This window comes from Nocardioides ungokensis (assembly GCF_013466985.1).
Lineage (GTDB): Bacteria > Actinomycetota > Actinomycetes > Propionibacteriales > Nocardioidaceae > Nocardioides > Nocardioides ungokensis.
This window is the reverse complement of the sequence record NZ_CP059164.1, coordinates 55,035-280,012: the sequence shown is the minus strand read 5'-3', so window position 1 is coordinate 280,012 and position 224,978 is coordinate 55,035. Positions and strand designations below refer to the sequence as shown.

The following is a 224,978-nucleotide window of genomic DNA, read 5'->3' as shown; positions in this document are numbered from 1 at the left end:
CCCGCTCTCCGCGGAGATGCCGGCGCCGGTGAGGACCACGACCTTCATCGCCCCAAGGCAAGGACCCGGTCCCCCTGTCCTCGTGGCCGGGCAATCATCGGCGACGTTGGTGTCGATTTCGCCCGGTGTCGTTCGTGGAAATGGTGAGAGGAGCTTCCAGAGACGGCCATCCCGACTGTCGCTCCAGGTCTCCCGAGGAGATGAGTGAGATGTTCACGATCGAGGAAGAGAGCGGCACCTACACAGGATCCGTCCGTCGGCACAACGGGTACCACGCCGGGGACTTCGCCCGCGAGCCGATGCGCACGCCCCGAGAGCTCGCAGCGTTGACGAGGCTCCGGCCCCCGACCTTCCCGATCACGTCCGGGACTGCCGACTAGCCGCTGGTCACCCCTGCCGACACTCCAGGTGGAGACGCGTGCAGCGACGGACTGGACTTGCGACCACCCGTCGGCATCCGCTGACAGACTCGGGGCATGTCCCGGACGCCGCGCATCGAGCCCGCCGGCGACGTCGTCGCCCGGGTTGCGTCCACCGCGCTGGCGCTCCCCGACGCCTACGAGGAGGATGCCTGGACGGGCGTGAGGTGGCGGGTCCGGAACAAGACCTTCGCCCACGTCCTGGTCGCCCAGGAGGGCTACACCTCGGCGTACCGCGACGTGACCGGGGTGACCGAGCCGACCACGGTGCTGACCTTCCGGTCGTCCGGCGACGAGCTGCTGGCCCTGATCCACGTCGGGCCGCCCTTCTACCGGCCGCCCTGGTCGCCCACCGTCGTCGGCATGGTGCTCGACGGCGACACCGACTGGGACGAGGTGGCCGAGCTGGTGACCGAGAGCTACCGGTTCTGCGCTCCCCAGAGGCTCAGGCGCCAGCTGGATCGATGACGTCTGCGGGCGCCGCGCTATAACGGAAGTGTCCGGCGCAGCACCCGCCGGGGACACGGCGCCTTCCTCGGGCGTGCCGCGAGCTCACGACCCGTGCACGCGAGACGACGTCCGGATTCGGAGCTCCCCATCATGCGCGCCTCGACCTTCCGCCACCCGCTCGGCGCACTGGCCTGCCTACTCCTTGCGGCGGCCACGCTCGTTGCCTGTCAGAGCTCGGACCCCAACCATGCCCAGGTCATCGACCGCGCCGCGAGCCAGACGACGTACTTCGCCCAGTACGGCGTCAGCACCCACGCCTACAAGCCACGCCGGCTCAACCCCTCCGTCGACGGATCGCTGTACGTCCGGGGCATGCAGTGGACCGTCTGGGACGACCGACAAGCAGTGGGCGACGGCATCGCGCACGTCAACGACTGCAGACCGGACTGCGCCGACGGCCACTACAGCACGTACCGGGTGACCGTGCGGCTGGCACAACCTCAGCAACTCTGCGGCAGTCGGTTCTTCACCACCATCCACGTGCGGGGATCGGGCTACCACACGAACGCCCGGAGGTCGGGCGTCGCGTGCCGGTGAGAACCGGCCCAGTGCCCTCGACGTCGGAGGGCCAGGACCAGAGGGTCCGGGTACCTTCGCGACGTGACCTCCTCCACGACGATCGAACCCCACTCCGCCCGCCTGACGTCCGGCACCTGGTGGTTTCGCTCCCAGGACGGACGTCTGGCCCCGTGGCAGCTGCCGAACCCGGCGCTGTGCGTCTGGATGGTCGCGCTGGTGCTGGGGAGGTTCGACTTGTCGGCCACGCACGCGACCGTGGTGGACGGCATCGGACGTGGGGCACTGCTGGTGTGGGCGCTCGATGAGGTCGTCCGCGGCTCGAGCCCGTTCCGCCGCCTCCTTGGTCTGGTGGTCCTGGCCGCTCAGCTCGCCTCACTCGTCCTCGGCTGACCTGGAGCCCAAGTCGAAGATCGATCGACGTCGACGGCTCCGGCGCGGTCAGGTGACGGGCATCGTCTGGTACGTCGGCTTCAGTTCGGTCCACCGGGCTCTCCAGGCCGACGGTTGCCCGCTCAGGGACCGGCCGAGGTCCTCGAGGTGTGCCTGCCAGCCGGCGCCGTGGGAGTAGAGCCCGTGCAGGAGCAGGCCGCGCTCCTCGACCACGAGCCGGGTCACCTCGCCCTCCGCGGTCAGCCAAGCCTCGAGCTCGGTCTCGTCGTCGGTTCCGGGCTCCATGGTCAGCAGGAGATGGTGGGGTGGCTCGCAGACCTCGATTCGCAACGACCCCTCCCAGGTGCTGGTGAGGCTGGCCCGGACGGTCCCGCCGACGTGCAGATCTCCGCTCACGTCGGCTATCCAGCGGGCGAGCCGATCGGGAGTCGTGCAGGCCTGCCAGAGATCGTGGATGTCGGTGTCATAGACATCCTCGACCCTGACCGACCCCCGTTCCTCGGTCAGTGCTCGCATGGTGCTCGTGGTCCTCATCAGCCACTCCTGTTCTTCCCTCGGACGAATCTCGGTGTGCCAGCGGTGGCCGGATGATCGCGTAGGAGCTGTCCAGCACCCGATGAACGTACCCGGATCGTTACGTAACCGCAAGGGTACGAAGGCGGGTTGGCAACGGCTGCATCGACCTGGACCTGCGGCCGCTCGGAGCGGAGCTCGTGGACGCATCCGAGAGCTCGGGTGTGCGTGAGCGGTTCCGGGGAGGGTACGGACACAGGGTGACGGCCGTGCAGAGAAAACAGGTCAACCCCATCGCCCACTTGTCGGTCGAGGACATCGAGCAGCTGCGTACCGAGTTCGATCGGATCCGGCAGGAGGTCATCGACTCCCGGGGCGCCCGCGACGCGCGGTACATCCGGCGGGTCATCGGAGCGCAGCGCAAGATCGAGCTGGGCAGTCGGGTGGTCCTCCTGTTCTCCCGCCACCGGTCGGCCTGGCTCCTGGGCACCCTCGGGCTGGCGCTGGCCAAGGTCCTCGACAACATGGAGATCGGCCACAACGTCCTGCACGGCCAGTGGGACTGGATGCGCGACCCCAAGATCCACTCCACGACCTGGGAGTGGGACCACGCCACGCCCGCCTCCGAGTGGAAGCGCACGCACAACCACACGCACCACCGGTACACCAACATCCTCGACAAGGACAACGACCTGGGCTACGGCATCCTTCGGGTCGACGAGGACCAACCCTGGCAGCGCCGTCATCTGGCTCAGCCGCTGTGGAACCTCATCAACGCCTGCATCTTCGAGTACGGCATCGCGATGTACGACCTCGAGCTCGGAGAGACGCTGCGGGAGAAGCGCGGGATCACCCCCGAGTTCAGGAGCCGACTGAGGAAGACCCTGCACAAGGTGCGCCGACAGGCGGCGAAGGACTACCTCATCCACCCGGCGCTGTCGGGGCCGGCTTTCCGCTCCACGCTGACCGCCAACCTCACCGCGAACCTGATCCGGAACGTGTGGAGCCACTCGGTGATCATGTGTGGCCACTTCCCCGAAGGCGTCGAGACCTTCGAGCAAGCGGACCTCGATCCCGATGAGACGCGCGGCGAGTGGTACCTGCGGCAGATGCTGGGCTCGGCCAACATCTCGGGACCGCCTCTCGTCCACCTCCTCAGCGGAAACCTCTCCCACCAGATCGAGCACCACCTGTTTCCGGATCTGCCGTCCAACAGGTACCGGCAGATCGCGCCTCGGGTGCGTGAGCTCTTCGACCGTTTCGGTCTGCGGTACCACACCGCCCCGATGCCGCAGCAGGTCGCGAGCGCGTGGCACAAGGTGCTGCGACTCTCCCTCCCCAACGGCTGGCTCGCTCGCACCACCTGGAGCAACACGCCCAGCCGGGTGACCGGGCTGTTGCGGACCACCGCGAGCCCGGCCGACGCGGTCGACGCAGCCGCCTGACACCGGCAGGCGTCGACCGAGAGGGTGAACCGCTGAGGAGCAGGACCCTGTAGCGACGCGCGCGCTGGGAGCGCACGCTCGCTGCCTGGCTCAATTGCGGGTGGGGTGGTCGGGGATGGCGGCCGGCGGGTCTCCGGCGACCTCTCGTGCCCAGGCCGCGTGTTCCCGGCGTGCCCACCGCAGCGGCACCCGGCCGGTGCGCATCCCGGTGCTGGCGTGTGGGTCCTTGGTGGCCATCACGAGGTGGCCCACGACGAGCAGGCCGACGGCGAGCGCGAACCAGTCGTGCACGAACGTCGCGCCGCTGCGCCAGGGCAGTGGGGTGAGGTTGGTGAGGTACATGACCAGACCCGAGACGAGGAGGACGCCGATCGAGCCGGCGGACAGGGAGGCGTTGAGCTTCTGGCCGGCGTTGAACTTCCCGACCTCGATCGTGCCGTCGCGGCGGGTGCGGGACCGTAGCCAGGCCCAGTCGCGGGAGGTGAAGCGGTCGAGCCGGCGGACGTCATCGCGGTAGGCCCGGCTGACCATCCCCACGACCATCGGCACCGGGAGGGCGAACCCGGAGTAGACGTGGACCTGCTCGACCAGGTAGCGGTGGCCGACGATGACCGCGAGCGACCCGTTGTAGAGGACGGCTGCGGTCAGGATGCAGCTCATCATGAGGGCCGCGGTGAGCCAGTGCACCCATCGCGAGCTCAGGCTGAACCGGTCGATCATCCGGCCCGCCTTCAGCGGGACACCGGTCTCAGGTGCGCTCATCGAACTTCCGCCCGTTGGACTGGCCGACGAACCCGTCGACGTCGTACCCGCGGTGCTCCCAGTACCCCGGGATCACCGTGTCGGTGACCTCGATGCCGGAGAGCCACTTGACGCTCTTGTAGCCGTACATCGGCGCGACGTAGAGCCGCACGGGTCCACCGTGGTCGTGGGTGACGTCGCTGCCGAGCATCTTCAGCGCGACGAGCACATCGGGCAGCCGCGCCTCCTCGAGCGTGAGGCTCTCGGTGTAGGTGCCGTCGAACGACGTCAGCCGCAGCGCCCGTCCCGTGGGCCTCACGCCGGCCCGGTCGAGGATCGTCGACAACCTGACCCCGCTCCAGTGCACCTGGGGGACCCGCCATCCGGTCACGCACTGGAAGTCGCGTACGAGCTCGGTCTGGGGCAGCGCCCGGAGGTCGGCCAACGTGAGCGTGGTCGGGTGGTCGACCAGGCCGCCGATGGCGAGGCGGTACGTCGCCGCATCGCGGAAAGGCACGCTGCCGGTCACGGAGTAGAACCGGAACGTGTCGCCCAGGGGCAGCAGCGACGTCAGCCCGGTCGGGTCGCGGAGCTCGATCGGTGCCAGCAACGAGGTCGCGGCGTTCTGGGCGCGGGTGCCGGTGACGATCCCGAGCGTCCCCGCCCCGAGCAGCCCGAGCACCACCCGCCGTCCCACGGGGCGTCCGTGGTCCGGGGCGCCGTGCCCGGCGTTCGCGGCGCTCTCGGCCGGCGGAGCCTGGCGCGGACGGTGAGCCCACCAACGGCGCATACGTCAACCGTAACTGGCTACCCCAGCGGGGTACGTTGGCTGACATGGGTCGCACCGTGACGCTGGTCGTAGGCGCCGTACTCGTCCTGCTCGGCCTCCTCTGGATCCTCCAGGGCCTGGACGTCATCGGCGGCTCCGGCATGAGTGGCCACGCGGTCTGGGCGGTGATCGGCGTCATCGTCGGTGCCGTCGGGGTGTTCCTGGTGGTCCGCACGCTTCGGACGCCGTCGGCTCGAGACGACCTCTGACCCACACGACGTGGAGCGCACTACGCCCCACGCACGAAGGGCCCCGACCGCAGACGCGGTCGGGGCCCCTCGTGGTGAATCAGGAGACGCGGACGTTCTCGGCCTGAGGACCCTTGGGGCCCTGGGCGAGGTCGAACTCAACCTTCTGGTTCTCGTCGAGCGACTTGTAGCCGCCGGACTGGATGGCGGAGAAGTGGACGAACACGTCCTCGCCGCCGCCATCCTGCGCGATGAAGCCGAAACCCTTGTCGGCGTTGAACCACTTGACGGTTCCCTGAGCCATGATCTTTTCCCTTGTTTACGTGTCGGGGGCGTTGTGCCCTCGAGCCGCTGAAGACATCCACCTGTGCTGATGTCCAGCGAACCGAAAACCAGGGGTATGAGATACGAGCCGCGACATCGTGTGCGGCCTGGACGGCAGAGCCATCCCTTCAACTTGACCCACGGTACGGCATGGGTGGGCACTTCCATGATTTCGGCCGGAACTGGTCCGATCCTGCCGTGGCCCGCGGCGCCGGCATTGCGGGCCGGGACGACCTCCGGGGCTAGCATTCGCGCTCTCCCCCCGAGAGGACCTCCACATGGCCACTGACTACGACGCATCCCGCAAGACCGAAGAGGAGCAGAAGGAAGAGAGCCTGGAGGCCCGCCGCCTCACCTCGGGCGAGCAGGACAAGACCTCCGGGAAGGTGGACGAGGACGAGACCGAGCTGGCCGAGTCGTTCGAGCTTCCCGGCGCCGACCTCTCCCACGAGACCCTCTCCATCGAGGTCACGCCCAAGCAGACCGACGAGTTCACCTGCACCTCCTGCTTCCTGGTTCAGCACGTGTCTCGACGGTCCTCGCCGGGCGTCGACCTCTGCAACGACTGCGCCTGACCGGAGCTGCGCTCGACATCCGTCTTGCGCGGCTGACCGGCCCGGGCGCACCCTAGGAAGTGCCTGGCAACCGCGATGCGCTGCCCCGAGGCGCTGTCCGTGACGAGGGGGTCCGGATGCCGCCGCGGAGGTCGACCGATGACAGACACACACCCCGAGCACGAAGATTTCCCGTGGACCATCGCGGTGCTCGACCACGCGCCCCGCAAGGAGACGCCGGCCTACCGGGCCAGCCGGACGCTGATGCACAACATCGTCGACACTCTCGATGACTGGGTGCTCGCCCCACCGCCGGCCGCCGACGGCACGTCACCGCCCTACGAGGACCACCACGGGGGCGGAGTCTGGGTCAGGGACGACGACGGCTGGTTGTTCGTGCTGCTCCCGCTCGGTATCGAGTGGTCCGCCCAGTTCTGCGCGGACCCCGGCAAGGTGGACCTGCTGCGCCAGGCCGCCGCCCGCCTGGTCCGGGCGTTCCCGACGACGCTGGACGGCTACCAGGAGCTGGGCTACACCGTCGCGGCCACGCTCCTCGCCACCCCGGTCACGGACGCGGACGGTGTCGCGGCGTGGACGGACTCCATCTTCAACGCCTCGGTGCCCATCCCGCGGGCCGCCCACTCCGGGACCCTCCCTGCCGGGGCCGGCTACCACCACTACCCCAAGCCGATCGTCGACATCGACCACTTCAAGAGAGACGACTTCCATCTCTTCGTGGACGACGGGGGGTTCCCCGCCGTCGTGGTGCCCATGTCGGCCGACCCGGACGACAAGCGCACCAGACTGATCGCCGCCCACCCCTCAGCCCCCCACGTCCAGCAGCTCCTGGCCGAGCGACGGGCCTTCCAGGCGGAGGACGCCGCACGTCGTCGGCACGCCCTCGAACGGTCGGCCCCCGGCGGCGATGAGCTCGCCGCCGACGATGCCGCCGGCCCGGGTGTCAGCACACCAGCCCCCGAACCCGGGCAGCACACCTTCCAGAAGGAAGACCCCCACCATCCGACGGTCCTGGGGGCCGACGACGACCTGTCTCGTCAGGCGTTCGGCGGCTGACCCGCCGCCACTTCGGTGTGGCCGACTGGCGCGCGGCTGGTCAAGATGAGTCCGTGTTCGCACTCGAGATCGTCGTGTTGCTGGGTGTCGCCCTCGTCGCGTGCGGCGCGCTCGCGCGCCGCTACCCGATCGCGCCGGCCATCCTCCTGGTGCTGGTGGGGGTGCTGGTCGGGTTCGTGCCGCACCTGAGGCAGGCCCAGCTTCCCCCGGAGGTCGTGCTGCTCGTGTTCCTGCCCGCACTGCTCTACTGGGAGAGCCTGACGACCTCACTGCGGGAGATCCGCAACAACCTGCGGGTCGTGGTGCTCACCAGCACGGTGCTGGTCGCCGCCACTGCCGCGGCGGTCGCCGCCGCCGCGCACGGGCTCGGCCTCGCCTGGGGACCGGCGTGGGTCCTCGGCGCCGCGCTGGCACCGACCGACGCGACGGCCGTGGGCGTCCTGGCCGGCGACCTGCCGCGCCGTACGGTCACCGTGCTCCGCGCCGAGAGCCTCGTCAACGACGGCACGGCCCTCGTGCTCTACGGGCTGGCCGTGGGCGTCACGGTCGGCGAGCAGCAGCTCACCGGCTGGCACGTGACCTGGCTGCTGGCGTGGTCCTACCTCGGCGGCGTGCTCGCCGGCGGACTCATCGGGCTGCTCAGCTGGCAGGTACGCCGCCGGATGGACGACCCGATGCTCGAGAGCATCGCGATGCTGGTGACCCCGTTCGCGGCGTTCCTGCTGGCCGACGCCGCCCACGCCTCGGGCGTGCTGGCCGTCGTCGTCTGCGGCCTGTTCATGAGTCAGGTGACGCCCCGCATCACCGCCGCCGCGACGCGCCAGATCGCCCTCCCTTTCTGGGCGCTGTCCACCACCGTGCTCAGCAGTGCACTCTTCCTGCTCGTGGGAGTCTCGGCCCAGTCCGCCTTTCGCGAGCTGAACAGCACCTCCATCGTGCGGGCGATCGTCGACGTCCTCGTCGTCACCGCCGTCGTGATCGGGCGGTGGGTGTGGGTCTACACCACGCCGTACCTCATCCGGATGCTCGATCGCCGTCCCGCTCAGCGGTTGCGTCGGGTCCCGGCGCGGCAACGCACGGTCAGCGCGGTCGCCGGGTTCCGCGGTGCCGTGTCCCTCGCCGCGGTCCTCGCCGTACCGCACACGCTGGACTCCGGCGCCCCGTTCCCCGACAGGGACCTCATGGTGCTGATCGCTTGCGGCGTCATCGTGCTGACCCTCCTCCAGGCGTTGCTCCTGCCGTCGGTCGTGCGGTTCGCGCGACTGCCCGTCGACACGTCGGTGGCCGAGGAGCTCCAGTTCGCCGACGAGTACTCCCTGGACGCAGCGATCGAAGCCCTCGAAGCCACCCGCCAGCGAGCTCGGCAGCGGTGAGTTGGTGGTCCAGCGGGTGCGTCACGAGCTGGACAAGCAGCGGAAGCTGGCGGCGTCCGCCGGCGCCGAGGGTCACCCCGTCATCCAGCACGACGACCAGTACCGAAACCTCTCCCTCGCACTCATCGGCCGGCGGCGCGAGGCGCTCCTCGAGCTGCGCGACGAGCAGCGCATCGACGACATCGTGCTACGCCGGGTGCAGACGCGTCTCGACCAGGAGGAGCTGCGGCTCCTGCGTGCGAACCCGCTCGAGTGAGGCCTCGCCTGATTCACCCACCCCGACGGCTGCGTCTCGCGTCGACGCGTCCGCACCCCGGGGTTCAGTGGGGTTCAGTGATGCGCCAGGTGCTCGTTGTCGGGCCAGATCCCGTCCGCCGGCATCGTCAGCGAGCTCGTCAGGCCTCTGCGCCATTCCGGCGTCGTCGTCGGCTCGCCCCAGTAGTCGGTCACCTTCACCACGCGGTCGCCCTCGAGCTCACCGATCGTGACGTTGCGATAGAGGCGCCCGTCCCCGTAGTTGCAGGTCCACTCGACGACGATCACGTCGTCGAGCTTCAGACGCCGCCCCACCTCGAGCGTGAGCTCCTCGAAGTTCCCCTCGATGTCACCGATCAGCTGGCTCCCGTGCACCGCCTCCTGCATCTGCGGCCACTGCCGGACGACGTTCGCGTCGAGGGGTACGCCCAGGAGGTACTCGACCCGCGTCCGGCCGTTCGATGCTTCACTCTCTGCCACGCTCGCGCCTTCCGACAAGCCGAGAAACTGCGCATCAGTTTTCCAGTGTAGGACCGTCGAGACACGGCGCCGGAAGGCCTTCGCAGCACTCACCGGACACGGCGGCGAGCTCAGCCTCCGTTGTCGAGCTGCTCCCGGAGCCAGTCGCGGATCACCGTGTTGATGCGGATCCCGAGCTCGATCTGGGGGGCGAACGGCTCAGGCATCTCCGAGGCATTCACCTGCGCGCGCAGCTCCTCGAGCCCGTCGAGCTCGACCTCCACGTGGGAGAGGTCGCGCTCGTAGGTGGCGTGTCGATCGGCGGGATCCAGCAGGGGGGTGAGGAAGAGCCGCACGCCGCTCTCGTTGCGCTGTGACCGGTCGGGCTCGGCCTCGACCAGCCAGTGACGCAGCTCTTCGCGGCCGGAGTCGGTGATCCCGTAGGTCTTGCTCCGCCGTGCCCCGCGGCTGACGACCTCCACCAGTCCGGCGCGCTCGAGCTTGGCGAGCTCCGGGTAGATCTGGCTGTGGCTCGCGTGCCACGACGTCCGCAGCGAGCGATCGAACTTCCGGGTCAGCTCGTAGCCGGTCGACGGGCTCCTGGCGAGCAGGCCGAGGATCGCGTGACGCAGGGACATGGCCCCAGCGTAGCCAACTTGTCTTGGTTGACATGTAAGAAACGACATGTCATTTTCCCCATGTGAACGGACTTGATGATCTCTCCCGCCGGGGCCGTGCCCTGCTGTGGCTGGCTGTGCTCTCCGGCCTCCTGCTGGCCATGCTCGACCAGACCATCGTCGGCACCGCCCTGCCGCGGATCGTGCGGGACCTGGGCGGTGACGACTGGTACGTCTGGGGGATCACCGCCTACCTCGTGCCGGCCACCGTCCTGCTGCCTGTGTTCGCTCGCCTGTCCGACCGGTACGGCCGCCAGCGCATGCTGCTCCTCGGGATGGGTCTCTTCGTCCTCGGCTCCGCCCTGTGCGCGGTCGCGCAGTCGATGCCGCAGGTCGCCACGTTCCGGGCGGTGCAGGGAGCCGGCGCGGCCGCGCTCGAGGCGCTCTCGTTCCTCCTCGTCGCCGAGCTTTCGGGGCCGCGTCGCAACGCCACGGCCCAGGCCGTGCTCGCCGGCATCATGGCCTTCAGCTTCATCGCCGGCCCGATGATCGGCGGCCTCCTGACCGACCACGTCGGATGGCGGTGGGTGTTCCTCGTCAACGTCCCGCTCGGCCTCCTCGCGATCGCTGTCGTCGCCCGGGTGTTGCCCGCCGACATCGGCCGCAGCCAGGGTCGCGAGACACCGCTGGACATCGCGGGCATCGCCGCGCTGACCGCCTCGCTGGGGCTGGTGCTCGTCGGGCTGAACCAGCACCTGCTCGTGTCGTCGTGGTTCGCCGTACGCACCGGCGGGCTGGTGGCGGCAGGGCTCGTGGGCGTGGCGCTCCTGGTGCTGGTCGAGCGACGTGCCGCCGCTCCGGTCCTGCCACCCCGGCTCCTGACCCAGCCGCTGACCATGCGGCTGCTGGCAGCGGGAGCCACCGCCACCTTCGGCCTCTACGCGTGCGTGATGCTCCTGCCGCGCTACTACCAGCAGGCGCAGGGAGTCAGCGCCACCCGATCCGGTCTCTACGTCTACCCGCTCCTGCTCGGCCTCCTGATCGCGGTCAACCTCGGAGCCGGCGTGATCATGCGACGCAACGCGTTCCGCGGCGCCCTGCTGGTCGCCAACGGCGTCGTCGTCATCGGGGCCCTGGGCTTCACCGTCTTCGACGGGTCCTCCCCGGCGGCGCTACCGCTGCTGCTGATGGCGCTCATCGGGATGGGTGTGGGGCCGAACCTGTCCGGGCTGCAGATCGCGGTGCAGCGCACGGTGAGCCCGACGGACCTGGGTGCGGCCATGGGCGCGCTGCTGCTCGGTCGGCAGGTGGGTGGCGCGCTGGCCCTGGCTGCCGCGGAGACCATCTACGTCGGACGGCTGCGTGCCGGCGACTCCACGGAAGTGGCCACCGGTTGGAGCATCTTCGTGGTCGCAGCCACCGGCGCCGCCGTCGCGGCGCTGGCCCTGCTCACGCTCCGCCGGGGCGCAGACCGGCTCCCGGCACCGGCCGCAGTTCCGGAGGTCGCCACACCGGCCTCGGCGGCACACGACAGCCGAGGCGTGCGTACGCCGTCGTGAGCAAGGTTCGCGGCTCCTGGGGGACGACCTTCGGCGGATGGTCGTGGCTGACTGGGCTAGCCTTGCCGCGATGGACGAGCCGGACCTTGGGAACCGCTACGGCAGCCCGAACGTTGCGCTGAAGATCCTGTGGTCGCTGATCGCGCTGGCCATGATCGTCCTCGGCGCGATCTGGACCTGGGCGGCCTCGGGCATTGCCCAGTCGTTCGGTCCGATCGTCGCGGGCCTGGGCGTCGCCCTGGGCTACGTCGTACTGATCCAGAAGCGGCGCTGACCGAGCTTCGGACGTGGGCGAGCCGACTCTCGTCGAGAGGGAGACCCCGATAGCGTCCGGGGATGCCCAGTCGTCGCCCGTCCAGTGGTCGTCGACGCAGCGCCTCTCCGCGCCGGAGCGGGACGCGACAGCGGCCGCTGCCGTCCGCGGGGCCGGGCGAGCGGCTGTGGGTGCTCGACGTCCCCTACGGGACGCAGGTCGACGGCGCCGCCTGGCACCCCGCCGTCAAGGCCCACCTGTTCGTGGGGCGCGCCCTGCCCGCGCACCTCGCGCCCTACGCCCCGGGGCCGTACACGCTCGGCCGGTTCATCGAGAACACCCTCAACCCCGGCAGTCCGACGCCCAGCCCCGAGCCGACCGACGCGCTCGAGCCCCGGAGGATCCAGTTCGAAGCGGCCGATGCCATCGCGGCGCGCGCCGCGGCGGGCGGACGGCAGTTCCTGCTGGCCGACGAGCCCGGCGTGGGCAAGACGATCGCCGCGGTCCTCGGGGCGACGGCGGTGGGCGACCTCCGCGGCGCGCGACGGGTGCTCGTCGTGGCCGACCGGCCCGCCGCGATCACGATCGGCCACTGGTGCCGCACGATCACGGCGCTGGGCGACGGGGGTCTGGAATGGGTCGTGATCACGTGGGACCGGCTGGAGAAGGTCAAGGACCACACGTGGGACGTGATCATCGCCGACGAGGCCCACGCGCTGCGACGTACGACGACGAAGCGGTGGAAGCACTGGGCGAGGATCTCGGGGCACGGGCGGCCCCACGACAAGGCGCCGTTCGTCATCGCGACGACCGCGACGCCCGGACACACGCCCCTGGAGCTGCCGTACCTCGCCCCGGCGTATGCGCAGGTGCTCGGCGAGCCGATGCAGGAGTGGACCTCGGCGGCGCAACCCGGCGCCACGTTCGCCACCGCGCTCGCACGGCACGGCGTCGGGGTGGAGCAGGGGCGCTACGGCGCGACCTGGACCACGGACGCGGCGCGACGCGCCGCGGACCTCAAGCTCGTGCGCGGCTGGCTCGCCGACGAGCGACCCCCGGCGATGCTGCACCGCGCCGCGCCGTGGGGGCCGGTGCCGATCTCCGGCATGCCGGTGGCGCTCACGCCGGCGGAGCGGACTGCGTACGAGGCCGAGTGGGGGGAGTTCTGTCGCGAGATGGAGATCGCGCGACGTGGCCGAAGTGTCGCGAAGGGTCGGGCCGCGCTGCTGCGCTTCCGGCAGAAGGCCGGGCTGATCCGGGTCGACTCGACGGTCGACTGGATCGCCCAGCAGGTCCAGGCCGAGCGACAGGTGGCGTGCTCGGTCGAGTTCGTCGCGACCGCCGCGGACCCGATCGCCGACCGGCTGCGTGACTCCGGCATCGAGGTGGCCGCGATCTACGGCCGCGACCGGTTCGACCCCGAGGCCGAGCGGCTCCGGTTCCAGACCGGCCAGGCGAGGGTCTGCGTGTTCACCGCGGTCGCCTCGATCAGCCTGCACGCCGGCGAGACCCTCGCCGACGGCCGCCGGGCGAGCACCGAGCCGCGGGTCGGTGTCTTCCACCAGGCCCGCTTCTCGGGAATCGCCGGACGGCAGGTGACCGGCCGCACCCACCGCGACCACCAGGTCTCGCCGTGGCACATCGCGTACGCCGAGGGCACGGTCGAGGAGCAGGTCGGCAAGGTGATGGTGGAGCGGATCGCCGCAGCCTCCGACACGGTGGGAAGCGACACGACTGGCCTCGCCGACCTCGCCCGGCTCCTCGGGGCCGACTGGCTGCCGGCCACGACCCTGACCGAGGACGGCACCTGACCGGGGCTCCAGAGGCGGAAGGAGGTTCTCTCCTTCCCGCACGCGAGCCCGGCGCGCGCACGCGTGCTGACGCATACTGCGAGCCATGGACCCGCGCCCGGAGACCGATCCCCAGCCACGGGCGACGAGCGCGGTCGTGGTGGCCGCGGAGTCGAAGCATCGGTCCCCACTCCAGCCGACGCTCCTGCGGCGGGTGGGCGGCGTGACCCTGCTCGACCGCACGGTCAAGGTGCTGCGCGAGGCAGGAGTGACCCGGATCGTGGTGGTGGCCGGCTACCGAAGCGAGGACGTGGCGGCGACCATCCACTCCCACGGCCTCCCGGTTGAGCTGGTGGTCAACCCGGACTGGCAGCAGGGTACGTCGACCTCCGTGCTGGCCGGCCTCCGGCAAGTCGCCGAGGATCGGTGCCTGGTCGTCATGGGTGACCACGTGTTCGAGGCCGACGACGTACGGCGGCTGATGGCCGCACCGGGCCGCAACGTGCTGGCCGTCGACCGTGACCCACAGCGCCAGGTGGGCGGCCTGGGAGGGGTGCCTCCCGTCCGGGTGCGGACCGCGGCCGACGGCCGACTGCTCGAGCTGGCTGCCGACCTGAAGGAGTACGCCGCGGTCGACGCCGGTCTCAGCTCCGTCCACGTCGCCGACGTCCTGGCCGCGACCGCCGACGCACCGGCGATGCCGTGGGCCGCCGTGCGGCGGCGGATGCTCGACCACGGCTTCGAGATGACCACCTGCGACTTCACCGGACTCTGGGCCGCCGTCGACACACCCGATGGAGTGCGGGCCCTGGAGCGGGTGATGTGGCACCGGTACGGGCCCAAGCCGACAGACCAGATCATCGCCCGGACCGTCAACCGGCGGATCTCGGGTCCCCTGACCCGCCAGCTCCTGCGGACCGGGCTCAGCCCGCACGTGGCCACGTTGCTGGCCTTCGCCACCACGCTCCTCGCGTCCGGCCTGATCGCGGTCGGCGACCGGTGGGCGATGGCCGCGGGCGGGCTCGGCGTCCTGCTCGGCTCCGCCCTCGACGGCGTCGACGGCGAGCTCGCGCGGGTCAGCGGCCGGGCCTCGCGCCGCGGCGCCGCGCTGGACACGCTGCTGGACCGCTATGCCGACCTCGCCGTGGTGGTCGGCCTGATCATCGGCGCCGGCCACACCGAGACCGCCTGGGCCTGGGGGTTCGCCGCCGGGTGCGGCTGCCTGCTGATCTCCTACATCCACGCGGTGGGCCGCGACACCGACGTGCGGTTGCTCTTCCGGCGCGAGGTCCGGCTGCTGATCTTCGCGCTGGCGGCGATCAGCGGCCTGCCGCTGTGGGGGCTTGCGGTCGTCGCCGTCGCGGCCAACCTCGACACTGCGCGCGGCGTGGCGCTGCTCCTGCGCGCGATGCACACCTGATGCCCACCGGGCCGCTTCAGCTGTGCGCCGCGCGTACCCCAGCGGCCAAGGCGGCCACCTCGAGCTGCACCGCGGAGACCACGGTCTCGGTGTCGGCGTGCGAGTCGGACCTCAGCGAGGACAACGCGGCAGAGCGCAGGTCGGATGCCGCCGCCATGATCCGGTCGCAGTCCACACGGTCCTGGTCGCGGAGCGAACCTTGACGACCACCAGCACGAAGCACGGCGTCGACCCCCGTGGCTGCCGTGTGCAGCCGGCCCGCCAGCGAGGGAAGGTCCCCCACTGCGACATCGGCCCGGCGCGCGACGCTGATCGCGTGCTCAGCGGAGGTGACGGACCTCCACATCCGGTGCCGGCGGCTCTGGGCCGCCCACCAGTCGGGCGATCCGATCGAAGCCGAAGCGACCGAGCCCGACACGCGGAGAAAGGCTTCGAGGTCGTGCTGCCGTCCCCGCACGGCCAGGAGCCGGGCACGCGCGGAGCGGTACCGGCGGCGTACGCCTCGAACCACGACGACTGCGGCAACGCCCGTGGCGACGATGAAGAGCAGCCCCACGACACCCACGGCGATCAACACCTGCTCAACCACGGCCACTCCGTTCTCCACTGCCAGCGAGACGCTGATCCGTGCGTCCACATTACGTCGTGGCCGGCTCCAGGAGACTGGCTGCGACTGGGTCGCAATGACTGCGTCATCCGCACGGTCCGGTCTGTGTGCAGTCCTCACTACCGTTGATGGTGCATGCCGGAGACCGCGTGGGTCTGGCAAGGTCCTTGTCATGAGCGATGACCCCTGGGGTCTCAACACGACTCCGGCTGTGCCCGCCGAGGCTCTGCCCCCGCTGCCGCCACGGCTGGCCGATCTCGCAGAGCTCGAGGCACGGGGTGAACGCCGGCTGCTCGAGCCAGGGCAAGAGTTCCAGTTCGTCGGGGCCGCGGACCTGCCCGAGGTACAGGCGTTGGCGGCGGACGGCTGGCACCTGGCGTCCAACAACCCGTGGGACTACTGCTTGCCGGCGATCTGGCCGGCACAGCACCGGTCCTGGGTGCTGGATCGGCTGCCGCGGATCGGCTCGGCATCGTGCGTGGGATCCGACGGGGTGGAGCGGCAGTGGCTGGTGCCGGGGGACGCGGAGGACGAGGATGACTGGGAGTCGTTGCAGTCGGAAAAGGCCTGGGCGGCCGAGACGTGTGGCCTGCCCGTGCCGCCATCGGGTCGGTTGTGGTTGCTGCGGTCGCCGTGGCCGACGCTCGGCTTGGCCGTCGTACTCAACCTGATCCGCCGGCTCCACGACGAGCAGCACCCCGATCAGGGCTCTACCGATGAGGGCTGTGCCGAAACGACCCGGGCGGCCATCGAGCTGTTGACCTGGGAGGAGGAGCAGGTGTGGGCGTGGTGGCGCGGGCCGGACGCCGACACCGCTCAGGCATGGCGGCGCGCCGGCCGGGTCGGCGACGACGTGGCAGACCTGGTGCTGGTCTGCCTCGACCCGGCAGACACCACCCGGCTCCTGGCCCCAGCCGTCGACGGCGGCGCCGGGTTGACCGAGGAGCAGGCGGTGGCCTGGGCTCGGACGACGGGCACGAGGGGTTCGGTCGCTGTCGAGGCGACCCTGGCGTGGCGGGCGCAGGGCATGCCCGCGGACCCTCCGGAGGCCCTGTACTGGGACCTGGATTGGCTGACGCCTGCCGAGTACGGCGAGTGGTTGGGCGCTGGCTTCACCTTCGACGACCTCAAGATCTGGCGCCGGCGTCCGCTCGATGACGCGGTGCGCTGGCGCGAGGCCGGGTTCGCCCTCGGAGATGCACGGGAGCTGGTCATGGCCGACCAGGCGGTCACGCCAGCAGAGGCCGACGCGTTCGACGACGCGGGTATCGACCCGCGCGCACGGCTGAAGTGGCTGGCCACCGGCTTCGCGGCGGCCGAGGCGCGCGCCTGGACCGACCTGGACGTGTACCCACACGAGGCGCGGGTCTGGCGCGCGTTCGGCATGACCCTCGATGACGCCCGCGAGCATCTCGCGGCGGGTGGTGACCCGCTGCCCCCGGGCCGGGAACTGGGGTGGATCGGGTTGAGCGATGACCGGCGCGCGCGGCGCTACATGGTGATCGACCCGCCGGGTACCCGGGGAAGCGTCGCCGAGCAAGCAGAGGACCCATTTTTCGGACGGCCCCGACCGCGGCGGTGACGCACCCGCGACGCGCGCGTGACCCATCCTGACGCGCCAGGGAGGCGCTGCTGGTGCGCGCATCGCCTCACCGGGCCGTCCTGTGCGGGACCACGACGGGCCCACCGGCGCGGCGGAGCACCTCGACGCGCGCACCGTAGACCTGCCGTACGCGTTCGGCGGTGAGCACCTGCTCGGCGACGTCGTCGGCCACCACGACCCCGTCGTCGAGCAGCGCCAGGCGGGTGCTGAACTGCGCAGCAAGGGTGAGGTCGTGCATGGCGGCGACCACGGTCAGCTCCTCGCATCGGCGCAGGTCGTCGACGAGCTCGAGGACCGACTGCTGGTGTCCCAGGTCGAGGGCGCTGGTCGGTTCGTCGAGCAGCAGGACCCGCGGCTCCTGGGCGAGCACGCGAGCCAGGATGACGCGCTGGAGCTCGCCGCCGGAGAGCGAGGACACGAGACGATCCTCGAGCCCGCGCAGCTCGAGGCGGGTCAGGGCGCGTCGCACGGCGTCGCGGTCGGTGGCGGTCTCGCCGCGCAGCGGCCGCAGGTGCGGCGCCCGGCCGAGCGCCACCAGCTCCCGCACGGTCACGCCCTCGGGCAGCACCGGCTGCTGGGGCATCAGCGCCACCGCGCGGGCGAGCTCTCGCCGGGGCGCGATCGCAGGGTCGAGGCCGGCCACCGACAGCGTGCCCTCGGCCGGCAGCAGCCCGGCAAGGGCGAGGAGGAACGAGCTCTTCCCGGCGCCGTTCGGTCCGACCAGGGCGAGCCAACCCCCTTGGTCCACGGCGAGGGAGGCGTCGCGCACGACGACCTGCCCGCCGCGCCGGATCGTCACCCCCACACAGCGGATCCCGCTCATGCGCGGCTCCTGCGGCGCCGGAGCACGAACACGAAGAACGGCGCCCCGACGACCGCGGTCACGACGCCGATCGGCAGCTCGGCAGGCGCGAGCACCCACCGGGCCAGCACGTCGGTGAGCACCAGGAAGGCCCCGCCCAGGGCCATCGAGACGGGCAGCAGCGTGCGGTGCGACGCCCCGAACAGCAGCCGCGCCGCGTGCGGCACCACCACGCCCACGAAGCCGATGAGGCCGCTGACGCTGACCACGGCCGCGGTCCCGAGCGTGGCGGCGGCCACGAGCAGCAGGCGCGCCCGGGCCGGGTCGACGCCGAGGCTGGCGGCCTCCACGTCGCCGAGGGCGAGCAGGTCGAGGGTGCGACGGTGCAGCAGGATGACCACGGCCGAGACGACGACGTACGGGAGGATCGCGACGACATCGGTCCAGCCGTCGGTGCTGAGCCGGCCGAGCATCCACGCGTACACCGCCGTGAGCGAGTCGTCGAACCACTGCTGCACCAGCGTCTGGAGGGCGTTGAAGAACGCCGCGACGGCGACGCCGGCCAGCACGATGACGGCGTTGGTGCGGCCGCCGCCGACCGAGCTGCCCAGCCCGTAGGTCGCCAGCACGCCGACGACACCACCGGCGAACGCCAGGAGCGGGACCCCGAACGGGCCGATGCTGCCGCCGGCGACGATCGCCACGGTGGCGCCGAGTCCGGCGCCGCTGGAGACGCCGAGCAGGTAGGGATCGGCCAGGGGGTTGCGGAAGACCCCCTGGTACGTCGCGCCGGAGAGGGAGAGGGTGGCGCCGACGAGGACGCCGAGGACGACCCTGGGCATCCGGATCTGCCAGAGGATCGCGTGCTGCGGCAGGGTCAGCCCGGAGTCGACGTGGACCCCGGGCAGGGCGTCGGCGAGGTCCAGGAGCACGCCGTGCACCGTGAGGTCCGCCGGCCCCACCAGCAGCCCGACCAGCATCGCCGCGGCGACCGCGGCGACGGTCAGGGCGACGGTGTGGCGCCGCCACAGCCCCCGGACCGGGCGGTTCGGGACGCCGCGGCGACCGCGACACCGTCGGTGACTCCGTCGACGGACAACGGGTCAGCGCGCTGCTGCCGGCGCCAGCGACTGGGCCTGGCGTGCGAGAAGGTCGGCGAAGTCGGCGAGACGCGGACCCCAGCGGCTGGAGATGTCGGGATCGACCTCGATCACGTGGCCGCCCCGGACCGCTGACATGTCGGCCCAGCCGGGTCGGTCCCCGACGTTGCGGACCGAGACGTCGCCGTACCCGGTGTCGGTGAGCACGACCAGGTCGGGGTCGGCCGAGACGACGTACTCCGGGGAGAGGCGCGGGTAGTCGTCCCCGGAGGCGGAGGCGTCGGCGATGCTGGTGAAGCCGAACCGTCGGTAGAGCTGGCCGATGAACGTCTTGCCGGTCACGGTGTAGAGCGACGGGTCGAGCTCGTGGAAGTAGGTCAGGCCCCGGGCACCTGCGCGAGCCGCCTTCGCGGCGGCGTCGTCGACGGACTGCTTCACGTGCGCGGCGAGCGCGGCGCCTTCGGCGACGTGGCCGGTGGCCGCACCGAGCCGCTCCATCTGGGACCAGGCCTCGGGGAGAGTCTTGGGCGCCGGCAGCAGCAGCACCGGGACGCCGGCCTTGCGCAGGTCACTGACCAGGCCGTCGGTGTCGTCGGCGGCCACGACCAGGTCCGGCGAGTAGCCGAGGATCGCCTCGACGTTGGGCTGGAAGCCCGACAGCTTGGTGGTCGGCACGCCCCGGGGGTAGTCCGACTGGTCGTCGACCGCGGTGACCTGGTCGCCGGCCCGACCGCCCACAGCGTCTCGGTCGCGCTCGGGGACAGCGACACGATCCGCTGCGGCTCCTGCTCGATGGTCAGGTCGGTCGTGGCGCCGAGCTGGCCCGAGGCGACGGTCACCGGGAACCCGGAGGCGTCGCCGGGGTGCGCGCCACCGGGTCGGTCGGTCGCGCCGTCGGCCGTCGCGTCGCTGCCGCAGGCAGCGGTGAGCAGGACCGCGAGCGCGCAGGCGGCCGCGGCGGTCGCCCGCGCCAGGCGGGTCTTGGGCATCGGTGTGGTCACAGTCATCCTCCGGCTCCGGAGGACGAAGTCGTGGGTGCTGGGCCACCGGACGGCGGCGCGCACGCACGGCCCTTCGTCCGAGGGACTCGTTCGTGGCCATGGACCAGGGCCTGGCTCGTCCGGACCGGGACCGGACTCACAGTTGCGGGACAGCGCCGGTTTCACACCGGACTTCACTGGCACTCCATGACACCCCCGCGGAGCGGAGGCGGCAGCAGCATAGCCGCCGTCCGCCGACCCACTAGCGTGGTCTCATGCGCCTCCTGGTCACCGGCGGAGTCCGGTCGGGCAAGTCGGTCCATGCCGAACGGCTCCTGGCCGACGAGCCGGTGGTGCGGTACGTCGCCGCGGGTCCGGCGTACGACGACGCCGACTGGCTCGACCGCATCGAGCGGCACCGGGCCCGGCGCCCCGGGCACTGGGAGACCGTCGAGACGAGCGACCTCGCCGCGGCACTGTCAGGCGCGCCCGGCGCGGTCCTCGTCGACTGCCTGGGCACCTGGCTCACGTCGGTCCTCGACGAGGCGTCGCTGTGGGAGGCCGGCGTGGACGAGATGACCCGTCACGTGGTCGACCGCCTCGACCCCCTGCTCGGTGCCGTCACCGCGGCGGCGGCCTCGGTCGTGCTCGTCACCAACGAAGTCGGGCTCGGCGTCGTGCCCGAGCACCGCTCGGGTCGGGTGTTCCGCGACCTGCTGGGCACCGTCAACCAACAGGTGGGCGCCGTGGTCGACCGGGTCCACCTGGTCGTGGCCGGGCGGGTGCTGGAGCTGGCCTGAGCCGGATCTACCGGGCTCCGGCGAGGCCCAGCAGGAGCACGGCCAGCGCCAGCTCGATCGCGGCCCCGAACACGTCGCCGGTGACGCCGCCGAAACGACGCGTGGCCCGACGCACCAGCGCGACGACGACCAGCGCGGCGGCCACGACGGTGATCGGTCCCCGCCACGGGTCCACCAGCGCCGCGAGACCGGCGACGACGACCCACCCCAGCACCGCGGCGACCACGGGCACCCGGGAGGTGAAGGCAGCGCCGAGACCGTCGGGCCTGGCCGCCGGCACGCCACGGGCGCAGGTGATCCACAGCGCCGCGCGCGACGCGCACACCAGCGCGCCGGCCAGCAGCGCGCCATGGGCGACGTACGCCGCGAGGGCGGTGGCCTGGGTCCCCAGCACGAGCACCAGGGCGACCACGCCGGCCGGCCCGGCCGTGCCGCTCTTCATCACCGCCAGCGAGCGCTCCCGGTCATAGCTGGCGGTGAGGCCGTCGGCGACGTCCGACAGCCCGTCCAGGTGGAGCGCGCGGCTGCCGGCGGCGAGCAGCCCGACCGCCGTGAACGCGACCGGCGGAGCCGGCAGGTCGAGCGACGCACCCGCCCAGCACACCAGGGCCACGAGTGCGCCGAGCGGGAGGGCGGCGACGGGACCGAGCAGCATCGCGCCGGTGGCCACCGCCGGGGTGACCCGGGCGCCGCCGACCGGGATCGCCGTGAGGGTCCCGACGGCCACCCGCAGCGCAGCGGTCACGGCATCAGGTCGCGCAGCATCGCGACGTCGCGCAGCAGGGCCACCGCGGAGCGCATCAGCGGCACGGCCGCCACCGCGCCGGAGCCCTCGCCGAGCCGCAGCCCGAGATCCAGCAGGGGCTCGAGGCCGAGCTTCTCCAGGGCCAGGGACTGGGCCGGCTCGGTCGAGCGGTGCCCGGCCACGAACCAGGCGGCCGCCCCGGGCGCCATCCGGTCGGCGGTCAGGGCACAGGCCACCGAGAGCAGGCCGTCGAGCAGGACCGGGACCCCGTTCGCGGCGGCCTCGGCGAGATAGCCGGTCGTCGCCGCGAGGTCGGCGCTGCCCAGCGCGGTGAGGCAGTCGACAGGGTCCTCGGTACGTCTCCCGGCGCGGTCGAGCGCCTCCTGCACGATCTGCTGCTTGTGCGCGAGCGTCTCCTCGTCGACGCCGGTGCCGCGACCGGTGACCTCGCTGGCCGGCAGGCCCAGGGCCGCGGCGACGAGCGCGGCGCCCGGCGAGGTGTTGCCGATCCCCATGTCACCGCTGAGCAGGAGCTGGGCACCAGCCGCGATCTCCTCGCGGGCGACGGCGCGGCCGGCCTCGATCGCCCGCCGGGCCTCCTCCGGCGTGAGCGCGTCCTCGAGGTGGATGGCTCCGGAGGAGCGGCGTACCTTCCAGGCGCGGACCTCGGCCGGGAGGTCGGACAGGTCGTCGTCCACGCCGAGATCCAGCACGCGCACGTGCACGTCGTGCGCCGCCGCGAGCGCCGAGACGCCCGCCTTGCCGGCCGCGAAGGTGCGCACCATCGCCGGAGTGATCGCGGCCGGGTACGCCGAGACGCCGTGCCCGGCGACGCCGTGGTCGCCGGCGAAGATCACCAGGCGCACGTTGTCCAGCGGCTGCGGCGGCACGGTCCCCTGCGTCGACGCCACCCAGACGCCGAGCTCCCCCAGCCGCCCCAGGGCCCCGGCAGGTACGGCGAGTCCGGCGAGCCGCTCGGCGGCCTCGCGGGCGATCGTCTGGTCAGGAGGGGCCACGGAGAGGTCGGTCATGGCGTGAGCATGGCAGTCGCGCCAGGCCCCGCCGGTGGCCCCCCGCATCGTGAACAGTCGACCCCCAAGCTCCTCGCTCGCGACCTCACCCGGCCTCGCGGCGTACCGTCGGCGCGTGATCAACGGAAGCCATGTCGTGCTGTTCAGTCGTGACCCGGAAGCGGACCGGACCTTCTTCGCCGACGTCCTGGGACAACCGAACGTGGACGCCGGCGGCGGGTGGCTGATCTTCAAGCTGCCCCCGGCGGAGGTGGCGATGCACCCCTCGGAGGGTCCCGCCGGGCACGAGCTCTTCTTCATGTGCGACGACGTGGAGGCCACGATGCAGGAGCTGCGCGCCAGGGGCGTGGAGTTCACCGAGGACCTCACCGAGGAGCGCTGGGGACGGCTCACCCGGTTCCGGTTGCCCGGCGGTGGCGACATCGGCCTCTACGAGCCTCGCCACCCGCGCGCCACCGACCTCTGAGCGGTGACCACCGGCGTGCCCGTCAGGCGTCCTGCCCGTAGGCGTCGTGGTAGTTCCACCACTGGTAGGGCGGGGTCTGGGGGTAGCCCTCGGGTGAGTCCTCCCCCACTTCCTGACGACCGAGCGCGGTGATGTCGAGGTAGGTCCAGGTGCTCCCCATCGCCTCGTCGCCCCGGTTGTTGAGGAAGTAGGTCCGGAACACCCGGTCGCCCTCACGGATGAACGCGTTGGTGCCGTGCCAGTCGTCCACCCCGAAGTCGGCGTCGAAGTCATCGGTGAGCGTGTACCACGGGATCAGCTCCCAGCCGTTGCGCGCCTTCAGGTGCTCGATGTCCGCCTGCGGGGCCCGCGACACGAACGCCAGACTGGTGTCGCGGGCGTTCAGGTGGGCCGGGTGGGCCACCTGGTCGGCCACCAACGAGCAGCCGACGCAGGCCCGGTCCGGGTAGGAGCCACCCTCGGCGAAGGTGGTGATGTCCGGCGCGAAGAAGGCGCGGTAGACGATCAGCTGGCGTCGTCCCTCGAACAGGTCCACGAGGCTCGCCGGCCCGTGCGGCCCGTCGAAGCGGTACTGCTTCTCCACGACCGTCCACGGCATCCGCCGGCGTTCGGCGGCCAGGGCGTCGCGCGCCCGGGTGAGCTCCTTCTCCTTGACCAGCATGCGCTCCCAGGCCTCTTGCCACTCCGCCGTGGAGACGATCGGAGGTGTCTTCATGAGCTGTCTCCTCCTTCAGTCACGAGGCCGACGCTCGGGCTGAGGTCGGGCTCGAGGCCGGACGACGCACACGACGAGCCTACCTTCGACGCTCCCGGCCATCCCCGTCGAACGACGCGACCGCCGGTGGCACGGACACGTCTGGAGCGGCCTACCCGCGGAGCACCAGCCGCTGCCGGGTGGTCGCTGTCAGGCAGACGGCGAGACCGAGGACGCCCACGTCGCGCAGGACCAGGTCCGACAGGCCGTTCGACATCGTCAGCGAGGCCACGATCTGGAGCAGCAGGAGCACCGCAACCGCGGCGACCGCCCGCACCGCGATTCCTGCCACCAGGGCGACGGCCAGCACGAGCAGCAACCAGCCGTGTGCCAGGACGAGCAGCACGAGCAGCGTCTGCCCAGACACCACCGGGACGTAGCCGGTCCACACGGACGGCTGGACCAGCTCGTGATAGCCGAACCACGCCAGCACCAGCCCGAGGAGGACGCGTCCCACCGTCGGTGCCCACTCCGCAGCCAGCTGCCCGGCCCACTCACCCGGGCCCGGTTGCGACGCGGGCCGCTGCGGCCGGGTGGTGGCGCGTGCGGAGGGTGCACCCTGGTGCGGCGTCACTGCAGGATCCTCCCCTGGGCGTCGGTGACGACCACACCGTCGTCTCCGAGGTTGTAGTCAGAGCTGCCCGCCTCGTCTCCCATCGAGGCCTCGACGACGTACACCCGAGCACCCCCGGGGTAGGCATGTGCGGCCCCCGGCTGGCCGCTCACCCCGGCACTGACCGAGATGCCCGAGCCCGTTCGGTGGACCGAGATCGACAACCCGGTCATCGCACTCTTCGCTGCGGCGCTCGGGGTGCCGGGCCAGACCAGGTAGGAGTACGAGGCGAAGCCCTGTGAGGACAGCAACGGGCCGGGCCCCGACGTGCTGCCCGCCTGGCCGCCGGCCGATGGCGACGGCGAGGGTGCCGAGGTCGCGCTGCTGGCGCCGGCACCGCCGAGCGCCCCGGGAGGGAGACCCGACTGACGGGTGGACCAGCCATGCACGGCCAGCAGGCCTCCCGCGACCGCGGCAGCGAGGAGCACCGTGGCACCTCTCGGGCCCACTGATCCACCAAGTGCTCGCATGGCCTCACACCCTCGGACGAGCCTGCCGCGCGACGTCGCCTCCGAGGCTAGCCAGCAAGTCTGGACGCTTCCTGAACGTAGGCGATGAATCCGCCCAGAGGGTCCATGCCGCCGCGACAACTAGGGTCGCCGCATGAGCGCGAGCGAGCCGGTGCCCTTCGAGGTCTACGAGGCAGGCATGTACCTGCACGGCACGAAGGCGGACCTCGCCGTGGGCGAGCTGCTGGTGCCCGGCCGCGAGTCGAACTTCGAGGCGGGGCGGGTGATGAACTACGTCTACTTCACCGCGACCCTCGACGCCGCGGTCTGGGGGGCCGAGCTCGCTGCGGGTGAGGGCCGCGGGCGCATCTACCTCGTGGAGCCGACGGGCGACTTCGAGGACGACCCGAATGTCACCGACAAGAGGTTCCCCGGCAATCCGACGCAGTCCTTCCGCAGCCGCGAGCCACTGCTTGTCGTGGGCGAGCTCGTCGACTGGGTCGGTCACTCGCCGGAGAAGCAGCGGGCCATGCGGGACGGACTCGCCGCGCTGCAACGGCACGGCAAGGCGCAGATCGAGGACTGACCGGCGTCGGTGGCGGGCTGCGACCTGGACGCCGCGGCTCCCCACAACGGGCTATGGCGTCCCGATGGTGCCCGGTGCAAGCGTGGCAAGGGTGGCGCGAGAAGAGCGCCCGGCTCTGAGGAGGGCCCCATGCCTACGTTGCTCGGTCACCACGACGTGAAGGACAAGGATCACTGGCTGGCGTCGCCGAAGCGCGAGGAGTTCTTCGGGCCGCACGGTGTCACCAACATCCGCACGTTCGTCGACCCCCAAAATCCGACCCATGTCGCGGTGCTCATGGACGTCGCCGACATGGACGCCTTCCAGGCGGCCATGGAGTCCGACGAGGCGGCCGCGGCGATGGAGTACGACGGCGTGCTGCCCGAGACCCTGGTGATCCTCGTCGAGGCCTAGTCCGACGGTTCACCCGGGCGCGTAACGACCGCGGAGCCTCGGGAGCTGCCAGGGCTTCGGCCCGTCCGTCGGTGAGTCGGTGCGCTCCTGGACGAGCCGGAGGACCTCGGCGAGCGCGGGATCGCGCCAGCGCTCGTCCTCGCTGAGGTCGAGCACGTCGGGCAGCGGGCCGCCGCGCCGGTGTCGCCGTGCCGCGGGCCGCGGGCGCCCCTCGAGGTGCTCGATCGCGCCCAGCACGAGGTGCGCATCCGCCAGGGGCGCTCCGGGCCACATGACCTCCATCGCCTCGGGCTCGGCACGGAGCTGGGCGAACCGCGGGGCGAGGTCGGCCACCACGGCCGGCGGCAGGGCGAGCGCCGACGCCCACAGGTCGTCCTCGCCGTACCACCACAGGACCCGCGCCAGGGACAGCGGCGAGGTGATCACGTGCTCGACCGCGGGCGGACTCACGCCGGCAGGCGACCGATGACGTACAGGCGCTGGGTCGTCTCGCCCCGGGCGGTCACCGGCCCGCGCAGGTACCACTCCACGTCGACGAGGCCGGCGGCCTCCACGACCCCGACCACGGCGGCCGGCTCGTGCAGCACGAAGTCGAGGTCGACCTCCTGGTCGAACCACTCGTCGAGGTGGCGGACCTCCGAGCCGGCGTGCAGCCCGAGGACCAGCCATCCCCCGGGCGCGAGCGGGCGGGCCAGGGCCGCGATCGCCTCGGGCAGCTCGGAGGCGGCCAGGTGGTTGAGGGAGTACCACCCCAGCACGGCCGCCCACCCCGCGCTCGCGACCGGACGGCTGAGCCGCCGCAGGTCGCCGACCTCGAAGCTCCGGCCCGGGAAGCGGCGACGCGCCTCGTCGACCATCGCGGGCGAGAGGTCGATCCCCGTCGCCTCCGCGCCGCCGTCGGCGAGGTACGCCGTGACGTGGCCCGGCCCGGATCCGACCTCCACCACCGGTCCCCCGTCCGCGTGGGCCACCACCCGGTCCAGCAGCCAGGTCTCGAACGCGAGCCCGCCCAGCTCGTCGACCAGGTGCTCGGCATAGGCGCCGGCCACGGCGTCGTACGACGACCGCACCCGCGCGTCCCGCGCCTCCGCACCACCCGCGATCACCGAGTCCCGGTCGACGGCAGCAGCCGCCGCGGGCGTGGCCTCCTGCGGGACCGGTCCGAGGAGGTGGACCCATCGCCGGTCGTGCTGCCCCGGTCGCCGCTCGAGCTCCCGCACCAGGGGTTGGGGCCGGCCGGCCATCCGGCGCAGGCACCCCTCGACCTCGCCCCGGTCGGCGAAGGTGTGCAGCCGTTCCGTGCGGGTGCGCAGCTCGCCGGGCGTCTGCGCGCCCCGGAGCAGCAGCACGGTCAGGACTGCCCGCTCGTCCGGCTCGAGCCCGAGGTGCTCGTCGAGGGTCTGGTGGTACTTCAGCGTCCGCCGCCCCGTGTCCGACCACACGATCCGCAGCAGCCCCCGCTCCTTCAGCGCCCGCGCGGTCTGCACCACGGTCTGCTCGTCGTAGTCGACGACGGGCTCCCGGCTGCTGCTCTGGTTGCAGGCGGACCGCAGCGCGTTGGCGCTGAGGGGGTACGACGCCGGCACCGTGGACTGCTTCTCCAGCAGGCTGCCGAGGATGCGCTGCTCTTCGGGTTCCAGGACAGGGAGCTCCGTCACCCTGCCGACTGTAGATGCCGGGCGCCGCCGCGAACGCCGTTGTGAGGGTCGACCTCCGGCTCGTGCTCTAACGTCGTGACCATCGGGTGCGGAGGCGAGGGAGGGGAGCGACCATGCCGAGCCCCCTGGTCCGGACCAAGCTCTACATCCCCCAGGTGCGACGGGGCCTCGTGCCGCGCTCCCGGCTGGGCAACCGGCTGGGCGACCGGCTGGGCGGGAAAGCGCAGCCACGCCTGACGCTCGTCTCCGCACCGCCGGGGTTCGGCAAGACGACGCTGCTGGCCGCGTGGGTCGACGCCCGGGTGGCCGCGGGGCGCCCGGTGGCCTGGGTCTCGCTCGAGGAGACCGAGCAGCGGCCCGACTCGTTCTGGAGCTACGTGGTGACCGCCCTGGACACCGCCGTTCCCGGCGTCGGGGAGGGTGCGCTGCCGCTCCTCCAGGGTGCGAACCCACCGGTCCGGACCGTCCTCGTCACGCTCCTCAACGAGCTCAGCGCCCTGCCGGAGGGCCTCGACCTGGTCCTCGACGACTACCACCTCGCCGACGGGCCGGCGATCGCGGACGACGTGGCGTACCTCCTCGAGCACCTCCCCCGAGACGTGCACCTGGTGATCAGCACCCGCGCCGATCCCGCCCTGCCGCTGGCCCGGCTGCGAGCGCGCGGCGAGCTGGTCGAGATCCGCGCCGCCGACCTCCGCTTCACGCTCGACGAGGTGGCGGCGTACCTCAACGAGGTCGTCGGGCTCGAGCTCGAGGACGCCGACATCGCTGCCCTGGAGGGCCGTACGGAGGGCTGGATCGCCGCCCTGCAGCTGGCGGCGCTGTCACTCCAGGGCCGGGCGGATGCTGCCGGCTTCATCGCCGGCTTCGCCGGTGACGACCGCTACGTCGTCGACTACCTCGTCGAGGAGGTTCTGAGCCGCCAGCCCGACCCCGTCCGCGCCTTCCTGCTCCAGACCTCGATCCTGGACCGGCTCAGCGGCTCGCTCTGCGACGCCGTCACCGGTGGCGGCGACGGCAGGGCGGTGCTCGAGATGCTGGAGCGCTCCAACCTCTTCGTCGTCCCCCTCGACGACAGCCGCCACTGGTACCGCTACCACCACCTCTTCGCCGACGTCCTGCGCGCGCACCTGCACGAGGAGCGACCCGACGAGCTGCCCGACCTGCACCGGCGAGCCGCCCACTGGTACGCCGCGGCGGGCGAACCCGTGCCCGCGGTCCGGCACGCGCTCGCGGCCGGCGACGTCGAGCACGCGGCCGACCTGGTGGAGCGCAGCGCCATCGGCCTCCTGCGGGACCGTCAGGAGGCCACGGTCCGGGGCTGGATCGACGACATCCCGTACGACGTGGTCCGTCGCCGGCCCGTCCTCGCGGTGGGCTTCATCGGGGCCCTGATGTCGAGCGGCCAGTTCGAGGGGGTCGACGAGCGGCTGGAGGACGTCGAGCGGCTGCTGGCCGCGCCACCGGATGACATGGTCGTGCTCGAGGAGGCCGAGCTCCCGCGCCTGGCCGGGGCGATCGAGACCTATCGCGCGGCGCTGGCGCTGGTCCGCGGCGACCCGTCGGCCACCGTCGTCCACGCCGATCTCGCGGTCGCCCGGGCCGCGCCGGGAGACGACCTCACCATCGCGGCCGCGTCCGCCCTGGCGGGGCTGGCCTCGTGGGGAGGCGGAGACCTGGAGGCGGCGCACCGCGGCTACTCGGCCGCCGTCGAGGGCCTGCGCCGTGCCGGGAACTTCTCCGACGTGCTGGGCTGCTCGATCACGTTGGCCGACCTCCGCACGACCCAGGGGCGACTCGGGGACGCCCTGCGCACCTACGAGGACGCGCTCGCGCTCGCCGCCGCCCACCAGGGCTCGACCGTGATGCGGGGCACGGCGGACATGGTCGTCGGGCTGAGCCAGGTCGCCCTCGAGCGCAACGACCTGGAGGCGGCGGCCGCGCACCTGACGCGGGCGGACGAGCTGGGCGAGCACAACGGGCTGCCTCAGCATCCCTACCGGTGGCGGGTCGCCCGTGCCCGCCTGCGTGAGGCGCAGGGGGACCTGGCCGGTGCCGTCGCCCTGCTCGAGGAGGCCGATCGGGTCTACGTCGGCGACTTCTCGCCGAACGTGCGGCCGGTCCCGGCGCAGCGGGCGCGCGTGCTCGTGGCGCAGGGCCGGCTGGCGGAGGCGCTCGAGTGGGCGCGTGAGCGCGGCCTCGCCGCGGACGACGAGCTCTCCTACGTCCGCGAGTACGAGCACGTCACGCTGGCCAGGATCCTGATCCACCAGCGCTCGGACCCGGGCGCCCTGCGTACGGCGCACCGGCTCCTCGAGCGCCTCCGGGTCGCCGCCGAGGAGGGCGGGCGGACCGGCACCCTCATCGAGATCCTGACCCTCCAGGCACTCGTCCACCTCGCCGAGCACGGTCCGCGTGACCTCCCGGGGGCGCTCGTCCCGCTGGAGCGCGCCCTCAGGCTGGCCGAGCCGGAGGGCTATGTGCGCGTCTTCGTCGGCGAGGGCGCACCGCTCGCCACCCTGCTCGCGGCGTGTGCCGAGCGGGACCCGTCCTGGACCTACCCGCGTCGCCTGCTCGCCGCCCTCGGGCGCGGAAGCGAGCCGTCCGGGCCGGTGGCCCAGGCCCTCGTCGACCCGCTCAGCGAGCGGGAGCTCGACGTTCTCAGGCTGCTCGCCACCGACCTCCCCGGGCCCGCCATTGCCCAGGAGCTCGTCGTCTCGCTGAACACGCTGCGGACGCACACCCGGAGCATCTACGCCAAGCTCGGCGTCAACAGCCGCCGGTCGGCGGTCTCCCGGGCCGGCGAGCTCAACCTGCTCCAGCGCACCACCCGCCGCTGACTCCTGACGAAGATCACCACGTCGCTCACCACATGATGCGATGTGGGCTCACCACATCGGTTCCTAGGTTGCGGGTCATGAGCACGACACCCAGCAGCCGCCCGGACGGGTCCGACATCTACGAGATCCGCCTCGACGGGCGCCTCGACCCCCGGTGGTCCGCCCGCTTCGACGGCATGACGCTGACCACCGGCGACGGCTTCACCCTGCTCACCGGCCCGGTCGTCGACCAGGCGGCCCTGCACGGCCTGCTGCACCAGCTTCGCGACATCGGTCTGCCCCTCGTCTCGGTCACCCGGGTCGAGACGATGACGAGTCGCGCCGACCCCGCAACCCCGACACCTCGCGCACAGGAGCCTGACATGACCATCACCGCACCAGCCCCCGCCACCCGCCGTACCACCGGCGCAGCCCCCGACCCCACGCGGAGCCACGCCCGCGCCGCAGGCATCTTCTACCTGCTCACGTTCGCGTCCTCGATCCCGGCGCTGATCCTCATCGGGCCGGTGCTGAACGACTCCGGCTACATCACCGGCGGCGGTCAGGACACCCGCGTGATCTGGGGTTGCCTCCTCGACTCGGTGAACGCGGTGACCGCCGTGGGCTCGGCCGTCGCGCTCTTCCCCGTGCTGAAGCGGCAGAACGAGTCGATGGCCCTCGGCTTCGTCACCTCCCGGATGTTCGAGGCAGCCGTCATCATGATCGGCGTGGTCAGCCTGCTCGCGGTCGTCACCCTCCGCCAGGACTACGCCGGAGCCGCCGGTGACACCGCCTCGCTGACCGTCACCGGCAACGCCCTGGTCGACGTCCGCAACTGGACGTTCCTGTTCGGACCCGGCCTCGTGCCGGCCATCAACGCCGTCCTGCTCGGGACGCTGCTCTACCGCTCGCGGCTGGTCCCCCGCATCATCCCCACCGTCGGCCTGATCGGCGCCCCGCTGCTCCTGGTCTCGATGCTCGGGACCCTGTTCGGCCTCTTCGACCAGGTCTCGTCCGCCTCGTTCGTGCTGACCCTGCCCATCGCGGCGTGGAGCTCACGGTCGGCCTCTGGATGACCTTCAAGGGCTTCCAGCCCAAGGCAGTCACCGCGCTCATGGCTCGCGCGACGAGGACCGTCTGTCGGCCCCGACTGCCTGACCCTCCCCTCCCGGCCGGCCCGCGGGCCCGGTCACCCGTCGAAGGCGGCTCCGCATGGTGGAGCCGCCTTCGACTCACGTGAGGGGGCGACTCACCCGGCCTCGCTCGGCACCGCGGACACTGCCTCGGTCCCGTCCGTGCCCGCCGTGCCAGTCCACGCACAGCACGGTGGCGTCGTCGCTGAGCGCGTGGCCCGTCGCGTCCAGGACGCGGTCGGCCAGGACCCGCACGGCCTCGCGCGGGTGCAGCGCCCTGGTGGCGCGGATCTCCGCCGCGAGGTCGACGTCGACAGCGTTGCGCTCGAGCATGCCGTCGGTCACGAACACGACCCGGTCGCCAGGCTCCAGGGTGATCCGGCTGGCCCGATAGGTGCTCTCCGCGAACAGACCCAGCGGAAGGTCCACGGGGAGGTCGAGGGTGCTGACGTCGTCCCCGCGCGCGAGGTACGGCGCCACGTGCGCCGCGTTGACGAGCTCCATCGATCCGGTGCGCAGGTCGACCCGACCGATCAGGCCCGTGACGAAGTCCTCGAGCGCGCTGGCGGCGGCGTGCTCGAGCAGCGACTGGTTCGTCGTGTGGACCTGCTCGAGCAGTGAGGCGCCCTCGGCGCGCGCGTTGCGCAGGCTGCCCACGCACAGGGTGGCGGCGAGGGCGGCGGCCACCCCGTGACCCATGGCGTCGGTCAGGGACAGATGGAGCTCGTCACGCGCCAGGCTGTAGTCGAACGTGTCTCCGGCGATGCCGGCGGCGGGCTCCAGCCAGCCGGCGAGCGTGAAGGCGCCGGCCTCGCAGGTCTGGGGCCCGGGGAGCAGCCGGTGCGGATCTCTGCGGACAGGCTCAGCGGCCGCGTGCGCTGGCGCCCCCACTCGTACAGGTCGGTGTGCCGGCGGTTGGCGATCACCACGAACGCCAGCAGGTGCGCGAGCCGGGCGATCTCGGCCCACCGAGTCTTGGTGGGGCTCGTCGGGGAGGACGAACTCCAGGAGTCCGATGACCTCGCCACGCTGGGTCACCGGCGCCAGCACCCGCCACAGCTCGGGACCGTCGGCCGCCGTACGCCGGGGTTCGGGCGGAAACACCCGCACCTCCTGGGAACGCACCGCCTCCTCGATCGGCCCACCGTCGAAGGGAACCACGGTCGCGGACTCCTCGAGGGCCCGCCGCTCATGGGCGCCGAGCGGGCTGCCGGCGGCCGCTCGGGGGTGTCGAGTTCGATGTGGGCGAGACGGACCAGTGCCCGACCCGACAGATCTGCGATCAGGAACGACACCCGGGGGCATTCAGGGCCAGGCCCAGCTCGCGGGTGACGGACTCCACGGCCTCGACCGGCGAGGCCGCCTCCGCGGCGTCCAGCGCACGCGCCATGACTCGGTCCCCGCGGCCTTGACTCACCCTTGGAGCATAGGGCTGGTCCCGCCCGGAGATCGTTCACGCGCTGGTGAGGATGACCAGCCGCTGCGTCGCCCGGGTCATCGCGACGTAGCGGTCGACGGCCCCTTCGATGCCCGCCGAAGCTCTCCGGGTCGATGAGGACGACCAGGTCGAACTCGAGGCCTTGGGACAGCTCGGGGTGAGTGACCGCACCCGTGGCGACGCCGGGAGCAGGTTGCCGTCGAGCTCGCCGACGCCGATGACGCAGGCGATCCCTCGGCGTGCTCGGCGAGCCAGGCGTCGAGGATCGGGGTCAGGTCCGACACGGGTCCGTGCACGACGGGTACGCCGCTGCTGCGGATCGAGGTCGGCACGTTGGCGTCGGGGAGGGCGGCCCGATGACCGGCTCGGCCTCGACCATGACCTCCTCGGGCGTCCGGTAGTTGATGCTCAGCGAGGCCAGGTCGGTGCGGTCGAGGCCGATCCGCGCGAGGCGTTCGTGCCACGAGTCCGTGAAGCCGTGACGGGCCTGGGCGCGGTCGCCGACGATGGTCAGGCTCCGCGACGGACAGCGCAGCAGCAGCATCTGCCACTCCGCGTCGGTCAGCTCCTGGGCCTCGTCCACGACGACGTGCGCGAACGGCCCGGCCAGCAGGTCGGCGCTCCTGCCGGCGCCCGGCAGGGCGGTCTCGTCGGCCAGGCGTGCTGGAGGTCCCGGCCGCGCAGCATCGACATCACCTGCATGACCGAGTCGTCCGATGCGATCAGGTCTCGACGACCTGGTCCATCTGCTCGCGCTCGGCGGCCATGGCGGCCTGCTGGCGGCGCCTGCGCCGCGACGCCTCCGGGTCGCCGAGCCGCTGCCGCGCCGCGTCCAGGAGCGGCAGGTCGGAGGCCGTCCAGGTCTGGGGGTCCCGACGCTGCAGCAGGCGCACCTCGTCGGCGTCGAGCCAGGGCGCGCACCTGCGGAGGTACGCCGGCACCGACCACAGGTCTCCGACGATGTCAGTGTGGTCGAGCAGCGGCCACGCGCGGCTGACGCGTCGACGAGCTCGGCGTTCTGCCGCAGCGACCGGGCGACCTGCTCGGGCGTGATGTCCTGGTCGTCGTGCTTGTCGGTCAGGATCTCGACCAGTGCCTCCCAGACCTGGTCGCGCGCCTCGTTGTGCGGGGTGCCGGGGTCCGGCGACGCGAACGCCTCGGCCCACTCGTCGGCGCTGAGCCAGACGTCGGCCCAGTGGGTCTCCACCTCCATCCCCTCGGTGGGTGGCTCCTCGTAGAGCGCGACGGCCGGCTCGATCGCCGCGACCATGGCCGCGGACGCCTTCAGGAGGGCCACCTCGGGGTCGGCCTCGGCACGGCGTTCGCCCCCTCCGGCACGAGGTCGCGCAGCGTGCAGGTCTGCACGCCCTCCTCCCCCAGGCTCGGAGCACGTCGGCGACGTACGCCAGGTAGGGCTGGTGCGGCCCCACGAACAGCACGCCGCCCCGGCGGTGACCCAGGCGCGGGTCGGAGTAGAGCAGGTAGGCGGTGCGGTGCAGGGCGACCACGGTCTTGCCGGTGCCCGGACCGCCGTCGACGACGAGCGCGCCGCGTGACCCGGCGCGGATGATCGCGTCCTGGTCGGCCTGGATGGTGCCGAGCACGTCGCGCATCCGAGGCGACCGGCTGCCGCCCAGGCTGGCGATGAACGCGGACTGGTCGTCGAGGGCAGCGGCGTGCCCGTCGAGCCCCTCCGCCGTGAACACCTCGTCCCAGTAGTCGCTGATCCGGCCGAGGGTCCACCGGTAGCGGCGACGGCTGGTCAGGCCCATCGGGTCGGCGTGGGTCGCCCCGAAGAACGGCTCGGCGGCAGGTGAGCGCCAGTCCAGCAGGAGCCGGCGACCTGTGCTGTCGGTGAGGCCGAGACGCCCGACGTACACGGGCTCCGCGTCGTCGGCGCCGACCATGTGCCCGAGGCAGAGGTCCAGCCCGAAACGTCGCAGGGTCCGCAGCCGCGCGCTGAGGCGGTGGACCTCGAGGTCGCGGTCCATCGCCTCCTGGCCGGTCCCGCCGGCCTCCAGGCGCGTGGCGTCGACCCGGTCCGACAGGTCGGCGATCGACTGCTCGAGGGTCCGCGCGATGTCGGCGAAGTGCTGTTCGTCGCGGGCGATCAGCGCCGGGTCGGCCTTGCCCGCGAGCTCTCGGGGCAGGTCGAACGCGCTGGTCGTCAGGGGTTCCACGTCATCGGCTCCAGTTCGCAGAAGGCGGCCAGGGGCGGTGATTCTGCGCCCTGCCGGGGGTCTTGCCGCAAGCCCCCCGGTGCGCTATACGTTGGGAGTGGAAGGGAGCCGGACTCCCTTCCTTTTCTCTTCCTCCCGGTGCGCAGGTGGGTCATGGAGCTGGTCGGGCTGTGGCGCTACCCCGTCAAGTCGCTCCAGGGCGAGCCGCTCGGCGCGATCGCCGTCGAGGCTGACGGCCTTCTCGGCGACCGGCGCTGGGGGATCCGGGACCGGCGTACGGGGCGGATCCTGACTGCGCGCCGCCGCCCGGAGCTGCTCACCGCCGCCGCGTCGTACGACGGCGACGTCCCGGTCATCGCGCTGCCCGACGGCCGGACCGCCGTCGGGCCCGGCAGCGGCACCGACGAGCTGCTCTCGGACTGGCTGGGCAGCCCGGTCTCGCTGGTGGCCTCGGTGGGCAGCGACGCCGGTCGGGCGGAGTTCTTCGCCGACGCGACCGACGACACCAGCCGGGCGATCGAGTGGACGATGCCGGTGGACCGCTACGTCGACGCCGCGCCCGTCCTGGTGCTGACCACCGCCTCGCTGCGCCGGGGCGCGGCGCTCCACGCCGACGGCGAGTGGGACCCGCGCCGCTTCCGGCCCAACCTCCTGGTCGACGTCGAGGGCGAGGACTGGGTCGAGGACCACTGGGTCGGCGGGCCGCTGCGCGTCGGTGGGATCACGCTGAGGCCCACGCAGCCGTGCGTCCGCTGCACGATGGTGACCCGCCCGCAGCCGGGGCTCGAGGCCGACGTCGAGATCTTCCGCACCCTCGCCCGCCACCACGGCGGTCTCTTCGGTGTCTGGTCCGACGTCGTCGTCCCCGGCGCCGTGCGCGTGGGCGACCCGGTCTCGGCCCTCAGCTGAGCGCGAAGGGCGGGTAGCGGTCGGTGACGAGGAGGAACGCGTACGCCTCCACCCGCAGCCACCAGCGACCGACGCCGACCACGTAGTCGAACAGCCCCTGCGGGTAGCGCCCGGTGAAGAGGATCGCGAACCACGCGATGATGACCGCGAAGAAGGCGCCCACCGTCAGGAAGAACAACACGATGTAGTGCGGGATGGCGAGCAGCCACTTCACCAGCGGCAGCCAGCGGTTCAGGTCGCGCTCGGCATCGGGGTAGTCGAGCTCGAGACGGACCCGCTGCGCCTCGACCGTCGAGGGGTACTCGTCGGTGAGCAGCGCGAGGTAGGCCCCGATGCGGGTGCCGAACCGCGCGAGCTCGAGCGCGAAGTCGAACCACCAGCGCGGGTAGCGCTGCCGGAACAGGATCATCAGCAACGTCGCCACGAACAGCCCTGCCGCGATCCCGCCGCTCGAGGTGCTCACCGTCTGGCCGCTCTGGTCGTAGACCGTCTGGGTCTCGCCGGCCGTCAGCACCCCGTAGACGATCGCGATGGGGATGACCAGCAGCACCCGGAACGCGGTCGTCACGCGGTTGAGCTGGGTCGGGTAGTCGACCTGGAGACGCGCCGGATAGGCGGTCGGTGCAGGTGGCGGCGTGCTCGGTGTGGTCATGACGGGCCTCCCGGCGTCTGGTTCCCTGTGCCTCAAGGGTCACCTGCGTCGCCCGGGGTGCCGAGAGGCTTACGTCCCGCCCGGAGGTGCCACCCGATCAGGACCGGTTGACGGCCACTGCCTCCCGGACCAGCGCGACGAAGTCGTTCTCGTCCAGCGCCTCGCCCTCGTGGACATCGATGGCACGGCGGGTCCCGGCGTCGAGGCTGGCGTTGAACAGCCCGGCCGGGTCGTCCAGCGACGCACCCCTGGCGAACGTCAGCTTCACCTTGTCCTTGTAGGTCTCGACCGTGCACACGAGCCCGGCACAGGAGAACGTCGGGACGCCGTCAGGGTTGGACGCCTTGCGCCACTTGGCTTCCTCGACCATGTCGGGCTCGGCCTTCATGATCAGGGAACGCAGCCGCTCGATCGTCACGGTCCGCCAGTCATCGCTCACGCGGCGACCCTACCTGCGAGCGCGCCTGCACCCCGGGCGTTCAGTGCACGACCACGGGAGGCGTGCCCTCGTCGTCGAGGAGGTGGCTGGCCTCCTGCTTGCGGGGCAGGAACATCGCCGGGATGACGGTGAGCAGCACCATCGCCCAGGCCACCCAGTAGGTGTCGGCGAACGCCTGGGCGGCGTCCTCGAGCCCCTTCGCGATGACGGCCGGCGACAGCTTCGAGGCCAGCGCCGGGTCGTGCAGCGAGGCCATCGCCGGCCCGGCGAGCTTGGAGGCCTGGAGGTGGTTGGTGAGCAGCACGGACATGATCGCGACGCCGCAGGAGCTGGCGATCTGCTGGGTGATGTTGAGCAGCGTCGAGCCGCGGGCGACCTCGTGGGCCTTGAGCGTCTTCAGCGCCGAGGTGAAGAGCGGCATCATCGTCGCGCCCATCCCCAGGCCCATCACGAACAGCTCGGCGATGATGACGGGGTACGGCGTGGTGGCGGTCAGCTGGGTCAGGCCGAGCATGCCGATCAGGATGAACACCAGCCCGAACGGCACGATCTGGCCGATCGGGCGCTTGTCCACCTGCGAGCCCGCGATCGGCATCGTGATCATCGCGCCGATGCCCTGGGGCGCCACGAGCAGACCGGCCTGCAGCGTCGACTCGCCGCGGACCTCCTGGAAGTACGTCGGCACCAGCAGCAGGCCGCCGAAGAACGCCGCGGCGAACAGGAACATGGTGATGACCGAGACCGCGAGGTTGCGGTTCTTGAACAGCCGGAGGTCGAGCAGCGGGTGCTCCGGGCGGAAGGAGTGGAAGACGAAGGTCACCATCAGCGCGGCACCGATCAGCATCGAGACCCAGACCCGCGGAGCGGTGGCGGTGCCCTCGGCGGGGATGGAGGAGACGCCGAAGAGGAACAGCGCCAACCCCGGCGACATCAGCGCCATGCCGAGGAAGTCGAAGGACTCCGAAGGCTCCGGGGTGTCCCTGGGCAGCACCCGCCAGGCGTAGACGATCGCGACCAGGCCGATCGGCGCGTTGATCAGGAAGATCCAGTGCCAGCTGGCGACCTGGATCAGCCAGCCGCCGATGATGGGGCCCAGGATCGGGCCGAGCAGCATCGGGACACCCAGGATGGCCATCAGCCGCCCGATCCGGTGCGGACCCGCCGCCCGCGTCATGATCGTCATGCCCAGCGGCATCAGCATGCCGCCGCCGAGGCCCTGCAGGACCCGGAAGCCGATCAGGGCGCCGATGCTCCAGGCGGACGCGCAGAGCACCGAGCCGCAGACGAAGAGCGCGATGGCCGTCATGTACAGGCGCTTGGTGCCGAACCGGTCGGCGGCCCAGCCGGTCATGGGGATCACGGTGGCCAGCGCGAGGGTGTAGGCGGTGACCGACCAGGCGACCGTGGAGTAGGCGATCGGGTGCGCGGCCGAGCCGAACGCGGTCTGGAACGTCGGCAGGGCGACGTTGACGACCGTGATGTCCAGGATGGACATGATGGCGCCGATCACGACGACGCCCGCGATCTTCAGGACGGCCCCGTCGATGTGATCGGGCAGGTCGGGCGCCGCTGCCTTGCTGTCTGAGGACATGGCGGGTGCTCCTTCAGTCACGACTCCGGCCAGTCTAGGCACGGGGGTCAGGTCACCGGCCAGTTGCGCAGCAGGGCGTCGAGCGCCTCCAGGACGCGGAGCCACGACTCCTGACTGTCGGGCGCGCTGTGGTCGAACCCGCCGCCCATCTCCAGGTCGACGTAGCCGCGGAAGACGCTGCCCACCAGCCGGACCGCATGGGTCTGTTCGGGCTCGGTCAGGTCGTAGCCGCGCAGGATCGCGCGCGTCATCTGCGCGTGCCGCACTCCGGCACTCGCGGCCGCGGTCTCCGGATCCAGCCGCAGCTGCGCGGCGGCGTACCGGCCCGGGTGCTGGCGGGCGTAGTCGCGGTAGACGTTGCCCAGCGCGGACAGCGCATCCTTCCCGGAGCGCCCGGCGAGGGCGGCGGCGCCGAGATCGGCGAGCTCGTCGAGAGCCAGGAGTGCGATCCGGGTGCTGAGGTCGTGCGAGCTCTGCACGTGGGAGTACAGGCTGGCGACCTTCACGTCGAAGTGCCGGGCCAAGGCGGAGATCGTGACCTGGTCGAAGCCGACCTCGTCCGCGAGCTCGGCCCCCGCCAGCACGACGCGCTCCGAGTTCAGCCCTGCGCGTGCCACCCGAGTCCCTCTCTGCCGTGTTCTTCCTGACTCATCCTCACAGTCGCCTCACGAAGGCCTGGACGTTCCGCTGCAGCCGGGCGATGCGCTGCTCGACGGTGAGGGTCTCGTGCACTCGTGAGAGCGCGGGCGGCGGAATCACGCCGCGCACGTACGACGAGCAATCGAGCTCGGCGCAGACGTCCACGCCGACCGAGTTGCCGTCTCGACCAGACCTCCCGGCGCGCGGAGCCACCATCAGCGAGACGCCCGTTCCGGGATGGGTCGTCAGGCACAGCGAGCACATCCGCGCCCGGGTCGGCCCGTCCCCGCCGGCGTTGCGCCGCAGCTGGACACCGACCAGCTCGTCGGCAGCCATCGGCACCACCAGGTAGCACTGCAGCGGCGCTCGCGGGTCGACCCAGCCGAGGAAGTCGAGCTCGTCCCAGCGAAGCGTCTCGAGGTCCTGGGGCAGGCGGAGTCGCGACACCTCCCCGCGCGTGCAGTTCACGAAGGAAGCACGGATCTGCCGGTCGCTGACTCTTTCCACATGCCTACAGTAAGCAGGCAGATGTCTTTAGGTGAAATCCTAAAGACTGTAGGAAGTCTGACAAGTGTCACCTTCTTGCGCCATGCGCGCTCAGCTCGCCGGACGGTGCACCGCGACGACGTAGCCCGACGCGGGGTCGAACGGCGCACGGTCCCACCCCGAGAAACGCGCCTCCTGCTCGAGCCCGGCCGCGGCCATCGCGTCGTCGAAGTCCGCGAGCGGGGTGACCGGGCAGCCGGCAGGGAGGTGGGCGGCGTCGAGCCCGAAGCCGCAGACCACGCGGCCGCCGGGGGCGACGTGCGCGGCCAGCCGGGCTGCCACGGGGGCCAGGGTGCCGGGCTCGAGCAACGGCACGATGTTGCCGGCCAGCAGCACCAGGTCGAACCGCTGCCCCAGGTCGAACGTCGCCAGGTCGGCCTCGCGCCAGTCGACCTCGGGGGCCTCGGCCCGCGCCACGTGGAGCATGGTGTCGTCCACGTCCACGCCGACCACGGCGTACCCCAGCTCGTGGAGGCGTAGGCCGATCCGCCCGGTGCCGCAGCCCGCGTCCAGGACCCGCGCCGGCGGGTCGACGAGCGCGGTCACGAGCGCAGCCTCACCGTGGATGTCCTCGCCGCGCTCGGCCATCGCCCGGAAGCGCGCGGCGTAGGTCTTCGCGTAGTCCGCGCCCGCCCCGCGCCGGGCGAGCTGCTGCCAGCGGGTCGTGCCGCCTCCGCTCACTGCACCACCTTGTAGTTGAAGTTCACCAGCAGGCCGTCGACCTTGGTCACCGTGGCCTCGATCGTGCCGCCACCCTTGGCCGGAGCCACCGTGCAGGTCGCGGTCTCCCCGACCTTGCCCATCAGCTCGCCCTGGCAGTCCACGGAGTCCACGTTGTAGCCCTGGCTGGTCAGCGAGCTCTTGATCGTGTCGGCGACCTTGGTGCCGGGGATGAACGGCACGGCGTCGAACTTCGTGTCGCTGCCATCGACCGAGGTGACCGTCACCCGCACGTCGGCCGACTGCTTGCCCACGGTCAGGTGGCAGTCCTGGGTGGCGTCGACCTTGGCGGTGAGGTCGCCGGAGCAGCTGGCGCCGACCGTGGCCTGCGGGTCGTTGGGGGTGTACATCCCGCTCACCTGTTGTTCCAGGTCGGACTGGCTCACCGCCTTGGGTTCGGACGATGTCGAGACCGACCCGCTGCAGCCGGTGATCGCGAGCAGCAGGACGGCGAGGGCGGCGTACTTCGTCATGGGGTCTCCTCCGGGGATCGGACCGGTGCTCTGACCCGAGCGAGCCGTACCCGCCCCATCATGCCGCCGCCGCGGCCGCCACGTCCTGTCAGCAGCCCCGGGGCTCAGTAGTACCAGGGGAAGGGCGACCAGTCGGGCTCGCGCTTCTCCAGGAACTGGTCGCGACCCTCGACGGCCTCGTCGGTCATGTAGGCCAGCCGCGTGGTCTCGCCGGCGAAGAGCTGCTGCCCGACCAGGCCGTCGTCGATGAGGTTGAAGGAGTACTTCAGCATCCGCTGCGCGGTCGGGGACTTGCCGTTGATCTTGCGACCCCACTCCAGCGCCTCGCGCTCGAGGTCGGCGTGGGCGACGACCCTGTTGACCGCGCCCATCGCGTGCATGTCGTCGGCGGAGTACTCGTCGCCGAGGAAGAAGATCTCGCGGGCGAACTTCTGGCCGACCTGGCGGGCGAGGTACGCCGAGCCGAAGCCGCCGTCGAAGGACCCGACGTCGGCGTCGGTCTGCTTGAAGCGGGCGTGCTCGCGGCTGGCCAGGGTCAGGTCGCAGACCACGTGCAGGCTGTGGCCGCCGCCGGCCGCCCAACCGTTGACCAGGCAGATCACGACCTTCGGCATGAAGCGGATCAGCCGCTGGCACTCCAGGATGTGCAGCCGGCCGAGGCGGGCCGCGTCGGCCGGGGTCCGCTCGTCGCGCACGCCGCCCTCGGTGCCGGGCTCGTACTGGTAGCCCGAGCGGCCCCGGATCCGCTGGTCGCCACCGGAGCAGAACGCCCACTTGCCGTGCTTCTCACCGGGCCCGTTGCCGGTCAGCAGCACGCAGCCGACGTCGGCGGAGGTGCGCGCGTGCTCGAGGACGCGCAGCAGCTCGTCGACGGTGTGCGGGCGGAACGCGTTGAGCACGTCGGGGCGGTCGAAGGCGATCCGGACCGTGCCGTGCGCCTTCGCGCGGTGGTAGGTCAGGTCGGTCAGGTCCTCGAAGCCGGGCACCACGTGCCAGGCGTCGGCGTCGAAGATCTCGGACACTCCATCGATCGCGCTCATGGCGAAGAACCTAGTGGTCCCGGAATCGGGGTCGGTCATGTGGTGTTGTGGCGACATGGCTCTCACAGGCACCTATGAGCCCAGCCCGAGCGACTGGGTCCGCGAGCAGGTCGAGAAGTACGAGGCGTCCGGCGGCGCCGAGGCCAACACGCTGAAGGGCGTGCCCATCGTGGTGATCACCTCACGCGGTGCGAGGTCCGGCAAGCTGCGCAAGAACCCGGTCATGCGGGTCGAGCACGACGGGGTCTACGCAGCGGTCGCCTCCAAGGGCGGCGCGCCCGAGCACCCGGAGTGGTTCCACAACTTCGTGGCCGACCCACGGGTCGCGCTCCAGGACGGGCCCGAGCCGCACGAGTACGTCGCCCGGCGCGTCGAGGGCGAGGAGCGGGCGGCCTGGTGGGAGCGCGCGGTCGCGGTGTGGCCGGCGTACGCGGAGTACCAGCAGAAGACCGACCGGGAGATTCCGGTCTTCGTGCTCGAGCGCGTCTGACGCGGACCCGGCGGCGTCGCCTTCCCGGCCCTGCCTCGTTGGGCAGGGCATGCGAACTCGCCGCCTGCTGATCGCCTCGTCGCTCTTCTCGCTGGCCATGGGCGCCGCTGCGCCCGCCGTCGCTGACCCGCAGCCCGGGGACCCGGCGTACACGACCCGCGACGCGCAGAACATCGCCGCCGCCTACGGCCGCGTGACCGACGAGCAGCTGCAGAACCCGGCGTACCTCCCCGCCCTCGTGCAGGCCGCGACGCAGAAGGGCGTCGACCAGCTGCTGACCCAGGTGGCGACCCCGACCCGGCCGGAGCTCACGCCCGGCAACCTCTTCCCCGGCTGGAACGTCGGCAACCCGCTGCGTGCGGGCTGGGAGCACAGCCGCGGCCGGATGACGGCGGTCTCGTTCACCAACCAGTACGGCGCGCTGCTGCGCGGCCACGTCTACCGGCCGCGACCCGGGGCCGTGGATCCCTACACGGGGCGGGAGCTGCACGGCCCGTTCCCGGGCGTCGTGATCACCGAGGGCTCGGTGCAGGGCTCCGAGGGGATGTACGAGTGGCTCGCGCAGGACCTCGCGGAGCGCGGCTACGTGGTGCTGACCTACGACGTGCAGGGGCAGGGCACCAGCGAGACGCTCCCGCACCAGGACTCACCGGCGGACACGAACGCGCTGCCCTTCTGCAACCCGTTCGCCGCGCCCGGCGACGGCGAGACCACCGGCTGCCCCGGCGTGCCCTCGCAGCAGCTGTCGAACTTCGTGGTCGGCACCCGCAACGCCCTGAGCTTCTTCACCTCCACCCCGCGGCACCACTACCCCAACCGGGCCGCGGACGGCGCCGACGTGTCGGCGTACAACCCCTACTGGCGGCTCTTCGACCGCTCGCCCGACCGGCGCACGGTGACCCCGGGGCGCACCACCCGGATCGCGATCATCGGCCACTCGATGGGGGCCGCGGCCGTCTCGAAGGTGCAGGGCACCGACGACCGGGTCGAGGCCGTGGTCGCCCTCGACAAGCTGACCGGACCCGGCTCCACAGGACCGCTGGACGGCAGCGGCAACCGGCCGACGGTGCCGGCGCTCGCGGTGCAGTCGGAGTACGGGTTCAGCGTCACGCCGTGGTTCATGTCAGGCGGGAGCTCGTTGACGCCGCAGCCCTCACCGGAGGGCCCGGACCCGATGCGGGAGCGGGCGACCGGCTTCGACGCCTGGCGCCGGGCAGGGGTCGACTCGATGCTGGTGGTGCCGCGCGCCTCGACGCACCTGGAGTACACCGACATCCCGCTGGTGCTCCCCGCCAGCCGCTACGGCCAGGACCTGACCAGCGTCTACGTGCAGCGCTGGCTGGACCGCTACCTCAAGCACCGCGACCCAGACCTGCTCGGCACGTCGTTCCGCTACCTCGAGCCGACCGGCAACGGGCACTGGTCACCGGTGCACCTGCGGCGCGACCGGCTGCTCAGCTTCTACTACTGCTCGGCGTACGCCCTGCACACCGACTCGGGCCCGCGCAGCGACGGCGACATCACCGGCGTCGGCTGCTGAGCCGGGCCCGCTCAGGCGTGTACGACGCGGTCCACGCGGCTGTGGTAGCGGCGGCCGACGGAGCCGCCGAGCACGGCCGCCAGCAGCGTGGCGGCCAGCACGATCAGGCCCGCCCCCACAAGCACCTGCCAGCCGACCTGGCCCGTCGAGAGCTGCACGCCTGACAGGTCTACCCGGCTGCCGAGGTCGTAACGACCCTTCAGGAACACGCCCAGGCCGACCAGCGCACCCGTGACCAGCAGGCCGAGGAGCCAGACGGCGAACCCCTGCCGGCCGCCGTCGAACCGGGACATCCGGCCCGCGACGTAGCCGCCGGTGTAGTAGCCGAGGAGCACGACCACCAGGAGCACGGCCGTGGTGACCAGGCCGGCCCGACCCGTGACCGGACTCAGGTCAGGGGCCGTGCCCAGCGCGACCGAGACGGCGCCGGCGGCCACGATCAGCAGGGTCGCGACCGCGACGGCGACCAGCCAGCCGAAGAAGGACGCGCCCCAGTTGATGCCGCCGAACTTGTCCCGGGCGACCGCCTCGCCGTCGGGCGCCGCGGCGACATCGTCCTCACGGCCGTCCTCGCGATCACGGCCGGGGAAGATGTCGTCGTACCTGTGGTGGTCCGTGTCCTCGTCGTTGCGCTCATGGTTGGCGAGCGGTGACTGCGAGACGACGGTGGTGTCGGTCGAGGTCCGGTCGAGGTCGTGCGACATGCCATGCTCCCTGGTTCGGCGATCTGTGAGATCCCCCGCTCCCCGTTCCGGGAATCATGTCCGCGCCGGCGCCGTCGCAAACGTCAGGGTCAGCCCGCGCGGGAGATCGACATCGCCAGGGAGACCAGGTGACCCAGCCGCGCGACCTCGGAGTCGAGGAACTCCGGTCCCCCGCGACGGCCGATCACCACGATCTCGTGCTTGTTGAGCCGGGCACCGCAGTGCACGTTGTCGTCGGGGGTGTCCAGCCGGGCGGCCTTGCCGATCGAGGTGAACGTCAGGTCGGTGGGCGCCGCGTCGGTCGCGTGCACGACGCCGGCCGAGTCGCTGACCCGGGCCGCCCACTCGGCGCGGAACGTGACGGGCAGCAGGTCGATGAGCCGGTCGAGCGAGCCGGCCGGGTCGGCGGTCAGCTCCTCGACGGCCTCGAGGTCGAGGAACAGGTTGCCGCCGGCGGCGTACCGGCTGATCCACACGACCTGCACCCCGTCCAGCGCGTTGCAGGCCGAGACGATGGAGTCGGGCATCGTGCCCGGGGACACCTCGAGGAGCACGTCGTCGACGGCGATCTCGTCGTCGTGGCGCTTCTCGACGATCTCGATGGCCTCGATGTCGCCACCGGCCATACCGATCGCGCTCGCGACCCGACCCAGCGAACCGGGCACATCGGGCAGCTCCACGCGCAGCAGGAAGGGCATCTCAACTCCAGACATCAGGTTCCCTGACCCTAGCGGCCCGACGTTGCCGCGCGGTTTCGTCGCCCGGTCAGTGAGAGGCGGCGAGTCGCTGGCTCAGGCCCGACGCCCGCAGGGCCCGGCGGGTGACCGCGGCCCTGACGTCGTCCGGCCCACCGACCACGACGACCCGCTCCCGGGCCCTGGTGATCGCGGTGTAGAAGAGCTCGCGGGTGAGCAGCCGGGAGTCCGGAGGCGGCAGCAGCACCACCACCTCGTCCGCCTGGCTGCCCTGGCTCTTGTGGATCGTCATCGCATGCATGGTCTCGGCCTGCCCGAGCCGGCTGGTGGCCAGGTCGAGGCGACGCGTGCTGCCGGCGACGTGCGCGCGCAGCACGCCGTCGCCGCGGCGTACGACGACGCCGGTGTCGCCGTTGTGGACGCCGAGCCCGTAGTCGTTGGCCGTCACGAGCAGCGGGCGGCCGGCGTACCACGTCGACCAGATCGGCTCACCCGTCTCTTCGGTCAGCCAGCGCTCGACCTGCCGGTTCCAGTGGCGGACGCCGTGCGGCCCCTCCCGGTGGGCACAGAGCAGGCGCTGCCGGTCGAGGGCGGCCAGCGTGGACTCGACGTCACCGCGCTCGGCGGCGCGGACCAGGTCGAGCGCCCGCGGCACGAGCAGTGAGCGCATCCGGGGCCCGGGGTCGGGCTCGCTGACGAAGGAGACGTGCTCGCCGCCCGCCTCGAGCAAGGCGACGGCCTCGTCGGCGTCGCCTGCGCGCACCGCCTCGGCCAGCCGCCGGACGGATCGACTCCCCGAAGCGGTGGGAGGTGCGCAACGCCGCGATCCGGCCGTCACCGCGGGCACCGAGCCCCTCGACGAGGTCGGCGAGCACCGCGCCGGCCTCGACGGAGGCGAGCTGGTCGGGATCGCCCACGAGCAGCAGTCGCGCCTCGGGCCGCACGGCCTCGAGCAGCCGGGCCATCATCGTGAGCGAGACCATCGAGGTCTCGTCGACGACGACGACGTCGTGGGGAAGACGGTTCTCGCGGTGGTGGCGGAAGCGGGCCGCGGTGTCCGGGCGCGGACCGAGGAGACGGTGCAGCGTCACCGCGGTCAGCGTGCCGAGACGGGCCCGGTCGGACTCGGGCAGCCGCGCGACCTCCTCCTCGACGGCCTGCTGCAGCCGGGCCGCCGCCTTGCCCGTCGGGGCGGCGAGGGCGATGCGCGGGACAGCGCCCCCGGACTTCACGGCCTGCTCCGCCAGCAGCGCCAGCAGCGCGGCGACGGTCGTGGTCTTGCCGGTGCCGGGGCCGCCGGTGAGCACGGTGGTGCCCTGGGCGAGAGCGATCCGCGCGGCCGCGCGCTGCTCGTCGTAGCCGGCCGCGGCGAAAACCCGGTCCAGCGCGGTCTCGAGCGCCGGCCCGTCCGCGGCGTCCAGCGGGGCCGGGGCTGGGCGCGCGAGCAGGTCGGCGCACACCTGCTCCTCCTCGCGCCAGTAGCGGTCGAGGTAGAGCAGCCGGTCGTCGAGCAGCCGCAGCACCGGGGGCGTCCCGGTCAGCGGACTGGCCTCGAGCGCCGCGAGCCAGGCGTCGGTGCCCGGCCACTGGAGCTCGGTGACCCCGGAGTCCTCGGCGACGGTGGTGAGGTCCACGCAGACCGAGCCACCCCGGACCGCCCGCACGGCGAGCGCCACGGCGAGCGCGACGCTCTGGTCGTCCTCACCTGCCAGCTCGGTCACCCGGCGTGCGACGTGCACGTCGGCCGCCTCGATGACACCCGCCTCGTTGAAGTCGCGCAGCAGGCCCTCGGCCCCGAGCGCCAGCCTGTGGTCGCGGGGATCCTCGGTCTCGAGCAGCAGGCTCATGCGCCCCTCCGTCCGTCGAGCAGGTCCGACAGGGCGACCACCAGCGCGGCCGGCGGCACCCAGCTGAAGACCCCGGCCGGGTGGCCGTCGACGATCGGCGTCGCGGGGCCACACATCCCGCGCACGTAGAGGTAGAGGACGCCGCCGAGGTGCGTGGCCGGGTCGTAGCCGGGCTGGCGCCAGCGCAGGTAGCGGTGCACGACCACGACGTAGAGCAGCGCCTGGAGCGGGTAGTCGGAGTGCAGCATCGCCTCGGTGAGCCGCTCGCGGGTGTAGTCGGCCGCGGTGAGGTCGGTCTCCGGGTCGCCGAGCCGGTTCGTCTTGTAGTCGACCACGAGGTAGCGGGGACCGTCCTCATCCGGGACGCGCAGCACCACGTCGATCGAGCCGGAGAGGTAGCCGCGCAGCGACTGGTCGGCTAGGCCGGCACCGAGCAGCCGGTCGGCGTACGGCGCCAACGGGTCGTCGGCGGCGAGGTGCTTGCGCAGCAGCGTCCCGACATCGGCCAGCCGGACGTCGGGACCGGGCTCGCGATCGCCGCCGCTGAGCGGGATCTCGAAGTCGAGCTCGCGCAGCCGGTCCGGCAGGCCGATCCGACCCAGCGTCAGCCCGGGCGCCAGCGGGCCCAGCGGGGTGTGGTGGAGCGGCACCAGCGCCGCCGCCAGGTCGCCGGCCGCCGCGTCGACGGGCCACCAGGCCAGCTGCTCGCGGACCTGCGCCGCCAGCTCGGCCTCGAGGTCGTCGACGAGCGGGTCCGCGTGCTCGAGGACGCCGTGGACCAGCGATCCAAACGTCGCCCCCGCGGGCATCCCGGCCATCGGCGAGGGGACGTCGGCCCCGACCGTCGGCACCGGCTCGGCCAGCGGCAGGTCGCCGGACTCGTCGTCCAGGGTCTCGACCTCGGGCTCGCTCCCGACCCCCCGTGTCTCCTCCGCCGAGCGGATGAGGCCGGAGTAGGAGGTCCGGCGCCACGACGTGTCGATGGTCCGGACGAACCGGCGTACGCCGAGTCCCGAGGGGGCCGGCCGGGGCGGCACCGCGCCGGGCTCGACCAGCCGCGACTCCTCGACGACCGGGCCGCCGGCGGCCTCCCAGGCCCGGAACAGCCCGAGCGCGTCGGGGTCGGCGATCTTCGGCTCGCAGCGGTCGGGCACCGCCGCGGCCCCCGGTGAACGTCCGCGCAGCAGCCGGGACAGCCCGCCGTTCGGCTCGTCCCACGAGGGCGCCCACCAGGCCACGACCTGGGACTGGGCCCGGGTCAGGGCGACGTAGGTGAGCCGGATGTCGTCACCGGCCATCTCCTGCCGGCCGCGGGCCTCGATCGCGGAGAAGCCCGGCTGCCCCTTGCCCCCGATGTCGAGGCAGCGTCGGCCCTCCTGGTGGTAGAGCACGATCTCCCGCGGCGGGACGTAGCGGTTGAAGCCGAACGGCAGGTAGACCAGTGGGTACTGCAGCCCCTTGCTCACCCACACGGTCATCACCTGGACGGCGGCAGCATCGCTGTCGAGGCGTCGGTTGCGCTCCGCGGCGCCCCGCTGCTCCTGGCACTGGGTGCGCAGCCAGTCGAGCAGCGCCGGCAGCCCGAGCCGCTCGCGGTGGGAGAGCTCGTGGAGGATCTGCGCCACGTGCGCGAGGTCGGTCATGTCCCGCTCGCCACCGCGCCAGGCCAGCACCCGCGGGGCCAGGCCCGCGAGCATCGCCGCCTCGTGGACGGCCGCGATGCCTCGCTCACGGGCGTGGTCGGCCCACTCGCGCAGCGTCTCGGCGACGCGGTCGGTCAGCGCGTCGCCGCCGGCGGCCAGCGTGGCGGCGGACTCGCCGAAGAACATCGTGGCGGCTGCCGCCCGGACCAGCCCGCTGCGGTGCGGCTGCTCGAAGGCCTCCAGCAGGCAGAGCCAGTCCGCGGCGGCGCGGGAGGCGAAGACGTCGGTGTCACCGGTGTATACGGCGGGCACGCCGGCCGCGGCCAGCGCGTCGCGGCACACCCGGGCGTCGCGGTGGGCCTCGACGATGACGGCGATGTCGCCCGCCTGCACCGGGCGGCCGTCGTAGGTCGCGTCGCTGGCGAGGAGCTGCCGGATGTCGGCGGCCAGATCGGCGGCGACGTGGGCGCGCACGTCGTCCATCGCGACGGTGCGGGTGCCCCGCATCCCGAACTTCTCCCGGGTCACCACGCGGAGCCGGAACGGGTCGTTGTGGGGCGCGCCCTCGAGCCGGTGCGTGCGGTGCCGCGCCTCGACCTCGCGCACGACGATGTCGGGGTGGCCCAGCGCGGCTCCGCGCAGCACGGCCTGGAGCCGTTCCACGAGCGGGGCGTCGCTGCGCCAGTTGGTGCCGAGGGTCCACTGCCGGTCCGCGGCGCGGGCCGCCTCGAGGTAGGTGACGATGTCGCCACCCCGGAAGGCGTAGATGGCCTGCTTGGGGTCGCCGATCAGTACGACGGTGGCGTGACCGACGAACGCCCGCGCGATCACGTCCCACTGGACGGGGTCGGTGTCCTGGAACTCGTCGACCAGGACGATCCGCCAGCGCCGGCGCATCCGGGCCCGGGCCGGGGCGTCGTCGGCCTCCAGGGCGGTGGCCAGCCGGCTGAGCAGGTCGTCGTAGCCGAGGATGCCCAGGCGCCGCTTGCGAGCCTCGAGCTCGCGGAGCACCGCGTGGGCGAACTCGACCCGGACCGCCTCGGTCGATCCCTCGGCCGGCTCCTGCGGGTCAGCACCGTCTGGGGGTTGCCCACGACCTCGCGGGCTAGCCCCAGCGCCTGCGCGCGGGTCAGGGCCGGCGACTCGCGCTGCTGCCCGAAGCGGCTCAGGTAGAGGTCGTCGACGACCTCGCCGACCAGCTCGTCCAGGCTGTCCACCAGGGTCACCCCGGCGTCGGTGTCGCCCGCGACGCCGAGGGAGCGGAGCACGAGCTGGCAGAACTGGTGGGTCGTCGCGATGGTGGCCGCGTCGAAGCCGGCGAGGCGACGCGCAGGTGGTGGCGGCGGGCGGCGAGCTCGTCGGGGGATCCGGTCACGAGGTGGGCGAGCAGCTCATTGTCGCCGACGGTCGAGGGGTCCTCGAGCGCGCGGGCCGCGTCGACCAGCTGGTCGCGGACCCGCTCGCGCAGCTCCTGGCTGGCGGCCCGACCGAAGGTGATGAGCAGCATCTCGTCGAGGGTGGCCACGCCCTCGGCGACGTAGCGGGTGACGAGGCCCGCGAGGGTGAACGTCTTGCCGGTCCCGGCGCTCGCCTCCAGCACGACGGTGCAGGCGCCGTCCGGCAGCGGTCCGAGCAGGTCGAACGGCTCCATCACGACCCCGTCCGCTCACACCGCAGCAGCGGCAGCCACACTCGCGCGGCGAGAGCGCCGAGCCGGGTCTGCTCGCCCTCGACCTCCTCGCCGGGAGGCACCGGCCCGAGCAGCTTCTCGAGCGCGGGCCGGGGGCCCCAGACGCGCTCGTGGGCGGGCTCGGCGTCCTCGGCGGGATAGTTGCCGCTCTTCCACTTCTTGCGCGCGGCCTCGACCGGGTCGTCGTGGTGGTGCCGGGCTCCGGCCCACGCGAACGACGTCTTCAGCGGCAGCGGCAGCGGCTCGCGGCGCCCGGCGTCGTAGATCGCCACCAGGTCCTGCAGCAGGCCCAGGGGCTCGTCGATGGCCGGCCCCAGCAGGCGCTGGGCGGCGGCGGTGCCGCGGGGCGCCCGCCCGATGGTCAGCGCGGTCCAGTTGTGGTCGGGGCGGCCGGCGGCCAGTGCCAGCAGCCGGATCCACGACTCGAGGAGGTGCTTGCCGTCGAGGCGGGAGTAGCCGACCGCGACGAGGCGGTCGGCGTACACGGGGGTCACGGTGCCGGTCAGGCGCCGCCCGCCGCCGAGCTCGACATCGACGTCGTAGGCCCTGGGTGCGACCTGTCGGTGGGTGAGCGCGGCGATGGCCAGCTTCATGGCCTGGTCGCGGACCTCGCCGGCCTTGCGCCACCCGAGCTGGCCGGGCGGCAGTGAGCCCCGGCGCCACTCGGCGGCGAGGGCCTGGTCGGGGTGCATTCCGCGGAGCATGTCGGCGAGCATCCGGTCCCCCACGCCCCACGTCTCGAGCGCGTCGATCTCGACCGGCATCGCGTCGGACACGCCCTCGACGTCCCAGGGCAGGGTGAGGTCGAGGGCCCGGAAGAAGCCCTTCACCGGGTCGCGGAAGAAGGTCAGCAGGTCGGCCAGCGCGACGTCCTCGAGCGGGGTCGGCGGCAGCGGCGCGGGCAGGAAGGCGGGGGCGGGCGGGCGCTCTCCCACGACGGTCTCGGCTGCCACGAGCATGGCCGGGTCGAAGGTGAACGGCGTCGGCACCCCCAGCGCCCCGGGCGCGACGTTGCGGACGTCGAAGGGCTGGAGGGGATGCTCGACCACCAGGCGGTCGCGGACCCGCTCGTCGCTGGTCCGGTCGAGGGCGTCCAGCAGCTCCCCGAGGGGGACCGCGGGCGGGCGCTTCTGGCCGCTGTGCTCGTTGGCGCCCGTGTAGGTGACCACGAGGTGCTCGGTGGCCGCGCCGATCGCGTCGAGCAGGAGCTGTCGGTCCTCGGAGCGGATGTCACGCTCACCGGTCAGCGGCTCGCGGGCCAGCGCGTCGTCGCCGTCGACCAGGCCGAGCCGGGGGAAGACCCCGTCGTCGAGGCCCAGCAGGCACACCACCCGGTGCGGCACCGAGCGCATCGGCACCATCGTGCAGACCGTGAGCGTGCCGGTGCGGAAGTTGGCCCGCGTCGGGCGGCCCGCGAGGTGCCCGCCGAGCAGCGCCCGGACGTCGGTCAGCCGCATCGGGGTGTCCTCACGCGCGGTGGCCTCGGCGAGCACCGACGCGAGCTCGCGCTGCACCTCGCCGGCCTGCCACTGGTCGGCCGGATCCACCCGGGTGAGCGCGGCAACGCCCTGGCCGATCGCGACGAGCCAGTCGGCGAGCCGGCGGGTGCCGGTGAGGTCGTCGGTGGCGGTGGTGAGCCGGTCCACGAACTCCGTGAGCCGCCCGACCAGCTCGACGCGGTTGCTGCCGACGTCGTCGAGCGGCAGCGTCGTGCCCAGCCAGGCGTGGGAGTCCTCGGAGAGGGCCACCCCGGCGAGCACGCGGTCCACGCCGAACTGCCAGGTGTTCTGCAGGAACTGCTCGAGGCCGAACGGCGCCCGGTGCTCCTTGTCGAAGCCCCACCGGACCCCGGACTCGCGCACCCAGGCGGTCACCGTGTCGAGGTCGTCGTCGGTGAAGCCGAAGCGGCGTCGCACGGGCGCGGCCTGCGCGAGGTCGAGGACGGCGCTGGCCGTGGCCCGGCTCCCCGCGAGGTCGAGCAGCTGCGCCGCGACGCCGAGCAGCGGGTTGGTCTGGGTGAGCGCACGGTCGGCCAGCCGGACCCGGAGCCGGTGGGCCGGGTGCCCGCCCTCGAGGACGTCGCCGAGGCCGAACCCCGCGGTGATCAGCGGCGCGTAGGTCTCGATGTCGGGGCACATCACGAGGATGTCGCGCGGCTCGAGGGTCGGGTCGTCGGTGAGCAGCCCGAGCAGCACCTCGCGCAGGACGTCGACCTGGCGCGCCGGGCCGTGGCAGCTGTGCACCTGCACCGACCGGTCGTCGGCGGCCAGCTCCCGCCCGGAGGGGCGTACGGCGTTGGCGGCCAGGTCGGACTGCAGCCAGCCCAGGAGCGTGTCGGGCGAGGGCTCCCCCTCGTGGTGGTGGTCGACGGCGCCGGTCGGCGCCAGGCTGCGCTGGAGCTCGCGGACGTCGCGGCCGAGGGTGGCCAGCAGCGGGTGGTCGACCCGCCGGTGGGACTGGTCGGAACGACGCGGCACGAGCCCGGACTCGTCGGCGAGGGCACGCCACAGCACGTCGCTGGGGTGCGGCAGCCACACGTGCACGTCGTGGGCGTCCGCGAGCGCGGCGAGGAGCTCGATCTCGGTGACCGGCATCCGGGTGTGGCCGAAGAGGGAGAGCCGTGGCGGCAGGTCGGGCACCCCCTGCCGCAGCCGCGCCACCGCCTCCGCCTGGCGGACGTGGGGCGGGGGCGCGTCGACCCGGTCGGCCAGAGCCCGCCACAGCGGCGGTTGCCAGGCGAGGTCGTCGCCGAGGTCGCCGCCACAGCCGTCGGTCGCGCGCCCCTCGAGCCAGTCGACGAGCAGCTGCGGCCGCTGCACGGCGTACGACGCGAAGAGCCCGGCGATGCGGCGCGCCACCGAGTAGCGGCGGCCACGACGGAACTCGGCCTCGTCACCGGTGTCGAAGTGGCCGAGGTGGCGGGCCAGGGTCCGGCACCACGGCTCGTCGAGGCTCTCGTCGATGACCTCGAGCAGCGGCCAGGCCAGCGCGTCGGGCGCCCAGGGGTCGTCGTGGACCGTGCCGGTGAGCTCCGCGACCAGGGATCGCGGCGATCGGAACTCGACGCCGGCGCAGACGCCGTCGAAGGTGTCGCCGCGGCCGAGGCGGTGGGAGAGCCGCTGGCTGAGCCACCGCTCCACGCCCCGGGCCGGGACCAGCACCAGCTCGGTGGCGAACGGGTCCTCCAGCGGCTGCGCGAGCAGGTCGCCGAGGGCGTCGGCGAGCAGGTCGGTGCGCGGCGCGCGGTGGAGGTGGAGCGTCACGGACCGCACCCTATGCGGGGCCGCCGACGCCGTCCTGCAGGATGACGCCATGACCGCCTACTGGATCAGCGTCTACAAGGAGATCGTCGACGAGGCCAAGGTCGCGGCGTACGCCGAGCTGGCCGGCCCCGCGCTGCGGGAGGCCGGGGGCACGTTCGTGGCACGCGGGTTGCCCGCACAGACCTACGAGTCGGGCGAGAACACCCGGACGGTCCTCATCGAGTTCGAGTCGGTCGAGGCCGCGCTCGCCGCGCACGAGTCTCCCGCCTACCAGGAGGCGCTGGCCGCTCTCGACGGCGGCGCCGTGCGGGACATGCGCATCGTGCCCGGGGTGGGCTGACCCGACCCGTCAGGGGCGCCGGCCCCAGGCGCCCACGAGGATCGGGGGGACCAGGACGGAGCCCGCCGACTGCAGCGAGTCCGCCGCCCGCGCAGCCAGCGTGTCGAGATCGAGGTCGGCCTCGGTGGCCAGGCCGTGCGCGACCATGACCGGCGCCAGGGACCGGACCACGCCGCTGAGCATGGCCGGGCCCACGGGATCGTCGCTCGCGAGGTACTGCGCGATCCCCAGGCCCCGGATGTCCTCCACGCCGGAGTCGGCGAGGATGCCCTGCAGCCGCGACCCGATGGTCGGATCGGCGCCGGCGGCCCGGAACGCCGCCATCACGAGCGCGGCCATCCGGTCGGTGAGGGGATCGCCCGGCTCTGCCCGGAGGCCACCGATGTCGTAGTCGAGCATGACCACCCGGCCGCCGGGGCGGACCGCCTCCAGGTGGTGGCGCAGCGCGCCGACCGGGTCCGGCAGGTGGAACAGGATCAGCCGCCCCACCACGGCGTCGAACGGCTCGTCGTCGCGCCACCGAGTCACGTCGGCCCGGACGAAGCGCACGTGGGGCAGGTGCTCGGTCCGGGCCCGCGCCACCTCGAGCGTGCGCGGGTCGATGTCGAGGCCGACCACCTCGCCGTCCGGGCCGACGAGGTCCGCGACCGCGGCCGCCACGTGCCCGAGGCCGGTGCCGAGGTCGAGCACCCGCATCCGCGGGCCGAGACCCGAGGCCTCCAGCAGCACCCGGGTCGGCTCCCGGAGGAAGTCGGCCTGCGCCTCCAGCCGAGCGAGCTCGGCGTCCTCGTGCCCGAGGGAGTACGTCGCCATCGATCCACCCCTCCTGGCCGTCGTCCGTGAAGAGCACCTGTCCCTCCGTGATACCTCCGAAGCGGCGCGAGGGGAAGACCCCCTCTGCGGCCGCGCGTACTGTCGTTGGCAGGCGGGGAAGGCGGGTGAGGACATGGCCGCGGCCAGCACTGTCCGGTTCGAGTCGCGCATCGTGGTCCGGCGACCGATCGGCGTGGTCTTCGAGCGTCTGGCCGACGTGCCGGGCTACGGGCGGTGGATGCACCGCACGGGTCTGTTCCGACGGTGCGGGCTGACCTCCGACGGTCCCGTCCGGCAAGGGGCGACCTACGTCGACGCGACCCGGATGGGCACCTTCGCGGGCGAGGTGACCGAGTTCGCACCACCGACGCGCCTGGCGTTCCGCGAGACCCTGCGCTGGTTCGGCACCGAGATGACGCAGGCGCGTCCCGAGTACGAGCTCGAGGAGCAGGACGGGTCAACCGTCGTCCACCACGTGGCCGTCGGAGAGCTCTACGGGTGGATGCGGTTCATGAAGCCCGGTGCGGCGCTGCTGGCGAAGGCGGAGCGGACCCGGACGCTCAGCTCCCTGAAGCGTTCCCTGGAGTCGGAGTAGTCAGTCCACCGCCGGGATGGTGGCGACCGCCCCCAGGTCGACGAGGGTCTTGAGGCCCTCGTCCCGCTGGGCGGGGTCGGCCGACCCGGCCTGGACGACGGCGCGCTCGTAGCGCTCCCCGAGCCGCCCCCACGCCGCCACGGCCTCAGCGGTGCGCCCCGCGAGCGTCGGCGCCCACGGGCCCGGAGGGTCGGGAGGTGCGTCGACCGGTACGTCGGCCCGACGGAGGTACGCCGTCAGCTCGGCCGCGACCACGGCGTACCCCTCGGCCGTGACCCGGCGCAGGGCGTCCGACGCGGCCGGTGTGGCCTCGGCCAGCGAGCCGTCGAGCCACCCGAGCTCCGTGGCGGCGACCTCCAGGACCCCGGTGACGAAGGCGCTCTGCGTCCGGCGCTCGTCCGCCCGGGCCTCCGCCAGGACCGCACCCGCCTGCGGCTGCCCGCGACGGGCCAGCAGCCGGGCCAGGATGCTGCGCGCCAGGGGCGCCATGATGCCGGGATCGCCCGGTGACCGGAGCAGGTCCTCGAGCTCGTCCACGGCGGCGTCCCACGCGCCGCTCGACGCCCGGGCGGCGGCCCGGGTCAGCCGCAGCCGGTACTGGCCCGCGTAGAACTCGCACTCCTCGGCCAGGGGCAGCCCCGTCGCGACCAGCCGCTCGACGTCCGCGAGGTGGCCGGCGCGGAAGGCGGATCCGGCGGCATTGACGAGGCAGCGCACCCGCGTCTCGAGCCGGGGGTCGCTCACCGCCAGCTCCACGGCTCGTTCCAGGTCCTCGAAGCCGCTGAGGTCACCTCGCGACATCCGCGCCTCGCCCCGGTAGCACAGGGACCGCGCGACCAGCTCGGGTCGGTCGAGGTCGAGGGCGATCTCCAGTGCCTCGATGGCCGCTTCCTCGGAGGCGGACGACGGCTGGGCGACGACCGAGACGGACGGCAGGTTGCTGTGGGTGCGCGCCAGCTCGGTGAGGGCGGCTGCGAGGTGGGCCGGGTCCTTCTCACGCCGGGACACGTCCACGGCCCGCTGCGCCGCCGCGCGCGCCGCCTCCGGCCCGCGTGCGAACATCGCCGCCCGCGCGAGCACCGGGAGCGCATCCATGAGCACGTGCCGGTCCTCGACCCGGTCCGCCAGGGCCACCGCGGTCTCGGCAGACGTGAACGCCGCGTCGAACCGGTTCACGACGTACGACGAGTAGCTGCGCTCCCACCAGAGCCTGGCCGTCTCGTGGTCGGACAGGGTGTGCGGGCTCTCCAGGACCAGGCGGAGGATCTCGGCGCACTGGCGGTGTGCCCCCTGACGCGCCGCCTCGGCGGCCGCCTCCGGTCCGATCTCGACCAGCTCCCGGAAGCGCCCGCCGAGGGCGGCGTGGTGGACCAGCCGTGCCCGGGACGCCCCCGGCACCTCGAGCAGCACGTCCAGGACCTCGCGGTGAGCGGCCCGTAGTTCGGTGCCGGTGAGGGAGGACTCCACGGCCCGCCGGGCGAGCTCGTGGCGGAAGGACAGGCCGTCGGCGTCGCCGAGCAGGACGCCCGACGCCTCTGCCGTGACGAGCGGCTCGCTGTCAGTGGCGAGGGCCTCGGCGAGCCACCGCTCGGCGCCGCCCGGGACCACGCTGAGCTTCCGCAGCAGCTCGCGCACCTCGGGTGGGAGGACCGCGATCCTGCCCAGGACCGCGTCGCGCACGGTGGTGGGGACCGCGTCGTCCCCGGCCGCCACCACCTCGGTGACGAAGAACGGGTTCCCGCCGGTGATCCGGTGCACCTCGGCGGCCTCGTCGTCGTCGAAGCCGCCGAGGTCACGGACCGCAGTCACCGAGAGGGACTCCAGCGGCAGCCGGACGACGTTCTCCCCGAGCAGGCTGCCGAGGAGCCCCGTCAACGGGTGGTCGTCGGCGAGACCGCTGCTGCGGAAGGTGGTGACCAGGACGACGGGGAGGGTCGCGAGCCGGCGCGCCAGGTACCTCATCGCGTCGAGCGTGGCGTCGTCCGCCCAGTGCAGGTCCTCGACCACAGCGACGGTCGGTCCGCGCCCGAGGAAGGCCAGGAGGGCCGGCAGCACCTCCGGCATGGTCCCGGCCTCGAGGATGCCGCGCACGTCCGAGTCGCGCGCGGCCGGCTCGGCGGCCATGTCCTGGAAGGGCCCGAGGCTGCGCGGCGCCACCAGGTCGTCGCAGCTGCCGACGTGCACGGTCACGTCGCCGGCGAGCCCGTCGATGAAGGCCCGGGCCAGCGCGGACTTGCCCACGCCGGCATCACCGGAGACCAGCACCAGGCTCCCGCGACCCGCCTGGGCCGCCGACACGCAGGCGTGCAGGGACTCCAGCTCACCGCTGCGCTCGAGCAGCGCGTTCCCGGCTCTCGGGAGGTCCGGCGGCCCACTCGTGTCCAGCGCCACCAGGGCATCGCGCAGGGCGAGCGCACCGGGCCCGGGTGCGACCTGCAGCTCCTCGTCGAGCACCCGCTCCATGGCGTCGAACGCCCGCAACCCGGCGGTGCGGTCGCCACGGCGCAGGGCGGAGCGCAGCAGCCCCAGGTGCGCGGCCTCGTTCACCGGGTCGAGCCTCAGCAGCGCCTCCCACTGCCCCGCCGCGGCCAGCAGCTCGGCCACCAGCGCCTTGTGGTGCTCGCGGTGTGCGTCGATCCAGTCCTCCAGGGCGTCGGGAAGCAGGACGGGCGGCGGGTCCCCGACCAGGTGCGCGCAGCCGCGTGGGTCGGGCGGCACCTGGTCGAGCGCCCGGCGCGCGGCGGCCTCGAACTCGACCGCGTCGACCCGGAGCGTGTGCCCGCCGGCCAGGGCGACGACGTCCTGGCGCAGCTCGAGGATCCCCTCGGCAGGGCTGAGCGCCCTGCGGGCGAAGTGAGCCGCCTTGTGCAGCCGTGGCAGTGCCTGGTCGAGCGGGAGGTCCGGCCACAGCGCGTCGACGACGCGCTCGCGGTGCAGCCGCGCACCCGGGGTGAGCGCCAGGAGCTGGACCAGCTCGGCGGACTTGCGCCGGTGCCAGGCCGCATCCTCGACCGGCACCCCGTCCAGCCGGACGGAGAACCCGTCGAGGAGCCGCACGTCGACGTCCACCGCACCATGCTAGTGAGCCGGTTCCGGGATGGCGCCGGGCCGATCGTCAGCCCCAGGCCGCCTCGAGCAGCGCCAGCACCTCGTCGAGGACGAGCGGTCGAGGGTTCGGGTACGGCGCGTCAACGACCCGTTCCGCGACCACGGCCAGCCCCTCGCGCGGCACGCCGAGCTCGCGCAACGTCCGCGGCCCGTCGTACGACGCCGCGAGGCCCGCGACCACCGCGACGGGGTCGCCACCGACCGCCCGCGCCAGCCGCGCCGAGGCGGCCGGCGCGGATGGCAGGTCGAAGGCCATCACGTGCGGCAGCAGCATCGCGTGCAGCTCGGCGTGCGGCAGGTCGAAGGTCCCGCCGAGCGCGTGGGCGAGCTGGTGGTGCAGGCCCATCCGGGTCTGCGCGAGGCAGAGCCCGGCCAGCCAGGCCGCGCCCTGGAGCCGCGACCGACCGGCGACGTCGGCCGGTGCGCCCAGCACCACCGGCAGCGACCCGACGATCCCCGTGGCCGCCTCGGTCGCCAGCGCGTCGCTGACCGGCGTCGGGTCCGGCGCCCACAGCGCCTCGACCGCGTGCGCCAGCGCGTTGAGCGCGCTGGTCAGGGTCAGCCCCTCCGGCATCGACAGCGTGAGCTCGGGGTCGTAGACCACCGTGCCGGGCGTCAGGGCGGGGTCGCGCCGGGTGGTCTTCACCCCGTCGGCAGTCTCGCCGAGCACCGGCGTCACCTCCGAGCCGGCGTACGTCGTCGGCACCACGACCTGCGGCATCCCGGTGCGGGCCGCGATCGCCTTGGACAGCCCGACCGCCGAGCCGCCGCCGATCGCGACCACCACGTCGGCCACCGAGGACGTGACGACCGACATCGCCTCGTCGGTGACCGACAACGGCGTGTGCACCACGGGCCGGTCGAAGCGGCCCGCGAGCCGGCCGTCCAGCGCCTCTGCGAGGTCGGCGGCCGCGGCCGCCGCCGAGCCGGTGGACACCAGCAGCACCCGGGAGGCGCCGGTCCGGTCGACCTCGTCGGGCACCGCGTGCCGCGATCCCGGGCCGAGCAGAACGCGGGAGGCCGTGGTCTCGTGGACGATCACGGCGTCGTCTCCGCGTCCAGGGCGACCACGAACTCCACGGTGCGAAACGGGTTCGCCACGCCGTACGCCGCGGCCTCGGCCTCGTCGTCGACCTCGACGAAGTCACGGATCAGCGACTCCTTGACCCCGAAGACGGTGTCGGACTCCAGGTAGGGGCTGCCCGCGACGAAGACGTGGGTGGTCACCCTGCGCAGCCCCGGCGCGGAGACCTCGACGTGGATGTGGGCCGGGCGCCACTCGTGCCGCCCGGTCTGGCGCAGCATCCGGCCGACCGGGCCGTCCGCCGGGATCGGGTAGTGCGCGGGCACGATCGTGCGGAACCAGTAGGAGCCGTCGGCGTCGGTGGTGAACAGGCCCCGCAGGTCGCCCAGACCCATCTCGTCGGGTTGCTGCACGTCGTAGAAGCCGGCGGCGTTCGCCTGCCAGACGTCGACCTTCGCGCCCGGGACGGGGACTCCTGAGGCGTCCACCACCCGACCCGTGACCACGCACGGCTCGCCCGGCTCCCCCGCGACGTTGAGGTCGGCGCCCAGCTCCCGAGAAGGCGACGCGACGACGTGGAACGGTCCCTCGACGGTGGCCTCGGTCAGCCGGTCGCCCTGGGTCGACACCGCGCTGTTGGCGAGCGACTCGACCAGCATCGACACCCCGAGGGTGTCGGAGAGCAGGATGAACTCCTGTCGCGTCTCGTCGCACATCTGCCCGGTCTCGGTGAGGAACCGGATGCCGGCCTCCCACTCCCCGGGCGTGAGCCGCACGTCCTTGACGAAGGCGTGCAGGTGGGTCACCAGCGAGGTCATCACCTCGCGCAGCCGCGGGTCCGGCGTACCCGCGAAGCTGGCGGCCACGATCTCGGCCGATCGGTCCTCGTCGAAGAGCAGCGTGGTCATGGAGTGAGTCTTCAGGTGATCGCGCGAGTCGGCTACCGGCGGCACAGAGGGTTCCGCCGGCAGCCGGCCCAGTTCAGGCGAGCTCGACGGCGGGGGGCTCGTCGAGATCGGGGTGCAGCGGGTCGACCAGCGCCTCGGTCGTCGGCTCGGCCGCCCGGACCCGGAACATGCCGACGGCGGTGACGGCCGCGGCGGCGAGGGCGGCAACGCCGCACACCGCCAGGGCGAGGGTGAAGCCGCTGCCGAGGGCGTCCACGGCGACCGCGTGCGCGCCCGAGCCGGGTGCGCCGGGCGGCAGGCTGTTGACCGCGATCGGGCCGGCCTGCTGGCCGATGCCCATGGCTGGGCCCGTCTCCTGGGGCGGCAGGCCGGCGCCCGGCAGCGCCTTCATGAACTCGTCGCCGGCGCGGCTCAGCGCGACCGCACCGACCAGCACCGGGCCGAGCGCGAAGCCGAGGTCGCGCAGCATGTTGGTGGTGGCGCTGGCCATGCCGGCCAGGTGCAGCGGCACCGAGTTCATCGCAACCGCGGTGAACGACGAGACCGTCAGCGCGCGGGATCTCTTCGGTGTCGCGTCCGGGCCTTGCCGGTGGTGCGAGAGTTGTGACTGACCGGATTCGGATGGGCCTTTGCCGAGCTGGGAGAGAAGGTTCGCGCATGTGTGAGGGAGCCAGCGGGACAGGAATGGATGCGGCACTCGTTGCGCCCCGACCGGCTCTGGGTGATGCGATCGACCCGATCGGGTTGGAACCCGTCGACGAGGTGATCGTGACCACCTTGGTCGACAACGTGTACGACGCGCTGTTGCAGGGCGATGAGCGGACCACCCGCGTGTCCTTCGGTGTGGGCCTCGCCGAGGCACCGCAGTTCGAGGGGGGCGAGACGGCGGTGGGTCTTCGGGCCGAGCACGGTTTTTCGGCGCTGGTGACCGTGCGGCGTGACGTGACCACAACGTCCCTGCTGTTCGACGCCGGCCTTTCGCCCGACGCGATGATGGTCAATGCCGACCGTCTGGGGGTCGACCTGCTCGGGGTTCAGGGAGTGGTCCTCAGTCACGGTCACTTCGACCACGTCGGAGGGCTCGCGGGGCTGGCAGGGAGGTGCGGAGGCCGGTCATTGCCCATGGTGGTGCACCCGATGGCGTGGACCCGTCGCCGATTGACCGTTCCTGGTGCGGACCCCCTGGAGATGCCGACGCTCAGCCGGCGAGCGCTGGAGGCCGAAGGCTTTGCGCTCGTGGAGAGGCGTCAGCCGTCGCTGTTGGTTGACGACTGTGTCTTGGTCACTGGTGAGGTTGACCGGACCACGGAGTTCGAGCGAGGGATGCCGGCGGCGCACGAGGCATGGACGGGAAGCGGGTGGCGACACGATCCCGACGTGGTGGACGACCAGGCACTGATAGTCCACGTGCGCGGTCGTGGGCTGGTGGTCCTCACCGGCTGCGGCCATGCCGGAGCCATCAACATCGTGCGACATGCGCAGCGGCTCACCGGAATCTCTGCTGTGGCGGCGCTGGTCGGAGGCCTCCATCTCAGCGGCCCCGCGTTTGAGCCCGTGATCGGACCGACCGTCGAAGCGCTGACGGCAATGGCGCCAAGCCTGGTCGTACCCGGGCACTGCACGGGCTGGCGCGCGCAGCACGCCCTCGCCGCAGCCCTCCCGAACGCCTGGACCGCCGGCAGTTCCGGATCGTCGTACCGGGTTGACGCGGCCTGACTGAAGAGTGTTCGGCCAGCACCGATGTCGGCGGTCCCTTGTGGACGGGCAGTCATCGGTGTCGGAATCGATCTCAATGGCTGAGAGACACCATTGTCGCGGAGGAGTGACGCGCATCGAAGGAGCGTGCGTCGCACCCCCTTGGAGGCGGGCGCCTTGCCGTCAAGCGGCGGGACGTCCAAGAGCGCGCGTGCTCGGTGCGGCCAGCGATGCCGGCGGAGACAAAGTCGAAGTCGCGCCGGATCCGCACGGCAGAAGCAATCGATCAGAACGGCACGACCACTCCAGAGCCGGGGCGCGATACCTTGCAACGATGTTTCGCACCGCCGTTCTCGCGCTTGCTCTGCCTGCTTTGTTCGCGTGCAGTAGCGGAAACAACGACAACTCTTCGAATGCCCCAGCCGGACAGACAACAACTGTCGACTCGCCCGGGCCGGAGGTCTCAGTGCCCGAGGCGCAGCAGCTGACGGAGGCTGAGTTGGAAGACACGCTTCCAACCTTGGGTGACATGCCGGCGATCTTCTCCCCGTCGAAGGCCGAAGACGACTCCGAACACAAGAGCTTTCTATGTGGCGCGGACGTCGAGCATTTCGATCAGCGCAACGCGGAGGCAAGCGTTGGCTATGTCGCTCAGCAAGGATTATCGGCACAACAGTTCACCGTCGGTATCAGCCAGTTCGATTCACCTGAGGTCGCCGCCGAGCAGATCAGGGCGTTCGGCGATGCAATCGACAAGTGCAACAAGTACACCTCCGGCGGCGACACCTACACCGTCAGGCCGATGTCGGCAGTCCGTATCGGCGACGACACGGTTGCGGCGAGGGTGACCGCCAAGTCCGCGGGGTTCGCTGTCGCCGTCAACGTGATCATGGTGCGCACCGGCCCCAGTTTGGTGGCGTCCCTCTCAGCCACCATCGGATTGGCGCACTCGACCATCGACGACTTGGTTCGACTCACTGAGGAGACCGTTAACCGGTACGAAGCGGCAGCCAGCATCTCGTAGTCAATCAGGAACCCCGGCCCAGGGCACGAACCCGTGAGCGTCTTGATCCGGGTGGCGCCATGTACCGCCGCACCGATGCGGCGGAATGCCGCACCCGTGTGCCGTGTGATCGGACCCCGGTCTGCCGGACGGCTACCGGACCCTGATGCGGACAGTCGGCGACGCGGCCGCGTAGTGGCTGGTGGTGGCGGCGACCACGACCCGGGTGCGTAGGACTCCGCGGGCGCCTGGCCTCAGGACGAACGAGAACCGTCCGGCGTTGGTCTTGGTGCAGCGCTCGGCGTGCCAGCGGGTGCCGACGAGTTGCTGGCGGCACACCCGGGTCCCGGTGCCGGTGCCGGTGCCGGTGTTGGTGAGAGTGCCGTGGATGGTGACCCGGTCCCCGACGTCTACATGGTCGACGTCCGCAGCCAGTGTCAGCGTCGGCGTCACCGGGACGCGGACCTTGACCGTGGCCGGGGCGCCGCTGCCGGCTGCGTTGTGCGCGGCGACGCTGATGGTGTGCGCGCCCGGCTTCAGGGCGGTGGTCGTGTACGTCGTCGCGGTCGGCGCGAGGGACGCAGCCGCGTGTCCGTCGATGCGCAGTCGGTACCCGTCGAGTGCGCCACCCGGGTCGAGGGGGCGTGCCAGGTGACGGTGACGCTGCCCGGTTCGGATGAGTCCCTGGTCGGCTGCGCGGTCGCGTGCAGCTCGGTCGGTGGCGTCGCGGGGAGGACGACGTTCACGCGCTCAGCGACGGGGTGGCTGCTGCCGGCGGCGTTGTAGGCGGCGACCTCGAGCACGTGCGAGCCGGCGCGCAGTCCCGCGGCGGTGTAGGTCGTCATCGAGTCGGGGACCAGGACTGCGTCGCCGCCGTCGACCCAGACCAGGTACCCGGACAGCTGGCCGCCGTTTCAGCCGGTGGACTCCACGTCAGGGTTGCCGACCCGTGGCTGGCGGTGGCGTGCACATGGGTCGGTGCACCGGGGGTGGTCACGACCACGACGGTGGTGGCGACCGCCGAGGAGGTGCCGGCGCTGTTGTAGGCCGAGACCGTGACCCGGTGCGCGCCGGGCGCCAGCCCGTCGAAGGTGCGGGTGGTGCTGGTGGCGGGCACCTGCACCGCCGGCGCGTCGTCGATGCCGACCAGGTAGCCGGTCAGCTCGCCGCCCAGGTCGGCCGGCGGGTCCCACGCGACGGTCAGGGACCCCGAGACGAGCGCGGTCCGCAGGCCCAGCGGCGGGGTCGGCTTCACGATGACGGTGGCCGCGGCCGAGGCCGAGGCGCTGTCCCCGACCCGGTTGTAGGCGGTGACGGTCACGGTGTGCGGCCCGGCAGCCAGCCCGGTGGCGGCGTACTGGGGGTGCCGGCGGGCACCGTCACGGGGGCGGCGTCGTCGATGCGTACGTGGTAGCCGAGCAGCTCGCCACCCGCCGAGGACGGCGGATCCCAGCGGCTGGTCACTGTGGTGCCGGCGACGCTGAGGGACAGGTGGGTCGGTGCTCCTGGCTTGATGACGACGGTTGCTGACCTGGTGCTCGCGCGGCTCTCACCGACGGTGTTGTAGGCGACGACCTGCAGGGTGTGGGGTCCGGTGGCCAGCCCCTTGGCGGAGTAGCTGGTCGCGGTCGCCCGGAGCGTGACGGGGGCCTTGTCGTCGAGGCGGACCCGGTAGCCGGTCAGCTCGCCGGCGTCCTGGGCGGGCGGGGCCCATGCGGCGGTGAGCCGCAGCCCGGCGGTGGCGACCTGCAGGTCGGTTGGCGGCCCGGGACGGACGACGACCTTGACCGTGGTCTGGGCCGGCGCGCTCAGGCCGGCCGTGTTGTGGGCGGCGACGGTGATGGTGTGGGTGCCGGGCGCCAGCCGTGTCGACCACGCCACGGTGCCATCGCTGCTGCCGGCGTTGACGGTGGCGGCCTGGCGCCCGTCGATGCGGACCCGGTAGGTGTCGGGCCGGCCGCCGGCCGCGGCGGCCCGCCAGGTCACGTCCACCTTCGGCGAGCCGGCGGTCTCGGGCCGCGCGGCCAGGCGAGTCGGAGCCGCGGGCGCGGTCACGGTGTGGGCCAGCCGGAGCAGCTGCGCGCGGGTGCCCGCGAAGACGTTGCCGTCGACGGCGGTGGGGATGCCCGCGATTGACGCGTGATCGGTGTGTTGCCAGAACAGGTACCGGTGCCAGCCGCCGATGAGCTGGGCGGGGCCGGTGTAGGTGGCGATCCACAGCGGGTAGCTGGTGAACGCGTGCGTGTCTGCCATCGCGGTGCGCCAGAACGACGGGTAGGTGTACACGATCGGCTTGCGACCGGTGAGCAGCTGCACCTCGCGGAGGTAGGCGCGGGTCCAGCTGATCAGGGCGGTCGGGCGCAGACCACCGGTCGTCTCGAGGTCGAGGACCGGAGGCAGCTCGCCGGCGCCGGTCAGGGATCCGGCGGTGCGTACGAAGTAGCGCGCCTGCGCCCGGGCGTTGGTGCCGCCGCCTCCCGGGCGGGCGAAGTGGTAGGCGCCGCGGACGATGTCGTGGGCGGCAAGGGAGGCATAGTCGCGGGCGAAGTAGGGGTTGGTGTAGGTGCGTCCCTCGGTGGCCTTGACGAACGCGAAGTCGCTGCCGCCGCTCTTGACCCGTCCCCAGTCGATGCTGTGTCCGTGCGGGTGCTGGTGGCTGGAGACGTCGGGTCCCCGCAGGGCGCCACCCTGGGCGTGCGCGGCCGGCGGGAGGGTCAGGGTCAGCACGGCAGCAAGCGCGGCCGCGACCAGGCTGGTCAAGCGGATGGCGGGCAGGCGGCGAGCGGGCGGCATCGGTGTCAATCTCTGGAGGCAGGTTGGAATTGGCTTGGCGAGCGATGGTGGGGAGTCGCTTCGCACGTGCTGCAAGCCGTTGGCCCGTACGAAGGCCCGTGGCGGGGAGCAGTCCCTCATGAGAATCGGTCGAGCCGATGGCCGGCTTGAGCCCGCGCCGGGGTCAACTCGCCGACGCCGCGGGCCGACGAGCTCGAGGCCGAACGGGGTGAGGCGAATCAGGTGACCGTCGCGTTCGGCGTCAGGCGTGCCCCGTTTGCACGAGCGACCGATCCTGGCATCTTGGCTGGGGTCCCCATGACTGGTGAGAATGGTTGCGAACGCTCGGGACGGCCGCGCTGCCGCGTGGTGCGAACTGTTGGACCGGGCGGAGATTGGGTCGTTGTTCGAGTCGTCGCGGGCGCTGAATCCCGAGCTCCGAGCGCGGTATCTGGGTCGGCTCGGGGTCGGGCCCGAGGCTCCGTCAGTGGATGCGCTGCGGCGCCTGGTGCAGCGTCACGCCGAGCGGGTGCCGTACGAGACATGGTGGATAGCAGCGGGTGAGCGTTGGGACACCGACCCCGTGCGAGCGGCCGAGCGGATCGCGCTCAAAGGTCGCGGTGGCTACTGCTACCACCTCAACGGCGCCCTTGGGTTGCTGCTGTCCTCGTTGGGCTATGTGGTGCACGGGCACGTGGGTGGCGTGCAGGCCGGCGAGCCGAGTCCCGCCGCGATGGGCAACCACCTGGTGCTCACCGTGTCCGGGCCCCGGTCGAGACGAATCCCTCGGGTGAGTGGTACGTCGACGCGGGTCTCGGCGACGCATTGCATGAGCCGCTGCCGCTGCAGCCCGGCGAGCACGTTCAGCCGCCGTTCCGGCTGACGCTCGAGCCAGACGGTGATCGTGGTTGGACGCTCATCCATGACCCGGCGGGAGGCTTTCGCAGCATGCGATGGATGACCGACCTGGCGTCCGCTGGGGACTTCGTCACCAAACATGAGTGGTTGTCCACGGCACCGGATTCCGGGTTCGTGCAAGTGCCGATGGCCGAGCGACGCGACGCGACGGGCGTAGACGTCATCCGCACCGTCACCCTGTCCCGGATCGGCAACGGGGCCTTCACCGCGGAGCCGATCGTCCGAGAGTCGGAATGGTTCGAGGTGCTCGCGGACGTGTTCGACCTCAACTTTGACGGCCACCCGCCCGAGTGGCGACACAGTCTCTGGGACACGGTCTTCGCACGCCACCGTGACTGGCAGGCCAGTCGGACGTGAGCCGGGAGATCCGGGGAGCTACCGGGCTGGCTCGCGGTGGATGAACGCAGATTCGATAGCGCTTTCCGGCGGATAGCTGCGCCTTGAGCGGGCCCTCCAATTGAATGGCCCTTGGCCCCGATGCTTTGCTCGAGCCCGCGGCCGGAGATCGCGTTGGGCCACGCAATCGCTGCCGGGCGCGCCACATCAGTGGGATCGTCGCCAGTCCACGAACGCCATCACCGGGATCGCCAACACACCCAGGACCATGGCTGTGAGCAGCCCGACAGCGGCACCGAGCCCTGCTCCCCATAGTGAGTTCCATGCGAGCCAGCCGAGGACGGCACCCCCGACTATGGGGCCGTACAGCGCCAGCCCGAGCAAGATGTTGGCCCAGATCCCGATGGGGACTCTTCCGGCTTCTCCCCGCGCCGGGAAGCCCTCCGCGCGGCGCATTCGGCTTGTCCATCCGTAGGGCGCATGCAGGAATGTTCCGACCTCGAACGGGACTAGCAGACGAGGACGCTTGCCCCCTGGTTTCGAGCCCATGTGGTGAGGGTGCCACGCCGGGCGCTTGTCCGATCGGATGTACGCGACCGGTCAGTGTCACCGATGGCATGACGTGGAACTGCCCTGCGGTCAGCGTTGAGGAAGTGGGTGCGACACGTAGGCGGCGGAATGACGTGCGCAGTCCGTACCTCGTGTTCTTGGCGAACTGCAATTAGCCTTCTGCGGTGAGCAACACGGGGGCAAGGCATTGGTGTCGCAAGTTGGCTGCTATCGGGGCAGCCCTGAGTTTGGCGTGGTTGGTTGTTCCTGCGCCTGCGGCGTCGGCGGTGCTACCAGGAGGCAACGGCGACATCTTCTTCAGCCAAGGGTCGCGTATCTGGCGGATGCATGCCGACGGTTCGGGTGCGCAGCCGGTGACCCTGGGGGAGAAAACGCCTACGCGCCAGCGGTCTCTCCAGATGGACGCTTCGTCGTCTACCTGGCAGTCCGCGGCGATTGGCCGGGGCCAGGGCTCTTCCGCATTCGCGCCGACGGTAGCGACGAGCTGCGACTCACAGTCAGCCTCAAAGACGGGTTCTCGAGCTGGTCCCCGGACGGTCGGCACATCGTCTTCTCGCGCGTGTACAGCGGAAACACCTCGAGCCTCTACGTCATGAGAGCCGACGGAACCCACGAGCACTCGATCGGCGTCGCTGGCGGCTGGCCCAGCTATACGCCAGACGGCCGCCGGATCTTGTTCGGGAACACGGACGAAAACGGTGGAGGGATCTACAGTGTCCGCCCCGACGGCACCGGATTGCGGCAGCTGACGGATACGGCCGACGACGAGTCCCCGGTGGCGTCTCCCGACGGCACCCAGATCCTCTTCACCCGCACCGTGGTGAACCAGGGCGACCCGGACCAGAAAGACATCTACAAGATCAACGCCGACGGCACCGGCGAGATCAACCTGACCAACGACCCCGCGGACGACTCGACCGCGACTTGGTCACCAGACGGTCAACGCATCGCGTTCTACAGCGAACGCGACGGGCGCGGCCACCTTTGGTCCATGCAGGCAGACGGGTCGCAACCGGAGCCGCTCGCGGGCAGCGGCTCGATCGACTGGGAACCTTCCTGGAGCGCTACACCGTCGACGTGTCTGGGGCGCCCGGTCACCATCACCGGCACGTCCGGGCCCGATGTCCTACACGGCACCCCGGGGCCCGACGTCATCTCGGCGCTCGGCGGAAGCGACCGCATCTACGGAACCGGCGGAAAGGACGTCGTCTGTGGCGGCGCGGGCCACGACATCCTGCGAGGGAGCACCGGCGCCGACCGGTTTGTCAGGCGGACAAGGGAGGGACCACCTGTTCGGGGGTCCTGGACGGGATCACCTGGCCGGAGGCTCTGGACGAGACCAAGTCTCAGGAGGCCCAGGGACAGACGAGAGCCATCCCTAAGGCTCACGCCGGCAACGGCGTGAAGCCATGCCACTGTGACTTGAGCGGCATGACATTCTGCCGTCGGAGATGGGCGCGGAACGCGGCGGAATGTCGCGGCTCTCGGACCGCTCGAGTTGAACGGGTCCCGTTATGCGGGGAGGGTCTGCCCTGCCGTCCCACGATCTCCCGCACCTTCACGCGAGCGGGTTGAGCGTTGGCTTTATGTCGAAGGTGAGGCCCCGTCGAGCGTCCCGTTCCAAGTCGTGGGCCTCCCGGGAGGTTGCAGTGAGCGCGAACGAGTAACTGAAGTGCTACGCGATGTACCTCTTCGTAAGCGCGTCCAGGTTCAGCTCGCCGGAAGCAAACTGAGACAGCTCAATCGGCGTCAGCTTGGGAACGACATAGCGGTTGGCGACGTACACGCAGAACTGGTCGCCACTGAGCCGCCCACTGGCATGAGACGCGATCCGTGTCCACAAGCCGAAGCGCTTGCCGGTGGTTACTCGTGTCTCCATGCCTCGTCCTGACATGCCCACATAGACCAGTTCTCCTGCGTCGCGCCACACCGCGTAGACGCCGGCAGCAACATCTGGGATGGAGGCGTTGGGCCAGTCGCGAAATCCGAACTGTGCGGAGAAATCAGACATAGCGCGAACAGCGTAGGGCTCTACGTCCCGGACCCGTCGGAACTCGAGGACCATGTCGGGTCATACGCACACCAGAGCTGGCGTACGGGGGATCGCGGCGGAGTGACGCGCTCACCCCTTCGGCCGACCGTCGGCGCTAACCGGTGAGGCGCAGACCTTTGAAGACCTGAGACTGGTGCCAGCGAACATGCGACGGGTCCGGTAGCGGAGTGCCCACACGTGGCCGGAGCTCGCGATCGGCCAGTTCGTAGATCTGGCGACCGGTGACTGTGCGGGCGGTGTAGTCGGTCGACACTTGAATGCGGTGGTCCTCGGTGAGTCCTAACACCCCCCGATCAAGCAGTTTGTGGTGCAGGGAGCACAACGCCAAACCGTTATTGAGGTCGTCGGGACCTTCGTAGTTGAACCAGCGGATATGGGCGGCCTCGAGGCCCACGGAACTGGCTCCGAGTTGGCCGTCGAACCCGCAGAATGCGCACTGTCGATCCCAGGCATTCAGGACTTGCGCTGGCCAAGCAGAGTTGCGTCGCCGTGTCGTCACGACGGCAGGGGTGCCGTATACCTCGTCCGGGTCGAGGCCTGCGGCGGTGAGGACATCGGGTATCAAGGTTGGCGGAAACTCGGCCTCGACCACACCCCGGGCGGTTGCCCGCAGTACGGCTGGGTCGCGGAGCGTCCGTTCGACCAGTTCGGGGAACCGGCCCTTGACGTCTTGCTCGGCCAGTGGGGTCACACGGTCCATGGGGACGTCCGCGTCCAGCACCCACACCATGTCGGAGCGGAGCCGGGTGAACGGGTACGCGGCCTTCTGCGCGGAAGCCGTCTTCGACGGAGGGCCGAAGTCGGTCACGAGCGCCGCCAAGTCGACGCGCGCCTCGGACCACGAGATCTCGGACGAGCCGGTGCGGGCAAGCCGGCCCAGGGCAAGGAGCACCAAGAGCGGCTTGTGCGGTGAACGCACCCCGTCGCGCTGATGCTGGCGGAGGTCTAACAAAGACTCCAAGGGGTCGGCGGTCACGGGTGAAGCGTGCCATGCACGCGTCATCACGATCCGCAGATCGGCCGTCGTCTGCAAACCGAATGCCGACAACTTCCTGTCAGGCGCCCACTAGGTAGCCAAGCGGCGAAAGGACGCAGTGCCCGACCGCCTTGCCGATCGGAGCGCTGCGCGGCGAGGTACACAGTCGTTAGCGCAATTTGGCGGACGGGGCGGCGCTGGAGGGCTAGCGTCCTCGGAGTCACATCGACAACGGGAGAATGATCGTGAGCGAAGCGACGCCACCTCCGGCCGGTTGGTACCCGAACATGGGTGGTCACCGTTACTGGGATGGGACTCAGTGGACGGACCAGTTCCGACCTGGCACGGAACAGCAGCAGGCCACGCCCGACAAAGATCCGGACGCGATCTGGCAGGCCGTGGGCAAGCCAGTGACGGGCATCGGAGCGGGCAAGTACAAACTGACGGCCCAGTACCTCTTCTTCGAGAAGGGCACCCTGCGAACTGACTCGCAGCAGGTACCCACTTCGGCCGTTCTCGACGTGGATGTTCGTCAGTCGATGACGCAGAAGGCCCGGGGCGTTGGCAATGTCATCGTGCACATCCAACGGCCTACGCGAGTCGAGATCGTGACCATGGAGGACATTCCGAACTTCCGCGAAGGTCAAAAGGCAATCAACGAGACGGCGCACGCCGCCCGCATCGCCATCCAGCGAAACCAGAACACGATGCGTTATGAGGGCATACACCCGATGCAGCAGGGCGCGGGCACTCCTTCGTCATCCCCAGCCGCGCAGACTGGGCCAGCGCCTGCAGTGCCGGATCCGATCGAGCAGCTTCAGAAGCTCGGGCAACTCCGCGACGCAGGCATCCTGACTGAGGACGAGTTCTTGGCCAAGAAGACCGACATTCTGGGCCGGATGTAAGCATCGACGGAGATCGCGCCTCGCGTCGAAGCGACAATGGCGCGCACCTCGCTCTTGCGGTGCTAAGTCCGACGTGCGTCTGACGCGAAGAGGCGGCGGATTGACGCGGGTCGGACAGCCTAGGGTCGGAACATGTCCACCGATCAGAAGGCCATCTGGCAGCGGTACTACAAGGAACGCCGCGACGCACTGATGTCCAAGGTTGAGGACTTATCCGAGTACGAGGCTCGGAGACCCCGCACACCGACCGGAACCAGCCTGATCGGCATCATCAAACACGTTCTCAACGTGGAGGCGGTCTACCTCGGCGCCAGCTTCGAACGCCCGTTCCCTCAAGCTGACGAGTTGGTCAGCGACGAGGCGTACGAAGCCGATCCGCAGGCCGACTGGTACGCCACCGCAGACGAGACCACCGCCGGCATCATCGACCTCTACCGCCGGGTCATCGCTCACTGCGAGCAGACCGTCGAACGGCTCGAGCTCGACACCGTCGGCCACGTCCGGCACTGGGGTGGCAAGGAGGTCACGCTGCACTGGATCCTGGTGCACAACTTCAACGACCTCGCCCAACACAACGGCCAGGCTGACATTCTGCGCGAACAGGTCGACGGCAGCGCTGGGTGGCGGCAGCCGGGCGACAACGTCCCGGACGGGTACGACTGGCCGGCGTACGTCGCGAAACTGAACGGGCTCGCCGAGACGTTCCGCGAATAGCTTGCGAATGTGTCCGCCACTCCGGAGCCAGCGGCAGTGGCGTGCGTCTCCGAGCGCACGCAGGGCGGCCGAGCGCGCACTCTGACAGGTCCGCTGGCGGCGGAAAGACGTACTCATTCCGGGGCAGGTGAGCCAGCCGGGTACTCGATTCCGAAGTGGTGGGCGATCACCGCTGTGGTTTCACAACCCCAGTCGACTCGTCGTGCGACCGGTTCGTCGTCGTCGCCGCCGTCGCACGTGCCGTTCCCGGATCCGCAATCGCGGTGGAGGGCCAGGACGCTCCGCGCGAGAGGATCGTCAATCGAGTTCAGTCGACGCATTGCGTCGACCCAGCGAGCCACAGGGGTCGGCCGATCATCGATCTCGTGGACGACATCCATGTGCATCCTTCGGCTGGCCTCTTCGTCGTACTCGTACCGAGTCATGAACTGACGCTACGGCGAACGGACGGCGTTCCGTGCGGCTTTCGCAGCATGGTGCGACATGGCTGACGGGCTCTGGGCATGCCGCAACGCGGCGGTATGACTCACCTCAGACGGTCAGTTTGCACAGTCCTGCCGGTCGCTCATCAACACAATGGTGTCGACCCGTCGGCCGAAGAAGCCGATGGTGTAGAAGACGTGCGGAGGAACCACGGGTGGATACATCAAGCCAAGTCGATCGATGGGCGCGTCCGGGTAGGCCTTGAATGCTGCCTGCTGCGGCGAGCCCATGCGAATACCTTTCGATGTGGCCATCTCGCCCTCGAACACTATGTAGACGACGCGACCCTGCGCCCTCGAGAACGTGGCCGTCCCACCCGCACGGAGCAGGTAGTTGGCGCAGTTCCCGCTTCCCGTTGGCCCGCGCACGACTTCGCCGGTGGCTAGTAGTTGGGTGCGGGTCATGCCGAGTTTCACCGGGCCGTATCCAACACGACGCGCACCGCCGTAGCCATCGAGTGGAGGAAGGACGTCAGGTGAGCTTGGGGACGTCGACGGATTGCTGGTACTCGGTGACGTACTCGGCGCGCTCTTCGTGGTCTGTTGATCGGCGGGCGGTCCGGATGGCTCGCGATGCGGGCCGGAGGGAGTCGAGCCGGTGGAGGCTCGCAGCTGCTTATCCGAACCCGTCGGGACGTACGGTTCGCGCCCTGTCGCGAGCGTGGACCACGCAAGAACCGCGGTCCCAGTCACTGTCATCGCGCCGAGCACCGCAACCAGCGGGCGAAGTCCCTTGCGCTTGGTGGGCTCAAGATCAATCTTCGTCTGAAGAGCCGTCGGGACCTGGAGGGCAGCCGTATGTGCCTCGGGGTTCCAAGTGCTGGCCACGAGTTCAGACGCGCTCCCCTGGCCGGGCGCACTCAGGGAAGCGGCGATGTCGGCTGCTGACCCCCTGTCGGAAGGCAGGTAACGGAGCGATCGAACAACCAGCGGGGCGAGGTCGGAGTGCAGCGAGGCGGGAGAAGCGAGGCCGTGAGGGTTCCAGCAGCGCAGTCGCTCCAGACTCTCCGCCACTGTTCGCCCTGCCACTGGCGAACTGCCGGTGGCCGCGAACCACAGCACACATCCCCACGCGAAGACGTCGATAGCCGGAGTGGGATTCGCGTGGGGGTCAAGCTGTTCGGGCGCCATCCACCCCGGAGAGCCCGGTGCCAGCGCGCCGGTGAGGGTGAGCCCGTCGAGATTCGTCACTACGGCGATACCGAAGTCGATCAGGCGGGGTCCCGAGGCCGTGCAGATGATGTTGCTTGGTTTGATGTCGCGATGGATCAGGCCGTTCGCGTGTAGTCGAGCTATTCCATCGGCGAGGGCTGCCCCGAGCGCGTACTGACGATCGGTGGGAAGTGGGCCTTCTGCCGCAATCAGCTCCGCGAGCGTTGGGCCCTCGATGTACTCGATCGCGACCCACTGTCGGGCGGCTCCAACGTCCGACGCCAAGACTTCGGGAACGAAGGGGCTTTCCACTGCCGAAGCTGAAAGCACCTCCCGGCGGAAGCGACGGCGGGCCTCACCGTCGTCGGCGAATTCCATCTGTACGGTCTTGACGACCGCCACCTCGCCAGCGTCTGTCCGTGCGAGGAACGCAACACCCATTCCGCCCGCGCCGATACGACCAACGATCTCGAAGCGGCCCAGGCGTTCAGGATCCCCCGGCTTGAGCGGCCCCACCGCGCAACTGTCGACCACACCCCACCTCACTGGCCGCGACGTCGCTCGCGAGCGTAGGGATCTCGTCCACCTAGGTTCGGTGAGTCCCGGCACTGGTCACTCATTTGGGGTAGCCAGTAGTTGATCTACCGCTTGAACCATGCCGTGCACGGCAACTCTGGCCGCAAACAGGTCTTAAGCAGTGATGCGGGCGGGCATTCGGATCGCGGCGGAATGACTGTGAGGATCGCAAACGCAGCCTGCGCAAAGTGACCGGAAGTCATGCCGCCCAAGCACTAATGACGTTGACTTCGCCAGAAGTCGAAGAGGTCGAAGAGGCCGAAGAGGCCGAAGAGGCCGAAGACCACAAGTCGCCGGGTGCGACTGCGTCGCAGAAGACTCGCCAGAGGATGCTCGTGGTCCCGGGCCGCGACGAGTCCGGAGCATCGGTGTGCGGCGTTCAACTGAGCGGGTCGTGTGGAGGCTACGGGCGCACTACTTGGTGCCGCCGGTCTCGGTGGGCGTGTCCTTGGCGCTACTGGCCTTCGAGACGTTGCCGATGAGATCGTGAAGTGCCTTGGAGCCGCCCCCGACGATGAGGCCAGTGACGGCCATCGCGATCACTTGGGAGCCGGTCGTGGGCGTGCCCTTCTGGACCGGGAGGGTGACACCGACCGCGGCGAGGAAGTCTGCTTCGAGGTAGCCGCATAGTGCCATCCCGATAGCGGCGGTGGCGCCGAAGACGATCGCGGCCCGGTCCGCGCGACGTTGTTCAACCAGCGCCTCCTTGTTCGCGGCGTCCTCTTCCGGGGTCTTGGCTGGCTTCTCGTCCTTGCCTTTCTTGCCCGCGGTGGGTGTCGGTCTCTGCTTGCGCTCAAGGAATAGGCCGTGTTGTCTCGCGAGTTCGAGGGCACGCGCGGCACGAGCGTCGGGGTCGTTCGCCGTGACAACCGCCCTGTCGCGGTCGGCGACGAGCTTGTCCTTGCCGAAGGCAGGGATCTGCTCGAGGAACGGCATTGTCATCTCGACAAACCGTTCGGCGGCCTGTGCGACCACATAGAACAGGGCAAACGCCCCGATGCCCGCGGCCGCCTTGTACGTGGGGCCTTTGGTGGGAGTGCCGAAGACAAGTACTGCGACCCACAGCCCGATCCCGAACAGGGCGATGGCCGTGGCTGTGGCCCAGAGCGCCGGTGTGGAGTTCTTCTTCTCGTCGGTAGACGCTGCCGCGTCCTTCTTCGGCGCGGCGTGCCTCCCATTAGCAGCGGGCTGCCCGGTCCGAGCCGGCTTGGCGACGTCCTGGACGGGGGGCGGCTCGTCGTGCTCGTCGTGCGGTCCCAGGTAACCGCCGGCGATCATGAGAGCTCCGGTGCTGTCCGCCACCGGACCCGAGTCCATCTCGGCGACTCGGGTGCCGTCGGGGACGATAACGGTGACCCCGCCAGGCGGAGGAACAGATGGTGTACGGCGAACGAACGTGGCCATGACGCGACCTCCCCTGAGCGACCCCGATGGTCGTGAACCACGGTAGGGCTATTGCCGGGTTGTCGTACTCCAAATCAAGTTGGCCGCGCGATGGTGTCCTTATTCGGCGCCGGTCGCTTCGCGGCGGAATGGGCTAAGTCCGGCTGATCCGGATCATGCAGCAGACCCATGGCGTCGGGAGTTACATGAAGCTCCGGCGATCCGACTCCGCGTCCCGCGCAGCAGATAGCCTCACATCACGATCGACCTGACCCAGTCGGAGGCGCTGGTGCTGACTTTCAACGATTTGCTGACCCTCCAAGGGGGTCGACCTGACGCAGGTTCGTCTAGTACGGCACCAGGACCGGCGCCTCCGTCCGGGACGGCTCTACGAGGCGTGGCGCAACGACCGGGCCGCCTTCGAGGCCTACCAGAGCGCCCAGGTGCGCGACGTCTTCCCCACCGACGCCGTCTTGGCCAGCTTCATCGTCACCGACGCACGCAAGACGGTGTTCGTGGGGATGTACCGCGTCAACAGCGTCGGCAGCTGTCCGCCTGGCACGACCGATGCCCTGCTCAGCAGCGAGGTCTCCGGCCAGTTCCGGTACGACCTGCAACTGCTTGACGTGCTGTCCGATTACCGCGACAAGCTCGCCATCGAGTGGGGGCCCGGCACCCGGGTCTGGGTCCAGCGGGCAGCGAACCAGACCAAGCCGGTCATCGAGATCGCCGAGCAGTACGAGCCGAAGTTCCCAGGCTTCCGAAGTTTCACTCGGCTCGTCGATGACGTCCCTACGCTGCCCAGCGGATGGCAGCAAGTGCTCCGCAGCGTCAAGGGTGTCTACCTCCTCGTCGACGTAGACACCGGTCAGCAGTATGTCGGCTCGGCCAAGGGAGCCGACAGCCTGCTGGGCCGATGGATGGATTACGCGACCGACGGCCACGGCGGCAACCTGGCGCTCAAGGAGGCCAGCAAGAAGGGCCGAAGGACCTATCAGGTCGCCGTGCTTGAGGTGGTCGATGAAAACACCCCCGACGAGACGATCGAGCAGACCGAGTCCTACTGGAAGTCCAAGCTTCTCAGTCGAGAGTTCGGGCTCAACCTCGGCTGACGTTCGAGCGGCCACGCTCGCATTTCCGCGCGATCCAGTGACCCGATTGCGGCCCCAAGCGGCGGAATGACGCCAGTAGTGGCAGCGCGGATCGCAGCCCAGACTCCGAAACTAGACCGGGGTCAGAAGGATTCGGTGAACGCGTTCCCTGCAGTCGTTTAGCCTCAGCGAGTGACGACTCAGCACATCGGTGCGGCCGGCGAGCTACTAGTGCAGTATCGCTTGCTCAAGGTCGGCATCGACAGTGCGCGTTTGACCACGGATGCGGGCATCGACTTGGTCGTCTACGCGCCAAGAAGCGCCGAGGCCACAACTGTTCAAGTGAAGAGCAACCTCTCTGCCAGACCTGCTGGCGGGAAGGGACAGTTGAGCAGAGGATGGGACTTTCCGCATACCTGCCCCGCCCAGCTATTGGCGCTGGTAGCGCTTGATGTGGACCGCGTCTGGCTGTTCACCCTGGCGGAAGCACGCGAGCTGGCGCAGCAGCATTCCCCCAAGGGAGTTCGGAAGCTGTACTGGTTCGTGGAGCCGCCGACTGGGGGCGCCGGCGGCGCCCGACATGAAGCAGAGATGGCTCAGTACTTGCTCGAGGATCGGGCGGAGCAGCTCTTCCCACACTGAGCGTGTTCGGTCCAGCACCACCCTGACGCGGCGAAAAGACGCAGGTGGCCGGACGTCGGAGCCCGCCCTCAACTGTCATTGGGTCGCGCCCAGCCCACTGCTGGGTGGCGTCGTGCGCGGGGCCGCGGGGGTCGATCACCCGCCCGCGAGCAGTCGGACTGACCACGGATCGTCGGTGCCGAATGAAAGAGTTCGAGGGTGCCCAACTTAGGTGACAATCCCGTCGAGCGTGTTGATCAGGCTCGGCTTCAGCGGCGACGGTGGGCAATGAGTGTCCCCATCGAGATAGTTCGAAAGCGTCTCCGCTGGAACGAGCTAAGCCTGCGGAGACGCACGGGGATCGCGTGGACGGTGAACACTGCGCTCGGAGGTCTTGCCTGCACCGTTGCGTTCCTGGCTCAGGATCGCTATGCCGACGCACGGGCATTCGCTGGCATCACCGTGGTCCTTGCGGTGATAGCGGCTGCTCTCCACATCGCTCTTCTCAAGTTACGGCGTCGACATCACGGCGTTCTCTACGGCGTCTCCGCCATAGGCGGCTCGGCCGCATTCGCGACCATGGCCATCACGGCACGCACGTCCTCAGACGTCGCTTCTACGCTTGCTCTTCTGCCACCGCTCGTCGGAAGCTGGTTCGCTGTCCACTGGGTCGCCCGCCTCAGCGCGAGAGGGCTCACCGGAGCCGACTTCGCTGACGCCACGACCACCGTTCGTGGAACGGCCGCCATCTGGTGCGTGGTCGTCGTGTTGACAGTCGCTGGCGCGCCCTTCGCTGCCATGGGCCACGGCTTGTCCATCGCGGCAGAGCTGAGCGACGGCCTAACCAGCCTCTTCAGCGTGGCCGTGATCTTCACCTACGCCGGACCCGGCTGGACCGAATACCAGCGCGGGCTGGCGGCTGCGGGCATCGCCTCCCGCTCGGCGACTAGTACGACCGCAGGACAGTGACGTTGACGGTCGGTAAGTGGCGGAATGACGCACTTGATCGCGGCTCCTGACGCGGTCTATTCGTTAAGGGATGTATCGAGCCACACGTCGCCCGGAGCGGGCGCGACGGGTTCCTCGCGAAGGCCGCGCGGCTTCCGTGATTGGCGATTGGCGACTATAGAGTCCAGTCGTGAAGCGACGAGGTCGAAGGACATCTGTGCTCGAGCTCCTGGGTGGAGCCGACCACCCGGCCGATCGCACCGCCTGGAGCCTTGAGGCTGGCATCTCGGCGGATGCTCTCGACAAGGAGCAGATCGATCAATTGCATGCCGCGACTTTGCAGGTATCGGGAAACTGCTTCGAGTTGAAGAAGTTGTGCGCAACCGTCCTAATTGCAGCCGGAACACTGATCGTCACTCTGAGCGATAGAGACCTCAATCAAGCCCTCTTCGTCGGCGGCCTCGTTGTTGTTCTTGTGTTCTGGACTGCTGACGCGCAGAGCTACTACATCCAGGCCAAACTCCGAGCACGTATGAAGGAACTGCAGTTGGTGCGCATAGGGAGGGTCAATGGACTAGCCACGTACGACGCGGATGGTGTTGGGCTGCCGATCGACGTCGCGCCCGCGAGGGGTCATCGCATCATCCACGCGTTCGTCAATGCTTCGATGCTGTACTACGCACTCGTCGCTTTGGCGATTCTTGGCACTTGGCTCACGTACCGAGCCGGCATCATCAAATGAGTATCGGCTTCCTCAGCTATTCGATGCGTGACGGCACGCTTGATCGTCACGTGCTCGAGCGCGTCGCCCATGAACTACGGAGCACTCACGAGTTTGTCTACGTTGACCTGCTTCACAATCTCGACCCCAGACCCCAGGACCACCTAGAGGATGTGCTGAGGAACTCGACGACACTGTATGCACTGCAGACTCCGGCTTACGCGTCGTCCCCGTGGGCACGGCGGGAGTTCTCCCTTGCGAGACGTCTGGGTAAGACGATCTGCCTGGTCTCACTGACGGCGGACTAGCGGATTCGCGTCCAACGCGACGGCACCGAAGCACCGATCCTGACCATCGCGGCTAGATTCGGAGGCCGCCGTTGCAGCACTCGGCTCAAGAGTAGGCTCCGAGGATGGAAAACTACGGGGAGCGACAACTCTTAAGGGCCCAGGAGGCCATCGACGTGACAGCCAGAGCCAAGGCGGAAGACTCCTCCGTCGATACGCTAGCGACACTGCATACGAACCTTGAGGGTCAGGGTTTCACTGTTGCTCTGGGTGAGTCCTGGCTTGGGGACTTGGCGCAACTGATTGCCGATGGACGCGTCGTCACTCTCAAGCTGGAATCTGAGGACGACGATGTGCCCACCGAGATGAGATGTGTCCACTGCGGCGAGGGGTTCGAGCCAAGAGTGGTCGGTTTCGGTCCCAACGTGGAGGGGTCAGAGCCCGGGCCTGGGACAGTTGGACAGGTGATAGTCCGCTTGATTTGCGTCAATCCTGACTGTCCGAATAGAGAGAGTGATCTCGCGCCACTGGCGAACTTCTGACGGCAAGCACTTGAGTCTCAGCGCGACCTCCGCGCGGCAGAACTCAATTACCTAATGACTCGCTCGCGGCGCTGTGACACGGCACCCGGTTTCCGGCGTTGACGCTCTTCGCGCTAGGTGCTCCCATGATGGCCAGGTGGGATCAGGAAGACCTCGGCTTCGGCCAGTGCTCAAGTTCGCGCGGTTGAGAGGGGTGAACGTGTCTCCGAAGAAGGGGCATCGGCTGACATGTGACGGCATCGAATACAAACTGCTAACGCCCCTTGGGGGCGGCGGCTCTGGCGATGTTTGGCTGGCTGAGGCTGGAGCGAAGCAGTGGGCCGTCAAGTTGCTCAGATCTGGGGCGGACCGGAAGAAGATCGAGCGGTTCGATCGCGAAGCGTCGTTCCAAGCGGGTTGCGCCCACGAACACATCGTCCCTGTCATCGGGAGAGGCAAACACGGGGATCGATTCTTCTACATCATGCCGTGCTACCCGGACACTCTTCGCGATGTCATCGCTCGTCGGGATGTGGACTTCAGAACTTTGCTGTCGTACATCCGACAGATCGGCGACGCCCTTCAGTTCGCGCATGAGCGCGGCATCGCGCACCGCGACATCAAGCCAGAGAACGTACTCGTCGACGGCGCGTTAGCGGTCCTGGCAGACTTTGGGATCGCTCACTTCGTGGACTCCACCCTGACGTCGGCGGGCGAACTAGTCGGCAACAGGGACTACCGCGCTCCCGAGCAGCGAAGAGGGCAAGACGCCCGCGACGTGGGACCGGAGGCTGATGTCTACGCGCTGGGCCTGATCGTGAACGAGTGCTTCACCAGAGAGATCCCCGCCGGACCGAGCTACCGTTCGATCGAGACGGCCTTCCCGCTCTTGTCTTACCTCGACACCACCGTCGCCCGCATGCTGGCGCAGATCCCCAGGAACCGGCCCACTATTGCCGATGTCTTGACCGATATCCGGTTCTTCGAGGCGAAGAGGAACGACGAGATCGACGACATCGAGGAGGCGCTCCGACTTGCTGACGGCGCGCCGTCAAGCGGCGCGGAGCAGTTCGACGCGCTGTTCCGTCAGGCGAGCGAAGACATCTGGTACGCATCAAGCCTCATCGCATCGAAGACGCCCGACGAGCTCAAGCAGTACAACGGGAACTGGCACATGCGCTTGGGCTACGACGCCGATGCGTTCCTAAGGAACTTGTGTATACAGTCGCGGCTGTTTGATTTGTGCGAGCGGAAATTCAACTACGAGAGCCACGTCTACAAGGGGGATCGTCACTACTCGCCGCTCGACTTGGACGGTAAGTCGAATCACAGGGACTTATATAGCCAAGCCCAGGCGTTGGTTTCAGCCCATCCCTTACCACGGGCCTATGATCTGAGTGGGCGCATCCTAAAGACGTTCGCGTCGTGCGCCGAATACCACTGCACAGAAATCCTGTCGGACGCTCGTCGCATCACGTCCGATGTCGACCGCAACTTGGTCGATGCTCCCATCCTGTGGATTGTCGGCTACCTGGCGTCGAACGTGCCGACTGTCGCGGACGTCGGCCCCTTCGCCGACCACGTTCACATCAACTGGGGACGGTCGGAAGCCTTCGTCGAGAACGACGATGACGCCAACTTGTTCGTCCGAGCACATCCCGCCCTAGACCCTGAGCCGGTCTTGGATGCACTCAAGGAGGCATGGGATGTCTCAGTTAGAAGGACCAACGACGGCTGGTGCTCCGTCATGTTCCGGACGCCCGGCGAATACGTGCGCTTCCGAGAGCATGCCTTCAAGCTGGCGGCGCCGCATTATGTGTACGAAGGCGACGTGAAGGATCTGTTCCGAGATGCCGTGTGCGCTGATGGCATCACACAACTCACGCTGGGCTCGGGGTTCGACGTCTGCAATACCCTCGCCAAAGTCCTTGGTCTTCGAGACATCGTCTGACAGATCTCAGATGGCGGGGTCTGTCTCACGCGACCGCTGGCTCCATCAACTTCCGTGGCTGCCATGGCCAGGCGGCGCCGAGGCTCGACGCGAGGAGGGCCGGAGCCCCCGCCAGTCAAGAGTGAGCGGTGTGCGCCCGGACGGCGGGTAGCTGGGTCAATCTGGAAAGACGCGCGCACCCGGTTTTGGGCAGATCCGCGCGTGCACAGGCGGCGGACTGACGCGGATCGGCTGTCTGACTCAGCCGGACCCAGTGCGCGCGCAACACCGTCGGACTCGGGCGCTCGAGGCGACCGGCCAAGTACCTGGGCCTCCTCGACCGCATCGCCAGCGGCAACGCGGACGTCGAGCACCGTGCCGGGTATCGGCGCGAACCGGTGAGCCCTCACCGACCGCGACCGAGCCGGCAAGTCGGTCGGGCGTGAAGCGCCCAAAGCGGGAGTGGGACCCTGGCTGGCCACATCAGTCGCGCACCTCACAGATGGGAGCCGCCCAGGGCCGTGGCGTGTGCTCATCCATCGAGTGAAGCCGATGGGCTGGCCGTCACCGAGACCGACCAGAGACGGATCGCGGCGACGACCCAGAACCCCCACATGATCAGTGCCGCGGCCTTGCCCCAGGCGACAGGACGGTCCGGGTCGAACCCGGTCGCGATCACGACAATCGGCGCGCCCATCACGATGACGAACACGGTCGCGCCGATCGCCCAGCGTCGGGCTCTGCGTCGAAGACTCGCGACCGTGCGAGCCTGCGCCTGGCGCTTCGACGCGACAGGGTTACGTCGCAGGTCCTTAAGCGACCGGAGATCCTCCCGCAGCGGGTTCGTCAGCGCCAGCGATGTGGCGGCCACAGCGCCCATGAATGTGACGAGGGACCAGGCGACGGTCTCTGTCACGGCCTATTGCCCCGGCGCCCCAGCCGTCGACCGGCCTTGGCTTGTTGGCTGGCAAAGTCGTCAGCCTGCTGCGTGATCTCGGCCTTCGAATCAGCGACGACGAGCTCGCTGAGTGGGACGCCGAACTTGGCCTCCAGAACGGCGACAGCGCTCCCGTGGAGGTCGTAGACGTTGGTCGCCTCACGGTTCTTCACCATCGGCACAACGGCCTGCTCGTGTGCGATCAGCGTTTCTTTCAACACATTCACGACCGACGCGTCAGTGCAGTGGAGCTGATACAGGTTGTTGATCGGGTCCGCGTCGTCGAGCAACTCGACTTCGAGGCTGCCCGCAGCTTGTCGGCGACGGTGTTCTTGCGGGCGGAGGCGAGATCCACGGAGTACCTCGCGAGAGTGGCGCTCAGTGCCGCGGCAGCGGTGGCTGTCGGTACATGGAGCAGCGCCGCGAGGGTCGCGGGACTGGGGATCCGGTTGTTGAAGGCGTGCTTGATGAGGAGACGGATGCGGTGCTGTCGAGCCTGGACCTTGGTGGGATAGTCGGCTCGACCGAGGAGCTCCTCGAGCCACAGTTCGGCGGACACCTTTGCGATCGCGCCGAGGAAGTCCTTGATCGGCGCGTCGTCTGCGAGCCCGAGGGCGGAGCGTAGCCGCATCGCGTCGGCTTCAGGCAGCGTGATGTCGATCTCGACGTGTTGCTGAGCAGGGTCCGGCATCGTCATCTCCCCAGTGGTCTACGCCCGCATCATCCGTGGGCTCGATCGGTATTACACCGAGCCTGGCTTGAGGGCTCGGGCTGGAGTCTGCCAGTCGAGGGTCTTGTGAGCCTGGTGTTGAGCTTAAGGGCGACATAGTCGCAGTGGCCCTGCATGAAGCTGTCGAGGTCGTCGCCCTTAGGCCGGTACTGGCATGGCAGTTCCCTTGCGGACCCTCCCCAACAGGTGGCTTCGCGAGACCGAAGTGGCATAGCGCTTCGCGCTGTGTGTGGGCATAGAGGCACAGCCCGGGTGGCTGCCCCCTACAGGTCCATGCCTTCCAAGAACCGTCTCGCTTCTTCGTCGTTGCGGCGACCCTCATCGCGGTACGAGTCCGCGACCGAGCGGAGGGCTCCAGCAGTCCTGGGGTGAGTCGCCTCGACTCGCGCCGCCCACGCGTCGTACTGCTGTGCCAGGTCGTACTCCTGCTTGCCGCCATCGGTCATCCCACGAGACGTAACGCCTCGCTTGTTGTGCAGGCCGATGATGAAGCCTCGCTCGAAACGATCGTTGGGCGCGGCCTCCAGAACGTTTCTGACAGCACGGGCGGGGAACGTCCCATCGCTCTCGCTGGGCGAATGGGCGAACACCTCGCCGATCTGCAACTCGCCGAGTTCAAGGTGGCCGGTCTCACTGAGGAGGGCGCGAACGTCGTGTAGCCAGGATTCCAACTTCTCCTGTTCCACGACCCCGTCCTCATTGGTGCCTGGCACCATGCGCCATTCCCGAAGGAGGCGATAAGCGTTGGCGGCCAGTTCCGGGTCCACACGAGGCGGCTCCGATTCGTTCCCCTCGACCGAAGGCTTGAACGCGTATTCGACGAGTTGAACGAAAGACGCCGGGTCCCGCGCCACAAGGCGATGAAGAGACTTCGCCCGGGATTCGTCATGCAGCACCGGAAGGAACTTCCACTCGAGTCGCGCCAAGACCGACTCATCAACGCTATGCAGACGCAAGTAGTCGAGGAGGGTCGTGAGGTCGTACTCAGAGACGCGGCCGACCTCGGGGTCTTCGGCGTTTCCGAACTCGTTTAGTGCATCTACTACGACGTCCACCTCGACGGCATCGCGCCTCGCGTACAGGCTCAGGGCGTCTACCGCCATTGCGGCTCTGCCGTGTCGCAGAAGTTGTCTGGCCGCTTCACTCGCGTGGGGGAAGTCAGCGCCTCGTCCATACGGCGCAAACTCAGCCCAATACGCGCTGTCAACTTCCTCGGGAAGGTCGATAAGCATGGCCCAGGCGTCCTGAACGTCATCCAGGGTCAGAAGCAATCGGGCCTGAGCAACAGGCCGCCCCGCGAATTGTGCGACCCACTGGCGAATCATCCGTGCTTCTCGGCCGCGGCGCATACGCGCGAAGCCGTCAGAGAACTGAACCAGCGACGTGTCCTCGCTATCGAGCAGGGACAACGCCTCCATGTCGAACTCCCCTCCCGACCGGGCGAGCGCTGAACCCACGGCCCATGGCAGTTTTGCGACCTGCGCCAGCGCGGTCACGCCTGGGAGCCCTTCCTCCGCGATGATCTGCGTTACTGCGCGTTCGCGCGCCAGGTCGACCTCCCGCTCACGGGCTTCAAAGTCATCACGAAGTGACGCGCCCAGATCTGGGTGCCAGTCATCGAAGAGCCAGCGGTGCTGCTCGCTAGCGCGAACGGGTCGCACGCGCTCAGCGATAGCGGCGAGACTCGTGAGCCACTCTTCAGCGACGGACCAGTCCGCATCCGGGAACTCGCGGTGACGACGAATGAAGTCTTCGAGCGCGCTCCAGATCGCCTTGGACTCGTCCTGCTGCAGACCCTCTGTGTTGAGTTTTCTCGAGGTCAGCTATCGCCGCGCTACGGCTCGCCTCGGGCAGTCGGTCGAACTCTGTTATGACCTCCGTCCAGCGGGCGGGCTCGGCCGACGCGAGGCGGAGCACGCGTTCGGCAACCGCCTCGACCACCCCGAAGTACTCGCCGTAGGTGATGGCACGTTCGCCTTCACCCGCCCAGTCGCGGAAACGAGGGCGGTGCGTGGGCATACCCACGGCGTGATGCTCTGGCAGGAGCGAAAGCAGGAGTTTCCAAGTCACGTCCTCATGGCGCTCCAACAACGCGTCTAGCGTCATGATTCGCGTTTCAGTGGGCGCGGACGTCTGTGGGAGCCAGGGACGGAATATCCCTTGAAGGCTGCTAGACGGTCGATTGGACAACCTGCCACCAGGATCCAACTCGGCCAGCTGAGCCAGAATCTCCGATGCGAAACCTACGTGGCGACTCGACCACGCGACGCACTCCAGAGCCCAGAGGAGGCCCGTGTGCGGACTGCTGACATGCCATGAATCGCTTTGATCTCGGAACAACTTCGCTAGCAGGGGATCGTTGCCACTGACTGCCTCGGCGGCGAACCGCAGGAAGACGTCTGGCGCCGCCTCGGCGAGTAGCGGAAGCACGTCCTCAATCGACGCCACAGATGGGCAGAAGGGTCATCATTGGCCCGTCGTAGCAGGCTCCAGACCACCTTCTCGGCCCACTGGCGCGCCGACCGGCCACCAGCGAGCCGCGTCTCGTCACCGTGACTGCCTAGCAGGGCGATTGATCGCGCCAGACCCTTTCGAAGGTCCGTCGAATGAACGCGCACCTTCCCGTAGATCCCGGCAGTCCAGCGTTCATCAGGAGGTAGTTCGAGGCTTGGGTCCACGGCGGCCAGCACCGTCTGTACTGCCAGCTCTAGTGCTTCGAGGTCCGCCTCGCGAATGGCGTGACGGGCTGTTCGCCAGGAGTCCTCGGGTGAAACCACAGCCCAGGTCGAGCCCACTCGCGTGAAGAGGGGGTCCGGCTGACGGATCACACTTTGGAGGCGCTCCTCAATGTCCTCCGGCGGACCGCCTGTGAGTGCTTCAAGCACCTCCACATCACCGCTGCGTAGTTGACTCCACGCACCAGCCAGCCAGGCGCGGCGCACCAGGCGATCCGAGAGGTCGTTGGCCCACTCATCAGGACCTGGCTGCCCCGACTTGGCGGACACACGCTGAAGAGCCAGAAGGCTCTTGTGGCCCGCTCTGACGTACCGGCCCAAGTCCGCGTCGGGCACCCCGGCATCCCGCAGCGCGGCCTCCAGAGTCAGATGGTCGAGGGGCGGAAGTTCGATGGTCGCGTCGCCCTCAGTAACGATAAAGACGACGTGGTGGTTCGCGATTTGTTGTGCTTCGCGCTGCAAGTGCTCCTCGTACGGGAGGAGGATCAACAACCGGGATGCGCTGTCCAAGCGCCGGAGCGTGATCCCGTCGTGGACGAGGAGAGACCGCGAAAGCATCGGCTCTGCGTCGTCGGGCTCCTGGGCCAGCATCGTGCAGGCCGCGAAGGCTAGTCCGTCGTCAACGCTCGCTGCCTTGATGAAGGTCTTCCCAACGTCCGGCGAGAGGCGACGCAGCAGTTCCGCCGCTTCGTTCTCGCGGCCAGCGAGCACGACCGCCGGAGTCAACCGCGGGTCAAACCCTCCTGAGAATCGACGCCACCAGTCTTCGATGGTCACTGCCCCGAGAGCTGGCATGTCGAGGAGTTCAGACAACCAGATACGAACCGCCGCTGCCTCATCGAGCGCCTGCTCGATGTCATCTGCGTCGAGGACTCGAACGTCCTTCCACTTGCCCTCCTCGCGGCGCTTCTGTTCCCAGTCCTTCTTCTTGCGCCACCGCCGAGGCGTCACAAACACGAAGGTGGTGGTGGGCATGTCGACCCCAAGCGGGTTCGCTGTTCGCGTCTTATAGTCGTCGGTCGCCTTGCCTGCGGGGTCTTTGTCGACACCCATCTCCCAGACGCTTAGTCCCGCCGGGACGAACGAGGTCGCCCGCGTGGCTTCGACAACTCCGTCGAATCCAGGGAGCCCGACGCCCTCTCCGCCCCGCATCTCGATCCGCTGTACCTGGTCGTTCTCATGGCGTATTAGGCGACGCACCAGTCTGGGCAAGTCGGACTGCGCAGACCTTTGATCGGCCCAACGGACCACGTCCGTGCCGTCGGCGAGATGCGGAAGCCCGCCTGCACTGCCCATGTACCTACGCCTCCTAGCCTGAGCCTAACGGCCGGGACAGCCCCCGGCATCAGTTGTGCTCTTCGGTGAGTCCCGCAAACCCCACGTTCGGCGCCAGCAGGTCGAGGCACGCCACGGCAGCAGAGGCAACGCTCCTAGGGGCGCAGATCATCGCGTCATAGTGGGCGAAGTGACGCGCGATCTCTCGTGATGAGGACGCGGCCGGTGGAGGTCAATGGTTGTGCGGTGAAGAGTGGGCCGTGGCGCAGCCTCACCTCCACGACCTGGCGCTTACTCGGTCAGGAGCGAGCACCAGCTGTCGGTGATGGTCTCCAGCGCGACGTCGCGCTCGACGTTGGTGTCCCAGCCCTCGAGCGCCCAGCGGCGGGAGAGGAACTCGACCTGGGCGAAGGCCAACGGCCGATCCTCGTCGCCAGCACCGCGTCGGACGGGTCCGTCGACTGGCCGGCCGCGCTCGCGGCGTACGAGGCGGTCCGTCCCGAGCACTGCCGCCGCGTGGTGCTCACGGCCCGCGCCTGGGGCGAACTGTGGCACCTCGACGGGGCGGCCCGGCGGCAGCGCAACGTCCTGCTCCGCGGCCGGCAGACGCGCGACTACGCGTGGACCGACTGGGTCTACGGCCCGACGGCGCTGACGCCCGACCAGGAGCCGGAGCTGTACCCGCTCGTCCCCCTGGCCTCGGCCGACGACCTGCACCCGGTGGGGTGAAGGCCTCCCGGGACGTCATACGTTCTGGGGCCCAGGGGCCACGATTCGTATGACGTCCGGGCCGGGCCCTCAGTCCTCCAGGCGTCGCAGGGGTACGTCGAGGCGGGCGGCGAGGTCGTCGTACGAGATCCCGAAGGTCTCCAGCACGGTGACCCCCTGCGCGCCGACCCGGAAGACCGCGACGTCGGTGTAGACCCGGTCCACGCAGCCCAGCCCGGTCAGCGGGTAGGTGCACCCGGGCACCAGCTTGGGCGTGCCGTCCTTGGCGAAGAGCGTCATCATCACCAGCACCTGCTTGGCGCCGATGGCGAGGTCCATCGCCCCGCCGACGGCCGGGATCGCGTCCGGCGCACCGGTGTGCCAGTTGGCGAGGTCGCCCGCACCCGAGACCTGGAAGGCGCCGAGCACGCACACGTCGAGGTGGCCGCCGCGCATCATCGCGAACGAGTCCGCGTGGTGGAAGTACGACGCCCCGGGCAGCTCGGTGACCGGGATCTTGCCGGCGTTGGTGAGGTCGGGGTCGATGTCGTCGCCGGTCGCGGCGGGGCCCATGCCGAGCATGCCGTTCTCGGTGTGGAGCACCACGCCGGAGTCGGCGGGCAGGAAGTCGGCGACCTTGGTGGGCTGACCGATGCCGAGGTTGACGAACGAGCCGGGCGGGATGTCGCGGGCGACGATCCCGGCCATCTCGTCGCGGCTCAGCGGCCCCCGGTCGGTGTGCTCGACGGTGCGGTCGCGGGTGTCCACGGTGGTCACGAGGCCTCCTGCTGGCGGACGGCGCCGCACCGCGACGACGCGGTCGACGTAGATGCTGGGCGTCACCACGGCCTCCGGGTCCAGCGACCCGGTCTCCACGACCTGCGAGACCTGGACGATCGAGGTGGTGGCCGCGGTGGCCATCACCGGCCCGAAGTTGCGGGCCGTCTTGCGGTAGACGAGGTTGCCCATCCGGTCGGCGACATGCGCGCCGATCAGCGCGACGTCGCCGCGGATCGGGAGCTCGAGGACGTAGGTGCGGCCGTCGATCTCGCGGACCTCCTTGCCCTCCGCGAGCGGCGTGCCGACCCCGGTCGGGGAGAAGAACGCCCCGATCCCGGCCCCTGCGGCGCGCATCCGCTCGGCGAGGTTGCCCTGCGGCACCACCTCGAGCTCGATCCTGCCGGCCCGGTAGAGCCCGTCGAAGACCCACGAGTCGGACTGACGGGGGAAGGAGCAGACCATCTTCCGGACCCGTCCGGCCGCGAGCAGCGCGGCCAGGCCGGTGTCGCCGTTGCCGGCGTTGTTGGACACCACGGTCAGGTCGGTGGCGCCCTGCCGGATCAGCGCGTCGATCAGGTCGACGGGCATCCCGGCCATGCCGAACCCGCCGATCAGCACCGTCGAGCCATCGGCGACGTCGGCGACCGCCTCGTCGGGGCTCTCGCAGATCAGTGTCATCGGGTCTCCGCCACGTTCTCGAGCACCACCGCGAGCGCCTGGCCCACACCGATGCAGATCGCCGCGACGCCCCACCGCTCGCCGGAGTCGCGGAGCCGGTGCGCCAGGGTGCCCAGGATCCGGCCGCCGGAGGCGCCGAGCGGGTGCCCGATGGCGATCGCGCCGCCCTTGGCGTTGACGATGTCGGGGTCGACCTTCCAGGCGTCGACGCAGGCCAGCGACTGCACCGCGAAGGCCTCGTTGAGCTCGATCGCGCCGACGTCCGACCAGCCGATGCCGGCCCGGCGCAGCGCCTGCTCGGCCGCCTCGACCGGCGCGAAGCCGAAGGCCTGCGGCTCCAGGGCGTGTACGCCGCGGCCCGCGACCCGGGCCAGCGGTGCCAGGCCGATCCGGCCGGCGGCCGCCTCCGAGCCGATCAGCACGGCGGAGGCGCCGTCGTTGAGCGGGGAGGCGTTGCCGGCCGTGATCGTGCCGTCGGGGCGGAACGAGGGCTTGAGGCCGGCGAGCTTCTCGGCGGTGCTGCCGGGACGGATCCCCTCGTCGCGGGCGAGGTCGACCTGCCCATCCTTGGCGGAGACAGCCACCACCAGGTCGTCGTAGAAGCCGGCGGTCCACGCCGCGTCCGCGAGGTTGTGCGAGCGGGCGGCGAACTCGTCCTGCCGCTCGCGGGAGATCGAGAACCGCTCCTGCAGCTGCTCGTTGGCCTCGCCCAGCGAGACGGTCCACTCCTTCGGCATCCGCTCGTTGACCAGCCGCCAGCCCAGGGTCGTGGACACGGCGGTGACGTTGCCGGCCGGGAAGGCCCGCGAGGGCTTCGGCAGCACCCACGGCGCGCGGGTCATCGACTCCACGCCGCCAGCCACGACCACCTCGGCGTCGCCGGTCTCGATGACGCGGGAGGCCATCATCGCGGCGTCGAGCGAGGAGCCGCAGAGCCGGTTGACCGTCGTGGCGGAGACGCTCACCGGGAGCCCGGCCAGCAGCACGGCCATCCGGCCGACGTTGCGGTTGTCCTCACCGGCGCCGTTGGCGTTGCCCCAGACCACGTCGCCGATCTCGGCCGGGTCGAGGTCGGGTGCCTTGGCCAGCACCCCCGTGAGGGCGGTCGCGGCGAGGTCGTCGGGACGGACCTCGGCCAGGGCACTGTTGAAGCGGCCGAACGGCGTACGGGCGGCGGCGTACACGAAGGACGAGGTCACCAGGAGCTCCCCATTGGTCGTTGTTGTGTGTTCGCGATGCGAACACTGGTTCGCTGGACGAACACATCATGCCACGGGTGAACCGCGAGGGGAACCCCTCAGGCGTCCTCGAGCCGCCCGAGGACCTTGGAGGTGATCGCCTCGAGCGAGGCGACCTCGGCCGGTGTCAGCGCGTCGAACACCAGCGACCGGACGGTCCGGACGTGACCGGGCGCCGCGGCCTCGATGGCCGCCCGACCCTCGGGCGTGAGCACCACGAAGGCGCCCCGACCGTCGTCGCCGCACTCCTCGCGGGCGACCAGGCCCCGTCGCTCCATGCGCGTGACGTGGTGGGAGAGCCGGCTGCGCTCCCAGCCGAGCGCGGCGGCGAGCGCCGAGACCCGCACCCGCCCGTCCTCGGTGTCGGTCAGCTGGACCAGCACGTCGAAGTCCTGCAGCGAGAGGTCGGAGTCCCGCTGGAGCTGGCGGTTGAGGGCCGCCGGCAGGCGGGAGCCCATCGCCAGCCAGGCCCGCCAGGCCTGCTGCTGCCGGTCGTCGAGCCAGGGGGTCTCGTCGGCGCTCATGCGCTCAGTCTAGCGGGAATGGTTGACATGTCACGCATGTTGGGAGATCGTGAAGGTGATACGTCACCGGCACGGACCACCACCCGCCCCGGACCGAGGAGAAGCATGGCCACCATCGAGCTCAACCCGAACGTCGAAGTCCGTCGTGCCGAGACCCGCTTCAAGAGCGACTTCGGCTGGCTGGACTCCAAGCACTCGTTCTCGTTCGGCCACCACTACGACCCGGCCAACACCCACCACGGACTGCTGCTGGTCAACAACGACGACATCGTCGACCCCGGCACCGGTTTCGAGACCCACCCCCACCAGGACATGGAGATCGTGACCTGGGTGCTGCAGGGCTCGCTGGTCCACCAGGACTCCACCGGCCACAACGGCGTGATCTACCCCGGCCTGGCCCAGCGGATGAGCGCCGGCACCGGCATCCTGCACTCGGAGAAGAACGACTCCTGGCGCCTCGGCGGCGACGAGCACCGCGACCCCGTGCACTTCGTGCAGATGTGGGTACTCCCCGACGAGCAGGGCATCACGCCCGGCTACGAGCAGCTCGAGATCGACGACGCGCTGCTCTCCGGCGGCCTGGTCCCGGTCGCGTCCGGCATGGACCGCCACGACGGCGAGGCCGCGATCCGGATCGCCAACAAGTACGCCGCCCTGTACGCCGCCCGCCTGCAGCCCGGACAGTCCGTCGAGCTGCCCGAGGCGCCGTTCCTGCACCTGTTCGTGCCCCGCGGCTCGGTGACGCTGGAGGGGGCCGGCGCGCTGGCGACCGGCGACTCGGTGCGCTTCACCGCCACCGGCGGCCAGCGGGTGACCGCGAGCGAGCCCGCGGAGATCCTGGTGTGGGAGATGCACGCCACCGTGGCCGCCTGACACGATCGAGACCGACGAAGGAGCTGGAGATGACCGAGCAGCGAGACCTGACCGCCCTCGAGGCCGAGCGTGCGCGGATCCGCACGGCGTACCTCCGACCGGCCGGTGAGCGGGCCCCCTCGTCCGCGCGCGGACTGCACCACACGGCGCTGATCAGCAGCGACGTGGAGCGGACCGTGCGGTTCTACCAGGACGTGCTGGAGTTCCCGCTGACCGAGCTGATCGAGAACCGCGACTACGAGGGCTCCTCGCACTTCTTCTTCGACATCGGCAACGGCAACCTGCTGGCGTTCTTCGACTTCCCCGGCCTCGACGTGGGGCCGTACGCCGAGGTGCTCGGCGGCCTGCACCACATGGCGATCTCGGTCGATCCCGCGAAGTGGGAGCACCTGGTCGGCAAGCTCGAGGCCGCCGGGGTCGAGCACGAGGTGCACAGCGGGGTGTCGGTCTACTTCCGCGACCCCGACGGGGCGCGCATCGAGCTGATCGCCGACCCGCTCGGGGAGATGTACGGCACCCAGGTGCTCTGACGTCCGGGCGGCCCACCGGCGGTGAGCTGGCCACCGAATCCACCGACCAAACGGTGGCTGACCCACCGCCCGACCGGGCCGGCGCACCCCAGCGGTGAGCTGGCCACCGAATCCGGCGGCCAAACGGTGGCTCACCCACCGCCCGACCAGGCCAGCGCAACCCGGCGGTGAGGCGGCCACCGAATCCACCGACCAAACGGTGGCTCACCCACCGCCCGACCGGGCCAGCGCACCCCAACGGTGACCTGGCCACCCAATCCGGCGGCCAGACGGTGGCTCACCCACCGCCCGACCGGGCCAGCGCGCGGGTCAGACCTGCAGGCCGGCCGAGGCCAGGTCGTCGCTGATCGCGCGGGCGGCGGCGACCACGGCGTCGACGTACCCCTCCGGCATCTCGGGGTGCGCCTGCGCGGAGGTGGAGACGTTGACGGCGGCGACCACCCGGTCGTCCCGGTCGCGCAGCGGGGCGGCCACCGACCGCAGCCCCGCCTCGAGCTCCTGGTCGACCAAGGCCCAGCCCTGCTCGCGCACCCGGTCCAGCTCGGCCCGCAGCGACGCGGCGTCGTGCAGGGTGCGGCCGGTGAGCGCGTCGAGCGAGGCCCGCTCGAGATAGGCGTCCAGCGCCGCTGCCGGCAGCCCGGCGAGCAGCACGCGGCCCATCGAAGTGGCGTACGCCGGGAAGCGGGTGCCGACCGTGATGCCGACGGTCATGATCCGCCGGGTCGCGACCCGCGCGACGTACACGATGTCGTCGCCGTCGAGCACGGCCGCCGAGGTCGACCCCCAGCCGCGCGGAGAGCTGTTCGAGGTGCGGCTGGACCAGCTGCGGCAGCCCGAGCCCGGAGAGGTACGCCGTACCGAGGCGCAGCACCTGCGGGGTCAGCGCGAACTGCTTGCCGTCGAAGCGGACGTAACCCAGCTCGACCAGCGTGTGCAGGAACCGCCTCGCCGTCGCCCGGGTCAGCCCGGTCCGGGTCGCGATGTCGCTCAGCGTCATCGACGGGTGGTCGGCGTCGAAGGCCGTGATGACCGAGAGCCCCCGCGCCAGCGACTGCACGAACTGGTCGCCCGGGGGCGTGCGCACGTCGGGGTCGGTCATGCGAGGGAGCATAGGGCCGCCGGACGGCTACGCGTCCCCCATCTCCTCCAGCACCTGCTGCGCGACCCGGTACGCCGTGTTGGCGTCCGGCACGCCGCAGTAGATCGCGCACTGGAGCAGCACCTCCTTGATCTCCTCGACGCTCAGCCCGTTGGTCCGGGCGGCCCGCACGTGCATCGCCAGCTCCTCGTGGTGGCCTCGGGCGACCAGCGCGGTGAGCGTGATGATCGACCGGGACCGGCGGTCCAGGCCGGGGCGGGTCCAGACCGATCCCCAGGCGTACTGCGTGATCAGCTCCTGGAAGTCGCGCGTCAGGTCGGTGGTCCCGGCGACTGCCCGGTCGACGTGCGCGTCGCCGAGCACCTCGCGCCGCACCGCCATGCCGGCCTCGCGCACCTCCCGCACGGTGCGGTCGTCGGACGACCCGGACACAGGCGCCTCCCCCAGCAGGTGCTCCCGGATCAGTCGGGCCACCACCTCCGGGGCCTCGGCCGGGGCCAGGTGGGCGACGCCGTCGAGCACCTCGAGCCGCCCGTCCTTCACCCCGTCGGCGATCTCCCGCAGGTTCTCGACCGTTGTGGTCACGTCCTCGGCACCGGCGACCGCCAGCACCGGCGCGGTGATCTCGCCCAGCCGGTCGCGCACGTCGAAGTCCGCGAGCGCACCGCACACCGCGACGTACCCCTCGTCGCCGGCCTCCTGCAGCGCGTGCAGCAGCGCAGACCCGCGCGCGGGCTCGCGCTCGAGGAAGCCGGCGCCGAACCACCGCTCCGCCGACCCCGGCACCATCACCGGCGTGCCCGACAGGCTGACCTGGGCCATCCGGCCCGTCCACGACTCGTGCGTCGCGATTCGCGCGCCGGTGCACAGCAGCACGGCGGCCGACACCCGGGCGGGGACGTCGAGCAGCAGCTGCAGCCCGACCGTGCCCCCGACCGAGTCGCCGGCGTAGAAGAAGGTGTCGTCGCCGCGCTCGGCCTGGACGTCGTCGACCACCCGCAGCACGCCGGCGGCCAGCTCGGCCATCGTGAACGGCTCCTCAGGCACCGCGCGGTTGTGCCCGTGGCCGGGCAGGTCCCAGGCGAGCACGTCGAACGCCTCGGTCAGGCCGGCGCCGGCGCACGCCGTCCACAGGGTCGCCGCGGAGGTGCCCAGCGACGGGCCGAGCACCAGCAGCGGCAGCTCGGCGCGGTGGCGGGCGCCGGTCAGGCGGACGGCGGTCACGGCCGGGATCATCGGTTCTCCTGCAGGTGGGTGCGGGCGCGGGCGAGGGCGGCGTCGACGATCCTGCTCGTCGTGCCGAGGTAGTGGTGGGCGGGCGCCCGGCCAGCAAGGTCGGCCATGCCGCGCTGCTCGGCGCGCAGGTCGTCGAGCGCGGCGTCGTGGGTGGCGCGCATCCGGTCCGCGTGGACCTCCAGCCCGTCGAGGAGCGCGGTGGTCTGGGAGGCCGCGACCGCCGTACGCCGGGCCAGGTCCCGCAACGGGGCCCACTCGGCGTGCCAGCCGCCGTCGGCGCGTTCGTCGACCGACTCGGTGGCGGCGAGGTGCAGGGTGGCGCCCAGCTGCGGCGCGGTCAGCGCCGCCCGGCGCACCAGCGTCGAGAGCACCGGGTTGGCCTTGTGCGGCATCGTCGACGACCCGCCGCCGGCGCCCTCCGACAGCTCCCCGATCTCGGGGCGCGAGAGCACCAGCACGTCGTTGGCGATGCGGCCCCAGGCGTCGGTGCACCCCACCAGCGCGTCGCCGATCCGGGTGACGTGGGCCCGGTTGGTGTGCCACGGGTCGGTCGCGGCGAGGCCGAGCCGGTCGGCGACGCCGACCGCGAGGTCGTCGGCCACCTGCCCCGGGTCGTCCAGCCCGGCGGCGAGCTCGACCCAGGCCGCGCGGGTGCCGGCCGCGCCGCCGAGCTGGGCCGGCCACCGCAGCGCGGTCACCGCGTCGTAGGCGTCGAGGACCCCGCCGAGCCAGCCGGCGGCCTTGAGCCCGAAGGTGAGGGGTACGGCGTGCTGGGTCAACGTCCGCGCCGCCATCAGCGTGCCGGCGTGCCCGTCGGCCAGGTCGGCGAGGCGCCCCACCTGGGCGGTCAGCTCGCCACGGACGACCTCGACGGCGTCGCGCACGCAGAGCAGCAGACCGGTGTCGAGCACGTCCTGGCTGGTCAGTCCCCGGTGCAGCCACCGGGCCGCGTCGGGGTTGCGCCCCTCCACGCGTGAGCGGAGCAGGCCCACCAGCCCGATCACCGGGTTGCCGCCGGACTCAGCCCCGGTCGCGATCGCCTCGACGTCGTCGGGCCCGACCGGGTCGACGAGGTCGGCCAGGTCGTCCTTCGCCGCGGCCGGGGCCACGCCCGCCTCGACGAGCGCGGACAACCACGCCGCCTCGACGCGCACCATCGCGGCCAGCAGCGCCGGGCCGGACATCAGCCCGCCGGCGCGCTCGTCCCCGGGCCAGAAGAGGTCACTCACGTGAGTCAGTGTCGCGGATAGGTGAGGAAGACCGTCTCGTCCTCGCCCTGGAGCCGGATGTCGAAGGCGAACCCGTGCTCGTCGGCGGCCGCGACCAGCGTGCCCCGTCGGGCGGGATCGACCGACGACAGCAGCGGGTCGGCGGCGAGCACCGACTCCTCCGCGGGCAGGTAGGCGCGGGTGAACAGCCGGTTGAGCAGGCCGCGGGCGAAGACCGTGACGGCGACGTACGCCGCAGCGCCCGGCGCGGTCGGGCCCGGCCGCAGCGTGGTGAACGAGTAGTGCCCGGTGTTGTCGGTGCCGCAGCGCCCCCAGCCGGTGAACGTGAACCCGTCGCGGTGCAGCGACCCGGGCTCGCGCACCACCCGGCCGGCGGGGTCGGCCTGCCAGATCTCGATGAGCGCGTCCGGCACCGGGTTGCCGGCCCCGTCGAGCACGCGGCCGTGCAGCCTGATCGCGTCGGGGTGGCCCGGGGGCACCAGCGTCGCGTCGCCGTAGTGTACGGCAGGGCGTAGCCGTAGAACGGCCCGATGGTCTGGCCGGGCGTCGCCACCAGGTCTCCGGGGATGCGGCTCATGCCTCCACCTCGTCTTCCCTCGGGGTGTGGTGGGCGCCGGTGAGCACGATGTCCCAGCGGTAGCCGGTGCTCCACTCGGGCCGGGTCACGTCGTGGTCGTAGGTCGCGACCAGCCGGTCGCGGGCGCGCTGGTCGGTGATCGCCTGGTAGATCGGGTCGAGCGCGAAGAGCGGGTCGCCCGGGAAGTACATCTGGGTGACCATCCGCTGGGTGAACTCGGTGCCGAAGAGCGAGAAGTGGATGTGCGCCGGCCGCCACGCGTTGCGGTGGTTCTTCCACGGGTAGGGCCCGGGCTTGATCGTGGTGAAGGAGTAGGTGCCGTCCGTGTCGGTGAGGCAGCGCCCGACGCCGGTGAAGTTGGGGTCGATCGCCGCCGGGTGCTGGTCGCGCTTGTGGATGTAGCGCCCGCCGGCGTTGGCCTGCCAGATCTCGACGAGCTGGTGCCGCACCGGCCGCCCGTCGCCGTCGAGCACCCGCCCGGTCACGACCATCCGCTCCCCCACGGGCTCGCCGCGGTGCTGGATGGTCAGGTCGGCCTCGAGCGGGTCGACGTCCTGGTGGCCGAAGGCCGGCGCCCACAGCTCGATCCCCTCGGGGTCGGCGTGGTGCAGGTCCTTGGTCGGGTGCCGCAGCACGCTGGAGCGGTAGGGCGGGTAGTCCAGCCGCGGCTGGGTCTCCACGCCATCCGGTCCAGAGGGGGCGTCGCGCTCGTAGGCCTTGGCGATCTGCTGGATCTCCTCGCTCACCTCGGCCTGCGTCGAGGCGGCCGCGTCGGAGGACGCACGGTTGTCGGTCACGGCACCGACGGTACGGCGACGCGCGGCGTGACGACGAGCACCCATTTCCGTTCAGTGGAAGACTCGTGGCCATGGCCGGCAACTCCTCGACCCCGGGCAGCAGCGTCACCTCGCGGGCGCTGGCGCTGCTGCTCGGCGCCTTCGACGAGCAGCACCGCCGGCTCACGCTGACTGAGCTCGCGGACCGCGCCGGGCTCCCGGTCGCCACCGCGCACCGGCTGGTCGCCGAGCTGGTCGCCTGGGGCGCGCTGGCCCGCACACCGACGGGTGAGTACGTCGTGGGCAGGCGGCTGTGGGACGTCGGCCTGCTGGCCCCGGTGCAGACCGGGCTGCGGCAACTCGCCTCGCCGTACCTCCACGACCTGTACGCCGCCACCCTCGCCACCGTGCACCTCGCCGTGCGCGACGGCGTCGAGGTGCTCTACCTCGACCGGCTCGCCGGGCACGCGTCCGTGCCGGTGGTCAGCCAGATCGGCTCCCGGCTGCCGCTGCACGCCACCGGGTCGGCAAGGTGCTGCTCGCCCACGCCCCGCCCGAGGTGCAGGCCACGGTGATGGCCGACCTGGCCCGGGTCACGCCCTACACCGTCACCCAGCCGGGGCTGCTGCGCCGCCAGCTCGCGCGGGTGCTGCGCGAGGGCTACGCGACCACCGTCGAGGAGATGAGCCTGGGCGCCTGCTCGGTCGCGGTGCCGATCCGCCGCCGCGACGCGGTCGTGGCCTCGCTCGGCATCGTGGTGCCCACCCTGAAGAAGGACCGCCCGCGCCTGGTCGCCGCCCTCCAGGTGGCCGCCCAGAGCATCGGTCGCAACATCGCCTGACCGGCTTCCACCCAGCGGAAGCCCGGCGTGGCCAGTGCGGGAGCCGCGGGGCTTGACTCGCACCATGACCACTTCGGCCACCGGCGACCTGCGCACCCGGGTCGCGATCATCGGCGCCGGCCCGGCCGGCATGCTGCTCTCCCACCTGCTCGCCAGCGAGGGCGTCGAGTCGGTCGTCGTGGAGTCGCGCTCGCAGGAGTACGTCGCCGGGCGGATCCGCGCGGGCATCCTCGAGCAGTCGACCGTCGACCTGCTCCGCTCCGCCGGCCTCGCCGACCGGCTGGCCCGCGAGGGCCACGAGCACCGGGGGATCTACCTGCAGTGGCCGCACGAGCGCCACCACCTCGACTTCGTGGACCTGACCGGCCGCTCGGTGTGGGTCTACGGCCAGACCGAGGTGCAGAAGGACCTCGTCGCGGCCCGGACCGCCGCCGGCCAGCAGGTGCACTACGAGGTGTCCGACACCGCCCTGCACGACGTGGACACCGACCACCCGTCGGTGACGTTCGCCGACTCCGACGGGCGGCCGCGCCGGGTCACCGCCGAGGTGGTGGTCGGCTGCGACGGGTCGTTCGGGCCGAGTCGCGCCGCGGTGCCCGACGGCGTACGCAGCACCTGGGAGAAGACCTATCCCTACTCCTGGCTCGGCATCCTCGCCGACGTGCCGCCCTCGACCGACGAGCTCATCTACGCCTGGCACCCCGACGGCTTCGCGATGCACTCGATGCGGTCCTCGACGGTCTCGCGGCTCTACCTCCAGGTGCCCAACGGCACCGACGCGCAGAGCTGGTCCGACGACCGGATCTGGGAGTCCCTGGCCACCCGCCTCGGGCACGGCCAGGACGGGTGGCAGCTCACGCCCGGGCCGATCACGGAGAAGAGCGTGCTGCCGATGCGCTCCTACGTGCAGACCCCGATGCGGCACGGGCGGCTCTTCCTGGCGGGCGACGCGGCCCACATCGTGCCGCCCACCGGGGCCAAGGGGCTCAACCTCGCGGTGGCCGACGTCGGCCTGCTCGCCCCCGCGCTGGTCGACCTGCTGAGCAAGGACGACGCCCGGTTGGCGGACGCCTACTCGGCCACCGCCCTCCGCCGGGTCTGGCGCTGCACCCACTTCTCGTGGTGGATGACCACGATGCTGCACACCAGCGGCGACCCGTTCGACGAGCAGCTCCAGCTCTCCCAGCTGCGCTGGGTCACCTCGAGCGCGGCCGGGGCCACCGGACTGGCCGAGAACTACGCCGGGCTGCCGATCGGCTTCTGACCGACGCCGCCCTGTCGGGCGTTGCCGGTGTCAGGCGGCGCTCGGGTTGCCCTCGCCGCCCTTGTCGTGGAAGCGCCGGTAGCTGTAGACGATCATCCCGATCGCGAAGATCCCCGACGCCACCTGGGTGGAGCCGGTGCCCCAGCCCCCGACCAGCCACCACTTCTCCTCGATCGGCCACCAGCCCGGGGCCGGCGGGTGCCAGATCCACAGGAGGCCTGCGGCGATGATGAGGAGCGCGATCGTCGTGGACAGCACGATCCGCGGCCAGGTCTCCACGCTCTCGGCGGCAGCCTTAAGGGCACGCTCCTTGACCGGCTCGACGCGGCGCTCGGCCCACTCGTACTGCTGGGAGAGCAGCGCCAGGCCGGCGAAGATGGCCAGCAGCCCTGGCCCCGGCAGGACCAGGGCGGCGATGCCGGCCACGACCAGCACCCAGCCGAGGGTCTCCAGGGCGACCCGCCGGGCAGCTTGCTTCATGGGAGCAGCCTCTCAGATCCCCGGTCACCGCACCCCCGCGTTCTCCGAACCGGGGCCGGGCCCGACCCGATGAGTTGCCGCTAACGGGGGATCGCGGACTGGTCACCGGGCCGGGCGACCGGAAGGCCGCACGTCACCGATGCGGTGCGGTGCAGGGGTCACCGCCTCGCCTCCGGCCGAGGTCCGGCACGCCCCAATTCTGGGACCGCGCGGGCGCGCATGCCTGAGCCGTCGGACCGGTTCCGCATGGCACCGAGGTACTACCTCCGGCCGGAAAGTCCCGATCGGCGGCTCACCGCCCCGGCAGCAGCCCCTCGCGCACGGCGATGGACAGCGCCTCGAGCTTGGAGTGGGCGCCGAGCTTCGCCGAGAGGTTCGCGACGTGGTTGCGCACCGTGTGCACGCTCACCACCAGGCGCTCGGCGATGGCAGCGTTCGAGAGGCCCTCGGCGACGAGCCCCAGGACCTCGCGCTCGCGCTCGGTCAGCTCCTGGTGGCGAGGGCGGCCCGACGGTGAGAGCCGGGGCAGCAGTCGCGCCAGCAGCTCGGGCGAGATCACCGCCTCGCCGCTGGCCGCGGCGCGCACCGCGGAGGTCAGCTCCCCCAGGCTGCGCGTCTTGGACACGAAGCCGGAGGCCCCGGCCTCGATCGCGGCCACGAGGACGTGGTCGGCGGCGCTCGCGGTGAGGACGACGACCTTGATGCTCGGACGCAGCGCCCGCAGCTCCGAGATGGCGGCCACCCCGTCGCCGTCCGGCAGCCGGTGGTCGAGCAGCACCACGTCCGGTGCCGTCGTGACGATCATCGCCCGGGCACGCTCGAGGGTGCCGGCGACCCCCACGCTCGCCAGGTCCGGCTCCTCGTCGAGGACGCGGGCGAGGCTGGACGCGAGCACCTCGTGGTCGTCGACGACCAGCACCCGGGTGACCGGCGCCTCGATCTCCGCGTGCGCCTCGTCAGCCGAACTGGAGTGCGTGCTCACCGAGGACCTCCTCCGTGGGTCGCCTCCCCGATCTGCCGGCGACCCTCGTCTAGTACCAACGTACTAGACGGGTAGTGCCCGAGGGGCCTACGCGAGGACGCGACAGCCGCCACCATGAGGGGAGCGGGGCACCGAGAGGAGGGCCATGTCGCGCATCCGCGTGGTCATCGCCGACGACGACGTCGGCATTCGCAGCGCGCTCGAAGACGTGCTGGACGCCGATCCCCGCTTCAGCGTGGTCGGCTCCGTCGCCACCGGCCAGGAGCTGCGGACCGTGGCCCGGGCAGTCGCACCCCACGTGGTGCTGCTCGACATCCGGATGCCCGGTGGCGGTCCCGAAGCCGCTCGGGCGCTGCTCGAGGACTGTCTCCCCGACGGGCGCCGCCCCCTCGTGGTGATCGCGGTCTCCGCGCACACCGCGGTGACGAACGTCGTGTCGATGCTCCGCGCCGGGGCGGTCGGCTACCTCGCCAAGGGGCGCCTCGCCGCGCTGCCCGACCTGGTGGCGCGCTGCGCCGACGGGGAGGTCGTGCTGGCGGTGCCGGGCGCCGCCGAGGCGCTGCGCCAGCTCACCCGGGACGACCTCGCCGCGGCCGGCCGGTCCTGCGATGAGCTGCCTGCGATGAGGGAGCACCCGCCCTTCGGTCAGGAGCTGCGCGCGCCCGTGGCCAACCTGCTCCGCTACGTCGAGCTGCTCCGCGATGGGGCCGCCGGCGAGCTCAACCACAGCCAGCTGACGCTGCTGGCCCGGGCGGAGGGCAGCGCGCAGCAGCTGCTCGCCATGGTGGAGGAGTTGCAGCGCGAGGAGAGCCTCGACGACGTCACCGAGGTCTACTTCGGGGACGGCGAGGTCCATCTCGACGCGTCGTAGGCCGCCGCGTCGGGGTCGCCGATCCCGGCCTGCCCGGGCCTGCGCCTGTGGCATCCTTCCCGCATGACCGAGCCGGCGAGCGAGACGGGCGGCGCCCGTCGCGGCCGACCCGGGCACGACCAGGAGACGGTGCTGCGTCGGGCCGTGGAGCTGTTCAACCGGCGGGTACGACGGCACCAGCATGGGCGACCTGGCCCGTGAGCTCGGCTTCTCCAAGTCGGCGATCTACCACCACGTGCCGAGCAAGTCCCACCTCCTCGAGCAGGCGCTCGACGAGGCCCTCGACGGGCTGACCGCGGTCATCTCCGCGGCCGAGCAGAACACCTCGGTCGGCGCCTACGAGCGGCTGCGGCAGGTGGTCCACCAGAGCGTCGAGGTGCTCGTCGCCCACCAGCCGGCGGTCACCCTGCTGCTGCGGGTGCGCGGCAACAGCGACGTGGAGCTGACCGCCCTGCGCCGGCGCCGCGAGCTCGACGCCCGCCTGGCCGCCCTGGTGCAGGCCGCCATCGCCGAGGGCTCGCTGCGCGACGACGTGGCCCCCGACCTGGTCAGCCGCCTGCTCTTCGGCATGGTCAACTCGCTCGTCGAGTGGTACCGCCCCGGCGGCCCGGTCGACGCCGAGGCCGTCTCGGACGCCATCACCACGATCGCGTTCGACGGGCTGCACGCGGGCTGACCGGCTGCAGGTTTCCCCGGCTGGCCGGTGAAACCGTTGCTTGTCGGCCATTACTTCGGCTGACAACCACAGGAGTCACCGGCCAGCCGGTGACTCCTGCACCAACCCCTAGCCCTCGATCGAGCGCCCCAGCGACCGGCTGCGCCCGCGGAACTCGGCCACCACGGTCTCCCCGGACTCGTCGCCGCGGCGCACGGTCACGTCGTACAGCCCGGAGCGGCCGCGCAGGGCGCGCTCCTCGGCGGTGGCCACGAGCACGTCACCGAGCCGGCCGGACTCGAGGAAGGTGACGTCGAACCCGGCCGCGACCGTCACCTGGCCGTGGGAGTTGCAGGCGACCGCGAAGGCACTGTCGGCCAGCGAGGCGATCAGCCCGCCGTGGCAGACGTCCCAGCCGTTGACCATGTCGGCCCGCACGGTCATCGACACGACCGCGCGGCCCGGCGCCACCGACACCAGCTCCATGCCGAGCGCCCGCGACGCAGCGTCGTTGTCCCACATCACCTTGGCGCTCTGCTCCGCCAACGCCTGCTCGTCGCTCACCACGTGTAGAAGCCCTCCCCGGTCTTCCGCCCCAGCTTCCCGGCCGCGACCAGGTCACGCAGGATCTGCGGCGGCTCGAAGCGCGGGCCGACCTCGCGGGCGAGGTGCTCCGCGATCGCGAGGCGTACGTCGAGGCCCACCAGGTCGGTGGTGCGCAGCGGCCCCACCGGGTGCCGGTAGCCCAGCGTCATCGCGGTGTCGATGTCGGCGGCCGAGGCGACCCCCTCCTCGAGCATCCGCATCGCCTCCAGCGCGATCGCGACCCCGAGCCGGCTGCTCGCGAACCCCGGCGAGTCGGTCACCGTGATCGCGGTCTTGCCCAGGGCCTCGACCCAGCCCTGGGCGGCGGCGACCAGGTCGGAGTCGGTCCTGGAGCCGACCACGATCTCGACCAGGTCGCTGGCCGGCACCGGTTGAAGAAGTGCAGGCCGAGGAACCGCTCGGGCGAAGCGAGCCCGGCGGCGATGCCGTCGATCGACAGCGAGCTGGTGTTGGTGGCGAGCACCGCCTCGGGGGCGGCCGCCTCGACGGCCGCGAGCACGCGCACCTTGAGGGCCGGGTCCTCGGGCACCGCCTCGACCACCAGCCCGGCGCCGGCGAGCTCGCCGGCGTCGGTGGTCACCAGGAGCTGCTCGAGGTGCCCCGCCAGCGGCCCGCCGAGCTTTCCGCGCTCCTCCGCCCGCTGCAGGCTCGCAGTCACCCGGTCCCTGGCGGCGTCGGCGGCCGCCTGATCGTTCTCCACCACGGTCACCGCGGTGCCGGCGACCAGGAACGCGTGCGCGATCCCGGCCCCCATCCGGCCTCCGCCGTACACCCCGACGGTCTCGGGCAGGCTGCTCATCGGTTCTCCTCCCGGGGCTTCCTGCGGTCCAGGAACGCCGTCATCCGCTGCTGCTTGTCCTCGGTCTCGAAGAGCACCGCCTGCGCCACGTCGTCCAGCAACGGGTGCGCCTCGCGCGGGGCGTGGAAGACCGCTTTGGTGAGCCGGACCGCCAGCGGGGCCTGCCCGGTGATCCGGTCGGCGAGGCGGTGCCCGGCCGCGAGCAGCTCGTCGGGCTCGACCACCTCGGTGAGCAGGTGCACGCCCAGCGCCTCGGTGGCGTCGAGGATCCGCCCCGCCAGCAGCACCTCCTTGGCGACCGGCTCGCCGACGAGCTCGGCCAGCCGCCACGAGGCGCCGGCGGCCGCCAGGATGCCCAGGCCGGGCTCGGGGTTGCCGATCCGGGTGCGCGGCGTGCCGATCCGGAAGTCGCAGGCGTACGCCAGCTCCGCGCCGCCGCCCAGCGCGTAGCCGTCCAGCAGCCCGATCGTCGGCATCGGCAGCCGCCGGATCCGGTCGAAGATCGAGGAGTTGATGCCGCGCAGGGCGTCCTCGCGGCGGCGCTCGCGCAGCTGGGCGATGTCGGCCCCGGCCGCGAACGTCCCACCCTCGCCGAGCAGCAGCGCCACCCGGGGCCGCTCCTCCAGCAGGGCACAGGCCTCGTGGAGCTCGGTGACCGTCTGCTGGTCGATGGCGTTGCGGACCTCGGGGCGGTTCAGCCGCAGGACCACACGGTCCTCGGCCTCCTCGACGACGACGGCACGGCTCATGGGACTCCCTAGCGGTGGGGCTCGGTGACGGGTGCTCGGCGGATCAGGCGTCGAAGTCGACCGTGACGCAGTCGCTGACCGGGTAGCTCTGGCAGGTGAGCACGAAGCCGGCGTCGACCTCGGCCTTCTCCAGCGCGTAGTTGCGCCGCATGTCGACCTCGCCGTCGCGGACCAGCGCCCGGCAGGTCCCGCAGACGCCGCCCTTGCAGGCGAAGGGCAGGTCGGTCCGCGCCACCTGGGCGGCATCGAGGATCGTCTGGTCACGCGGCATCGGGGCCGTCGCCGAGAGGCCGTCGAGCACGACGGTCACGTCGCTGGTCTCGCCGGTGACGACCGGACCCGCGCGGTGCAGCTCCGGCGGCGGCTCGTCGACGTAGAACAGCTCGAAGTGCACCCGCTCGGCCGGCACCCCCAGCTCCTCCAGCACCTCGCGTGCGTCGTTGATCATGGCGAACGGCCCGCAGAGCCACACGTGGTCGATCGACCCGACCGGCACCAGCGCGCCGAGCAGCCGGCGCAGCCGCTCGGCGTCGAGCCGCCCGGAGAACAGCTCGACGTCGCGCGGCTCCCGGGAGAGCACGTGCACGACCTGGAAGCGCGGGCCGTGGAGGTTCTTGAGGTCGCCGATCTCCTCGGCGAACATCACCGAGCCGCTGGTCCGGTTGCCGTAGAGCAGCGTCACGTCGGCGTCCGGGTTGGTCAGCACCGTGCTCGCGATGGAGAGCATCGGCGTGATCCCCGAGCCCGCCGCGATGCACAGGTGCCGGCCACCCGCGGCCGGGTCGGCGCGGAAGCTGCCGGTCGGGGTCTGCACCTCGATCTCGGTGCCGGGCGTGACCTCGTTGACGAGCCAGCGGGAGAAGAGCCCCTCGGGGATCTCGCGTACGCCGATCCGCGGGCGCGACCCGGCCGGCGCGCAGATGGAGTAGGACCGCCGGTGCTCCTGGCCCTCGAGGGTGCGGCGCAGGGTGAGCGACTGGCCGGCCTCGAACGCGAAGGCGTCGGCCAGCTCGGCCGGCACGTCGAAGGTGACCGCGACCGCGTCGTCGGTGAGCCGCTCGACGGCGGCGACGGTGAGGGTGTGGAACACCGGCGCGGTCCGGCTGCTCACGCGCTGGGCAGTCAACGTCATCAGATCTCCTTGACGTGCTCGAAGGGCTCGAGGCAGTCGGTGCAGCGGTAGAGGGCCTTGCAGGCGGTGGCGCCGAACTCCGAGGTCAGCTCGACTGCGGCCGACCCGCACCGCGGGCAGGTGAGCGAGCGGCGGGTGGGCAGCAGGTCGAGGGCGATCGGGCCGTCGTGCCGCGGGGCGGGCCCCGGGGCCGAGAGCCCGGCCTCGGCCAGCGCCTGCCGGCCGCGCTCGGTGATCCAGTCGCTGGACCACGCCGGCGACAGCTCGACCTTGACCCGGACCTCGTCGAAGCCGGCGTCGGTGAGCCGGTGCACCAGGTCGTCGCGCATGGTGGCCATCGCCGGGCAGCCGGAGTAGGTCGGGGTGATCGCGACGACGACCTCCCCTCGCCGGCCACGTCGACCTCGCGCAGGACGCCGAGGTCCTCCAGGGTCAGCATCGGCATCTCGGGGTCGGTGACGGTGCGCGCCACGGCGTACGCCCGCTCGCGCAGGGCCTCGCGGTCCAGCACGCCGGCGTCCAGCAGCGGCGGCGTGCTCACCACTGCCCCCTCGGGTGCGCCCGGGCCACCACCTGCATCTCGGCGAGCATCAGGCTCAGCGCCTCGTGTGTGCAGGCCGTCGCGGCCGGTGCGGCCCTGCACCCCCGCCAGCGGTGCCCGGTCGGGACGGTCGACGCCGCTCATCGCGAAGACCTGCTCGAGCACCACGTCGACCTCGGCCGCCGTGGTCGCGGGGTCCACCCCGACGCCGGCAGCGGCGACGGCCTGCTCGACGGGGTGGGTGGCGAAGAGCTCGGCGTACAGCGGCCAGATCTCGTCCAGTGCGGAGAGCAGCCGGCGGCGCGACTCGTCGGTGCCCTGGGCCAGGGTGAGGAACCAGCGGCCGGCGTAGTCGCGGTGGTAGGCCAGCTCCTTGACGCCCTTGGCGGCGACCGCGGCGAGCACGGTGTCGCGGCTGGTGGCGAGCCGCTGGAAGAGGGCGAGGCGCGCGCAGGAGAGCACGAGCAGCCGCGCGATCGTGTGCGCGAAGTCCCCGTTGTCGACCTCGGTCAGCCGCACGTTGCGGAAGTCGCCGGCCTCGCGGAAGAACGCCAGTGCGTCCTCCGGCGGCACTGGGGAGCCCTCGGGCAGGGCGGGGACGACGGAGGGGTCGGCCGCGGCGGCGCGGGCGGGCGAGCAGCAGCCGGGCCTGGCCGAGCAGGTCGAGCGCGACGTTGGCCAGCGCGATGTCCTCCTCCAGGTCAGGGGCGCGGCTGCACCACTCCGAGAGCCGGTGGGAGGCGACCAGGGCGTCGTCGGCCAGCATCAGGCAGTACGTCGCCAGGGCGCCGGGGTCGACGCCGTCCGGGATGGTGGTGTCGACACCGGCCAGCGGGTCCTCGAAGTCGGTGCCGAAGGCCCACTGCGAGGAGTCGCTGCCGAGCAGCCCGTCGAAGATGCTGCCGTGGGCGTCGTTCGGGTCCGGGGCGGGTGCGACGGCGCGTGGGCGGGGTCGGTGGGGTTGGTCATCGGGCCCGGCCTCACATGTGGGGGACGTTGTCGGGGATCGAGTAGAACGTCGGGTGCCGGTAGACCTTGTCGCCGCTGGGGGCGAACATCGGGTCCTTCTCGTCCGGGCTGGACGCGGTGATCGCGTCGGAGCGGACCACCCAGATGCTCACGCCCTCGTTGCGGCGGGTGTAGACGTCGCGGGCGTGCCGGACCGCCATGTCGTCGTCGGCGGCGTGCAGCGAGCCGACGTGGACGTGGTTGAGGCCGCGCTTGCCGCGCACGAACACCTCGTACAGCGGCCACTCGGCGCTGGTCTGCTCAGTCACTTCGTCTCCTCGCGGGTGGTGTCGGCGTGCCCGTCGCGGCTTCGCGCGGCGAAGGCCATCGCGGCCTCGCGCACCCACGCGCCGTCCTCGTGGGCGGCCCGGCGGTGTGCGATCCGCTGGGCGTTGCAGGGGCCATTGCCCTTGACCACGGCCATGAACTCGTCCCAGTCGGGCTGGCCGAAGTCGTGCGCGCCGCGCTCCTCGTTCCACCGCAGCTCGGGGTCCGGGAAGGTGACGCCGAGCGCCTCGGCCTGCGGCACGGACATGTCGACGAAGCGCTGGCGCAGGTCGTCGTTGGTGTTGCGCTTGATGCCCCACGCCATGGACTGGGCGGTGTTGGGCGAGTCGGCGTCCGGCGGGCCGAACATCATCAGCGCCGGCCACCAGAAGCGGTTCACCGACTCCTGGACCATGGCGCGCTGCTCGTCGGTGCCGCGCATCATCGTCATCAGCAGCTCGTAGCCCTGTCGCTGGTGGAAGGACTCCTCCTTGCAGATCCGGATCATCGCGCGTCCGTAGGGGCCGAACGAGGTCCGGCACAGCGGCACCTGGTTGCAGATCGCGGCCCCGTCGACCAGCCAGCCGATGGTCCCCACGTCGGCGTACGACAGGGTCGGGTAGTTGAAGATCGAGGAGTACTTCTGGGCGCCGCTGATCAGCTTCTCGGTGAGCTCGCCGCGGGAGGTGCCGAGCGTCTCGCAGGCGGAGTAGAGGTAGAGCCCGTGGCCGGCCTCGTCCTGGACCTTGGCCAGCAGGATGGCCTTGCGGCGCAGCGAGGGTGCGCGGGTGATCCAGTTGCCCTCCGGCTGCATGCCGATGATCTCGGAGTGCGCGTGCTGGGCGATCTGGCGCACCAGCGTCTTCCGGTAGCCCTCCGGCATCCAGTCACGCGGCTCGATCCGGTCGTTGTGGGCGATGGTCGACTCGAAGCCGGCGAGCAGGTCGGCCTCGCGACCGTCGCCCTCGAGCGTCGTTGACGCCGTCATGGACCCTCCAGGATGGTTGCGGACGTGCCGTTACGGAAGCATTTACTGACCGAACGGTCTGTAATACTGTGGCACGGACCGACACCGCCGCGCAAGGGAGACAGCCTCGATGAGTGACCTGCTGGAGAGCTACGCCGCCGGACGGTGGTTCCGGGCGAGCGACGAGGGCGCCCCGTTGCTCGATGCGAGCACCGGCGAGGAGGTCGCCCGCATCTCCAGCAAGGGCCTCGACCTCGGCGAGATGACGTCGTACGCCCGCCGTGTCGGCGGCCCGGCGCTGCGGGCGCTGACCTTCCACGAGCGTGCCGCCCTCCTCAAGGAGCTCGGCCTGCACCTGATGGAGGACAAGGACGAGCTCTACGCGCTCTCCTACCGCACCGGCGCGACCAAGCGGGACTCGATGGTCGACATCGACGGCGGCATCGGGACGATGCTGTCCTACTCCAGCAAGGGCCGCCGCGAGCTGCCGAACGACACCGTCGTGCTGGACGGCGCCCTCGAGCCGCTGGGCCGGGCCGGCACGTTCGTCGGCCAGCACCTCTACACCTCGCGACCGGGTGTCGCGGTGCAGATCAACGCCTTCAACTTCCCCGTGTGGGGGATGCTCGAGAAGCTCGCGCCCGCGTTCCTGGCCGGCCTGCCGAGCATCGTGAAGCCGGCCAGCCAGACCGCCTACCTGACCGAGCTCGTCGTACGACGCATCATCGAGTCCGGCATCCTCCCCGAGGGCACCCTGCAGCTGCTCGCGGGCAGCGCCGGCGGGCTGCTCGACGAGCTCCAGGTCCAGGACTCGGTCGCGTTCACCGGCTCGGCCCACACCGCCGGGATGCTGCGCACCCACACCAACGTGCTGCACGGCGGGGTCCAGCTCGGCGTCGAGGCCGACTCGCTCAACTGCTCGGTCCTCGGCCCCGACGTGACCACCGACGACCCGGAGTTCGACCTCTTCGTCAAGGGCGTCGTGACCGAGATGACGGTCAAGGCCGGCCAGAAGTGCACCGCGATCCGGCGGGTGATCGTGCCCGACGCGATCGCCGACGACGTGGTCGAGGCGATCTCGGCCCGGCTGGCGAAGGTCACCGTGGGCAACCCGGCCGACGACTCGGTCCGGATGGGCGCGCTCGCCAGCCTCGAGCAGCGCGAGGAGGTGCGCAAGGCGATCCAGTCGCTGCGCAGCTCCGCCGAGATCGTGTACGGCGACCCCGACCACGTGGAGGTCGTCGACGCCGACGCCGAGCGCGGGGCGTTCCTCTCCCCCGTGCTGCTGCGCGCGCAGAAGGGCGCGGTCGAGCCGCACGACGTGGAGCCCTTCGGCCCGGTCAGCACCGTGATGACCTACGGCTCCGTCGAGGAGGCGGTCGAGCTGGCCGCCCGCGGCAAGGGCAGCCTGGTCGGCTCGGTCGTCACCCACGACCGCGACGTCGCCCGCTCGGTGATCCTCGGCCTGGCCCCGTGGCACGGCCGGATCCTGGTCCTCGACCGCGACGACGCCAAGGAGTCCACCGGGCACGGCTCCCCGCTCCCGGTCCTCGTGCACGGCGGCCCGGGCCGCGCCGGCGGTGGCGAGGAGCTCGGCGGCATGCGCGGCGTGCTCCACCACATGCAGCGCACCGCGATCCAGGGCTCGCCCGACATGCTCACCGCGATCACCGGCCGCTGGACCACCGGCTCGGAGCGCGCGGTCGGCGACGTGCACCCCTTCCGCAAGAGCCTGGCCGAGCTGGCGATCGGCGACACCATCGCGTCCGCCTCGCGCCGGGTGACGCTGGCCGACATCGAGCACTTCGCGGAGTTCACCGGCGACACGTTCTACGCCCACACCGACGAGGAGGCCGCCGCCGCGAACCCGCTCTTCGGTGGCATCGTCGCCCACGGCTATCTCGTGGTGTCGCTCGCGGCGGGTCTCTTCGTCGACCCCGACCCGGGCCCGGTGCTGGCCAACTTCGGCGTGGACAACCTGCGCTTCCTCACCCCGGTCAAGGCCGACGACACGATCTCGGTGACGCTGACGGTCAAGCAGATCACCCCGCGCACCAACGCCGACTACGGCGAGGTCCGCTGGGACGCCCTCGTCACCAACGAGGCCGGTGACCCGGTCGCGACGTACGACGTGCTGACGCTGGTCGCCAAGACCTGGCCGCAGCAGGGCTGACCCGGCCCGCGCTGCGCAACGTCATACGGATCGTGGGTCCTGGCCCACGATCCGTATGACGTCCAGCAGGACTCGGGCGGCTAGCGCTTCGGGCGCTCGTCCACGATCCGCCGCATCTTGCCGACGGACCGCTCGATGGCGTCAGGAGGTACGACGTCGACGGCGACCGAGACGCCGATCGTGCTCTTGACCATGTGCCGCAGCTGCTGGCCGGCGGCCCGGGCGGCGTCCTCGCCGACCCCGTCGCGGGACTCGACCCGCACCGCCATCTCGTCGAGCGTGCCGGAGCGGCTCAGCACGCACTGGAAGTGCGGGGAGAGGTCGGTGATCTGGAGCAGCAGCTCCTCGATCTGGGTCGGGAAGAGGTTCACCCCGCGCAGGATGATCATGTCGTCGGTGCGACCGGTGATCTTCTCCATCCGCCGCATCGTGCGCGCGGTGCCGGGCAGCAGCCGCGTCAGGTCGCGGGTGCGGTAGCGGATCACCGGCATCGCCTGCTTGGTCAGCGAGGTGAAGACCAGCTCGCCCTCCTCGCCGTCGGGCAGCACCTCGCCGGTCACCGGGTCGATGATCTCGGGGTAGAAGTGGTCCTCCCACACGTGCAGGCCGTCCTTGGTCTCCACGCACTCCTGCGCGACACCTGGGCCCATCACCTCCGAGAGCCCGTAGACGTCGACGGCGTCGATGCCGAGCACGTCCTCCATCTCGCGGCGCATCTCGTTGGTCCACGGCTCGGCGCCGAAGATCCCGATCTCGAGCGAGGTGGAGCGCGGGTCGATGCCCTGGCGGCGCATCTCGTCGACGATCGCGAGCATGTACGACGGGGTCACCATGATGATCCGCGGACCGAAGTCGGCGATCAGCCGGACCTGCCGCTCGGTCATCCCGCCCGACACCGGCACCACCGTGCAGCCGAGCTTCTCCGCGCCGGCGTGGGCCCCGAGCCCACCCGTGAACAGCCCGTAGCCGTAGGCGTTGTGCAGGATGTCGCCCGGCCGGCCGCCGGCCGCCCGGATCGAGCGCGCCATCACGGTCGCCCAGGTGTCCAGGTCCTCGGCGGTGTAGCCGACCACGGTCGGCTGGCCCGTCGTACCGGACGAGGCGTGGATGCGCGAGACCTGCTCGCGCGGCACCGCGAACATGCCGAACGGGTAGTTGGCGCGCAGGTCGGCCTTCGAGGTGAACGGAAGCTTCGCGAGGTCGGCCAGCTCGCGCACGTCGTCGGGGTGCACGCCGGCGGAGTCGAACGCCGCCCGGTAGTGCGGCACGTTGTCGTAGGCGTGCCGCACCGTCCACCGCAGCCGATCCAGCTGCAGGGCGCGCAGCTCGTCCACCGACGCGGTCTCGATCGGCTCCAGCTCACCGGTCACGGACACAGAACCAGCCATGGCCACCCTCACTCGCGCTTTACTGACCTTTCGGTCAGTAAAGCAGACGTGTGACGGGCAGCACCAGACCGGGTGTTGAGTTGGGCCTGCTTCCGGCTTCACTTGGGCCTCGTTCCGGAAAGAAGCCCAACTCATCTCCGAATGAGGCCCAACTCAACGCTCAGAGCCGGGCGATCGCCGAGGCGGGGTCCTCGATCGCGTCGGCCACGCTGCGCATGAAGCCCGCGGCGGTCCCGCCGTCGCAGACCCGGTGGTCGAAGACGAAGGACATCTGGGTGATCTTGCGGACGCAGAGCTCGCCGTCGACGACCCACGGGCGGTCGATGATCCGACCCAGGCCCAGGATCGCGACCTGCGGGTGGTTGATGATCGCCGCGCTGCCGTCGACGTTGAAGCTGCCGTAGTTGTTCAGCGTGAACGTCCCGGCAGTCAGCTCCTCGGTCGTCGCGCGGCCCTCACGCGCCCGGGCGGTCAGGTCGCGGATCGCCGCGTCGAGCCCGGCGGTGGTCATCCGCTCGGCACCGAGCACGGCGGGTACGACGAGCCCCCGGTCGGTCTGCACGGCCAGCCCGAGGTTCACCGCGTCGAACGCGACGATCTCCTGGCGCTCGGTGTCCAGCCGGGCGTTGAGCACGGGGTGCTCCCGCAGGCCGGCCACCACGAAGCGGGCGATGTAGGACATCAGCCCCGGGCCCGGGTCGGCCGCGGTGCGGGTGCTCTCGCGGAGCTCCCACAGCGCCGTCGCGTCGACGTCGACCCACACGGTCGCCTCGGGGATCTCGGCGCGGCTGCGGGAGAGCGCCTCGGAGACGGTGCGGCGGAAGCCGTTGAGCGGGATCCGCCGCTCGCCGGCCACCGGTGCGGCCGGCGGAACCGGCGCAGACGCGGTTGCCGGCGCCTCCCGCTCCGGTGTCCCCTGCACCGGCGCCGCCTCGGCGATGGCCCCCTCGACATCGGCGCGGACGATCAGGCCACCGAGCCCGGTGCCCTCCAGCGAGTGCAGGTCGACGTCGTGGTCGTGGGCGAGCCGCCGGACCAGGGGTGAGATCACCCGCGGCACCCGCGTGGTCGTGGAGCGAGCGGTCGAGATCGGCGCGGGGCCGACCACCGGCTCGACCACGGGAGCGGCCGGACTCGCGCCCCGCGGCCGCCGGCGACGCCCGGTGCCCGACCCGCCCGGCGTGCCGTAGCCGATGAGGACGTTGCCGGAGCCCGCCTTCTCCTCCTCGCGGTAGGCCTCCCCGTCGACCGATGCCGCATCGGCCGACACATCGGCCGTCGCCGCATCCGTGGACGCGGCGACCGCCGCGGCCACGGTGATCAGCGGCTTGCCCACGTCGAGGGTCTGCCCCTCGCCGGCGTGCAGGGTGGCGACCCGGCCGGCGTACGGCGAGGGCACCTCGACGATCGACTTGGCCGTCTCGACCTCGACGACCGCCTGGTCCACGACCACCTGGTCACCCTCGGCGACCAGCCAGCGCACGATCTCGGCCTCGGTCAGCCCCTCGCCCAGGTCGGGCAGGAGGAAGGTCCGCCCGGAAATGTGCTCAGACATCAGGACAGCTCCCACTGCAGGTCGTCGACGGCGTCGAGGATGCGGTCCACGCCCGGCAGCTGGAAGTGCTCCAGCTTCGGCGGCGGGAAGGGGATGTCGAAGCCCGCGACCCGGCGTACCGGCGCGGCCAGCGAGTGGAAGCAGCGCTCGGTGACCCGGGCGACGATCTCGGAGGAGACCGACGCGAAGCCGGTGGCCTCGGCGACGACCACGGCGCGGCCCGTGGACCGGACCGCCTCGCAGACGGTCTCGTCGTCGAAGGGCACGATCGAGCGCAGGTCCACGACCTGGAGCGAGCGGCCCTCGGCGGCGGCGACCTCGGCGGCCTCGAGGGCGACCGGGACCGAGGGCCCGTAGGCGATCAGGGTGGCGTCGGTGCCCTCGCGCACGATCGCCGCGGTGCCGATGCCCGGCGCCGGCGAGGACAGGTCGACCTCGTCCTTGGCCCAGTAGAGCTTCTTGGGCTCGAGGAACACGACCGGGTCGGGCGAGGCGATCGCGGCGCGCAGCAGCGCGTAGGCGTCGGACGGGTTCGCGGGCGCCACGACGTGCAGGCCCGGCGTGTGGGCGTAGTAGGACTCCGAGGAGTCGCAGTGGTGCTCGACCCCGCCGATGCCGCCGGCGTAGGGCACCCGGATCACCATCGGGACGGCGACCTTGCCGCGGGTGCGGTTCCGCATCTTGGCGACGTGGCTGACGATCTGCTCGAACGCCGGGTAGGCGAACGCATCGAACTGCATCTCGACGACCGGACGCATGCCGTTCATCGCCAGGCCGATCGCGAACCCGACGATGCCGGACTCGGCCAGCGGGGTGTCGAAGCAGCGCCCCTCGCCGAACTCCGCGGTGAGCCCGTCGGTGATCCGGAAGACGCCGCCCAGCGGCCCGACGTCCTCGCCGAACATCAGCACGGTCGGGTCCTCGGCCATGGCGTCGCGCAGCGCGCGGTTGAGCGCCTGCGCCATGGTCAGCTTCTCGTGGGTCATCGGACATCCCCCTCGGCGGGCACGGTCTCGCGGCTCAGCTCGTCCCGCACCTGGGCGGCCTGCTCGCGCAGCTGCGGCGTCGGCTCGGCGTACACGTGGCGGAACAGGTCCTCCGGGTCGGGCTCGACGTCGAGGTTGAGCCCCTCGCGGGTGTGCGCCGCGAGCCGCTCGGCGTCCTCGGCGTACGACGCGACCGCGGTGTCGTCGAGCAGCCCGTGCTCGCGCAGGTAGGCCTCGAGGCGGGTGATCGGGTCGCGCTCGACCCAGGCGGCCACCTCCGCGTTCTGGCGGTAGCGGGTCGCGTCGTCGGCGTTGGTGTGGGCCTGCATCCGGTAGGTGTGTGCCTCGACCAGCTGCGGACCCTCCCCCGCGCGTGCCCGGGAGACGGCGTCGCCGAGCACCGCGAGCAGGGCGGCGGCGTCGTTGCCGTCCACACGCTCGCCGCGCACGCCGTACCCGACGCCCTTGTGGGCCAGCGACGGCGCCACGGACTGGGGGCCAGCGGCACCGAGATGGCGTACTCGTTGTTCTGCACGAAGAAGACGACCGGGGCGTTGAAGACGGCGGCGAAGTTCATCGCCTCGTGGAAGTCGCCCTCGCTGGTGGCGCCGTCACCACACATCGCCATCACGACGGTGTCCTCGCCCTTGAGCCGGGCCGCGTGCGCGACGCCGACCGCGTGCAGCAGCTGGGTCGCCAGCGGCGTGGCCTGCGGGGCGACGCGGTGCTCGTAGGGGTCGTAGCCGGAGTGCCAGTCGCCCTTGAGCAGCACCAGCACCTCGACCGGGTCCACGCCGCGGGTTACCGAGGCGACCGTGTCGCGGTAGGTCGGGAACAGCCAGTCCCCCTCCCCGAGCACCTGCGCGGCCGCGACCTGGCAGGCCTCCTGGCCGTGCGAGGACGGGTAGACCGCGAGCCGGCCCTGGCGGACCAGCGCGTAGCACTGGTCGTTGAGGCGGCGGCCGGCGACGAGCGCGGCGTACGCACGGACCAAGGCGTCGCCCGGCGGCAGGTCGTACGCCGTGTCCCCGGCGACGCGTCGTCCCTGCGGGTCGATGAGGCCGACCGGTTCGGGTGACGGGAGGAGGAGATCCGGGTCACGTGTCATGGGTCGATCGTCGTGGAGTGGCCATTCGCTTTCCACTCGCGGCGAAAATCCGAGAAGATGAAGCCCCGAAGCCGGCCTTCGGGAGCCGAACGTCCAGACCCAGCCGCCCCGACCGAGGGAGTTCGAGACACGTGGCCACCGCCCTCGACGCCACCGACCACCGCATCCTCGCCGCCCTGCACGAGGACGGCCGGATGTCGATGCGCACCCTCGCCCAGCGCCTGCACATCTCCCGGGCGAACGCCTACGCGCGGGTCGAGCGGCTGCGGGAGTCCGGCGTGATCCGCGGGTTCCGCGCCGACATCGATCCGGTGGCCAGCGGCCTGGGCACCTCGGCGTACGTCACCCTCAACGTGCAGCAGGCCGACTGGCGCCAGGTCCGCGAGGCGCTGCGGGCGCTGCCGGGCATCGCGCACATCGGCCTGGTCGGCGGGGAGTTCGACGTGATCCTGCTGGTCCGCGCCCGGGACAACGCCGACCTGCGCCGGCTGGTGCTCGACGAGATCCAGGGGATGCCGGGCGTGGTCAACACCCGGACGCTGCTGGTCTTCGAGGAGCCCGAGCCGCTCGCCCGAGCCGAGCCGTCGACCGACGCTTGACCGGGCGCGTGCTCAGAGGCTGACCCGCGCGACGCAGACCTCGCCGGCGTGCGTGGCCCGGAACCGGAAGGAGTCGGCACCGGCGTGGTTGGCGGTGCGCCGGCTGACGCTGAACGAGCCGCTCGGCCCCCTGGTGGTGGAGCTGCCCCGGGCGGCGACGTCGCCGTCGTGCCTCAGCACCCAGTGCCAGGTCTGGCCGTTGTGGTTGCTGTCGATCTCGGACTCGACCTCGATCCGGCCGTTGTCGGGCTTGGCCTTGATCTTCCAGTCCGTGCTCCCGGAGCAGGAGCCGCGCCGGGTCACGTCGTTCCCGCCGCCCGAGGCGTGGGCGGCGCCGACCCCCGCGACGGGGACGGCGAGGGCGATCAGCACGGCGACGGCGGTGCGGGCGGGTGTCTTCATCTCGGGCTCCTGGTGCTGGTTCGGTGTCCGGGACTGCCCCGGCCTCGTCTGCGCAACACTCACGCCCGGCCATGTGCTGGAGGTGAGCCCGCGATGAGAGCCCTCTCATCCGACAAGTCGTGCGAACCGTCAGGCCCGGCGGCGGAGGAGCGCGGTGACAGCCAGGGCACAGCAGAGCGCGAGCCCGACCAGGAGCAGGAGTGCCGCGGCGGTGGCGCCCCACCCGCCGGCGTGCCAGGCCAGCCCCACCAGCGCCCCGAAGACGCTGGAGCCCGCGTAGTAGGCGCACACGTAGGTCGCGCTGGTCAGGCCGGCGCGACGGGCGCCGACGACCGGGGCCCAGCCGCTCGCCGTGGCGTGCGCGCCGAAGAACCCGACCGTGAGCACCACCAGCCCGACCACCACCAGCGGGAGCCGGTCCGGCAGGGTGAGGGCCACCCCGGCGCCCATCAGCAGGGTCGACCCGACGAGCACGCGGGGTCGCCCGAGCCGGTCGGCGAGGCGGCCGGCCACCGCGGAGGAGACCGTCCCGGCCAGGTAGGCGAGGAACACCAGGCCCAGCACGGCGCTCGGCAGGCCGAACGGCGCCCCCGCGAGCCGGTAGGTCAGGTAGTTGTAGGTGGCGACGAAGGCCCCCATCAGCAGGAACGGCACCGCGACGAGCGCCGCCACCGCCGGGTCGGCGAGCAGCCGGCGCAGCGCCCCGCGGGACTCCGCCGGGCGCCGGGGCCGGGGCGTGGACACCGCCGGCGGGACCAGCCTCCAGAAGCCCACGGTGGCCGCGAGGGCACAGGCGGCCAGCACCGCCACCGCCCAGCGCCAGCCTGCGAGGTCGACCACGGTGGAGGTGATGACCCGGCCGCCGACGCCGCCGAGCGAGTTGCCCGCGACGTAGAGGCCCATGGCGGCGCCGAGCCCCCGAGGGTGCACCTCGGCGGCGACGTGCCCCATCGCCACCGCGACCACCGCGGCCAGCGCCACCCCCGCGAGCAGGCGCAGCGCGAGGAGCACGGCGTACGTCGGCGCCACGGCGCTGAGCGCGGTGAGGACGGTGGCGACGAGCAACCCGATCCCGATGCTGCGGACCCGGCCGACCCGCGCCGCCACGGCGGTCGCCGGCAGCACGAAGAGGGCCAGGGCGCCGGTGGCTGCGGAGACGCTGAGGCTGGCCCGCGTGGGCCCCACCCCGAACTCGCCCGAGAGCTGGGGCAGCAGCGGCTGTGTCGCGTAGAGGATCCCGAACGCCGCCAGCCCGGCCAGCCCCATCGCCGCGTTGAGACGCCGGTAGCCGGGCGCACCGGGGCGGTGCAGCCCGGTCGGCTCCTCGGTCAGCACGGCGGTGTCGGTCACCCGACCACGGTCGCACTCGGCGACCCATATCTCCAATGCATCATCCGGGGCATAATCATGCGCGTGCGTTATGAGACTGAAGGGCTGATGCGGTCCCTCGAGGAGCTGGTGACCGTGGCCCGCCTCGAGCACGTCACGGCGGCCGCCGACGAGCTGGGCGTGCCGCAGCCGACGCTGAGCCGTTCGCTGGCCCGGCTCTCCGAGACGGTCGGGGCCCCGCTGCTGCGGCGGCAGGGCCGCGGGGTGGTGCTGACCCGGCACGGCCGCCTGCTCGCCGCCGCGGCGGAGCGCGCGATCGGCGAGGTCGCGACCGCTGTCCGCGAGATCCGCGCCGAGACCGACCCGACCGGCGGGCTGGTGCGGCTGGGGTTCCAGCACGTGATGGGCACCGACCTGGTGCCGACGGCCCTCCGGGCGCTCCGCGAGGGGTGGCCGGACATCCGGGTCGAGCTGCACCAGGGCGGGGCCGATCCCCTCGTCGAGGCGGTGTCCTCCGGGGAGAGCGACCTCGCGCTGGTGGCCACCGTCCTGGGCGACCTGCGCCCGGGGCTGGTCGGTCGGGTGCTCGGCGTCCAGGAGCTCGTGCTGCTCGTGCCCCGCGGCCACGCCCTCGCCGGGGGACGCCGGGTCGAGCTGGCCCGGATCGGCGGGGAGCCGTTCGTGGCGATGGCTCCGGGGTTCGGGATGCGCACGATCACCGACCGGCTCCTGGTGGACGCGGGGTTGCGGGTGCGACCGACGTACGAGTGCGAGGACCTCGCCACCGTCGGCGGGCTCGTCGCCGCGGGCCTGGGTGTCGGGCTCGCCCCGGTCGGGACCGGTCACCCGGGCACCGTCGAGGTCACGCTGACGACCGGCGACGGCGTACCGACCCGGACCGTGCAGCTGCTGTGGAGCGAGAGCTCGATCAGCTCACCGCCGGTGGCGACCCTGCGCGACGTCCTGGTCGAGACCGTCCCCACCCTGCTCGGCCAGGTCTGAGGTCAGCCCGCTTCGGACCGCTTGATCCGCTCGTGGTTGCGGATGACCTCGTCGATCACGAGGTTGAGGAACTTCTCCGCGAACTGCGGGTCCAGGTCGGCGTCGCGGGCCAGCCGGCGCAGCCGCTCGATCTGGACCGCCTCGCGGGCCGGGTCGGCGGGAGGCATGCCCGAGCGGGCCTTGAGCCGGCCCACCTCCTGGGTGCACTTGAAGCGCTCGGCGAGCAGGTGCACCAGCGCAGCGTCGAGGTTGTCGATGCTGCCCCGCAGCCGCTGGAGCTCCGCGCGTGCCTCGTCGTCCGTCACGGCATCGATCCAAGCACGGGTGGACGGCTGCGCCCACGGTGATCCCGAGGCACGGAACGTCGGGGCACCAGGCTCAGAGGTGGTCGGGGACGATCAGCGCGTCCGGGTCGATGCGCGGCGGCACGTTCGCGAGCGCCAGCTGCACCAGTGCGACCCGGGCCTGGACGGCGACCTTGCGCTTGAGGCGTCCGAGCTCGTCGCCGACCTGTTCCTCGACGGCCGCGGTGACCTGCTCGTCGGTGAACGTCGGGCGGGTGCCGGGCTCGACGTCGACGTCGGGCAGCGCCACGAGCACCGGCAGGACCTGGGTGCCGAGGGAGTCGAGCAGCGTGTAGCGCTGGAAGCGGTCCATCTCGTCCCACAGCGTGTCGACGTCCTGCTTGCCGCGGCGCACGTCCTTGCTCTGCGCGGCCAGGACCGCCTTGGCGGCCCCGGTGAGCGCGGCGGTCATCTCGTGCTCGGTGAATCGCATGGACACCAGCATGCCGCGACCGCTCCCGAGGGGCGCGTGCCGGGTTACGGGACCTCGGGCTTGTAGGTGTCCTTCACGACCTTGCGCAGGGTCTGCAGGGTCTGCGGCCCCACGTCCTTGCTGGCGTACCAGTCCCACCCGATCGTGGTCCCCACGCGCTGGTAGCCACGGTCGATCGTCGGCGCGAGCCAGCTCGGGACGACACCTCCGTTGCCGAGGGCGATCAGGGTCGGGTCCCGACGCCCGACCCACCGTCCGTACCCCTCGCTGCCGCCCGGCCAGGTGTCGTCGACGTAGTCGATCAGGCCGTTGCCGAACTGCTGGTAGCGGGAGAGGTTGCGCTGGCCTGTGAGCACCAGCGGCTGGGGTGCCTCCACGGACAGGATCCGCGCGTCCTCGGGCAGCACGTCCATGACGGCCTGCACCGACGCGCGCTGGTCGTCCAGGGTGTCGTTGCGGGTGGAGATCGCGTACGTCGCGCCGACGGCGGTCGTGGCGATCGTCCACGCCGCGGTGGCGATCACGACGGTGCGCAGCGGGACCCGCTCGGCCAGCGCGACGACCAGGCCGCCGATCCCGAGGGCGGCCGGCGGCAGCATGATGAACGCGTCCGGGAAGCCGTTGAAGGCCTTCAGCGACCACACCAGCCCGGCGACGAGGATCGCGCCCACGGCCAGCAGGTCCACCCACTGCGCGTCCCGCTGCTCCGCCGGCCGCCTCAGCGCCCGGAGGCACAGGACGGTGATGGCGACCAGGCCGGCAAGGAAGAAGGCGAGCGAGGGTCCGTAGCCCGCGGCCAGCATGTCCAGGGCGGCGCCGGGCGAGGTGATCAGCGAGGTCTGCTGGGTGTAGCGCGCGTTGATGAGCACGAAGTCGTCCATGAAGATGCCGAGTGCGCCCACCGCGGCGTACGCGCCGACGGTCACCGCGCTGGGGACCAGCCCGCCGACGGCGACGCGCAGCAGCGCCCGGAGCCGCTCCGTGAGCCGGCCCCCCGACCGGTCCAGCGCGATCGTCACCACGACCCCCGCGATGGCGACGAAGAAGACCGGCTGCCAACACAGCGTGGAGAGGGCGATGAAGAAGCCCGCGGTCAACCAGCGCCGGTGGACGGTGGCCAGCATCGCGCAGAGGAGGAAGAGGATCATCGACGTCTTCTCGCGCGGCCCGTCCGAGGCGTAGGCGATGAAGCCCTGGCAGCCCATCAGCGTCGCCGCAGCGGCCACGCCCGCGAGGCGGGACCGGAAGAGGTCGCGGCCCAGGACGTAGAGGACGCCGATGCTGGCCACAGCGAAGAGCATCAGGAAGACCCGCATGCCGACGACCTGGTCGACGCCGACCCACTGCGCGAGCAGGGCGCCGACGCCGGGGATGAGGTGCGCCAGCGGGCCGGCCCGGTTCACGACCGCGACGTACGGCGGCACGCCCTCGGCGACCTGCTGGCCGCCGTACGCGTAGTCACCGAGGTCGCGCGAGAGGTAGCCGTCGAAGCCGTGCAGGACGTAGAGGACGGTCGCCAGGCGCACAGCAGGGGCACCAGGGGATCGACCTGCGCGAGTCGCTGTCGCGCGGCGAGAACGTAGGACATGGTCCGCGGGATCCTTCCGAGACACGATGAAGGCTGCATGAAACCCCGTGAACACAGAACCGCAGGCCAGCTCTTGGCTGCCTGCGGTTCCGATCTGCGCGCCTGTAGGGATTCGAACCCCAAACCTTCTGATCCGTAGTCAGATGCTCTATCCGTTGAGCTACAGGCGCCCGTCACCCGGCGGGCCGGACGACTGGACGAGGATAGCGGACGGCCGCGGCGATGCCGAAATCAGTGCGCCTCCTCGACATCGGAGGGCCTCCCGCAGATGATCGGCCACATGCGCGCGCGGGTGGGTACGACGCTCGCCCTGCTCGCCGGCGTGGCGCTCACGGGCTGCTCGGGAGGGGGCGGATCGGCCGCACCGAGCACCCCGGAGCCGAGCACCCCGTCGAGCATCGAGGCCGCGCCCCAGCAGCCGCACGTCACGGGTGACCAGCAGGTCGAGCTCCGGGCCGGACTCGCGGTGATGACCGACGACCGGTGCACGCCCGAGGAGAGGAGGAGGGTGTGCTCGGCCGACGGCACCCACGCCTGGGCGCCGCTCGGAGACCCGAGCCCGGCCATCCTGGTCGCGGCCGGCACCCACCTCGCCGACCGTCACACCTCCTGGACGACGGTGCTGCGCTTCGCGCCCCGGTCGCGCACCTCCCTCCACGCCGTCGCGCACGAGGCGGCGACCACGGGGGGTGTGGTGCTGGTGCTGGCCGGAGGCCGGGTGCTGGCCGCCGTACCCGCCGGCGGCGTGCACGGCACCGAGGCCACGGTGGCCGGACTCGACAAGCCGACGGCCTGGGGGCTCGTGGCGGCGTTCGAGAGTCCATGACGAATGCCTGCTGGGGCGAGTGACCGATTGCACAGAGCGTTGAACGATCCAATATGTGGGGCCAATCAGCGGAGGTAACCTCAGCGCATCCCGGGCAGCGGACACACGTATCCGCATCTCGGGGACCCACCAAGTCGCCGACAACGACGCCGAGCGATACACAGCAACTCCACGACACACCGTCGATACGCTCGACGGCCGGCGGCGCCTTCCCTCAGTGGAGGCGACCACCGCGAATGCGCGAGAGGGAACACCAGGATGACCGCCGAGACGCAGGCACCGACCACCCATCAGGGCATCCTCGACTTCGTCAACGAAGTCGCGGCCATGACCCAGCCCGACGCCATCCACTGGTGCACGGGTTCCGACGAGGAGTGGACCGAGCTCACCAACGCTCTGGTCTCGACCGGCACGTTCACGCGGCTCAACCCCGCGATCAAGCCGAACTCCTTCTACGCCGCCTCCGACCCGATCGACGTCGCACGCGTCGAGGACCGGACCTACATCTGCTCGGTCGACGAGAAGGACTGCGGGCCCACCAACAACTGGATGGACCCGAACGAGATGAAGGCCATCATGCGGGACCTCTACGAGGGCTGCATGCGGGGCCGGACGATGTACGTCATCCCGTTCGTCATGGGCCACCTCGAGGCCGAGAAGCCGATGTTCGGCGTCGAGATCACCGACTCCGCCTACGTCACCGCCTCGATGCGCGTGATGGCCCGCATGGGCTCCCACGTGCTGCGGAAGATGGAGGAGCTGGACGCCGCCGGGCACGAGGTGCACTGGGTGCCCGCGCTGCACTCGGTGGGCATGCCCCTCGAGCCGGGTCAGCCCGACGTCGCCTGGCCGTGCAACGACACCAAGTACATCGTGCAGTTCCCCGAGGAGCGCGCGATCTGGTCCTACGGCTCCGGCTACGGCGGCAACGCGCTGCTCGGCAAGAAGTGCTACGCCCTGCGTATCGCCAGCGTGATGGCTCGCGACGAGGGCTGGCTCGCCGAGCACATGCTGATCCTCAAGCTGACCAGCCCCCAGGGCGTGGTCAAGTACATCGCCGCGGCGTTCCCCTCGGCCTGTGGCAAGACCAACCTCGCCATGCTGGCCCCGACCATCCCGGGCTGGAAGGTCGAGACCCTCGGCGACGACATCGCCTGGATGCGCGTCGGCGAGGACGGTCGCCTGTGGGCGGTCAACCCGGAGTACGGCTTCTTCGGCGTCGCGCCCGGCACCAACGAGCACACCAACCCGAACGCGATGAAGACCATCAACAAGGGCAACTCGGTCTTCACCAACGTGGCGCTCACCGAGGACGGCGACATCTGGTGGGAGGGCCTGGAGAACCCGCCGGCCAAGGCGACCTCCTGGAAGGGCGAGCCCTGGACGCCGGAGAGCGACTTCCTCTCCAGCCACCCGAACAGCCGCTACTGCACGCCGATCAAGCAGTGCGACATCCTCGCGCCGGAGTACGACGACCCGCGCGGCGTGCCGATCGACGCGATCCTCTTCGGTGGCCGTCGCAAGACGACCGTGCCGCTGGTCTTCGAGGCCCGCGACTGGACCCACGGCACCTTCCTCGGCGCGACGCTCTCCTCGGAGACCACCGCCGCCGCGGTCGGCGCGGTCGGCGTGGTGCGTCGTGACCCGATGGCGATGCTGCCGTTCATCGGCTACAACGCCGGCGACTACTTCAACCACTGGATCACCGTCGGCAAGGACAACGACGCCGCCAAGCTGCCGAAGATCTTCTACGTCAACTGGTTCCGCCGCGACGACGAGGGCGGCTTCCTGTGGCCGGGCTTCGGTGAGAACAGCCGCGTGCTGAAGTGGGTCGTCGAGCGCATCGACGGCCAGGCCGCTGCGGTCGAGACCCCGATCGGTCACGTGCCGACCCCGGAGGCGCTGGACACCGAGGGCCTCGACCTGACCGACGCCCAGCTCGAGGCGGCGCTGCGCGTCGACACCGACGAGTGGAAGGCCGAGATCCCGCAGATCCAGGAGTGGTTCGAGAAGTTCGGCGACAACCTGCCGGCGGTGCTCTGGACCGAGCTCGACGGACTGCGCTCGCGCCTGGGCAGCTGACCCTCGGCGCACCCCCTGAGCAACACGGGCCCCATCCGGTTTTCCGGATGGGGCCCTGTGCTTGGTGTTGCCTGTGGAATCATGACGTCGTCTGGGAGTCGGGGGGCTGACGGGAAGGGGAGCGGGTGGAGACCTACGGCCCAGAGGACCGTGCGCTCTTCGAGACCCAGGGCACCAAGCTGTACGAGGAGATCGTCACCGCCGGCGGGCTCGCCGCGGGCGACGAGCGGATCCAGCCCGACGGCGAGCTGCACCGGGCCTTCAACCAGCTCGTCGAGCTCGGCCTGGTCCAGCACGAGCGCGACACCAACCGGTGGGTCCCCGAGGACCCCAACACCGTCGAGTCCCGCGTCGTCTCACCGCTGAGCCACGAGGCGGCCACCCTGCTCGAGGCGTCCTCCCAGTGGGCCCGGGCCTTCGGCGTGCTGAGCCAGACCTGGAAGAGAGCCCCCAGCGCCACCAGCGGCCCCTTCACCTATCTCCACGCTGAGGCGATCGACCCGTTCCTGGCGGCCCTCGTCGCGGACTGCGAGGAGGAGATGCTGACCGCCCAGCCGCAGGCCGGCCGGAACCTCCACCTGATGCCCTTGGGGGTGCTGCGCGACACCGCGCTCCTCGAGCGCGGCGCCAAGATCCGCACCCTCTACCAGCACAGCGCCCGTCGCAACGCGATCACCCGCGAGTACGTCGCAGCCGTCACCGACCGCGGCGCCGAGGTCCGCACCCTGGACGAGTTCTTCAACCGGATGATCGTGGTCGACCGGCGGGTGGCGGTGATCCCCAGCGGCGACGACCTCAGCGTCGCGCTCGCGGTGCGGGAGCCATCCATCGTGGCCTACTTCGTCGACGTCTTCGAGAGGTCGTGGGAGCGCGCACGGCCCTTCACCAGCCGCGAGACCTCACTGATGAAGGACATCGCCGCGGAGCAGCGCGCAATGACGCTGAGGATGCTGATCGAGGGCCACTCCGACCCGGTCTCGGCCAAGCGGCTCGGCGTCAGCCCGCGCACCTACGCCGGCTACGTCGCCGACCTGAAGACGGAGTTCGAGGCCGAGACGAGGTTCCAGCTCGGCTACGTCATCGGTCATCAGGGGATCTCGGGCTCGGAGCCCACCGACGACTCCTGAGCGGGCCGACGGCGCGCTGGGCAGCGGGTCGACACCGGAGTGGCGCACAAATATCGCGAGGGCAACGACCTGAGGTCGTTGCCCTCGCGCTGATGAGACGGGCCGGGGGGTGGCACTGGGACCGAACAAGGTGGGGGGGTGAGTTGGGTCCCCGTCTCACGTTCTGTGGGGGTGGTGCAGGGGGTCACTTGTGCATCGAGTAGCCCCAGGTGCTGTCAGCCTGTGCAGGTGCGGTCATCCCGAGAAGCCCGAGGCTGAGGCCGGCGGTCGCGAGTGCGATGGCCACCTTGCGAGTCATGTTCATGTGAGAGTGTCCCTCCAGCTTCGTTGTCCTGGCCCACGGAACGGCCATGGCAAGAGTCTGTGGGAGGCATGCACCCTTCGGCAGCAGAACGTTTCCTCAGATTTTTGCATTGCATTTTCATGCAGCCTCGGAGGGGTCTGCAGAACCCTGCAGGACCGGGTCGGCCCCCGCCGGAGCAGGTCCGGCGGGGGCCGTCACACTGGCGGAGGCGGAGGGATTTGAACCCTCGATGGGGTTGTAGCCCCAAACCCGCTTAGCAGGCGGGCGCCATAGACCGGACTAGGCGACGCCTCCCGACAGCCAGCACAGGCTACAAGGGAGCCACCGCCGGGGACCAATCAGGGCACACCTGGACGTGGCGCGGACTCCTCAGAGCGGTCGGAGGCCCTCGCCGCGGCGTGCGTGGTCGCGTACGTCGCGCGCGAAGTCGTCGCGGTCCGCGGCCACCGCGGAGACCGGGATCGTGGTCGTCCGGCCGTCGCTCAGGCGCAGGACGAGGCAGTCGATCCCCCGTGGCGAGGCGGCCACGACCTCCTCCACGTCCTTCCACGAGGCCTCGCTGACCCCTGCTCCCGGACCAGTCGGACCCGGTAGCCCTCGTCGTCGAGGTGCACGACGTACTTCTTGCGCAGCGCGTAGCCGACCACGAAGACGCCGACCAGGCCGAGAACCGCGAGCACCACCAGCAGGTCCAGCGGCAGGTGGAGCAGCGCGACGAGGGCGGTGGCGGCGAAGAGCGCCACGGCCAGGATCACCAGCAGGGTGCCCATCAGTCGGGCACCGAGAGCGGGAGAGAGCCGATAGTCGGACGAGGTGGAACCGGGCATGGGGATGATTGAACAAGACACCGCAATTGGTGCCGTCACCGGCCTTGTCGCGGCCCTTGCGCGGGGGTGACACTCGAATCCCCACCGACTCCCCACCCGACTCCCCAGCCGCCGGGAGGCATCCATGAGTGCACCCACCACGCCCGCGAACCCGCAGGCCCCCGCCGGCCCCGCAGCAGCCCCGGTCGGGCTCGCGCCGGCCGTCCTCGGACTGCGACGGGCCCTCGACGCGCCACGCAGCGAGGGCATCGCCCGTGGCAGCTGGCGCTGGACCGTCCGGCAACGGATGGCGGGGCTGCGCGACGCGCTGGTGGACGAGGTGGAGACCTCCGAGGACGGGTGGCTCGCCGCCCGGAGCGGCGGGATGCTGCGCGAGCGCGACGCCCTCCTCGCCCGCCTGAGCGCGCTGGGGCCACAGGTGCTGGAGAGCCCGGACGTCGAACGGGTGCGCAGCGACCTCGAGCGGCTGCTGACCGACATCGCCCACCACGTCCAGCGCCTCCACGACCTGGCGTACGACGCCGTCGAGCTGGAGCTGGGCGGCGAGGAGTAGCGGCCGGCCGACGACCTACACTGCTCCGGTGTCCGCCTGCGGGCGGCTCGGAGGGGTGCCGGAGTGGCCGATCGGAACCGCCTTGAAAGCGGTCGCTGGCAGTGATGTCAGCCGCGGGTTCGAATCCCGCCCCCTCTGCCAGCCAGCCAGCCAGGGCCTTCAACAGACTCGAAGGCGATCGACCAGCAGAAGGGCGCTCCGGATCGGGGCGCTCTGTTGACCGTCTCGCCGGGCTACTCGACCCTGAACTTCACGGTGACGCTGCCGGGGCCGTACCCCAGGACGTTGCGAGCGGCGACCTGGACCTTGTAGACACCCGGCTTCAGCTTCGTCAGCACCAGTCTGTGCGCCGTGGCCGCGACCGACCTGGCCTTCCCGTTCACCGTCACGAGGTACCCCGTGATGGCGCTGCCACCGTCCACCGGCGACGACCAGGCGATCACAGCCTTGTTGCCGTGGACCTTCACCGGGAAGCGCGCGACCTCCCTGGCGTCGTGGCCGGGACCACGGGCGCAGACGTTTCGCTGACCGGGGAGTCGCCGACGGCATTGGTCGCGACCACCGTGAAGGTGTAGGCAGTGCCGTTGGTCAGCCCGGTGATGGTGGTCGAGATGACGTCGGGACCGACCGTCCTGGTGATCCCGCCCGGTGAGCTGGTGACGGTGTAGCCGGTGACCGGGGCACCGTTGCCCTCGGCCTGCGTCCAGGTCACGGTGGCCGACCGGTCACCGCGAGTGGCCGTCACGGCGGAGGGCTGGGTCGGGACGCCGGCGGGGACCACGGAGTTGCTGGCCGCACTCGGCTGGCTCGAGCCGTGGTCGTTGAGGGCGACGACGTCGAAGATGTAGCTGTCACCGTTGGTGAGACCGTCCACGACAAGGCTGGTTGCTCCGGCGTCGGCCGTGACGGTTCGTACCTCATCACCGGGGCCACGAGCGGTCACCCGGTAGGCGGTGACGTCTCCGGGGTAGTACCTGGGTCGCCAGCTGACCGTCGCGCTGCGGTCGCCTGCAGCGGCGGTCACTCCGGTGGGCGAGGCCGGGACGAGGCCGGGGGTGACCGCGATGGACGAGGCGCTCTCGAGTGACTCGCCGAACCTGTTGCCGGCGACGACGGTGAACGTGTACGCCGTGTCGTCGTCGAGTCCCTCGACCACCGCCGACTTCTGGTTGCCGTCGACCGTGACGCTCCTGGTGCCGGGGCTGACCCAGATCGTGTAGTCGGTGACGGACGCGGGGCTCCACGACACCTGTGCGCGGCCCTCACCCGGCGTTGCCGTCACGTCTCGGGGCGCGGCGGGAGCAAGTCCGGGCTCCAAGGGGTCGGGGGCGACGACGAAGATCGTGTCGACACCCCGCCCGGTGCTGCTGGTGTTCCCCCCGCCGTCCGCGACGCTCGTCCAGGCGCTCCACGAGCCGGTCGGCGCGCTCCACGGGGCGAGGAACGTCGCGGTCCAGATGCCGTCGCGACGGTCGCCCTTCGAGAGGGTGGCCGGCGCAGACAGGCTGTTCACGAAGCCGCCCCCGCCGTACCACGAGGCCCCGCTGTTGGGACCAATGCTGATCACGGGGGTGCCATCCACCCCACGGTCGTCGGTGAAATGCATCCGCACCGTCACCGACCCGGAGTGGTAGTACGGGTCGAGGATGCGGCGGTTCGAGGCGACCCCTCCGATCGTGGGTGCCTGCGTGTCGGGGACATCGGGCACGACGTCGACGGCTGCTGAGGCCGGGGACGTGCCGACCGCGTTGGTCGCCGTGACGGTCACGGCGTAGCTGCGACCGTTGGTCAGTCCGGTCAGGACGGCGCTGGTGGCCGTGCCGCCCACGTCGGCGCTGTGGGTCTCGTCGTCTGCAGCGCGGGCGGTCACGGTGTAGCCCGTGACGGCCGACCCGTTGGCCACGGCCGCCGTCCAGGTGACCGTGGCCGACGTGTCGCCGGAACGTGCCTGCACGTTGAGCGGAGCCGCAGGCGCCGACGGAGGCTGCTGGGACCAGCTCAGGGTGAAGGGTCCGGTGCCGCCGGTGGTGTTGAAGCCGTCGACCGCGATGAGGTAGCGGGTGCCCGCCTTTGCGGCGAAGGAGATGGCGGCGTGGTACTGGTTGGTGTCGTCGTTGCCCGCGATCTGGGTGAGGGCGCCCGGGCTGCCGGTGTAGGCGGCCAGCGTGGTGTCGCGGTTGGAGGCGCCCCCGGAGGTGGCGAAGGAGGCCTGGCCGTCGTCGGCGGGTGTCCACGCGTACCAGACGGAGTGGCCTCCCGCACCGTAGGCGCTGGGGGGCGTGGGGTCGGTGCTCTCGCGGGTGGCGTACGTGTTGTCGCCGGCGACGGTCCCGTCAGTGCCGGTGAGGACCTCGGCGTTGGCGACATCGTCGTTGGCGGGTCGGGGCGGAACGGTGACCGTGACGTCGGACCTGGGCGAGGTGCCGACGGCGTTCACGGCGGCGATGCCGATGACGTGGTCACCCGCGGCGAAGGAGCCGCTCCCGCTGGTGATGTCGACGCCACGGCTGGTGGCGCCGAGCTGTCCCAGGTAGCCGCCGTCGAGGTAGATGGCGTATCCGCTGATGGGCGATGTGCCGGCGTTCTCCGGCTCGCTCCACCATGCCTGCAGCTTGCCGGTCTGCGCGTTGTAGCTGCCGGTCACCGTGCGCGGAGCAGTCGGTGCGGCCGGGAGGGGCTGGTTGGTCGTGGCGTTGACGACGACGGCCGGGCCGGCGCCGGTCCCGTTCACCGCCCGTACGGCGAGCTGGTAGGTCGTTCCGGCCGAGAGACCGGTGAACGTGTGGCTGCGTGCGGAGGCGGGGAGGGTCTCGGTCGTGTCGGTTCCGGAGCGGGTCACGAGGTAGCCGGTGACCGGGCCGTCACCCGCGAGGTCCGGGGCCGACCAGCTCATCGTGAGGCTGTCCGTGCCGTCGACGGCGGCTGAGACCGAGTTGGGGGCGCTGGGAACGCCGTCGACCTGTGCCCCGTCGCAGCCGGGCGCCGACACCGTGTAGGTGCCGAGGCTGCCGTAGTCGTCGTAGCCCCCGGCGGACCAGGTTCCCTGGCCGACGCCCTCGACGGTGAGCACCCACGAGTCCCCGGTGTCGGGGATGGTCATGGTGGCGCCGAGACCCGAAGCGGTGGCGCGATCGGCGAAGGCGGACGCGGGCTCGGCGACCGCGCGTTGCGTGCCGGCGGCGTCGCGGAGGACGGCTCGGACGTCGAGGTCGGGTGCCGTGGGGTCGGGGAGCACGTTGACCACGGATCCGGGGGCACAGGTGCCCAGGAGGTAGGAGTCGGCGTCGTCGCGGGTGCCGATGAGTGCCGTGCCGCCGGGCAGGGCAGACGGCGTGGCGGGCGAGCCAGGGGCCTCGTCGGGGCGGGCCCCGAGATAGCCCGTCAGGATGGCGACGTCGTCCTGCGTGTTGTTGGCGCCGGCGTACGAGCCGGCGCTCCACTGCACGAGCGGGCGGTCGTAGCCCACGCCCATGATCGGCGCCCAGAGGCCGTGGCCTGCGTAGTAGCCGAGCGTCGACGTGCCGTCGTGGCTGAGGCCGAGGTTGTGCCCGGCCTCGTGGGCTGCGGCCTCGGCGACGTTCTTCGCGTCGTTGCCCAGCGCCTGCGGGAACACCCAGGCCGGCTGGCTGTAGGACCCGACGCGGTCGAAGACGCTGAGGTAGGCCACCCCTCCGCAGTTGCGGGCGCAGATCTTCGAGAAGGGGTCGTCACCGGGGTGATGAGAACTCGCGTGCCGTACACCGGGTCGGCGGATGACGCGCGCTCGAGTGTCTGGGGCCCGGTGTCCTCGGTCGTCACGTCGACGTCGAACGGTGCGTAGTCCTCGGCCACGCTCGACCAGACCTGCTGGACGGCCAGCTTCTCGCTGTCACTGAAGCCCGCCCCGTCGCCTGCCGGGTCCCACGCGGGCTGGCTCCCCGGCGTGACGCCGTAGGAGTCGTTCCAACCGGTCCCGGACACGTCGGCGCCGTCGAAGTCGAGCAGGATCGTCAGGTTCGCGCCCGGGTTGCTGTGCAGCGAGAACGTCTGTGCCAGCGGCGCAGCCGGCGCCGCCGAGGCGGAAGCAGCCGAGCCGGCTGCCCCCGCTGGGGCAGGGTCGACGTAGAAGACCGATCCCTGGGGGTCGACCCAGGCCGTCCCGTCGTTGCGCAGCAGCGAGCGGAGCTGGGCAGGCTCCAGGTCGTTGCGCGCCGCAGCCACCGGCAGCTGGTCGCCGAGCTGCCGGATCGCCTTGGCACCCCGCTGGGGGTCGTCGAGCAACGGGTCGGCCTCGGCGATGGTCGCGTCATCCGTGGCCGGACCGGCGCCCTCGGCGGCGGCAGGCATGGCCGCCTGCAGCCCGGTGCTGACGAGGCAGGGCAGAGCGACCAGGAGGACAGTCGCCGCGCGACCGAGCTTGCCGAACAATGGGTTCTCCCCGAAGGACCGAAGGTGATGGCCACTCGGGCGCGTGTCGGTCGTGCCGCCGGCATGGCGGCGCGAACTCCCCCAAGAGACGCGATGATCGGCGGCAGCGGCGTACTGCATGCTGCGGCGCGCCAATCCTCGCCGACATACCCCAGACGGACCATGGCCCGATCTAGTCATTTCGGTCTGGTCCGGCAAGCGACGGGTGACTCGTCAGGTCGGCACGCCTCGCCGACGGGTCACTGCAGGGCGGCGACCCGGGGCGGCTCGGGGCGTTCGGCCGCGGCCTCCTCGGCGCGCCGGGCGCGGGAGCCCCGCGGCCCGGTGAGGGCGAGGTCGGCCCGGATCAGCACGAAGCCGAGCACCAGGCCGACCACGACGCCGTACACGACCGACAGCCCGCTCTCCGCCAGCGAGATCGTGGGGTTGAGCAGGGCCTGGGTGACCGGCGCCGTGGCGGCGACCCCGAACGCGCAGACCCACCAGCCCTGGCGGCGGCGGGCCCGCATGTGGCAGCCCCAGGCCAGGGCGGGGATGCCGAGCACCGACTCGATCGGGCGCGGGAAGGCGCCGAGGTGGTTGCGGCTCCAGTGCACGCCCTCCAGCAGGGTCGCGACCAGGCCCGGGGTTCCGTAGCGGCGCAGGAGCTCGGCGTACGCCAGCGTCAGGGCGAGCACCGCGGTGCCGACCAGGACGATCACGATGCCGCGCCGGCCGAGCCCGTGCAGGCCGGCGCCGAGGCGGAAGACCACCCCGAAGGCGCCGAGGACGGCGAGGCCGAGGGTGGCGTACTCGAAGCGCGTCAGCGTGATGACCGGCTCGAAGCCGACGGTGGCCAGGGCGCCGACGCCGGCGACCAGCACGGCGACGACCGCCTCGCGCGCGGCCGCCGGGAACGTCACGGCCGGGACCGTCGCCATGACGGCGAGGACCGCGGAGACGACGCAGGTCATCACCGCCGCGCCGGTGCGCAGCACCGGCTCGTCGGCGACCAGGACCACGACGCCGAGCGCGAGTGCGAGCGTCCCGAAGACGACCGGCCGGCCGCCGGTCCGCGCGGCGCGCCCAGGAGTAGATGCTGACGACCGCCACGGCCCCGGCCCCGCCCAGCCAGTCGGGCCCGACGGGCACCATCGCCGCGACCAGCGCGGCGAGTCCGCCGAGCAGGCCCAGGCAGCCGGCCGCGAGGGGGACCGTGGAGACGGCGATGCCCCGCAGGCGTGCCTGCACGCGGTTCGCCAGCGACGGCGGCCGGGTGGCACGGCGACGCGGAACGGGCGAGGACACGGAGTGGAAGGTTACATTCGCCGGTTGGCCAGCGAGGGATTGGTACGCCGTGCCTCGGCGAGCACGTCCCGGTCCAGGGTCGCGGTGACGGTCTCGGGACCGTCACCGGCCTCGGCCAGCACGTCCCCCAGGGGGTCCACGACCAGCGAGTGCCCGCTGTAGCGGGGGGCCGGCTGGCCCGCGGCGACGACGAACACGGTGTTCTCGATCGCCCGGGCCCGCACCAGCGTGCGCCAGTGGTCCACCTTGCGGGGACCGGCGACCCACGCGGCGGGCACGACCAGGACCTCGGCCCCCCGGTCGACCAGCGCCCGGGCCATCTCCGGGAACCGCAGGTCGTAGCAGGTCATCAGCCCGAGGACGAAGCCGCCGACCTCGACCACCACGGGCTCGAGCGGCCCGGGGCTGAGCCGGTCGGACTCCCGGTAGCCGAAGGAGTCGTAGAGGTGGATCTTGCGGTACGCCGCCTCGGCGGCCCCGCGCACGACCAGGGTGTTGAACGGCCGGCCCGGGTCCTCCCCCGGCTCGAACATCCCGGCGACCACGGTGGTGCCCCGCTCGGCGGCCACCTTGTCCACCTCGGTCGCGAAGGGGCCGTCGACGGGCTCGGCGGAGGCGCTGACGTCGGAGCCGGGCGGCCCGAAGTCACGGGCGAAGGCCTCGGGGAGGACCACCAGGTCCGCACCGGCCGGGACCAGGTCGGCGAGACGGGCCCGGTTCACCACCGGGTCGAGGTCCGAGGCCTGCTGGACCAGGGCGACGCGCAACGTGTTCACCCACCCAAGGGTGCCATCGGGAGCGGTGGCGCGGGTTCCACCCGTTGCGGTATCTGGGAGACTGCGGCCGTGGACCTTCCCCCGGGCACCACCCGCTTCGCCGGCGTCGTCCTCGCCGGAGGCACCGCGGCACGCCTCGACGGCGCCGACAAGGCCTCCCTCGAGCACGCCGGCCGCACCCTGCTCGAGTGGGCGGTCGACGCGCTGCTCGACGCCTCCGAGGTGGTGGTGGTGGGCGACCCGGTGCCGACCACGCGCCCGGTGACCTTCACCCGCGAGAGCCCCCGGTACGGCGGGCCGGTCGCTGCCCTGCTGACCGGCCGCGACGCGCTGGCGCGACAGCCGGCCACGATCGGGGTGCTGGCGGTCGACATGCCCCGGGTCACGCCGTACACCTTCCGGCGGCTGCACGAGGCCGCCCAGGGCCGCGACGGCGCCTTCCTCACCGACACGGGCGGACGCCGCCAGCTGGCCGGGGTCCTCGACGCCGCCCGGCTCGACGAGGTGCGCCCCGACCACGAGGGCCAGCACGGGATGCCCCTGCACCGGCTGCTCGCCCTGCTCGACCTGGCCGAGGTCGCGCCGCTCGGCGAGGAGGGCCGCGACGTGGACACGTGGGCCGACGTCCGCGACCTCCAGGACGACAATTCCGTCCACTGACACGCTCAGGGGTTGCCACCCCGGCCAGGATCTGGGAAACCTGAGGACGTGAACCTGCACGACTGGATCGACGAACTGTGCGACGTTCTCGACCTCGACGCCGAGATCGACGAGGGGCTGGTCCTCGACCTCGCCCGGACGGTCGCGCACATGGTGGAGCGCCCGGCCGCGCCGGTCACGGCGTACCTGCTGGGTCTCGCGGCCGGCTCCAGCGGCGCCAATCCCGAGCAGGTGGAGGCACTGGCCGCGCGGGCGCAGCGGCTCGCCGAGGGCTGGGACCGGCCCGCCGACGCCCCCGACCCGGACGACGTCGACGACGAGGTCCCCGACGACAGCGCGGTCGACCACACCGCCGACACCTTCGAGGACTGAGCCCCACCAGCCGTGCGTAGGGTGGCGCCATGCGCGCCGTGACCACCTCCGGGGCCGGCGGCCCCGACGTCCTCACCGTCACCGACCTGCCCGACCCCGAGCCGGGCCCGGGCGAGGTCGCCATCTCCGTCGTCGCCACGGCCGTCAACCGGGCCGACCTGCTGCAGCGGCAGGGCTTCTACCCGCCCCCGCCGGGCGCCTCGGAGATCATCGGGCTGGAGTGCAGCGGCACGATCGCCGCGGTCGGCCCCGACGTGACCGACTGGTCGGTGGGCGACGAGGTGTGCGCGCTGCTCGCCGGCGGCGGCTACGCGACCACGGTGATCGTCCCGTCCGGCCAGGTGATGCCGGTCCCCGTGGGCATCGACCTGGTGACCGCCGCGGCACTGCCCGAGGTCGCCTGCACGGTCTGGTCCAACCTCTTCATGGTCGCCGCGCTGCAGCCGGGCGAGAACCTCCTGGTCCACGGCGGCGCCGGAGGGATCGGCACCTTCGCGATCCAGCTCGCGGCCGCCAACGGCTCGCGGGTCCTCACCACCGGGGGTACGCCGGAGAAGCTCGCCGCCTGCGCCGACCTGGGCGCCGACGTCACGATCAACTACCGCGACGAGGACTTCGTGGCGGTCGTCGAGGAGAAGACCGACGGTCACGGTGCCGACGTGATCCTCGACAACATGGGGGCGAAGTACCTCGGCCGCAACGTCGAGGCCCTGGCCACCGAGGGACGGCTGGTCATCATCGGCATGCAGGGCGGCAGCAAGGGCGAGCTCGACATCTCCCGCCTGCTGCGCAAGCGCGGCGCCGTCATCGCCACCAACCTGCGGGGTCGGCCGGTGGCCGACAAGTCCGCGATCTGCGCCTCCGTGGTCGAGCACGTCTGGCCGCTGGTCGCCGACGGCCAGGTGCGCCCGATCGTCCACGGCACCATGCCCCTGGAGGAGGCCGGCGCGGCGCACGCGCTGATGGAGTCCGGCGACCACATGGGCAAGATCCTGCTCACCACCTGAGCCCGACGGACGTTCCGGAGGGTCTCCGGCCACCACCTAGGCTGGGGCGCATGACTGAGAAGCCAGGCGAGCAGGAGCAGCAGGTCGTCATCATCGGCCCCGACGGCCAGCCGATGGGGTCGCTGCCTGCCTCGGCGATCGCCCAGGCAGCCCAGGACGGGGAGACCGGCGAGGAGGGCGAGGGCGACGAGCGCGCCATCACCGACCTCGTCGAGCAGCCCGCGAAGGTGATGCGGATCGGCAGCATGATCCGCCAGCTCCTCGAGGAGGTGAAGGCGGCGCCCCTCGACGAGGCCAGCCGCAACCGCCTCAAGGAGATCCACCAGGCCTCGATCAAGGAGCTCGAGGCGGGCCTCGCACCGGAGCTGGTCGAGGAGCTCGAGCGCCTGACGCTGCCGTTCACCGAGGACCAGACGCCGTCCGAGGGCGAGCTGCGGATCGCCCAGGCCCAGCTGGTGGGCTGGCTCGAGGGTCTCTTCCACGGCATCCAGACCGCGATCTACGCCCAGCAGATGGCGGCGCGGGCACAGTTCGAGCAGATCCGCCGCGCGCTGCCGCAGGGGATGGTGCCGCCCCAGGGTGCCGAGTCCGACACCGAGACGCCGCACCGGCCGGGCGAGTCCGGGGGCATGTACCTCTGACCCCCGGGTCGTCCCGGGCTCAGGCGCGCCGGCCCAGACGGCGTACGACGATCAGGCCGAGCAGGCCGGCGATCACCAGGGCCACGCCCGGGGCCGCGAGCCGCGGCAGGCTCATCGGCTGCGCGTCTGCGACGCGGGTGAAGACGGCCTTCTGGGGCGCGGGCGGCACCGGCGGGTGACCCCCACCGAGCAGCTTCTCGACCTTGTGCACGAGCAGGCCGCCGGCCGGTGCCGTGCCGCTGCAGGTGTCGGCGGTGAGCTCCTGGCCGGAGGTCTTGGTGAAGAAGACGTAGCGCCGGTTCGCGGGCAGCTCGCCGAGCCCACAGGTGCGGGCCGACCGGTCCGAGGTGACCTGCACGGTGTCGGTGTTGACGCCGCCCTTGTAGACGCGCTCGACGTCGACGTCGTAGGTCATCGTGGCGCCGCCGCCGGACCGGGTGCGCTTCGCGTGCGTGACGGTCCCGGAGAAGACGTCGTCGGCCTGCTTGGTCTGGGTCTGCGTGTGGCCCGTCACGCACGAGCAGGCGTGGGCCGGCAGCTGCCCCAGCACCACGGCGCACCCCGCGAGCAGCAGGGCAGCGAAGAAGCGGCGGCCGGAGACCGACAGGGTGGCGAACACGTGCCAATCGAAACAGATCACAGGCCGAAGACACCAGCCAGCACCCGCGCGACGCCGTCCTCGTCGTGGCCCGGTGCCACGTGGTGGGCGGCCGCCGTGACCGTGGGATGGGCATCGGCCATCGCGTAGGCGGTCCCGGCCCAGCCGAGCATCGGCAGGTCGTTGGGCATGTCCCCGAACGCGATCACCTCCGAGGCGTCCACGCCGAGGTCGGCGCACAGCAGCGCCAGCGTCGAGGCCTTGGTCACGTCGGGCGCGCTGATCTCCAGCAGCGCCGACGTCGACGACCAGGTGATCACGAGCCGGCCCTGCACGGCCTCCTCGGCGCGGTCCCAGAACTCCTGCGGCCCGAGCTCCTCGTGGCGGGCCAGCAGCTTGAGGGCCGGCTCGGTGAAGAGCTCGGTGACCGGGGCGCGCCGGGCGGCGTCGGGCACCGGGTGGCGCTCCATGAAGGCCGGCTCCAGGCCGATCCCCGCCAGCGTCTCCACGGCGTACGTCGTGCCGGGGACCGCTGCCCGCAGCTCGGCGCAGGCCTCGAGTCCGAGCACCGGGTCGATGGGCCGCTCGAGGTGCGGGACGGAGCGGGCGACGTCCCAGACCAGCGCTCCGTTGGACACCACGGCCAGGCCGTGCTCCCCGACGTACTCGAAGACCTCCTCGGTCCACCGCAGCGGCCGCCCGGTGACGAAGACGACCGGGATGCCGCGACGCTCGAGCTCGACCAGCACGTCGCGGGTGAAGTCGGAGACGGTCCCGTCGGAACGGACCAGCGTGCCGTCGAGGTCGGTGGCGACCAGCCGGGGTTTCGGGGCTCGCTGCGCTCGCACGTCAACCACCGGTCAGGCCGACGGGATGGGTCGGGCCATCACGAGCTCGCCGTCCTCGTTGGCGCCACGGAGCTCGGTGAACCCGCACTTGGCGAGGACCCGGATGCTGGGGGCGTTGTCGGGCAGCACGCTCGCGCGGACGCGCACCCCACCGTGGTCGGTGAGGGCGAGCAGCCCGCGCAGCGCCTCGGTCGCCGCGCCGTGACCGCGGGCGTCCACGACCAGGCCGTAGCCGACCTCCGCCTCGGGCGTGCCGTCGCGGTCCGCCGGCGGTCCGAAGAAGCCGATCGAGCCGACGACCAGCCCGTCGAAGGCGCGCACGATGTGCCGGGGCCCCCAGGGGTCCGCGCCGTCGCGCAGCATCGTCACCGCGTCGCGGTCGTCCTCGCGCGGGTAGTCGGCGTGCCACTCGGGACGCCTGCGTCCGGCCAGCATGTCGTCGCGCTCGTCGGCGGTGATCAGCGGCAGGCGGAGCCTGACCGTGGGGATCTCGGCGGGAAGGCTCACTCGGACGCTCCCCCGAACGCTCCGCCGACCGCTCCGCCGAACCATCTGTCCAGCTCGGTGGCGACCCCGTCGTCGTAGACAGACCCGGTGACGGCGTGGGCCGCGGTGCGGACCTCCTCCACGGCCTGCCCCATCGCCACCCCGCGGTGCGCCCACTGCAGCATCTCGATGTCGTTGCGGCCGTCGCCGATCGCGAGCACGTCCTCGGGCCCCACGCCGAGCTCCTCGGCCACCCGCTGCAGCCCCGACGCCTTGGAGACACCCACCGGTGCCAGGTCGAGCCAGGCGGTCCAGCCGACCACGTAGTTGGTGCCGTGCAGCCCCAGCTTCTCCGCGAGCGCGACGAAGTCGTCGGCCGTCGCGTCGGGGTCGCGGATGATCACACGGCTGACCGGGCCGGCGACGATGTCGGCGACCTCGGCGATGGTCATCTCCCCGGACAGCTCCCCGTCGGGGAAGTGCCGGTTGACGCGGTAGCCCACCCCGCGCTCCTCGACCGCCACCAGCGCGTTGGGGTGGTGCTCGAGCACCGCCGTCACCGCGGGGGCCGCGTCGAAGGTCTCCTCGTGGACCACGTCCAGCGGCGGGTAGCGGAAGACCACCGCGCCGTTGCTCGCCACCACCCAGAGCCGCTCGCGCTCGCCGTCGTGCAGGTCGAGCAGGTCGGCGATCCCGATCATGCCGTGCGGGGACCGGCCGCTGGCCAGGACGATGTGGGCGCCCGCGTCGACCGCCCGCTGCACCGCCTCGTGGACCGCGGGCGCGATCTCCTCGTGGGTGGTGCCGGCACCCTCGATCCACTTCAGCAGGGTGCCGTCGATGTCGAGCGCGACGAGCCTGGGCTGCCAGGAGCTCGTGCTCCCGAGGTGCTCGGCCACCGAGGAGTCGCTCACTTCGCGACCGGCTCGAGGACCTCGCGGCCACCCAGCCACGGCTGCAGGGCTTTGGGCACCCGGACGGAGCCGTCGGCCTGCTGGTGGGTCTCCAGGATCGCCACGATCGTGCGGGTCGACGCGCAGAGGGTGCCGTTGAGGGTGGCGAGGTGCTTCACGCCCTCGGGGAACCGGCCCCGGATGTCGAGGCGTCGGGACTGGAACTCGGTGCAGTTCGAGGTGGAGGTGAGCTCGCGGTACTTCCCCTGGGTGGGGATCCACGCCTCGCAGTCGAACTTGCGGATCGCCGACAGCCCGAGGTCACCGGCCGCGGTGTCGATGACCTGGTAGGCGAGCTCGAGCTTGTCGAGGAACGACTTCTCGATCTCCAGCAGCCGCTGGTGCTCGGCGTACGACTCCTCGACGGTCGTGTAGACGAACATCTCGACCTTGTCGAACCAGTGCACCCGATGATGCCCTTGGTGTCCTTGCCGTGCGAGCCGGCCTCCTTGCGGAAGCAGGGGCTGAACGCTGCGTAGCGCAGCGGCAGCGAGGCGCTGTCGAGGATCTCGTCGGAGTGGTACGCCGCCATCGGGACCTCCGAGGTCCCGACGAGGTACATGTCCTGGCCCTCGATCCGGTAGACGTCGTCGGCGGCCTGGCCGAGGAAGCCGGTGCCGTCCATCGCCCGGGGCTTCACCATCGACGGCGCGATCACCTGGGTGAAGCCGTGCTCGCGGGCGGTCTCGTTGGCCAGGTTGATCAGCGCGAACTCGAGCTCGGCACCGACCCCGGTGAGGAAGTAGAAGCGCGAGCCCGACACCTTGGCGCCGCGCTCGATGTCGATCGCCCCGAGGATCTTGCCGAGCTCGATGTGGTCGCGCGGCTCGAAGTCGAACTCGGCCGGCGTGCCCACCGTCTCGATCACGGTGTAGTCGTCCTCGCCGCCGGCCGGCGCCTCGTCGGCGGCGATGTTGGGGATCGACATCAGCGCCGACTGCCACTCCTCCTCGGCGGCGACCTGCGCGGCCTCGGCCTGCTTGACCTCGGCGGCGAGCGTCTTGGTCTGCGCCAGCAGCGCCTGCTTCTCCTCGCCCTGCGCCTTCGGGATCAGCTTTCCGAGCTGCTTCTGCTCCGCGCGCTTGGCCTCGAAGGCGACGATCGCCGTACGACGGGCGGCGTCGGCCGAGAGCGCCCGGTCCACGACGTCGCCGGACAGGCCGCGCTTCGCCTGGGCGGCACGAACGCGGTCGGGCTCGTCGCGGAGCACGCGCGGGTCGATCATCGCGGGGTCCCTTCGGCGAGGAGAGCGCAGCGAGGCTCGTCGTGGGGTGAGGTCATGTCGGCAAGGCTATCCGCCGTCGCCGTCACCGTTCATTCGAGTTACGCGTCGCCTCCTCGGGTACGAACCCGACCCCGCATACTGGTTGCCGCCCGGCCACCCCCGAAGGAGACCCTTGCTCGACCGACCTCGCCTCACCACGCTGAGCTGGGCGCTGCTGTGCTTCGCGCTCTTCGGCGTGGTCGCCGTGCTCGTCACCCACGACTGGGGTCCGCTCACCAGCATCGACAACCGGGGCGACCCGGCGGAGCGGTGGGCGGTCGACACGGGCTGGCTGCGCTGGCCGCTGAAGGGCATCGAGGTGGCGTTCGCCACGATCGGGATGAGCATCCTGACCGCGATCGTGGCCGGGGGCCTGCTGCTGAAGAAGCACCGCCGGGCAGCGATCTTCGCCGTGGTGGTGATGGTGGCGACGTCGCTGCTGACGACGTTCATCAAGATCGAGATCGGCCGCGGCCGTCCCCCGTGGCAGAACAAGACGGGCTTCCTGACCACCAACTCCTTCCCGTCCGGGCACGCCTCCTCGATCGCCGCCTTCTGCGGCATCCTCGTGGTGCTGGCCGTGATGCTGGTACGCCGCTCCAGCACCCGCCGCATCATCTACGTCCTCTGCGCGGTGCTCGTGCTGATCGTGTGCGCGGACCGGGTGCTGCTGGGCCGTCACTACATCAGCGACGTCACCGCCGGCGCCCTGCTCGGCGCCGGGATGGTCCTGCTCGGGCTGACGATCTACAACCCGCTGCCCCGCAGCACCGCCGAGACCACCGAGCCGCTGCCGGAGGTCCTGCCGTCGGGGCGCCGCCTAGCGGTGGTGCTGAACCCGATCAAGGTGGAGGACGCGGGCCAGTTCCGCGCGATCGTGTCCACGATGGCGGCGGAGGCAGGCTGGTCCGAGCCGACCTGGCACTACACGACGGTCGAGGACCCCGGCACCGGCATGGCCGAGGCCGCCGCGGTCGCGGGAGCCGACCTCGTGATCGTCTGCGGGGGCGACGGCACCGTGCGCGAGGTCTGCGCCGAGCTCGCCGGCACCGGCATCCCGGTGGGGATCGTGCCCGCCGGCACCGGCAACCTCCTGGCCCGCAACCTCGGCATCCCGCTCTACATCCGCGCGGCCATCGACGTCGCCCTCAACGGCCAGGACCGGGCCATCGACATGGTCGAGGTCGCCGGTGACGGGATCGAGGACACCAACTTCATGGTGATGGCGGGCATGGGCTTCGACGCCGCGATCATGGAGGGCGTCAACGAGGACCTCAAGAACCGGGTGGGCTGGGTCGCCTACGTGCTGTCGGGCCTGAAGTCGCTGATGTTCCCGGCCGTCCGGGTGGAGATCTCCGTGGACGGGGGCGAGTTCACCCGGCACCGCGCCCGCACCGTGGTCGTCGGCAACGTCGGCTTCCTCCAGGCCGGCCTGCCGCTGCTGCCCGACGCCGCCATCGACGACGGCCTGCTCGACGTGGTGATCCTGCACCCGCGCAACTTCTTCTCCTGGATCCCGCTGGCCTGGCGGGTGCTGCTCAAGCTCAAGCACACCGACGAGCTGGTGAACCGGATGACCGGCACCTCCGTCGTGGTCCGCGCCGGCACCGACACCCCCCGTCAGCTCGACGGCGACTCCATCGGCCCCGGCCGCGAGCTGCGGATGCAGTGCGTGCACGGGCGCCTGCTGGTGCGCGTCCCCCGCTGAGCGTCAAGGAACCGTAAAGAAGGGCCGGGGTGGCCCGCTTGGATGAGGGACCGCGGCACCCTAGAGGGCAGGGTTGGGGCATGAGCACCAGCACGTCCCCCGGCGTGGGTCCCGCGACCCCGGACCAGGCTCCGCGCAGCAGCTTCCGGGGATGGCTGCTGTCCGGGATGGAGGAGCGCGGCCACCAGCACCAGGGTCCACACGGCGTGCCCGCGCCGGAGCACCGGCGACACGCCTGGTGGCGGGTCATGTGCCTCACCGGCGTCGACTACTTCTCCACCCTGGGCTACCAACCCGGCATCGCGGCCCTCGCCGCCGGCCTGCTCTCCCCCCTCGCCACACTCGTCCTGGTGGCGCTGACCCTCTTCGGCGCGCTGCCGGTCTACCGCCGGGTCGCCGAGGAGTCGCCGCACGGCGAGGGCTCGATCGCCATGCTGGAGCGGCTTTTGTCGTTCTGGCAGGGGAAGCTCTTCGTCCTGGTCCTGCTCGGCTTCGCCGCCACCGACTTCCTGATCACGATGACGCTCTCGGCCGCCGACGCCACCGCGCACGTGGTGGAGAACCCGCACATCCCGGGGTTCCTGCACGACCAGCAGATGCTGATCACGCTCGTGCTGCTGGGCGCACTCGGCGCCGTCTTCCTGCGCGGGTTCAAGGAGGCGATCGGGCTCGCCGTCGTCCTGGTGGGCGTCTACCTGGCCCTGAACGCCGTCGTCGTGGGCTACTCGCTGTGGGAGGTGGCGACGTCCCCCACGCTCGTGACCGACTGGACCAGCGCACTGACCAAGGAGCACGGCAACCCGCTGGCGATGGTCGGGATCGCGCTGCTGGTGTTCCCGAAGCTGGCCCTCGGCCTCTCCGGCTTCGAGACCGGCGTCGCGGTGATGCCGCAGGTCGAGGGTGACCCCACCGACACCGAGGTGGAGCCCACCGGCAGGATCCGCGGAGCGAAGCGGCTGCTCACCACCGCGGCTCATCATGAGCGTCTTCCTGGTGGCGAGCAGCACCGTCACCACGCTCCTCATCCCGGCCCAGAAGTTCGAGCCCGGTGGCCAGGCCAACGGGCGCGCGCTCGCCTACCTCGCCCACGAGGAGCTCGGCACCGTCTTCGGCACCGTGTACGACGCCTCGACGATCGCGATCCTGTGGTTCGCCGGTGCCTCGGCGATGGCGGGGATGCTCAACCTCATCCCGCGCTACCTGCCCCGCTACGGCATGGCGCCGGACTGGGCCCGGGCAGTCCGGCCTCTGGTGCTGGTGCTCACTGCGGTCGCGTTCCTCGTCACCTGGATCTTCAACGCCAGCGTGGACGCGCAGGGCGGGGCCTACGCCACCGGGGTCCTGGTCCTGATGACGTCGGCTGCCGTGGCCGTCACCCTGGCCGCCGCCGGGCGGGCCAACGCTGGCGGACGGTCGGCTTCGCCCTGGTCGCCGCCGTGTTCGTCTACACGACGATCGACAACGTCGTGGAGCGGCCCGACGGCGTCAAGATCGGCGCCTGCTTCATCGCCGCGATCATCGGTGTGTCCCTGTGGTCGCGGGTGAGCCGCGCCTTCGAGCCCGCGCCACCTCGATCGAGCTGGACGCGACCGCCGATCGGTTCATGCGTGACTGCGCCCGCCGCAGCATCCGTCTCATCGCCAACGAGCCCGACGCCGGAGACGCCGAGGAGTACGTCGCGAAGATGCGCCAGGTGGTGGCAGACAACGACCTGCAGGACGAGGGCGACATCATCTTCGTCGAGGTGACCCTCACCGACCCGTCCGACTTCGAGACCACGCTCGAGGTGCACGGCCAGGTGCGCCACGGCACCCGCCGGGTGCTGAGCTTCGAGTCCTCGTCGGTGCCGAACGCGATCGCCGCGCTGTTGCTGCACATCCGGGACCAGACCGGTGTCAAGCCTCACATCTACTTCGAGTGGACCGAGGGCAACCCGATCGTCCAGATCCTGCGGTTCCTCTTCTTCGGCGTGGGCGAGGTCGCCCCGGTCACGCGCGAGGTGCTGCGTCGTGCGGAGCCGGATCGCAAGCGACGGCCGCACGTCCACGTGGGCTAACCCGCCGACGCTCGACCCGACCCGCGGCGTCCGGGCCTCGGCGTACGACGGTCCGGGCTGACGCCGGCGGACGTGCCGCACCGATGCCGCGCCCGAGGCGGCGAGCGACGCAACCAGCACCAGCAGGCCCAGGCGGTCGAGGTCCGCAGCACGGAAGGTGAGCTGGCCCCCGACGTGCACCACGAGACCGGTCAGGAACGCCCACGCACTCACCGCCACAGCCACCGTGAACCGCGGCGGCAGGTACGCAGCCGAGCCCACCACGACGAGGGTCAGCAGCACCAGCCCGACGCGAGGGGCGACGTCCAGCACGTGGCACGCGGTCGCGACCACGAGGACTGCCGCTTCGGCGAGGCCGAAGCGGACCTCGGGAAGGTCCGTCAAGGTCGGCGTGCGGTACGAGCTGGTCATGCCACCAGTCAAGGTCGACCCGCCGTGTCCGGCGGGTCCTTGATGGATCCCTGACGGCCCGGCCGCGGGTACTGATGGTTCCCTGACCAGTCGGGACACCCGCCGTCGAGTGTCGTCAAGATGCGCCTCCGTGCTGTCAAGGAAGCATCAAGAGGGTGCTGATCGGTCGCCGGCGGTCTCGACCATGGAGATGTGGCTGACCTCGTCTACATCCTCGTGACCCTGGCGTTCTTCGCCCTTGCAGCGCTGCTGGTCGGCGCCATCGACCGGCGGTGGAGCCGATGAGCGCGACCCTCCCCGCGCTCGGCCAGATCCTTGCTCTCGTGGTGCTCCTGGCGGTGACGGTGCCGTTCCTCGGCCGCCTCCTCGCCCATGTGTACACGAGTGAGCCGCACCTGGCCGTCGAGCGGGCGTCGTACCGGCTGCTGCGCGTCGACCCCGAGGCCGACCAGCACTGGCGCACCTACTCGATGTCGGTGCTGGGCTTCTCCCTCGCCAGCATCCTCGTCCTGTTCGCCTTCGGGCGGCTCCAGCAGCACCTGCCGCTCTCGCTCGGGTTCGGTGCCCTGCCCAGCGACGGCGCCTGGAACACGGCCGTCTCCTTCGTGACCAACACCAACTGGCAGTGGTACTCCGGCGAGGCGGCGACCGGTCACCTGTTCCAGATGTCGGGCCTGACCGTGCAGAACTTCGCCTCGGCCGCGGTCGGCATGGCCGTCGCCGCAGCCCTCGCCCGCGGGTTGGCCCGCTCCGCCCAGGACGGGCGGGTCGGCAACTTCTGGGTCGACCTGGTCCGGGGCACCGTTCGCGTGCTGCTCCCGATCGCGATCGTGAGTGCACTCGTGCTGATCGCCTTCGGTGCGGTCCAGAACCTGGCGGACCCCCATGCCGTCCACACGCTCACCGGCGGCGTCCAGCACGTGACCGGCGGGCCGGTGGCCAGCCAGGAGGCCATCAAGGAGCTCGGCACCAACGGCGGCGGTTTCTACAACGCCAACTCGTCGCACCCGTTCGAGAACCCGACGCCGTTCACCAACCTGCTCGAGATCTTCCTGCTCCTGGTGATCCCGTTCGCGATGGCGTGGGCCTTCGGCATCATCGTCGGCGACCGCCGCCAGGGTTTCGCGATCCTCGCGGTGATGGCGATCCTGCTGGGCATCTCGATCGCCCTCCTGACGTGGGCGGAGATGGCCGGCCACGGATCGGCGCCCGCCGCGGCGGGCGGCGCGCTGGAGGGCAAGGAGATGCGGTTCGGCACCGCGGCCTCTGCCCTGTTCGGCGCCGCGACGACGGGGACGTCGACGGCGCCGTCAACTCCATGCACGACTCGTTCACCGCACCCGGAGGCGGTGTCGCCATGTTCAACATGATGCTCGGCGAGGTCGCGCCGGGCGGTGTCGGCTCGGGTCTCTACGGCATGCTCATGCTCGCCGTCGTCACCGTGTTCCTCTCGGGACTGATGGTGGGTCGCACCCCGGAGTACCTCGGCAAGAAGATCGGGCAGTCCGAGATCGTGCTCGTCGCGTTCTACGTGCTCACCACCCCTGTGCTGGTGCTCACCGGCGCGGCCGTCGCCCTCTCCGCCGACGCGGGACTGGCGGGGCTCCAGGCGTCCGGACCGCACGGCCTCTCCGAGGCGTTGTACGCCGTGACCTCGGCGTCCAACAACAACGGCAGCGCCTTCGCCGGGCTCACCTCCGGGACGCCGTTCTGGAACACCCTGCTGGGCCTGTGCATGCTCATCGGGCGCTTCCTGCCGATCGTCTTCGTGCTGGCGCTCGCCGGGAGGTTCGCCTCCCGCCAGCACCTGCCCACGAGCGCCGGCACCCTTCCCACCACCAAGCCACTCTTCGTGGCTCTCCTCACCGGGGTCGCGCTGATCGTGGTCGGACTGACCTACGTCCCCGCCCTTGTCCTCGGTCCGATCGTGGAGTCACTCGCATGAGCACGCAGAGCACCAACACCCGAGCCCCGTTCTCACCGGGCACCGAAGACACACCACCACAAGCCCGCGCCGGTCCAGCGGTCGGTGACCGAGCAGCTCGTCTCGGCACTGCCCGGCGCCTTCCGCAAGCTCGACCCACGCGAGCTCGTCGGCGCACCGGTCATGCTGGTCGTCGAGATCGGGGCTGCGGCCACCACGGTGATGGCGGTCGTGCACCCGAGCGTGATGGCGTGGCTCGTCACGGTGTGGCTGTGGCTGACTGTCGTCTTCGCCACCCTCGCCGAGTCGGTGGCCGAGGGTCGGGGCAAGGCGCAGGCGGCCAGCCTTCGCGCCCTGCAGGCGGAGACCATGGCTCGCCGCGTACGCGGCGGCCGCGACCAGCTGACGTACACCGGCAACCTGGCCGCGCTCCCGACCGACGAGGTGGCGAGCACGCAGCTGCGCGCCGGGGACGTGGTGGTGGTCGCCGCGGGCGAACGGATCCCGGGTGACGGTGACGTCATCGAGGGTGTGGCCAGCGTCGACGAGTCGGCCGTCACCGGTGAGTCCGCGCCGGTGATCCGGGAGTCGGGTGGTGACCGGAGCGCGGTCACGGGCGGCACCGTGGTGCTGTCGGACCGGATCGTCGTCCGGATCACCTCCGAGCCGGGCCACTCCTTCGTGGACCGGATGATCGCACTGGTGGAGGGGTCGGAGCGGCAGCGCACCCCAACGAGATCGCGCTCAACGTGCTGCTGGTCGCGCTGACGGTCATCTTCGTGGTCGTGGTCGTGACGCTGTACCCCTTGGCGAGGTACAGCCACGCCGGCCAGTCGATCGTGGTCCTCACCGCACTGCTGGTCTGCCTGATCCCGACGACCATCGGCGCCCTGCTGTCGGCGATCGGGATCGCCGGGATGGACCGCCTCGTGCGGCGCAACGTGCTGGCCATGTCCGGTCGCGCGGTCGAGGCGGCGGGGGACGTCGACGTACTCCTGCTCGACAAGACCGGCACCATCACGCACGGCAACCGCCGCGCCACCGAGCTGCTGCCACTCGCCGGTGTGGACGCCGATCTGATCGCCGAGGCATCCCTGCTGGCGTCGTTGGCCGATGAGACCCCGGAGGGTCGCAGCATCGTCGACCTGGTCGAGACGCAGGGTGGCCGGTCGGTCGACCGGCTCCCCGACGGCGCCTCGCTGATGCACTTCTCGGCGACGACCCGGATGAGCGGCATCGACCTGCCGGACCGGGTGGTCCGCAAGGGGGCGAGCTCCGCGGTGACGAAGTGGGTGCACAGCACCGGGGGCAGGCTCTCCGACGAGCTCGACGCCCTGGTCGAGAAGGTGAGCGCGACGGGCGGGACGCCACTGGTCGTCGCGGAGCAGGTGGGGGCCGATCCAGCGCGGCTGCTCGGGGTCATCCACCTGAAGGACGTCGTCAAGGACGGCATCCGCGAGCGCTTCGACGCGATGCGCGCGATGGGCATCCGCACCGTCATGATCACCGGCGACAACGCCATCACCGCCCGGGTCATCGCCGAGGAGGCCGGTGTCGACGACTTCCTCGCCGAGGCCACGCCCGAGGACAAGATGGCTCTGATCCGCAAGGCAGGAGGGTGGCCGGATGGTCGCCATGTGCGGGGACGGGACGAACGACGCGCCCGCACTGGCCCAGGCCGACGTCGGCGTCGCCATGAACACCGGCACCATGGCCGCCAAGGAGGCCGGCAACATGGTCGACCTCGACTCCGACCCGACCACCAAGCTGATCGACATCGTCGAGATCGGCAAGCAGCTGCTGATCACGCGGGGCGCACTGACCACCTTCTCGATCGCCAACGACGTCGCGAAGTACTTCGCGATCCTGCCGGCGATGTTCGTGGTGGCCTTTCCGCACCTGCACGTCCTCAACGTCATGCAGCTGTCGAGCCCACAGTCCGCGATCGTCTCCGCGGTCGTCTTCAACGCGCTGATCATCGTCGCGCTGATCCCGTTGGCGCTGCGGGGCGTGCACTACCGGCCGTCGTCCGCGTCGGACCTGCTGCGCCGCAACCTGCTCGTGTACGGCGTCGGCGGCCTGGTCGCACCCTTCCTGGGCATCAAGCTGCTCGACCTGTTCATCTCGCTGATCCCCGGCCTCTGAAAGGCATCCAGACCATGAACGACCTCCACGCACTGTTCCGACACAGCCTCGCGGGCCTGCGCACGCTGGTGCTGATGACGCTGGTGCTGGGCCTGGCCTATCCACTGGCGATCACGGGTATCGCCCAGGTGGCGATGCCGTGGCAGGCGAACGGCTCGCTCGTCGATGCGGCCGGCCGGCACGTCACCGACCCGAAGGACGCCGTCGGCTCGGCCCTCCTGGGCCAGCGGACCGACGGCAGGAACCTCTTCGCGCCCCGACCCTCGGCTGCCGGCGCCGGCTGGGACCCGCTCAACAGCTACGGGAGCAACTACGGGCCCGAGGACCCCAACCTGATCGCGGCAGTCGAGAAGCGCCGGGCCGCGATCGCCCGGCGTGACGGTGTGGCCCCAAGCGCCGTGCCCCCGGACGCCCTGACCGCGTCCGGATCGGGGCTGGACCCGGACATCTCCCGGGCGTACGCCGAGCTGCAGGTCCCCAGGGTCGCGCACGCCAACGGTCTGACCGTGGGCGAGGTCCGGCGGCTGGTCGACCAGCACACCGCCGGTCGCACGCTGGGCGTGCTCGGGGAGCCCCGGGTCAACGTCCTCGAGCTCAACATCGCCGTGCTCCGGGCCGCTGGTGCGTCCGCAAACGGATGACCGACTGGCAGGATCGAGGCATGGAGGAGGAGCGGCGTCGAGGCCGGCTGACCGTCTACCTCGGCGCCGCTCCCGGCGTCGGGAAGACCTACGCCATGCTCGACGAGGCCAGGCGCCGGTGCGAGCGGGGCACCGACGTGGTGGTGGGGTTCGTCGAGACCCACGGTCGCGCCAAGACCTTCGCCATGCTCGAGGGGCTCGAAGTGGTGCCGCGACAGGAGATCGACTACCGGGGCACGACCTTCACCGAGATGGACACCGACGCCATCCTGGCCCGCAAGCCCGCCGTCGTGCTGGTCGACGAGCTCGCCCACACCAACGTGCCGGGCAGCCGGCACGCGAAGCGGGCCGCCGACGTCGAGGACCTCCGCGCCGCAGGGATCGACGTCATCACCACCGTCAACATCCAGCACCTGGAGTCGATCAACGACGAGGTGGAGCGGATCACCGGCGTCCGGCAGCGCGAGACCGTGCCCGACGACGTGGTCCGCACCGCCGACCAGATCCAGCTGATCGACATGGCCCCCGATGCGCTGCGCCGCCGGATGGCGCACGGCAACATCTACCGGCCCGAGCAGATCGACGCCTCGCTGGCGTCGTACTTCCGGGTCGGCAACCTCACCGCCCTGCGCGAGCTCGCGCTCCTCTGGCTGGCCGACCGCGTCGACGACGCCCTCGACGACTATCGGCGTGCCCACGACATCGCGGCGCCCTGGCCGACCAAGGAGAGGATCGTCGTCGCGGTCACCGGTGGCGACGAGAGCGAGACGCTGCTGCGTCGTGGTGCCCGGCTAGCCCAGCGAGCGGCCGGGTCGGAGCTCATCGCGGTGCACGTCATCGCCACCGACGGCCTCCGCAACGTCGACGACAGCCGCATCGCTCGCTCCCAGCAGCTCGTCGAGGCCCTCGGCGGGTCCTTCCACTCGGTCGTCGGCGAGGACGTCGCCCAGGCGGTGGTCGACTTCGCCAGCGGTGCGAACGCCACCATGATCGTCGTCGGGGTCTCCCGCCACAGTCGGCTGCGCCGGCTGTTCACCGGCTCCACGGGCGACAAGATCGCGTCCTTGGCGGACTCGATCGACGTCCACCTGGTCACCCACGAACAGGTCGCCGGCGCGCTCCGCGCCCGCCTGTCACTCTCACCGCTGAGCCGACGACGGCAGGCTCTCGGCTGGCTCTTGGCGCTCCTGCTGCCCGTGCTGATCACCGCGTGCCTGCAGTCGCTCGACCAGACCCGCCAGCTGCCCCTGGCCGTCCTGCTCTTCTTGGCGGGCACCGTCCTGGTCGCCCTGGTCGGGGGGACGCTGCCGGCGCTGTTCGCGGCCCTGGTCGGCTTCCTGGCGTTGAACTGGTTCTTCACCCCGCCGGTCCATCGGCTGACGATCGCCGAGCCGACCAACCTCGTGGCGCTGCTGATCTACGTCGCGGTCGCTGCCGGCGTGGCCACCGTGGTGGACCGGGCATCGCGCCGCGGCTCCGAGGCCGCGCGCGCCCGGGCCGAGGCGGCGACCCTTGCGTCCCTCTCGCAGTCGGTGCTGACCGGGCAGGACACCGCCGAGGCGATCGTCGAGCGGCTGCGCGAGACGTTCTCCCAGGACTCCGTCTCACTGCTCTCGCGCTCGGACGGGACCTGGCGGCTGGTCGCGGCCAGTGGTCCGCGCCCGGCCCAGGTGCCCGACGAGGCCGACTCCCGCGTCACCGTCGACGACCACCACCTGCTCGCCCTGTGTGGCGCGTCGCTGCGGGCGACGGACCAGCGGGTGCTCGAGGGCTTCGCCGTCCAGACCGGCCTCGTGCTGGAGTACCGCCGGCTGCGCGAGCGGGAGAACCGTGCCGTGGCGCTCGAACGGGCGGACGCGACCAGCACCGCCATCCTGCGCGCGGTCTCCCACGACCTGCGCACCCCCCTCGCGACGATGCGGGCAGCCGTCGACGGGCTCGTCTCGGGCGGCCCGGCCCTCGACCCCGCCGACCGGCGTGCGCTGGTCGAGGCCGTCGACAGCGCCACCGACCAGCTCGAGCACCTGATCGACGACCTGCTCGACCTGTCGCGACTGCAGACCGGCCTGCTGCGCCCGGTGCTGCACCCACGCAGCCTCGAGGAGATCCTGCCGCTGGCAGTCGCCGGGCAGCCGCCGGGCAGCGTCGTGTGCTGGAGCTTGAGGAGTCCGCACCCCTGGTGCGCACCGACGCCGGCCTGCTCGAGCGGGTCGTCGCCAACCTCGTCTCGAACGCCGTGCGGGTCTCGGCCGGCGAGCCGGTGCGGGTGGTGGCCCAGGTGCTCGACCGTGAGGTGTCCGTGCTGGTGATCGACCGCGGTCCCGGCGTACCGCTCGAGCAGCGGGAGCGGATGTTCGAGCCGTTCCAGCGCCTCGGTGACACGAGCTCGGGCGGCCTGGGCCTCGGGCTCGCCGTGGCCCGCGGCCTCGCCGAGGCCATGGGCGGGACGCTGGTCGCGGAGGACACGCCCGGGGGTGGGCTGACGATGGTCCTCTCCGTGCCTCGTGACCTCCCCGAGAGCCTTCCCGAGAGCGAGGACTGATGACCTACCGCGTGCTGGTCGTCGACGACGAGCCTGCCCTGGCCCGGGCGCTCGCGATCAACCTGCGCGCCCATGGGTGGGAGGTCGTCACGGCGGCCGACGGCCACGGCGCGCTGGCGGCGGCCGCGGAACGGCACCCCGATGTCGTGGTGCTCGACCTCGGGCTCCCCGACATGGACGGGACCGAGGTCATCGCCGGCCTGCGCGGGTGGACGTCGGTGCCGATCGTCGTGCTTTCCGCCCGCCAGCACGGGGAGGACAAGGTGGAGGCGCTCGATCTCGGTGCCGATGACTACGTCACCAAGCCGTTCGCGATGAACGAGCTGATGGCCCGCCTCCGCGCGGCCGTGCGCCGCAGCCAGGAGGCGGCACCGACCACGTCGGTCGTGGAGGTGGGCAACCTGGTCATCGACCTGGCCCGCAAGCGGGTGACCCGGGCCGGGACCGACGTACGCCTCACCCCCACCGAGTGGGCGTTCCTGGAGCTGCTGGCCCGCAACGTCGGCAGGCTGGTGGACCGGCAGCAGATCCTGCGCGAGGTGTGGGGCCCGGCGTACGCGCACGAGACCCACTACCTGCGGGTGTACGCCGCGCAGCTGCGCCGCAAGCTCGAGGACGACCCGGCGCACCCGCGCCACCTCGTGACCACCAGCGGGCTGGGCTACACCCTGGAGCCCTGACCCGGCGGGGGTTGTCGGCCAGAACTGGTGCTTGTCGGCCGTTGCATCGGCTGACAAGCACAGGAGTCACCGGCCAGCCGGGGAGTCCTGCAAGCGGCGACCTCACGGACGCGCGTGCTCGATCGCCTCCTGCTCCTCCGGCGACAGCTGCTGCTCGCAGGACCAGGCGGAGATGCTCTTGGCGTAGGTCCGCGAGTCGCTGCGGCCGTGGATCGACGTGAGCACGACGCCGTGGCCGCTGTCGTCGAGCAGCGCCACCGACCAGGACAGGTGGCCGCCCATGTCGCCGAACGCGTCGTAGCGCACCACCGCGAGGTGGCGCAGGGCGTCGCGGGCCTCGGCCCGCAGCGCGGCCACCTCCTGCCGCAGCCCGTAGACGTCCTGGGGCAGCGCCTCGGCGCTCGAGGCGCGACGGGTGAGGCTGAGCCGGCGCAGCGCGAGCACCGCGAACACCAGCGCGGCAAGGGCGATCAGGAGGGCAGCCGAGGCGAGGATCCACACGGGTCGAAGCCTAGGGAGCGGCGCCTCCCAACCTGCGGTGCCCCGCCCGAGAGTCCACAGGAGAGTCGCCGACCGGTCAACGGGTGGTCACTGCCCGGGGCAGCGCGCGCAGGCGTGGGACCATCGGGCGCGTGACCGACGGACCTGCCACGCAGCGGATCGCCTACCAGGGCGAGCCCGGCGCCAACTCACACCTGGTGTGCAAGGAGCACTACCCCGAGTGGGAGGCACTGGCCTGCGCGTCGTTCGAGGACGTCTTCGCCGCCGTGGAGTCCGGCGAGGCCGACCTGGCGATGATCCCGATCGACAACTCGATCGCGGGCCGGGTCGCGGACATCCACCACTTCCTGCCCGCCTCGCACCTGCACATCATCGCCGAGCACTTCCTGCGGATCCGGTTCAGCCTGATGGGGATCCCGGGCTCCTCGCTCGACCAGGTCCGCACGGTGCACAGCCACGTGCACGCCCTGGGCCAGTGCCGCAAGATCATCCGCGAGCACGGCCTCCGGCCGGTCATCGCGGGTGACACCGCCGGGGCGGCCCGCGAGGTCGCCGAGTTCGGGGACCCCACCCAGGCCGCGATCTCCCCGCCGCTGGCCGCGGAGATCTACGGGCTGCAGGTCCTGGCTGACGACGTGGAGGACGAGGAGCACAACACCACCCGCTTCGTCGTGCTCTCCCGCGAGCTCGTCGAGGCGCCGGCGGGCAACGGCCCGGTCGTGACCAGCTTCATCTTCAACGTGCGCAACCTCCCGGCGGCGCTCTACAAGGCGCTCGGCGGCTTCGCGACCAACGGGGTCAACATGACCAAGCTGGAGAGCTACATGGTCGGCGGTCAGTTCACGGCCACCCAGTTCCTCGCCGAGGTCGACGGACACCCGACGACCTGCCGGTCAGGCGCGCGCTGGAGGAGCTCGCGTTCTTCACCACCGACGTCAAGATCCTCGGCGTCTACCCCGCGGACCCGTTCCGGACCGAGTGAGCAACCGCTGGGCCCTCAGCTCGGTGGCACCGGCTGGATGAGGTTGAACATCGCGCCCTGGGGGTCGGCGAGCACCGCCAAGCGCCCGACACCCGGCACGTCGAAGGCCGGTGCGACGACGTCGGCGCCGAGCTCGACCGCCCGGGCCACGCCGGCATCGGTGTCGTCGGTGCCGAAGTAGACGTTCCAGTGCGGGGGGATGCCCTCCATCGGGGGGACCATCGCACCACCCACCTGCCGGCCACCCGAGACCAGGCAGAGGTAGTCCCCGCCCTCCATGGACATCGACTCCCACTCGACGCCGAGGACGTCGGTGTAGAACTTCGTCGCGGTGGGCAGGTCCGGGCTCACCAGCTCGTTCCACTGCGGGGTCCCCGGCTCGTTGGCGCGGGTGGTGCCGATCGTCTGCCCTGCCTGCCACAGGTTGACTCGGGCGCCCGTGGGGTCCTGGATGGAGGCCATCCGGCCGAGCTCCATCACGTCGAAGGGGCCGGCCTCGACGTTGCCGCCGGCCCCGGCGACCTTCGCCGCCGTGGCGTCCACGTCGTCGACCGCGAGGTAGACGCCCCAGAACGCCGGGTGGCCGGCCAGCTCGGGCATCTGCCCGGCGATGCCGGCGACGGAGTCACCCTCCTTCTCCGCCGCGAGGTAGACGTTGCCCTGGTCGTCGAGCGGCACCTCCTCGATCTCCCAGCCGAACAGCGACCCGTAGAAGGCCTTTGCGGCCTGCTGGTCCGGCGTCGTCAGCTCCACGTAGCTGGGGTGCCCTGGGTGTAGGCCTCGATCTTCGGCATGGGTGGTGCCTCTTTTCCTGATCGTCTGGTGGGTGACTTGCCCGTGCTCCCAGCCAACACCCGGCCACCGACAGTCGCAACGCACTGGTCGTGGACGCGGCCCGACGGACGGGTAGGTTCCTCCCGTGGACAAGCCCGACCACCCAGCCAGCTCGCGGCCCGACCCTGTGCCCGACTCTGGGCCCGACCCGCGCGTCGCCGACCTCGGCTTCGCGCGCCTCGACGTCGACCGCGCGGCGCGCACCGGGACCCGGAGGTCGTGTACGGCGCGGGCAAGACGCCCGAGCAGCTGGTCACCATCCTGCGCACGCTGCACGAGCGGCACCCCGACCGTGCGGTGCTCGCGACCCGGCTGTCGGAGGAGGCGCTCGCGACCGTCCCCGAAGCACTCCCGGAAGCGGTCGTCGACCGGGTCGCCCGGGCGGTCACCCTCGGCCCGCTGCCCGCGGCCCGCGGCACCGTGGCGATCCTGAGCGCCGGCACCTCCGACGCCCCGGTGGCCGCCGAGGCGGCCCTCACGATCCGGGTGCACGGCGCCGGCGTCGACCGGATCGACGACGTGGGCGTCGCCGGCCTGCACCGCCTCCTGGGCGTCCGGGACCGGCTGGCCTCGGCCGACTGCCTCGTCGTCGTGGCCGGGATGGAGGGTGCCCTGCCCTCGGTCGTCGGCGGGCTGAGCGGCGTCCCCCTCGTGGCGGTCCCCACCAGCGTCGGGTACGGCGCCTCCTTCGGCGGCGTGGCCGCCCTCCTCGGCATGCTCAACTCCTGCGCCCCCGGCGTGACCGTGGTCAACATCGACAACGGCTACGGCGCCGGCGTCTTCGCCGCGCGGGTGGCCCGCAACGCCGCTCCGCGGCCGGACGCCTCGTGACCATCTGGGTCGACGCCTCCTCCGGCGCCAGCGGCGACATGCTGCTCGGCGCGCTGGCGGGTGCCGGGGTGCCCGTCGAGGTCCTCCAGGCCGCCGTCGACGCGATCGCGCCGGAGCCGGTGGGGCTGCGCGTCGAACAGGTCACCCGCAACGGCTTCGCCGCCACCCGCTGCCACGTCGAGGTCGCCGACTCGGTCGACCACCGCACCTGGCGCGACGTCCGCGCGCTGCTGGCAGACGCCGACCTCGACACCGACGTGCGCGAGCTGGCGCTGCGCACCTTCGAGCGCCTCGCCGGCGCCGAGGGCGCGGTCCACGGCCACGACCCGGACGAGGTGCACTTCCACGAGGTCGGTGCCCTGGACGCGATCGCCGACGTGGTCGGAGTCTGCGCGGGCTTCGTGCACCTGGGGTCGGCCGAGGTCGTCGTCTCACCGGTCGCCGTCGGCTCCGGCTCGGTCCGCGGCGCGCACGGCACGCTGCCCGTGCCCCCGCCCGCGGTCGCCGAGCTGCTGCGCGGAGTCCCGTCGTACGCCGGACCCAGCGGCGCCCCTGCCATGGAGCTGTGCACCCCCACCGGCGCCGCCCTCCTGACCACGCTGGCGACCGGGTGGGGACCGCAGCCCGCGATGACGACCGACGTGATCGGCGTCGGGGCCGGCGGGCGGGACCCCGAGGGTCACGCGAACGTGCTGCGGCTGCTCGTCTCGACAGGCGCGACCACCGACGCCGCTCCGATCGGCGCAGGGGCGCCCCCGCTGCTGGTGGAGACCAACGTCGACGACCTCGACCCGCGGGTCTGGCCGGCGGTGATCGCGGCACTGCTCGAGGCGGGCGCCTCGGACGCCTGGCTGACGCCGATCCTGATGAAGAAGGGCCGCCCGGCACACACGCTGAGCGTCCTGGTCGCCGCCGACCGCGCCGCCGCGGTCCGGGCCGAGATCTTCCGGCAGACCTCCACGATCGGGCTGCGCGAGCAGCCGCTGGGCAAGCACGCGCTGGAGCGTGAGATGGTCGCTGTCGAGATCGACGGCCAGCCGGTCGCGGTCAAGCTGGCCCGCCACGACGGCGTGCTGGTCAACGCCCAGCCCGAGTACGACGACGTGGCGCGCGCTGCCGCCGCGCTCGGCCGGCCCGTGCTCGACGTCCTCAACGACGCCGTGGCCGCGAGCCGGACCTTCCTTCGACAGGAGCCCTGACACCCGCATGGACCTCGTGGTCATCGCCCTCACCTTCGCCGCGATCTTCGTCGTCGAGCTGCCGGACAAGACCTTCGTCGCGACCCTCGTGCTGGCCACGAAGTACCGGCCGCTGCTGGTCTGGATCGGTGTCGGCCTCGCGTTCACGGTGCAGACGATCGTGGCGGTGCTGCTCGGCCACGCCGTGACCTACCTGCCGGAGGAGATCGTGCGCGCCGTCGCCGCCGTGATCTTCCTGGCCGGGGCGGTGCTGCTCTTCCGCGAGGGCCGCAGCCACCACCAGGCCAGCGAGGACGAGGAGGAGTTCGCCGCCAAGGCGACCGCCGCGACCGGCTGGAGGGCCGTGCTCACGTGCTTCCTCATCCTCTTCGCGGCCGAGTGGGGCGACCTCTCGCAGCTGCTGACGATCTCGCTGGTCGCCAAGTACGACGCGCCCGCGAGCGTCTTCGTGGGTGCCCTCGGCGCGCTGCTCGTGGTCAGCGGGCTGGCCGCGATCGCCGGCCGGACCCTGCTGAAGTTCATCTCGCTGCACGCGCTGCACTACCTCGGCGCGGCCGTGTGCCTGCTGCTCGCGGTGCTCACGACGTACGAGCTCGTCGCCGCCTGAGGAGTGCTCGACGCGAGGCTCCGACCGTCGCGCCACTAGAGTGCTCGGCATGACCCAGCACGGTGCCGACAGCGAGGTCGGCAGGCTCCAGACCGTCATGCTCCACCGCCCCGGACCGGAGCTGAAGCGACTGACGCCGCGCAACAACGACAAGCTGCTCTTCGACGGCATCCCGTGGGTGGCGCGCGCCCAGGAGGAGCACGACGCCTTCGCCGCGGCGCTGCGCGAGCGCGACGTGGAGGTGCTCTACCTCACCGATCTGCTCACCGAGACGCTCGAGAGCGAGGTGGCCCGCAACCACGCGATCACCACCGCTCTCTCCGGGCTGCACCTCGGCGACACCATGCGCACCTACCTCGCACACGCGCTGCGCGACGCCTCGCCCGAGGAGCTCACCGGCTACCTCACCGCCGGGATCCGCAACGACGAGGTCCGCGGCGGCTTCGGGCTGGTCACCTCGCTCTTCGCCAGCGACGACTTCCTCATCGACCCGCTGCCCAACCTGCTGTTCACCCGCGACTCCAGCGTGTGGGTCCGCGACCGGGTCGCGGTCACCTCGCTGGCGATGCCGGCGCGCGCCCGGGAGACCCAGCTGACCGAGCTGATCTACACCGAGCACCCGCGCTTCCGCGGCACCCGCAAGATCCACGGCTGGCACCACGAGCACGTGGAAGGTGGCGACGTGCTGCTGCTCGCCCCCGGCGTCATCGCCGTCGGCGTCGGCGAGCGGACCACCCCCGCCGGCGTGGAGCGCCTGGCCCGCCAGGTCTTCCACGCGAACCTTGCGCACACGGTGCTCGCGGTCCCGATCGCCCAGGAGCGGGCGACCATGCACCTCGACACCGTCTGCACCATGGTCGACGTCGACAAGATCGTGATGTACCCCAACGTCGCCGACTCCCTCCAGGCGTACGCCGTCACCACCGCCGACGGGTCCCCCGCCGAGGGCGACCTGGTCCTCCACGTCGCCGAGGCCGAGCCCTTCCTGGTGGCGGCAGCCAAGGCGATGGAGATCGACACCCTCCACCAGATCGACACCGGCCTCGACCCGGTCACCGCCGAGCGCGAGCAGTGGGACGACGGCAACAACACCCTGGCCCTGGCCCCGCGGGTGGCGGTCGCCTACGAGCGCAACGACGAGACCAACGACCGGCTCGAGGAGGCCGGCATCGAGGTGGTCCGGATCGCCGGGTCCGAGCTCGGGTCCGGCCGCGGCGGGCCGCGCTGCATGAGCTGTCCGATCTCCCGGGAGCCGCTGCCGGTGCCCTGAGGGCGGGCCGAAGGTGACGAAGGGAACTGGGACCAGCGCTGGACACTCCCCTCCCGATCGCGGAAGGATCCCGACCGGGAGGACCGACCCGAAAGGCACGTCCATGGCTGTCTCGTTCTTCGAATCGTTCACGCCCCAGGAAGTGGCCCGCATCAGCGCCGCCGGCACCGCCGTCAAGGTGCCGCAGGGCTGGTCACCGATCTGGGAGAAGACCCCGGCCGACAAGGCCTACATCCTGCTCGACGGCACCGTGTCGGTGCGCCGTCACGGCGAGGAGATCGCCCAGCTCGGCGCCGGCGAGATCATCGGCGAGGCCGCGATCGTCAACCACTCGCTGCGCACCGCCTCGATCGTCGCGCTGACTCCGCTCGAGCTGATCCACTTCACCGACGAGTCGGTGCGCCGGCTCTGCGAGGAGATCCCGGCCTTCGCCACGGCCCTGCGCACCGCCGCCGACGAGCGCATCAGCCGGGCTGAGTGAGCGCAGCCGACGACCCGGCCACCGCGACGGAGGACGACTCCTCCGCCCGGGTGGAGCTGCCTGACCTGAGCAACGCCCTGGAGGTCGTCGAGCGCTTCCTGCTCGGCGCCGAGCCGGGGCTGACCCGCGGACAGGTGGCGGAGCAGGCGGGCGTACCGCTCGAGATCGCCGAGCAGCTGTGGCGGCTGCTCGGCTTCCCGAACCAGACCGACGACGCCCTCGCCTTCACCGAGGCCGACGTGGAGGCGCTGCGGCTGACCCACGACCTGGTGGAGCTGGGGATCCTCGGCGCCGACTCCCAGGCCGCCCTGGTGCGCACCTGGGGCCGCAGCTACGCCCGCCTCGCGGAGTGGCAGACCAGCCTCCTCACCGAGGTCGCCATCGAGGGCCCCGACCCGGAGAAGCGGCTCACCGAGCTCGCCGCGTCGGTGCTCCCCCGGGTGGAGAAGCTCCAGAGCTACATCTGGCGCCGCCACCTGGCCAGCGCCACCAACCGGCTGCTGGCGGTCGACTCGACCGGCTCCGCGGTCAGCCAGGCGGTCTGCTTCCTCGACATCGTGGGCTACACCTCCCACAGCAAGACCCTCGCCGAGAGCGAGCTCGTCGACTGGCTCGAGCACTTCGAGGACGAGGCCGCCGGCCTGGTCGTCGACCACGGCGGACGGATCATCAAGACCATCGGCGACGAGGTGCTCTTCGTCGCCGACGACGCCTCGGCTGCCGCGGAGATCGCGCTGCGGCTGGTCGAGCGGGGAGCCGATCCCGAGGACCGGTTCCCGCAGGTGCGCGGGGGACTCGCCTACGGCGACGTGGTCAGCCGCCTCGGGGACGTCTACGGACCGGTCGTCAACATCGCCGCCCGGCTCACCTCGGTGGCCCGCCCCGGCACGGTGCTCGTCGACCGGGGCGCCTACGAGGCGCTCTCGGGGAGGTCGCCGGACGAGGAGGAGGCCACCGACGAGACCGGCGACGCGGCCTACGGCTTCCGCCGGCTGCGGCGCACCCCGGTCAAGGGCTACGCCAAGCTGCAGCCGTGGGTGCTCCGGCGGCGCTGAGCCCCGAGAGTCGAGCAAACCCGGTCAACCCGGTCCCGCTGCCGCGACGCATCCTTGATCCATGACGGCAGAGGTCACAGCGGTCTGCGTGGTCCACCGGGTCAAGCCCGGCCACTACCACGAGACCGCGATCGACAAGCGCCCCCGCACGGCTCGCGTGCGGGTCGACGAGGCGGGCCTGGCCGGCGACGCAGCGGGACCGGCACCACGGCGGACCCGACGCAGCGGTCTACGTGTACGCCGACGAGGAGGCGGCGCTCTTCGCAGAGCTGCTGGGCGACGCTCCGCGTCCGGGACTCTTCGGCGAGAACCTCCGCACGTCGGGCCTGGACGTCAGCGGGGCGCGGATCGGCGAGCGGTGGTTGGTCGGCGAGGTCCTGCTGGAGGTGCGGGCCCCGCGCACACCGTGCCCGAACCTCTCGCTGCACGTCGGCGTGCCCGGCTTCCACCGTGAGCTCCACCGGTCCGGGCGGGTCGGGGCGATGTGCCGGGTGCTGGAACCCGGCGAGGTCGAACCCGGCCTGCCGGTGCTGGTCGACCATGTCCCCGACCACGAAGTGACGGTGGCGGACGTCAGCGCCGGTCTGTCGCCCTCGGCGGCTCGTGGGCTCCGGGACTCGGGTGTGGATCTCGCGCCCCGGGTGCGGAGGCTGGTCCTGCGCCGGTCCCGCGAGAGTGGCTGACGACGCAGCGGCGGGCGGGCCCGGAGGAACGGCCAGCGGGAGAAATTGAAAAGCCCGGCCGTTGTCGACGGGGGACACAACAACGACCGGGCAGTTGAAAATCTACGGGACTGAGGTTGGTCACACAATGCCTGGCCCGAGATTTTCGAGGTGATCCACGACAAAGTCGCCGTTCACCTCGTCGATCACGCCCTCGGTCAGCGAATGGTGACCTGACGGTTGGCCAGACCCGACCGTGCGGACCGCTGCTCGGCGGTCAGGGGCGACTCGTCCGCCAGGGCCTCGGCGAGGTCCGCGGCGAACCGCTCGGCCGGCTCCTCCAGCGGCTCCGGACCGGTGCCGACCGGGAGGTCCCAGACCGGCGCGAGCAGGCCGTGGGCGCGGAACATGCCGACGAAGCGCGACCCGGGGGCGATGTCGTCCTTGCCGGCCGCGTGGAGGCGGGCGAGGGCGTCGAGGAGCCGGTCCTCGGGCTCGGGCATCACCCAGCGCAGGTGCTCCTTCGAGCCCACGTTGGTCCAGTACGCCGCCTCGACCGACGTCAGGCGGGCCGTCGGCAGGGCCGCCGCGTTGGCCTGCTCGAGGGCGGCCGCCATGCCCGACTGGTCCTCGACGTCGGCGATCCAGTACTCGAACCCGTCGTGCACCGTGATGTCGAGCGCGTCACCGGTGACGAGGTCCTGCAGGCGGGGGCCCTCACCGGGCGGGTCGGTGAGGCCGACGATCCCGGGCTCGTCGGTGGCGAGCGCCTTGAGCAGCACCGCGCCGAGGTCGCGGGCCGGGTCGCCGAAGTTGTGCTGCACCTGCAGGCCCAGCCAGACCTGGCCGCTCTCGCGCACCATCGCCGGGGCCGCCATCGGCAGCAGCGAGCAGAGCTGCACGCTGCGCCCCTGGGCGTCCGCCTCCTTCAGGGTCAGCGGGGCGGTCGCCGCGGGCACCAGCTCGCGCAGCGCCACCACGTCGCACTCGGAGGGCATGCCCTCGAACGGGCGGTTCACGAAGACGGCGGGCGCGCCACCGGCGGCGCCGTGGCAGGCCTTGTAGCGCTTGCCGGAGCCGCAGGGGCAGGGCTGGCGGGGGCCGACCTCGCCCTGGGCGGGCTGGGAGTCACGGGCTTTGGTGCGGGAGCGCTTGGCCATGGGCGCGAACCTATACGGCGATCGCGTCCGTGCGACAACCAGGCTCAGCGACCGTCCAGGAGGTCGAGGATGTACGCCGGGCGGTCGCTGATGACCGCGGTGACCCCCAGGTCCATGCACAGCTGGAGCTCCGCGCGCGTGTTGACGGTCCACACGTGCATCTCGTGGCCGCTGCGCGCGATCCGGCGGCCCAGCTTCGGGTGGTCCTGGAGCTCCTTGATGCCCGGGCCCACGATCCAGCTTTCGCCGATCACCCCGCGCAGCATCGGCCAGTACTGCGCCCGCTCGAGCAGCTGGACCAGCTGGACCCCCGGCGCGAGCCGCTCGATCCGCTGGAGTGCGGTCCACGAGAAGCTCATCACCCGGACCGGTGAGCCCGGGGCGTCCCAGCCGAAGTCGCGCAGCAGGTCCACGACCCGGCGCTCGACGAGGCCGGCGTACCGCGTGGGGTGCTTGGTCTCGATCGCCACCTCCACCGGCCGGTGGTAGTCGGCGGCGGTCTCGAGCAGCTTGCGCAGCGTGAGCACCCGGTCGAGGGCCTCGTCCCGCTCGGGGGCCTCGTCGTCCATCTCGGACCACGGGTTCTTCCACGAGGCGAAGTCGAGCTCGTCGAGGTCCTTGAGCTCCATGGTGGAGACGATGCCGCGGGTGCTCGCCGTACGCCGCAGGTCGCGGTCGTGGACGCACACGAGGTGCCCGTCGGCGGTGAGCCGGACGTCGCACTCGAGCGCCTCCGCGCCGTCGTCGAGCGCCGCGAGGTAGGCCCCCAGGGTGTGCTCGGCCTTCTCGTGGCTGGCACCCCGGTGGGCGACGACCTGCGGCCTCATGGCGGCCATTGTCGCTGGTGCCCGCACCTCTGCGACGGCGACTCCCTCGGGAGCGTGGCGCGGGAGTTCGTCGACGTACCCCCGGAACGTGATGTGTCGGGGCGCCCGGCGCCGTACCTTCCCCCTGTGAGCCTCGAACCGGTGACCCCCATGCCGTCCGTGCACGTGCGCACCGCGACCGAGCACGACATCGTCTTCCTCACCGACGTGGTGATCGTGGCGACCAGCGCCCAGAACCGGCTGCCGGCCGACTTCGACGAGCACGCGTGGCGGGCGAGGTTCACCGCGTCGACAGCGGCGCAGGTCGCGGCACCGGGGCTCGAGCACGGCACGACGTACGTCATCGAGATCCAGGGCGAGCGGGCCGGCCGCCTGCGGGTCGTGCGCACCCCCGAGTTCGTCGAGGTGGCCGGCATCCAGCTGCTGCCCGCGCACCAGGGGCACGGGATCGGCACGCACCTGATCGAGCAGCTCGTCGTCGAGGCGCACCACGCCGGCCTGCCCGCCCGGGCCACCGTGCAGCACGACAACCCCCGTGCCCGCGCCCTCTACGAGCGCCTCGGCTTCGTGGCGATCGGGGATGAGGGCGGGGAGACGCTGCTCGAGGCGCGCTGACCGCGCAGGACCAGCCGGGTCAGGCGTGCTGGAGCAGGTAGCGGCCGAAGTGCGGGACCGTGAAGGCGATCCGCCCGCGCTCACCGGAGTAGATCAGCCCCTTCTTCAGCAGGGCGTCCCTCGCCGGCGAGAGCGACTGCGGCTTCTTGCCCAGTGCGGTGGCGACCTCGGCGGTCGGCACGCTCTGGATGTCGTCGAGCTGCTCCTCGCCCCGCTGTGAGATCGCGACGGCGGCGTCGGCCATGGCGCGCAGGTACTCCCGCTCCCCCGGCGTCGCCCGCTCGTAGCGGCTGCCGAAGAACCCGACCGCCAGCTCCCGCTCGGCCTCCGGCGCGGCGACCGCGACGTCCTCGGCGGTGATCGGCGAGCGCGGCGCGAGGTCCCACACGACCTTGCCGTAGGCCTGGATGAAGTAGGGGTAGCCGCCGGTCGCGGCGTACATCGCGGCCAGCGCGTCCTCGGCGTACGCTGCGTCCTCGTCCTCGGCGGGCGTGCTCAGCGCGCGGTCGGCGGCGTCGCGGGCGAGCCGGTCGATGCGCTGGTAGCGGAACAGCCGCTCCGAGTAGGACTTGCTCGCCGACAGCACGGCCGGCAGGTGCGGCAGGCCCGCGCCCACGACGATCACCGGCGACCCCGACTGGCTGATCTCGTGGCAGGCCGCGCACAGTGCGGAGACGTCGTCGGGGCCGAGGTCCTGCATCTCGTCGATGAAGACGCCATCCCCTTGCCCACGTCACTGGCCAGCCCGCCGATCTCGGTGAGCAGCTCGACGAGGTCGATCTCGATGTCGCCGGAGTCGGCGCGGCCCTTGACGGCCGGGACGTCGATCCCGGGGCTCCACTGGTCGCGCAGCTTCGCGTTGGCGCCGGCCTCGCGCTGGGCGAAGGACTGATCACGCCGAGGACGTGGTCGACGTCGTCCTCCTGCGGGTGGCCGAGCTCGCGCACCGCCTGGTGCAGCGCGCTGGACAGCGGTCGGCGCAGGCTCTGGTCCGGCCGCGCCTCGAGCTTGCCGGTCCCCCACCGGCGGCGTACCGCCGAGGAGCGCAGGGCGTTGAGGAGCACGGTCTTGCCGACCCCGCGCAGGCCGGTGAGGACCAGGCTGCGCTCCGGGCGCCCCTTGGCCACCCGCTCCAGCACGATGTCGAAGGCCTGGAGCTGCTCGTCGCGGCCGGCCAGCTCGGGGGGTCGCTGCCCGGCGCCGGGCGCGTAGGGGTTCCGGATCGGGTCCACGCCTAGGACGGTATCGGCGTGTCTAGCGACAACCGTAGATTTGCCTCGCGTGGCGTAGAAGTGGCGTGCTACCGGGTAGTCCCCGCCGTTCGGCACGTGGCATACCGATTCCCGACGTGCCGAACGGCGGGGACTACCCGAAGAGACCGGCATGAAGACCGGCGCGGGCAGTCAGGCGCCGTGCGCCACCGGCGGGGTACGCCGCCGCAGCGGCTGGGTCACTGAGGCGTCGTACGCCCGGTCGAGGCCGTCGCGGAGCATGTCGATCAGCTCCGGCACCTCGTCGACCGCCAGCCGGAAGGACCCCGAGCAGACGTTGTCGCGCCACAGCGAGAGCACGACGAGGCCGGCCTCGTGGTGCCAGGAGACCCGGAGCGCGCGGTCACCGCCGCGGGCGTCGAGGTAGATCGACCCCGCCTCCGGCAGGGGACGCGCGGTGGCCATGGGCCCATCATGCTGCGCCGACGGCGGCCGCACCAGAGATTCGGCCAACTCCCGCTGTCACCGGAGCGACCTACACTGTCCCGCGTGCCCGAGCTGCCCGAGGTGGAAGCGCTGGCCCTGGACCTGAGGGGCCGGCTGCGGGACCGCGCGATCGTGAAGGTGCACGTCGCCGCGTTCAGCGCGCTGAAGACCTTCGACCCGCCGCTCTCCGCCCTCGAGGGCACCCTGGTGGAGGACGTCACCCGGCACGGGAAGTACCTCGACATCCAGGCCTCCGGGCTGCACCTCGTGCTCCACCTGGCGCGCGCCGGCTGGATCCGGTGGCGCGACGAGGTCCCGACGGTCCCGCCCAAGCCGAGCAACAAGTCCCCGCTCGCGGTGCGCATCGTCCTCGACGACGGCGCCGGGCTCGACGTCACCGAGGCCGGCACCCGCAAGAGCCTGGCGATGTACATCGTCCGCGAGCCCGGCGACGTGCCGGGCCTGGCCAGCCTCGGCCCCGACCCGCTCGCCGACGAGTTCACCATCGACGTGCTCCGCGGGATCCTCGAGCGCGAGGGGCGCAAGCAGATCAAGGGCGTGCTGCGCCACCAGGGCACCATCGCCGGCATCGGCAACGCCTACTCCGACGAGCTGCTGCACGCCGCACGGATGTCGCCGTTCAAGCCGGCGAACAGCCTCGACGACGAGGAGCTGCAGACCCTGTACGACGCGATCCGCACCGTCCTCGGCGACGCGGTGCAGCGCTCCGCCGGCCTCGCGGCCAGCGAGCTGAAGGGCGAGAAGAAGTCCCACCTCGCGGTCCACGGCCGCACCGGCCTGCCGTGCCCGGTCTGCGGCGACACCGTGCGCGAGGTGTCCTTCGCCGACTCGAGCCTGCAGTACTGCCCGACCTGCCAGACCGGCGGCAAGCCCCTCGCGGACCGCCGGATGTCCCGACTCCTGAAGTGATGCTCACCGACCCTGGAGAGACCATGCGCCAGATCCCGACCGTGACCGTCGCCGGCGTGCCCGACCCGATCCCGGACGGGCTGGTCGTCCTCGACGTGCGCGAGCCCGTGGAGTGGCAGCACGGCCACATCGAGGGGGCGCTCCACATCCCGCTCATGCAGCTCCCCCACCGCCTCGACGAGGTTCCCGACGGGCAGGCGCTGGTCGTGTGCAAGATCGGCGGCCGGTCGGCCCAGGCGGTCGGCTACCTCGTCCAGCAGGGCATCGACGCGGTCAACCTCGACGGCGGGATGATCGAGTGGGCCGGCGCCGGTCGCCCGATGGTCACCGAGACCGACGGGCCCCCGCGGGTGGTCTGACCCGGCCCGCGGGGCCCGGCATCACTGGCTGCTGCTGCTGTCGCCGGTGCCGCACGTGTCGTCCACGTACTTGTTGAACGCGTCGACCTGCTTCTGCTCGGTGTCACTCAGGTCCGAGCCCAGCTTGTCGAGGTCGTCCTTGGTGGCGTTGTCGTCGAGCCCGTCGATCTTCTTGACCTCCAGCTCGAAGCCCTTGCGGGCATCGTCGGGGATCCCGCTGGGCGTGCCGGTGTCCTCGAGCTTGCTCCCGGCGTCCTTGATCGCCTTGACGACGTCGGAGTCCTTCGCGTCCGCGCCGAGCTTGCCCATGTCCGCGGCGATGGACTTGAAGTTGCCGCAGAAGTCGTCCTTGGACGCGTCGGCGGGCGGGCCGTCACTTCCACCGCAGCCCGCGGTGGTGCCGGCGACCAGCACCAGGGTGGCTGCGATCAGTGCGTGCTTCATGGGGAGCTCTCCTTCGTCGGTCCGTCTCGACCGACACCCTGCCCCATGGCCGGGGATTCATGCACGACAGGCCGCGCCCCGCGGGGGTGCGGCCTGTCGAGGTCGCGCGGAGCGGCGCTCCGGGCAGGTGGCTGAGGCTGGGATCAGCCGGCGCTGCTGGAGCTGCTCGAGGGAGCCGACGGGGCCGTGGTCGACGGAGCCGACGGCGCCGAGGGGGCACACGTCTGCGAGGCGTAGGACAGGAACGCCTGCACGTTGGTCTGCTCGGTCTTGCTCAGGTTGACGTTCTTCATGTTCTTCAGGTCCTGGGCGGTGGCCTTCGGGTCGATCCCCTTCAGGACGCCGACGTAGGTGTCGAAGCCCTGCTTGGCCTGGGCCGGGATGTCCGACGGGGTGCCCGCCTTCTCCAGGCCGGCGGCGAAGTCGGCCACGTCGGCGCCGTCCTTGATGGACGAGCCCGCGGTGAGCGCGGTGCACAGGTCGTCGGCGGAGCCGCTGCTGGACGTCGAGGCGGAGCTGGAGCTGGTGGGGCTCGCGTCCGCACTGCTGGCCGAGTCGCTGTTGCCCCCGCAACCGGCGGCGACACCACCGAGCGAGAGCAGGGCGGCGGCGATCAGGGCGTACTTCATGAGGTTCGGTCCCCTCCTGGATTTCGGCATGGGCAAGTCGTCGACTCTGTCACGCGAACCTGAGGAAAGCCTGTCAGCGGCCGCCCGGCCCCCTCAGGAACCACCGGGCAGCGGCCCGGAGCGGCCTCGGCCGTGGGTGGCCGCCGAACCTCTCAGACCCGCAAAACCGCAGGCCAGGGCGCTGTCAGGGCCATGCTCAGCCGCCGCAGGTACGCCGCCCGGGTGATCTCGACCACGCCCAGGCTGGCCAGGTGTGGCGTCCGCCACTGCACGTCCAGCAGCCGGTCGTCGGCGTACTCGTCGCGCAGCAGCCCCACCAGCCCCACCAGGGCGACCTTGGAGGCGTCCCGGACCCGGTGGAACATCGACTCACCCGCGAAGAGCCCGCCGATGGCCACGCCGTACAGCCCGCCGGCCAGCCGGTCGCCCTGCCACGCCTCCACCGAGTGCGCCCAGCCGAGCTCGTGCAGGCGGAGGTACGCCCCCTTGATGTCCTCGTCGATCCAGCCCGCCTCCCGGCCGGGGTCCGCGCAGGCGTCCACGACCTCCTCGAAGGCGGTGTCGACACGGATCTCGAAGTCGCGCGTCGCCCGGCGCAGCGACCGCGAGACCACCAGCCCGTCGAGGGGCAGCACGCCGCGGTTGACCGGGCAGAACCAGTACGTCGGGTCACCCGGCGTCCCCGAGGGCATCGGGAACAGCCCGCGCCGGTAGGCCGCCAGCAGCGTGCCGGGGGCCAGGTCGGCCCCGATGGCGACCAGGTCGTCGAACGGGTCGAAGTCCCGGGGGTCGCCGAAGGTCCACACGGAGGGCGGCGGCTCGACCGGAGGCCCCTGCGGGGCCGACGACCGGGGCGACTCGTTGGGCACGGCGCCCACCGTAGTGCGATCAGCCGTGGGAAAGGCGGCATGGAGGCGTCTCCTAGGATCGAGGCATGAGCGCGAGCAGCAGCATCGGGAAGCGGCTGGCCCCCCACATCCCGGACGCCCTCCCCGGCCTGACCACGGCATTCGTGCGCGAGGCGCTGCACCGGGCCATCCACGGGGTCGGACCGCTCCCGCCGGCCGCCCACGCGGCCGAGAAGCAGCTCGCTGAGCAGCGCGGCCACGTCGACCGCGCCGTGCACGAGGTGATCGAGAACCACGTCCGCTACGCCGGCGCCCAGGGCTTCGTCACCAACCTCGGCGGCCTGGTCACGGCCGCCTTCGCCATGCCCGCCAACATCACCGGGCTCGCGCTGATCCAGTGCCGGATGATCGCGGGCATCGCCCACCTGCGCGGCTACGACCTCGACGACCCGCGGGTCCGCAACGCGATCCTGGCCTGCCTGCTCGGCGAGGACGAGATCGACGCCCTCGTGAAGAAGCGCCGGATGCCGGCGCCGCCGATGGCGCTCGCCACCGCGCTGGTCCACGACCCGGAACTCGACCGGATCATCCCCGCCGAGGTGGCCTCGAACCTGATCGCCCGAGTCGCCGGCAAGCGGCTCGCCTCGACGGTCGGGCGGCGGGTGCCGGTGGTCGGCGGTCTGGTCGGCGCCGGCGCCGACGGGTTCATCACCTGGCGGATCGGCCGCTACGCGGACCGCGAGCTCCTGCCCCGCGCCGCTCGGTAGAGCTTCAGCATCCCGCGACCGGCCCGGCTCGCCTGCAGCCGGCGCACGGTCTTCTCCCGGAAGCGGTACGTCGGGCGCAGGTAGGCACGCTCCAGCGCCCGGTTGGCCTCGTGCAGCTCGCCCCCGAGCCGCTCCTCCACGTGGCGCAGCCGCGCGTTCTCCAGCAGCAGCGCGGAGATCGCGTCGAGCGCGGCGCCCGCGACCTGCTTCTCGCGCGGCTGGTCCGGGTCCTCCCACGTCGCGGGGCGCGGGCGGCCCCACGAGGTCGGCGAGGTCGCCGACGACGTCGTACCCACGCTCCTTGATCTCGCCCGCCCAGGCCGCGGCGAGGTCCTGCGCCCACGGGTGCACGGTCGGGGGCAGCGCGAGGCGGGGCGAGTCGGTGCGCTGGGACAGCGTCTGGTGCGCGAGCAGCTCGCGGACCAGGGGCCGGTAGTCGGGCGGGTCGAGCCGGCGGTTGACTGCCTGGTTGATCCGGCGCAGCAGCGCGGTCTCGGGCACGCCCAGCGACGGGTTGGCGCGCTCGGCCTGCAGGTCCAGCTCGAGCCCGTCGAGCCCGAACGTGGCGCTGAAGCGCTCCCAGAGCAGGGTCCGCGGCCCGCCCGGCGGCGGCACCGTCACCAGGTGGACCCGCTCGGGGGGCAGGTCGTGGCCCCACCGGTCGAGGATGTCGGGCACCTCCTGCACGCCCCAGAACCAGGTGGCGATGCGGCTCTCGCGCCGCGGGTCCTGCACCTCCTCGAGGAAGCGGGCGTAGCTGATCGTCCGGCGGTGCTTGACGTTCTCCTGCCACTCGGCGGGGATCTGGCGGACCAGGTCGCGCACCGAGAGGACGACATGGATCTCGGTGCCGTCGTGGTGGCCCAGCGACTCGAGCGCGCGCCCGACCTGGGACCGGGAGGCGGTCGCGAGGATCTCGTGGCTGATGATCGCGGTGTCCTTCCAGCCGCGCACCTGCTCGGCCAGCCGGTCCCAGGCCCCGACCGCCTCGCTCTCCAGGCCGCCCCACGGCAGCCGCATCAGGTCGAGCGCCGCGAGGAACTGGTCGTCGAACCGCTCGGCGGGATAGAGGATCCCGTGCTCGGCGAGGACCCGCTTGTTGCGGAACAGCACGTCCTGCAGGTACGACGTCCCGGTCTTGGGGGTGCCGACGTGCAGGAGGACCCGCTTGGTCACTCGTCGTCTCCTCGCGGTCGTGGGTGCTGTCTTGCCCGGCGTCGTCCCCGCTCCGCGGCGCCACGCCCTCGAGCAGCAGCCGGAGCGCCAGCGCCAGCACGCCCGCGTCGGACGGCTCGACCGCGCCGGGACGCGTCCGGGGCAACAGCAGGTCGGGGTCGCCGTGCACAGCGTATCCAGCGCCGAGCAGACCCTCACGCATCGCCACCGCCCGGTCGTCCAGCCACCCGAGGTGCTCCGGGGGTACGACGACCGGCGCGCCGCCCAGCCTGGCCAGCCGGGGCCGAAGGGCCCGCCGCAGCAGCACCTCGCGCCGGTGGCGGTCGACGAGGAGGCCGAGCACCGCGGAGACCCGGCGGGCCAGGTCGGCGGCGTCGGCGGAGACCGGCGCGGGGGGCGCGGCGAGACGCCGGACCCCCACGAGGCCGGGAAGGGCTGTCGGGTCGAGGACGACCTCCACCCGACGACCGGACCGGGCCGACCAGGTCCGGGCGATGTGGAGCAGGTCGGCCCGCGGCGGCAGCGTGTCGCGGCGCCCGAGCGAGTCCAGCCAGCGGCTCCAGGCCGCGCCACCCTCGCCGAAGCAGCGGTGCTCCCACACGTCGGCCAGCATCTGGGTCAGGTCCGTGCCGAGGACGAGCACGAGGGCGCCGCGGCCGCCGGGCGGACGACCACGGGCCACCAGCTCGTGTCGCCACGGCGCGGTCAGCGCCGGGTCGCCGAGCAGCCGGTAGCGCCGGCGCCAGGGCCGCACCCAGCCCGGGCCGTCCACCGGCTCCGGGTCGGTGGCGACGACGTCCTCGGCGATCAGGGCGGCTGCCACCCGGAGCAGCTCGTCATCGGGCAGGTGCCCCGGGTCGACCGGGGGCGGGCCGAAGCGGCGGCGCTCGACGGAGCCCTCGAGCTCGAGGTCGGGTCGGCCGCGGCCCGGCGCCGAGGCTGCCACCACCCGCTCGACCAGCGTGGGCGAGGGGGCACCGGCGACGTTGAGGCGGCGCAGCAGCTCGAGCTGCTGGGCTCCGGGCAGCACGCGTCCGCCCGCGGGCCCCTGACCCGACCAGTCGTCCCAGGGGGTGGTGCCGCCGTCGCGCAGGTGGCCCACCCAACCCCAGGCACGGCGTACGCCCGGGGTGTCCTCGTCCGCGGCGCTCACGAGTGGCGCAGCCGCTGGGCCTGGGTGCGGACCCGCCGGACCAGCTGCCGCTCCGGGTCGGTGCGGCCGGCGGCCTCCTCGGTCATGGCGGCCAGGGCGTCCAGGGCGGCGCGCAGCTGCTTGCGTGGCCGGACCCGATCGGGGTTGCGCCAGCGCTCGCCCTCCTCCGGGCGCACCGGCCGCAGCTCGTCGAGGTCGCCGATCACGTCGACCCCGCTGCCCGTGATCCAGTCGAGCCAGCGCTCGGTCTCGGTCTCGGCCCAGTCGAAGCGGTCGGGGGGCAGCCGGACCGGTGCCGAGGTACGGCGCACCAGCTGGTCCTGGGCGAGCATCTCGCGGATCAGCTCGTCGTACTCCGCCTCGCGGCGGGTGGCCCGCTTCATCCGCCGGTTGAGCTGGCGCACGACCTGCGTCTCGGCGACCCCCAGCGACCGGTTGGCGCGGTCGCTGTCGACGGGCGCCCAGGCGGGGTCGATGCCGGTGGCCCGGCAGAACCGCAGCCACAGCGAGTCGCCGCCGACGGCGCCGGAGCGCGGCACGGTGAGCACGTGGATGCGCTCCGGCGGGAGGCCGGCGCCCCAGGTGCCGAGGACAGCGGGGAGGTCGAAGGCGCGGAAGAACCAGGAGTTCCCGCGCTCGCAGCGGTTCAGGAAGCGCTCGTAGGACCACTTGCGGCCCTGCTTGATGCTCTCCTGCCACGCGGCCGGGATCTGGCGGCCCAGGTCGCGGGCGGAGTAGATGATGTGGACCTCGCTGTCGCCGAGGTCGGCCATCGCCTTCGCGACCTTCTGGGGCGACGCGGGGGCGAGGATCTCGTGGCTCACGATCACCGTGCCGCTGCGCCGCCGCACCTTGCGGGCCAGCGTGTCCCAGGCGCCCTCGGCGTGCCCGGGCTGTCCACCCCAGTCCTGGCCGAGCAGGTCGAGCGCGGCCCGGAACTGGAAGAGCGCCGGGCTCACCAGCGGGGACCCGGTCGGGACGTGCACCTTGTGCCGGGCCAGGGAGCGGGCGTTGAGGCCGAGCCGGTCCTGGAGGTAGGTCGTGCCGGTCTTGGGGGCACCGACGTGCAGGTAGACGACCCGGCTCATGCGCCAGATTGTGCCGCACCGGCCGACGAGGCCGGGGCGAGGGCACGCACGACCGCCGACGGGCTGGGGCGGCCGAGGTGGCCGGCCATCCAGACGCTGGCGGCCGCGACCTCCTCGAGGTCGACGCCGGTCTCGATGCCGAGGCCGTGCAGCATCCACACCAGGTCCTCGGTGGCCAGGTTGCCGGTCGCGCTCTTGGCGTAGGGGCAGCCGCCCAGTCCGCCGGCGCTCGCGTCGTACGTCGTGACGCCGGCCTGGAGGGCGGCGTAGGTGTTGGCGAGCGCCTGGCCGTAGGTGTCGTGGAAGTGCATGGCGAGCTGGTCGAGGCCCATCCCGGCCTCCACGAAGGCGCGGACCAGCGCCGTGACGTGGCCGGCCGTGCCGACGCCGATGGTGTCGCCGAGGCTGAGCTGGCTGGCCCCGAGGTCGAAGAGGCGCTTGCCGACCTCGACGACCTGGGCGACCGGCACCCCGCCCTCCCAGGGGTCGCCGAAGCACATGGAGACGTAGGCGCGCACGCGTCGAGACCGTGCTCGCGGGCCCGGCGCACGGTGGGCTCGAACATCGCGAACTGCTCGTCGAGGCTGCGGTTGAGGTTCTTCTGGGCGAAGGTCTCCGTCGCGGACCCGAAGATCGCGATGTGCCGCACCCCGAGCTCCAGCGCCCGGTCCAGGCCGCGGTCGTTGGGGACCAGCACGGGGCAGTCGCGCCCGGCGTCTCCGAGCATCGTCATCAGCTCGGCGGCGTCCGCGAGCTGGGGGACCCACGTCGGGTGCACGAAGCTGGTGGCCTCGACGACGGGCAGCCCGGCCTGGAGGAGGCGGCGCACGAACTCCGCCTTGACCTCGGTCGGCACCAGGGCCTTCTCGTTCTGCAACCCGTCGCGCGGCCCGACCTCGTAGATCGTGACCCGGTCGGGCATCGGCGCCACCGGCGCGGGGGTGGCGGGCACCACGGTGGGCGTGCGCATCAGCTCTCCTCGTGGGGGTGGTCAGGCTCGACCAGGAACAGCCGGGCGCCGAGGGCGACCTGGTCGCCGGGCGCGGCGTCCACGGCGGTCACCGTGCCGGCGAACGGTGCCTTGAGGCTCAGCTCCATCTTCATCGCCTCCATCGCGCCGAGCACGTCACCCTCGGCGACGACCTGGCCGGCCTCGACGCGTATGTCGAGCAAGGTGCCGGGCATCGGCGCGACGATCGTCCCGTCCCCGGCCGCGACGGCGTGGTCGGCGAAGACGTCGGGCCGCTCGAAGACGAACCGCTGGCCGCGGTGGACGGCCTCGACGATGTGCGGCTGCACGTTCACGACGGCCCGCTCGCGACGGCCGTCGACGGTGAGCACGCACACGTGCCGCTCGGCGAGCAGCTGGTGCACCTCCCGCTCGCCCGTGTGATCGATGACCCGGCCGCGGGCCCGGTCGACCAGCAGCGTCTCGTCGAGCTCGACCACGGTCGGCGCCGGGTCGCTCCCCGAGCGCCAGCCGTCGGCCCGGAACGGGTGCCCGGTGTCCTGCTCGGCGACGAGCATCGCCTGGATCCAGGCGGCGAAGAGCCGCGCCAGGTCGCGCGACGGCTCCGGCACGGTGTGGTGGTCGAGCCAGGCGGTGTCGATGGTCGCGTCGCGGAACTCGTCACTGACGGCCAGCGCCCGCAGGAAGCCGGTGTTGGTCGTGACGCCGAGGATCGCGGTGTCGTCGAGCGCCGCGACCAGGGCCCGGCGGGCGGACTCGCGGTCGGGGCCGTGCACGATGATCTTGCCCAGCATCGGGTCGTACGACGTGCTGACGACCTGCCCGCTCTCCAGCGCGGCGTCGACGCGGGCCCGCTCCGGCCAGCGCACCAGCGTGGCCGTGCCGGCCTGCGGCAGGAAGCCGTTGAAGGGATCCTCGGCGTACACGCGGGCCTCGATCGAGTGCCCGCTCACGGCCAGGTCCTCCTGGGTGAACGGCAGCGGCTCGCCGGCCGCCACCAGCAGCTGGAGCCGGACCAGGTCGACCGGGGTGCCGGGCGCTCCGGTCGCCCGCTGCTGGGGCGAGGTCACCACGACCACCGACTCGGTGACGGGGTGTTCCACCTGCAGGCGCGTGTTCATCTCCAGGAAGTACGCCTCGCCGGTGCCCCCATTGGCCTCAGGGTCGAGGAGGAACTCCACGGTGCCGGCGTTCTCGTAGCCCACGTGGGCGGCCAGCGCGACCGACGCCTCGGTGACCGTGCGGCGCACCTCCGGGGAGATGGTCGGCGCCGGGGCCTCCTCGAGGACCTTCTGGTGGCGGCGCTGGGTCGAGCAGTCGCGCTCGAAGAGGTGGACCACGTTGCCGTGGGCGTCGGCGAGCACCTGGACCTCGATGTGGCGCCCGTGCTCGACGTACTTCTCGACCAGGATCGTGTCGTCGCCGAAGGCGGAGAGCGCCTCGCGCTTCGCGGCGGCGACGGCCCCCTCGAGCTCGGCCTCCTCGCGCACGATCCGCATCCCCTTGCCGCCGCCGCCGGCGGCGGCCTTGACCAGGACCGGGAACCGCATCGCCCCGTCGTCGTCCTCGCCGCTGCCGCGCGGCACCACCGGAACGCCCGCGGCGACCGCGATCTCGCGGGCGGCGTCCTTGCGGCCCATCCGCTCCATGACCTCCGACGACGGGCCGACCAGCTTCAGCCCGGCCTTCTCCACCGCCCGGGCGAACTCCGCCCGCTCGGAGAGGAAGCCGTAACCGGGGTGGATCGCGTCGGCGCCCGTCTCGAGCGCGGCGGCGACCACCGCGTCGATGTCGAGGTAGCTCGCGACGCGCACCGCCTCGTCGGCCTCGCGCACGTGCGGCGCCAGCAGGTCGGCATCGGCGTACACCGCGATGCTGCGCACGCCCGCGGCACGGCAGGCACGGATCACGCGGAGGGCGATCTCGCCACGGTTGGCGATCAGGACGGTGTTCATGTTCATCACATCCTGAAGATGCCGTAGGAGGGCTCGGGCACCGGCGCGTTGGCCGCGGCCGCGAGGCCCATGCCGAGGACGCGCCTGGTGTCGGCGGGGTCGATGACGCCGTCGTCCCAGAGGCGGGCGGTGGAGTAGTACGGCGACCCCTGGTGCTCGTACTGGTCGCGGATGGGGGCCTTGAACGACTCCTCGTCCTCGGTCGACCACTCCTCGCCCCGCGCCTCCAGGCCGTCGCGGCGCACGGTCGCCAGCACGCTCGCGGCCTGCTCGCCGCCCATCACCGAGATCCGGGCGTTGGGCCACATCCACAGGAAGCGCGGGTCGTAGGCGCGGCCGCACATGCCGTAGTTGCCGGCGCCGAAGGAGCCGCCGATCACGACCGTGAACTTGGGGACCACCGAGCAGGCCACCGCGGTGACGAGCTTGGCGCCGTCGCGGGCGATCCCGCGGTTCTCGTACTCCCGGCCGACCATGAAGCCGGTGATGTTCTGCAGGAACACCAGCGGGACGCCGCGCTGGTTGCACAGCTCGATGAAGTGGGCGCCCTTGAGCGCCGACTCGCTGAACAGGATGCCGTTGTTGGCGATGATCCCGACGGGGTAGCCGTGGATCCGGGCGAACCCGCAGACCAGCGTCTCGCCGTACAGCTTCTTGAACTCGTGGAACCGGCTGGCGTCGACGACCCGGCGGATCACCTCGCGCACGTCGTACGGCGTGCGGGTGTCGGCTGGGACCACGTCGTAGAGCGTCGAGGGGTCCTCGTGCGGCTCCTCGACCTCGTGGACCGGGATCGAGGAGGCGGTGGGGCGCTCGAAGGTCGCCACGATGCTGCGCACGATGGCCAGCGCGTGCGCGTCGTCCTCGGCGAGGTGGTCGACGACCCCGGAGGTGCGGGCGTGCACGTCGCCGCCGCCGAGCTCCTCGGCGGTGACGACCTCGCCGGTCGCGGCCTTCACCAGCGGTGGTCCACCGAGGAAGATCGTGCCCTGGTCCTTGACGATGACGGTCTCGTCGGACATGGCCGGGACGTAGGCGCCGCCGGCGGTGCAGGAGCCCATCACGCTGGCGACCTGGGGGATGCCCTGCGCGGAGAGGTTGGCCTGGTTGAAGAAGATCCGGCCGAAGTGCTCCCGGTCGGGGAAGACGTCGTCCTGCATCGGCAGGAACGCGCCGCCGGAGTCGACGAGATAGAGGCACGGGAGCCGGTTGTCGGCGGCCACGGCCTGCGCGCGCAGGTGCTTCTTGACCGTGATCGGGTAGTAGGTGCCGCCCTTGACCGTCGCGTCGTTGGCGACCACCACGCACTCCCGGCCGCTGACCCGGCCGATGCCGGTCACGACACCGGCGCTCGGGACGGCCTCCTCGCCGTCCCTGGCGCCGTACATCCCGGTCGCGGCGAGCGGGCTCAGCTCGAGGAACGGGCTGCCCGGGTCGAGCAGCCGGTCCACACGGTCGCGCACCAGCAGCTTGCCCCGGTCAGTGTGCTTCTTGCGCGCGGACTCGCTGCCGCCCTGACGGGCGATCGCCAGGCGTTCGCGGAGGTCGTCGACGAGCGTCCTGAGGTCCTCGGTCACACGGCTAGGTTAGCGATCGTTAACCGCGGCGTAAACCCGGTGGCCCCGACCGTTGTAACGCGGTGTCCACGTCTCTGGTGCGGGGTTTGGGGCACCGCACTTGTGCCGTGGACAGCGCGTTACATGGGGAAGGTCAGCCCCGGCCGGTCAGCCGGCTCCAGAACCCGCCGGAGCGCTCGGGCCTGGGGTGGCCCGGGCAGCGGTCGGAGGCGGGCACGCCGGCCAGGACCTGGTTGACGTGCATGCCGCATCCGGCCCAGGTGGTCTTGCCGCAGGTCTTGCAGACGACGGGTCGGCACATGGTGGTCTCCTTCGTGTCGATGGATCGGGGTGTCGGGACGGGGATCGATGGTGGGTCAGGCGAGGGCGGGCAGGGCCTGGGCGGCGGTGGCGACGGCCACCGCGACGACCAGGCCGGAGAAGGCGGCAGAGAGCCTGCGGGTGTCGGCGCGGGCCGCGAGCCGGGCGCCGAGCACGCCACCGGTCGCCGAGGCAACGGTGAGGGCGAGGACCGGGCCCCAGTCGGGATGCATCCCGGTGCCGGCGCGGACGGCGAGGGCGGCCGCGCTGGTGATCGTGATGACGACCAGCGACGTGCCCGCGGCGTACTCCATCGGCAGCGCCAGCGCGAGCGCCAGGGCCGGCACCACCAGGAAGCCGCCGCCGACGCCGAGGAAGCCGGTGAGCAGACCCACGGCGGTGGCGGTGACCAGCACCTTCAGCGCCCGCGGGCACTGGCAGGCGAAGGTTGGGCTGAGCCGGATGATCGGCTCGTCGAACGTCCGGGCCTGCTGCACGCCGCCGGTGCGGCGGCTGCGCACCTGACGGACCACCATCAGGCCGCCGACCGCGAGCATCAGCACCGAGAACGCCGCGAGCAGCACCGCCTCGGGCACGTGCGCCGAGGCCTTGGCGCCGACGACCGCGCCACCGGTTGCGACCAGCCCGAAGGCCACGCCCCGGCCGAGCAGCACGTTGCCCGAGCGGTACGCCGTGACCGCGCCCAGTAGCGAGGTCACCCCCACCACCACGAGTGACCCGGTGGTCGCCTGCACGGGGCTCTGGCCGAGCGCGTAGACGAGCACCGGGACGGCGAGGATGGAGCCGCCGCCGCCGAGCGCGCCCAGGCTGAGCCCGATCAGCGCGCCGGCCACGAGGGCGACCAGGACTGGGGTCACGCCGCTCCGCCGGTCTCCGGTCCCACCAGGTGCAGCCCGACCTTCTCGGCGTTGTCGAAGGAGTCGTCGACCGCGACCAGCGTGCGCCCGGCAGCATCGAGGACCGACGCCGCGACCGACGCCCGGTAGCCGCCGGCGCAGTGCACCCAGACCTCGCCGGCCGGGACCTCGGCGACCCGCCGGGTCAGCTCGTGCAGCGGGATGTTGACCGCGCCCGCGATCCGGGCCGCGTCGTGCTCCTCGCCCCGGCGGACGTCGAGGACCACGACCTCGCGGTGGTGCCGAACCTGGGCGAGGTCGGCGAACGTGGCGACCGGGAAGTCGGCCAGCTCGCCGGTGGTCCAGTCCTCGGGCTTGCCGGTGGCGTGCGCGGCGGGTCGGTCGATGCCGATCCGGACCAGCTCGCGCTGGGCCTCGGCGACCTGCTCGGCGGTCTCACCCATCAGCGTCAGCGGCGTGCCCCAGGAGATGAGCCAGCCCAGGTACGTCGCGAACCCGCCGTCGAGCCCGAAGTTCAGCGTGCCGCGGACGTGCCCGGCGGCGAAGGCGGTCCGGTTGCGCAGGTCGACGACCCACTCGCCGGCGTCGATCCGGTGGCGCAGCTCGTCGGGGTCGGCGAGGGCGGGCAGGCTCAGGTCGGGCGCGGAGGGCCCGGCTGCGTTCGCGGGCGCCATGTGGGCGTAGTACGCCGGCCAGGCACCCAGGCCCGCGAGGAGCTCCTCGACGTAGGTCTCCTCGTCGTGGGTCAGCACCGGATTGACCCGCCTCTCCTGCCCGATCGTCGACTCGGTCGCCTCGGACTGGGTTGCTCCCCCAGATCGTGTGGAGCAGAACGATCCGAAGCCGTGGGTCGGGAAGACGCCGGCGTCGTCGGGGAGCAGGTCTGCCAGCCGGTGGGCTGAGGCGTGCTGGTGACGGACCAGGTCGTGGGTGTGAGTCGGCCCGAGGAGGTCCGGGCGGCCGGTGGCGCCGTACAGCAGCGAGCCGCCGGAGAAGACACCCACCGCGCGCTCGAGTCCGTCGTCGCCGACGGCCAGCGCGTAGGACAGGTGGGTGAAGGTGTGGCCAGGGGTGGCGAGCGCGGTGACGCGCATCCGGGTGCCGACCTCGACGACCTCGCCGTCGAGGACCGGGGTCCGCTCGAAGGAGACCTCGTCGTCGGCGTTCACCAGGTACGCCGCACCGGTCGCCTGTGCGAGGGCCAGCCCCCCGGTCACGTAGTCGTTGTGGATGTGCGTCTCGAAGACGTGGGTGAGCCGCACGCCGTGCTCCTCGAGCAGGGCCAGGACCCGGTCGATGTCGCGCTGCGGGTCGACCACGAAGGCGACCTCGCCGTCGTGGACGAGGTAGCTGCGGTCCCCGAGCGTCGGGGTGTCGATGGCCAGGACGGTCAGCTCGCTCATGAGAGCCCTTCCTCCACGGGGCGGCCCGACTCGATCCACGCCTTCGTCCCGCCGAGCACGTTGACGGCCTTGAACCGTCGCGCGATCAGCACGTCCGTCATGGCGCCGCTGCGGTTGCCCGTGGCACAGATCAGGTGGACCTGGGCCTTGCGGTCCAGCTCTCCCAGGCGGGAGGTCAGCTGGCTCATCGGGATGAGCTTCGCGCCGGGGACGTGCCCCTCGACGTACTCCGCGGGCTCGCGCACGTCGATCAGCACGCCGCCCTCACGAAGGACCGCGTCGAGACGGTCCACGTCGATGTCACACATTCAGGAGCCCTTCGTCCGCTGCCTTGAGGATACCCCAGGGGGTATGTACGATATTCACGATAACACCCCAGGGGTATTGTCAAAGGGCACTCGAGAGAAGGGGCAGGCCATGGCCGCCAACACGCTGACCGCAGAGAACTTCGAACGCACCGTCGCCGAGAACGACATCGTCCTGGTGGACTTCTGGGCGTCCTGGTGCGGACCCTGCCGACAGTTCGCGCCCGTCTACGAGAAGGCCTCGGAGACCCACACCGACGTCTTCTTCGGCTCGGTCGACACCGAGGCCGAGCAGGCGCTGGCCGGCGCGGCGCGGATCACCTCGATCCCCACGCTGATGGCGTTCAAGGAGGGCGTGCTGGTCTTCTCGCAGCCCGGCGCGCTGCCGGCACCCGCGCTCGAGCAGGTGATCGCCGCGGTGCGCGACCTCGACATGGACGAGGTCCGCGCCCAGATCGAGGCGCAGGAGAAGCAGTCCTGATGGGCTACACCCTCCAGGCCACCGTCGCCCGGCCCTACGACCGGACGGTCGCCGACGTGCGGGCAGCGCTGGCCGAGCAGGGCTTCGGCGTGCTCACGGAGATCGACCTCCAGGCGACCCTGAAGGCCAAGCTCGACGTCGACATCGCACCGCACGTCATCCTGGGCGCCTGCCGCCCGGAGCTGGCCGACCAGGCACTCCGGATCGACCCGGCGATCGCCACCGTGCTGCCCTGCAACGTCGCGGTGCGCGCGATCGACGACGACACCACGGTGGTCGAGGCCTTCGACCCGGACGCCATGACCCGCCTGGCCGGGGACGCCCTGTGCGACGTCGCCGCCGACGCCCGGACCCGCCTGACCGCCGCCCTGGCACGCCTGACCGAGGAGAACTGACCCCATGGAGCTCGACCCCCAGGAGATGACCCCGGTCATCAACCGCATCAAGCGCGCCCAGGGCCAGCTGGCCGGCGTGCTGCGCATGCTCGAGGAGGGCCGGGAGTGCGAGGACGTCGTCACCCAGCTGGCCGCGGTCTCCCGCGCCCTGGACCGCGCCGGCTTCGCGATCGTGGCCACCGGCCTGCAGCAGTGCCTGGCCCAGGACGGCGGCGCGGCCGAGATGGACGTGAAGAAGATGGAGAAGCTCTTCCTCTCGCTGGCGTGAGTTAACGAGCGCTAACCTGAGGTCCGTGACCACCGAGCAGTCCGCGGCGCCGACCGCGGACCCGCGCAGCCGACGCGAGCAGATCCTCGCCACCGCGGCCGAGCTGTTCGCCGCCCGGGGGTTCCACGGGGTCTCCGTCGCCGACCTCGGCGCCGCCTGCGGGATCTCCGGCCCGGCCCTCTACAAGCACTTCGTCTCCAAGGACGCCGTGCTCGCCGAGATGCTGGTCTCGATCAGCCAGGAGCTCCTCAGCGTCGGTCGCGAACGCGTCGACGCGGCCCCCGACGCGGCGTCCGCGGTGGCCGCGCTCGTGGACTGGCACGTCGACTTCGCGTTACGGCACCGGCCGCTGATCGTCGTGCAGGACCGTGACTGGCAGTCCCTGCCGGCGGAGGCCCGTGAGCGGGTGCGCAGCCTGCAGCGGGAGTACGTCGACCTCTGGGCCGGTCAGCTCCGGCTGGTCCATGCCGGCCTGGTGCCGGAGCGGGCACGGGCGATGGCGCACGCGGCGTTCGGCCTGATCAACTCCACGCCGCACAGCGGCCTGCTGCCCGACGCCCCGATGCACGACCTCCTGCGGCAGATGACGCTCGGCGCCCTCGGCGTCGCCGACCCCGCCGCCTGACCCGAGGCGTCACCCAGGTCAGAACAGGTGGTCGAGCGGCTGGTCGGGATCCTCGACCAGGCGGAGCAGGGCTGCGGCCCGGAGCGCTGCGTCGAGGCCCGTGTCGAGGTCGTCGACGGCCTCGGGCTCCTCGACCGCGCCGGCGTGCAGCCGGGCGAGGAGGTCGTCGCGCGGCAGGCCGCGCAGCTGGAGCAGGACGAACGGGTCGGCCTCGACCAGCCAGGTGAGCTGGGAGAGGACGGCGAGCGCGTGCACGCACGGGTCGACCCACGAGCTGCACGTGCAGTCGGTGGCCAGCTCACCGCCGTACGGCAGCAGCTCGACACCGGACTCCTCGGCGTGCTCCACCAGGGCGTGCGGCAGCTCCCCGGCCAGCAACGAGGCGATCCGGCCCGTCTCGGCCGCGACCGTCTCGACCAGGACCGTGCCGGCCCGCTCGTCCAGCACCGGCAGCGTCCCGGAGACCGTCCACATCCCCTCGCCGTCCTCGACCGCCGCCACGAACCGTCCGGCGTCGGTGGTGATCCCGCCGACGTGCCCGGACCGCGACAGGGCCCGCGCCGCGACCAGGTCGCGCTCGGCGTACGCCGACTCCTCGACCGCGCGGACCCAGGCCCGCCCCCACCAGGTCGTGGCCCGCGAGGCGTTCCGCCGGGCCGCGAAGGCGGGGTGGACCACAGCGCTCACGGCGAGTCCGGGTCGCGCCGCAGGGAGACCAGGTCGCGCAGGTCGTCGTTGCTGAGCTCGGTCAGGGCGGCCTCGCCCCGGGCCAGGACCGAGTCGGCGAGCGCACGCTTGCGGGCGAGCAGCTCCGCGATCCGCTCCTCGATGGTGCCGCGGGTGATGATCCGATGCACCTGCACCGGCCTGGTCTGCCCGATCCGGTAGGCGCGGTCGGTGGCCTGCTCCTCCACGGCGGGGTTCCACCAGCGGTCGAAGTGGACCACGTGGTCCGCGCGGGTGAGGTTGAGCCCGGTGCCGCCGGCCTTGAGCGAGAGCAGGAAGACCGGCACCCCCTGCCCGGCGTCCCCAGCGGAGCCCCCGGCCTGGAAGCGCGCGACCATCGCGTCCCGGTCCCGCACGGGGGTGCCACCGTGCAGGAACTGGTGCGGTACGCCGGCCCGGGCCAGGTGCGCCTCGAGCAGCCGACCCATCGCGACGTACTGGGTGAACACCAGCACCGCGCCGTCCTCGGCCAGCACGGTGCCGACCAGCTCGTCGAGCAGGTCGAGCTTCTCCGAGCGCCCGGCCAGCCGGGCCTCGCCCTGCTTCAGGCTCCCCTGTCTCAAGAAGTGCGCCGGGTGGTTGCAGATCTGCTTCAGGCCGGTCAGCAGCGCGAGCACCAGGCCGCGCCGCGCGTCCTCGTCGGCGCGCTCGATCCGATCCATGGTGTCGCGGACGAACGCCTCGTAGAGCACGACCTGCTCGCGGGTCAGCCCCACGGGGTGGTCGGTCTCGGTCTTGGCGGGCAGCTCCGGCGCGATGCCGGGGTCGGACTTGCGCCGCCGAAGCAGGAACGGGTCGATCAGGTCTGCGAACTGCCGAGCCTTGGTCGGCTCCAGGCCGGACTCGATCGGCCCGGCCCAGACCTTGCGGAAGGCGTTGCGGCTGCCCAGCAGTCCCGGCGTGGCCCAGTCGAGGATCGCCCACAGCTCGGTCAGGTTGTTCTCCACGGGGGTGCCGGTCAAAGCGACCCGGGCGGCGCTCGGGATCGCGCGGAGCCCCCGCGCGGTCGAGGAACGGGGGTTCTTGACGTGCTGGGCCTCGTCGGCGACCACGAGGTCCCATCCCGCCCCGGCCAGGGTGGCGTGGTCCCGCCGCATGGTGCCGTAGGTGGTCAGCACGAAACCGCCCGCCAGGCCCTCCAGCGACCGCCGACCACCGTGGAACCTGCGGACGGGGACGCCCGGCGCGAACCGCTCGATCTCGGCCTCCCAGTTGCCGAGCAGGCTGGCCGGGCAGACCACCAGGGTCGGCCCGACCGGGCGCCCGACCTCGGCTGCCTCGGCCACCCGGTGCAGGTGCAGGGCAATCAGCGTGACCGTCTTGCCGAGCCCCATGTCGTCGGCCAGGCAGGCGCCGAGGCCGAGCGAGGTCATCTCGGCGAGCCAGGTGAGCCCCTGCAGCTGGTAGGCCCGCAGCGTGGCGGTCAGCACGGCCGGCTGCGCCACGGGCTCCCGGGTGGCGGCCGTGAGGAGCCGCTCGCGCACCTTCAGCAGGGTGGCCCCCACGACCACCGGCTCCTCGGCCACCGTGTCGGGGTCGCCCGCCGGCCCGACGTGGACGACGCCCGTGAGGGCGGCCGCCACGGCCTGTGCGGGCCGCACGGTCCGGATCAGCCGCTTGCGGGCCCTGCGCGCGACCGCGGGGTCGACCACGGTCCAGCTGCCCCGCAGCCGGAGGATCGGCGCCGCGGAGGACGCGAGCTGGTCCATCTCCTCCTCGCTCAGCGGGTCGCCGTGGAGGGCCACCTGCCAGTTGAAGGAGAAGAGGCTGTCGGGGCCGAGCAGGCCGGGCACGAGCGCCTCCTCGCGGGGCCCGGCCGGCGTCCGGTCGAGCACGGCGGTCGCGGTGAGGTCGCGGCCCAGGGCCCGCGGCCAGAGGACGTCGACTCCCCGCTCCTTCAGCGCCCCCACCCCGTGCTCGAGCAGGCTCACCAGCTCGTCGGTGTCGAGGGTGATCTGGTCGGGCACCCGCAGCTCGAGCAGCCGGTCGAGCACCGGCCAGGCGTCGGCCGCGGCGCGCAGCGCGATGGTGGCGTGGGTGCGGGCCCGGTCCCCGAACCCGTGGGTCGCCGCGGGTCCCGGGTCGGCCCACAGCAGCGCGGCGTCGCTGACGTGCAGCGGGTTCTGGACGTCGTGGACCTGGAGGACCAGCCGCACGGCGCCGGCGACCAGCTCCTCCTCGTCGGCCTCGACCCGCAGCGACAGGGCGACCAGCTGCGGCCGGCGGGCGGCGTCGCGCTGCTGCTCGATGCGCGCCTGCAGCCGGGTGGTGAAGTCAGCGCGCGGGGTGGTCGCGGGGCGGCGGTCCCGGGCGGGGGCCGGCGCGCTCCTCGGCATCGCGTCCGCCACGGCGTCCAGCACCTGGCGGACCAGCGCCTCGGCGTCGGCCACTCCGTCGTGCGCCCGCGCCGCGGCGAGCATCGCGACCCGGTCCCGGTCGTCGGCGCCGAGCGCGGAGACCCGCCAGGACCGGTCGCTCCCGGCCGGCTCGAACTTCCCCGCCGCGACCAGCCGCATGCCGAGCAGCACAGCCCCCGAGAGGAGGGCGACGCTGGGGTGCAGGTCGTCGCGGGCGTGCGCGCGCGTGAGCACCGGCAGCGCCGCCCGCATCGGCAGCGCGACCGTGCGCCGGTGGTCGGTGAACTCCACGACGCCCTCGCGCGGCGGGTCGCCGTGGCGGAAGGTCGCCGGGCCGGTGACGGGGACGAAGCTCAAGGGCGGACCTCGGGGCCGGGGTGGGGTGGACCTCGACGGTAACGACCGCCGCCGACAGGGAGTTCCACCACCCGTTTAGGCTCGGGGGCATGAGCATCCTCGACGCCTCCCTCGCCCGCCTCGACGGGACGCCGGCCACCCTCGGCGAGATCACCGGCCACCGTCCGGCGCTCCTGGTCAACGTCGCCAGCAAGTGCGGCCTCACCCCGCAGTACACCGGGCTCGAGAACCTCCAGGAGAAGTACGCCGACGCCGGCTTCACCGTCGTCGGGCTGCCGTGCAACCAGTTCGGCGGCCAGGAGCCCGGCAGCGCCGACGAGATCGCGGAGTTCTGCTCGGCGACGTACGGCGTCAGCTTCCCGATGACCGAGAAGATCGACGTGAACGGCGACGACCGGCACCCGGTGTACGCCGCGCTGGTCGGCACCCAGGACGAGAAGGGATCCTCGGGCGACATCACCTGGAACTTCGAGAAGTTCCTCGTCGACGGCGAGGGCCAGGTCGTCGCCCGCTTCTCGCCCCGCGTCGAGCCCGACGACGCCCGCGTCGTATCGGCGATCGAGGCGCTGCTCGCCTGAGCCCGGCGGAGCTCCCGGGATCGGGTGACCGATCCCACTGGGCCGTCGACCAAAGTCGGATGCGCCTGTCGGTGGGCACACCTAGCCTTCTCCGGTGACCCACGACACCACCCGCACCACTGACACCACACCCCGACCGCAGGCCTCCTCCAGCGACAAGCTCGACAAGGGCGTCCTGGTCGTCGCCGGCGTCGTCGTGCTGGGCGCGATCATGTCGATCCTCGACATCACCGTCGTGTCGGTCGCACTGAAGACCTTCCAGAGCGAGTTCGACGCCACCTCCGCCGAGGTCGCCTGGACGATGACGGGCTACACGCTGGCCCTCGCCAGTGTCATCCCGCTCACCGGCTGGGCCGCGGACCGCTTCGGCACCAAGCGGCTCTACCTGCTCGCGGTGCTGCTCTTCGCCGCCGGCTCCGCGCTGTGCGCGACCGCGAGCTCCCTCGAGGTGCTCGTGGCCTTCCGGGTGCTCCAGGGCCTCGGCGGCGGCATGCTGATGCCGCTGGGCATGACGATCCTGACCCGCGCGGCAGGCCCCGAGCGGGTCGGGCGGGTGATGGCCGTCCTGGGCATCCCGATGCTGCTGGGCCCGATCTTCGGCCCCATCCTCGGTGGCGCCCTGATCGACTCGGCCAGCTGGCACTGGATCTTCCTGATCAACGTCCCCATCGGTGCTGTCGCGCTCGTCTACGCCGCGCTGGTCCTGCCCAAGGACGTCGTCGAGCCGTCCGAGACCTTCGACTGGCTGGGCATGGTGCTGCTCTCCCCCGGCCTGGCCGCCTTCCTGTACGGCGTCTCCTCGATCCCGTCCGCCGGCACCGTCCAGGACCGCCAGGTGCTCGTCCCCGCGATCGTCGGCGCCGCCCTCATCATCGCGTTCGTGCCGTGGGCCCTCGCCCGGCGCAACATCCACCCGCTCGTGGACCTGCGCCTGTTCCAGAACTCGCGGATGACCGTCGCGGTGGTCGCCATGTCGCTGTTCGCGATCGCCTTCTTCGGCGCCAGCCTCCTGTTCCCGCTGTACTTCCAGACCGTGCGCGGTGAGAACGCGCTGGGCGCGGGCCTCCTGCTCGCGCCGCAGGGGATCGGCGCGATGCTGACGATGCCGGTCGCGGGCGTGCTCGCGGACCGGATCGGTCCCGGCAAGATCGTGATGACGGGGATCGTGGTGATCACGATCGGCATGGGCATGTTCACCCAGCTGACCGAGACCACGTCGTACACCTTCCTGCTCTCGGCCCTGTTCGTGATGGGTCTGGGCATGGGCGCCACGATGATGCCGATCATGTCGGCCGCGCTGCAGACGCTGCAGGACCACACCATCGCCCGGGGCTCGACGCTGATGAACATCGTCCAGCAGGTCGCGGCGTCGATCGGGACGGCGGTGTTCTCGGTGCTCCTGACCAACGGCGTCCAGGACCACGTCGACCCCACCAACCCGGCGTCGGTGCCGGGCGACCTGGCCGGCGTCTACGCCGGGGTGTTCACGGTTGCCACGGTCATGGTGGCCGCCGTGCTGGTGCCGGCCTGGTTCCTCCCCCGCAGCCGGCCTGAGCAGCCGGTCGACGCCGCCGCCCTCGTCGCGCACTGACCGCCTCGACCAGAACGCGTTCTCACCCGGGCGTGACCTCGCCCACCCGGACGGTGTGACGCAGCACCCGTCGGACCCCGCTCCTGAGCGTGGACCGGCGGGTGCTGTGCGTTCACCGTGACCGCGACCACGCCGTGTCGACTTGATCCGGACCCCCGGAGTCCGACACGGTGATCGATCCAGCGCGACTCACGCAGCGCGCCTTTCGACGCACACGACCGGCCCCACTTCGAGCGGCCGTCAGCGATCGACACCCGTCAGCAGTGCGGCCTGCACGCAGGACGCCCGCGCTCACGTCGACAACCGAAAGGTTCCGCCCGTGTCCTTGTTGCTCCCCCGACAGAGCCCCGTCGTCCCCGATGCCCCGACCACCGGTCGCGTGGGCTCCTGGACCGACATCATCAGCCTTCCCACCCGACCCCGGCTCTCCGTGCCGACCCGCCAGCGCGAGATCGTCGCCGTCATCGACCCGGTGTGGGCGGTGCCGGGGTCGGACGTCACCGCCTCCGTGCGGGCGCCGGCCGCCGCGGTGGCCGAGGCCGCCGAGCTGCTGACCCGCTTCCTCCAGCCCGGCGAGATCGTCGCCGGGACCCCGGACGGACGGCTCACCCTGCGCCTCAAGCACGAGGACCGGGCGGCCCGCCCGGTCCGGCTCCAGGAGATGGCCTACCACGCGATCGAGGTCCTCGACCGGCTCGGCGTCCACGAGGGCGTCATCGACCTCGGCGTCGGCTGGGCGCCGATCACGCGCAAGCAGGACCCGCGCGAGGCCGAGCAGCACGCCGCCGCGGCCGCCGCGGAGTCGGTCAACCAGCGTGACCACCAGCCCCGCCAGCAGGGGGTGCACCTCAAGACCCGCCGCAAGGCGGTCACCTGGTTCAGCGCCAGCCGGCAGCTGCTGCTGGCCACCGTCGGCAGCGTGCTGCTGCCCTTCCTGCTCCTGGTCGGGCTCTCGATGGTCGGCATCGACCTGTCGGGTGTCCTCTACTGGGTGCTGGTGACCGCCATGGGCGTCACCGCCCTGACCATCTGGGCCGAGTGCTCGCGCGCCCTGGAGCCACCCCGCCTTCCCGACGCCCCGGTGGGGCCGGCCCCGCGGGCCACGGCCGTGATCGCGGCGTACCTGCCGAACGAGGCCGACACCATCGTCGAGACCGTCCACGCCTTCCTCGCCCAGCGCTACGCCGGCGGCCTGCAGATCGTGCTGGCCTACAACACCCCGGTGCCGCTCGCGGTCGAGGACGACCTGGCCCGGCTGGCGCGCGAGCACGCCGACCTGACGGTCCTCAAGGTGCCCGACAGCACCTCGAAGGCGCAGAACGTCAATGCCGCGCTGCGGGTCGCCGAGGGCGAGTTCGTCGGGATCTTCGACGCCGACCACCATCCGGCGGCCGGCTCCTTCGACCGGGCCTGGCGGTGGATCGCCGATGGGGCCGACGTCGTCCAGGGTCACTGCGTGATCCGCAACGGCGACGACTCGGCGATGGCGAAGCTGATCGCGGTGGAGTTCGAGCAGATCTACGCCGTCTCGCACCCGGGTCGCACCTCGCTCTACGGCTTCGGCATCTTCGGGGGCTCCAACGGTTACTGGCGCGCCTCGGCCCTGGAGCAGATCCGCCTGCGCGGCTCGTTCCTCACCGAGGACATCGAGGCCTCGATGCGCGTCCTCGAGGCCGACGGCCGGATCGTCAACGACCCCGGCCTGGTCAGCCGCGAGCTCGCCCCCGAGACCCCGCGTGCGCTGTGGAAGCAGCGGATGCGCTGGGCCCAGGGCTGGTTCCAGGTCTCGCTGCGCCACCTGTGGCCGATCCTGCGCCAGCCCAGCCTCACCCTGCGCCAGAAGATCGGCGTGGCCTACCTCCTCGGCTGGCGTGAGGTCTACCCGTGGCTCGCGATGTCGGTGTGGCCGCTGTTCGGCTTCCTGGCCTGGCGCGACGGCGGCTTCCAGCTCGACATCCCGATCTTCATGCTGCTGACCCTGTTCACCACGGTGTCCGGCCCGCTCCAGACGCTGGCGGCCTGGCGGCTCGCCACACCGGACCTGCGCGAGCACCCCTGGTGGTTCGTGGGCGCCGGGCTGGCGAACCTCTTCTTCTACACCGAGTGGAAGAACCTGGTGAACCGGATCGCGCACCTCAAGCAGCTGCGCGGCGAGCACCAGTGGGTCGTGACCCCGCGCACCGCCGCGAGCGCCGGCACCACCGACCGCGACGACACTCCCACCGACCGCACGGAGGTGGCCGCATGACAGCGACCCTCACCGCCCTGCCCACGATTCCCCCCGACGCGCCCGAACCGGCACCGGCCGAGGAGCCGCGCGCCCGACGGGTGACCTTCCCGCTGGGCTGGCTGCGCGGCCTCGCCGCACTGGCCGTGGTCTGGTTCCACGCGTACCAGAACAACCGCACCGGCTCGGCGTGGGCCTGGCCCTGGACGGGCGCCGCCCACCAGCTGATGCTCGGCACCGACCTGTTCGTGGACATGTTCTTCGTGCTGTCCGGCCTGGTGCTCTGGCTGCCGGTCGCGCGCAGCGTGATCGACGGCCTGCCCGGCCGGTCGGGCCGGATGCTGCTCTACCGCCGCCTGGCCCGGCTGCTGCCACTCTACGTGACCACCGTGGTGGTGGTGTGGGCAATCACGAACCCGGTCTGGCCGGGGCACTGGCAGGACCTGCTGCTGCACCTGACGTTCACGCACGTCTACAGCGACACCTACATCTTCTGGACCGACGGACCGGCCTGGTCGCTGGCGGTCGAGATGCACTTCTACGTGCTGATGGCCCTCGCGGTCCCGCTGGTGAACGCCCTCGCGCGCCGCAGCGACAGCCGCCGGGTCCGGATCCTGGTCGTGTCGGCGCTGCCCGCCCTGGCCGCCGTGGTGAGCATGGCCTACCTGTGGTGGGCGATCGACGTGTCCGGGGCGCCGATCACCGACTGGTCGGTGTGGTTCTCGCCGCTGTCGCGGGGGGCCGACTTCGGCATCGGCATGGGCCTGGCGGTGCTCAGCGCGACCGGGCTCCGGCTCGGCCGCACCCTGCGGGGCGCGCTCGCCGTGCTCGGCACGGTGGCGCTCGCGGGCCTCGTCTGGACGCGGCCGTTCGACTCCCCGACCGGCGACTGGTGGCACCCGGCGTACTCGCTGGCCATCGCCGTCGCGATGGCCTCGATCGTGCTCCATGACGGGCCGTGGCCTGCTTGGCTGAGCTGGAAGCCGCTGGCCTGGATCGGGTCGCTCGGGTACGGCGTGTACCTGCTGCACGAGCCGGTGATGCGCTTCCTCGGCTGGCTCCACCTGCTCCCCGCGGCGCAGCCGGGGTCGTGGTTCATCGTCACCTTCGCACTGGTCCTGGTGCCGACCCTGGCGGTGGCCTGGCTCAGCTCACGCACCCTCGAGGCCGCCGGTCTACGGCTGCTGTCGATGATCGACCGCGACGGGCGTCCGCGCGACTACTACGCGCACCTGGAGGAGTGACGACTCGACCGGATCGTTGAGTTGGGCCCAAATCGGCGTTGAGTTGGGCCTGATCCGGGCCGTCAGGTCCGAATCAGGCCCAACTCGCGACCGAATCCGGCCCAACTCAACGATCGGGTCAGGACTGGGTGCCCAGGGCGAGCGGCAGCACGTCGGCCGCGCCCGCCTGCCGTGCCGCGCGGGCAGCCAGGGTCATGGTCCAGCCGCTGACGACCAGGTCGTCGACCAGCAGCACCGACCGGCCCTCCAGCGGGTCGCTGTCGAGCCGGAAGCGACGGCCCACGGCCGCGACCCGCTGGGCGGAGTTCATGGCGCCCTGCCCGGGCTCCACGCCCGGGTCGGCGATCGCGTAGCGGCCGAGGACCGGCACCCGCAGGTAGCGGGACAGCCCGTCGGCCAGGTCGGCCGTCAGGGTGGGCCGGGTCGCGGACTCGACGACGACGATGCCCTCGACCGTGGGCCGCCAGTCCCCGAGCACCTCGATGACCGCCTTCACCAGCGGCACCGGGACCGGTCCGTCGGGCTCGCCGGGACGGAAGAGGTCACGCAGCGCCTGGCCGTAGCCGAGGTCGGTGAGGCGGGCCACCGCCCGCCCCTCGCCCGCACCGTCGGCGATCTTGCCGCGCAGATCGACGCCGAGGTTGCCCAGGGCAGTCGGCCACATCTTCCGCGGCTCGATCACGACGCCGGGACGCGACAGCCGGGCGCCGGCCTCCTCCACCGCCGCCTCCGAGATCTCGAGGGAGAGGTCGAGGCCGCCGCAGTTGTCGCAGCGACCACAGGTGTCCGCGGCCGGGTCGTCGAGCTGGTCGCGCAGGAACCACATCCGGCACCGGTCGGTCGCGAGGTAGTCGAGCATCGCCTGCTGCTCCCGCTCGCGGGCCTCCGTGACACGGCGGTAGCGCTCCTCGTCGTAGGCCCACTCCCGGCCGGTGGCCTCCCAGCCGCCGCGCACCCGGCGTACGGCGCCGTCCACGTCGAGCACCTTGAGCATCGTCTCGAGGCGGTTGCGGTTGAGCTCGACGTAGGTCTCCAGGGCGGCGGTGCTCATCGGCCGCCCCTCCCCGGCGAGCACCTCCAGGGTCTGGCGCACCTGCTCCTCGCGCGGGAAGGCGAGCGAGGCGAAGTAGGCCCAGATGTCGTGGTCCTCCAGGGCCGGCAGCAGCACCACCGTCGCCTCGTCGGTGCCACGACCGGCGCGGCCGACCTGCTGGTAGTAGGCGACCGGCGACGACGGGGCGCCCATGTTGACGACGAAGCCGAGCGTGGCGTCGAAGCCCATCCCGAGCGCGCTGGTGGCCACCAGGGCCTTGACCCGCCCGGACGCGAGGTCCTGCTCGAGGGCGTGCCGCTCGGTGGGGTCGGTCTGGCCGGAGTACGCCGCGACGTCGTGGCCCCGGGAGCGCAGGTAGTCGGCGATCTCCTGGGTGGCCGCGACGGTGAGGCAGTAGATGATGCCCGAGCCGGGCTGCTCGGCCAGGTGGTCGGCCAGCCAGGCCAGCCGCTGCTCGGCGGTCTTCAGCCGCACCACCCCGAGCCGCAGCGACTCGCGGTCCAGCGATCCGCGCAGGACCAGGACGTCGGCCCGCCCGTCGGTGCCCTCGAGCTGCTCGGCGACGTCGGCCGTCACCCGGGCGTTGGCCGTGGCGGTGGTGGCCAGCACCGGGATGCCCTCGGGCAGGTCGGTCAGCAGGGTCCGGATCCGCCGGTAGTCGGGGCGGAAGTCGTGGCCCCAGTCGGAGATGCAGTGGGCCTCGTCGACGACGAGCAGGCCGCAGGTCTCGGCCAGCCGGGGCAGCACCTCGTCGCGGAAGCCGGGGTTGTTGAGCCGCTCGGGGCTCACCAGCAGCACGTCGACCTCCCCGGCGCGGATCGCGTCGTGGATGGGCTGCCAGTCCTCGATGTTGGTCGAGTTGATGGTCACGGCACGGATCCCGGCCCGCTCGGCCGCCGCGATCTGGTTGCGCATCAGGGCCAGCAGCGGGGAGACGATCACGGTCGGCCCGGCACCGGCCTGCCGGAGCAGCAGCGTCGCGACGAAGTAGACCGCCGACTTGCCCCAGCCGGTGCGCTGCACGACCAGCGAGCGACGCCGGTCGACGGCCAGCGCCTCGATCGCGGTCCACTGGTCCTCCCGCAGGCGCGCGGCGTCGCTCCCGACGAGCGCGCGCAGGTGGGCCTCCGCCTGCTCCCGGGTCTGCTGGCGGAGCTCGGCGGTCGGGCGGTCCGCGGTCGGCGGCAGGGTGGGGCTCACCCGACCCTGTCTACCAGCGCCGGCCGACAGCGCCGACGCGCCCTCCACAGACCCCGGGTCGTGCGGGTGCCAGTGCGCCGGGGCGCACCCTCAGCCGCACGACCCGGTCGTGGGTCGCTCAGGCGTCCGGGCCCTTGCTGCGTACGTCGGCCACGGCACCCATGGCGTCGCGCAGCTCGGCGAGCCAGTCGCTCTCGTGCTGGCCGACCAGGCGCACGCACCAGGCCAGGGCCTCCGAACGGGACCGGGCCACCCCGGCGTCGACGAGGGTGTCGAGCACCAGCCGTTGCGGCTGCCGCAGGCGCGTCATCACCGGCGCGGCGACGTGCGTCCACAGCTCCTCGCGGTCGCCGATCCGGACCGCCCACGAGACCTTGCGCTCGAAGCGGTGCTCCGCCTCCCGGGCGATCTCCATCCGCCGCTCGCGGGTCTCCTCGCGGAACGCCCGGGACCGGCCGGCGCGGGCCTCGGCCACCTGGACCTCCGACGGCTCCCCCTCCTCGGTGTCGAGGGCGACGTCGGGCTGGGTGAGGACGACGGTGATCTCCTCACGATCGACCGTCACCCGGGGGCTCTCGGTCTTCCACTCCTCGGGGAGCCGGCCGGCGAACCAGCCGCTCACCCGCTCCTGAACCTCATTTGTAATCATGTAATCATCATTACACCGCGATCAAGGGGCGCCCCGAAATGGAACCGGTCCGCCCACGCGGGGGACGTGGACGGACCGGAGATCGTGCGACCCGGTGCGGTGCGGACGACGGCAACGCCGACGTCGCCAGCGGGTGGACGGGAAGGGGCAGCCCGCCACCCCGGGTGGACACTCCTCCATCGTGGGTGACGGCTCCTGCCGAAAATCTGACCGGTGCTCAGTCCCCGGCGGGCAGGTCGACCTCGAAGCGCCCGCCCTGCCCCGGCACCGCCCGGACGGTCCCGCCCACCGACTCCACGAGGCGGCGTACGACGGCCAGCCCCAGCCCCGCGGAGCCCCCGACGACCCCCCGGTGGCCGGGACGGAACACCTCGCCGGCCTCCTGCTCGGTGACCCCGGGCCCGTCGTCGAGCACCGTCAGGACCACCCGGTCGCCTCGCGGCTCGACCGTCATCCACACGCTCGCAGCGGCGTGCCGCAGGGCGTTGTCGAGCAGCGGCGTGAGCGCCGCCCGCACCAGCTCCGGCGGCGCCGCCACCCACACGTCGGGACCGGGCTCGGGCGGCCGGATCGTGATCTCGTGCGGGCGGCTGGTGGCCAGGGCGGTGAGGACCCGGACCGCGTCGGCGGTCGACTCCTCGTCGTGGCGCGAGCGGGCGGCGTCCAGCATCGAGCCGACCACCCCGTCGAGCCGCTCGGCGGCCTCCACGATCGCCCGCAGCGGCTCGTGCTGGGCAGGGTCCGAGGCGGCCAGGGCCAGCTCGGCCTCGGCGCGGATCACCGTCAGCGGCGTCCGGAACTCGTGCGCCACCTCGTCGGAGAGCCGTCGTTCCGCGTGCAGCGCCTCGGCGATCCGGTCGAGCATGTGGTCGAGGGTCTGGCCGAGCTCGGTGATCTCGTCGACGGGCGGCCCGAGGTCGAAGCGGCGGTCGAGGTCGTGCTCCTCCCAGTCCTGGGCGTTGCGGACCATGTGGTGGACCTGCCCGAGCGTGCGCCGGGCGGCCTCCCCCGCGGCGACGCCTGCGGCGACGATCGTCAGCAGCCCGAGGACCAGGGAGAGCCACAGCCCGCGGCTCTCGGCGTGCTCGTACGGCGTGAGGTCGACGCCGGCCACCACCACCCCGATCCGGGTGCCGTCCTGCACGACCGGCTGGGAGACGAGGCGTACCCGCTCGGCGAGGACCTGCGAGCCGGCGACCGGACTGGCGCCGAGGCCGGTGACCACCGACGCCCGGTCCCGGGGGAGCCGGCCCTCGGCCAGGTGCCCGTGGGCGTCGAAGACCCACACGTCGCGGTCGAGGGTGGCCGAGCTCGCCTCCAGCACGGTCAGCTTCCCGTGCACGACACGGACCGTGCCCGCCACGGCGTCGGCCCGCGCCCGGGCCACCTCGGTGGAGTCGGCAGTGGTCACCCGGGCGAGGTAGACCTGCACCAGCACGATGACCGCGGCCACGACGAGGGTCGTGATCAGCATCGTCACCCAGACCAGCCGGGCGCGCAGCCCGACCGGGATCAGCGCCATACGTAGCCGACCCCGTGGACGGTCTCGACCCGGGGGCCGCCCTCCGGGAGGCCGGAGAGCTTGTTGCGGATCCGCCGCACGTAGGAGTCCAGGGTGTTGTCGGAGACGATGGCGCCGTCGGGCCAGCCGGCGGCCACCAGGGCCCGGCGCCGGACGACCTCACCGGGGACGCTCATCAGGCGAGCCAGCACCGCGAACTCGGTGGGCGTCAGTGCCACCGACACCTCGCCGTCCACGACGGCGTGCGTCGCCGGGTCGAGCCGCGCCCCCTCCGGTGTCGGCCGCATCGCGATCGCCCGCCGCTCGAGGACCCGGACCCGGGCCATCAGCTCGGCCAGCGAACGGCTTGCCGAGGTAGTCGTCGGCCCCGGCCTCGAAGCCCGCCACCTTGTGGTGGACGCCGGTCCGGGCGGTGAGCATCAGGACCGGCGCCACGACGCCGTTGGCCTTGAGCGCCAGGCAGACGTCGCGGCCGTCGACGTCGGGCAGGCCGAGGTCGAGCACGATCACGTCGGGCTGGCGCTCCACGAACGCGCGCAGCGCCTCCGCGCCCGTCGCCACGCTGACCACGTCGAAGTCCTCGGCCTTGAAGGCGCGGGTGATGACGGACCGGAGCTGCGCGTCGTCCTCGCAGACGCCGATCGTGGTCACGTCACCAGATCCGGACGCGCTCCGCGGGGTCCAGCCACAGGCCGTCACCCTCGACGGTGCCGAACACCTCGTGGAACTCGTCGAGGTTGCGCACGATGTTGGCCCGGAACTCCGCGGGACTGTGCGGGTCGATGGTGAGGTACTGCAGCTCCTGCTCCTTGCGGCGCTTGGTGCGCCAGCAGTAGGCCCAGTTCATGAAGAGCCGCTGCCGCTCCTCGACCGACGCCTGGCCGCCCTGGGCGATGAGGTACGCCGTGTGGCCGATCGTGAGACCACCGAGGTCGCCGATGTTCTCACCCACGGTCAGCGCGCCGTTGACGTGCTCGCCGGGGAGGGTGCGCGGCTCGAAGGCGTCGTACTGCTCGATCAGCGCCTTCGACTTCACCTCGAAGGCCGCCTTGTCGGCCGGCGTCCACCAGTCGTTGAGGGTGCCGGTGCCGTCGTACTGGGCGCCCTGGTCGTCGAAGCCGTGGCCGATCTCGTGGCCGATGACCGCGCCGATGCCGCCGTAGTTCTCCGCCGGGTGTGCGTCGGGGCTGAAGAACGGCTTCTGCAGGATCCCGGCGGGGAAGCAGATCTCGTTGGTGCCCGGGTTGTAGTAGGCGTTGACGGTCTGCGGCAGCATGAACCACTCGTCGCGGTCGACCGGGGAGCCGATCTTGGCCAGCTGCCGGTCGGTCTCGAACGCGGACGCGGACGCCACGTTGCCCAGCAGGTCGTCGGGGCTGACCTGCAGCGCCGAGTAGTCGCGGAAGGTCTTCGGGTAGCCGATCTTCGGGTTGAAGGTCTCGAGCTTCTCGTAGGCCCGCTCCTTGGTCTCCTCGGTCATCCAGTCCAGCCGGGAGATCGAGTCGCGGTAGGCGGCCAGCAGGTTGGCGACCAGGTCGTCCATCATCGCCTTGGAGCTCGGCGGGAAGTGCCGGGCGACGTACTCCTTGCCGACGGCCTCGCCGATCGCGCCCTCGACCAGCGCGACGCCGCGCTTCCAGCGGGCGCGCAGCTCGGGGGTGCCGTTGAGGGTGCGGCCGTAGAAGTCGAAGTTGGTCTCGACCAGGTCGTCGGTGAGGTACGGCGCGGAGGCGCGGACGACGTGGCTGAGCAGCCACTCCTTCCACTCCTCGATCGGCACCTCGTCGAGGACCGTCGAGAGGTGGGCGAGGTAGGAGGGCTGGCGCACGCAGACCTCGGCGATGGTCTTGTCCTTGCCGCCGAGGTTGGTGACGTAGGCGTCCCAGTCGAACGACGGGCAGAGGGCCTTGAGCTCCTCGGCCGTCTTCAGGTTGTAGGTCTTCTGGACGTCGCGGGTCTCCGCCCGCTCCCAGTGGCCGGCGGCGAGGCGGGTGTCGATCGCCAGGACGGTGCTCGCGGCCTCGGCGGCGTTCTCGTGGCCGGCCAGGCCGAGCAGCCGGGTCAGGTAGGCGACGTACTTCTCGCGCACCTCGGCGAACTTGTCGTCGCGGTAGTAGGACTCGTCGGGCAGGCCGAGCCCGCCCTGCACGATGTGGAAGAGGTAGCGGTCGGACTGCCGGTCGTCGGTGTCGACGTAGGAGCCGAAGAGACCGTGGCCTCCGATCCGCTCGAACTCGCCGAGGAACGCCGCGAGGTCGCGCACGTCGCGCAGCGAGGCCACGGCGTCGATCAGCGGGCGCACCGGGCGCAGGCCGCGGCGCTCGATCTCCCCGGTGTCCATGAAGGAGGCGAAGAGGTCGCCGATCTTGCGGGCGTCCTCGTCGATGGGCGCGCCGTCACCCGAGGTGACCTGGGCGGCCAGGTCCTCGATGATCCGGTGCACGTGCTCCTCGGCCGCGTCGGCCAGCTGCACGAACGGCCCCCAGCTCGACCGGTCGGAGGGGATCTCGACCTCGTCGAGCCACCGTCCGTTGACGTGGCCGAACAGGTCGTCCTGCGGACGGATCTCGGGGTTCATGCCCTCGCGGGCCTCATCCAGGATGCTCACGCCCCCGACCCTAACCGCCGCCATGGCACGGCGTCAGGGAGCCAGGGTCCGGAACGCCTCGCCCAGCACCCCGCTGCCCGCCTTGAGCCGCTCGGAGTAACCGACGTGGTTCCACGTCGGCCAGGTGTAGTCCATCCGCGCGGTGGCCCCGTCGACGTCGAAGGTGAGGCCGATCCCGGGCACCCGGACCAGCTCCGCCGGGTTCCCCGCACCCAGCGCCGTGCGCGACGAGGGGTCGGCGAGGCCGAGCATCGACCAGGGGAGCCGCAGGTGCAGGGTCCGGTGGGCGTCGTCGACCTGCCAGGTCGCCAGGCTGTCGTAGTCGGAGGAGGTCGGGTCCCAGTCTCCCCGGACCAGGTCGCCGACGTCACCGAGCTCGGCGTCGTGGTGCTTCCCGGCCACCTCGTAGCTGCGGTTCATGATCTGGCGGTAGACGTGCCAGGCACTCTGGCGCTCGATGGCGGGGATGGCCTCGCGCGTGTAGAGCCGCACCGGCTCCAGGTCGCGACGCACCGACACCCGCGCCGTGCCCGCCGCCGCGTCGACGTCCACCCGGTAGTCGGGCCCCTCGCCCGGCACCGAGTCGACAAGGATCGAGGCCTTCGCCGGGGTGGCCTCGCGACCGGTCACGTCGAGGTGGAGGTACGACGCGTCGGCCTCGGCCAGCACGTACTCCAGGGCGCCCGAGGCGGGTGTGAGCTCGTGGCCGGAGTCCGGGACGCGGGCACTGTCGGTGGCCAGCACCCCGAACCACTGCTCGTTGGTCAGCGGGTCGTGCCACAGCTGGCGCCGCGCGTCGACCTGGCTGTCCTGGGTGTTCCACGTGCGCTTGAACCACTCGTCGGCCCAGGAGAAGACGAAGGCGCCGCTCGCGCCCTGGTCGTGGACGAGGTGCAGCAGGTCGGCGTCGGTCTGCATGGCCTGTTGCTCGGTGTGCGAGCCCTGGTCGCGCCCCAGCGGCCCGAGGTGGGCCGAGCCGAGCGAGGACGGGACACCCATCTCGGAGATCACCAGCGGCATCGAGGTGAAGTGGTCGCGCAGCGCCCGGACGTAGCCGGCGTACGGGTCGGGCCGGCCGCGCCACGTCGTCCGCTGCAGTCCGGGCTCGTAGCGCTGGAAGTCCGGGTAGTAGGGGTAGGCGTGGAAGCTGGCGAACGTGCCGCCCGGCCAGGCGCGGGTCGGCAGCACGTGCTCGGCGTCGACCCCGACGAGGTCCTCCTGCCGCATCGGCTCCTGGGGGTGGGACAGCGGGTCGGTGGTCGGCCAGTTCACGAACGCGATCGGCACGCTCACGCCCCGCTCGTGCTCGGCCGCGGCCAGCCCGTCGAGGTGCCGGGCGATCCAGCGCTCGGTCGCCGTGGCGTCCCCGGTGGCGCGGAAGTAGGTGCCGGGGCGGTAGGCCGCGTCCCGCTCGAGGCGGTCGGTGCGCGCGGTGGCGTCCGGGTCCCACTCGACGCCGACGATCCAGCCGAGCAGCCACGGGGACACGTCGGTGTGCCAGGTGCCCGACGACCGGCCGGGCTGCGGCGCGCGCGTCAGGTCGCCGTGCACGGCGGCGCCGGCGTCGGCCAGCTCCCGGGTGAAGGCCCGGTCGACCGACGGCGAGTAGAGCGTGCGCCCCGGCTCGACGTACGACTCGTCGGGCAGATAGACGCCCTGCACGAGGTAGAGCGGCGACTGCGGGTGCGCCCTGTTCCAGGCGGCGAGCTCGTCGTAGAAGGCGGGCGGGTGCACCGTGTAGACGCGGATCACCCGGATGCCGAGGCCCGCCATCTCGCCGAACCAGCGGCGGTAGTCGTCGGCCGTGAGCACGTCCAGCTCGCCCGGCTGGCGGGTGGGCACGCTGCTGCCGAGGTTGATCCCGGGCAGGAAGGTCTTGTCCCCCGAGGCGGTGTGCAGCCGCAGGCCGTCGGTGTCCGCCTCCGCCAGGACGCTCAGGCCGTCGACGCGGGTGGGAGCCGGGGACCAGTCGCTCTTGGGCGTCGTCCCCCCGCGCGACGCGCCGCTGTCGCAGGCCGCCAGGCACACGAGGCCGAGCACCACCATCAACACGACCCCCAGGCGACGCACCGGGCAGAGGCTACCCGGCGACGCGGACGACCGACTTGCCCAGCGTGCGGCGCGCCTCCATGTCGCTCAGGGCGCGTCCGAAGTCCTCGAGGTCGTACGTCGCGCCGATCGGCGGGCGGACCACTCCGCTCTCCATCATCGGCACCAGCGCAGCCCACTGCTCCTGCATGTAGCCGGGCCGGGTCATCGCGTAGGCGCCCCAGCCGACGCCGCGCACGTCGACGTTGTTGAGCAGCAGCCGGTTGACCTTGACCTGGGGGATGCCCTGCCCGGCGGCGAAGCCGACCACGAGCAGCCGGCCCTGCGGGGCCAGCACGCGGAGCGAGTCGGTGAAGAGGTCGCCACCGACGACGTCCACCACGACGTCCACGCCGCGCCCCTCGGTCAGGGCGAGCGCCGCGTCCCTGAAGCCGTCGACCAGCACGGTCTCGTCGGCGCCGGCGCGCTTCGCCACGGCCGCCTTCTCGTCGGAGCTCACGACGGCGATCGTGCGGGCGCCGTACCCCTTGGCGACCTGGATGGTCGCGGTGCCGACGCCACCGGCCGCCCCGTGCACCAGCACGGTCTCACCGGCGCGCAGCCCACCGCGCTCGGCGAGCGCGAACTGCGCGGTCAGGTAGTTCATGGGGAGCGCGGCACCCTCGTCGAAGGACAGCGCGTCGGGGAGGGCGAAGGTGAACATCGCAGGCGTGGCCACCCGCTCGGCCGCGCCGCCGTAGGCCCCCACCCCGGCCACCCGCTGACCGGTCTCGAAGCCGCCTGCCCCGGACTCCGCCGGGCGCAACACGGTGCCGGCGAAGTCGACGCCGAGGGTGAAGGGCGGCTCGGGCTTGAGCTGGTACTCCCCCTTGCTGAGCAGCAGGTCCGGGAAGGAGATGCCCACCCGGCGCACCTCCACGAGCACGTCGTCCGGGCCCGGGGTGGGCTCCTCGACGTCGCGGACCTCGAGGGCGGCGGGACCGGTGGGCGTGATGACCTGGACTGCGCGCATGAGGGCACGGTAGCCGGGGGTCAGCGAGGGTTGACCAGCGCGTTCATCTCGAAGTGCATCGGGTCGGTGTAGTGCCAGTCGCCGCCCCAGGCGAAGCCCCACTTCTTGAAGATCGACACGACCGTCCGGTCCATCTCGCCGACGGTGCCCCGCTGGTTGCCGGGCACGTTGAGGTCGAGCGCCAGGCCGAAGGAGTGGTTGGACAGCGAGGTGGTGCCGGCGATGAAGCGCGGGTAGTAGCAGCCGGCGTACTCGCTGGGGTGGATCTTGTCCGCCAGCCCGCGCGACTGGACCTCGTTCAGGGCCGCCGTGAGCTGGGGGAAGATCAGCTTGTTGCAGGTGACGTTGCCGAGGATCGGCACGCTCTGCGTGGTGATGTGGGCGGCCACCCACGCCGGGTCCGGGGCGATCCGGCCGCCGCCGAGCACCGAGTAGCGGAAGGTGCCCACGGCATCGGCGATGGTGCCGACCACGAACGCCGTCTGCTGGACGTCGGGGTCGAGGCCGTAGCGGGCGACCGCGTCGAGCATCTGGACGGACGCGTCGTGCCCGGCGAGCTTCTCGATGGGCTTGCGCAGCGACTCCGGCGCGGTCTGCCCGGTGGTGACGAGCAGCGCGTTGTCGCGCTGCATGTGCAGGGTCGGGATCCACGACTCGTTGACGACGGCGTCGATGGCTCCCTCGACCTGGGGGCGAAGGCCCCGATGTGCACCGCCGTCGCGTCCTTCTCGCTGCCCAGCCGCAGGTAGCCGTGGCTGTCCAGCGGGAGCTTCTTCTTCAGCTCCGGCCGGATCGCGAGCTCGCCGCCGGCGACCCGGTCCCAGACCGCCTGGGTCTCGGCGCTCGCGGCGGGGGTGAAGTTGCGGTACGTCGAGGGGTCGACCGCGGCCACCGTGATGACCTTGTTCTCGATCGGCACCTGGGCCAGCGAGAGGGTCTCCACGCTCTGCACGCCCTTGAGCCCGCGGATCGCGGCGACGGTGGACGGGCTCAGCGAGTCGCCGTTGTAGACCAGCACGTCGGCCAGCCCCAGGGCGCCCTTGCGCGGCCCCGGCGGGTCGACGGCGTGCTGCGGGTCGGCGACCGGGGTGGCGCTGCTCCCGGGGTCGGGCGTGGCCGACGTCCGCGATGTCGACCCGGGGCTCGTCGACGTGGAGCCGGGCGAGGTCGTGGGGTCGTTCGCCTGCTGCGCGTTGGACCCGCCGCAGGCAGCCGTCAGCACCAGCACCGTCGGCAGCGTGAACGCCACCAGTGCACGCCTTCCGCGCATGGCCCTCCCTCCCCGTGCGTCTCAGGGTAGGACGGCCGGGCAACCCCGGCACCCACCACGCCGGATCGTTGCGCTCACGCCCGACGCCGGGTGCCGGGCCGGCCCTCCTCAGCCCACGAACTTCAGGTACCGCCAGGCGCTGTTCTCGGCGAGGTTCCGCTTGTCGCCGCGCCACTCCGCGCGCATCCGGATCGGGATGCCCCGGTAGTTGGCGTTCCCGGCGAGGTAGGCCCGCGCGGTGCTCGCCGACGACAGGTGCACGCACTTGGTGGTGGCGGGGTACTGCCACGAGCCGGCCACCAGGAACTCCGCGCGGAAGTACAGGCAGTCCCCGGCGTGGTCGGGGCTGACCTTGCCCTGGATGAAGGCGTCCTGGGAGAGGCCGTAGACGTAGTAGCGGCCGGACCTGCTCCGGTAGCGCTGCATCGTCGGCGTCACCTTCGCGTGCACCGACACCGAGCGCGTGGCCGAGGTGCTCGGCACCTGCCCCTGCCCGTCGAGTGCGACCGTGAACGTGGTCTGCTGCACCACGGGGACCCGCACGACGAGGAGGCCGTCGCCGTCCACGGTGCCCGTCGTCACCAGCTTCCTCACGCCCCCGGGCGACGTCGCGTATACCGACAGGGTCCGCACCGGCGAGTCGGCCGAGACCTTCGCGGTCACGACCGCCCGGCTGCCGTAGTCGTAGCTGGCCCGGTCGGTACGGACGCTCACCCGCGGCGGGAGCGGGGCCCCGGGCTGGTCGGCGTGCCAGGTGATCGAGCCGTACAGCGCAGGGGTGGCGCCCTCACAGTGCTGGACGAAGGAGACCGACAGCTTCTCGAGAGCGCCGGTGTCGTCGTACGACGCCTCGTGCACCGTGAAGCTGCCCTTGATCTCGTTGCAGCCACGCCCCGACCCGCCGACGTCCATCCCGGGCGTCGTCGCGTCGTTGAACGGGAAGCGCGTCGCGCCGGTGAACGTCGTGCCCGGTGTGAGCGTGCGTCCGGAGTCGGCCTCGAAGTCGGCCGTCCACGATCCGTCCTCGGTGCTCGCCTGGATCCGCGACTGGTCCCCCGAGGCAAGGATCCGGGTGTCCTGCGGCGTGTAGGACCAGTCCTCGCCGCCGCCGATGTAATCGCCGCGGTCGCTGCGCATCCGCCACGCCGTGTTGCCCGGGATGCCGGCACCGCTCAGGGCGACCGTGTGGCGGCCAGCGGCGCTGGAGTCCTGGATCGTCAGGGTGCCCGAGCGTGCTCCGCTGCTCGACGCGGTGAAGCCGACGTTGACCTGGCAGGAGGCGCCGACCGCGAGCGTGCCGCAGGTGCTGCTCTTCACGGAGAAGTCGGCGGCACCGTCGGTGATCGCCGCACCGGCGACCGTGAGCGGCGCGGCTCCGGTGTTGACCAGGCGGACCGGGACGTTGCGCCCCGCGACGTGGGGGTAGCCGGCCGGCCAGGCGACGTGGTCGGGCGCGACCAGCAGGTCGGAGTCCCCGCCGGGCTCGTTGATGCGCACCTCGCCGAACGCGGCCGGCGAGCCGTTGCCGCAGTGCATCTCGTAGACGAGCCAGAGCCGCGTCAGCGCGGGGTCGATGTCGAGGACCGTGAACCGCCCCGTGCTGGTGCAGCCGCGGCCGCTGCCGAAGATGCCCAGGACCGGGTGCCCGGTGGCGCCGTCGGCGCGCTCGTAGTCACCGGGGACGAGGCTGTCCTGACCGGCCGCACCGAAGGTGAAGGTGAAGTCGTCACCCGAGGGCCCGCCGGCGACGTTGACCTGCACCTGGTCGTCGACCGAACCGCTCAGGCTGACCTCGCCGGCACCGGGCCGCCAGAGGTCGGCCTGGCCGCCGCTGATGTACTCGCCGCTCTCCCCGACCATGGTCACGAAGGTGGTGGCTGAGTCGGCGGCCTGGGCGGGTGCCGGCGTCCAGCCGGCCACCAGGGCCCCGGCGAGCAGGGTCCCGGTCACCAGCTGTCCGACCAGCGTTTTCCTGGTCCGGGCAGCACCTGCCACCCCGCGGCGTACACGCAGCATCACGTCGTCCTTCGATCCGTGGGCTCACCCCGTCCCCACCCCGAAGGCCTGCGCGGAGCCAAGCCCGAGCATTGGCCGGCGCATCGTCGCACGGCGACGCCCGGCTTCGGGCGGGAATGCGGAACCCCACCCGCTCCGACCCGGTGCGGCGGGCCGGGATCACGCGCCGCGGCGCCGCCTGATCTCCGCGTTGATCGCCGGCACGACCTCGTGCAGGTCCCCGATCACGGCGTGGGTCGCCTTGGTGACCATCGGGGCGTCGGGGTCGGTGTTGATGGCCAGGATGTTCTTCGCGGTCGCGCAGCCGGCCCAGTGCTGGATGGCACCGCTGATCCCGCAGGGGATGTAGAGGTCGGGCGAGATCCGGCTGCCGGTCTGGCCGACCTGTTCGTGGTGGGGGCGCCAGCCCAGTGAGGTGACCACGCGCGAGACGCCGAGCGAGGCGCCGAGCAGGTCGGTGAGCTCCAGCAGGTCCGCGAAGCCGTCCGCGCTGCCGGCGCCACGGCCGGCGCCGACGACGACCCGGGCCGACTTCAGGCTGCCCGACAGGTCCGGCTCCGGTTCGTCGGTGGAGACCACACGGGCGACCAGGTCGGCCTCCGACAACATCGGCCGGCACTCGACGACGTCCGCGGGGCCCGGCGAGGGCGCCGGTGACGCCTCGACCGCGTGCCCGGCGACGGTGAAGACCGCGGGCCGCTCGTCGAGCCGCATCTCCTCCAGCGCGGCGCCGCCGACGACCTGCCGGGTGACCACGAACGGCGAGAGCCCGCCGAAGGACAGCACGTTGGCCGCCATCGCCACCCCGAGGCGGGCCGCGACGTGCGCGAGCACCTCGTTGCCGCGGGGAGTTCCGGCCGCCGTCACCACGACGGAGCCGGCCGCCTCACGCGCGGCCTGGACGGCGGCGGCCCAGGCGGCACCCGAGAACGCGGCGAAGCCCTCGCCGTCGGCCTTGTGCACGGTGCGGACGGCGTACGCCTCGAGCTGCTCCCGCAGCCCCGGGGGCACCGGGCCGACCACGACTGCGTCGACGGGGACGCCGCCCCCAGCGGAGGAGAGGTCGCGGGCGAAGGTCAGGGCCTCGCGGGACACCTCCACCGCTCCGGACGCGTCGGTCTCGACCAGGACCAGGATCATCGGGCCAGCACCCCCAGCTGCTCGAGCAGGTCGACCACGGCGGGCGCCGCGTCGGCCCCCTTGCCGAGGACCTGCACGTTGCTGGGCGCCGGCGGGGGCAGCAGCAGGCGCACCCGCTTCGGGCCGATCGGCTCCGCGGTCGGTGTGCGCTGCTCGATCGCCACCTTCTTGGCCTTCATCCGGCCCGGCACGGTCGGGTAGCGGGGCTCGACCCCGCCCTCCAGCACGGTCACGACCGCGGGCAACGGGACCCGGTAGGTCTCGTGCCCCTCCGGGCCGTCCCCGCTCGCGACGACACTCTGCCCGTCCGGGGCGTCCTCGACCCGGACGGTCGCGACCCCGTTGACCACCGGCCACCCGAGCTCGTAGGCCAGCCGGATGCCGACCTGGAAGTCTCCGCTGTCGGCGGCGTCGTTGCCGAGCAGGACCAGGTCGTGCGGGTGCCCGGCGGCCTCGTGGTCGCGCACCACCGCGGCGATCTCGCGCGCCACGTCGGCCGGGCCGAAGCGGGCCGGGTCGGCCTCGACGTGCGTCGCGGCGGTGCAGCCCACGGCCAGCGCGGACCGCAGCTGCTCGACGGCGTCGGCGTCGCCCAGCGTCAGCACGGAGGCCTGGCCTCCGGTGGCGCCGGCAACCTGCACGGCCAGCTCGACGGCGCACTCCTCGTGGTTGCTCGTCGTGAAGCCGGCGTACCGGCCGTCGACCGCCTGGCCGTCGTCGGTGAGGACGACCTCGCCGGTGGAGTCGACCACCCGCTTGATGCAGACCAGTACATCGGTCATGTCAGCGAATCCGTTCGTTGGTCGGGTCGAGCAGACCGGTGGCGTCGACCGATGCGACGGTCACCGGGTAGAGCTCCTCCATGTACGACACCGCGAGCTGGTTGCCGAGCACGGCCTCCTCGGGCGGCAGGTAGGCCATCAGCAGGTGCTTGCCCAACGACGGGGCGGACCCGGCGCTGGTCACGTAGGGGTGGTGGCCGTGGCCGTCGGTGAGGGTGCCGCCGTCGCGGGTGAGGATCGGCTCGCCACCGAGCATGTAGCGCTTCACCCCGCTGGCGGAGGTGTGGTCGTCGACGGTCATCGTGCACAGCACGGCGGCCGGAGCCTCCCCGGAATCGAGCAGGGCACGTTGGCGCAGGTAGGCCTCGCGCCCGACGAAGTCCGCCGCCTTGACCTTCGGCCGCTGCATGCCGGCCTCGACGATGGTGCGCTCCCCGTCGAGCTCGTAGCCGAAGGCGCGGTAGCCCTTCTCGATCCGGCCGGTGGTGCCGTAGACGCCGATGCCGACCGGGACCGCGCCGTGCGGCGCCCCCGCGTCGAGCAGCTTGTCCCACAGCTCCGCGGCCGATCCGAACGGCACGTAGAGCTCCCAGCCGAGCTCGCCGACGTAGGAGATCCGCGAGGCCAGGACCGTCACGCCGCCCACCGTGATCTCGCGGCAGGTGAGGAAGCCGAAGCCGGTGTCGGAGACGTCGTCGGAGGTCAGGGACGCGAGGATGTCGCGCGCCCGCGGACCCCACAGGCCGATGGTCGAGACCTCCGAGGTGAGGTCGGTCAGCGTGGTGGCCGGGTCCCCGCCCGTCACCTGCGCGAGCTGGTCACCGAACCACTTCCGGTCGGCCATCCCGTGCGCGCCGCCGGTGACCACCCGGAAGTGCTGCTCGCCGAGCCGCATCACGGTCAGGTCCGAGCGGAAGCCGCCCTTGGGGTCGAGGACCGGGGTGTAGACCACCTTGCCGACCGCCACGTCGCACTGGGCCACGCAGGTGCGCTGCACCGCCTCGAGGGCCGCCGGCCCGACGATGTCGAACACGCAGAACGCCGTGAGGTCGATGACGCCGGCCGCCTCACGCATCCGCAGGTGCTCGGCGTTGATGATCGGGCTCCACCAGCGCGCGTCCCACTCGTGCTCACGCGGCATCACGGCGTCGCCGTACACCTCGAGCAGGCCGGCGTTCGACTCGTACCAGTGCGGGCGCTCCCAGCCGGCGGTCTCGTAGAAGAACGCGCCGAGCTTCTTCTCCGACTCGTGCATCGGGGCGAGCCGCTGATCGCGGTCGGACTCGTACTGCTCGGCGGGGTGGATGATCCCGTAGGTCTTGATGAACGCCTCGGTCGTGCGCAGCCGGGTGTGCTCGCGGCGCATCTGGTGGGGGTGGAAGCGGGCGATGTCGCTGGCCGACACGTCGATCTCGGAGTGGCCGTGGGTCATCCACTCGGCGACGGCGCGGCCGACGCCCGGGCCCTCCTTGATCCAGACGGCCGCCGCCGTCCACAGCCCGCTGACCAGGCTCTCGCCGAGGATCGGGTTGCCGTCGCAGGTCAGCGAGAGCAGGCCGTTGATGGCGTAACGCATCTCCGCGCCCTCGGCGCCGAGCAGCTCGGGCATCAGCTCGTAGGCCTGCTCGAGCTGGGGGTCGAAGTCGTCGGAGGTGAACGGCATCTCGGTCGGCGACAGCTTCGCCTGCTCGATCGAGGGGATGTCCTCCGGCTCGTGCAGGATCGCCCGGTGGGCGTAGGAGCCGACCTCCATGTCGGCGCCGTGCTGGCGCTCGTAGCAGAAGGTGTCCATGTCCCGGATGATCGGGAAGGAGATCTCGCCCTCGCGCTCGGCGAGCTGCGGGCAGGGGCCGACGCTGATCATCTGGTGCACCGCGGGCGTGAGCGGGATGCTGATACCGGCCATGTCGCCGATCTTCGGGCTCCACACGCCGCACGCGATGACCACGTGCTCGGCCTCGATGTCGCCACCGCTGGTCCGAACCCGCGTGATGCGCCGCCGGCCGTCCGCCCCCTCCTCGGTGTCGAGGCCGACCACCTCGACGGTCGGCACGACCGTCAGCGCACCGGCCGCGAGCGCCTGCTCGCGCATGATCGTGCCGGCGCGCAGCGAGTCGACGACGCCCACGCTCGGCGTCCAGAAGGCGCCGATGAACTGGTCGGTCTCGATGAAGGGCACCTTCTCCTTGACGACGTCGGGCGAGACCAGCTCGGACTCGATCCCCCACGCCTTCGCGCTCGACATCCGCCGCCGCAGCTCCTCCATCCGCTCCGGCGTGCGCGCCAGCTCGAAGCCCCCGGACTGCGTGAAGACGCCCATCTCCCGGTACTGCCGCACCGAGTCCAGCGTGAGGTCGGTGATCTCCCGCGAGTGGTCGACCGGGAAGATGAAGTTGGACGCGTGACCGGTCGAGCCGCCCGGGTTGGGCAGCGCTCCCTTGTCGATCTGGACGATGTCGCGCCACCCCAGCCGGGCCAGGTGGTGGACCAGGCTGTTGCCGACGATGCCGGCGCCGATGACGACCACTCGTGCGGTGGCGGGAACCTCTGCCATGAGCCTCTCCGAGGTGCTGGTGTCGATGGGGGGAATGATGGACCTTGTTGCGTCTGACGCAACGCAATGCACGATGCGAGACAACCCTAGAATGAGTCGTGCCCGGCCGGGGTGTCAATGGCCCGGCCGGGCACGAATGTGCGGGGCCCTCGGAGCCCCCGTGATCAGATGGCTCAGGTGGTCACGAGGTCACGCCGGTTCCCTTGAGCCAGGCGTTGACCTTGTCCTGGTTGGCGTCGACCCACTTCTTCGCCGCCTCCTCCGGGTCCATCTGGTCCTGGGCGATGTACTTCGCCACGAGGTTCTGGTCGTCGTTGTTCCAGTTGAAGTTCTTCACCAGCGTGTACGCCGGGCTGCCGGAGTCGGCGAAGTCCTTCGAGACGACCTTGTTCAGCGGGTACGGCGGGTAGTCGCAGGCGACCTTGGTCGGGTCGGAGTCGCACCCGGGGGTGTACTTCGGGAGGTTGACCTTGACCAGCGGCACCTCGGCGAGGAACCACTGCGGCTCGTAGAAGTAGCCGATCATCGGGGTCTTGTTCTCCTCCGCCTTGCGGAAGGCCTCGATGAGCGCGGTCTCGCTGCCGGTGAAGACCACCTTGTAGTTGAGGTTGAGGTTCTTCACCAGCGCCTCGTCGTTGGTGACGAAGCCGGGATCGCCGTCGTAGAACGTGCCGAGGTCACCGGACTCGGGAGTCTTGAACAGGCTGGCGTACTTGTTCAGGTTGTGCCAGTCGGTGATGTCGGGGTACTTGTCCTTCATCCACGGCGGCACGTACCAGCCGATCACGCCGTCGTTGCCGGTCAGGCCGGCATCCACGGCCGTGCCGTCGCCGCCCTTGCTGGCCATGTACTTCTTCTGCAGCTCGGGGTGGCCCCAGTTCTCGATGACCACGTCGACCGTGCCGTTGCCGAAGCCCTTCCAGGAGACCTGCTCGTCGAGGTCCTTGTAGTTGACCGTGCAGCCCAGCTTGGTCTGCGCGATGTATCCCACGACGTAGGCGTTGGCCTCGTAGCCGACCCAGGGGTTGACGGCCATGTTCAGGTCGCCACAGTCCTTGCTGCCGGCCGGTTGCTTGGCGTTCTGGATGGAGCCGCCCCCGCACGCACTGAGCGTGAGTGCCATCGCGGCTGCCACTGCAGCAAGCACCGCTTGCGTGCGCTTGACTCTCATGTGGTTGACCCTTCGTTGAGTGGTGGTTACCCGTGTGCGAGACCCTGGGGCGCCGGCGACAGGCGCAACACCTTGCGCCACCGGGCGGCGGTGCGGCCGGACGAGTCCTGGGACCGCTGAGCACGCTCCGCGCCGTACGTCGTGATCCGGTCGAGCATGATCCCGAGCAGCACGACCGAGATGCCGGCGGCCAGTCCGCGGCCGACGTAGCTGGAGTTGCGGAAGCCGTGCACGATGTCGAAGCCGAGCGCCCCGGCTCCCGCCATGCCGCCGATGACGACCATGGACAGCACGTAGAGGAGCCCCTGGTTGGTGGCGAGCAGCAGCGACCCGCGCGACATCGGCAGCTGCACCTTGGTGATCATCTGCCACTTGTTGGTGCCCGACGACTCGGCCGCCTCGACGGTCTCCGTGGACACCCCGCGGATGCCGTCCGCGACCAGCTTGATGGCGACAGGGGCGGCGTAGATGATGCCCGCGACCATCGCGGTGAAGCGGTTGGGGCCGAAGAGGATGAAGATCGGGATCAGGAAGACGAACGGCGGCATCGTCTGGCCGGCGTCGAGGAACGGCCTGATGATGCGGTCCACCACCCGGCTCCGGCCCATCCAGACCCCGACGACGACGGCGAGGAGGACCACGATCGCCGTCGCCACCAGCACCGAGGTGAGGGTGATCATCGCGAAGTTCCACAGGTCGAGGTAGTAGATGCCGGCCAGGCAGACGACGGTGAACAGGAAGGCGCGCATCCCGCCCACGATCACGGCGATCAGCGCGAACGCGGCCGCGGTGACGTACCACGGCGACTCGGCGATCAGGCTCTGCACGGGGTTGAGGAACTTCTCGGTGAAGGTGGTCTCGATGGAGGTGGTCAGGCTGGAGACGTCGGTGAGCAGCCACTGGCCGAAGTCGTCGACCTTGTTCCGGATGGGCGTGCCCAGGTCGGGGCTGCTCGGGAACTCGTTGGCCCACACGTAGTTGTGGGACAGGTAGAGCGCGACCAGGGTCCCGATCGCGCCGGCTCCCAGCGCGCCGCGGCGCAGGGCGGTGTGGGCCTGGTCGGCCCGGCTGGCCTGCTCGGAACGGACGCTGGCCGCCGTGGTGGTGCGGTCCAGCATGATCGCCATGATCACGATGGCGATGCCCGCCACGAACGACGTGCCGAGCTGGCCTCGCTTGAGGCCGTCGAGGACCGGCTGACCGAGCCCGGGGCCGTCGATGAACGCCGCGATCGTGGCCATCGACAGCGCCGCCATCATCGTCTGGTTGATCCCGACGATGATGGTGCGCTTGGCCAGCGGCAGCTCGACCTTGGTGAGGCGCTGGCGCCGGCTCTGGCCCATCGACGCGGTCGCCTCCATCACTCCGGCCGGCAGGGTGCGGATGCCGTGCGCAGTGATGCGCACCACCGGCGGGGTGGCGTAGATCAGGGTGACGATGATCGCCGCGGCGGCTCCGATGCCGAAGAGGATGCTGATCGGCAGCAGGTAGACGAACGACGGCATCGTCTGCATGAAGTCGAGCACCGGGGTGACGATCGCGGTCACCACCTTGCTGTGCCCCATCCACAGCCCCAACGGGATGCCGACCGCGGCGGCGATCACGACGGCGATCCCGGTGACCAGCAGCAGGTCGATCGAGTCGGTCCAGTAGCCGAGGAAGCCGAAGGCCAGGAACGACGGGACGACGAGCAGCAGGCTGCGCCATCCCGCGACGGCGAAGGTGACCAGTGCGGCGAGCGCGATCGTGCCGAGCCAGCCGATCTGCGGCAGCGGCCTCGGGAACTCCGGCACGGTGAAGATGTGCTGGAGCCACTCGAAGACGGAGTTGATCCAGTCGGCGAAGTTGTTGGCGGCGTTGACCCAGACGCTGGACCCCGACGAGGCCGCGTCCTCGACCCAGTTGCTGGCGTCCTGCAGCTGGCGGTGGGTGTCGGTGATGGCCGACGCGCTGAGGGCCAGGGTGTCCTGGCCCTGGGTGACCGCCCAGATGGCGACCCACACGACCACGACGAGGAAGAGCGCCCACAGCCGCGCGTGCTCGATGACCATCTCGACCACGGCCGGGCGATGGCGCGCGGCCCGGGGGGCGGTGACGACGGCGGTCATGCCGGGACACCGTCCTCGTCCGGAGCGTCCGTCTCCGCGACGACCATCCGCAGGATGGCGTCGTCGTCGACGATCCCGATCAGCCGTCCTTCCTCCATGACCCGAACCGGGTGGTCGGAGGCCAGCGCGGCCCGGGCCGCCTGGCGCACGATCGTGTCCGGGGACATCACCGGGCCCTCGAGCGAGTCGTCGTCGCGGGGCTCGCGCATCACCCAGCGCAGCGTGAGCACGTGGGAGCGCGGCACCTCGGAGGTGAAGTCGCGGACGTAGTCGTCGGCGGGGGCGGCCACCACCTCGTCCGGGGTCCCGAGCTGGACGAGGGCGCCGTCCCGCATGATCAGGATCCGGTCACCGAGCTTGAGCGCCTCCTGCAGGTCGTGGGTGATGAAGACCATCGTCTTGCCGAGCTCGTGATGGAGCCGGATGACCTCGTTCTGCATGTCGCGCCGGATCAGGGGGTCCAGGGCCGAGAACGGCTCGTCGAAGAGCAGGATGTCCGGGTCGCCGGCGAGGGCGCGCGCGAGCCCGACCCGCTGCTGCATGCCACCCGAGAGCTGGTCGGGGTAGGACCGCTCGTAGCCGTCGAGGCCCACCAGACCTACGACCTCCTCGGCCTTGGCGCGGCGTTCCTTGCGGCCCATGCCGCGGACCTCGAGGCCGTAGGCCACGTTGTCGATCACCTGCCGGTGGGGGAGCAGCCCGAAGTGCTGGAAGACCATCGAGACGTGGTGGCGGCGCAGGTCGCGCAGCTGGCTCTCCGAGGCGTTGCTGACGTCGACGCCGCCGACCTCCACCTTCCCGGCGGTCGGCTCGATCAGGCGGGTCAGGCACCGCACCAGCGTCGACTTCCCCGAACCGGAGAGACCCATCACGACGAAGACCTCTCCCGGGGCCACCTCGAAGGAGACATCGCGGACACCCACGACGCAGCCGGTCTTGCGCTTGAGGTCCGCGCGCGAGAGATCGGCGTCGGGCGTGCCGATGATCTTGTCGGCACGCGGGCCGAAGATCTTCCAGAGGGACTCGACGCGCAGCGCGAGGTCAGTCCCTTCCGGTGCCGCGTTCTCGGCCTGGGGCCTGTTCTCGGTCTGGGTCATGGCGTGTCCTCACGGTTGGGGCGGGTGCCCGCCGGGTTGCGGCTGTCGCCGGGTGGGTACAGGGGCATGCCGTCGCGGTAGCGGTAGTAGGGCACGTCGGCGGCCGGGAGCGGGGTGTTGCCCGCGATCAGGTCGGCGGCCTTCTCGGCCACCATCATCACCGGGGCGTAGATGTTGCCGTTGGTGACGAACGGGAAGACCGAGGCGTCCACGACGCGCAGCCCCTCGGTGCCGTGGACCCGCATCGTGGCCGGGTCGACGACGGCCTGGTCGTCCACGCCCATCTTGGCCGTGCACGAGGGGTGCAGCGCGGTCTCGGCGTCCTTGCGGACCCAGTCGAGGATCTCGTCGTCGGTGGCGACCGAAGGGCCGGGCGAGAGCTCGCCGTCGTTGTACGGCGCGAACGCCGGCTGGTTGAGGATGTCCCGGGCGACGCGCACCGCCTCGATCCACTCCCGCCGGTCGTTGGGCGTGGAGAGGTAGTTGAACTGCATCGAGGGGTGCATCTTCGGGTCCTTCGACCGGATCCGCACCCAGCCGCGGGTGTCGGCGTACATGGGGCCGATGTGCACCTGGTAGCCGTGCCCCTCCGTCGGCGCGGAGCCGTCGTAGCGGATCGCGACCGGGAGGAAGTGGAACATCAGGTTGGGGTAGTCGACGTCCTCGTTGCTGCGGGCGAAGCCGCCCCCCTCGAAGTGGTTGGTGGCGCCCAGCCCGGAGCGGTGGACGAGCCAGTCGTACGCGATCTTGGGGCGGGCCCGCATCCGCAGCCCGGGCGCGATGGAGACCGGCTGCTTCGAGGCGTACTGGATGTAGACCTCGAGGTGGTCCTGGAGGTTCTCGCCGACGCCGGGCAGGTGGTGCACGAGCTCGACGCCCTGGTTGGTCAGCAGGGTCTCGTCGCCGATGCCGGACAGCTGGAGCAGCTGGGGGGTGTTGATGGCGCCGCCGCAGAGGATCACCTCGCCCGCCGCGACGCTGCGGCGCAGCCGCCCGCCACGCAGGTAGTCCACGCCCACCGCCCGCTTGCCCTGGAACCGGACGCCGGTGACGAGCGCGAGCGTCTCGACGCGCAGGTTCTTCCGCGACTTCACCGGGTGCAGGTAGGCGCGCGCCGCGGAGAGCCGGCGGCCGCGGTGGACGTTGCGGTCGAACTTCGCGAAGCCCTCCTGGCGGTAGCCGTTGACGTCGTCGGTGAGCGGGTAGCCGGCCTCCTGGGCGGCCTGGAAGAACGCCCCGAACAGCGGGTTCGTGGCCGGGCCGCGCTCGAGGACCAGCGGCCCGGTGCCGCCGCGCCAGGAGTCGGCGCCGCTCGAGCCGTCCTCGAGCAGGACGCGCTCCATCCGCTTGAAGTAGGGCAGGCAGTGGAGGTAGTCCCACTCCTTCATCCCCGGCTCGGCGCCCCAGCGTTCGTAGTCCATCGGGTTGCCCCGCTGGAAGATCATCCCGTTGATGCTGCTCGAACCGCCGAGGACCTTGCCGCGGGCGTGGAAGATGCGCCGCCCGTTCATGTGCGGCTCGGGGTCGGTCTCGTACTTCCAGTCGTAGAGCCGGTTGCCGATCGGGATCGGCAGGGCTGCGGGCATGTGGACGAACGGGTCGATGCGGTAGTCGGACCGGCCGGCCTCGAGGACGAGCACGCGGGTGGCCGGGTCGGCGGACAGCCGGTTGGCCAGGGCGCACCCGGCCGAGCCGCCACCGACGATGACGATGTCGTACCGGTCGTCGCTCATGCACCCTCCTCGTGGGTCGGCCCCGTGGATCTACTCCTTGAACCAGCCCTGCACCGCCGGGCGGATGTTGTGCCAGACGTGCTTGGTCTCGCGGTACTCCTCCAGGCCGGCGATCCCGAGCTCGCGGCCCACCCCGGACTGCTTGTAGCCGCCCCACTCGGCCTGGGGCACGTACGGGTGGTAGTCGTTGATCCAGACCGTCCCCATCCGCAGCCCGGCGGCGACCCGCTCCGCCCGGCCGGCGTCCTGGGTCCACACCGCGCCCGCGAGGCCGTAGATGCTGTCGTTGGCGATCGCGACCGCCTCGTCCTCGGTGCGGAAGGTCTCGACCGTGAGGACAGGGCCGAACGACTCGTCCTGGGTCACCGACATGGCGCTGGTGCAGCGGTCCAGGACGGTGGGCAGGAAGTAGAAGCCGTCGGCCAGGGCCGGGTCGTCGGGTCGGGTGCCGCCACAGCGGAGCACGGCGCCCTCGGCGAGCCCGGCGGCGACGTACCGCTCGACCTTGTCGCGGTGTGCGGCGCTGGTCAGCGGTCCGGTCTCGGCCTTGTCGTCGAAGGGGCCGCCGAGGCGGATCCGGCCGGCGCGCTCGACGAGGGCGTCGACGAACTCGTCGTGGATCGACTCCTCGACCAGCAGCCGCGCCCCGGCCGAGCAGACCTGCCCGGAGTGCAGGAAGACCGCGGTCAGCGCGAAGTCGAGGGCGACCGCGCGGTCGGCGTCGGCGAACACGATGTTGGGGTTCTTGCCGCCCAGCTCGAGCGCCACCTTCTTCACGGTGCCGGCCGCGGCACCCATGATCGCCTTGCCGGTGGCGAGGCCGCCGGTGAACGAGACGAGGTCGACGCGGGGATCCTCCGAGAGCGGTGCTCCCGCGGCGGCACCGGCGCCGAGGACGAGGTTGCCGACGCCGGCGGGCAGGCCCGCCTCCTCGAGCACCTTCATCAGGTGGATGGCGGTGTGGGGCGTGATCTCACTGGGCTTGAGCACGAAGGTGTTGCCGGCCGCGAGGCAGGGCGCGACCTTCCAGGAGACCTGCAGCAGGGGGTAGTTCCAGGGGGTGATCAGCCCGCACACGCCGATGGGCTCGTGCACGATCTTGCTGACGACGTCGGGGTTGCCGGTGTCGACCATCCGACCGGCCTCCTCGGCCGCGACCCGGCCGTAGTGGCGAAAGACCGAGACCACGTCGGCGACGTCGTACTCGCTCTCCACCAGGCGCTTGCCGGTGTCGCGGGACTCGAGCTCGGCGACGACGGCCGTGTCGCGCTCGAGCAGGTCCGCGACCCGCAGCAGCAGGTCGCCGCGCTCCCGCGCGGAGGTGCGCGGCCAGGCCCCGTCGCGGAAGGCGCGGTGGGCGGCGTCGATGGCGGCGGCGGTGTCCTCGGCGGACGCCTCGTCGACCTCGCCGACCAGCGAGCCGTCTGCCGGGCAGCGGATCTCACGGCGCGCCCCGGACCGCGCGCTGGTCCACGCACCGTCGACGTAGAGCTCCGCCATGGGCCACCCTCCACACCCTGTTGCGTCATCCGCAACTTGTTCCATCACTCGCAACGCGAGTGCTGAACATTCCGAGAATGCTGTGACTGGCGGGTCACGTCAAGGACTTGCGGCCACACGTGACCAAGGTGTGGCAGAAGCGTGAGCCCCGCGAGGCGTGCCCGAACCGCGTCAGCGGTGCCCCCAACCGAGGCGGTGGGAGACCTCGACGGCGGCCTCGACCAGCATCGGGAGCACCTCCTCGACCCGCTCGGCGGGCAGCCGGAAGGTCGGGCCGGACACGCTCATCGACGCGATGACGTCCCCGTGGGCGTTGTGGATGGGCGCGGCGACCGCGGTCAGCCCGACCTCGAGCTCGTCGACGGCGACGGCGTACCCCTGCTCGCGGACCAGCTTGATCTCCTCGCGAAGCTGGGACTTCCGGGTGATGGTCATGGCGGTGTAGCGCGACAGCCCGCCGAGCACCTCGTCGAGGGCGGCGTCGTCGAGCCCGCTGAGCAGCACCTTGCCGTTGCTGGTGGCGTGCAGCGGGATGTGCTGGCCGACCCAGTTGTGCGGCTGCAGGGCCGAGCTGCCGGCCACCTGGTCGAGGTAGAGCGCCGAGCTCTCCGAGAGCACCGCCAGGTTGACCGTCTCACCGGTGCCGGCGGCCAGCTGCCGGCAGACGGGGCGCGCCTCCTGCACCAGGTCGAGCCGGGCGGTGGTGGCACCGGCGAGCCGCAGCACGCCGACCCCGAGGCGGTACTTGCCGCGATCGGCGGTCTGCTCCACCAGGCGGTGCGACTCCAGGGTGGTGACCAGCCGGAACGCCGTGCTCTTGTGGACGCCGAGCTCCGCGGCGATGTCGGTGACCCCCGCCTCCCCCACCCGGGCCAGCACTTCGAGGATGGTCAGGGCCCGATCCACGGACTGGACGCCGCCGTTGCCGCCCTCGCCTGCGTTGCTCATGGCGCAACGCTAGGCCGCCACGCGCAACAGCGCCAGCGGCAGTGGTCAGCGGAAGACGACCGTGCGGTGGCCGTTGAGCAGGACCCGCGACTCGGAGTGCCAGCGCACCGCGCGCGAGAGCACCTGGGCCTCCACGTCCCGGCCGGCGGCCACGAGCTGGTCCTGCGTGTGGTTGTGGTCGACGCGGATGACGTCCTGCTCGATGATCGGACCCTCGTCGAGGTCGGCGGTCACGTAGTGGGCGGTCGCGCCGACCAGCTTCACACCGCGGTCGTAGGCCTGGTGGTAGGGCTTGGCGCCCTTGAAGCTCGGCAGGAACGAGTGGTGGATGTTGATCGCCTTCCCGCTCAGCTCGCGGCACAGGTCGTCGGAGAGCACCTGCATGTAGCGGGCCAGGACGACCAGGTCGACGTCGTGCTCCTTGACCAGGCGCAGCAGCTCCGCCTCGGCGGCCGGCTTGGTGTCGGGGGTGACCGGCACGTGAGCGAAGTCCAGGCCGTAGGAGCGCACCATCGCCTCGGCGTCGGGATGGTTGGACACGACGACGGGGATGTCGATCTGCAGGGCCCCGGTGCTGTGCCGGAAGAGCAGGTCGTTGAGGCAGTGCAGATGCTTGCTGACCATGATCAGCGTCGGTACGGCGCCTTGGAGTCCCACAGCACGAAGCGCATGCCGAACTGCGCGGCGACCTCCAGGAACTCCGAGCGCAGCCGCTCCACCGGCACCGTCCCCTCGGTGACGAAGTCGATCCGCATGAAGAACCGGCCGGTGTCGGTGTCCCCGAACTGCTGGCTCTCCAGGATGTTGCCGCCCCGTTCCAGCAGGAAGCGGAGACGGCGTGGACGATCCCGGGCCGGTCCGGGCAGTCGAGGACCATCACGAAGTCGCCGGCGGGGTTGCTGGCGTTGGGCGAGCCGGCGGTCACGGGGCTGGTGCTTGCGCGGTCGGTGCTTGCGGGGTGGGGGTTGGCAGGGCTGGGCACGGCCGTCAGTCTCCCAGTTCCGCCCGCCGCCGGACGACGTACTCCTCGAGCTCCTCACGGATCGCGTCGTCGAGCGGCGGCGGCTCGTACTCCTCGAGCTTCTTCTTGTAGAGCTCGCCGGCCCGGGCCGCAGTGTCCTTGGCGCCGTTGCGCATCCACCGCTCGTAGTTCTCCGAGGAGGAGAGCATCGGCCGGTAGAAGCAGGTGCGGAACCGCTCCATCGTGTGCATCGCGCCGAGGAAGTGGCCCCCGTGGCCGACCTCCTGGTGGGCGTCGAAGGCCATCGAGGCCTCGTCGATCTCCAGGGGGGTGAACTCGTGCTGCAGCATCTGGACCAGCTCGACGTCGATGACGAACTTCTCGTAGCCGGCGACCAGCCCGCCCTCGAGCCAGCCCGCGGAGTGCATCACCCAGTTGGCGCCGGCGAGGAAGGTCGGCAGCAGGGTCATCAGGGCCTCGTAGCCGGCCTGCGCGTCGGGGACCTGCGACGAGGTGAGCCCGCCGCCCGTGCGGAACGGCAGCCCGAAGTGCCGGGCGATCTGGCCGGTGCACAGCAGCCCGAGGCCGGACTCGGGCGTGCCGAACGTCGGCGACCCGGACTGCATGTCGATGTTGGACAGGAACGACCCGAAGATCACCGGGGCGCCGGGCCGGATCAGCTGGGAGAGCGCGATCCCGGACAGCGCCTCGGCCATCTGCTGGACGAGCGCGGCCGGGATCGTCACCGGCGACATCGCGCCCATCAGGATGAACGGGGTGAGCACGACCGGCTGGTTGGCGCTGGTGTACTCGAACTGCGCCTCGAGCATCCGGTCGTCCCAGCGCAGCGGGGAGTTGCAGTTGATCAGCGAGATCGTGGCCGGCGTCTGCTCGATGGCCTCGCGGGAGCCGAACAGGATCTCGGTCATCGCCAGGGTGTCGCGGGCGTTGACCCCGGAGACGACGTTGCCCATGTAGACCTTGTCGGTCAGCGTCTGCAACGCATAGGTCATGTCGAGGTGGCGGCTGTCGAGCGGGGTGTCGTTGGGCTCGGTGACCACGCCACCGGCCGAGTCGAGCACCCCGAAGCTCTGGGCGAGCCGGCTGAAGTTGCGGAAGTCGTCCATGGTGCCGTCGCGGCGTACGCCGCCCTCCCGCACGAACGGCGGCCCGTAGACCGCACCGAAGGCCATCGCGTCGCCGCCGATGTGGATCGAGTGCTCGGGGTTGCGGGCCTGGACGTCGAACTCGCGCGGCGCCTTGGCGACCTGCTCCATCACGAACTCGGGGTCGAGGAAGACCGTGTTGTCCTCCACCTTCTGGCCGGCGGCACGGAAGAGGTCGAGCGCCCGGGAGTCCAGGAACTCCACGCCGATCTCGGTGACCAGCCGGCGCCAGCCGCCGTCGAGCGTTGCCAGCGCCTCCTCGGAGAGCACCTCGTAGCGCGGCATGCGGTTTCGGAACATCAGACCTCCTGCGGCGGAATTCTGGGTGGGCGCGTCCCTTGACCGCACCCTCGTCGCGATCCTAGCCTCATCATGTGGGACTTTGGTTCCATGATGTGGAACCCATTGAATTCCTTCGAGGAGCCCCACCGGTGAGCGACACCCCGGCCGGCAACAGCACCGGCACCCAGGCCGTCGACCGAGCCGCCCTGCTCGTGTCCACGGTCGTGCGCGCCGACGAGCCGCTCACCTTCGCCGACCTCCAGGAGGAGTGCGGGCTCGCGAAGTCGACGACCTCGCGGATGCTGTCCGCGCTGGAGCGCACCGGCCTGCTGGAGCGCAACGACGCCGGGTCCTACGTCGCCGGCCGGCTCTTCTGGCTGTACGCCGCGCGCCACGACCCGTGGGAGGAGCTGGTCCGCCTGGCCCGCCCCACCCTGGACCGGATCGGCGAGGCCACCCACGAGACCGTGCACCTCAGCGTCGCCCGCGGCCACCAGGTGGTCCAGGTCGCGCAGGTCGACGCGCGCTACCTGCTCGGCAGCCGCGACTGGACCGAGGTCGACGTGCCCGTCCACTGCTCCGCGCTCGGCAAGGTGTTCCTCGCCCACGGCGTCGTCCCGGCACCCGTCGAGCCCCTCGACCGGCCGACCACAGCCACGATCTCCAGCCTCGACGACCTGCGTCGCGACGGGGAGCGGACCCGCCGGCGCGGCTGGGCGGTGACCCTGGACGAGCTCGAGGTCGGGCTCACCGGTCTCGCCGTCCCGGTGCACGGCCACCACGGCGACCTCGTCGCCGCCCTCGGCATCTCGGGGCCGACCCCACGGATGGAGGGCCGGCTCGACGAGCTCGGCCACCAGCTCCTCGACCATGCCGCGCAGCTCTCAACCCTGCTGCGCGGCCGAACCCGCAAGGAGGGTGTTGCGTGATGACCCCGGAAGAGATCCTGCAAGCGCTCTACGACGAGACGCTCGTGGGCAACGCTCCACGCGTCCTCGAGCTCACCAACGAGGGGCTGGGGATCGACATGGAGCCCCAGACGCTGCTCTTCGACGCGCTGATCCCGTCCCTGGAGGAGGTCGGCGCCCGCTTCGAGCGCGGTGACTTCTTCGTCCCGGAGATGCTCATCGCCGGCCGCGCGATGGCGGGCGCGATGGAGCGGCTCCGCCCGCTGCTCGCCGAGACCGGCGTCCAGACCATCGGCAAGTTCCTGATGGGCACGGTCAAGGGCGACGTCCACGACATCGGCAAGAACCTCGTCAACATCATGCTCGAGGGCGCCGGCTTCGAGGTGATCGACCTCGGCGTGCAGGTGGCCCCGGAGAAGTTCGTGGCGGCCATCGAGGAGCACCAGCCCGACATCGTGGGCTTCTCGGCGTTCCTCACCACCACGATGCCGATGTTCAAGGCCAACATGAACGCCCTGGAGAAGGCCGGCATCCGCGACTCGGTCATCGTCATGGTGGGCGGCGCCCCCGTCACCCAGGAGTACGCCGACGCGGTGGGCGCCGACGGGTACGCCGCCGACGCCTCGGCCACCGTCAAGCGGGCCAAGTCGCTGCTGCAGGACCGTCGTACCAAGGTGCCGGCATGAGTGGCCCCACTCCGGCGGCAGAGCCGAAGGAGACCGTGCTGCGGTCGGCCACCAAGGAGGTCGTGCTCGGCCACGGGCGGCGCTTCTGCCTGATCGGCGAGCGGATCAACCCGACCGGGCGGCGGATCTTCCAGGAGCAGCTGCGTGAGGGCGACCTGTCCGCCATCGAGCGCGACGTGATGGCCCAGGTGGCCGGCGGCGCCGACGTCCTCGACGTGAACATGGGCGTGCCGCTGACCGACGAGGCCGACCTGCTCGCGCGCGCCATCCGGCTCGTCCAGGAGCTGACCGACACCCCGATCTGCATCGACTCCTCCGTGGTCGAGGCGCTCGAGGCCGGGCTCGCGGCGTACCAGGGCCGCGCGCTGGTCAACTCCATCACCGCCGAGGACGACCGGATGGCCGCGATCCTCCCGCTCGTGAAGAAGTACGACGCCGCGGTGATCGCGCTGCCCAACGACCACGACGAGATCCCGATGGAGGCCGACAAGCGCCTCGAGCTGACCGCGAAGATCATCCGGGTGGCCACGCAGGAGTACGGCATCGCGGCCGAGGACATCGTCATCGACCCGCTCGCGATGCCGATCGGCGCCGACACCTCGGTCGTGCGGACGACCCTGGAGACGATCTCCCGGATCCGTCACGAGTTCGGGGTCAACATGACCCTGGGCGCCTCCAACGTCTCCTTCGGGATGCCCGACCGGCACACCATCGGCGCGGCGTTCCTGCCGATGGCGATGCATGCCGGGCTCACCAGCGCGATCATGGACGTCCGCACGCCCCAGATCGTCGACGCGGTCAAGGCCGCCGACCTCCTGCTCGACCACGACGAGTGGGGCATGGCGTGGATCGCCGCCCACCGCAAGAAGCAGGCAGCCGCCGTGTGAGCACGCCACCCGAGCTCCCCGGCGAGGACTTCTTCATCGACGAGGTCCGCCGGGAGGGCCTGCTCGAGCCGCCCGGCACCGAGGCGGCGCCGCACGACCTCACCGGCCGGGTCGAGCTCTCGTTCACCGTCGAGTCCGGTGGCGACGCGCCCCCGACCTCACGGTCGGTCCGGGTGCCGCCCGGGGTCACGGTCTTCGACTCCGCCTCGTGGAACGGCATCGCGATCGACTCCACCTGCGGCGGCCACGGCACCTGCCACAAGTGCCGGGTGCGCATCGAAGGGCCCAGCCCCATCTCGCGCCACGACGTCCGCACCTTCAGCCGCGACCAGCTCGACCAGGGATGGCGGCTGGCCTGCCTGGTGCAGGCGACCCGCGACCTCACTGTCGACGTACCCCCGCTGACCACGCGGCCGAAGGCCGCCACCGTCGGCGTCGGCCGGCAGGTCATCCTGCGCCCCGCCCTGCAGAAGCGGTACGTCGAGCTCGACGAGCCCAGCCTCGCCGACCAGCGCACCGACCTCGACCGCCTGCTGGAGGCGATCGACGACCTGGCCCCGACCGCCGACCTGCACGTCCTGCGTCGGCTGCCCGGCGTGCTGCGCGAGGGCGACTTCAAGGTGACCGCGGTGATCGTCGACGAGACCCTGGTCGAGGTCGAGCCCGGGGACACCACCGGCGAGCGGCTCGCGATCGCCTTCGACCTCGGCACCACCACGGTGGTGGCCACCCTCCTCGACGTCACCACCGGCACCCCGCTCGCGGTGGCCTCGATGCTCAACCGCCAGCAGCCGTTCGGCGGCGACGTCATCACCAGGATCAGCGCGACGATGCTCGACCCCCGGGCGCTGGAGCGGTTGCAGGTCGCGGCGGCCCAGACCCTCTCCGACCTGGCGGCCCAGGTGTGCGCCGAGGCCGGGGTGGACCCCTGCCGGGTCTACGAGGTGGCGGTGGCCGGCAACGCGACGATGACCGCGCTGGCCCTCGGCATCGACCCCGAGCCGCTGGGGATCGCGCCGTTCGTCATGTCGACCTCGCAGCCGCCGTCGGTGCTCGCCGCCGACCTCGGGCTCGACCTGCACCCCCGTGCCCGGGCCTACCTCTTCCCTGCACTGGGCGCCTACGTCGGCGGCGACATCGTCGCGGGGATGCTGGCCACCGGGATGGACCGCGACAAGCGGACCCGGCTCTTCATCGACGTCGGCACCAACTGCGAGATCGTGCTCAGCGACGGCGAGCGGATCCTCGCCACCGCTGCGCCCGCCGGCCCCGCCTTCGAGGGCGGCGCGATCCGGTGTGGGATGCGCGCAGCCGACGGGGCGATCGAGGTCGTCAAGCTTGACCCGACCGGCGAGGGGACGGTGGGGCTCTCGGTCATCGGCGACACCGAGCCCCGCGGGCTGTGCGGGTCCGGCCTCGTCGACGCGGTCTCCGAGCTGGTCCGGGTCGGCCTGCTGGACGCCTCGGGCCGGTTCGTGCCGGAGGAGACGGC

At 71.6% G+C, this 224,978-nt stretch carries 221 protein-coding genes, 3 tRNA genes and 14 pseudogenes (2 of these 238 cut by a window edge); 95 read left to right on the top strand and 143 right to left on the bottom strand.

The window, feature by feature from the left end:
- Nucleotides 1-48, bottom strand: partial view of an NAD-dependent deacylase gene (locus tag H0S67_RS01385; RefSeq protein ID WP_180935137.1) — the start only. It extends 651 nt beyond the left edge of the window; 48 of the gene's 699 nt are visible here — the first part of the coding sequence; its start codon is at nt 46-48; its stop codon lies off the left edge, out of view.
- A gap of 152 nt (nt 49-200) precedes the next feature.
- On the opposite strand from H0S67_RS01385, the gene H0S67_RS01380 reads away from it, so the two are divergent.
- From H0S67_RS01380 to H0S67_RS01365, 4 genes are all read left to right on the top strand, one after another.
- Nucleotides 201-380 (top strand): hypothetical protein, encoded by a 180-nt coding sequence (locus tag H0S67_RS01380; RefSeq protein WP_180935136.1) that lies wholly within the window; start codon nt 201-203, stop codon nt 378-380.
- 96 nt (nt 381-476) lie between these two features.
- Nucleotides 477-887, top strand: coding sequence for an MmcQ/YjbR family DNA-binding protein (locus tag H0S67_RS01375; RefSeq protein WP_180935135.1), 411 nt, complete (start codon nt 477-479; stop codon nt 885-887).
- A gap of 132 nt (nt 888-1,019) precedes the next feature.
- A complete protein-coding gene (locus H0S67_RS01370) occupies nt 1,020-1,466 on the top strand; it encodes a hypothetical protein (protein ID WP_180935134.1) in 447 nt (148 codons plus the stop codon).
- 63 nt (nt 1,467-1,529) lie between these two features.
- Nucleotides 1,530-1,838: a hypothetical protein gene (locus H0S67_RS01365; RefSeq protein WP_180935133.1), complete on the top strand. Its 309-nt coding sequence runs from the start codon at nt 1,530-1,532 to the stop codon at nt 1,836-1,838.
- 48 nt (nt 1,839-1,886) lie between these two features.
- Here the strand turns inward: H0S67_RS01365 and H0S67_RS01360 are convergent, their stop codons facing one another.
- The gene (locus tag H0S67_RS01360) at nt 1,887-2,372 is read right to left on the bottom strand and encodes an SRPBCC domain-containing protein (protein ID WP_180935132.1); all 486 of its coding nucleotides are present in this window, start codon (nt 2,370-2,372) and stop codon (nt 1,887-1,889) included.
- A gap of 239 nt (nt 2,373-2,611) precedes the next feature.
- Between H0S67_RS01360 and H0S67_RS01355 the strand changes: the two genes are divergently transcribed.
- The gene (locus tag H0S67_RS01355; RefSeq protein ID WP_180935131.1) at nt 2,612-3,796 is read left to right on the top strand and encodes a fatty acid desaturase family protein; all 1,185 of its coding nucleotides are present in this window, start codon (nt 2,612-2,614) and stop codon (nt 3,794-3,796) included.
- A gap of 90 nt (nt 3,797-3,886) precedes the next feature.
- On the opposite strand, the gene H0S67_RS01350 is transcribed toward H0S67_RS01355, so the two are convergent.
- On the bottom strand, nt 3,887-4,558 hold the full coding sequence (locus H0S67_RS01350; protein ID WP_246355034.1) for a cytochrome b/b6 domain-containing protein: 672 nt from the start codon (nt 4,556-4,558) through the stop codon (nt 3,887-3,889).
- Nucleotides 4,545-5,327 carry a molybdopterin-dependent oxidoreductase gene (locus tag H0S67_RS01345; RefSeq protein ID WP_180935130.1) on the bottom strand — a complete coding sequence of 261 codons (783 nt, stop codon included), beginning with the start codon at nt 5,325-5,327 and terminating at the stop codon, nt 4,545-4,547. Before H0S67_RS01345 ends, H0S67_RS01350 begins: the two co-directional genes overlap by 14 nt.
- 44 nt (nt 5,328-5,371) lie before the next feature.
- Here H0S67_RS01345 and H0S67_RS01340 point away from each other — a divergent pair, with 44 nt between their 5' ends.
- On the top strand, nt 5,372-5,575 hold the full coding sequence (locus tag H0S67_RS01340; RefSeq protein ID WP_180935129.1) for a hypothetical protein: 204 nt from the start codon (nt 5,372-5,374) through the stop codon (nt 5,573-5,575).
- Nucleotides 5,576-5,654: 79 nt separating this feature from the next.
- Here H0S67_RS01340 and H0S67_RS01335 read toward each other — a convergent pair whose 3' ends face one another.
- Complete coding sequence (locus tag H0S67_RS01335; protein ID WP_101523180.1) at nt 5,655-5,858, bottom strand: cold-shock protein; 204 nt, start codon at nt 5,856-5,858, stop codon at nt 5,655-5,657.
- 298 nt (nt 5,859-6,156) lie between these two features.
- Here H0S67_RS01335 and H0S67_RS01330 point away from each other — a divergent pair, with 298 nt between their 5' ends.
- The 4 genes from H0S67_RS01330 (at nt 6,157) to H0S67_RS24155 (ending at nt 9,135) form a co-directional block, all read left to right on the top strand.
- The gene (locus H0S67_RS01330) at nt 6,157-6,453 is read left to right on the top strand and encodes a DUF4193 domain-containing protein (protein WP_180935128.1); all 297 of its coding nucleotides are present in this window, start codon (nt 6,157-6,159) and stop codon (nt 6,451-6,453) included.
- A gap of 138 nt (nt 6,454-6,591) precedes the next feature.
- Nucleotides 6,592-7,506 carry a DUF6424 family protein gene (locus H0S67_RS01325; protein ID WP_180935127.1) on the top strand — a complete coding sequence of 305 codons (915 nt, stop codon included), beginning with the start codon at nt 6,592-6,594 and terminating at the stop codon, nt 7,504-7,506.
- A 53-nt stretch (nt 7,507-7,559) separates the two neighbouring features.
- Complete coding sequence (locus H0S67_RS01320) at nt 7,560-8,879, top strand: Na+/H+ antiporter (RefSeq protein ID WP_246355033.1); 1,320 nt, start codon at nt 7,560-7,562, stop codon at nt 8,877-8,879.
- 16 nt (nt 8,880-8,895) lie between these two features.
- On the top strand, nt 8,896-9,135 hold the full coding sequence (locus H0S67_RS24155) for a hypothetical protein (protein ID WP_246355032.1): 240 nt from the start codon (nt 8,896-8,898) through the stop codon (nt 9,133-9,135).
- Nucleotides 9,136-9,209: 74 nt separating this feature from the next.
- On the opposite strand, the gene H0S67_RS01315 is transcribed toward H0S67_RS24155, so the two are convergent.
- Both H0S67_RS01315 and H0S67_RS01310 read right to left on the bottom strand, forming a co-directional pair.
- A complete protein-coding gene (locus tag H0S67_RS01315) occupies nt 9,210-9,707 on the bottom strand; it encodes a nuclear transport factor 2-like protein (protein WP_180935126.1) in 498 nt (165 codons plus the stop codon).
- A gap of 17 nt (nt 9,708-9,724) precedes the next feature.
- On the bottom strand, nt 9,725-10,231 hold the full coding sequence (locus tag H0S67_RS01310; RefSeq protein WP_180935125.1) for a PadR family transcriptional regulator: 507 nt from the start codon (nt 10,229-10,231) through the stop codon (nt 9,725-9,727).
- 62 nt (nt 10,232-10,293) lie between these two features.
- On the opposite strand from H0S67_RS01310, the gene H0S67_RS01305 reads away from it, so the two are divergent.
- The 4 genes from H0S67_RS01305 (at nt 10,294) to H0S67_RS01290 (ending at nt 15,232) form a co-directional block, all read left to right on the top strand.
- Nucleotides 10,294-11,769: an MFS transporter gene (locus H0S67_RS01305; RefSeq protein ID WP_180935124.1), complete on the top strand. Its 1,476-nt coding sequence runs from the start codon at nt 10,294-10,296 to the stop codon at nt 11,767-11,769.
- 70 nt (nt 11,770-11,839) lie between these two features.
- Nucleotides 11,840-12,043 carry a hypothetical protein gene (locus H0S67_RS01300; RefSeq protein ID WP_180935123.1) on the top strand — a complete coding sequence of 68 codons (204 nt, stop codon included), beginning with the start codon at nt 11,840-11,842 and terminating at the stop codon, nt 12,041-12,043.
- Nucleotides 12,044-12,105: 62 nt separating this feature from the next.
- Complete coding sequence (locus H0S67_RS01295; protein ID WP_180935122.1) at nt 12,106-13,833, top strand: DEAD/DEAH box helicase; 1,728 nt, start codon at nt 12,106-12,108, stop codon at nt 13,831-13,833.
- A gap of 85 nt (nt 13,834-13,918) precedes the next feature.
- Nucleotides 13,919-15,232, top strand: a complete 1,314-nt coding sequence (locus H0S67_RS01290; protein WP_180935121.1) for an NTP transferase domain-containing protein — start codon at nt 13,919-13,921, stop codon at nt 15,230-15,232.
- A gap of 16 nt (nt 15,233-15,248) precedes the next feature.
- Here the strand turns inward: H0S67_RS01290 and H0S67_RS01285 are convergent, their stop codons facing one another.
- Nucleotides 15,249-15,869 (bottom strand): hypothetical protein, encoded by a 621-nt coding sequence (locus H0S67_RS01285; RefSeq protein ID WP_180935120.1) that lies wholly within the window; start codon nt 15,867-15,869, stop codon nt 15,249-15,251.
- A gap of 142 nt (nt 15,870-16,011) precedes the next feature.
- Here H0S67_RS01285 and H0S67_RS01280 point away from each other — a divergent pair, with 142 nt between their 5' ends.
- On the top strand, nt 16,012-17,421 hold the full coding sequence (locus H0S67_RS01280; protein ID WP_180935119.1) for a DUF5956 family protein: 1,410 nt from the start codon (nt 16,012-16,014) through the stop codon (nt 17,419-17,421).
- A gap of 67 nt (nt 17,422-17,488) precedes the next feature.
- Here H0S67_RS01280 and H0S67_RS01275 read toward each other — a convergent pair whose 3' ends face one another.
- From H0S67_RS01275 to H0S67_RS01265, 3 genes are all read right to left on the bottom strand, one after another.
- Nucleotides 17,489-18,265, bottom strand: a complete 777-nt coding sequence (locus tag H0S67_RS01275) for an ABC transporter ATP-binding protein (RefSeq protein WP_180935118.1) — start codon at nt 18,263-18,265, stop codon at nt 17,489-17,491.
- On the bottom strand, nt 18,262-19,224 hold the full coding sequence (locus tag H0S67_RS01270) for a FecCD family ABC transporter permease (RefSeq protein WP_180935117.1): 963 nt from the start codon (nt 19,222-19,224) through the stop codon (nt 18,262-18,264). Before H0S67_RS01270 ends, H0S67_RS01275 begins: the two co-directional genes overlap by 4 nt.
- A 123-nt stretch (nt 19,225-19,347) precedes the next feature.
- Nucleotides 19,348-20,082: an ABC transporter substrate-binding protein gene (locus H0S67_RS01265; RefSeq protein ID WP_180935116.1), complete on the bottom strand. Its 735-nt coding sequence runs from the start codon at nt 20,080-20,082 to the stop codon at nt 19,348-19,350.
- Nucleotides 20,083-20,599: 517 nt separating this feature from the next.
- Here H0S67_RS01265 and cobU point away from each other — a divergent pair.
- Nucleotides 20,600-21,124 (top strand): bifunctional adenosylcobinamide kinase/adenosylcobinamide-phosphate guanylyltransferase, encoded by a 525-nt coding sequence (cobU, locus tag H0S67_RS01260; protein WP_180935115.1) that lies wholly within the window; start codon nt 20,600-20,602, stop codon nt 21,122-21,124.
- Between the two features lie 7 nt (nt 21,125-21,131).
- Here the strand turns inward: cobU and H0S67_RS01255 are convergent, their stop codons facing one another.
- A complete protein-coding gene (locus H0S67_RS01255; RefSeq protein WP_180935114.1) occupies nt 21,132-21,869 on the bottom strand; it encodes an adenosylcobinamide-GDP ribazoletransferase in 738 nt (245 codons plus the stop codon).
- Complete coding sequence (gene cobT / locus H0S67_RS01250; protein ID WP_180935113.1) at nt 21,866-22,900, bottom strand: nicotinate-nucleotide--dimethylbenzimidazole phosphoribosyltransferase; 1,035 nt, start codon at nt 22,898-22,900, stop codon at nt 21,866-21,868. The genes H0S67_RS01255 and cobT overlap by 4 nt, the downstream gene beginning before the upstream one ends.
- A gap of 115 nt (nt 22,901-23,015) precedes the next feature.
- On the opposite strand from cobT, the gene H0S67_RS01245 reads away from it, so the two are divergent.
- The gene (locus H0S67_RS01245) at nt 23,016-23,366 is read left to right on the top strand and encodes a VOC family protein (RefSeq protein WP_180935112.1); all 351 of its coding nucleotides are present in this window, start codon (nt 23,016-23,018) and stop codon (nt 23,364-23,366) included.
- A gap of 22 nt (nt 23,367-23,388) precedes the next feature.
- Here the strand turns inward: H0S67_RS01245 and H0S67_RS01240 are convergent, their stop codons facing one another.
- The 3 genes from H0S67_RS01240 to H0S67_RS01230 form a co-directional block, all read right to left on the bottom strand.
- Nucleotides 23,389-24,081 carry a DUF899 domain-containing protein gene (locus H0S67_RS01240; RefSeq protein WP_180935111.1) on the bottom strand — a complete coding sequence of 231 codons (693 nt, stop codon included), beginning with the start codon at nt 24,079-24,081 and terminating at the stop codon, nt 23,389-23,391.
- A gap of 151 nt (nt 24,082-24,232) precedes the next feature.
- On the bottom strand, nt 24,233-24,694 hold the full coding sequence (locus H0S67_RS01235) for a hypothetical protein (protein ID WP_180935110.1): 462 nt from the start codon (nt 24,692-24,694) through the stop codon (nt 24,233-24,235).
- Nucleotides 24,691-25,161: a hypothetical protein gene (locus H0S67_RS01230; RefSeq protein ID WP_180935109.1), complete on the bottom strand. Its 471-nt coding sequence runs from the start codon at nt 25,159-25,161 to the stop codon at nt 24,691-24,693. The genes H0S67_RS01235 and H0S67_RS01230 overlap by 4 nt, the downstream gene beginning before the upstream one ends.
- 175 nt (nt 25,162-25,336) lie before the next feature.
- Between H0S67_RS01230 and arr the strand changes: the two genes are divergently transcribed.
- Both arr and H0S67_RS01220 read left to right on the top strand, forming a co-directional pair.
- On the top strand, nt 25,337-25,768 hold the full coding sequence (gene arr, locus H0S67_RS01225) for an NAD(+)--rifampin ADP-ribosyltransferase (RefSeq protein ID WP_180935108.1): 432 nt from the start codon (nt 25,337-25,339) through the stop codon (nt 25,766-25,768).
- A gap of 129 nt (nt 25,769-25,897) precedes the next feature.
- Complete coding sequence (locus H0S67_RS01220; RefSeq protein ID WP_180935107.1) at nt 25,898-26,161, top strand: hypothetical protein; 264 nt, start codon at nt 25,898-25,900, stop codon at nt 26,159-26,161.
- A 9-nt stretch (nt 26,162-26,170) separates the two neighbouring features.
- Here H0S67_RS01220 and H0S67_RS01215 read toward each other — a convergent pair whose 3' ends face one another.
- Nucleotides 26,171-26,611, bottom strand: a complete 441-nt coding sequence (locus tag H0S67_RS01215; protein WP_180935106.1) for a hypothetical protein — start codon at nt 26,609-26,611, stop codon at nt 26,171-26,173.
- Entirely contained in the window at nt 26,608-27,819 is a 1,212-nt protein-coding gene (locus H0S67_RS01210; protein ID WP_180935105.1) for a DUF480 domain-containing protein, read from the bottom strand. Before H0S67_RS01210 ends, H0S67_RS01215 begins: the two co-directional genes overlap by 4 nt.
- Nucleotides 27,820-27,932: 113 nt before the next feature.
- Between H0S67_RS01210 and H0S67_RS01205 the strand changes: the two genes are divergently transcribed.
- Entirely contained in the window at nt 27,933-30,659 is a 2,727-nt protein-coding gene (locus tag H0S67_RS01205) for a winged helix-turn-helix domain-containing protein (RefSeq protein WP_180935104.1), read from the top strand.
- Nucleotides 30,660-30,736: 77 nt separating this feature from the next.
- A complete protein-coding gene (locus H0S67_RS01195; protein WP_219635428.1) occupies nt 30,737-31,714 on the top strand; it encodes a DUF4386 domain-containing protein in 978 nt (325 codons plus the stop codon).
- A 156-nt stretch (nt 31,715-31,870) separates the two neighbouring features.
- On the opposite strand, the gene H0S67_RS01190 is transcribed toward H0S67_RS01195, so the two are convergent.
- From H0S67_RS01190 to H0S67_RS01185, 3 genes are all read right to left on the bottom strand, one after another.
- Nucleotides 31,871-32,932: a PP2C family protein-serine/threonine phosphatase gene (locus tag H0S67_RS01190; RefSeq protein ID WP_219635427.1), complete on the bottom strand. Its 1,062-nt coding sequence runs from the start codon at nt 32,930-32,932 to the stop codon at nt 31,871-31,873.
- 548 nt (nt 32,933-33,480) lie between these two features.
- Nucleotides 33,481-33,792, bottom strand: coding sequence for a hypothetical protein (locus tag H0S67_RS27130; RefSeq protein WP_343050277.1), 312 nt, complete (start codon nt 33,790-33,792; stop codon nt 33,481-33,483).
- A 139-nt stretch (nt 33,793-33,931) separates the two neighbouring features.
- Nucleotides 33,932-35,389 (bottom strand): helicase domain-containing protein, encoded by a 1,458-nt coding sequence (locus tag H0S67_RS01185; protein WP_343050276.1) that lies wholly within the window; start codon nt 35,387-35,389, stop codon nt 33,932-33,934.
- A 138-nt stretch (nt 35,390-35,527) separates the two neighbouring features.
- On the opposite strand from H0S67_RS01185, the gene H0S67_RS01180 reads away from it, so the two are divergent.
- Nucleotides 35,528-36,298 (top strand): MOSC domain-containing protein, encoded by a 771-nt coding sequence (locus H0S67_RS01180; protein WP_180935103.1) that lies wholly within the window; start codon nt 35,528-35,530, stop codon nt 36,296-36,298.
- Here the strand turns inward: H0S67_RS01180 and H0S67_RS01175 are convergent.
- From H0S67_RS01175 to H0S67_RS01140, 8 genes are all read right to left on the bottom strand, one after another.
- The gene (locus tag H0S67_RS01175) at nt 36,291-36,950 is read right to left on the bottom strand and encodes a DUF4389 domain-containing protein (RefSeq protein ID WP_180935102.1); all 660 of its coding nucleotides are present in this window, start codon (nt 36,948-36,950) and stop codon (nt 36,291-36,293) included. The two genes, H0S67_RS01180 and H0S67_RS01175, sit on opposite strands and share 8 nt — an antisense overlap.
- A 97-nt stretch (nt 36,951-37,047) precedes the next feature.
- Entirely contained in the window at nt 37,048-37,389 is a 342-nt protein-coding gene (locus tag H0S67_RS01170) for a DUF1801 domain-containing protein (RefSeq protein ID WP_180935101.1), read from the bottom strand.
- Between the two features lie 40 nt (nt 37,390-37,429).
- Complete coding sequence (locus tag H0S67_RS01165; protein WP_180935100.1) at nt 37,430-38,980, bottom strand: DHA2 family efflux MFS transporter permease subunit; 1,551 nt, start codon at nt 38,978-38,980, stop codon at nt 37,430-37,432.
- A 47-nt stretch (nt 38,981-39,027) separates the two neighbouring features.
- The gene (locus H0S67_RS01160; protein ID WP_180935099.1) at nt 39,028-39,597 is read right to left on the bottom strand and encodes a TetR/AcrR family transcriptional regulator; all 570 of its coding nucleotides are present in this window, start codon (nt 39,595-39,597) and stop codon (nt 39,028-39,030) included.
- Between the two features lie 37 nt (nt 39,598-39,634).
- On the bottom strand, nt 39,635-40,126 hold the full coding sequence (locus H0S67_RS01155) for an FBP domain-containing protein (RefSeq protein WP_180935098.1): 492 nt from the start codon (nt 40,124-40,126) through the stop codon (nt 39,635-39,637).
- A 90-nt stretch (nt 40,127-40,216) separates the two neighbouring features.
- Complete coding sequence (locus H0S67_RS01150) at nt 40,217-40,846, bottom strand: class I SAM-dependent methyltransferase (protein ID WP_246355030.1); 630 nt, start codon at nt 40,844-40,846, stop codon at nt 40,217-40,219.
- Nucleotides 40,843-41,358 carry a DUF4333 domain-containing protein gene (locus tag H0S67_RS01145; RefSeq protein WP_180935097.1) on the bottom strand — a complete coding sequence of 172 codons (516 nt, stop codon included), beginning with the start codon at nt 41,356-41,358 and terminating at the stop codon, nt 40,843-40,845. Before H0S67_RS01145 ends, H0S67_RS01150 begins: the two co-directional genes overlap by 4 nt.
- A gap of 104 nt (nt 41,359-41,462) precedes the next feature.
- Nucleotides 41,463-42,398, bottom strand: coding sequence for a 1,4-dihydroxy-2-naphthoyl-CoA synthase (locus tag H0S67_RS01140; RefSeq protein WP_180935096.1), 936 nt, complete (start codon nt 42,396-42,398; stop codon nt 41,463-41,465).
- 55 nt (nt 42,399-42,453) lie between these two features.
- On the opposite strand from H0S67_RS01140, the gene H0S67_RS01135 reads away from it, so the two are divergent.
- Entirely contained in the window at nt 42,454-42,888 is a 435-nt protein-coding gene (locus tag H0S67_RS01135; RefSeq protein ID WP_180935095.1) for a nitroreductase family deazaflavin-dependent oxidoreductase, read from the top strand.
- A 49-nt stretch (nt 42,889-42,937) separates the two neighbouring features.
- Nucleotides 42,938-44,428 (top strand): alpha/beta hydrolase family protein, encoded by a 1,491-nt coding sequence (locus H0S67_RS01130; protein ID WP_246355029.1) that lies wholly within the window; start codon nt 42,938-42,940, stop codon nt 44,426-44,428.
- An 11-nt stretch (nt 44,429-44,439) separates the two neighbouring features.
- On the opposite strand, the gene H0S67_RS01125 is transcribed toward H0S67_RS01130, so the two are convergent.
- From H0S67_RS01125 to recC, 7 genes are all read right to left on the bottom strand, one after another.
- Nucleotides 44,440-45,132, bottom strand: coding sequence for a hypothetical protein (locus tag H0S67_RS01125; RefSeq protein WP_180935094.1), 693 nt, complete (start codon nt 45,130-45,132; stop codon nt 44,440-44,442).
- An 89-nt stretch (nt 45,133-45,221) separates the two neighbouring features.
- A complete protein-coding gene (locus H0S67_RS01120; RefSeq protein ID WP_246355028.1) occupies nt 45,222-45,845 on the bottom strand; it encodes an ACT domain-containing protein in 624 nt (207 codons plus the stop codon).
- A gap of 52 nt (nt 45,846-45,897) precedes the next feature.
- Nucleotides 45,898-46,497 carry an ATP-binding domain-containing protein gene (locus H0S67_RS24150; protein WP_246355027.1) on the bottom strand — a complete coding sequence of 200 codons (600 nt, stop codon included), beginning with the start codon at nt 46,495-46,497 and terminating at the stop codon, nt 45,898-45,900.
- Complete coding sequence (locus tag H0S67_RS01115) at nt 46,439-47,674, bottom strand: AAA family ATPase (protein WP_246355026.1); 1,236 nt, start codon at nt 47,672-47,674, stop codon at nt 46,439-46,441. Before H0S67_RS01115 ends, H0S67_RS24150 begins: the two co-directional genes overlap by 59 nt.
- Nucleotides 47,671-50,328, bottom strand: a complete 2,658-nt coding sequence (gene recB, locus H0S67_RS01110; protein WP_246355025.1) for an exodeoxyribonuclease V subunit beta — start codon at nt 50,326-50,328, stop codon at nt 47,671-47,673. The genes H0S67_RS01115 and recB overlap by 4 nt, the downstream gene beginning before the upstream one ends.
- 211 nt (nt 50,329-50,539) lie before the next feature.
- A complete protein-coding gene (locus tag H0S67_RS24145) occupies nt 50,540-50,968 on the bottom strand; it encodes a UvrD-helicase domain-containing protein (RefSeq protein ID WP_246355024.1) in 429 nt (142 codons plus the stop codon).
- On the bottom strand, nt 50,968-54,270 hold the full coding sequence (gene recC / locus H0S67_RS01105) for an exodeoxyribonuclease V subunit gamma (protein WP_180935093.1): 3,303 nt from the start codon (nt 54,268-54,270) through the stop codon (nt 50,968-50,970). Before recC ends, H0S67_RS24145 begins: the two co-directional genes overlap by 1 nt.
- Nucleotides 54,271-54,319: 49 nt before the next feature.
- Between recC and H0S67_RS01100 the strand changes: the two genes are divergently transcribed.
- Nucleotides 54,320-54,610: a DUF1330 domain-containing protein gene (locus H0S67_RS01100; protein WP_180935092.1), complete on the top strand. Its 291-nt coding sequence runs from the start codon at nt 54,320-54,322 to the stop codon at nt 54,608-54,610.
- Between the two features lie 9 nt (nt 54,611-54,619).
- Here H0S67_RS01100 and H0S67_RS01095 read toward each other — a convergent pair whose 3' ends face one another.
- Entirely contained in the window at nt 54,620-55,423 is an 804-nt protein-coding gene (locus tag H0S67_RS01095; RefSeq protein WP_180935091.1) for a methyltransferase domain-containing protein, read from the bottom strand.
- A 133-nt stretch (nt 55,424-55,556) separates the two neighbouring features.
- Here H0S67_RS01095 and H0S67_RS01090 point away from each other — a divergent pair, with 133 nt between their 5' ends.
- A complete protein-coding gene (locus H0S67_RS01090; RefSeq protein WP_180935090.1) occupies nt 55,557-56,018 on the top strand; it encodes an SRPBCC family protein in 462 nt (153 codons plus the stop codon).
- Here H0S67_RS01090 and H0S67_RS01085 read toward each other — a convergent pair whose 3' ends face one another.
- From H0S67_RS01085 to H0S67_RS01070, 4 genes are all read right to left on the bottom strand, one after another.
- Nucleotides 56,019-59,087 carry an ATP-binding protein gene (locus H0S67_RS01085; RefSeq protein WP_180935089.1) on the bottom strand — a complete coding sequence of 1,023 codons (3,069 nt, stop codon included), beginning with the start codon at nt 59,085-59,087 and terminating at the stop codon, nt 56,019-56,021.
- 46 nt (nt 59,088-59,133) lie between these two features.
- A complete protein-coding gene (locus H0S67_RS01080; protein WP_180935088.1) occupies nt 59,134-60,168 on the bottom strand; it encodes a maleylacetate reductase in 1,035 nt (344 codons plus the stop codon).
- The gene (locus H0S67_RS01075; protein WP_180935087.1) at nt 60,165-61,058 is read right to left on the bottom strand and encodes a dioxygenase family protein; all 894 of its coding nucleotides are present in this window, start codon (nt 61,056-61,058) and stop codon (nt 60,165-60,167) included. Before H0S67_RS01075 ends, H0S67_RS01080 begins: the two co-directional genes overlap by 4 nt.
- Nucleotides 61,059-61,131: 73 nt before the next feature.
- Entirely contained in the window at nt 61,132-61,578 is a 447-nt protein-coding gene (locus H0S67_RS01070; protein ID WP_180935086.1) for a hypothetical protein, read from the bottom strand.
- 164 nt (nt 61,579-61,742) lie between these two features.
- Between H0S67_RS01070 and H0S67_RS01065 the strand changes: the two genes are divergently transcribed.
- Both H0S67_RS01065 and H0S67_RS01060 read left to right on the top strand, forming a co-directional pair.
- Nucleotides 61,743-62,774: an MBL fold metallo-hydrolase gene (locus tag H0S67_RS01065; protein ID WP_219635426.1), complete on the top strand. Its 1,032-nt coding sequence runs from the start codon at nt 61,743-61,745 to the stop codon at nt 62,772-62,774.
- Nucleotides 62,775-63,087: 313 nt separating this feature from the next.
- The gene (locus H0S67_RS01060) at nt 63,088-63,777 is read left to right on the top strand and encodes a hypothetical protein (protein WP_180935084.1); all 690 of its coding nucleotides are present in this window, start codon (nt 63,088-63,090) and stop codon (nt 63,775-63,777) included.
- A 132-nt stretch (nt 63,778-63,909) separates the two neighbouring features.
- On the opposite strand, the gene H0S67_RS01055 is transcribed toward H0S67_RS01060, so the two are convergent.
- The 4 genes from H0S67_RS01055 to H0S67_RS23015 all read right to left on the bottom strand — a co-directional run bounded on the left by H0S67_RS01055 (nt 63,910) and on the right by H0S67_RS23015 (nt 66,549).
- Nucleotides 63,910-64,209, bottom strand: a complete 300-nt coding sequence (locus tag H0S67_RS01055) for a hypothetical protein (RefSeq protein WP_180935083.1) — start codon at nt 64,207-64,209, stop codon at nt 63,910-63,912.
- Nucleotides 64,210-64,292: 83 nt separating this feature from the next.
- The gene (locus H0S67_RS01050) at nt 64,293-64,601 is read right to left on the bottom strand and encodes a hypothetical protein (protein ID WP_180935082.1); all 309 of its coding nucleotides are present in this window, start codon (nt 64,599-64,601) and stop codon (nt 64,293-64,295) included.
- A complete protein-coding gene (locus H0S67_RS01045; protein WP_180935081.1) occupies nt 64,598-65,077 on the bottom strand; it encodes a fibronectin type III domain-containing protein in 480 nt (159 codons plus the stop codon). Before H0S67_RS01045 ends, H0S67_RS01050 begins: the two co-directional genes overlap by 4 nt.
- Nucleotides 65,074-66,549 (bottom strand): GH25 family lysozyme, encoded by a 1,476-nt coding sequence (locus H0S67_RS23015; protein WP_219635425.1) that lies wholly within the window; start codon nt 66,547-66,549, stop codon nt 65,074-65,076. Before H0S67_RS23015 ends, H0S67_RS01045 begins: the two co-directional genes overlap by 4 nt.
- 466 nt (nt 66,550-67,015) lie before the next feature.
- Here H0S67_RS23015 and H0S67_RS24140 point away from each other — a divergent pair, with 466 nt between their 5' ends.
- The 4 genes and pseudogenes from H0S67_RS24140 to H0S67_RS27725 all read left to right on the top strand — a co-directional run bounded on the left by H0S67_RS24140 (nt 67,016) and on the right by H0S67_RS27725 (nt 69,734).
- On the top strand, nt 67,016-67,411 hold the full coding sequence (locus tag H0S67_RS24140) for an arylamine N-acetyltransferase (RefSeq protein WP_425489862.1): 396 nt from the start codon (nt 67,016-67,018) through the stop codon (nt 67,409-67,411).
- A complete protein-coding gene (locus H0S67_RS01035) occupies nt 67,354-67,803 on the top strand; it encodes an arylamine N-acetyltransferase (protein WP_425489861.1) in 450 nt (149 codons plus the stop codon). Before H0S67_RS24140 ends, H0S67_RS01035 begins: the two co-directional genes overlap by 58 nt.
- Before the next feature lie 739 nt (nt 67,804-68,542).
- Nucleotides 68,543-69,550 (top strand): annotated as a pseudogene (locus H0S67_RS28565) (TolB family protein); the annotation flags it as partial.
- A complete protein-coding gene (locus H0S67_RS27725) occupies nt 69,474-69,734 on the top strand; it encodes a hypothetical protein (RefSeq protein WP_484549376.1) in 261 nt (86 codons plus the stop codon). The pseudogene H0S67_RS28565 and the gene H0S67_RS27725, both read left to right, overlap by 77 nt.
- A gap of 293 nt (nt 69,735-70,027) precedes the next feature.
- Here H0S67_RS27725 and H0S67_RS01025 read toward each other — a convergent pair whose 3' ends face one another.
- Nucleotides 70,028-70,363, bottom strand: a complete 336-nt coding sequence (locus tag H0S67_RS01025; RefSeq protein WP_219635424.1) for a hypothetical protein — start codon at nt 70,361-70,363, stop codon at nt 70,028-70,030.
- Between the two features lie 136 nt (nt 70,364-70,499).
- Nucleotides 70,500-71,381 carry a phosphorothioated DNA-binding restriction endonuclease gene (locus H0S67_RS01020; protein ID WP_219635423.1) on the bottom strand — a complete coding sequence of 294 codons (882 nt, stop codon included), beginning with the start codon at nt 71,379-71,381 and terminating at the stop codon, nt 70,500-70,502.
- 245 nt (nt 71,382-71,626) lie between these two features.
- Here H0S67_RS01020 and H0S67_RS01015 point away from each other — a divergent pair, with 245 nt between their 5' ends.
- Both H0S67_RS01015 and H0S67_RS01010 read left to right on the top strand, forming a co-directional pair.
- Nucleotides 71,627-72,286 (top strand): SHOCT domain-containing protein, encoded by a 660-nt coding sequence (locus H0S67_RS01015; protein ID WP_425489860.1) that lies wholly within the window; start codon nt 71,627-71,629, stop codon nt 72,284-72,286.
- 132 nt (nt 72,287-72,418) lie between these two features.
- Nucleotides 72,419-73,000 (top strand): DinB family protein, encoded by a 582-nt coding sequence (locus H0S67_RS01010; protein WP_180935077.1) that lies wholly within the window; start codon nt 72,419-72,421, stop codon nt 72,998-73,000.
- Between the two features lie 113 nt (nt 73,001-73,113).
- Here the strand turns inward: H0S67_RS01010 and H0S67_RS01005 are convergent, their stop codons facing one another.
- From H0S67_RS01005 to H0S67_RS00995, 3 genes are all read right to left on the bottom strand, one after another.
- A complete protein-coding gene (locus tag H0S67_RS01005) occupies nt 73,114-73,425 on the bottom strand; it encodes a hypothetical protein (RefSeq protein WP_180935076.1) in 312 nt (103 codons plus the stop codon).
- Nucleotides 73,426-73,539: 114 nt separating this feature from the next.
- A complete protein-coding gene (locus H0S67_RS01000; protein ID WP_180935075.1) occupies nt 73,540-75,150 on the bottom strand; it encodes a serine/threonine-protein kinase in 1,611 nt (536 codons plus the stop codon).
- A 474-nt stretch (nt 75,151-75,624) separates the two neighbouring features.
- Nucleotides 75,625-76,614 (bottom strand): hypothetical protein, encoded by a 990-nt coding sequence (locus tag H0S67_RS00995; RefSeq protein WP_180935074.1) that lies wholly within the window; start codon nt 76,612-76,614, stop codon nt 75,625-75,627.
- 422 nt (nt 76,615-77,036) lie between these two features.
- On the opposite strand from H0S67_RS00995, the gene H0S67_RS00990 reads away from it, so the two are divergent.
- The 7 genes from H0S67_RS00990 to H0S67_RS00965 all read left to right on the top strand — a co-directional run bounded on the left by H0S67_RS00990 (nt 77,037) and on the right by H0S67_RS00965 (nt 82,733).
- A complete protein-coding gene (locus H0S67_RS00990) occupies nt 77,037-77,705 on the top strand; it encodes a GIY-YIG nuclease family protein (protein WP_180935073.1) in 669 nt (222 codons plus the stop codon).
- Between the two features lie 171 nt (nt 77,706-77,876).
- On the top strand, nt 77,877-78,326 hold the full coding sequence (locus H0S67_RS00985; protein WP_180935072.1) for a hypothetical protein: 450 nt from the start codon (nt 77,877-77,879) through the stop codon (nt 78,324-78,326).
- A 267-nt stretch (nt 78,327-78,593) separates the two neighbouring features.
- Nucleotides 78,594-79,274, top strand: a complete 681-nt coding sequence (locus tag H0S67_RS00980; protein WP_180935071.1) for a hypothetical protein — start codon at nt 78,594-78,596, stop codon at nt 79,272-79,274.
- Nucleotides 79,275-79,470: 196 nt separating this feature from the next.
- Nucleotides 79,471-79,995: a hypothetical protein gene (locus H0S67_RS00975; protein WP_180935070.1), complete on the top strand. Its 525-nt coding sequence runs from the start codon at nt 79,471-79,473 to the stop codon at nt 79,993-79,995.
- On the top strand, nt 79,992-80,282 hold the full coding sequence (locus H0S67_RS27720) for a TIR domain-containing protein (RefSeq protein ID WP_425489859.1): 291 nt from the start codon (nt 79,992-79,994) through the stop codon (nt 80,280-80,282). The genes H0S67_RS00975 and H0S67_RS27720 overlap by 4 nt, the downstream gene beginning before the upstream one ends.
- Before the next feature lie 104 nt (nt 80,283-80,386).
- Nucleotides 80,387-80,803 carry a hypothetical protein gene (locus H0S67_RS00970; RefSeq protein WP_180935069.1) on the top strand — a complete coding sequence of 139 codons (417 nt, stop codon included), beginning with the start codon at nt 80,387-80,389 and terminating at the stop codon, nt 80,801-80,803.
- Between the two features lie 199 nt (nt 80,804-81,002).
- Nucleotides 81,003-82,733, top strand: a complete 1,731-nt coding sequence (locus tag H0S67_RS00965) for a serine/threonine-protein kinase (RefSeq protein ID WP_180935068.1) — start codon at nt 81,003-81,005, stop codon at nt 82,731-82,733.
- Nucleotides 82,734-83,244: 511 nt separating this feature from the next.
- Here the strand turns inward: H0S67_RS00965 and H0S67_RS00960 are convergent.
- The 6 genes from H0S67_RS00960 to H0S67_RS26345 form a co-directional block, all read right to left on the bottom strand.
- Nucleotides 83,245-83,628 carry a hypothetical protein gene (locus H0S67_RS00960; RefSeq protein ID WP_180935067.1) on the bottom strand — a complete coding sequence of 128 codons (384 nt, stop codon included), beginning with the start codon at nt 83,626-83,628 and terminating at the stop codon, nt 83,245-83,247.
- Nucleotides 83,625-83,876: a hypothetical protein gene (locus H0S67_RS00955; RefSeq protein WP_180935066.1), complete on the bottom strand. Its 252-nt coding sequence runs from the start codon at nt 83,874-83,876 to the stop codon at nt 83,625-83,627. The genes H0S67_RS00960 and H0S67_RS00955 overlap by 4 nt, the downstream gene beginning before the upstream one ends.
- Nucleotides 83,873-84,340 carry a hypothetical protein gene (locus H0S67_RS00950; protein WP_180935065.1) on the bottom strand — a complete coding sequence of 156 codons (468 nt, stop codon included), beginning with the start codon at nt 84,338-84,340 and terminating at the stop codon, nt 83,873-83,875. The genes H0S67_RS00955 and H0S67_RS00950 overlap by 4 nt, the downstream gene beginning before the upstream one ends.
- A 302-nt stretch (nt 84,341-84,642) precedes the next feature.
- Nucleotides 84,643-86,040, bottom strand: coding sequence for a hypothetical protein (locus tag H0S67_RS00945; protein ID WP_180935064.1), 1,398 nt, complete (start codon nt 86,038-86,040; stop codon nt 84,643-84,645).
- A gap of 684 nt (nt 86,041-86,724) precedes the next feature.
- Nucleotides 86,725-88,410 (bottom strand): hypothetical protein, encoded by a 1,686-nt coding sequence (locus tag H0S67_RS00940; RefSeq protein WP_180935063.1) that lies wholly within the window; start codon nt 88,408-88,410, stop codon nt 86,725-86,727.
- A 270-nt stretch (nt 88,411-88,680) separates the two neighbouring features.
- Entirely contained in the window at nt 88,681-88,806 is a 126-nt protein-coding gene (locus H0S67_RS26345) for a hypothetical protein (RefSeq protein WP_281368935.1), read from the bottom strand.
- A 99-nt stretch (nt 88,807-88,905) separates the two neighbouring features.
- Here H0S67_RS26345 and H0S67_RS00935 point away from each other — a divergent pair, with 99 nt between their 5' ends.
- Nucleotides 88,906-89,118, top strand: a complete 213-nt coding sequence (locus H0S67_RS00935; protein ID WP_219635422.1) for a hypothetical protein — start codon at nt 88,906-88,908, stop codon at nt 89,116-89,118.
- 69 nt (nt 89,119-89,187) lie between these two features.
- On the opposite strand, the gene H0S67_RS27715 is transcribed toward H0S67_RS00935, so the two are convergent.
- From H0S67_RS27715 to H0S67_RS00920, 3 genes are all read right to left on the bottom strand, one after another.
- Nucleotides 89,188-90,555 carry a 3-oxoacid CoA-transferase subunit A gene (locus tag H0S67_RS27715; RefSeq protein ID WP_180935062.1) on the bottom strand — a complete coding sequence of 456 codons (1,368 nt, stop codon included), beginning with the start codon at nt 90,553-90,555 and terminating at the stop codon, nt 89,188-89,190.
- A complete protein-coding gene (locus tag H0S67_RS00925; protein WP_180935061.1) occupies nt 90,552-91,754 on the bottom strand; it encodes an acetyl-CoA C-acyltransferase in 1,203 nt (400 codons plus the stop codon). The genes H0S67_RS27715 and H0S67_RS00925 overlap by 4 nt, the downstream gene beginning before the upstream one ends.
- Before the next feature lie 98 nt (nt 91,755-91,852).
- A complete protein-coding gene (locus tag H0S67_RS00920; protein WP_180935060.1) occupies nt 91,853-92,317 on the bottom strand; it encodes a MarR family winged helix-turn-helix transcriptional regulator in 465 nt (154 codons plus the stop codon).
- Nucleotides 92,318-92,422: 105 nt separating this feature from the next.
- Between H0S67_RS00920 and H0S67_RS00915 the strand changes: the two genes are divergently transcribed.
- Together H0S67_RS00915 and H0S67_RS00910 are read left to right on the top strand one after the other, a co-directional pair.
- Nucleotides 92,423-93,190, top strand: a complete 768-nt coding sequence (locus H0S67_RS00915) for a pirin family protein (RefSeq protein ID WP_180935059.1) — start codon at nt 92,423-92,425, stop codon at nt 93,188-93,190.
- Nucleotides 93,191-93,219: 29 nt separating this feature from the next.
- Entirely contained in the window at nt 93,220-93,720 is a 501-nt protein-coding gene (locus H0S67_RS00910; RefSeq protein WP_180935058.1) for a VOC family protein, read from the top strand.
- A gap of 309 nt (nt 93,721-94,029) precedes the next feature.
- Here the strand turns inward: H0S67_RS00910 and H0S67_RS23000 are convergent, their stop codons facing one another.
- From H0S67_RS23000 to pcaH, 6 genes and pseudogenes are all read right to left on the bottom strand, one after another.
- Nucleotides 94,030-94,485, bottom strand: coding sequence for an IclR family transcriptional regulator domain-containing protein (locus H0S67_RS23000; protein ID WP_219635421.1), 456 nt, complete (start codon nt 94,483-94,485; stop codon nt 94,030-94,032).
- 142 nt (nt 94,486-94,627) lie between these two features.
- A pseudogene (locus H0S67_RS27710) lies at nt 94,628-94,819 on the bottom strand (helix-turn-helix domain-containing protein); the annotation flags it as partial.
- A gap of 27 nt (nt 94,820-94,846) precedes the next feature.
- On the bottom strand, nt 94,847-96,043 hold the full coding sequence (gene pcaDC, locus H0S67_RS00900) for a bifunctional 3-oxoadipate enol-lactonase/4-carboxymuconolactone decarboxylase PcaDC (RefSeq protein ID WP_246355023.1): 1,197 nt from the start codon (nt 96,041-96,043) through the stop codon (nt 94,847-94,849).
- 8 nt (nt 96,044-96,051) lie between these two features.
- Nucleotides 96,052-97,284: a lyase family protein gene (locus H0S67_RS00895; RefSeq protein ID WP_180935056.1), complete on the bottom strand. Its 1,233-nt coding sequence runs from the start codon at nt 97,282-97,284 to the stop codon at nt 96,052-96,054.
- A gap of 5 nt (nt 97,285-97,289) precedes the next feature.
- The gene (gene pcaG / locus H0S67_RS00890) at nt 97,290-97,763 is read right to left on the bottom strand and encodes a protocatechuate 3,4-dioxygenase subunit alpha (RefSeq protein ID WP_246355022.1); all 474 of its coding nucleotides are present in this window, start codon (nt 97,761-97,763) and stop codon (nt 97,290-97,292) included.
- A gap of 94 nt (nt 97,764-97,857) precedes the next feature.
- Nucleotides 97,858-98,658, bottom strand: coding sequence for a protocatechuate 3,4-dioxygenase subunit beta (gene pcaH, locus H0S67_RS00885; RefSeq protein ID WP_246355021.1), 801 nt, complete (start codon nt 98,656-98,658; stop codon nt 97,858-97,860).
- 71 nt (nt 98,659-98,729) lie between these two features.
- Between pcaH and H0S67_RS27705 the strand changes: the two are divergent.
- Together H0S67_RS27705 and H0S67_RS00875 are read left to right on the top strand one after the other, a co-directional pair.
- A pseudogene (locus H0S67_RS27705) lies at nt 98,730-99,478 on the top strand (IclR family transcriptional regulator).
- A gap of 64 nt (nt 99,479-99,542) precedes the next feature.
- The gene (locus tag H0S67_RS00875) at nt 99,543-100,742 is read left to right on the top strand and encodes a 4-hydroxybenzoate 3-monooxygenase (RefSeq protein ID WP_219635420.1); all 1,200 of its coding nucleotides are present in this window, start codon (nt 99,543-99,545) and stop codon (nt 100,740-100,742) included.
- A gap of 30 nt (nt 100,743-100,772) precedes the next feature.
- Here H0S67_RS00875 and H0S67_RS00870 read toward each other — a convergent pair whose 3' ends face one another.
- Together H0S67_RS00870 and H0S67_RS00865 are read right to left on the bottom strand one after the other, a co-directional pair.
- Complete coding sequence (locus H0S67_RS00870; protein ID WP_180935054.1) at nt 100,773-101,222, bottom strand: PGPGW domain-containing protein; 450 nt, start codon at nt 101,220-101,222, stop codon at nt 100,773-100,775.
- Nucleotides 101,223-101,514: 292 nt separating this feature from the next.
- A complete protein-coding gene (locus H0S67_RS00865) occupies nt 101,515-102,204 on the bottom strand; it encodes a response regulator (protein ID WP_180935053.1) in 690 nt (229 codons plus the stop codon).
- Between the two features lie 145 nt (nt 102,205-102,349).
- Here H0S67_RS00865 and H0S67_RS00860 point away from each other — a divergent pair, with 145 nt between their 5' ends.
- From H0S67_RS00860 to H0S67_RS00850, 3 genes are all read left to right on the top strand, one after another.
- Complete coding sequence (locus H0S67_RS00860) at nt 102,350-103,075, top strand: response regulator (protein ID WP_180935052.1); 726 nt, start codon at nt 102,350-102,352, stop codon at nt 103,073-103,075.
- Between the two features lie 63 nt (nt 103,076-103,138).
- Entirely contained in the window at nt 103,139-103,276 is a 138-nt protein-coding gene (locus tag H0S67_RS00855) for a hypothetical protein (RefSeq protein WP_180935051.1), read from the top strand.
- Nucleotides 103,257-103,751, top strand: coding sequence for a TetR/AcrR family transcriptional regulator (locus H0S67_RS00850; RefSeq protein ID WP_180935050.1), 495 nt, complete (start codon nt 103,257-103,259; stop codon nt 103,749-103,751). The genes H0S67_RS00855 and H0S67_RS00850 overlap by 20 nt, the downstream gene beginning before the upstream one ends.
- 108 nt (nt 103,752-103,859) lie before the next feature.
- Here the strand turns inward: H0S67_RS00850 and paaI are convergent, their stop codons facing one another.
- The 10 genes and pseudogenes from paaI to paaA form a co-directional block, all read right to left on the bottom strand.
- Entirely contained in the window at nt 103,860-104,294 is a 435-nt protein-coding gene (paaI, locus tag H0S67_RS00845; RefSeq protein WP_219635419.1) for a hydroxyphenylacetyl-CoA thioesterase PaaI, read from the bottom strand.
- Nucleotides 104,291-104,596: a 3-hydroxyacyl-CoA dehydrogenase family protein gene (locus H0S67_RS22990; RefSeq protein ID WP_219635418.1), complete on the bottom strand. Its 306-nt coding sequence runs from the start codon at nt 104,594-104,596 to the stop codon at nt 104,291-104,293. The genes paaI and H0S67_RS22990 overlap by 4 nt, the downstream gene beginning before the upstream one ends.
- A 51-nt stretch (nt 104,597-104,647) precedes the next feature.
- Nucleotides 104,648-105,090 (bottom strand): annotated as a pseudogene (locus H0S67_RS22985) (3-hydroxyacyl-CoA dehydrogenase family protein); the annotation flags it as partial.
- A gap of 41 nt (nt 105,091-105,131) precedes the next feature.
- Nucleotides 105,132-105,884, bottom strand: a complete 753-nt coding sequence (locus tag H0S67_RS00835; RefSeq protein ID WP_180935049.1) for an enoyl-CoA hydratase/isomerase family protein — start codon at nt 105,882-105,884, stop codon at nt 105,132-105,134.
- A 43-nt stretch (nt 105,885-105,927) separates the two neighbouring features.
- On the bottom strand, nt 105,928-107,016 hold the full coding sequence (gene paaE / locus H0S67_RS00830; RefSeq protein WP_180935048.1) for a 1,2-phenylacetyl-CoA epoxidase subunit PaaE: 1,089 nt from the start codon (nt 107,014-107,016) through the stop codon (nt 105,928-105,930).
- Complete coding sequence (paaD, locus tag H0S67_RS27700) at nt 107,016-107,345, bottom strand: 1,2-phenylacetyl-CoA epoxidase subunit PaaD (protein ID WP_246355018.1); 330 nt, start codon at nt 107,343-107,345, stop codon at nt 107,016-107,018. The genes paaE and paaD overlap by 1 nt, the downstream gene beginning before the upstream one ends.
- A 335-nt stretch (nt 107,346-107,680) precedes the next feature.
- Nucleotides 107,681-108,076 (bottom strand): annotated as a pseudogene (locus tag H0S67_RS27695) (1,2-phenylacetyl-CoA epoxidase subunit PaaC); the annotation flags it as partial.
- 172 nt (nt 108,077-108,248) lie between these two features.
- Nucleotides 108,249-108,323 (bottom strand): annotated as a pseudogene (locus H0S67_RS27690) (Phenylacetic acid catabolic protein); the annotation flags it as partial.
- A gap of 214 nt (nt 108,324-108,537) precedes the next feature.
- On the bottom strand, nt 108,538-108,834 hold the full coding sequence (gene paaB, locus H0S67_RS00815) for a 1,2-phenylacetyl-CoA epoxidase subunit PaaB (RefSeq protein WP_180935047.1): 297 nt from the start codon (nt 108,832-108,834) through the stop codon (nt 108,538-108,540).
- A complete protein-coding gene (gene paaA / locus H0S67_RS00810) occupies nt 108,831-109,820 on the bottom strand; it encodes a 1,2-phenylacetyl-CoA epoxidase subunit PaaA (RefSeq protein WP_180935046.1) in 990 nt (329 codons plus the stop codon). Before paaA ends, paaB begins: the two co-directional genes overlap by 4 nt.
- 109 nt (nt 109,821-109,929) lie before the next feature.
- Here paaA and paaZ point away from each other — a divergent pair, with 109 nt between their 5' ends.
- Nucleotides 109,930-111,972, top strand: coding sequence for a phenylacetic acid degradation bifunctional protein PaaZ (gene paaZ / locus H0S67_RS00805; RefSeq protein WP_180935045.1), 2,043 nt, complete (start codon nt 109,930-109,932; stop codon nt 111,970-111,972).
- An 80-nt stretch (nt 111,973-112,052) separates the two neighbouring features.
- Here paaZ and paaK read toward each other — a convergent pair whose 3' ends face one another.
- From paaK to pdhA, 4 genes and pseudogenes are all read right to left on the bottom strand, one after another.
- Complete coding sequence (gene paaK, locus H0S67_RS00800; RefSeq protein WP_180935044.1) at nt 112,053-113,360, bottom strand: phenylacetate--CoA ligase PaaK; 1,308 nt, start codon at nt 113,358-113,360, stop codon at nt 112,053-112,055.
- Nucleotides 113,361-113,520: 160 nt separating this feature from the next.
- The gene (locus tag H0S67_RS00795; RefSeq protein WP_246355017.1) at nt 113,521-114,915 is read right to left on the bottom strand and encodes a dihydrolipoamide acetyltransferase family protein; all 1,395 of its coding nucleotides are present in this window, start codon (nt 114,913-114,915) and stop codon (nt 113,521-113,523) included.
- Entirely contained in the window at nt 114,915-115,901 is a 987-nt protein-coding gene (locus tag H0S67_RS00790) for an alpha-ketoacid dehydrogenase subunit beta (protein WP_180935043.1), read from the bottom strand. Before H0S67_RS00790 ends, H0S67_RS00795 begins: the two co-directional genes overlap by 1 nt.
- Nucleotides 115,898-117,009: pseudogene (pdhA, locus tag H0S67_RS00785) on the bottom strand (pyruvate dehydrogenase (acetyl-transferring) E1 component subunit alpha). The gene H0S67_RS00790 and the pseudogene pdhA overlap by 4 nt, the downstream one beginning before the upstream one ends.
- A 131-nt stretch (nt 117,010-117,140) precedes the next feature.
- On the opposite strand from pdhA, the gene H0S67_RS00780 reads away from it, so the two are divergent.
- Nucleotides 117,141-117,608 (top strand): Lrp/AsnC family transcriptional regulator, encoded by a 468-nt coding sequence (locus H0S67_RS00780; RefSeq protein WP_180935042.1) that lies wholly within the window; start codon nt 117,141-117,143, stop codon nt 117,606-117,608.
- 12 nt (nt 117,609-117,620) lie between these two features.
- Here the strand turns inward: H0S67_RS00780 and H0S67_RS00775 are convergent, their stop codons facing one another.
- Together H0S67_RS00775 and H0S67_RS00770 are read right to left on the bottom strand one after the other, a co-directional pair.
- Nucleotides 117,621-118,010 (bottom strand): hypothetical protein, encoded by a 390-nt coding sequence (locus tag H0S67_RS00775; RefSeq protein ID WP_180935041.1) that lies wholly within the window; start codon nt 118,008-118,010, stop codon nt 117,621-117,623.
- 129 nt (nt 118,011-118,139) lie between these two features.
- Nucleotides 118,140-119,360 (bottom strand): MFS transporter, encoded by a 1,221-nt coding sequence (locus tag H0S67_RS00770; protein WP_180935040.1) that lies wholly within the window; start codon nt 119,358-119,360, stop codon nt 118,140-118,142.
- Between the two features lie 63 nt (nt 119,361-119,423).
- Between H0S67_RS00770 and H0S67_RS00765 the strand changes: the two genes are divergently transcribed.
- Nucleotides 119,424-120,341 (top strand): LysR family transcriptional regulator, encoded by a 918-nt coding sequence (locus H0S67_RS00765; RefSeq protein ID WP_180935039.1) that lies wholly within the window; start codon nt 119,424-119,426, stop codon nt 120,339-120,341.
- Between the two features lie 2 nt (nt 120,342-120,343).
- Here H0S67_RS00765 and H0S67_RS00760 read toward each other — a convergent pair whose 3' ends face one another.
- The 4 genes from H0S67_RS00760 to H0S67_RS00745 all read right to left on the bottom strand — a co-directional run bounded on the left by H0S67_RS00760 (nt 120,344) and on the right by H0S67_RS00745 (nt 122,876).
- On the bottom strand, nt 120,344-120,646 hold the full coding sequence (locus H0S67_RS00760) for a chorismate mutase (protein WP_219635415.1): 303 nt from the start codon (nt 120,644-120,646) through the stop codon (nt 120,344-120,346).
- 73 nt (nt 120,647-120,719) lie between these two features.
- Complete coding sequence (locus H0S67_RS00755) at nt 120,720-121,118, bottom strand: hypothetical protein (RefSeq protein WP_180935038.1); 399 nt, start codon at nt 121,116-121,118, stop codon at nt 120,720-120,722.
- Between the two features lie 44 nt (nt 121,119-121,162).
- Nucleotides 121,163-122,644: a glycosyltransferase family 39 protein gene (locus tag H0S67_RS00750; protein ID WP_180935037.1), complete on the bottom strand. Its 1,482-nt coding sequence runs from the start codon at nt 122,642-122,644 to the stop codon at nt 121,163-121,165.
- A gap of 159 nt (nt 122,645-122,803) precedes the next feature.
- Nucleotides 122,804-122,876: transfer RNA gene (locus H0S67_RS00745), tRNA-Arg, on the bottom strand.
- Between the two features lie 110 nt (nt 122,877-122,986).
- Here H0S67_RS00745 and H0S67_RS00740 point away from each other — a divergent pair.
- The 3 genes from H0S67_RS00740 to H0S67_RS00730 all read left to right on the top strand — a co-directional run bounded on the left by H0S67_RS00740 (nt 122,987) and on the right by H0S67_RS00730 (nt 126,741).
- Nucleotides 122,987-123,532, top strand: coding sequence for a hypothetical protein (locus tag H0S67_RS00740; protein WP_180935036.1), 546 nt, complete (start codon nt 122,987-122,989; stop codon nt 123,530-123,532).
- A 258-nt stretch (nt 123,533-123,790) separates the two neighbouring features.
- The gene (locus tag H0S67_RS00735; RefSeq protein WP_180935035.1) at nt 123,791-125,614 is read left to right on the top strand and encodes a phosphoenolpyruvate carboxykinase (GTP); all 1,824 of its coding nucleotides are present in this window, start codon (nt 123,791-123,793) and stop codon (nt 125,612-125,614) included.
- A gap of 125 nt (nt 125,615-125,739) precedes the next feature.
- The gene (locus H0S67_RS00730) at nt 125,740-126,741 is read left to right on the top strand and encodes a phospholipase D-like domain-containing protein (protein WP_180935034.1); all 1,002 of its coding nucleotides are present in this window, start codon (nt 125,740-125,742) and stop codon (nt 126,739-126,741) included.
- Nucleotides 126,742-127,245: 504 nt separating this feature from the next.
- Here H0S67_RS00730 and H0S67_RS00725 read toward each other — a convergent pair.
- Nucleotides 127,246-127,339: transfer RNA gene (locus tag H0S67_RS00725), tRNA-Ser, on the bottom strand.
- 188 nt (nt 127,340-127,527) lie between these two features.
- Nucleotides 127,528-127,872 carry a hypothetical protein gene (locus tag H0S67_RS00720; protein ID WP_180935033.1) on the bottom strand — a complete coding sequence of 115 codons (345 nt, stop codon included), beginning with the start codon at nt 127,870-127,872 and terminating at the stop codon, nt 127,528-127,530.
- Between the two features lie 124 nt (nt 127,873-127,996).
- On the opposite strand from H0S67_RS00720, the gene H0S67_RS00715 reads away from it, so the two are divergent.
- Entirely contained in the window at nt 127,997-128,425 is a 429-nt protein-coding gene (locus H0S67_RS00715) for a hypothetical protein (protein WP_246355016.1), read from the top strand.
- A gap of 49 nt (nt 128,426-128,474) precedes the next feature.
- Nucleotides 128,475-128,566: transfer RNA gene (locus H0S67_RS00710), tRNA-Ser, on the top strand.
- Nucleotides 128,567-128,658: 92 nt separating this feature from the next.
- Here the strand turns inward: H0S67_RS00710 and H0S67_RS00705 are convergent.
- The 5 genes from H0S67_RS00705 to H0S67_RS00690 form a co-directional block, all read right to left on the bottom strand.
- Complete coding sequence (locus tag H0S67_RS00705) at nt 128,659-128,892, bottom strand: fibronectin type III domain-containing protein (protein ID WP_180935032.1); 234 nt, start codon at nt 128,890-128,892, stop codon at nt 128,659-128,661.
- A complete protein-coding gene (locus H0S67_RS00700) occupies nt 128,889-131,525 on the bottom strand; it encodes a fibronectin type III domain-containing protein (protein WP_281369057.1) in 2,637 nt (878 codons plus the stop codon). Before H0S67_RS00700 ends, H0S67_RS00705 begins: the two co-directional genes overlap by 4 nt.
- A 281-nt stretch (nt 131,526-131,806) precedes the next feature.
- Nucleotides 131,807-132,832 (bottom strand): hypothetical protein, encoded by a 1,026-nt coding sequence (locus H0S67_RS24115; protein WP_246355015.1) that lies wholly within the window; start codon nt 132,830-132,832, stop codon nt 131,807-131,809.
- A 239-nt stretch (nt 132,833-133,071) separates the two neighbouring features.
- Nucleotides 133,072-133,833 carry a hypothetical protein gene (locus tag H0S67_RS00695; protein WP_246355014.1) on the bottom strand — a complete coding sequence of 254 codons (762 nt, stop codon included), beginning with the start codon at nt 133,831-133,833 and terminating at the stop codon, nt 133,072-133,074.
- 297 nt (nt 133,834-134,130) lie between these two features.
- Nucleotides 134,131-134,895: a carbon-nitrogen hydrolase family protein gene (locus tag H0S67_RS00690; protein WP_246355013.1), complete on the bottom strand. Its 765-nt coding sequence runs from the start codon at nt 134,893-134,895 to the stop codon at nt 134,131-134,133.
- Nucleotides 134,896-134,964: 69 nt separating this feature from the next.
- Between H0S67_RS00690 and mobA the strand changes: the two genes are divergently transcribed.
- From mobA to H0S67_RS00670, 4 genes are read left to right on the top strand one after another with little or no spacing between them, the layout of a single operon-like run.
- On the top strand, nt 134,965-135,555 hold the full coding sequence (mobA, locus tag H0S67_RS00685) for a molybdenum cofactor guanylyltransferase (RefSeq protein WP_180935030.1): 591 nt from the start codon (nt 134,965-134,967) through the stop codon (nt 135,553-135,555).
- A gap of 48 nt (nt 135,556-135,603) precedes the next feature.
- Entirely contained in the window at nt 135,604-135,927 is a 324-nt protein-coding gene (locus H0S67_RS00680) for a DUF6457 domain-containing protein (RefSeq protein WP_180935029.1), read from the top strand.
- Nucleotides 135,928-135,956: 29 nt separating this feature from the next.
- The gene (locus H0S67_RS00675; RefSeq protein ID WP_180935028.1) at nt 135,957-136,934 is read left to right on the top strand and encodes an NAD(P)H-quinone oxidoreductase; all 978 of its coding nucleotides are present in this window, start codon (nt 135,957-135,959) and stop codon (nt 136,932-136,934) included.
- A 50-nt stretch (nt 136,935-136,984) separates the two neighbouring features.
- A complete protein-coding gene (locus H0S67_RS00670) occupies nt 136,985-137,575 on the top strand; it encodes a bacterial proteasome activator family protein (protein ID WP_180935027.1) in 591 nt (196 codons plus the stop codon).
- 19 nt (nt 137,576-137,594) lie between these two features.
- On the opposite strand, the gene H0S67_RS00665 is transcribed toward H0S67_RS00670, so the two are convergent.
- From H0S67_RS00665 to serS, 5 genes and pseudogenes are all read right to left on the bottom strand, one after another.
- The gene (locus tag H0S67_RS00665) at nt 137,595-138,194 is read right to left on the bottom strand and encodes a hypothetical protein (protein ID WP_180935026.1); all 600 of its coding nucleotides are present in this window, start codon (nt 138,192-138,194) and stop codon (nt 137,595-137,597) included.
- 17 nt (nt 138,195-138,211) lie between these two features.
- On the bottom strand, nt 138,212-139,021 hold the full coding sequence (locus H0S67_RS00660; protein ID WP_219635414.1) for an HAD family hydrolase: 810 nt from the start codon (nt 139,019-139,021) through the stop codon (nt 138,212-138,214).
- Nucleotides 139,022-139,033: 12 nt separating this feature from the next.
- Entirely contained in the window at nt 139,034-139,528 is a 495-nt protein-coding gene (locus tag H0S67_RS00655; protein WP_246355012.1) for a GNAT family N-acetyltransferase, read from the bottom strand.
- Nucleotides 139,525-140,421 (bottom strand): HAD family hydrolase, encoded by an 897-nt coding sequence (locus H0S67_RS00650; RefSeq protein ID WP_246355011.1) that lies wholly within the window; start codon nt 140,419-140,421, stop codon nt 139,525-139,527. The genes H0S67_RS00655 and H0S67_RS00650 overlap by 4 nt, the downstream gene beginning before the upstream one ends.
- Nucleotides 140,418-141,685 (bottom strand): annotated as a pseudogene (serS, locus tag H0S67_RS00645) (serine--tRNA ligase). The gene H0S67_RS00650 and the pseudogene serS overlap by 4 nt, the downstream one beginning before the upstream one ends.
- A gap of 172 nt (nt 141,686-141,857) precedes the next feature.
- On the opposite strand from serS, the gene H0S67_RS00640 reads away from it, so the two are divergent.
- From H0S67_RS00640 to H0S67_RS00610, 9 genes and pseudogenes are all read left to right on the top strand, one after another.
- On the top strand, nt 141,858-143,432 hold the full coding sequence (locus H0S67_RS00640; protein ID WP_180935023.1) for a bifunctional phosphatase PAP2/diacylglycerol kinase family protein: 1,575 nt from the start codon (nt 141,858-141,860) through the stop codon (nt 143,430-143,432).
- 80 nt (nt 143,433-143,512) lie between these two features.
- Entirely contained in the window at nt 143,513-145,180 is a 1,668-nt protein-coding gene (locus H0S67_RS00635) for an APC family permease (protein WP_343050266.1), read from the top strand.
- On the top strand, nt 145,126-145,488 hold the full coding sequence (locus H0S67_RS27115; RefSeq protein WP_343050264.1) for a hypothetical protein: 363 nt from the start codon (nt 145,126-145,128) through the stop codon (nt 145,486-145,488). The genes H0S67_RS00635 and H0S67_RS27115 overlap by 55 nt, the downstream gene beginning before the upstream one ends.
- A gap of 692 nt (nt 145,489-146,180) precedes the next feature.
- Nucleotides 146,181-147,844: pseudogene (gene kdpA, locus H0S67_RS00630) on the top strand (potassium-transporting ATPase subunit KdpA).
- A gap of 162 nt (nt 147,845-148,006) precedes the next feature.
- Nucleotides 148,007-149,968: pseudogene (kdpB, locus tag H0S67_RS27110) on the top strand (potassium-transporting ATPase subunit KdpB).
- Between the two features lie 14 nt (nt 149,969-149,982).
- Nucleotides 149,983-150,609: a potassium-transporting ATPase subunit KdpC gene (gene kdpC, locus H0S67_RS00620; RefSeq protein ID WP_180935022.1), complete on the top strand. Its 627-nt coding sequence runs from the start codon at nt 149,983-149,985 to the stop codon at nt 150,607-150,609.
- A 20-nt stretch (nt 150,610-150,629) separates the two neighbouring features.
- Entirely contained in the window at nt 150,630-152,918 is a 2,289-nt protein-coding gene (locus H0S67_RS00615; protein WP_246355008.1) for a sensor histidine kinase, read from the top strand.
- Nucleotides 152,846-153,151: a sensor histidine kinase gene (locus H0S67_RS24105; protein ID WP_246355007.1), complete on the top strand. Its 306-nt coding sequence runs from the start codon at nt 152,846-152,848 to the stop codon at nt 153,149-153,151. Before H0S67_RS00615 ends, H0S67_RS24105 begins: the two co-directional genes overlap by 73 nt.
- Complete coding sequence (locus H0S67_RS00610) at nt 153,151-153,831, top strand: response regulator (protein WP_180935021.1); 681 nt, start codon at nt 153,151-153,153, stop codon at nt 153,829-153,831. The genes H0S67_RS24105 and H0S67_RS00610 overlap by 1 nt, the downstream gene beginning before the upstream one ends.
- Nucleotides 153,832-153,933: 102 nt before the next feature.
- Here H0S67_RS00610 and H0S67_RS00605 read toward each other — a convergent pair whose 3' ends face one another.
- The gene (locus tag H0S67_RS00605; protein WP_246355006.1) at nt 153,934-154,332 is read right to left on the bottom strand and encodes a DUF4446 family protein; all 399 of its coding nucleotides are present in this window, start codon (nt 154,330-154,332) and stop codon (nt 153,934-153,936) included.
- Between the two features lie 83 nt (nt 154,333-154,415).
- On the opposite strand from H0S67_RS00605, the pseudogene H0S67_RS00600 reads away from it, so the two are divergent.
- Nucleotides 154,416-155,156, top strand: a pseudogene (locus H0S67_RS00600) (prephenate dehydratase); the annotation flags it as partial.
- A gap of 173 nt (nt 155,157-155,329) precedes the next feature.
- On the opposite strand, the gene H0S67_RS00595 reads toward H0S67_RS00600, so the two are convergent.
- Nucleotides 155,330-156,067, bottom strand: coding sequence for a VOC family protein (locus H0S67_RS00595; protein ID WP_219635413.1), 738 nt, complete (start codon nt 156,065-156,067; stop codon nt 155,330-155,332).
- Between the two features lie 300 nt (nt 156,068-156,367).
- Between H0S67_RS00595 and larB the strand changes: the two genes are divergently transcribed.
- The 7 genes and pseudogenes from larB to H0S67_RS00560 all read left to right on the top strand — a co-directional run.
- Nucleotides 156,368-156,979: a nickel pincer cofactor biosynthesis protein LarB gene (gene larB / locus H0S67_RS00590; RefSeq protein WP_343050261.1), complete on the top strand. Its 612-nt coding sequence runs from the start codon at nt 156,368-156,370 to the stop codon at nt 156,977-156,979.
- On the top strand, nt 156,976-158,178 hold the full coding sequence (larC, locus tag H0S67_RS00585) for a nickel pincer cofactor biosynthesis protein LarC (RefSeq protein ID WP_180935020.1): 1,203 nt from the start codon (nt 156,976-156,978) through the stop codon (nt 158,176-158,178). Before larB ends, larC begins: the two co-directional genes overlap by 4 nt.
- 7 nt (nt 158,179-158,185) lie before the next feature.
- A complete protein-coding gene (locus tag H0S67_RS00580; protein WP_180935019.1) occupies nt 158,186-158,785 on the top strand; it encodes a TMEM165/GDT1 family protein in 600 nt (199 codons plus the stop codon).
- Between the two features lie 49 nt (nt 158,786-158,834).
- Nucleotides 158,835-160,055: an arginine deiminase gene (locus tag H0S67_RS00575; RefSeq protein ID WP_180935018.1), complete on the top strand. Its 1,221-nt coding sequence runs from the start codon at nt 158,835-158,837 to the stop codon at nt 160,053-160,055.
- A gap of 103 nt (nt 160,056-160,158) precedes the next feature.
- Nucleotides 160,159-160,536 (top strand): cyclic nucleotide-binding domain-containing protein, encoded by a 378-nt coding sequence (locus tag H0S67_RS00570; protein ID WP_180935017.1) that lies wholly within the window; start codon nt 160,159-160,161, stop codon nt 160,534-160,536.
- Nucleotides 160,533-161,591 (top strand): adenylate/guanylate cyclase domain-containing protein, encoded by a 1,059-nt coding sequence (locus H0S67_RS00565; RefSeq protein ID WP_246355005.1) that lies wholly within the window; start codon nt 160,533-160,535, stop codon nt 161,589-161,591. Before H0S67_RS00570 ends, H0S67_RS00565 begins: the two co-directional genes overlap by 4 nt.
- A 209-nt stretch (nt 161,592-161,800) precedes the next feature.
- A pseudogene (locus tag H0S67_RS00560) lies at nt 161,801-162,274 on the top strand (MOSC domain-containing protein); the annotation flags it as partial.
- 197 nt (nt 162,275-162,471) lie between these two features.
- Here H0S67_RS00560 and H0S67_RS00555 read toward each other — a convergent pair.
- Together H0S67_RS00555 and H0S67_RS00550 are read right to left on the bottom strand one after the other, a co-directional pair.
- Nucleotides 162,472-163,413: a DUF5926 family protein gene (locus H0S67_RS00555; RefSeq protein WP_180935015.1), complete on the bottom strand. Its 942-nt coding sequence runs from the start codon at nt 163,411-163,413 to the stop codon at nt 162,472-162,474.
- 44 nt (nt 163,414-163,457) lie between these two features.
- Entirely contained in the window at nt 163,458-164,240 is a 783-nt protein-coding gene (locus tag H0S67_RS00550) for a glycerophosphodiester phosphodiesterase (RefSeq protein ID WP_180935014.1), read from the bottom strand.
- 126 nt (nt 164,241-164,366) lie between these two features.
- On the opposite strand from H0S67_RS00550, the gene H0S67_RS00545 reads away from it, so the two are divergent.
- Nucleotides 164,367-164,855, top strand: coding sequence for a GNAT family N-acetyltransferase (locus tag H0S67_RS00545; protein ID WP_180935013.1), 489 nt, complete (start codon nt 164,367-164,369; stop codon nt 164,853-164,855).
- Between the two features lie 19 nt (nt 164,856-164,874).
- Here the strand turns inward: H0S67_RS00545 and H0S67_RS27685 are convergent, their stop codons facing one another.
- The 3 genes and pseudogenes from H0S67_RS27685 to H0S67_RS00535 all read right to left on the bottom strand — a co-directional run bounded on the left by H0S67_RS27685 (nt 164,875) and on the right by H0S67_RS00535 (nt 166,531).
- Nucleotides 164,875-165,555: a hypothetical protein gene (locus tag H0S67_RS27685; RefSeq protein ID WP_246355004.1), complete on the bottom strand. Its 681-nt coding sequence runs from the start codon at nt 165,553-165,555 to the stop codon at nt 164,875-164,877.
- A 247-nt stretch (nt 165,556-165,802) separates the two neighbouring features.
- Nucleotides 165,803-166,240 (bottom strand): annotated as a pseudogene (locus tag H0S67_RS27680) (ATP-binding protein); the annotation flags it as partial.
- A gap of 18 nt (nt 166,241-166,258) precedes the next feature.
- A complete protein-coding gene (locus H0S67_RS00535; protein ID WP_180935012.1) occupies nt 166,259-166,531 on the bottom strand; it encodes a hypothetical protein in 273 nt (90 codons plus the stop codon).
- 84 nt (nt 166,532-166,615) lie between these two features.
- On the opposite strand from H0S67_RS00535, the gene H0S67_RS00530 reads away from it, so the two are divergent.
- On the top strand, nt 166,616-167,482 hold the full coding sequence (locus H0S67_RS00530) for an Fpg/Nei family DNA glycosylase (RefSeq protein ID WP_180935011.1): 867 nt from the start codon (nt 166,616-166,618) through the stop codon (nt 167,480-167,482).
- A 23-nt stretch (nt 167,483-167,505) separates the two neighbouring features.
- Nucleotides 167,506-167,841, top strand: a complete 336-nt coding sequence (locus H0S67_RS00525; RefSeq protein WP_180935010.1) for a rhodanese-like domain-containing protein — start codon at nt 167,506-167,508, stop codon at nt 167,839-167,841.
- A gap of 21 nt (nt 167,842-167,862) precedes the next feature.
- On the opposite strand, the gene H0S67_RS00520 is transcribed toward H0S67_RS00525, so the two are convergent.
- From H0S67_RS00520 to aat, 3 genes are all read right to left on the bottom strand, one after another.
- On the bottom strand, nt 167,863-168,285 hold the full coding sequence (locus tag H0S67_RS00520) for a hypothetical protein (protein WP_180935009.1): 423 nt from the start codon (nt 168,283-168,285) through the stop codon (nt 167,863-167,865).
- Nucleotides 168,286-168,428: 143 nt separating this feature from the next.
- Nucleotides 168,429-168,914, bottom strand: coding sequence for a hypothetical protein (locus H0S67_RS00515; RefSeq protein WP_180935008.1), 486 nt, complete (start codon nt 168,912-168,914; stop codon nt 168,429-168,431).
- A 152-nt stretch (nt 168,915-169,066) separates the two neighbouring features.
- Nucleotides 169,067-169,783, bottom strand: coding sequence for a leucyl/phenylalanyl-tRNA--protein transferase (aat, locus tag H0S67_RS00510; protein ID WP_343050259.1), 717 nt, complete (start codon nt 169,781-169,783; stop codon nt 169,067-169,069).
- Between the two features lie 65 nt (nt 169,784-169,848).
- On the opposite strand from aat, the gene H0S67_RS00505 reads away from it, so the two are divergent.
- On the top strand, nt 169,849-170,529 hold the full coding sequence (locus H0S67_RS00505) for an EcsC family protein (protein ID WP_180935006.1): 681 nt from the start codon (nt 169,849-169,851) through the stop codon (nt 170,527-170,529).
- Here the strand turns inward: H0S67_RS00505 and H0S67_RS24090 are convergent.
- The 10 genes and pseudogenes from H0S67_RS24090 to H0S67_RS00460 form a co-directional block, all read right to left on the bottom strand.
- Nucleotides 170,490-170,825 carry a hypothetical protein gene (locus H0S67_RS24090; protein ID WP_246355003.1) on the bottom strand — a complete coding sequence of 112 codons (336 nt, stop codon included), beginning with the start codon at nt 170,823-170,825 and terminating at the stop codon, nt 170,490-170,492. The genes H0S67_RS00505 and H0S67_RS24090 overlap by 40 nt on opposite strands.
- A gap of 2,029 nt (nt 170,826-172,854) precedes the next feature.
- Nucleotides 172,855-173,946, bottom strand: a complete 1,092-nt coding sequence (locus H0S67_RS00495) for a hypothetical protein (RefSeq protein ID WP_180935005.1) — start codon at nt 173,944-173,946, stop codon at nt 172,855-172,857.
- Complete coding sequence (locus H0S67_RS24085; protein WP_246355002.1) at nt 173,943-174,464, bottom strand: beta/alpha barrel domain-containing protein; 522 nt, start codon at nt 174,462-174,464, stop codon at nt 173,943-173,945. Before H0S67_RS24085 ends, H0S67_RS00495 begins: the two co-directional genes overlap by 4 nt.
- A 59-nt stretch (nt 174,465-174,523) precedes the next feature.
- Nucleotides 174,524-174,868: pseudogene (locus tag H0S67_RS26315) on the bottom strand (beta/alpha barrel domain-containing protein); the annotation flags it as partial.
- Nucleotides 174,869-174,915: 47 nt separating this feature from the next.
- Entirely contained in the window at nt 174,916-176,871 is a 1,956-nt protein-coding gene (locus H0S67_RS00485; protein WP_246355001.1) for an acetyl/propionyl/methylcrotonyl-CoA carboxylase subunit alpha, read from the bottom strand.
- A gap of 5 nt (nt 176,872-176,876) precedes the next feature.
- Nucleotides 176,877-178,448 carry a carboxyl transferase domain-containing protein gene (locus H0S67_RS00480; protein WP_180935003.1) on the bottom strand — a complete coding sequence of 524 codons (1,572 nt, stop codon included), beginning with the start codon at nt 178,446-178,448 and terminating at the stop codon, nt 176,877-176,879.
- A 133-nt stretch (nt 178,449-178,581) separates the two neighbouring features.
- Nucleotides 178,582-178,749, bottom strand: a complete 168-nt coding sequence (locus H0S67_RS00475) for a hypothetical protein (protein WP_180935002.1) — start codon at nt 178,747-178,749, stop codon at nt 178,582-178,584.
- Between the two features lie 55 nt (nt 178,750-178,804).
- Entirely contained in the window at nt 178,805-179,626 is an 822-nt protein-coding gene (locus tag H0S67_RS00470) for a sulfite exporter TauE/SafE family protein (protein WP_180935001.1), read from the bottom strand.
- Entirely contained in the window at nt 179,623-181,029 is a 1,407-nt protein-coding gene (locus H0S67_RS00465) for an MBL fold metallo-hydrolase (RefSeq protein WP_180935000.1), read from the bottom strand. The genes H0S67_RS00470 and H0S67_RS00465 overlap by 4 nt, the downstream gene beginning before the upstream one ends.
- The gene (locus H0S67_RS00460; protein WP_180934999.1) at nt 181,026-181,337 is read right to left on the bottom strand and encodes a rhodanese-like domain-containing protein; all 312 of its coding nucleotides are present in this window, start codon (nt 181,335-181,337) and stop codon (nt 181,026-181,028) included. The genes H0S67_RS00465 and H0S67_RS00460 overlap by 4 nt, the downstream gene beginning before the upstream one ends.
- 109 nt (nt 181,338-181,446) lie before the next feature.
- On the opposite strand from H0S67_RS00460, the gene trxA reads away from it, so the two are divergent.
- Genes trxA through H0S67_RS00440 form a run of 4 tightly spaced genes read left to right on the top strand, consistent with a single transcriptional unit; the run spans nt 181,447 to nt 183,103 of the window.
- Nucleotides 181,447-181,815: a thioredoxin gene (gene trxA / locus H0S67_RS00455; RefSeq protein WP_180934998.1), complete on the top strand. Its 369-nt coding sequence runs from the start codon at nt 181,447-181,449 to the stop codon at nt 181,813-181,815.
- Nucleotides 181,815-182,210 (top strand): DUF302 domain-containing protein, encoded by a 396-nt coding sequence (locus H0S67_RS00450; protein WP_180934997.1) that lies wholly within the window; start codon nt 181,815-181,817, stop codon nt 182,208-182,210. Before trxA ends, H0S67_RS00450 begins: the two co-directional genes overlap by 1 nt.
- Nucleotides 182,211-182,214: 4 nt before the next feature.
- Nucleotides 182,215-182,478 carry a metal-sensitive transcriptional regulator gene (locus H0S67_RS00445; protein WP_180934996.1) on the top strand — a complete coding sequence of 88 codons (264 nt, stop codon included), beginning with the start codon at nt 182,215-182,217 and terminating at the stop codon, nt 182,476-182,478.
- Between the two features lie 25 nt (nt 182,479-182,503).
- On the top strand, nt 182,504-183,103 hold the full coding sequence (locus H0S67_RS00440; protein ID WP_180934995.1) for an SACE_7040 family transcriptional regulator: 600 nt from the start codon (nt 182,504-182,506) through the stop codon (nt 183,101-183,103).
- Nucleotides 183,104-183,121: 18 nt separating this feature from the next.
- On the opposite strand, the gene H0S67_RS00435 is transcribed toward H0S67_RS00440, so the two are convergent.
- Together H0S67_RS00435 and H0S67_RS00430 are read right to left on the bottom strand one after the other, a co-directional pair.
- Complete coding sequence (locus H0S67_RS00435; RefSeq protein WP_180934994.1) at nt 183,122-183,790, bottom strand: SWIM zinc finger family protein; 669 nt, start codon at nt 183,788-183,790, stop codon at nt 183,122-183,124.
- Nucleotides 183,787-186,543: a DEAD/DEAH box helicase gene (locus tag H0S67_RS00430; protein WP_219635412.1), complete on the bottom strand. Its 2,757-nt coding sequence runs from the start codon at nt 186,541-186,543 to the stop codon at nt 183,787-183,789. Before H0S67_RS00430 ends, H0S67_RS00435 begins: the two co-directional genes overlap by 4 nt.
- A gap of 89 nt (nt 186,544-186,632) precedes the next feature.
- Here H0S67_RS00430 and H0S67_RS00425 point away from each other — a divergent pair, with 89 nt between their 5' ends.
- From H0S67_RS00425 to H0S67_RS00410, 4 genes are all read left to right on the top strand, one after another.
- A complete protein-coding gene (locus tag H0S67_RS00425; RefSeq protein ID WP_180934993.1) occupies nt 186,633-187,121 on the top strand; it encodes a glutathione peroxidase in 489 nt (162 codons plus the stop codon).
- Nucleotides 187,122-187,215: 94 nt separating this feature from the next.
- A complete protein-coding gene (locus H0S67_RS00420; RefSeq protein ID WP_180934992.1) occupies nt 187,216-188,712 on the top strand; it encodes a DHA2 family efflux MFS transporter permease subunit in 1,497 nt (498 codons plus the stop codon).
- Between the two features lie 319 nt (nt 188,713-189,031).
- Entirely contained in the window at nt 189,032-190,960 is a 1,929-nt protein-coding gene (locus H0S67_RS00415) for a glycosyltransferase family 2 protein (RefSeq protein WP_219635411.1), read from the top strand.
- Nucleotides 190,957-192,183 (top strand): acyltransferase family protein, encoded by a 1,227-nt coding sequence (locus tag H0S67_RS00410; protein ID WP_180934991.1) that lies wholly within the window; start codon nt 190,957-190,959, stop codon nt 192,181-192,183. The genes H0S67_RS00415 and H0S67_RS00410 overlap by 4 nt, the downstream gene beginning before the upstream one ends.
- Before the next feature lie 118 nt (nt 192,184-192,301).
- On the opposite strand, the gene H0S67_RS00405 is transcribed toward H0S67_RS00410, so the two are convergent.
- The 9 genes from H0S67_RS00405 to H0S67_RS24075 form a co-directional block, all read right to left on the bottom strand.
- Nucleotides 192,302-194,437: a RecQ family ATP-dependent DNA helicase gene (locus tag H0S67_RS00405; protein ID WP_246355000.1), complete on the bottom strand. Its 2,136-nt coding sequence runs from the start codon at nt 194,435-194,437 to the stop codon at nt 192,302-192,304.
- 118 nt (nt 194,438-194,555) lie between these two features.
- Complete coding sequence (locus tag H0S67_RS00400; protein WP_219635410.1) at nt 194,556-195,086, bottom strand: hypothetical protein; 531 nt, start codon at nt 195,084-195,086, stop codon at nt 194,556-194,558.
- Between the two features lie 217 nt (nt 195,087-195,303).
- Nucleotides 195,304-196,608: a HAMP domain-containing sensor histidine kinase gene (locus tag H0S67_RS00395; RefSeq protein WP_180934990.1), complete on the bottom strand. Its 1,305-nt coding sequence runs from the start codon at nt 196,606-196,608 to the stop codon at nt 195,304-195,306.
- Complete coding sequence (locus H0S67_RS24080; protein ID WP_246354999.1) at nt 196,599-196,784, bottom strand: helix-turn-helix domain-containing protein; 186 nt, start codon at nt 196,782-196,784, stop codon at nt 196,599-196,601. Before H0S67_RS24080 ends, H0S67_RS00395 begins: the two co-directional genes overlap by 10 nt.
- A complete protein-coding gene (locus tag H0S67_RS00390) occupies nt 196,768-197,259 on the bottom strand; it encodes a response regulator transcription factor (protein WP_246354998.1) in 492 nt (163 codons plus the stop codon). Before H0S67_RS00390 ends, H0S67_RS24080 begins: the two co-directional genes overlap by 17 nt.
- A gap of 1 nt (nt 197,260) precedes the next feature.
- Nucleotides 197,261-199,216 carry a M13 family metallopeptidase gene (locus H0S67_RS00385; RefSeq protein ID WP_281368933.1) on the bottom strand — a complete coding sequence of 652 codons (1,956 nt, stop codon included), beginning with the start codon at nt 199,214-199,216 and terminating at the stop codon, nt 197,261-197,263.
- A gap of 33 nt (nt 199,217-199,249) precedes the next feature.
- Nucleotides 199,250-201,286: a hypothetical protein gene (locus H0S67_RS00380; RefSeq protein ID WP_180934989.1), complete on the bottom strand. Its 2,037-nt coding sequence runs from the start codon at nt 201,284-201,286 to the stop codon at nt 199,250-199,252.
- A 10-nt stretch (nt 201,287-201,296) separates the two neighbouring features.
- Complete coding sequence (locus tag H0S67_RS00375) at nt 201,297-202,277, bottom strand: NADPH:quinone oxidoreductase family protein (protein ID WP_180934988.1); 981 nt, start codon at nt 202,275-202,277, stop codon at nt 201,297-201,299.
- A gap of 20 nt (nt 202,278-202,297) precedes the next feature.
- Nucleotides 202,298-202,909, bottom strand: a complete 612-nt coding sequence (locus H0S67_RS24075; RefSeq protein ID WP_246354997.1) for a M15 family metallopeptidase — start codon at nt 202,907-202,909, stop codon at nt 202,298-202,300.
- A 222-nt stretch (nt 202,910-203,131) separates the two neighbouring features.
- On the opposite strand from H0S67_RS24075, the gene H0S67_RS24070 reads away from it, so the two are divergent.
- Nucleotides 203,132-203,287, top strand: coding sequence for a hypothetical protein (locus tag H0S67_RS24070; RefSeq protein WP_246354996.1), 156 nt, complete (start codon nt 203,132-203,134; stop codon nt 203,285-203,287).
- Nucleotides 203,288-203,655: 368 nt separating this feature from the next.
- Here H0S67_RS24070 and H0S67_RS00365 read toward each other — a convergent pair whose 3' ends face one another.
- The 13 genes from H0S67_RS00365 to H0S67_RS00310 form a co-directional block, all read right to left on the bottom strand.
- Nucleotides 203,656-205,497, bottom strand: coding sequence for a choice-of-anchor D domain-containing protein (locus H0S67_RS00365; protein WP_180934987.1), 1,842 nt, complete (start codon nt 205,495-205,497; stop codon nt 203,656-203,658).
- 225 nt (nt 205,498-205,722) lie between these two features.
- Complete coding sequence (locus H0S67_RS00360; RefSeq protein WP_180934986.1) at nt 205,723-206,703, bottom strand: electron transfer flavoprotein subunit alpha/FixB family protein; 981 nt, start codon at nt 206,701-206,703, stop codon at nt 205,723-205,725.
- Nucleotides 206,700-207,485: an electron transfer flavoprotein subunit beta/FixA family protein gene (locus tag H0S67_RS00355; RefSeq protein WP_180934985.1), complete on the bottom strand. Its 786-nt coding sequence runs from the start codon at nt 207,483-207,485 to the stop codon at nt 206,700-206,702. Before H0S67_RS00355 ends, H0S67_RS00360 begins: the two co-directional genes overlap by 4 nt.
- Nucleotide 207,486: 1 nt before the next feature.
- Entirely contained in the window at nt 207,487-210,039 is a 2,553-nt protein-coding gene (locus H0S67_RS00350; RefSeq protein WP_180934984.1) for a GcvT family protein, read from the bottom strand.
- Between the two features lie 181 nt (nt 210,040-210,220).
- Nucleotides 210,221-211,162: an ABC transporter substrate-binding protein gene (locus H0S67_RS00345; protein WP_246354995.1), complete on the bottom strand. Its 942-nt coding sequence runs from the start codon at nt 211,160-211,162 to the stop codon at nt 210,221-210,223.
- A gap of 74 nt (nt 211,163-211,236) precedes the next feature.
- Nucleotides 211,237-213,318 (bottom strand): ABC transporter permease, encoded by a 2,082-nt coding sequence (locus H0S67_RS00340; protein ID WP_180934982.1) that lies wholly within the window; start codon nt 213,316-213,318, stop codon nt 211,237-211,239.
- Entirely contained in the window at nt 213,315-214,415 is a 1,101-nt protein-coding gene (locus H0S67_RS00335; RefSeq protein ID WP_180934981.1) for a quaternary amine ABC transporter ATP-binding protein, read from the bottom strand. The genes H0S67_RS00340 and H0S67_RS00335 overlap by 4 nt, the downstream gene beginning before the upstream one ends.
- Nucleotides 214,412-216,148, bottom strand: a complete 1,737-nt coding sequence (gene betA, locus H0S67_RS00330) for a choline dehydrogenase (RefSeq protein ID WP_180934980.1) — start codon at nt 216,146-216,148, stop codon at nt 214,412-214,414. The genes H0S67_RS00335 and betA overlap by 4 nt, the downstream gene beginning before the upstream one ends.
- Nucleotides 216,149-216,178: 30 nt before the next feature.
- Nucleotides 216,179-217,648: an aldehyde dehydrogenase family protein gene (locus H0S67_RS00325; RefSeq protein WP_180934979.1), complete on the bottom strand. Its 1,470-nt coding sequence runs from the start codon at nt 217,646-217,648 to the stop codon at nt 216,179-216,181.
- Nucleotides 217,649-217,819: 171 nt separating this feature from the next.
- Complete coding sequence (locus H0S67_RS00320) at nt 217,820-218,596, bottom strand: IclR family transcriptional regulator (RefSeq protein WP_180934978.1); 777 nt, start codon at nt 218,594-218,596, stop codon at nt 217,820-217,822.
- Between the two features lie 45 nt (nt 218,597-218,641).
- Complete coding sequence (locus tag H0S67_RS00315) at nt 218,642-219,220, bottom strand: formyltetrahydrofolate deformylase (protein ID WP_425489856.1); 579 nt, start codon at nt 219,218-219,220, stop codon at nt 218,642-218,644.
- A gap of 2 nt (nt 219,221-219,222) precedes the next feature.
- On the bottom strand, nt 219,223-219,636 hold the full coding sequence (locus H0S67_RS27675; protein WP_425489855.1) for an ACT domain-containing protein: 414 nt from the start codon (nt 219,634-219,636) through the stop codon (nt 219,223-219,225).
- Nucleotides 219,584-221,023: a trimethylamine methyltransferase family protein gene (locus H0S67_RS00310; RefSeq protein WP_219635409.1), complete on the bottom strand. Its 1,440-nt coding sequence runs from the start codon at nt 221,021-221,023 to the stop codon at nt 219,584-219,586. Before H0S67_RS00310 ends, H0S67_RS27675 begins: the two co-directional genes overlap by 53 nt.
- Nucleotides 221,024-221,154: 131 nt before the next feature.
- Between H0S67_RS00310 and H0S67_RS00305 the strand changes: the two genes are divergently transcribed.
- The 4 genes in view from H0S67_RS00305 to H0S67_RS00290 are tightly spaced (each overlapping or abutting the next) and all read left to right on the top strand, a layout consistent with a single transcriptional unit that may run on beyond the window.
- Complete coding sequence (locus H0S67_RS00305) at nt 221,155-221,934, top strand: IclR family transcriptional regulator (protein ID WP_180934977.1); 780 nt, start codon at nt 221,155-221,157, stop codon at nt 221,932-221,934.
- Nucleotides 221,934-222,599, top strand: a complete 666-nt coding sequence (locus tag H0S67_RS00300; RefSeq protein WP_180934976.1) for a corrinoid protein — start codon at nt 221,934-221,936, stop codon at nt 222,597-222,599. The genes H0S67_RS00305 and H0S67_RS00300 overlap by 1 nt, the downstream gene beginning before the upstream one ends.
- Nucleotides 222,596-223,486 (top strand): dihydropteroate synthase, encoded by an 891-nt coding sequence (locus H0S67_RS00295; protein WP_180934975.1) that lies wholly within the window; start codon nt 222,596-222,598, stop codon nt 223,484-223,486. The genes H0S67_RS00300 and H0S67_RS00295 overlap by 4 nt, the downstream gene beginning before the upstream one ends.
- Nucleotides 223,483-224,978 carry the 5' portion of an ASKHA domain-containing protein gene (locus H0S67_RS00290; RefSeq protein ID WP_219635408.1) on the top strand. It continues 589 nt past the right edge of the window, so the window shows 1,496 of its 2,085 coding nt (coding positions 1-1,496); its start codon is at nt 223,483-223,485; its stop codon lies off the right edge, out of view. Before H0S67_RS00295 ends, H0S67_RS00290 begins: the two co-directional genes overlap by 4 nt.

Bases quoted from the DNA above. Each gene is read 5' to 3' on its own strand.
- H0S67_RS24080 (WP_246354999.1), bottom strand. From the start codon at position 196,784: ATGAGCGTCCCCGGTGAGGTCGTCCGGCGCCGGGCCCTGGTGGCCGCC.
- H0S67_RS01050 (WP_180935082.1), bottom strand. From the start codon at position 64,601: ATGACGACCTACACCGCCGCGGGACTGCGCGCCGGCTCGCACGTGCTC.
- H0S67_RS01120 (WP_246355028.1), bottom strand. From the start codon at position 45,845: ATGTCTGGAGTTGAGATGCCCTTCCTGCTGCGCGTGGAGCTGCCCGAT.
- H0S67_RS01060 (WP_180935084.1), top strand. From the start codon at position 63,088: ATGTTTCGCACCGCCGTTCTCGCGCTTGCTCTGCCTGCTTTGTTCGCG.
- H0S67_RS00950 (WP_180935065.1), bottom strand. From the start codon at position 84,340: ATGCCGGACCCTGCTCAGCAACACGTCGAGATCGACATCACGCTGCCT.
- H0S67_RS00875 (WP_219635420.1), top strand. From the start codon at position 99,543: ATGACCACTTCGGCCACCGGCGACCTGCGCACCCGGGTCGCGATCATC.
- H0S67_RS00610 (WP_180935021.1), top strand. From the start codon at position 153,151: ATGACCTACCGCGTGCTGGTCGTCGACGACGAGCCTGCCCTGGCCCGG.
- H0S67_RS01330 (WP_180935128.1), top strand. From the start codon at position 6,157: ATGGCCACTGACTACGACGCATCCCGCAAGACCGAAGAGGAGCAGAAG.
- H0S67_RS01290 (WP_180935121.1), top strand. From the start codon at position 13,919: ATGGACCCGCGCCCGGAGACCGATCCCCAGCCACGGGCGACGAGCGCG.
- H0S67_RS01025 (WP_219635424.1), bottom strand. From the start codon at position 70,363: ATGTCTGATTTCTCCGCACAGTTCGGATTTCGCGACTGGCCCAACGCC.
- H0S67_RS00755 (WP_180935038.1), bottom strand. From the start codon at position 121,118: ATGCGATTCACCGAGCACGAGATGACCGCCGCGCTCACCGGGGCCGCC.
- paaD (WP_246355018.1), bottom strand. From the start codon at position 107,345: ATGCGCGACGACCTGGTGCACCGGCTCACCGACGCCGGCTTCGACGAG.
- H0S67_RS00580 (WP_180935019.1), top strand. From the start codon at position 158,186: ATGGACCTCGTGGTCATCGCCCTCACCTTCGCCGCGATCTTCGTCGTC.
- H0S67_RS01325 (WP_180935127.1), top strand. From the start codon at position 6,592: ATGACAGACACACACCCCGAGCACGAAGATTTCCCGTGGACCATCGCG.
- H0S67_RS01065 (WP_219635426.1), top strand. From the start codon at position 61,743: ATGGATGCGGCACTCGTTGCGCCCCGACCGGCTCTGGGTGATGCGATC.
- H0S67_RS00910 (WP_180935058.1), top strand. From the start codon at position 93,220: ATGACCGAGCAGCGAGACCTGACCGCCCTCGAGGCCGAGCGTGCGCGG.
- H0S67_RS00515 (WP_180935008.1), bottom strand. From the start codon at position 168,914: ATGAAGTACGCCCTGATCGCCGCCGCCCTGCTCTCGCTCGGTGGTGTC.
- H0S67_RS00855 (WP_180935051.1), top strand. From the start codon at position 103,139: ATGACCGAGCCGGCGAGCGAGACGGGCGGCGCCCGTCGCGGCCGACCC.
- H0S67_RS00700 (WP_281369057.1), bottom strand. From the start codon at position 131,525: ATGACCATCCCCGACACCGGGGACTCGTGGGTGCTCACCGTCGAGGGC.
- H0S67_RS27725 (WP_484549376.1), top strand. From the start codon at position 69,474: ATGTCCTACACGGCACCCCGGGGCCCGACGTCATCTCGGCGCTCGGCG.
- H0S67_RS01140 (WP_180935096.1), bottom strand. From the start codon at position 42,398: ATGAGCGCGATCGATGGAGTGTCCGAGATCTTCGACGCCGACGCCTGG.
- H0S67_RS01145 (WP_180935097.1), bottom strand. From the start codon at position 41,358: ATGACGAAGTACGCCGCCCTCGCCGTCCTGCTGCTCGCGATCACCGGC.
- H0S67_RS00360 (WP_180934986.1), bottom strand. From the start codon at position 206,703: ATGATCCTGGTCCTGGTCGAGACCGACGCGTCCGGAGCGGTGGAGGTG.
- H0S67_RS01175 (WP_180935102.1), bottom strand. From the start codon at position 36,950: ATGACCACACCGAGCACGCCGCCACCTGCACCGACCGCCTATCCGGCG.
- paaK (WP_180935044.1), bottom strand. From the start codon at position 113,360: ATGGCTGGTTCTGTGTCCGTGACCGGTGAGCTGGAGCCGATCGAGACC.
- H0S67_RS00570 (WP_180935017.1), top strand. From the start codon at position 160,159: ATGGCTGTCTCGTTCTTCGAATCGTTCACGCCCCAGGAAGTGGCCCGC.
- H0S67_RS01205 (WP_180935104.1), top strand. From the start codon at position 27,933: ATGCCGAGCCCCCTGGTCCGGACCAAGCTCTACATCCCCCAGGTGCGA.
- H0S67_RS00980 (WP_180935071.1), top strand. From the start codon at position 78,594: ATGAGTGTCCCCATCGAGATAGTTCGAAAGCGTCTCCGCTGGAACGAG.
- H0S67_RS01310 (WP_180935125.1), bottom strand. From the start codon at position 10,231: ATGTCCCTGCGTCACGCGATCCTCGGCCTGCTCGCCAGGAGCCCGTCG.
- H0S67_RS00375 (WP_180934988.1), bottom strand. From the start codon at position 202,277: ATGCGCGCAGTCCAGGTCATCACGCCCACCGGTCCCGCCGCCCTCGAG.
- H0S67_RS01070 (WP_180935086.1), bottom strand. From the start codon at position 61,578: ATGAACTCGGTGCCGCTGCACCTGGCCGGCATGGCCAGCGCCACCACC.
- H0S67_RS24145 (WP_246355024.1), bottom strand. From the start codon at position 50,968: ATGGAGCCGTTCGACCTGCTCGGACCGCTGCCGGACGGCGCCTGCACC.
- H0S67_RS00505 (WP_180935006.1), top strand. From the start codon at position 169,849: ATGAGCGCGAGCAGCAGCATCGGGAAGCGGCTGGCCCCCCACATCCCG.
- H0S67_RS01005 (WP_180935076.1), bottom strand. From the start codon at position 73,425: ATGACTCGGTACGAGTACGACGAAGAGGCCAGCCGAAGGATGCACATG.
- H0S67_RS01075 (WP_180935087.1), bottom strand. From the start codon at position 61,058: ATGACCACGCTGCTCTTCGACGAGGACCGATCGGCCGAGATCGTGGCC.
- H0S67_RS01100 (WP_180935092.1), top strand. From the start codon at position 54,320: ATGACCGCCTACTGGATCAGCGTCTACAAGGAGATCGTCGACGAGGCC.
- H0S67_RS01135 (WP_180935095.1), top strand. From the start codon at position 42,454: ATGGCTCTCACAGGCACCTATGAGCCCAGCCCGAGCGACTGGGTCCGC.
- H0S67_RS01295 (WP_180935122.1), top strand. From the start codon at position 12,106: ATGCCCAGTCGTCGCCCGTCCAGTGGTCGTCGACGCAGCGCCTCTCCG.
- H0S67_RS00635 (WP_343050266.1), top strand. From the start codon at position 143,513: ATGAGCACCAGCACGTCCCCCGGCGTGGGTCCCGCGACCCCGGACCAG.
- H0S67_RS27685 (WP_246355004.1), bottom strand. From the start codon at position 165,555: ATGCAGGACCTCGGCCCCGACGACGTCTCCGCACTGTGCGCGGCCTGC.
- H0S67_RS00670 (WP_180935027.1), top strand. From the start codon at position 136,985: ATGACTGAGAAGCCAGGCGAGCAGGAGCAGCAGGTCGTCATCATCGGC.
- H0S67_RS00735 (WP_180935035.1), top strand. From the start codon at position 123,791: ATGACCGCCGAGACGCAGGCACCGACCACCCATCAGGGCATCCTCGAC.
- betA (WP_180934980.1), bottom strand. From the start codon at position 216,148: ATGAGCGACGACCGGTACGACATCGTCATCGTCGGTGGCGGCTCGGCC.
- arr (WP_180935108.1), top strand. From the start codon at position 25,337: ATGAGCGCGAGCGAGCCGGTGCCCTTCGAGGTCTACGAGGCAGGCATG.
- H0S67_RS00915 (WP_180935059.1), top strand. From the start codon at position 92,423: ATGGCCACCATCGAGCTCAACCCGAACGTCGAAGTCCGTCGTGCCGAG.
- H0S67_RS01380 (WP_180935136.1), top strand. From the start codon at position 201: ATGAGTGAGATGTTCACGATCGAGGAAGAGAGCGGCACCTACACAGGA.
- H0S67_RS01370 (WP_180935134.1), top strand. From the start codon at position 1,020: ATGCGCGCCTCGACCTTCCGCCACCCGCTCGGCGCACTGGCCTGCCTA.
- H0S67_RS01270 (WP_180935117.1), bottom strand. From the start codon at position 19,224: ATGCTGGTCGGGCTGCTGGTGGGGCCGGCGGACCTCACGGTGCACGGC.
- H0S67_RS24075 (WP_246354997.1), bottom strand. From the start codon at position 202,909: ATGCAGCGCGACAACGCGCTGCTCGTCACCACCGGGCAGACCGCGCCG.
- H0S67_RS27715 (WP_180935062.1), bottom strand. From the start codon at position 90,555: ATGACACTGATCTGCGAGAGCCCCGACGAGGCGGTCGCCGACGTCGCC.
- H0S67_RS00400 (WP_219635410.1), bottom strand. From the start codon at position 195,086: ATGATTACAAATGAGGTTCAGGAGCGGGTGAGCGGCTGGTTCGCCGGC.
- paaZ (WP_180935045.1), top strand. From the start codon at position 109,930: ATGAGTGACCTGCTGGAGAGCTACGCCGCCGGACGGTGGTTCCGGGCG.
- H0S67_RS00445 (WP_180934996.1), top strand. From the start codon at position 182,215: ATGGAGCTCGACCCCCAGGAGATGACCCCGGTCATCAACCGCATCAAG.
- H0S67_RS00410 (WP_180934991.1), top strand. From the start codon at position 190,957: ATGACAGCGACCCTCACCGCCCTGCCCACGATTCCCCCCGACGCGCCC.
- H0S67_RS00920 (WP_180935060.1), bottom strand. From the start codon at position 92,317: ATGAGCGCCGACGAGACCCCCTGGCTCGACGACCGGCAGCAGCAGGCC.
- H0S67_RS00940 (WP_180935063.1), bottom strand. From the start codon at position 88,410: ATGGGCAGTGCAGGCGGGCTTCCGCATCTCGCCGACGGCACGGACGTG.
- H0S67_RS01340 (WP_180935129.1), top strand. From the start codon at position 5,372: ATGGGTCGCACCGTGACGCTGGTCGTAGGCGCCGTACTCGTCCTGCTC.
- H0S67_RS01350 (WP_246355034.1), bottom strand. From the start codon at position 4,558: ATGAGCGCACCTGAGACCGGTGTCCCGCTGAAGGCGGGCCGGATGATC.
- H0S67_RS00325 (WP_180934979.1), bottom strand. From the start codon at position 217,648: ATGGCGGAGCTCTACGTCGACGGTGCGTGGACCAGCGCGCGGTCCGGG.
- H0S67_RS00315 (WP_425489856.1), bottom strand. From the start codon at position 219,220: ATGGTCAGCAAGCATCTGCACTGCCTCAACGACCTGCTCTTCCGGCAC.
- H0S67_RS01345 (WP_180935130.1), bottom strand. From the start codon at position 5,327: ATGCGCCGTTGGTGGGCTCACCGTCCGCGCCAGGCTCCGCCGGCCGAG.
- H0S67_RS00295 (WP_180934975.1), top strand. From the start codon at position 222,596: ATGAGTGGCCCCACTCCGGCGGCAGAGCCGAAGGAGACCGTGCTGCGG.
- H0S67_RS00775 (WP_180935041.1), bottom strand. From the start codon at position 118,010: ATGAAGACACCCGCCCGCACCGCCGTCGCCGTGCTGATCGCCCTCGCC.
- H0S67_RS00395 (WP_180934990.1), bottom strand. From the start codon at position 196,608: ATGGCGCTGATCCCGGTCGGGCTGCGCGCCCGGCTGGTCTGGGTGACG.
- H0S67_RS00715 (WP_246355016.1), top strand. From the start codon at position 127,997: ATGAGTGCACCCACCACGCCCGCGAACCCGCAGGCCCCCGCCGGCCCC.
- paaA (WP_180935046.1), bottom strand. From the start codon at position 109,820: ATGACGGCGTCAACGACGCTCGAGGGCGACGGTCGCGAGGCCGACCTG.
- H0S67_RS00835 (WP_180935049.1), bottom strand. From the start codon at position 105,884: ATGAGCCGTGCCGTCGTCGTCGAGGAGGCCGAGGACCGTGTGGTCCTG.
- H0S67_RS01165 (WP_180935100.1), bottom strand. From the start codon at position 38,980: ATGTCCTCAGACAGCAAGGCAGCGGCGCCCGACCTGCCCGATCACATC.
- H0S67_RS00520 (WP_180935009.1), bottom strand. From the start codon at position 168,285: ATGAAGCACGCACTGATCGCAGCCACCCTGGTGCTGGTCGCCGGCACC.
- H0S67_RS01125 (WP_180935094.1), bottom strand. From the start codon at position 45,132: ATGTCGCACGACCTCGACCGGACCTCGACCGACACCACCGTCGTCTCG.
- H0S67_RS00450 (WP_180934997.1), top strand. From the start codon at position 181,815: ATGGGCTACACCCTCCAGGCCACCGTCGCCCGGCCCTACGACCGGACG.
- H0S67_RS00495 (WP_180935005.1), bottom strand. From the start codon at position 173,946: ATGAGCCGGGTCGTCTACCTGCACGTCGGTGCCCCCAAGACCGGCACG.
- H0S67_RS00355 (WP_180934985.1), bottom strand. From the start codon at position 207,485: ATGACCGATGTACTGGTCTGCATCAAGCGGGTGGTCGACTCCACCGGC.
- H0S67_RS00995 (WP_180935074.1), bottom strand. From the start codon at position 76,614: ATGGCCACGTTCGTTCGCCGTACACCATCTGTTCCTCCGCCTGGCGGG.
- H0S67_RS00340 (WP_180934982.1), bottom strand. From the start codon at position 213,318: ATGACCGCCGTCGTCACCGCCCCCCGGGCCGCGCGCCATCGCCCGGCC.
- H0S67_RS00970 (WP_180935069.1), top strand. From the start codon at position 80,387: ATGGAAAACTACGGGGAGCGACAACTCTTAAGGGCCCAGGAGGCCATC.
- cobU (WP_180935115.1), top strand. From the start codon at position 20,600: ATGCGCCTCCTGGTCACCGGCGGAGTCCGGTCGGGCAAGTCGGTCCAT.
- H0S67_RS00300 (WP_180934976.1), top strand. From the start codon at position 221,934: ATGACCCCGGAAGAGATCCTGCAAGCGCTCTACGACGAGACGCTCGTG.
- H0S67_RS00575 (WP_180935018.1), top strand. From the start codon at position 158,835: ATGACCCAGCACGGTGCCGACAGCGAGGTCGGCAGGCTCCAGACCGTC.
- H0S67_RS27720 (WP_425489859.1), top strand. From the start codon at position 79,992: ATGAGTATCGGCTTCCTCAGCTATTCGATGCGTGACGGCACGCTTGAT.
- H0S67_RS00525 (WP_180935010.1), top strand. From the start codon at position 167,506: ATGCGCCAGATCCCGACCGTGACCGTCGCCGGCGTGCCCGACCCGATC.
- H0S67_RS01360 (WP_180935132.1), bottom strand. From the start codon at position 2,372: ATGAGGACCACGAGCACCATGCGAGCACTGACCGAGGAACGGGGGTCG.
- H0S67_RS00475 (WP_180935002.1), bottom strand. From the start codon at position 178,749: ATGTGCCGACCCGTCGTCTGCAAGACCTGCGGCAAGACCACCTGGGCC.
- H0S67_RS00465 (WP_180935000.1), bottom strand. From the start codon at position 181,029: ATGAGCGAGCTGACCGTCCTGGCCATCGACACCCCGACGCTCGGGGAC.
- H0S67_RS01095 (WP_180935091.1), bottom strand. From the start codon at position 55,423: ATGGCGACGTACTCCCTCGGGCACGAGGACGCCGAGCTCGCTCGGCTG.
- H0S67_RS01300 (WP_180935123.1), top strand. From the start codon at position 11,840: ATGGACGAGCCGGACCTTGGGAACCGCTACGGCAGCCCGAACGTTGCG.
- cobT (WP_180935113.1), bottom strand. From the start codon at position 22,900: ATGACCGACCTCTCCGTGGCCCCTCCTGACCAGACGATCGCCCGCGAG.
- H0S67_RS01115 (WP_246355026.1), bottom strand. From the start codon at position 47,674: ATGAGCCTGCTGCTCGAGACCGAGGATCCCCGCGACCACAGGCTGGCG.
- H0S67_RS00460 (WP_180934999.1), bottom strand. From the start codon at position 181,337: ATGTGTGACATCGACGTGGACCGTCTCGACGCGGTCCTTCGTGAGGGC.
- H0S67_RS23015 (WP_219635425.1), bottom strand. From the start codon at position 66,549: ATGCCGCCCGCTCGCCGCCTGCCCGCCATCCGCTTGACCAGCCTGGTC.
- H0S67_RS01010 (WP_180935077.1), top strand. From the start codon at position 72,419: ATGTCCACCGATCAGAAGGCCATCTGGCAGCGGTACTACAAGGAACGC.
- H0S67_RS00425 (WP_180934993.1), top strand. From the start codon at position 186,633: ATGAGCATCCTCGACGCCTCCCTCGCCCGCCTCGACGGGACGCCGGCC.
- H0S67_RS01275 (WP_180935118.1), bottom strand. From the start codon at position 18,265: ATGAGCGGGATCCGCTGTGTGGGGGTGACGATCCGGCGCGGCGGGCAG.
- H0S67_RS00860 (WP_180935052.1), top strand. From the start codon at position 102,350: ATGTCGCGCATCCGCGTGGTCATCGCCGACGACGACGTCGGCATTCGC.
- H0S67_RS00485 (WP_246355001.1), bottom strand. From the start codon at position 176,871: ATGAACACCGTCCTGATCGCCAACCGTGGCGAGATCGCCCTCCGCGTG.
- H0S67_RS00675 (WP_180935028.1), top strand. From the start codon at position 135,957: ATGCGCGCCGTGACCACCTCCGGGGCCGGCGGCCCCGACGTCCTCACC.
- trxA (WP_180934998.1), top strand. From the start codon at position 181,447: ATGGCCGCCAACACGCTGACCGCAGAGAACTTCGAACGCACCGTCGCC.
- H0S67_RS00335 (WP_180934981.1), bottom strand. From the start codon at position 214,415: ATGACCCAGACCGAGAACAGGCCCCAGGCCGAGAACGCGGCACCGGAA.
- H0S67_RS01375 (WP_180935135.1), top strand. From the start codon at position 477: ATGTCCCGGACGCCGCGCATCGAGCCCGCCGGCGACGTCGTCGCCCGG.
- H0S67_RS00320 (WP_180934978.1), bottom strand. From the start codon at position 218,596: ATGAGCAACGCAGGCGAGGGCGGCAACGGCGGCGTCCAGTCCGTGGAT.
- H0S67_RS00790 (WP_180935043.1), bottom strand. From the start codon at position 115,901: ATGACCCACGAGAAGCTGACCATGGCGCAGGCGCTCAACCGCGCGCTG.
- H0S67_RS00345 (WP_246354995.1), bottom strand. From the start codon at position 211,162: ATGGCACTCACGCTCAGTGCGTGCGGGGGCGGCTCCATCCAGAACGCC.
- H0S67_RS01335 (WP_101523180.1), bottom strand. From the start codon at position 5,858: ATGGCTCAGGGAACCGTCAAGTGGTTCAACGCCGACAAGGGTTTCGGC.
- H0S67_RS01130 (WP_246355029.1), top strand. From the start codon at position 42,938: ATGCGAACTCGCCGCCTGCTGATCGCCTCGTCGCTCTTCTCGCTGGCC.
- H0S67_RS00615 (WP_246355008.1), top strand. From the start codon at position 150,630: ATGGAGGAGGAGCGGCGTCGAGGCCGGCTGACCGTCTACCTCGGCGCC.
- H0S67_RS00310 (WP_219635409.1), bottom strand. From the start codon at position 221,023: ATGTTCCGAAACCGCATGCCGCGCTACGAGGTGCTCTCCGAGGAGGCG.
- H0S67_RS00720 (WP_180935033.1), bottom strand. From the start codon at position 127,872: ATGCCCGGTTCCACCTCGTCCGACTATCGGCTCTCTCCCGCTCTCGGT.
- kdpC (WP_180935022.1), top strand. From the start codon at position 149,983: ATGAACGACCTCCACGCACTGTTCCGACACAGCCTCGCGGGCCTGCGC.
- H0S67_RS01240 (WP_180935111.1), bottom strand. From the start codon at position 24,081: ATGAAGACACCTCCGATCGTCTCCACGGCGGAGTGGCAAGAGGCCTGG.
- H0S67_RS00870 (WP_180935054.1), bottom strand. From the start codon at position 101,222: ATGAAGCAAGCTGCCCGGCGGGTCGCCCTGGAGACCCTCGGCTGGGTG.
- H0S67_RS01090 (WP_180935090.1), top strand. From the start codon at position 55,557: ATGGCCGCGGCCAGCACTGTCCGGTTCGAGTCGCGCATCGTGGTCCGG.
- H0S67_RS00550 (WP_180935014.1), bottom strand. From the start codon at position 164,240: ATGAGGCCGCAGGTCGTCGCCCACCGGGGTGCCAGCCACGAGAAGGCC.
- H0S67_RS00350 (WP_180934984.1), bottom strand. From the start codon at position 210,039: ATGGCAGAGGTTCCCGCCACCGCACGAGTGGTCGTCATCGGCGCCGGC.
- H0S67_RS00795 (WP_246355017.1), bottom strand. From the start codon at position 114,915: ATGTCTGAGCACATTTCCGGGCGGACCTTCCTCCTGCCCGACCTGGGC.
- H0S67_RS00740 (WP_180935036.1), top strand. From the start codon at position 122,987: ATGCGCGCGCGGGTGGGTACGACGCTCGCCCTGCTCGCCGGCGTGGCG.
- H0S67_RS01195 (WP_219635428.1), top strand. From the start codon at position 30,737: ATGAGCACGACACCCAGCAGCCGCCCGGACGGGTCCGACATCTACGAG.
- H0S67_RS00555 (WP_180935015.1), bottom strand. From the start codon at position 163,413: ATGGCCAAGCGCTCCCGCACCAAAGCCCGTGACTCCCAGCCCGCCCAG.
- H0S67_RS01280 (WP_180935119.1), top strand. From the start codon at position 16,012: ATGAGCGATGACCCCTGGGGTCTCAACACGACTCCGGCTGTGCCCGCC.
- H0S67_RS01220 (WP_180935107.1), top strand. From the start codon at position 25,898: ATGCCTACGTTGCTCGGTCACCACGACGTGAAGGACAAGGATCACTGG.
- H0S67_RS24150 (WP_246355027.1), bottom strand. From the start codon at position 46,497: ATGCGCTCACTGCTCGTGCCGCGGGCGCTCGACCTGGTCCGCGCCGCC.
- paaE (WP_180935048.1), bottom strand. From the start codon at position 107,016: ATGACGTTGACTGCCCAGCGCGTGAGCAGCCGGACCGCGCCGGTGTTC.
- H0S67_RS00850 (WP_180935050.1), top strand. From the start codon at position 103,257: ATGGGCGACCTGGCCCGTGAGCTCGGCTTCTCCAAGTCGGCGATCTAC.
- H0S67_RS00535 (WP_180935012.1), bottom strand. From the start codon at position 166,531: ATGGCCACCGCGCGTCCCCTGCCGGAGGCGGGGTCGATCTACCTCGAC.